This is a genomic window from Streptococcus sp. DFI.7.26, assembly GCF_022240605.1.
GTDB classification, from domain to species: domain Bacteria; phylum Bacillota; class Bacilli; order Lactobacillales; family Streptococcaceae; genus Streptococcus; species Streptococcus xiaochunlingii.
In genome coordinates, this window is record NZ_JAKOGN010000001.1 from 1 (window position 1) to 230686 (window position 230686).

The 230686-nt window shown below is 42.2% G+C and carries 231 protein-coding genes, 3 tRNA genes, 1 other RNA gene, 1 pseudogene, 1 riboswitch and 2 other annotated features (1 of these 239 cut by a window edge); of the genes and pseudogenes, 200 read left to right on the forward strand and 36 right to left on the reverse strand.

What is annotated here, in order from left to right; all coding sequences use genetic code 11:
* The first annotated feature begins 90 nt into the window (after nt 1-90).
* Together L0M85_RS00005 and L0M85_RS00010 are read left to right on the forward strand one after the other, a co-directional pair.
* Nucleotides 91-164: transfer RNA gene (locus L0M85_RS00005), tRNA-Arg, on the forward strand.
* Nucleotides 165-183: 19 nt separating this feature from the next.
* A tRNA-Pro gene (locus L0M85_RS00010) sits at nt 184-257 on the forward strand.
* Nucleotides 258-326: 69 nt separating this feature from the next.
* On the opposite strand, the gene L0M85_RS00015 is transcribed toward L0M85_RS00010, so the two are convergent.
* The 3 genes from L0M85_RS00015 to recX all read right to left on the reverse strand — a co-directional run bounded on the left by L0M85_RS00015 (nt 327) and on the right by recX (nt 2140).
* Nucleotides 327-644 carry a DUF960 domain-containing protein gene (locus tag L0M85_RS00015; RefSeq protein WP_048690403.1) on the reverse strand — a complete coding sequence of 106 codons (318 nt, stop codon included), beginning with the start codon at nt 642-644 and terminating at the stop codon, nt 327-329.
* A gap of 100 nt (nt 645-744) precedes the next feature.
* Nucleotides 745-1278, reverse strand: coding sequence for a DUF402 domain-containing protein (locus L0M85_RS00020; protein WP_006596828.1), 534 nt, complete (start codon nt 1276-1278; stop codon nt 745-747).
* Between the two features lie 85 nt (nt 1279-1363).
* The gene (gene recX, locus L0M85_RS00025; protein WP_238655971.1) at nt 1364-2140 is read right to left on the reverse strand and encodes a recombination regulator RecX; all 777 of its coding nucleotides are present in this window, start codon (nt 2138-2140) and stop codon (nt 1364-1366) included.
* A gap of 158 nt (nt 2141-2298) precedes the next feature.
* Between recX and rlmD the strand changes: the two genes are divergently transcribed.
* The 9 genes from rlmD to L0M85_RS00070 all read left to right on the forward strand — a co-directional run bounded on the left by rlmD (nt 2299) and on the right by L0M85_RS00070 (nt 13912).
* Complete coding sequence (gene rlmD / locus L0M85_RS00030; protein ID WP_048715840.1) at nt 2299-3654, forward strand: 23S rRNA (uracil(1939)-C(5))-methyltransferase RlmD; 1356 nt, start codon at nt 2299-2301, stop codon at nt 3652-3654.
* Nucleotides 3655-3785: 131 nt separating this feature from the next.
* Nucleotides 3786-4019 carry a DUF1858 domain-containing protein gene (locus L0M85_RS00035; protein ID WP_006596822.1) on the forward strand — a complete coding sequence of 78 codons (234 nt, stop codon included), beginning with the start codon at nt 3786-3788 and terminating at the stop codon, nt 4017-4019.
* Nucleotides 4019-5365, forward strand: coding sequence for a DUF438 domain-containing protein (locus tag L0M85_RS00040; RefSeq protein ID WP_238655973.1), 1347 nt, complete (start codon nt 4019-4021; stop codon nt 5363-5365). Before L0M85_RS00035 ends, L0M85_RS00040 begins: the two co-directional genes overlap by 1 nt.
* Nucleotides 5366-5367: 2 nt before the next feature.
* Complete coding sequence (locus L0M85_RS00045) at nt 5368-5622, forward strand: DUF1912 family protein (RefSeq protein WP_006596820.1); 255 nt, start codon at nt 5368-5370, stop codon at nt 5620-5622.
* A gap of 181 nt (nt 5623-5803) precedes the next feature.
* A complete protein-coding gene (locus L0M85_RS00050; RefSeq protein ID WP_048789067.1) occupies nt 5804-6151 on the forward strand; it encodes a helix-hairpin-helix domain-containing protein in 348 nt (115 codons plus the stop codon).
* Between the two features lie 281 nt (nt 6152-6432).
* Entirely contained in the window at nt 6433-7017 is a 585-nt protein-coding gene (locus L0M85_RS00055; RefSeq protein ID WP_238655975.1) for a GNAT family protein, read from the forward strand.
* The gene (locus L0M85_RS00060) at nt 7005-8285 is read left to right on the forward strand and encodes a hypothetical protein (RefSeq protein ID WP_238655977.1); all 1281 of its coding nucleotides are present in this window, start codon (nt 7005-7007) and stop codon (nt 8283-8285) included. The genes L0M85_RS00055 and L0M85_RS00060 overlap by 13 nt, the downstream gene beginning before the upstream one ends.
* Nucleotides 8286-8298: 13 nt before the next feature.
* Nucleotides 8299-10950 carry a valine--tRNA ligase gene (locus L0M85_RS00065; RefSeq protein ID WP_238655979.1) on the forward strand — a complete coding sequence of 884 codons (2652 nt, stop codon included), beginning with the start codon at nt 8299-8301 and terminating at the stop codon, nt 10948-10950.
* 76 nt (nt 10951-11026) lie between these two features.
* Entirely contained in the window at nt 11027-13912 is a 2886-nt protein-coding gene (locus L0M85_RS00070) for a DEAD/DEAH box helicase (RefSeq protein WP_238655981.1), read from the forward strand.
* A 23-nt stretch (nt 13913-13935) separates the two neighbouring features.
* On the opposite strand, the gene L0M85_RS00075 is transcribed toward L0M85_RS00070, so the two are convergent.
* The 5 genes from L0M85_RS00075 to L0M85_RS00095 all read right to left on the reverse strand — a co-directional run bounded on the left by L0M85_RS00075 (nt 13936) and on the right by L0M85_RS00095 (nt 17262).
* Nucleotides 13936-14328, reverse strand: coding sequence for a (deoxy)nucleoside triphosphate pyrophosphohydrolase (locus tag L0M85_RS00075; protein ID WP_238655983.1), 393 nt, complete (start codon nt 14326-14328; stop codon nt 13936-13938).
* 187 nt (nt 14329-14515) lie between these two features.
* Nucleotides 14516-14821: a DUF5960 family protein gene (locus L0M85_RS00080; protein ID WP_238655985.1), complete on the reverse strand. Its 306-nt coding sequence runs from the start codon at nt 14819-14821 to the stop codon at nt 14516-14518.
* A complete protein-coding gene (locus L0M85_RS00085) occupies nt 14802-15173 on the reverse strand; it encodes a hypothetical protein (RefSeq protein ID WP_238655987.1) in 372 nt (123 codons plus the stop codon). The genes L0M85_RS00080 and L0M85_RS00085 overlap by 20 nt, the downstream gene beginning before the upstream one ends.
* Entirely contained in the window at nt 15170-16582 is a 1413-nt protein-coding gene (locus tag L0M85_RS00090; RefSeq protein ID WP_238655989.1) for a Y-family DNA polymerase, read from the reverse strand. The genes L0M85_RS00085 and L0M85_RS00090 overlap by 4 nt, the downstream gene beginning before the upstream one ends.
* Nucleotides 16583-16584: 2 nt before the next feature.
* Nucleotides 16585-17262 (reverse strand): XRE family transcriptional regulator, encoded by a 678-nt coding sequence (locus L0M85_RS00095; RefSeq protein WP_048715816.1) that lies wholly within the window; start codon nt 17260-17262, stop codon nt 16585-16587.
* 182 nt (nt 17263-17444) lie between these two features.
* On the opposite strand from L0M85_RS00095, the gene rsmD reads away from it, so the two are divergent.
* The 13 genes from rsmD (at nt 17445) to trpB (ending at nt 29239) form a co-directional block, all read left to right on the forward strand.
* Complete coding sequence (rsmD, locus tag L0M85_RS00100) at nt 17445-17984, forward strand: 16S rRNA (guanine(966)-N(2))-methyltransferase RsmD (RefSeq protein ID WP_238655991.1); 540 nt, start codon at nt 17445-17447, stop codon at nt 17982-17984.
* A complete protein-coding gene (gene coaD, locus L0M85_RS00105; RefSeq protein ID WP_238655993.1) occupies nt 17974-18447 on the forward strand; it encodes a pantetheine-phosphate adenylyltransferase in 474 nt (157 codons plus the stop codon). Before rsmD ends, coaD begins: the two co-directional genes overlap by 11 nt.
* Nucleotides 18448-18524: 77 nt before the next feature.
* A complete protein-coding gene (locus L0M85_RS00110) occupies nt 18525-19559 on the forward strand; it encodes a SepM family pheromone-processing serine protease (protein ID WP_342751244.1) in 1035 nt (344 codons plus the stop codon).
* 161 nt (nt 19560-19720) lie between these two features.
* Nucleotides 19721-20431: a thiol-disulfide oxidoreductase-associated membrane protein CcdA2 gene (gene ccdA2, locus L0M85_RS00115; RefSeq protein ID WP_070589647.1), complete on the forward strand. Its 711-nt coding sequence runs from the start codon at nt 19721-19723 to the stop codon at nt 20429-20431.
* A 26-nt stretch (nt 20432-20457) separates the two neighbouring features.
* A complete protein-coding gene (locus tag L0M85_RS00120) occupies nt 20458-20778 on the forward strand; it encodes a hypothetical protein (RefSeq protein ID WP_125335200.1) in 321 nt (106 codons plus the stop codon).
* A 59-nt stretch (nt 20779-20837) separates the two neighbouring features.
* The gene (locus tag L0M85_RS00125) at nt 20838-21398 is read left to right on the forward strand and encodes a redoxin family protein (RefSeq protein WP_125335598.1); all 561 of its coding nucleotides are present in this window, start codon (nt 20838-20840) and stop codon (nt 21396-21398) included.
* Between the two features lie 12 nt (nt 21399-21410).
* Nucleotides 21411-22532 carry a peptide-methionine (R)-S-oxide reductase MsrB gene (gene msrB, locus L0M85_RS00130; protein ID WP_125329696.1) on the forward strand — a complete coding sequence of 374 codons (1122 nt, stop codon included), beginning with the start codon at nt 21411-21413 and terminating at the stop codon, nt 22530-22532.
* 58 nt (nt 22533-22590) lie between these two features.
* On the forward strand, nt 22591-23325 hold the full coding sequence (locus L0M85_RS00135; RefSeq protein WP_073689115.1) for a response regulator: 735 nt from the start codon (nt 22591-22593) through the stop codon (nt 23323-23325).
* Nucleotides 23322-25034 carry a sensor histidine kinase gene (locus L0M85_RS00140; RefSeq protein ID WP_238655995.1) on the forward strand — a complete coding sequence of 571 codons (1713 nt, stop codon included), beginning with the start codon at nt 23322-23324 and terminating at the stop codon, nt 25032-25034. Before L0M85_RS00135 ends, L0M85_RS00140 begins: the two co-directional genes overlap by 4 nt.
* A gap of 390 nt (nt 25035-25424) precedes the next feature.
* The gene (locus L0M85_RS00145) at nt 25425-26003 is read left to right on the forward strand and encodes a YutD-like domain-containing protein (protein WP_238655997.1); all 579 of its coding nucleotides are present in this window, start codon (nt 25425-25427) and stop codon (nt 26001-26003) included.
* 18 nt (nt 26004-26021) lie between these two features.
* A complete protein-coding gene (gene rlmN / locus L0M85_RS00150) occupies nt 26022-27110 on the forward strand; it encodes a 23S rRNA (adenine(2503)-C(2))-methyltransferase RlmN (protein ID WP_006596799.1) in 1089 nt (362 codons plus the stop codon).
* Entirely contained in the window at nt 27088-27621 is a 534-nt protein-coding gene (locus L0M85_RS00155; RefSeq protein WP_238655999.1) for a VanZ family protein, read from the forward strand. Before rlmN ends, L0M85_RS00155 begins: the two co-directional genes overlap by 23 nt.
* 76 nt (nt 27622-27697) lie before the next feature.
* Nucleotides 27698-27932 (forward strand) — a binding site (T-box leader).
* A 119-nt stretch (nt 27933-28051) separates the two neighbouring features.
* Nucleotides 28052-29239, forward strand: coding sequence for a tryptophan synthase subunit beta (trpB, locus tag L0M85_RS00160; protein WP_123160011.1), 1188 nt, complete (start codon nt 28052-28054; stop codon nt 29237-29239).
* A gap of 6 nt (nt 29240-29245) precedes the next feature.
* Here trpB and L0M85_RS00165 read toward each other — a convergent pair whose 3' ends face one another.
* A complete protein-coding gene (locus L0M85_RS00165; RefSeq protein WP_238656001.1) occupies nt 29246-29905 on the reverse strand; it encodes an A24 family peptidase in 660 nt (219 codons plus the stop codon).
* Nucleotides 29906-30058: 153 nt separating this feature from the next.
* On the opposite strand from L0M85_RS00165, the gene L0M85_RS00170 reads away from it, so the two are divergent.
* From L0M85_RS00170 to L0M85_RS00185, 4 genes are all read left to right on the forward strand, one after another.
* Nucleotides 30059-30586 (forward strand): Dps family protein, encoded by a 528-nt coding sequence (locus tag L0M85_RS00170; RefSeq protein ID WP_006596795.1) that lies wholly within the window; start codon nt 30059-30061, stop codon nt 30584-30586.
* Nucleotides 30587-30705: 119 nt separating this feature from the next.
* Nucleotides 30706-30924, forward strand: coding sequence for a YqgQ family protein (locus L0M85_RS00175; RefSeq protein WP_238656003.1), 219 nt, complete (start codon nt 30706-30708; stop codon nt 30922-30924).
* Nucleotides 30925-30962: 38 nt separating this feature from the next.
* On the forward strand, nt 30963-31307 hold the full coding sequence (locus L0M85_RS00180) for a rhodanese-like domain-containing protein (protein WP_125335604.1): 345 nt from the start codon (nt 30963-30965) through the stop codon (nt 31305-31307).
* A 74-nt stretch (nt 31308-31381) separates the two neighbouring features.
* Entirely contained in the window at nt 31382-31615 is a 234-nt protein-coding gene (locus L0M85_RS00185) for a hypothetical protein (protein ID WP_006597131.1), read from the forward strand.
* 36 nt (nt 31616-31651) lie between these two features.
* Here L0M85_RS00185 and L0M85_RS00190 read toward each other — a convergent pair whose 3' ends face one another.
* Nucleotides 31652-32377, reverse strand: a complete 726-nt coding sequence (locus tag L0M85_RS00190) for a 16S rRNA pseudouridine(516) synthase (protein ID WP_238656005.1) — start codon at nt 32375-32377, stop codon at nt 31652-31654.
* Between the two features lie 237 nt (nt 32378-32614).
* On the opposite strand from L0M85_RS00190, the gene typA reads away from it, so the two are divergent.
* The 13 genes from typA (at nt 32615) to ileS (ending at nt 47596) form a co-directional block, all read left to right on the forward strand.
* Nucleotides 32615-34462 carry a translational GTPase TypA gene (typA, locus tag L0M85_RS00195; protein WP_238656007.1) on the forward strand — a complete coding sequence of 616 codons (1848 nt, stop codon included), beginning with the start codon at nt 32615-32617 and terminating at the stop codon, nt 34460-34462.
* 22 nt (nt 34463-34484) lie between these two features.
* On the forward strand, nt 34485-34751 hold the full coding sequence (locus L0M85_RS00200; protein ID WP_238656009.1) for a DUF3165 family protein: 267 nt from the start codon (nt 34485-34487) through the stop codon (nt 34749-34751).
* Between the two features lie 182 nt (nt 34752-34933).
* Nucleotides 34934-36286 (forward strand): UDP-N-acetylmuramoyl-L-alanine--D-glutamate ligase, encoded by a 1353-nt coding sequence (gene murD / locus L0M85_RS00205; protein ID WP_238656011.1) that lies wholly within the window; start codon nt 34934-34936, stop codon nt 36284-36286.
* Between the two features lies 1 nt (nt 36287).
* On the forward strand, nt 36288-37358 hold the full coding sequence (locus L0M85_RS00210; RefSeq protein ID WP_238656013.1) for a UDP-N-acetylglucosamine--N-acetylmuramyl-(pentapeptide) pyrophosphoryl-undecaprenol N-acetylglucosamine transferase: 1071 nt from the start codon (nt 36288-36290) through the stop codon (nt 37356-37358).
* Complete coding sequence (locus L0M85_RS00215; RefSeq protein WP_238656015.1) at nt 37355-38563, forward strand: FtsQ-type POTRA domain-containing protein; 1209 nt, start codon at nt 37355-37357, stop codon at nt 38561-38563. The genes L0M85_RS00210 and L0M85_RS00215 overlap by 4 nt, the downstream gene beginning before the upstream one ends.
* A gap of 141 nt (nt 38564-38704) precedes the next feature.
* A complete protein-coding gene (ftsA, locus tag L0M85_RS00220; protein ID WP_048687751.1) occupies nt 38705-40045 on the forward strand; it encodes a cell division protein FtsA in 1341 nt (446 codons plus the stop codon).
* Between the two features lie 15 nt (nt 40046-40060).
* Entirely contained in the window at nt 40061-41338 is a 1278-nt protein-coding gene (gene ftsZ, locus L0M85_RS00225) for a cell division protein FtsZ (RefSeq protein WP_048687753.1), read from the forward strand.
* 2 nt (nt 41339-41340) lie between these two features.
* Complete coding sequence (locus L0M85_RS00230; protein WP_238656017.1) at nt 41341-42009, forward strand: YggS family pyridoxal phosphate-dependent enzyme; 669 nt, start codon at nt 41341-41343, stop codon at nt 42007-42009.
* 9 nt (nt 42010-42018) lie between these two features.
* A complete protein-coding gene (locus tag L0M85_RS00235; protein WP_061563675.1) occupies nt 42019-42648 on the forward strand; it encodes a cell division protein SepF in 630 nt (209 codons plus the stop codon).
* A gap of 1 nt (nt 42649) precedes the next feature.
* The gene (locus tag L0M85_RS00240) at nt 42650-42910 is read left to right on the forward strand and encodes a YggT family protein (protein WP_006596781.1); all 261 of its coding nucleotides are present in this window, start codon (nt 42650-42652) and stop codon (nt 42908-42910) included.
* A complete protein-coding gene (locus L0M85_RS00245) occupies nt 42907-43695 on the forward strand; it encodes a YlmH/Sll1252 family protein (RefSeq protein WP_238656019.1) in 789 nt (262 codons plus the stop codon). Before L0M85_RS00240 ends, L0M85_RS00245 begins: the two co-directional genes overlap by 4 nt.
* A gap of 9 nt (nt 43696-43704) precedes the next feature.
* Nucleotides 43705-44544 carry a DivIVA domain-containing protein gene (locus L0M85_RS00250; RefSeq protein WP_238656021.1) on the forward strand — a complete coding sequence of 280 codons (840 nt, stop codon included), beginning with the start codon at nt 43705-43707 and terminating at the stop codon, nt 44542-44544.
* Nucleotides 44535-44751 (forward strand) — a binding site (T-box leader). Its footprint overlaps the gene before it by 10 nt.
* A gap of 52 nt (nt 44752-44803) precedes the next feature.
* Nucleotides 44804-47596 carry an isoleucine--tRNA ligase gene (gene ileS / locus L0M85_RS00255; protein WP_238656023.1) on the forward strand — a complete coding sequence of 931 codons (2793 nt, stop codon included), beginning with the start codon at nt 44804-44806 and terminating at the stop codon, nt 47594-47596.
* A gap of 101 nt (nt 47597-47697) precedes the next feature.
* On the opposite strand, the gene L0M85_RS00260 is transcribed toward ileS, so the two are convergent.
* The 3 genes from L0M85_RS00260 to L0M85_RS00270 all read right to left on the reverse strand — a co-directional run bounded on the left by L0M85_RS00260 (nt 47698) and on the right by L0M85_RS00270 (nt 50902).
* Nucleotides 47698-48000, reverse strand: a complete 303-nt coding sequence (locus L0M85_RS00260) for a DUF1827 family protein (RefSeq protein ID WP_238656025.1) — start codon at nt 47998-48000, stop codon at nt 47698-47700.
* Between the two features lie 67 nt (nt 48001-48067).
* Nucleotides 48068-48517, reverse strand: a complete 450-nt coding sequence (locus L0M85_RS00265; RefSeq protein ID WP_238656027.1) for an NUDIX hydrolase — start codon at nt 48515-48517, stop codon at nt 48068-48070.
* Between the two features lie 117 nt (nt 48518-48634).
* A complete protein-coding gene (locus tag L0M85_RS00270; protein ID WP_238656029.1) occupies nt 48635-50902 on the reverse strand; it encodes an ATP-dependent Clp protease ATP-binding subunit in 2268 nt (755 codons plus the stop codon).
* 229 nt (nt 50903-51131) lie between these two features.
* Between L0M85_RS00270 and L0M85_RS00275 the strand changes: the two genes are divergently transcribed.
* The 17 genes from L0M85_RS00275 (at nt 51132) to metG (ending at nt 65635) form a co-directional block, all read left to right on the forward strand.
* Nucleotides 51132-51362: a DUF1797 family protein gene (locus tag L0M85_RS00275; protein ID WP_048789756.1), complete on the forward strand. Its 231-nt coding sequence runs from the start codon at nt 51132-51134 to the stop codon at nt 51360-51362.
* Nucleotides 51363-51518: 156 nt separating this feature from the next.
* A complete protein-coding gene (locus tag L0M85_RS00280) occupies nt 51519-52376 on the forward strand; it encodes a bifunctional methylenetetrahydrofolate dehydrogenase/methenyltetrahydrofolate cyclohydrolase (protein WP_048789755.1) in 858 nt (285 codons plus the stop codon).
* Nucleotides 52377-52497: 121 nt separating this feature from the next.
* Nucleotides 52498-53322, forward strand: coding sequence for a hypothetical protein (locus L0M85_RS00285; RefSeq protein ID WP_048789754.1), 825 nt, complete (start codon nt 52498-52500; stop codon nt 53320-53322).
* A 3-nt stretch (nt 53323-53325) separates the two neighbouring features.
* On the forward strand, nt 53326-54180 hold the full coding sequence (locus tag L0M85_RS00290; RefSeq protein ID WP_048789753.1) for an NAD(P)H-hydrate dehydratase: 855 nt from the start codon (nt 53326-53328) through the stop codon (nt 54178-54180).
* Between the two features lie 112 nt (nt 54181-54292).
* A complete protein-coding gene (xseA, locus tag L0M85_RS00295; protein ID WP_048789752.1) occupies nt 54293-55633 on the forward strand; it encodes an exodeoxyribonuclease VII large subunit in 1341 nt (446 codons plus the stop codon).
* Entirely contained in the window at nt 55611-55823 is a 213-nt protein-coding gene (locus tag L0M85_RS00300; RefSeq protein WP_006596769.1) for an exodeoxyribonuclease VII small subunit, read from the forward strand. Before xseA ends, L0M85_RS00300 begins: the two co-directional genes overlap by 23 nt.
* A complete protein-coding gene (locus L0M85_RS00305) occupies nt 55820-56707 on the forward strand; it encodes a polyprenyl synthetase family protein (protein WP_048789751.1) in 888 nt (295 codons plus the stop codon). Before L0M85_RS00300 ends, L0M85_RS00305 begins: the two co-directional genes overlap by 4 nt.
* The gene (locus tag L0M85_RS00310) at nt 56688-57503 is read left to right on the forward strand and encodes a TlyA family RNA methyltransferase (protein WP_048687779.1); all 816 of its coding nucleotides are present in this window, start codon (nt 56688-56690) and stop codon (nt 57501-57503) included. Before L0M85_RS00305 ends, L0M85_RS00310 begins: the two co-directional genes overlap by 20 nt.
* On the forward strand, nt 57496-57927 hold the full coding sequence (locus tag L0M85_RS00315; RefSeq protein WP_048715457.1) for an arginine repressor: 432 nt from the start codon (nt 57496-57498) through the stop codon (nt 57925-57927). Before L0M85_RS00310 ends, L0M85_RS00315 begins: the two co-directional genes overlap by 8 nt.
* A 7-nt stretch (nt 57928-57934) precedes the next feature.
* Nucleotides 57935-59599 carry a DNA repair protein RecN gene (recN, locus tag L0M85_RS00320; RefSeq protein ID WP_238656031.1) on the forward strand — a complete coding sequence of 555 codons (1665 nt, stop codon included), beginning with the start codon at nt 57935-57937 and terminating at the stop codon, nt 59597-59599.
* A gap of 16 nt (nt 59600-59615) precedes the next feature.
* The gene (locus tag L0M85_RS00325; protein WP_238656033.1) at nt 59616-60347 is read left to right on the forward strand and encodes a metallophosphoesterase; all 732 of its coding nucleotides are present in this window, start codon (nt 59616-59618) and stop codon (nt 60345-60347) included.
* An 83-nt stretch (nt 60348-60430) separates the two neighbouring features.
* Nucleotides 60431-61264, forward strand: coding sequence for a DegV family protein (locus L0M85_RS00330; protein ID WP_238656035.1), 834 nt, complete (start codon nt 60431-60433; stop codon nt 61262-61264).
* Nucleotides 61265-61398: 134 nt separating this feature from the next.
* A complete protein-coding gene (locus tag L0M85_RS00335; protein WP_006596762.1) occupies nt 61399-61674 on the forward strand; it encodes an HU family DNA-binding protein in 276 nt (91 codons plus the stop codon).
* A 119-nt stretch (nt 61675-61793) separates the two neighbouring features.
* Nucleotides 61794-61949 carry a hypothetical protein gene (locus L0M85_RS00340; RefSeq protein WP_192831476.1) on the forward strand — a complete coding sequence of 52 codons (156 nt, stop codon included), beginning with the start codon at nt 61794-61796 and terminating at the stop codon, nt 61947-61949.
* Nucleotides 61950-62098: 149 nt separating this feature from the next.
* On the forward strand, nt 62099-62557 hold the full coding sequence (locus tag L0M85_RS00345; protein ID WP_048687796.1) for a Fur family transcriptional regulator: 459 nt from the start codon (nt 62099-62101) through the stop codon (nt 62555-62557).
* 233 nt (nt 62558-62790) lie between these two features.
* Entirely contained in the window at nt 62791-63483 is a 693-nt protein-coding gene (locus L0M85_RS00350; RefSeq protein ID WP_000240129.1) for a phosphoglycerate mutase, read from the forward strand.
* 160 nt (nt 63484-63643) lie between these two features.
* Entirely contained in the window at nt 63644-65635 is a 1992-nt protein-coding gene (gene metG / locus L0M85_RS00355) for a methionine--tRNA ligase (protein ID WP_238656037.1), read from the forward strand.
* A gap of 505 nt (nt 65636-66140) precedes the next feature.
* Here the strand turns inward: metG and L0M85_RS00360 are convergent.
* Complete coding sequence (locus tag L0M85_RS00360) at nt 66141-66347, reverse strand: helix-turn-helix transcriptional regulator (RefSeq protein WP_156676187.1); 207 nt, start codon at nt 66345-66347, stop codon at nt 66141-66143.
* Between the two features lie 10 nt (nt 66348-66357).
* On the reverse strand, nt 66358-66879 hold the full coding sequence (locus L0M85_RS00365; protein WP_125335251.1) for a DUF2975 domain-containing protein: 522 nt from the start codon (nt 66877-66879) through the stop codon (nt 66358-66360).
* 176 nt (nt 66880-67055) lie between these two features.
* Between L0M85_RS00365 and L0M85_RS00370 the strand changes: the two genes are divergently transcribed.
* Entirely contained in the window at nt 67056-68324 is a 1269-nt protein-coding gene (locus L0M85_RS00370; protein WP_238656039.1) for a DUF6287 domain-containing protein, read from the forward strand.
* 134 nt (nt 68325-68458) lie between these two features.
* Here the strand turns inward: L0M85_RS00370 and L0M85_RS00375 are convergent, their stop codons facing one another.
* The gene (locus L0M85_RS00375; protein WP_238656041.1) at nt 68459-69643 is read right to left on the reverse strand and encodes a DUF2974 domain-containing protein; all 1185 of its coding nucleotides are present in this window, start codon (nt 69641-69643) and stop codon (nt 68459-68461) included.
* Between the two features lie 183 nt (nt 69644-69826).
* Between L0M85_RS00375 and L0M85_RS00380 the strand changes: the two genes are divergently transcribed.
* The 5 genes from L0M85_RS00380 to L0M85_RS00395 all read left to right on the forward strand — a co-directional run bounded on the left by L0M85_RS00380 (nt 69827) and on the right by L0M85_RS00395 (nt 74518).
* Nucleotides 69827-70504, forward strand: coding sequence for a response regulator transcription factor (locus L0M85_RS00380; protein WP_006596753.1), 678 nt, complete (start codon nt 69827-69829; stop codon nt 70502-70504).
* Entirely contained in the window at nt 70497-71471 is a 975-nt protein-coding gene (locus L0M85_RS00385) for a sensor histidine kinase (protein ID WP_236127958.1), read from the forward strand. Before L0M85_RS00380 ends, L0M85_RS00385 begins: the two co-directional genes overlap by 8 nt.
* Nucleotides 71472-71629: 158 nt before the next feature.
* A complete protein-coding gene (locus tag L0M85_RS10010; RefSeq protein ID WP_023022528.1) occupies nt 71630-71758 on the forward strand; it encodes a hypothetical protein in 129 nt (42 codons plus the stop codon).
* Between the two features lie 15 nt (nt 71759-71773).
* Nucleotides 71774-72532, forward strand: coding sequence for an ABC transporter ATP-binding protein (locus L0M85_RS00390; protein WP_125335260.1), 759 nt, complete (start codon nt 71774-71776; stop codon nt 72530-72532).
* Entirely contained in the window at nt 72533-74518 is a 1986-nt protein-coding gene (locus L0M85_RS00395; RefSeq protein WP_125335262.1) for an ABC transporter permease, read from the forward strand. It begins immediately after the preceding gene.
* 367 nt (nt 74519-74885) lie between these two features.
* Here L0M85_RS00395 and L0M85_RS00400 read toward each other — a convergent pair whose 3' ends face one another.
* A complete protein-coding gene (locus L0M85_RS00400; protein WP_003012241.1) occupies nt 74886-75149 on the reverse strand; it encodes a SemiSWEET family transporter in 264 nt (87 codons plus the stop codon).
* A gap of 280 nt (nt 75150-75429) precedes the next feature.
* On the opposite strand from L0M85_RS00400, the gene L0M85_RS00405 reads away from it, so the two are divergent.
* The 3 genes from L0M85_RS00405 to L0M85_RS00415 all read left to right on the forward strand — a co-directional run bounded on the left by L0M85_RS00405 (nt 75430) and on the right by L0M85_RS00415 (nt 78632).
* A complete protein-coding gene (locus L0M85_RS00405; RefSeq protein ID WP_003006102.1) occupies nt 75430-75687 on the forward strand; it encodes a SemiSWEET family transporter in 258 nt (85 codons plus the stop codon).
* A gap of 175 nt (nt 75688-75862) precedes the next feature.
* Nucleotides 75863-76630, forward strand: coding sequence for an ABC transporter ATP-binding protein (locus L0M85_RS00410; protein WP_048691853.1), 768 nt, complete (start codon nt 75863-75865; stop codon nt 76628-76630).
* On the forward strand, nt 76623-78632 hold the full coding sequence (locus L0M85_RS00415; RefSeq protein ID WP_238656043.1) for an FtsX-like permease family protein: 2010 nt from the start codon (nt 76623-76625) through the stop codon (nt 78630-78632). The genes L0M85_RS00410 and L0M85_RS00415 overlap by 8 nt, the downstream gene beginning before the upstream one ends.
* 322 nt (nt 78633-78954) lie before the next feature.
* Here L0M85_RS00415 and L0M85_RS00420 read toward each other — a convergent pair whose 3' ends face one another.
* Nucleotides 78955-80919: a peptide ABC transporter substrate-binding protein gene (locus tag L0M85_RS00420; protein WP_238656045.1), complete on the reverse strand. Its 1965-nt coding sequence runs from the start codon at nt 80917-80919 to the stop codon at nt 78955-78957.
* Nucleotides 80920-81154: 235 nt separating this feature from the next.
* Between L0M85_RS00420 and L0M85_RS00425 the strand changes: the two genes are divergently transcribed.
* The 33 genes and pseudogenes from L0M85_RS00425 to nth all read left to right on the forward strand — a co-directional run bounded on the left by L0M85_RS00425 (nt 81155) and on the right by nth (nt 102730).
* Nucleotides 81155-81481 carry a PadR family transcriptional regulator gene (locus tag L0M85_RS00425; protein WP_154858653.1) on the forward strand — a complete coding sequence of 109 codons (327 nt, stop codon included), beginning with the start codon at nt 81155-81157 and terminating at the stop codon, nt 81479-81481.
* Entirely contained in the window at nt 81478-82278 is an 801-nt protein-coding gene (locus L0M85_RS00430) for a hypothetical protein (protein ID WP_154858651.1), read from the forward strand. The genes L0M85_RS00425 and L0M85_RS00430 overlap by 4 nt, the downstream gene beginning before the upstream one ends.
* A complete protein-coding gene (locus tag L0M85_RS00435) occupies nt 82275-83105 on the forward strand; it encodes a hypothetical protein (RefSeq protein ID WP_154858649.1) in 831 nt (276 codons plus the stop codon). Before L0M85_RS00430 ends, L0M85_RS00435 begins: the two co-directional genes overlap by 4 nt.
* A 103-nt stretch (nt 83106-83208) precedes the next feature.
* Nucleotides 83209-83445 (forward strand): DUF2829 domain-containing protein, encoded by a 237-nt coding sequence (locus L0M85_RS00440; RefSeq protein ID WP_000141913.1) that lies wholly within the window; start codon nt 83209-83211, stop codon nt 83443-83445.
* Nucleotides 83438-84136 (forward strand): 3-oxoacyl-ACP reductase, encoded by a 699-nt coding sequence (locus L0M85_RS00445; protein WP_238656047.1) that lies wholly within the window; start codon nt 83438-83440, stop codon nt 84134-84136. The genes L0M85_RS00440 and L0M85_RS00445 overlap by 8 nt, the downstream gene beginning before the upstream one ends.
* Nucleotides 84137-84304: 168 nt before the next feature.
* The gene (locus L0M85_RS00450) at nt 84305-84724 is read left to right on the forward strand and encodes an SMI1/KNR4 family protein (protein WP_154858645.1); all 420 of its coding nucleotides are present in this window, start codon (nt 84305-84307) and stop codon (nt 84722-84724) included.
* Between the two features lie 18 nt (nt 84725-84742).
* On the forward strand, nt 84743-85081 hold the full coding sequence (locus tag L0M85_RS00455; protein ID WP_154858643.1) for a hypothetical protein: 339 nt from the start codon (nt 84743-84745) through the stop codon (nt 85079-85081).
* A gap of 52 nt (nt 85082-85133) precedes the next feature.
* Nucleotides 85134-85694: an immunity protein gene (locus L0M85_RS00460; protein ID WP_238656049.1), complete on the forward strand. Its 561-nt coding sequence runs from the start codon at nt 85134-85136 to the stop codon at nt 85692-85694.
* A gap of 9 nt (nt 85695-85703) precedes the next feature.
* Nucleotides 85704-86231 carry an Imm26 family immunity protein gene (locus L0M85_RS00465; RefSeq protein ID WP_238656051.1) on the forward strand — a complete coding sequence of 176 codons (528 nt, stop codon included), beginning with the start codon at nt 85704-85706 and terminating at the stop codon, nt 86229-86231.
* A gap of 1 nt (nt 86232) precedes the next feature.
* Nucleotides 86233-86859, forward strand: a complete 627-nt coding sequence (locus tag L0M85_RS00470; RefSeq protein ID WP_238656053.1) for a hypothetical protein — start codon at nt 86233-86235, stop codon at nt 86857-86859.
* A gap of 97 nt (nt 86860-86956) precedes the next feature.
* Nucleotides 86957-87346: an Imm50 family immunity protein gene (locus L0M85_RS00475; RefSeq protein WP_238656055.1), complete on the forward strand. Its 390-nt coding sequence runs from the start codon at nt 86957-86959 to the stop codon at nt 87344-87346.
* A gap of 164 nt (nt 87347-87510) precedes the next feature.
* Nucleotides 87511-88245, forward strand: a complete 735-nt coding sequence (locus L0M85_RS00480; RefSeq protein WP_238656057.1) for a hypothetical protein — start codon at nt 87511-87513, stop codon at nt 88243-88245.
* A complete protein-coding gene (locus L0M85_RS00485) occupies nt 88238-88678 on the forward strand; it encodes a hypothetical protein (protein ID WP_154858633.1) in 441 nt (146 codons plus the stop codon). The genes L0M85_RS00480 and L0M85_RS00485 overlap by 8 nt, the downstream gene beginning before the upstream one ends.
* Nucleotides 88679-88776: 98 nt before the next feature.
* A complete protein-coding gene (locus L0M85_RS00490; protein ID WP_045615175.1) occupies nt 88777-89061 on the forward strand; it encodes a hypothetical protein in 285 nt (94 codons plus the stop codon).
* A 54-nt stretch (nt 89062-89115) separates the two neighbouring features.
* Entirely contained in the window at nt 89116-89679 is a 564-nt protein-coding gene (locus L0M85_RS00495; protein WP_238656059.1) for a hypothetical protein, read from the forward strand.
* A 27-nt stretch (nt 89680-89706) separates the two neighbouring features.
* On the forward strand, nt 89707-90402 hold the full coding sequence (locus L0M85_RS00500; RefSeq protein ID WP_238656061.1) for an SMI1/KNR4 family protein: 696 nt from the start codon (nt 89707-89709) through the stop codon (nt 90400-90402).
* 162 nt (nt 90403-90564) lie between these two features.
* Entirely contained in the window at nt 90565-91305 is a 741-nt protein-coding gene (locus L0M85_RS00505; protein ID WP_238656063.1) for a hypothetical protein, read from the forward strand.
* Between the two features lie 78 nt (nt 91306-91383).
* On the forward strand, nt 91384-91782 hold the full coding sequence (locus L0M85_RS00510; protein WP_048715517.1) for an NTF2 fold immunity protein: 399 nt from the start codon (nt 91384-91386) through the stop codon (nt 91780-91782).
* 89 nt (nt 91783-91871) lie between these two features.
* A complete protein-coding gene (locus L0M85_RS00515) occupies nt 91872-92801 on the forward strand; it encodes a hypothetical protein (protein ID WP_129822268.1) in 930 nt (309 codons plus the stop codon).
* A 135-nt stretch (nt 92802-92936) separates the two neighbouring features.
* A complete protein-coding gene (locus L0M85_RS00520) occupies nt 92937-93491 on the forward strand; it encodes a DUF4304 domain-containing protein (RefSeq protein ID WP_238656065.1) in 555 nt (184 codons plus the stop codon).
* Between the two features lie 151 nt (nt 93492-93642).
* The gene (locus tag L0M85_RS00525; protein WP_238656067.1) at nt 93643-94002 is read left to right on the forward strand and encodes a hypothetical protein; all 360 of its coding nucleotides are present in this window, start codon (nt 93643-93645) and stop codon (nt 94000-94002) included.
* Between the two features lie 164 nt (nt 94003-94166).
* The gene (locus L0M85_RS00530) at nt 94167-94901 is read left to right on the forward strand and encodes a hypothetical protein (RefSeq protein WP_135781927.1); all 735 of its coding nucleotides are present in this window, start codon (nt 94167-94169) and stop codon (nt 94899-94901) included.
* Nucleotides 94902-94917: 16 nt separating this feature from the next.
* Nucleotides 94918-95514, forward strand: coding sequence for an SMI1/KNR4 family protein (locus tag L0M85_RS00535; protein ID WP_238656069.1), 597 nt, complete (start codon nt 94918-94920; stop codon nt 95512-95514).
* The gene (locus L0M85_RS00540; RefSeq protein WP_238656072.1) at nt 95478-96080 is read left to right on the forward strand and encodes a hypothetical protein; all 603 of its coding nucleotides are present in this window, start codon (nt 95478-95480) and stop codon (nt 96078-96080) included. Before L0M85_RS00535 ends, L0M85_RS00540 begins: the two co-directional genes overlap by 37 nt.
* A gap of 59 nt (nt 96081-96139) precedes the next feature.
* Nucleotides 96140-96745, forward strand: coding sequence for a DUF6707 family protein (locus tag L0M85_RS00545; protein WP_156676213.1), 606 nt, complete (start codon nt 96140-96142; stop codon nt 96743-96745).
* Nucleotides 96746-96784: 39 nt separating this feature from the next.
* Complete coding sequence (locus L0M85_RS00550) at nt 96785-97285, forward strand: NUDIX hydrolase (RefSeq protein ID WP_238656074.1); 501 nt, start codon at nt 96785-96787, stop codon at nt 97283-97285.
* Nucleotides 97263-98147, forward strand: coding sequence for a putative PEP-binding protein (locus tag L0M85_RS00555; protein WP_238656076.1), 885 nt, complete (start codon nt 97263-97265; stop codon nt 98145-98147). The genes L0M85_RS00550 and L0M85_RS00555 overlap by 23 nt, the downstream gene beginning before the upstream one ends.
* Nucleotides 98107-98547: an ASCH domain-containing protein gene (locus L0M85_RS00560; protein WP_125329651.1), complete on the forward strand. Its 441-nt coding sequence runs from the start codon at nt 98107-98109 to the stop codon at nt 98545-98547. Before L0M85_RS00555 ends, L0M85_RS00560 begins: the two co-directional genes overlap by 41 nt.
* 376 nt (nt 98548-98923) lie before the next feature.
* On the forward strand, nt 98924-100303 hold the full coding sequence (gene glmU, locus L0M85_RS00565) for a bifunctional UDP-N-acetylglucosamine diphosphorylase/glucosamine-1-phosphate N-acetyltransferase GlmU (RefSeq protein ID WP_238656078.1): 1380 nt from the start codon (nt 98924-98926) through the stop codon (nt 100301-100303).
* 9 nt (nt 100304-100312) lie between these two features.
* Nucleotides 100313-100905, forward strand: a pseudogene (locus L0M85_RS00570) (NUDIX hydrolase).
* Nucleotides 100880-101218: a cell wall synthase accessory phosphoprotein MacP gene (gene macP / locus L0M85_RS00575; protein WP_238656082.1), complete on the forward strand. Its 339-nt coding sequence runs from the start codon at nt 100880-100882 to the stop codon at nt 101216-101218. Before L0M85_RS00570 ends, macP begins: the two are co-directional and overlap by 26 nt.
* Before the next feature lie 27 nt (nt 101219-101245).
* On the forward strand, nt 101246-101938 hold the full coding sequence (locus L0M85_RS00580) for a 5'-methylthioadenosine/adenosylhomocysteine nucleosidase (protein ID WP_125329647.1): 693 nt from the start codon (nt 101246-101248) through the stop codon (nt 101936-101938).
* 162 nt (nt 101939-102100) lie between these two features.
* The gene (nth, locus tag L0M85_RS00585; protein WP_238656084.1) at nt 102101-102730 is read left to right on the forward strand and encodes an endonuclease III; all 630 of its coding nucleotides are present in this window, start codon (nt 102101-102103) and stop codon (nt 102728-102730) included.
* A 25-nt stretch (nt 102731-102755) separates the two neighbouring features.
* On the opposite strand, the gene L0M85_RS00590 is transcribed toward nth, so the two are convergent.
* From L0M85_RS00590 to L0M85_RS00600, 3 genes are all read right to left on the reverse strand, one after another.
* The gene (locus L0M85_RS00590; protein WP_238656086.1) at nt 102756-103349 is read right to left on the reverse strand and encodes a helix-turn-helix transcriptional regulator; all 594 of its coding nucleotides are present in this window, start codon (nt 103347-103349) and stop codon (nt 102756-102758) included.
* Between the two features lie 170 nt (nt 103350-103519).
* Entirely contained in the window at nt 103520-103906 is a 387-nt protein-coding gene (locus L0M85_RS00595; protein WP_238656088.1) for a VOC family protein, read from the reverse strand.
* A 10-nt stretch (nt 103907-103916) separates the two neighbouring features.
* Nucleotides 103917-104744, reverse strand: a complete 828-nt coding sequence (locus tag L0M85_RS00600; protein WP_238656090.1) for an exodeoxyribonuclease III — start codon at nt 104742-104744, stop codon at nt 103917-103919.
* 314 nt (nt 104745-105058) lie between these two features.
* Between L0M85_RS00600 and pbp2b the strand changes: the two genes are divergently transcribed.
* From pbp2b to L0M85_RS00645, 9 genes are all read left to right on the forward strand, one after another.
* Nucleotides 105059-107140, forward strand: coding sequence for a penicillin-binding protein PBP2B (gene pbp2b, locus L0M85_RS00605; protein ID WP_238656092.1), 2082 nt, complete (start codon nt 105059-105061; stop codon nt 107138-107140).
* A 10-nt stretch (nt 107141-107150) separates the two neighbouring features.
* Entirely contained in the window at nt 107151-107747 is a 597-nt protein-coding gene (recR, locus tag L0M85_RS00610) for a recombination mediator RecR (protein ID WP_006596694.1), read from the forward strand.
* 171 nt (nt 107748-107918) lie between these two features.
* Entirely contained in the window at nt 107919-108965 is a 1047-nt protein-coding gene (locus L0M85_RS00615) for a D-alanine--D-alanine ligase (RefSeq protein WP_238656094.1), read from the forward strand.
* Between the two features lie 88 nt (nt 108966-109053).
* Complete coding sequence (murF, locus tag L0M85_RS00620; RefSeq protein ID WP_238656096.1) at nt 109054-110424, forward strand: UDP-N-acetylmuramoyl-tripeptide--D-alanyl-D-alanine ligase; 1371 nt, start codon at nt 109054-109056, stop codon at nt 110422-110424.
* On the forward strand, nt 110414-111025 hold the full coding sequence (locus tag L0M85_RS00625) for an NUDIX hydrolase (RefSeq protein ID WP_238656098.1): 612 nt from the start codon (nt 110414-110416) through the stop codon (nt 111023-111025). The genes murF and L0M85_RS00625 overlap by 11 nt, the downstream gene beginning before the upstream one ends.
* A gap of 30 nt (nt 111026-111055) precedes the next feature.
* Complete coding sequence (locus L0M85_RS00630) at nt 111056-111757, forward strand: YwaF family protein (protein ID WP_140813846.1); 702 nt, start codon at nt 111056-111058, stop codon at nt 111755-111757.
* 28 nt (nt 111758-111785) lie between these two features.
* Complete coding sequence (locus tag L0M85_RS00635) at nt 111786-112460, forward strand: YwaF family protein (RefSeq protein ID WP_048789694.1); 675 nt, start codon at nt 111786-111788, stop codon at nt 112458-112460.
* Between the two features lie 22 nt (nt 112461-112482).
* The gene (locus L0M85_RS00640) at nt 112483-113169 is read left to right on the forward strand and encodes a TIGR02206 family membrane protein (protein WP_048789693.1); all 687 of its coding nucleotides are present in this window, start codon (nt 112483-112485) and stop codon (nt 113167-113169) included.
* A 178-nt stretch (nt 113170-113347) separates the two neighbouring features.
* Nucleotides 113348-114892 carry a peptide chain release factor 3 gene (locus tag L0M85_RS00645; protein ID WP_238656100.1) on the forward strand — a complete coding sequence of 515 codons (1545 nt, stop codon included), beginning with the start codon at nt 113348-113350 and terminating at the stop codon, nt 114890-114892.
* Between the two features lie 140 nt (nt 114893-115032).
* Here L0M85_RS00645 and thiT read toward each other — a convergent pair whose 3' ends face one another.
* Complete coding sequence (gene thiT / locus L0M85_RS00650) at nt 115033-115608, reverse strand: energy-coupled thiamine transporter ThiT (RefSeq protein ID WP_223356180.1); 576 nt, start codon at nt 115606-115608, stop codon at nt 115033-115035.
* A gap of 81 nt (nt 115609-115689) precedes the next feature.
* Nucleotides 115690-115814: riboswitch (TPP riboswitch) on the reverse strand.
* 101 nt (nt 115815-115915) lie between these two features.
* Between thiT and L0M85_RS00655 the strand changes: the two genes are divergently transcribed.
* The 13 genes from L0M85_RS00655 to L0M85_RS00715 all read left to right on the forward strand — a co-directional run bounded on the left by L0M85_RS00655 (nt 115916) and on the right by L0M85_RS00715 (nt 128059).
* On the forward strand, nt 115916-116296 hold the full coding sequence (locus L0M85_RS00655) for a PH domain-containing protein (protein WP_006596927.1): 381 nt from the start codon (nt 115916-115918) through the stop codon (nt 116294-116296).
* Nucleotides 116297-116377: 81 nt separating this feature from the next.
* Nucleotides 116378-117286 (forward strand): magnesium transporter CorA family protein, encoded by a 909-nt coding sequence (locus L0M85_RS00660; RefSeq protein WP_125335336.1) that lies wholly within the window; start codon nt 116378-116380, stop codon nt 117284-117286.
* Between the two features lie 701 nt (nt 117287-117987).
* Nucleotides 117988-119562, forward strand: a complete 1575-nt coding sequence (locus L0M85_RS00665; RefSeq protein ID WP_238656102.1) for a DEAD/DEAH box helicase — start codon at nt 117988-117990, stop codon at nt 119560-119562.
* Between the two features lie 326 nt (nt 119563-119888).
* A complete protein-coding gene (locus L0M85_RS00670; RefSeq protein ID WP_238656104.1) occupies nt 119889-120635 on the forward strand; it encodes a DeoR/GlpR family DNA-binding transcription regulator in 747 nt (248 codons plus the stop codon).
* Nucleotides 120636-120844: 209 nt separating this feature from the next.
* A complete protein-coding gene (locus L0M85_RS00675; RefSeq protein WP_048689142.1) occupies nt 120845-121321 on the forward strand; it encodes a PTS sugar transporter subunit IIA in 477 nt (158 codons plus the stop codon).
* A gap of 39 nt (nt 121322-121360) precedes the next feature.
* Nucleotides 121361-121666, forward strand: coding sequence for a PTS sugar transporter subunit IIB (locus tag L0M85_RS00680; RefSeq protein WP_006148587.1), 306 nt, complete (start codon nt 121361-121363; stop codon nt 121664-121666).
* An 88-nt stretch (nt 121667-121754) separates the two neighbouring features.
* On the forward strand, nt 121755-123230 hold the full coding sequence (locus tag L0M85_RS00685; protein WP_238656106.1) for a PTS galactitol transporter subunit IIC: 1476 nt from the start codon (nt 121755-121757) through the stop codon (nt 123228-123230).
* A 104-nt stretch (nt 123231-123334) separates the two neighbouring features.
* Nucleotides 123335-124219, forward strand: coding sequence for an aldose 1-epimerase family protein (locus L0M85_RS00690; protein WP_238656108.1), 885 nt, complete (start codon nt 123335-123337; stop codon nt 124217-124219).
* 69 nt (nt 124220-124288) lie between these two features.
* Complete coding sequence (lacA, locus tag L0M85_RS00695; RefSeq protein WP_023026584.1) at nt 124289-124714, forward strand: galactose-6-phosphate isomerase subunit LacA; 426 nt, start codon at nt 124289-124291, stop codon at nt 124712-124714.
* A gap of 16 nt (nt 124715-124730) precedes the next feature.
* A complete protein-coding gene (gene lacB, locus L0M85_RS00700; RefSeq protein ID WP_023026585.1) occupies nt 124731-125246 on the forward strand; it encodes a galactose-6-phosphate isomerase subunit LacB in 516 nt (171 codons plus the stop codon).
* 11 nt (nt 125247-125257) lie between these two features.
* A complete protein-coding gene (locus L0M85_RS00705; RefSeq protein ID WP_238656110.1) occupies nt 125258-126187 on the forward strand; it encodes a tagatose-6-phosphate kinase in 930 nt (309 codons plus the stop codon).
* Between the two features lies 1 nt (nt 126188).
* Complete coding sequence (lacD, locus tag L0M85_RS00710; protein ID WP_048689162.1) at nt 126189-127169, forward strand: tagatose-bisphosphate aldolase; 981 nt, start codon at nt 126189-126191, stop codon at nt 127167-127169.
* Nucleotides 127170-127420: 251 nt separating this feature from the next.
* Entirely contained in the window at nt 127421-128059 is a 639-nt protein-coding gene (locus L0M85_RS00715) for a GNAT family N-acetyltransferase (RefSeq protein WP_238656112.1), read from the forward strand.
* Between the two features lie 47 nt (nt 128060-128106).
* Here L0M85_RS00715 and L0M85_RS00720 read toward each other — a convergent pair whose 3' ends face one another.
* The 3 genes from L0M85_RS00720 to L0M85_RS00730 all read right to left on the reverse strand — a co-directional run bounded on the left by L0M85_RS00720 (nt 128107) and on the right by L0M85_RS00730 (nt 131568).
* Nucleotides 128107-128394 carry a GIY-YIG nuclease family protein gene (locus L0M85_RS00720; RefSeq protein WP_048789614.1) on the reverse strand — a complete coding sequence of 96 codons (288 nt, stop codon included), beginning with the start codon at nt 128392-128394 and terminating at the stop codon, nt 128107-128109.
* Nucleotides 128384-129130, reverse strand: a complete 747-nt coding sequence (locus L0M85_RS00725; RefSeq protein WP_129268764.1) for a tRNA1(Val) (adenine(37)-N6)-methyltransferase — start codon at nt 129128-129130, stop codon at nt 128384-128386. The genes L0M85_RS00720 and L0M85_RS00725 overlap by 11 nt, the downstream gene beginning before the upstream one ends.
* Nucleotides 129131-129228: 98 nt before the next feature.
* Nucleotides 129229-131568, reverse strand: a complete 2340-nt coding sequence (locus L0M85_RS00730) for a cation-translocating P-type ATPase (protein WP_238656114.1) — start codon at nt 131566-131568, stop codon at nt 129229-129231.
* A gap of 137 nt (nt 131569-131705) precedes the next feature.
* Here L0M85_RS00730 and L0M85_RS00735 point away from each other — a divergent pair, with 137 nt between their 5' ends.
* The 14 genes from L0M85_RS00735 to L0M85_RS00800 all read left to right on the forward strand — a co-directional run bounded on the left by L0M85_RS00735 (nt 131706) and on the right by L0M85_RS00800 (nt 148342).
* The gene (locus L0M85_RS00735; protein WP_238656116.1) at nt 131706-132449 is read left to right on the forward strand and encodes a 1-acyl-sn-glycerol-3-phosphate acyltransferase; all 744 of its coding nucleotides are present in this window, start codon (nt 131706-131708) and stop codon (nt 132447-132449) included.
* Nucleotides 132450-132550: 101 nt separating this feature from the next.
* On the forward strand, nt 132551-133234 hold the full coding sequence (locus L0M85_RS00740) for a helix-hairpin-helix domain-containing protein (RefSeq protein WP_238656118.1): 684 nt from the start codon (nt 132551-132553) through the stop codon (nt 133232-133234).
* Nucleotides 133218-135458, forward strand: coding sequence for a DNA internalization-related competence protein ComEC/Rec2 (locus L0M85_RS00745; protein WP_238656120.1), 2241 nt, complete (start codon nt 133218-133220; stop codon nt 135456-135458). Before L0M85_RS00740 ends, L0M85_RS00745 begins: the two co-directional genes overlap by 17 nt.
* 62 nt (nt 135459-135520) lie before the next feature.
* Complete coding sequence (locus tag L0M85_RS00750) at nt 135521-136186, forward strand: DUF805 domain-containing protein (protein WP_238656122.1); 666 nt, start codon at nt 135521-135523, stop codon at nt 136184-136186.
* Nucleotides 136164-137201 (forward strand): DNA polymerase III subunit delta, encoded by a 1038-nt coding sequence (gene holA / locus L0M85_RS00755; RefSeq protein ID WP_238656124.1) that lies wholly within the window; start codon nt 136164-136166, stop codon nt 137199-137201. Before L0M85_RS00750 ends, holA begins: the two co-directional genes overlap by 23 nt.
* 71 nt (nt 137202-137272) lie before the next feature.
* Nucleotides 137273-137878: a superoxide dismutase gene (gene sodA, locus L0M85_RS00760; RefSeq protein ID WP_238656126.1), complete on the forward strand. Its 606-nt coding sequence runs from the start codon at nt 137273-137275 to the stop codon at nt 137876-137878.
* Nucleotides 137879-138132: 254 nt separating this feature from the next.
* Nucleotides 138133-139605 carry a helicase HerA-like domain-containing protein gene (locus tag L0M85_RS00765; RefSeq protein WP_238656128.1) on the forward strand — a complete coding sequence of 491 codons (1473 nt, stop codon included), beginning with the start codon at nt 138133-138135 and terminating at the stop codon, nt 139603-139605.
* 142 nt (nt 139606-139747) lie between these two features.
* Nucleotides 139748-140800 carry a serine hydrolase gene (locus L0M85_RS00770; RefSeq protein ID WP_238656130.1) on the forward strand — a complete coding sequence of 351 codons (1053 nt, stop codon included), beginning with the start codon at nt 139748-139750 and terminating at the stop codon, nt 140798-140800.
* Between the two features lie 144 nt (nt 140801-140944).
* A complete protein-coding gene (locus L0M85_RS00775; protein WP_238656131.1) occupies nt 140945-141631 on the forward strand; it encodes a Crp/Fnr family transcriptional regulator in 687 nt (228 codons plus the stop codon).
* 266 nt (nt 141632-141897) lie between these two features.
* A complete protein-coding gene (gene arcA, locus L0M85_RS00780) occupies nt 141898-143127 on the forward strand; it encodes an arginine deiminase (RefSeq protein WP_049514063.1) in 1230 nt (409 codons plus the stop codon).
* Nucleotides 143128-143222: 95 nt separating this feature from the next.
* Nucleotides 143223-144239, forward strand: a complete 1017-nt coding sequence (gene argF, locus L0M85_RS00785) for an ornithine carbamoyltransferase (RefSeq protein ID WP_006596657.1) — start codon at nt 143223-143225, stop codon at nt 144237-144239.
* An 85-nt stretch (nt 144240-144324) separates the two neighbouring features.
* Nucleotides 144325-145269 (forward strand): carbamate kinase, encoded by a 945-nt coding sequence (arcC, locus tag L0M85_RS00790; protein ID WP_048689208.1) that lies wholly within the window; start codon nt 144325-144327, stop codon nt 145267-145269.
* Between the two features lie 203 nt (nt 145270-145472).
* Nucleotides 145473-146984, forward strand: a complete 1512-nt coding sequence (locus L0M85_RS00795) for a YfcC family protein (protein ID WP_006596655.1) — start codon at nt 145473-145475, stop codon at nt 146982-146984.
* 17 nt (nt 146985-147001) lie between these two features.
* Nucleotides 147002-148342, forward strand: a complete 1341-nt coding sequence (locus L0M85_RS00800) for a dipeptidase (RefSeq protein WP_238656133.1) — start codon at nt 147002-147004, stop codon at nt 148340-148342.
* A 197-nt stretch (nt 148343-148539) separates the two neighbouring features.
* Here the strand turns inward: L0M85_RS00800 and L0M85_RS00805 are convergent, their stop codons facing one another.
* On the reverse strand, nt 148540-149010 hold the full coding sequence (locus L0M85_RS00805) for an arginine repressor (protein ID WP_048689219.1): 471 nt from the start codon (nt 149008-149010) through the stop codon (nt 148540-148542).
* Between the two features lie 11 nt (nt 149011-149021).
* Nucleotides 149022-150050: a tRNA preQ1(34) S-adenosylmethionine ribosyltransferase-isomerase QueA gene (queA, locus tag L0M85_RS00810; protein ID WP_238656134.1), complete on the reverse strand. Its 1029-nt coding sequence runs from the start codon at nt 150048-150050 to the stop codon at nt 149022-149024.
* A 203-nt stretch (nt 150051-150253) separates the two neighbouring features.
* On the opposite strand from queA, the gene L0M85_RS00815 reads away from it, so the two are divergent.
* The 12 genes from L0M85_RS00815 (at nt 150254) to L0M85_RS00870 (ending at nt 164921) form a co-directional block, all read left to right on the forward strand.
* Entirely contained in the window at nt 150254-150955 is a 702-nt protein-coding gene (locus L0M85_RS00815) for a glucosamine-6-phosphate deaminase (RefSeq protein WP_061563763.1), read from the forward strand.
* 107 nt (nt 150956-151062) lie between these two features.
* Nucleotides 151063-152397, forward strand: a complete 1335-nt coding sequence (locus tag L0M85_RS00820; RefSeq protein ID WP_238656137.1) for a DUF1958 domain-containing protein — start codon at nt 151063-151065, stop codon at nt 152395-152397.
* Between the two features lie 72 nt (nt 152398-152469).
* A complete protein-coding gene (locus L0M85_RS00825) occupies nt 152470-153633 on the forward strand; it encodes an MFS transporter (protein WP_238656138.1) in 1164 nt (387 codons plus the stop codon).
* An 83-nt stretch (nt 153634-153716) separates the two neighbouring features.
* A complete protein-coding gene (locus L0M85_RS00830) occupies nt 153717-155006 on the forward strand; it encodes a DUF1958 domain-containing protein (protein WP_238656140.1) in 1290 nt (429 codons plus the stop codon).
* 139 nt (nt 155007-155145) lie between these two features.
* Nucleotides 155146-155700 (forward strand): hypothetical protein, encoded by a 555-nt coding sequence (locus L0M85_RS00835; protein ID WP_238656141.1) that lies wholly within the window; start codon nt 155146-155148, stop codon nt 155698-155700.
* 316 nt (nt 155701-156016) lie between these two features.
* On the forward strand, nt 156017-156967 hold the full coding sequence (locus L0M85_RS00840; protein ID WP_238656143.1) for a competence protein CoiA family protein: 951 nt from the start codon (nt 156017-156019) through the stop codon (nt 156965-156967).
* Nucleotides 156968-157036: 69 nt separating this feature from the next.
* Nucleotides 157037-158839, forward strand: a complete 1803-nt coding sequence (gene pepF, locus L0M85_RS00845) for an oligoendopeptidase F (RefSeq protein ID WP_238656145.1) — start codon at nt 157037-157039, stop codon at nt 158837-158839.
* Between the two features lies 1 nt (nt 158840).
* Nucleotides 158841-159554, forward strand: a complete 714-nt coding sequence (locus L0M85_RS00850; RefSeq protein WP_238656146.1) for an O-methyltransferase — start codon at nt 158841-158843, stop codon at nt 159552-159554.
* 77 nt (nt 159555-159631) lie between these two features.
* Entirely contained in the window at nt 159632-160573 is a 942-nt protein-coding gene (prsA, locus tag L0M85_RS00855) for a peptidylprolyl isomerase PrsA (protein WP_238656149.1), read from the forward strand.
* A gap of 291 nt (nt 160574-160864) precedes the next feature.
* Entirely contained in the window at nt 160865-161350 is a 486-nt protein-coding gene (locus L0M85_RS00860; protein WP_048689253.1) for an LURP-one-related family protein, read from the forward strand.
* Nucleotides 161351-161365: 15 nt separating this feature from the next.
* The gene (gene alaS, locus L0M85_RS00865; RefSeq protein WP_061563770.1) at nt 161366-163984 is read left to right on the forward strand and encodes an alanine--tRNA ligase; all 2619 of its coding nucleotides are present in this window, start codon (nt 161366-161368) and stop codon (nt 163982-163984) included.
* A gap of 280 nt (nt 163985-164264) precedes the next feature.
* Nucleotides 164265-164921 carry a type II CAAX endopeptidase family protein gene (locus tag L0M85_RS00870; protein WP_048689257.1) on the forward strand — a complete coding sequence of 219 codons (657 nt, stop codon included), beginning with the start codon at nt 164265-164267 and terminating at the stop codon, nt 164919-164921.
* A gap of 150 nt (nt 164922-165071) precedes the next feature.
* Here the strand turns inward: L0M85_RS00870 and nrdF are convergent, their stop codons facing one another.
* From nrdF to nrdH, 3 genes are all read right to left on the reverse strand, one after another.
* Entirely contained in the window at nt 165072-166031 is a 960-nt protein-coding gene (nrdF, locus tag L0M85_RS00875) for a class 1b ribonucleoside-diphosphate reductase subunit beta (RefSeq protein ID WP_048689261.1), read from the reverse strand.
* 123 nt (nt 166032-166154) lie between these two features.
* Nucleotides 166155-168314 carry a class 1b ribonucleoside-diphosphate reductase subunit alpha gene (gene nrdE, locus L0M85_RS00880; RefSeq protein ID WP_048689264.1) on the reverse strand — a complete coding sequence of 720 codons (2160 nt, stop codon included), beginning with the start codon at nt 168312-168314 and terminating at the stop codon, nt 166155-166157.
* Between the two features lie 132 nt (nt 168315-168446).
* Entirely contained in the window at nt 168447-168665 is a 219-nt protein-coding gene (nrdH, locus tag L0M85_RS00885) for a glutaredoxin-like protein NrdH (RefSeq protein WP_006596951.1), read from the reverse strand.
* Nucleotides 168666-169095: 430 nt separating this feature from the next.
* Between nrdH and L0M85_RS00890 the strand changes: the two genes are divergently transcribed.
* The 26 genes from L0M85_RS00890 (at nt 169096) to L0M85_RS01015 (ending at nt 199809) form a co-directional block, all read left to right on the forward strand.
* A complete protein-coding gene (locus tag L0M85_RS00890) occupies nt 169096-169359 on the forward strand; it encodes a phosphocarrier protein HPr (RefSeq protein WP_006596636.1) in 264 nt (87 codons plus the stop codon).
* A 2-nt stretch (nt 169360-169361) separates the two neighbouring features.
* A complete protein-coding gene (gene ptsP, locus L0M85_RS00895; protein ID WP_238656151.1) occupies nt 169362-171095 on the forward strand; it encodes a phosphoenolpyruvate--protein phosphotransferase in 1734 nt (577 codons plus the stop codon).
* 386 nt (nt 171096-171481) lie between these two features.
* Entirely contained in the window at nt 171482-173383 is a 1902-nt protein-coding gene (glgB, locus tag L0M85_RS00900; protein ID WP_048789643.1) for a 1,4-alpha-glucan branching protein GlgB, read from the forward strand.
* A 117-nt stretch (nt 173384-173500) separates the two neighbouring features.
* Nucleotides 173501-174643 carry a glucose-1-phosphate adenylyltransferase gene (locus L0M85_RS00905; RefSeq protein WP_048789644.1) on the forward strand — a complete coding sequence of 381 codons (1143 nt, stop codon included), beginning with the start codon at nt 173501-173503 and terminating at the stop codon, nt 174641-174643.
* On the forward strand, nt 174633-175769 hold the full coding sequence (gene glgD, locus L0M85_RS00910) for a glucose-1-phosphate adenylyltransferase subunit GlgD (RefSeq protein ID WP_048789645.1): 1137 nt from the start codon (nt 174633-174635) through the stop codon (nt 175767-175769). Before L0M85_RS00905 ends, glgD begins: the two co-directional genes overlap by 11 nt.
* Nucleotides 175769-177196 (forward strand): glycogen synthase GlgA, encoded by a 1428-nt coding sequence (gene glgA, locus L0M85_RS00915; RefSeq protein WP_238656153.1) that lies wholly within the window; start codon nt 175769-175771, stop codon nt 177194-177196. The genes glgD and glgA overlap by 1 nt, the downstream gene beginning before the upstream one ends.
* A gap of 251 nt (nt 177197-177447) precedes the next feature.
* Nucleotides 177448-183294, forward strand: coding sequence for a ZmpA/ZmpB/ZmpC family metallo-endopeptidase (locus L0M85_RS00920; RefSeq protein WP_238656154.1), 5847 nt, complete (start codon nt 177448-177450; stop codon nt 183292-183294).
* Nucleotides 183295-183521: 227 nt separating this feature from the next.
* Nucleotides 183522-183722, forward strand: a complete 201-nt coding sequence (locus L0M85_RS00925) for a F0F1 ATP synthase subunit C (RefSeq protein ID WP_003011669.1) — start codon at nt 183522-183524, stop codon at nt 183720-183722.
* Between the two features lie 33 nt (nt 183723-183755).
* Nucleotides 183756-184469 carry a F0F1 ATP synthase subunit A gene (gene atpB, locus L0M85_RS00930; RefSeq protein WP_238656156.1) on the forward strand — a complete coding sequence of 238 codons (714 nt, stop codon included), beginning with the start codon at nt 183756-183758 and terminating at the stop codon, nt 184467-184469.
* A 19-nt stretch (nt 184470-184488) separates the two neighbouring features.
* Nucleotides 184489-184983 (forward strand): F0F1 ATP synthase subunit B, encoded by a 495-nt coding sequence (gene atpF / locus L0M85_RS00935; protein WP_155125665.1) that lies wholly within the window; start codon nt 184489-184491, stop codon nt 184981-184983.
* The gene (locus tag L0M85_RS00940) at nt 184983-185519 is read left to right on the forward strand and encodes a F0F1 ATP synthase subunit delta (RefSeq protein ID WP_238656158.1); all 537 of its coding nucleotides are present in this window, start codon (nt 184983-184985) and stop codon (nt 185517-185519) included. Before atpF ends, L0M85_RS00940 begins: the two co-directional genes overlap by 1 nt.
* A gap of 15 nt (nt 185520-185534) precedes the next feature.
* Nucleotides 185535-187040: a F0F1 ATP synthase subunit alpha gene (atpA, locus tag L0M85_RS00945; RefSeq protein ID WP_238656160.1), complete on the forward strand. Its 1506-nt coding sequence runs from the start codon at nt 185535-185537 to the stop codon at nt 187038-187040.
* A 15-nt stretch (nt 187041-187055) separates the two neighbouring features.
* Complete coding sequence (locus L0M85_RS00950) at nt 187056-187937, forward strand: F0F1 ATP synthase subunit gamma (protein WP_238656162.1); 882 nt, start codon at nt 187056-187058, stop codon at nt 187935-187937.
* 88 nt (nt 187938-188025) lie between these two features.
* Entirely contained in the window at nt 188026-189432 is a 1407-nt protein-coding gene (atpD, locus tag L0M85_RS00955; RefSeq protein WP_006596622.1) for a F0F1 ATP synthase subunit beta, read from the forward strand.
* A gap of 13 nt (nt 189433-189445) precedes the next feature.
* Nucleotides 189446-189865, forward strand: coding sequence for a F0F1 ATP synthase subunit epsilon (locus tag L0M85_RS00960; protein WP_125335373.1), 420 nt, complete (start codon nt 189446-189448; stop codon nt 189863-189865).
* An 87-nt stretch (nt 189866-189952) separates the two neighbouring features.
* Nucleotides 189953-190183, forward strand: a complete 231-nt coding sequence (locus L0M85_RS00965) for a DUF1146 family protein (protein WP_061563783.1) — start codon at nt 189953-189955, stop codon at nt 190181-190183.
* Nucleotides 190184-190249: 66 nt separating this feature from the next.
* Complete coding sequence (gene murA, locus L0M85_RS00970; protein ID WP_238656164.1) at nt 190250-191533, forward strand: UDP-N-acetylglucosamine 1-carboxyvinyltransferase; 1284 nt, start codon at nt 190250-190252, stop codon at nt 191531-191533.
* A complete protein-coding gene (locus L0M85_RS00975; protein ID WP_125335377.1) occupies nt 191523-191711 on the forward strand; it encodes a DNA-directed RNA polymerase subunit beta in 189 nt (62 codons plus the stop codon). Before murA ends, L0M85_RS00975 begins: the two co-directional genes overlap by 11 nt.
* A gap of 105 nt (nt 191712-191816) precedes the next feature.
* Nucleotides 191817-192629, forward strand: a complete 813-nt coding sequence (locus L0M85_RS00980) for a DNA/RNA non-specific endonuclease (RefSeq protein WP_238656418.1) — start codon at nt 191817-191819, stop codon at nt 192627-192629.
* Between the two features lie 165 nt (nt 192630-192794).
* Nucleotides 192795-193514, forward strand: coding sequence for a matrixin family metalloprotease (locus L0M85_RS00985; RefSeq protein ID WP_238656166.1), 720 nt, complete (start codon nt 192795-192797; stop codon nt 193512-193514).
* 2 nt (nt 193515-193516) lie between these two features.
* A complete protein-coding gene (locus L0M85_RS00990) occupies nt 193517-193888 on the forward strand; it encodes a hypothetical protein (protein ID WP_238656168.1) in 372 nt (123 codons plus the stop codon).
* Nucleotides 193889-193970: 82 nt separating this feature from the next.
* Nucleotides 193971-195878 carry an ABC-F family ATP-binding cassette domain-containing protein gene (locus L0M85_RS00995; RefSeq protein WP_238656170.1) on the forward strand — a complete coding sequence of 636 codons (1908 nt, stop codon included), beginning with the start codon at nt 193971-193973 and terminating at the stop codon, nt 195876-195878.
* 207 nt (nt 195879-196085) lie between these two features.
* Nucleotides 196086-196442, forward strand: a complete 357-nt coding sequence (locus L0M85_RS01000) for a hypothetical protein (protein WP_238656172.1) — start codon at nt 196086-196088, stop codon at nt 196440-196442.
* Between the two features lie 4 nt (nt 196443-196446).
* Nucleotides 196447-197322: an XRE/MutR family transcriptional regulator gene (locus L0M85_RS01005; protein WP_238656174.1), complete on the forward strand. Its 876-nt coding sequence runs from the start codon at nt 196447-196449 to the stop codon at nt 197320-197322.
* A gap of 21 nt (nt 197323-197343) precedes the next feature.
* A complete protein-coding gene (locus L0M85_RS01010) occupies nt 197344-198522 on the forward strand; it encodes an MFS transporter (protein ID WP_238656175.1) in 1179 nt (392 codons plus the stop codon).
* A 108-nt stretch (nt 198523-198630) separates the two neighbouring features.
* Nucleotides 198631-199809 carry an MFS transporter gene (locus L0M85_RS01015; RefSeq protein WP_238656177.1) on the forward strand — a complete coding sequence of 393 codons (1179 nt, stop codon included), beginning with the start codon at nt 198631-198633 and terminating at the stop codon, nt 199807-199809.
* A gap of 32 nt (nt 199810-199841) precedes the next feature.
* Here L0M85_RS01015 and L0M85_RS01020 read toward each other — a convergent pair whose 3' ends face one another.
* From L0M85_RS01020 to murT, 3 genes are read right to left on the reverse strand one after another with little or no spacing between them, the layout of a single operon-like run.
* Nucleotides 199842-200132, reverse strand: coding sequence for a LapA family protein (locus tag L0M85_RS01020; protein WP_048689338.1), 291 nt, complete (start codon nt 200130-200132; stop codon nt 199842-199844).
* Between the two features lie 9 nt (nt 200133-200141).
* On the reverse strand, nt 200142-200930 hold the full coding sequence (gatD, locus tag L0M85_RS01025; RefSeq protein WP_048789661.1) for a lipid II isoglutaminyl synthase subunit GatD: 789 nt from the start codon (nt 200928-200930) through the stop codon (nt 200142-200144).
* A complete protein-coding gene (gene murT / locus L0M85_RS01030; protein WP_238656179.1) occupies nt 200930-202270 on the reverse strand; it encodes a lipid II isoglutaminyl synthase subunit MurT in 1341 nt (446 codons plus the stop codon). The genes gatD and murT overlap by 1 nt, the downstream gene beginning before the upstream one ends.
* A gap of 181 nt (nt 202271-202451) precedes the next feature.
* On the opposite strand from murT, the gene cdaA reads away from it, so the two are divergent.
* The 10 genes from cdaA (at nt 202452) to whiA (ending at nt 210754) form a co-directional block, all read left to right on the forward strand.
* A complete protein-coding gene (cdaA, locus tag L0M85_RS01035; protein ID WP_048689347.1) occupies nt 202452-203300 on the forward strand; it encodes a diadenylate cyclase CdaA in 849 nt (282 codons plus the stop codon).
* A complete protein-coding gene (locus L0M85_RS01040; RefSeq protein ID WP_048689349.1) occupies nt 203297-204037 on the forward strand; it encodes a CdaR family protein in 741 nt (246 codons plus the stop codon). Before cdaA ends, L0M85_RS01040 begins: the two co-directional genes overlap by 4 nt.
* Before the next feature lie 27 nt (nt 204038-204064).
* Nucleotides 204065-205420 (forward strand): phosphoglucosamine mutase, encoded by a 1356-nt coding sequence (gene glmM / locus L0M85_RS01045; protein ID WP_238656181.1) that lies wholly within the window; start codon nt 204065-204067, stop codon nt 205418-205420.
* A gap of 365 nt (nt 205421-205785) precedes the next feature.
* Complete coding sequence (locus L0M85_RS01050) at nt 205786-205917, forward strand: DUF4044 domain-containing protein (protein WP_065426872.1); 132 nt, start codon at nt 205786-205788, stop codon at nt 205915-205917.
* A 45-nt stretch (nt 205918-205962) separates the two neighbouring features.
* A complete protein-coding gene (gene obgE, locus L0M85_RS01055) occupies nt 205963-207276 on the forward strand; it encodes a GTPase ObgE (protein WP_048689356.1) in 1314 nt (437 codons plus the stop codon).
* A 23-nt stretch (nt 207277-207299) separates the two neighbouring features.
* Nucleotides 207300-207461 (forward strand): hypothetical protein, encoded by a 162-nt coding sequence (locus L0M85_RS01060; protein WP_006596601.1) that lies wholly within the window; start codon nt 207300-207302, stop codon nt 207459-207461.
* Nucleotides 207462-207477: 16 nt separating this feature from the next.
* Nucleotides 207478-207855, forward strand: coding sequence for a RidA family protein (locus tag L0M85_RS01065; protein WP_023022773.1), 378 nt, complete (start codon nt 207478-207480; stop codon nt 207853-207855).
* Nucleotides 207856-207966: 111 nt separating this feature from the next.
* On the forward strand, nt 207967-208863 hold the full coding sequence (gene rapZ / locus L0M85_RS01070) for an RNase adapter RapZ (RefSeq protein ID WP_126404035.1): 897 nt from the start codon (nt 207967-207969) through the stop codon (nt 208861-208863).
* Nucleotides 208860-209837, forward strand: coding sequence for a YvcK family protein (locus tag L0M85_RS01075; protein ID WP_238656183.1), 978 nt, complete (start codon nt 208860-208862; stop codon nt 209835-209837). Before rapZ ends, L0M85_RS01075 begins: the two co-directional genes overlap by 4 nt.
* Entirely contained in the window at nt 209834-210754 is a 921-nt protein-coding gene (whiA, locus tag L0M85_RS01080; protein ID WP_048689373.1) for a DNA-binding protein WhiA, read from the forward strand. Before L0M85_RS01075 ends, whiA begins: the two co-directional genes overlap by 4 nt.
* 40 nt (nt 210755-210794) lie before the next feature.
* On the opposite strand, the gene L0M85_RS01085 is transcribed toward whiA, so the two are convergent.
* On the reverse strand, nt 210795-211763 hold the full coding sequence (locus tag L0M85_RS01085; RefSeq protein WP_238656185.1) for an NAD(P)/FAD-dependent oxidoreductase: 969 nt from the start codon (nt 211761-211763) through the stop codon (nt 210795-210797).
* A gap of 205 nt (nt 211764-211968) precedes the next feature.
* Here L0M85_RS01085 and gla point away from each other — a divergent pair, with 205 nt between their 5' ends.
* The 4 genes from gla (at nt 211969) to rpsU (ending at nt 214250) form a co-directional block, all read left to right on the forward strand.
* Complete coding sequence (gene gla, locus L0M85_RS01090; protein ID WP_048689380.1) at nt 211969-212838, forward strand: aquaglyceroporin Gla; 870 nt, start codon at nt 211969-211971, stop codon at nt 212836-212838.
* A 126-nt stretch (nt 212839-212964) separates the two neighbouring features.
* Nucleotides 212965-213588, forward strand: coding sequence for a methyltransferase domain-containing protein (locus tag L0M85_RS01095; RefSeq protein WP_125329602.1), 624 nt, complete (start codon nt 212965-212967; stop codon nt 213586-213588).
* A gap of 30 nt (nt 213589-213618) precedes the next feature.
* Complete coding sequence (locus tag L0M85_RS01100; RefSeq protein ID WP_048689384.1) at nt 213619-213930, forward strand: hypothetical protein; 312 nt, start codon at nt 213619-213621, stop codon at nt 213928-213930.
* A gap of 143 nt (nt 213931-214073) precedes the next feature.
* A complete protein-coding gene (gene rpsU / locus L0M85_RS01105; protein WP_000048054.1) occupies nt 214074-214250 on the forward strand; it encodes a 30S ribosomal protein S21 in 177 nt (58 codons plus the stop codon).
* Between the two features lie 100 nt (nt 214251-214350).
* On the opposite strand, the gene mscL is transcribed toward rpsU, so the two are convergent.
* Nucleotides 214351-214731: a large conductance mechanosensitive channel protein MscL gene (mscL, locus tag L0M85_RS01110; protein ID WP_238656187.1), complete on the reverse strand. Its 381-nt coding sequence runs from the start codon at nt 214729-214731 to the stop codon at nt 214351-214353.
* 238 nt (nt 214732-214969) lie between these two features.
* Between mscL and dnaG the strand changes: the two genes are divergently transcribed.
* The 11 genes from dnaG to lepB all read left to right on the forward strand — a co-directional run bounded on the left by dnaG (nt 214970) and on the right by lepB (nt 227365).
* Nucleotides 214970-216757, forward strand: a complete 1788-nt coding sequence (gene dnaG, locus L0M85_RS01115; RefSeq protein ID WP_238656189.1) for a DNA primase — start codon at nt 214970-214972, stop codon at nt 216755-216757.
* A 2-nt stretch (nt 216758-216759) separates the two neighbouring features.
* Nucleotides 216760-217872 carry an RNA polymerase sigma factor RpoD gene (gene rpoD / locus L0M85_RS01120; protein ID WP_048689399.1) on the forward strand — a complete coding sequence of 371 codons (1113 nt, stop codon included), beginning with the start codon at nt 216760-216762 and terminating at the stop codon, nt 217870-217872.
* Nucleotides 217873-218118: 246 nt separating this feature from the next.
* Complete coding sequence (locus L0M85_RS01125) at nt 218119-218448, forward strand: metal-sulfur cluster assembly factor (RefSeq protein ID WP_006596590.1); 330 nt, start codon at nt 218119-218121, stop codon at nt 218446-218448.
* A 155-nt stretch (nt 218449-218603) separates the two neighbouring features.
* Nucleotides 218604-219311 carry an ABC transporter ATP-binding protein gene (locus L0M85_RS01130; RefSeq protein ID WP_238656191.1) on the forward strand — a complete coding sequence of 236 codons (708 nt, stop codon included), beginning with the start codon at nt 218604-218606 and terminating at the stop codon, nt 219309-219311.
* Nucleotides 219312-219320: 9 nt separating this feature from the next.
* Nucleotides 219321-220121 carry an ABC transporter ATP-binding protein gene (locus tag L0M85_RS01135; protein ID WP_238656193.1) on the forward strand — a complete coding sequence of 267 codons (801 nt, stop codon included), beginning with the start codon at nt 219321-219323 and terminating at the stop codon, nt 220119-220121.
* A 76-nt stretch (nt 220122-220197) separates the two neighbouring features.
* Nucleotides 220198-220545, forward strand: a transfer-messenger RNA (tmRNA) gene (gene ssrA / locus L0M85_RS01140).
* A 132-nt stretch (nt 220546-220677) separates the two neighbouring features.
* A tRNA-Ser gene (locus L0M85_RS01145) sits at nt 220678-220765 on the forward strand.
* 127 nt (nt 220766-220892) lie between these two features.
* A complete protein-coding gene (locus L0M85_RS01150) occupies nt 220893-223994 on the forward strand; it encodes a DNA polymerase III subunit alpha (RefSeq protein WP_238656195.1) in 3102 nt (1033 codons plus the stop codon).
* A gap of 84 nt (nt 223995-224078) precedes the next feature.
* A complete protein-coding gene (pfkA, locus tag L0M85_RS01155) occupies nt 224079-225092 on the forward strand; it encodes a 6-phosphofructokinase (protein WP_154858455.1) in 1014 nt (337 codons plus the stop codon).
* A gap of 60 nt (nt 225093-225152) precedes the next feature.
* Nucleotides 225153-226658 (forward strand): pyruvate kinase, encoded by a 1506-nt coding sequence (gene pyk, locus L0M85_RS01160; protein WP_154858453.1) that lies wholly within the window; start codon nt 225153-225155, stop codon nt 226656-226658.
* A 149-nt stretch (nt 226659-226807) separates the two neighbouring features.
* Entirely contained in the window at nt 226808-227365 is a 558-nt protein-coding gene (lepB, locus tag L0M85_RS01165; protein ID WP_238656197.1) for a signal peptidase I, read from the forward strand.
* A gap of 89 nt (nt 227366-227454) precedes the next feature.
* Here the strand turns inward: lepB and L0M85_RS01170 are convergent, their stop codons facing one another.
* Complete coding sequence (locus tag L0M85_RS01170) at nt 227455-228648, reverse strand: cation diffusion facilitator family transporter (protein ID WP_238656199.1); 1194 nt, start codon at nt 228646-228648, stop codon at nt 227455-227457.
* A gap of 191 nt (nt 228649-228839) precedes the next feature.
* Between L0M85_RS01170 and pcrA the strand changes: the two genes are divergently transcribed.
* Nucleotides 228840-230686, forward strand: partial view of a DNA helicase PcrA gene (gene pcrA, locus L0M85_RS01175; protein ID WP_238656201.1) — the 5' portion only. Its footprint extends 439 nt past the window's final position; only the first 1847 of its 2286 coding nucleotides appear in the window; its start codon is at nt 228840-228842; its stop codon lies off the right edge, out of view.

Genomic DNA, 230686 nt, shown 5'->3' on the forward strand with positions numbered 1-230686 from the left:
TAGAGTACCTGACTACGAATCAGGCGGTTAGAGGTTCGACTCCTCTAGGGTGCATGGTCGCAAGACTGTGTAAGAATTGAATAAGAACGAGCACCCTTAGCTCAACTGGATAGAGTACCTGACTACGAATCAGGCGGTTAGAGGTTCGACTCCTCTAGGGTGCATAAAGCGTAAGCTTTAGTTCGGGAAGTAGCTCAGCTTGGTAGAGTACTTGGTTTGGGACCAAGGTGTCGCAGGTTCGAATCCTGTCTTCCCGATACTGTAGAAAGGTCATGTGACCTTTTTTATTTTGTTATAACAAAAGAAGGCCATCAGGCCTTTTTTCATTATAACAGTTGGTATTCGTCAATTAACATGATGGTTTCTCGTCCTTTGTTATCAACGATTCTGACTTGTCTTGGGTAGTAAGGGTCGAAAGGAATAAGGAAATCAACAGCGATTTCTAAGGGGAAGTCTTTTTGACTGAAGCGCAGGGTTGTTTTTCCTTTGCGATTGATCAGTTCAAATTTTAAAACAGAATTTAAGGGGTAAACGTGTTTGAGATAGTTATCAATGACATACCAGAAACTATCGATAATATCATCTGGTAAGCTGGTCATGACTCCAAAACTTGCATAGCGACCTCTTGTATTTGTAAACGCCATAGTGTCTCCCTTCCTATTTTTATTAAGTACATAGTACTTGTTTTACTTGGATATTGCAAGTATTAAGTTCGAAAAAAAAGAGCTTTCGCTCTTTCCAACTTTATTTATTTCGCAGTTCAACATAACGGTTGTACCAAATTTTAATGTATTCCTCAGAGAATGGACCTAACTGGTTGTTAATCCAGTCTACAAGGATTTTGACATTTTCTTTTAGGATAAAGTCAATGTCATCTGAATAGTTCATTTTGCGTTTGTGCTGTTCGTATTCTTCAACGTCCAGCAGTTTCTTATCACCATCTGGGAAGACTTTGACATCAAGATCATAATCTATATACTTTAGTGCTTCTTGGTCCATATAATATGGACTGGCAAGATTACAATAATAGGATACTTCATTATCTCGTATCATAGCGATGATATTGAACCAGTACTTCTTATGAAAGTAGACAATTGCTGGCTCTCTTGTAATCCATCTTCTACCATCGCTCTCTGTGACGAGAGTATGATCATTGACGCCGATAAGTGCGTTTTCCGTAGTTTTTAGTACCATGGTGTCCCGCCAAGTTCGGTGGAGACTTCCATCATGTTTATAACTTTGAATTGTAATAAAGTCGCCTTCTTTAGGTAGTTTCATAACTTACCAACTTTCTACAATCTAAGTACATCCTCTATATTGTATCATATTTTCATGAAAATAAGGGATTTTCATGTATTTTTATTTAAAGGAATTCTTGAAGAGCTGTAGAAATGTCTGAGTAGTCATACCCTTTGCGAGCAAGAGCTTGGGTGAGGCGTTGTTTGAGTTCGTAGCCCTCATATTTTCGTGAGTATTTCTGATACTGTTTTTCCACTTCCTTCATAATCAGGTCGAGAGTTTGTTCTTCATCTTGCTCGATGTCTAATTGGTGATAGGCTTCTTTAGCAACTTCATAACTAAAGCCTTTATTGATGAGAGTTTGTGTGATTTTATCTTTTAAGGCTCTTGGTGGAAGTTTTTTAACGTATTGCTTAGCTAGTTTTTGGGCAGTTCGTTGAGCTACTTCGGAAAAATCAAATTCTGAGGTGGCCTGATCAATATAGTGGGAAGAGACACCTTTTTGAATGAGCTTTTGCTTGAGGAGATAGGGTCCCTTGTCACCTGAGAGGTGATTGGATTGAAAGATAGCACGAGTATAGGCCAAGTCATCGATCCATTTGTCTTCTTTTAGGGTGTTCATGACGGTTTCAATGGTAGATTCGTCAATTTCATGCTTGGCTAAGTAGTCGCGAACTTCGCGACCTGTACGAGCTTTAAAGGAAAGGTGGTAGAGGGCTAAATTTTTAGCATGGGAGAGCTGGGAAAAGGTTTGGATTTCCTTGAGTTCTTCCTGGCTAATTTCCTTGTCTCGTGAGAGCATGAAGCGGACGATGGTGTCTTCTGTAATGTAGAGGGATTGGGCTTGATCCAGCTCTAGAAGGTAGAGACGTTTTTTCTTTTCTAATTTGGTAATTTTCATAGGATTCCTGTTTCGTTTGAGTTTTATTGCAGTAAATAATCAGTCTTTCTCTCTATATTATTCGTATTCTTATTGAGAAATGGCCTGTAATTCCTTGTTTTTCTTTTCAATTTTATCATATTCTAAACGAATGAGAAACTACATGGTATAATAGACATATGAATCTAAAAGTTAAACAAAGAATTCCTTTGAAAATCAAGCGAATGGGAATTAATGGAGAAGGGATTGGCTTTTACAAGAAGACCTTAGTCTTTGTGCCTGGGGCTTTAAAGGGCGAAGATGTCTTTTGCCAAATTACTGCGATTCGAAAGAACTTTGCAGAAGCCAAGCTCTTGTCTGTCAACAAGGCTTCCAAGTATCGGGTAACGCCAACCTGTGATATCTATGAGACCTGTGGGGGCTGCCAGATCATGCATCTGAAGTACAGCAAGCAGTTGGAGTTCAAAACGGACTTGCTGCAGCAGGCCTTGAAAAAATATGCTCCTAAGGGGTATGAAAATTATCTGATCCGTCCGACGCTTGGGATGGAAAAACCACAGTATTATCGGGCCAAACTTCAATTTCAGACGCGTAAATTTAAGGGGCAGGTCAAGGCTGGTTTGTACGCCCAAAATTCCCATTATTTGGTGGAATTAAGGGACTGTCTGGTCCAGGATCCGGTCATTCAGGAAATCGCTAACCATGTAGCGGAGTTATTGACCTACTACCAGATTCCGATTTCAGATGATCGGAAGCAATTGGGAGTTCGAACCATCATGGTGCGCCGGGCTCGTAAGACTGGACAGGTCCAAATGATCGTGGTGACGAGTCGGCAGATTAATTTAACAGACTTGGTGGCAGATCTAGTAGCAAAACACCCTGAAATTGTGACGGTGGCAGTCAATCTGAATACCTCTAAATCCAGCGAGATCTATGGAGAGAAGACACAGATTATTTGGGGACAGGAGACCATTCGAGAAGGGGTCTTGGATTATGAATTTTCCTTGTCTCCTCGGGCCTTTTATCAGTTAAATCCTGAGCAGACAGAAGTCCTCTATAGTGAAGCTGTCAAGGCCTTGGATGTATCCCCAGAGGATCATTTGATTGATGCCTACTGCGGGGTTGGGACCATTGGTTTTGCCTTTGCGGATAAGGTCAAGAGTGTCCGGGGGATGGACATTATCCCTGAAGCGATTGAGGATGCCAAGTACAATGCTAAGCAGATGGGGTTTGCTAATACCCACTATGAAGCTGGGACGGCTGAGGAAATTATTCCTCGTTGGTACAAGGAAGGCTATCGGGCAGATGCAGTCATTGTGGATCCACCACGTACAGGACTGGGGGTTCAATTGATTGACACCTTGTTGCGCTATGCCCCTCAAAAGATGGTTTACGTTTCTTGCAATGTTTCCACCCTGGCGCGGGACCTCGTGGACTTGACCAAGGTGTATGATGTCGTCTACATCCAGTCAGTGGATATGTTTCCCCATACAGCTCGGACAGAGGCTGTTGTGAAATTGGTCAAGAAAGCTTAATCAAATAGGGATCAACAGTGGATATTTGGCAAATCATGTATGAAAAGGCCAATCAGAGGGCCAAGGAGCTCTCCCAGGAGGAGCGTTAGATTCCAAAGATCTTAGATGAGAGAAGAATGTGAGTGTGAAAGATGGACAATAAAATTGATGTATCGATTCCCGTTGCTCAAGTCATTGATCAACATCCGGAAGTATTGGACTTGTTGGTGGAGTTGGGCTTTAAACCCTTAGCCAATCCGATCATGCGCAATACAGTTGGGCGCAAGGTTTCCTTGAAACAAGGATCAAAATTAGAAGGCACTCCTATGGAGAAGATTGTACGAACACTAGAGGCCAATGGCTATGAAGTAGTGGGGCTAGACTAATGAGTGATGAACGAATTCATGTCTTAAGAGATATCTTATTAGACCTTCATCATGGAGCTTCTCCTGAGTCGGTTCAGGAACGCTTTGATGCGACCTTTAGCGGGGTGTCTGCGATTGAGATTTCCCTCATGGAACATGAACTGATGAATTCCGATGCAGGTATCACCTTTGAGGATGTCATGGAGCTGTGCGATGTCCATGCTAATCTCTTTAAGAACGCTGTACAAGGGGTTGAAGTAACAGATACCGATCATCCAGGTCATCCGGTTCAGATTTTTAAACAGGAGAATCTAGCCCTTCGGGCCGCTATGATGCGGGTCCGTCGCTTGCTGGATAATTATGAGACGACGGAGGATCCTGAGATGATCCAGGAGATTCACAAAGGCCTCTTGCGTCAGTTGGGCTTGGTGGGTCAATTTGATCGGCATTACCGTCGCAAGGAAGAGTTGATGTTCCCCATTATGGAGCGCTATGGGCATGATTCCCCCCCTAAAGTCATGTGGGGAGTGGATGACCAGATTCGAGAACTCTTTGCGAAAGCTATGGACGCAGCCAAGAAACTACAGGATTCTGGTATTTCTGAAGTCAAAGAGCGCTTTGAAGCCTTTGCGCAAGAGTTTGAGGCTATGATCTTCAAGGAAGAATCGATCCTCTTGATGATTTTGCTGGAGGCTTTTAGCCAGGATGATTGGCTCTCCATTGCGGAAGAAAGCGATGCATATGGTTATGCTATTATCATTCCGAGTGAGAAATGGGTGCCGAAACGCGTGGACTTCAAGGAAGAAGGAGCAAGAGAGTCAGAAGGTTCAACTGAAGCACTTCCTTCTTCAAATGGAGATGAGCACTGTCAGGTCATTGAGACTCCTGAGGGACAATTGACCATAACCTTCACGCCTAAGAAAAAAGAAGAGAGCTCCGACCGCCAGCAACCACAAGCTTTTGGCCATGGATTTTTATCGGTGGAGCAGGCGAATTTGATCTTGAACCATCTACCGATGGAGATCACCTTTGTCAATAAGGATGATATCTTTCAGTATTACAATGATGCAGCGACCTTTGAGGAGATGATCTTCAAAAGGACGCCGTCGCAGGTAGGACGCAATGTCGAATTGTGTCACCCGCCAAAATATTTGGAGAAGGTCAAAGCCATCATGCAGGGGCTTCGAGAAGGGAAAAAAGACAAGTACGAAATGTGGTTCAAATCCGAATCACGTGGGAAATTTGTCCATGTCACCTATGCGGCAGTGCGTGATGAAGCAGGAGATTTTCAAGGTGTCTTGGAATATGTCCAGGATATCCAACCCTATCGGGAGATCGATAGTGAATTTTATAGAGGATTGGAGTAAGAATGAGCTACGAAAAAGAATTTATGAAAGAATTTGAGGCCTGGATCAAGACCCAGGTCATGATCAATGAGATGGCCCTGACAGAAAGCAAGAAGGTCTATGAAGAAGATCAGGACGAGCGGGCCAAGGAAGCTATGATCCGCTACGAGAGTCGCTTGGATGCCTATCAATTCCTTCAAGGGAAGTTTGCTAACTACCACGAGGGGAAAGGGTTCCACGATCTTCCAGATGGCTTGTTTGGAGAGAGAACCTATTAAAAGCTCTTTGTGAAGGCCTTTTACTGGCTGGATTGGGCTGAAAATAGTGCAATGACTTGATTTTTCGAGGGATTGTGTTACAATAAAAAAGTTGAACACACATCAACGAATTATCGAAAGTAATATTGGTGATGAAACCTTGTTGCCTTAGGGATTGATCACTGGATACGTAGGAGGAAAAATGGCAAAGAAGAACGTTAACCGTGCGAAACAATACAAACATCAAAATAGACATCTTTTGAAAAAAGCTGTCGAAACTGTAGGAGCAGCTGTTAAAGAAGCACCTAAGAAAGTTGAAAAAGCAGCAAAAGCAGTAGCGAAAGAAGTGAAACAAGCAGCTTCTTCAGTAGAAGAATTCGCTGCAAGCTTGGAAGGTGTAGCACTAGATCGTGCGCAAACATTCTATGATGAAGGTATTCGCTCTGTTGCGGACTTTGCAAACTGGACAGAGAAAGAGTTGTTGGCCCTTAAAGGAATCGGCCCAGCTACTATCAAAAAATTGCAAGAACTTGGTGTCAAGTTTAAATAATCACTTTTGTGATTTCTTGCTATTTCCAGGAAAACTTGATAAAATGAAGCTGTTAGAGGTGTTTTGAGTCCCACATTATACAGAAAGTGGCGGTGCTGAGAAGTCCACAAATGTGTCAAAACTGGTAGCTAATGGATGAAAAATTGAAATAAAAATATCTTTTTGTTTAAAAGACGAGAGTTGCGGGCGTTGCCCGAAATTGGGTGGTACCGCGGATAAACATATTCGTCCCTGTCAGATTGATGACAGGGACGATTTTTTGTAGAAAGCGAGGGAGGAAAATGACAAGAGCAGAGTTGCCAGAACGAATCGAAACGGAGCGTCTAGTCTTACGAGTCCGAACAGTGGCTGATGCAGAGGACATATATGCTTACGCTAGTCTTCCAGAAGTCTCCTACCTAGCAGGTTTTCCACCCGTCAAGAACTTGGAAGATGAGATTTATTATCTAGAGCATATCCTTCCTGAGCGCAATGAAAAGGACAATCTCCCAGCTGGCTATGGAATTGTGGTCAAAGGAACCGATAAAGTCATTGGTTCTGTCGACTTCAATCATCGCCACGAAGACGATGTGCTGGAGATTGGCTATACCTTGCACCCAGACTATTGGGGGCGAGGCTATGTGCCAGAAGCAGCGCGTGCCTTGATTGATCTGGCTTTTAAAGAACTGGGGCTTCATAAGGTAGAATTGTCTTGCTTTGGCTACAACCTTCAAAGTCAACGAGTCGCGGAAAAACTTGGCTTTACCCTCGAAGCTCGCATAAGAGACCGCAAAGATGCTCAAGGCAACCGCTGTGATGATTTGAGATATGGCTTGCTGAAGAGTGAGTGGGAAAATTCAATAGGTGATTTTGAATGGAAAAAATAATTGTAGATTGGATTATTACTTTAAGTTTTGGCTTTTTAGTTTATTATTTTTATAAAACTCGTAAAAAGAAAAAAGTCACTTCTGATATTTCTAAAGAAGTAATCCCAGTGATAAATTCTGATATATCAGAAAGTAATAGTAATTTTTTATCTCTAATGCCTAAATTTGAAATTTTGCCAGAAGATGTAAGTGTTGAACAGGATAAAGTACATGAGATTTCTGACAAAATAGTTATCAATAGACTTAATAAATTAGTTCCTCAATTAGTTAATGGATACAAGCAGTTTGCTGATAAAAAAGTTATTGAACATATAAAGCAAATAGAAAATAAAAATGTTTTTCAGGTCATTTTTCCAGAAGGAGCAAAACTTTATAAGTCCAAAGATTTACCTGGAGCTTTTAGGGCTGGTTACAGTGTGAATGGTCGGCTTGCTGGTCAAGCAAATCTAGTGCCTATTAAAAATGATGATGCCAAAATGATGGCTGATACAACTGCGACTGTAATGAATGTAGCTTCGATGGTTGTAGGACAATATTATATGTCTGAAATCAATGATAAAATGGAAAAAATGCTTGGAAGCTTGGATAAGATAGCTGATTTCCAACAAATGGAGTTTAAAGCTAGAATTTTATCTTTGATAAGCAAAGTTGGAAAAATTTCTCAATTTAATGCGGAGATTATTGAGAATGAAGAAATAAGAAAACGAACATTAGACAGTCTAAGTCGACATGAGGATGAAGCAACTGAGCTATTACAGCAAGTTAATTTGTCTATTGAAAATCTAGTTTCTAAGAATAAGAGTAATGATTTTGAACAATATAGAGATAATATTCATGAATTTGATAAATTAATAACTTACCAACAATATTTGCTTTCAATTTTGGAAGAAATTGGGCGATTAGTATATTTACTTAATATGGGGATGACATCTTCTGAATATTGTTATTCATCTTTTAATAATTATATAAAACAATCTACCGGGGCCAGAAATCAGCTAGTTAATTGGCATAAGAGCAAGATCAAACAATTTGAAATTGATCTAAAGAAAAAGAGGTATGTTAAGCAAGGACTTGAGGCATTTGCGTTCGGGCTCCCTGCAATGGTTTTCAATGATTTGAGATATAATGGAGTACCTGAACCTATAATTTCAAAAATTAATAAACAATTAGACAATTCACTTGACATAAAAAATACAACTGAGAATTTACTCGAAAAAGAAACTAAAATAATATCAAAAGACGGTAAATATTATTATTTAACAGAATAAAAGGAGAACACACATGTCTAAAGAACTTTCACCTAAATACAATCCAGCCGAGGTTGAGGCTGGTCGTTACCAAAAATGGCTGGACGAAGATGTTTTTAAACCTTCAGGCGATCAAAAAGCTAAGCCTTATTCAATCGTCATTCCACCACCAAACGTAACTGGGAAACTCCACCTCGGTCACGCTTGGGATACGACTCTCCAAGATATTATCATCCGTCAAAAACGCATGCAAGGCTTTGATACACTTTGGCTTCCAGGGATGGACCACGCTGGGATTGCCACTCAGGCTAAGGTTGAGGAGCGCTTGCGTGGCGAGGGCATCAGCCGTTATGATCTCGGTCGTGAAAAATTCCTTGAGAAAGTCTGGGAATGGAAAGACGAATATGCCACTACTATCAAGGAACAATGGGGCAAAATGGGGCTCTCTGTAGACTACTCTCGTGAGCGTTTTACGCTTGACGAAGGCTTGTCAAAAGCTGTTCGTAAGGTCTTTGTGGACCTTTACAAGAAAGGCTGGATCTATCGTGGTGAGTTTATCATCAACTGGGACCCAGCAGCTCGCACAGCCCTTTCTGATATCGAGGTGATCCATAAGGATGTTGAAGGTGCCTTCTACCACATGAACTACATGCTGGAAGACGGCTCATGCGCCCTTGAAGTGGCAACCACTCGTCCTGAGACTATGTTTGGGGACGTTGCGGTTGCGGTCAATCCAGAAGACCCACGCTACAAGGACTTGATTGGTAAAAATGTTATCCTTCCAATCGCTAATAAATTGATTCCAATCGTTGGGGATGAGCATGCTGATCCTGAGTTTGGTACTGGTGTCGTGAAAATCACGCCTGCCCACGATCCAAACGACTTCTTAGTTGGTCAACGCCATAACTTGCCACAAGTTAACGTCATGAACGATGACGGAACGATGAATGACTTGGCCTTTGAATTTGCTGGTATGGACCGCTTTGAAGCTCGTAAGGCAGTCGTTGCCAAGTTGGAAGAAATCGGTGCCCTCGTTAAAATCGAAAAACGTGTTCACAGCGTTGGTCACTCAGAACGTACAGGTGTTGTGGTTGAGCCACGCTTGTCTACGCAATGGTTTGTCAAGATGGACCAATTGGCTAAAAATGCCATTGCCAACCAAGACACTGAGGACAAGGTAGAATTCTACCCACCTCGTTTCAACGATACCTTCCTCCAATGGATGGAAAATGTCCATGACTGGGTAATCTCTCGTCAGCTCTGGTGGGGTCACCAAATCCCTGCTTGGTACAATGCTGAGGGTGAAATGTACGTTGGCGAAGAAGCTCCAGAAGGTGACGGATGGACTCAGGACGAAGACGTCTTGGATACGTGGTTCAGTTCTGCCCTTTGGCCATTCTCAACTATGGGCTGGCCTGATGTTGACTCAGAAGACTTCAAACGTTACTTCCCAACTTCAACCTTGGTAACAGGTTACGACATCATCTTCTTCTGGGTATCTCGTATGATCTTCCAATCATTGGAATTCACTGGTCGTCAGCCATTCCAAAACGTTTTGATCCACGGTCTCATTCGTGACGAGCAAGGACGCAAGATGTCTAAATCTCTTGGAAACGGGATTGACCCAATGGATGTTATCGAAAAATACGGTGCTGATGCCCTTCGTTGGTTCCTTTCAAACGGTTCTGCACCAGGTCAAGATGTGCGCTTCTCTTACGAGAAAATGGATGCTTCATGGAACTTCATTAACAAGATTTGGAACATCTCTCGCTACATCCTCATGAACAATGAAGGCTTGACCCTTGAGCAAGCAACTGCTAATGTGGAAAAAGTTGTTAACAAGGAAGCTGGAAATGTCACAGACCGCTGGATTCTCCACAACCTCAATGAAACTATCGGAAAAGCAACTGCCAACTTTGATAAGTTTGAGTTTGGTGTAGCTGGTCACATCCTCTACAACTTCATCTGGGACGAGTTTGCGGACTGGTACGTTGAGTTGACCAAGGAAGTCCTTTATAGCGATAACGAAGAAGAGAAAGTCATCACACGTTCTGTTCTCCTTTATACTTTGGACAAGATCCTTCGTCTCCTCCACCCAATCATGCCATTCGTGACAGAGGAAATCTTTGGACAAATCTCAGAAGGCTCTATCGTTACAGCAGAATACCCTACTGTTAACCCAGCCTTTGAAGACCTTGCTGCCCACACTGGTGTCGAAAGCCTCAAAGACTTGATCCGTGCTGTTCGTAACGCGCGTGCTGAAGTAAATGTAGCTCCAAGCAAGCCAATCACCATCCTTGTGAAGACTAGCGATAGCGACTTGGAAGCCTTCTTTAACAGCAATGTCAACTACATCAAACGCTTCACAAATCCAGAGCACTTGGAAATTGCATCAACCATCCCTGCACCTGAACTCGCGATGTCAAGCGTCATCACTGGAGCAGAAATCTACTTGCCACTGGCAGACCTCCTCAATGTCGAAGAAGAACTGGCTCGTCTCGATAAGGAATTGGCTAAGTGGCAAAAAGAACTGGATATGGTCGGTAAGAAGCTATCTAACGAACGCTTCGTAGCCAATGCCAAACCAGAAGTTGTCCAAAAAGAACGCGACAAACAAGCCGACTACCAAGCTAAATACGACGCGACCGTCGCTCGTATTGATGAGATGAAGAAGTTGGCGAAATAAACACAGAAACACGGCGGAATGCCGTGTTTTTTTGGTATAATGAAACTATTAAATAACGGTAGAAAAGAGACGATCTATGCCAGATGGCGTAACTTTATTTCAAGATACTCTTATTAAATCATTAAAATATGGGTTTGTGGATAATGTCCAGTATCAAGAGGGTGGATATTCACCGCAGATTTTGATCAACGATCATGAAATGAAACGATATGTTTTGACGGATTTGCAAGAGGAGTTGAGCAAGTGCAAGACATTTTACATATCCGTAGCCTTTATTACACAGTCTGGGATTGCCTTAATTAAGTCGCAATTGTCTGATTTGATGGATAAAGGAATCCAAGGTAAGATTCTGATTTCTCCTTATCTTGATTTTAATGATCCAGTTGCGATGCAAGAATTACTCAAGTTAGAGAATGTAGAAGTCCGATTGACTCCGGAGAGTTTGCAGATGCATGCCAAGTTTTATCTCTTTGAGCATGAGGGAAGGCAGGTATTGATTTCGGGTAGTTCGAATCTGACCCACAATGCTCTCAAAATCAATTATGAGTGGAACATTAAATTGACATCTACCCATAATGGCGAGCTTATTCGAGCTACTAAAGCTGAATTTGACAAGATTTGGGAGAAGTCTGATCTTTTGACAGATGAAAAGATTGCTTCTTATGCGCGAAGACGTCAGAATGTCATTCTAGTGGATCAGATTCGCGAAGAGAAAACGGCTCAATATCAGAGTGAAACGATTAGTCCTAACGAAATGCAAAAGGATGCCTTAAAAGGCTTGCAAGCGATTCGTGATTCTGGGAAAAAGAAGGCTTTGGTCATCAGTGCCACTGGGACAGGAAAGACCTTTCTATCAGCCTTTGATGTTCAACAGTTTAAGCCAGAAAGAATGCTTTTCATTGTTCACCGTGAGCAGATTCTACAGAAATCGCTAACGGATTTTCAAAAGGTCTTGCAGTTTTCTGATGCAGAAGCTCTTATTTATCACTCTGGGGCTGATTTGACGGGCAAAAAATATGTCTTTGCCACTATTCAAACTCTATCACGTGAGCAGCATTTAGGCCTATTTTCAAGAGATTATTTTGACTATATTCTGATTGATGAAGTTCATAAGGCTGGTGCTGATTCTTATAAAAAAGTGATGGCACATTTTCAACCAGAATTCTTTTTAGGGATGACAGCTACTCCCGAACGAACTGATGGGCAAAATATTTATGAACTATTTGATTATAATATCGCCTATGAAATCCGTTTACAAGATGCTTTGGATAATGATATGCTTTGCCCCTTTATTTATTTTGGGGTAAAGGATATCGAAGTCGAAGGACAGTTAATTAATGAGAAAACTACGATTGCGAACTTAACATCCGAAGAGCGTGTGAAGCATATTATAAAAAAGATTGATTTTTATGGAGTTAGTGGAGAGAAAGTGAAGGGCTTGATGTTCTGTTCTTCTAAGCAAGAAGCCCATGACTTAGCCTCTAAACTGAACCAAAAGGGAAAACGATGTCGAGCCTTAACAGGTGAAGATAATATGGAGACCCGGAATGAAGTCGTTGCCCAACTAGAAAAAGGAGAACTAGACTACATTCTGACAGTAGATATTTTTAACGAAGGAATTGATATTCCATCGGTCAATCAGGTTGTGATGTTGAGGAATACTCAATCTAGCATTGTTTTCGTACAACAGTTAGGTCGAGGACTACGGAAGCATGAAAGCAAAGAATATGTGACCATTATCGATTTTATCGGAAATTACAAGAATAACTATCTAATTCCTATTGCTTTGTTTGGTGATAAATCGATGAATAAAGATAATTATCGTCGAGAGCTTCGAGAACCAAATATTCTAAAAGGATTGACGACCATCAATTTTGAAGAAGTAGCTAAGGAACAAATCTTTAAGTCCATCACTAATACTTCCTTATCCAATTTGAAAATTTTACAAGAAGCATACACGGATCTGGAAAATAAGTTAGGTCGAAGTCCTCTTTTAGTTGATTACTTGAACTACAATAGTATCGATCCATTAGTATTCTTTGAAAATACTAGCTTTAAAAATTATGTGGATGTTTTAAACAAATTTTCTAAAAATAAGCTAGTCTTATCAGAAAATGAAGCAAAATGGTTGAATTTTTTGACCTTTGAGCTATTATCTGGTAAACGGAAGCACGAGCTCCTCCTATTAGATCAATTGATTAAATATGGAAAAGTAGTAAAACAAGATTTTATTAACCTTCTTCAAGAAAGGAATCTGCCTTTTGATAAAGCAACGATTGCTTCAGTCGAATCAGTTTTAACTCTTACTTTTCTTAAGGCACAAGAGGTAAAGAAATTTGGGGCTAGCCCACTGCTTATTTGCCGGGGTTCTATATATTTTTTACAAGAAGAATTTGTTCAGTTATTAAAGAAGGTTGAATATAGGATAGCTATTGAAGATATTATTCAGGCAGGACTTATTAAATCTTTGGAGTATCCAGATACGTTTACGATTGGTCAAAAATACTCTCGTCGAGATGTTGCAAAATTGCTTAATTGGGCCAAGGATGAACCACCATTGAATATTGGTGGATACAAAATTGATAAGGGAACGAATTCTTGTCCAATTTTTATTACATATCATAAAAATGATGAAATCAATGATACTATTAAGTATGAAGATGAACTTTTAAACGAAACGACATTAAAATGGTTTTCAAAGAATAAACGTACATTGATGTCTCCGGATGTAAAAGCGATTGTATCCTCTCCCACAACTGGTCTAGATATAAAATTATTTGTTATCAAAGATGATGCTGAAGGAGGCGAGTTCTACTATCTAGGAAATTTGAATTTGATTCCTTCCTCGGTAAAAGAAATGATTCGTCCGTTAGAAAAAGGTAATGAAAGTATTGTAACAATGCAATTTAAGTTAGAGAAACCCATCTCAGATACGCTTTATCGTTACATCACAAATAAATAAGAACATGGCATTAAGCCATGTTCTTATTTATTTGTTAATAATTCTACAGCTGGACGATCGACAGGTGCCCAGTTAAGCGATTTTAATTTATTTGGTGCTAGCCAAGTAGAATTTTGGTGTTCTAACAACTCTAGGTTTCCTGAGAGTAACTTGGCGTGATAGGTTTTCATAACGACAGTCCCGAAATCATAATCATAGGAGGCCTCGTTCACAAAGGAGATAATTTCAATTTCAGAATTTAATTCTTCCTGTATTTCACGAATGAGCGCTTGTTCAGGAGATTCCCCTGCCTCTAATTTTCCGCCTGGAAATTCCCAAAAGCCTCCCAAGCTTTTTCCTTCAGGTCTCTGAGCACAAAAGATTTTCCCATCTTTTTCAATGGCAGCTGCAACAACGTGAATAATTTTTTTTGACATGATTTTCCTCCTCTTTCATTGTATCAGAAATTGGTTGAAAGAAGCAATTAAAGAATTAATCCAAATTCAAAAACGGTGAAATTGGTATGGAATTCATCTGGATCGATGTGGACAATCCTCCTGAAGATGCGATTGGTTGGGTTGCGAAAGCTTCTTCATACACATGATAAAAGAACCTCCTAGTTTTCTAGGAGGTTGATTTGTATTCTGTGGTGGGACTGTGGCCTAGGTAGGTATAAATCCGTGTCAGTGGGGATTGGGGATGGGTGGAAACGCGAAAGTGAAAGTAGTGGTCACGGTGGTCGCGACTCTGGGTATGGTGGAGTCTGAAATAGTTGCGCTGGCCTGTCGACATGGATCTCAGCAGGTCATCTTCTAAAAAGACCAAGGGGGTCGCAGTCGTTGCCAATCGGTAAAAATCGTGCTCGAACTGCTGGTAATTGTCTGAAAAATAATCGAATTGGAGTTCGTGTTTATTCTGGGCTGGTTTCATAGCTAGAATCTCCTGGTTCAATAGAAAAAATAGTCGAAAGAAGGAGAGAGTGATAGTGCTGGCCATTTTTTATGAGGACTTCCGAAGGGCTTAAGGTATAGACCTGACCGTAGTAGACGGCGACTTGATTGTCCTGGAGGGTAGAGAGGGAGAGGGAGGTCTCTTGCTGATAAGCCTGCTTGAGGAGGTGACGGATTTCTTGGTTTGAGAGGAGGCGAAGCTCTTCGAGAGAGAGCTGGTTTGTTTGTAAGGCCGTCGAATGCTCAGAGAGGAAGAAGCCAGCCCACTTGGCCATGCCCCGGTCTTGGAAGTCACGTGCCGACTGATAGGGGAGATAAGAACGATCAATCATGCTAAGCCATCTAAACCTCCTGCAGAGTGGCCTCCGGTCAGCTTGCTTCGAGCCAGAGCGCGCGAATTTTCTAATAGGGCAGATCCCTTCTGTAGAGAAGCAAAGCCAAATCGGTCACGGATGTGGTCAATGGTCTCTTGGAGAGCTTCTTCTCTTTGGGTTTGCTCAGGGTCATCAAATAGGGAGATCAGCTGGAAGCTCTCCTCCACGAGCTTCCCATAAAAGACTCCGATCTGCCGGATGGCTCCTCCCTGGTAGTGGGAGCGAAAGAGCTGGATGACTTCCTTGGCTAATTGAGCGGTAGAGTTGGTCGCTTCAATCTTTCGCTGGCAGTGGATGGAGGGGAGCTGTTCTTGCTTGGAGTAGCTGGCGTGGATGGAAACCAATTGTGTCTTTTTCTTTTCCCGACGCAAGCGGATAGCAACTTGCTCAGCCATCTCCTGAAAGACCAGTTCAATATCGCTTTGGCGGTGGTAGTCACGGGGAAGGATTTGCGAATTTCCTAGACCGTGAGACTTTGGTCGATAGGGACGATGGACATTGCTTTCATCGATCCCATGGGCGTGAAACCAGAGCTGGACGCCCATGACTCCAAATTCTTTTTTGAGCTGGTCTGGATTGGCCTGGGCCAGTTCATAGATGGAGTGAATGCCTAGTTTGTTCAGGCGTTTTTCTGTTCGATGGCCGATCCCCCAGAAATCGGTCAGTTTTTTTATCTGCCAGACTCGACTGGGGACATCTTCGTAAGACCAGTTAGCCCGCATGGTTTTCTGGTGCTTGGCCTCGTTGTCCAGGGCCAGTTTGGCCAGTAGGGGATTGGCATTGCTCATCCCGACAGTAGCATAGATCCCAGTTTGCTGCCAAATGCGCTTTTGGATACGAGCAGAAAGAAGATCCAGCTTGGAGCGTCGGTCCAGCTGAGGATCAGGAATAAAGTAGTTGAGAGAGCTGGTCAAATCAATAAAGCCCTCATCAATGGAATAGGGATAGATATCATCTGGAGCAGCAAATTCTTGAAAGACTTGCTGGATTTCCATGTTGACCTGAATATAGGCATTCATGCGAGGGGGCACGATAAAGGTGCGCTTGGCCCAGCTTTCGATATAGTGGACAAAGGCTGGATCCGTCGGCAGGCCTTGCTTACGGGCCAGGTAGTAATCGAATTTCCTCGTCTTGAGATCGAAGGGCAAATCATAGCTCCGCCCGACATTTTTCTTCCCAAAGACCTGCTTAAAAACGGGGGAACTGGCTAAGATGAGGCCAGCAGAATTGTCACTCCGACTCATGACACAAAGAGAAGTAGTCAAAGGATTGAGGCCGAGGCGGACGCATTCACAGCTGGCATAGAAACTTTTCATATCCACAAAAGCAATATCAGACCTGGGCTCACGTGAATAATCAAAAAGCATGTCTAAACCTCCAGAGGGAGGAAATGGCCGACCACGATACCGACGATTTTGGGTTCATCTTCGTAGGGGGCAAAGAGGTCATCATAGGCTGGATTGATGGACTCTAGGCGGAGGCCCTCCTCTTCCCGATAGACTTTTTTGATATAGGTCTTCCCATTCCACATGAGGGCGTAGACTGCTCCATCATAGTCAAATCCAGTCTGTTTCATCAAGGCGACGGAACCGTTTGGATAGCTTGGTTCCATAGAATCTCCAGAAACCCAAGAGGCAAAGTCGTGTTGGATCTCTTGGTCAAAATAGACGGTCTCGTAGTCAGTCTCATTGTCATAAAAGGTATGACCATGTCCAGCTGCCAAGTCGATAGAGAGGACGCGGTAAGGGATCAAAGAGACGACCTTTTCTTGCTCTGCTAAGAGTTGGCTGGCCAAGAGATCGACTTTTTTCTGATGGGGTGGGGTTAGTAAAGGGTAGGTGAAAAGCGCTGAGCTCTTGTCGACAAAGTAGTCCTCTTTAACGGAGAGGCGCTTGGCCAACCTCCTGAGATTTTTATCGTGTGGCTCTGCTAAGCCATTCTCCCAACTAGAGTAGGTCTTGCGACTAATCTCTAAGGATTCGTAGACCTGGGCTTGGGTCAGGCCCAGCTCAAGTCGCCGGTCTTTTAATTTTTTTGCATCAAACATCTGCATTCTCCTATGTAACGTTTTAAAAGTTACGTATAGTATAGCAAAAAAAAATTCGGACTTCAAGAGAAAAGTGAGAGGATTTTTCTTTAGCAGCGAAAGGGATTTAACTTAAGCGGATATCAGATGGGAGAGGTGGGTGTTTTTGTATCTTTTATCCAAATTTTGATATAATAATCTCTATGAAGATTGTATCAGGTACCTATGGAGGGCGTCCTCTTAAGACGCTCGAAGGAAAGACAACGAGGCCCACTTCAGATAAGGTGAGAGGGGCCATGTTTAATATGATTGGTCCTTATTTTGATGGGGGGCGGGTCTTGGATTTATATGCTGGCTCAGGTGGTCTGTCTATCGAGGCGGTGTCTCGGGGGATGGAGCAGGCTGTCTTGGTCGAGAAAGATCGCAGAGCCCAAGGGATTATTGCTAGCAATATCCAAATGACCAAGGAAAGCCACAAGTTTCAATTGCTGAAGATGGAGGCTCACCAGGCTCTCGGCCAATTGCAGGGGGCCTTTGATCTCATTTTCCTGGATCCTCCCTATGTCAAGGAGCAGATCGTAGCTGATATTGAGGCCCTGGCTGAACGTGGTTTACTTGGAGAAGAAGTCATGGTCGTCTGTGAGACAGACAAGGCAGTGGACTTGCCTGAGGAGATTGCTTGTCTAGGAATCTGGAAAGAAAAAATCTACGGAATTAGTAAGGTGACGGTTTATGTCAGATAAAATCGGATTATTTACAGGTTCATTTGACCCAATGACCTTGGGACACTTGGATTTGATAGAGCGGGCTAGTTGCTTGTTTGATCACTTGTATGTCGGCATCTTCTTTAATCATGAGAAGAAGGGCTATTTTACCATTGAGCAAAGGGAAACCATGGTGACAGAAGCAGTGGCTCATTTGCCCAATGTAAGAGTCATCACCGCAGAGGCAGAGTTGGCAGTAGAGGTGGCTAGACGGTATGGGGTGACGAGTTTGGTCCGAGGGTTGCGCAATAGTCAGGACTTCCTCTATGAAAGCAATATGGACTACTTCAATCACCAGCTGGCTCCAGAGCTTGAGACCATCTATCTCTGTGCCCAGCCCCAGTATCAGGCCTTGAGCTCGACGAGAATTCGCGAGTTGCTGACCTTCCAGCAGGATGTCAGTGCCTATGTCCCAGAGAGTGTTATAAAGGAGATGAAATAAAACGAATGAAAGAATTTGAGAAACCAAGGGCTCAGCTACCAGAAAGCCCATTTGAACCTGTGCGCAAAAAAGATAGTGTGTGGAGAACTTATCGTTGGCCGATGATTGGGACCCTGCTTCTGATTTTGGCCTTGCTAGCTTTCTTTGTTCCCCTACCCTATTATCTGGAAATGCCAGGAAGTTCCGAGGATATTCGCCAAGTCATGCGCGTCAACCAGAAAAATGATGAAGCATCCGGTTCGTATGATTTTGTCACTGTTGCTGTCAAGCAAGCGACCTTCTCGGATATAGTCTATGCCTGGGTGACTCCTTTTACAGATATCTACTCTGAAAAAGAAATGACAGGTGGCAGTTCCAGTGAGGAATTTTTCCGGATCAATCAATTTTATATGGAAACCTCTCAAAATACTGCCAAATACCAAGGACTGAAAACGGCTGGAAAAGAGACAGAGATGGAATTCCTCGGTGTTTATGTCATGCAAGTAGCAGAAGACTCTACCTTCAAAGGCGTTTTAAAAATTGCGGACACGGTTACGGCTGTGAATGACAAGACCTTCAAGAGCTCAAAAGAGCTCATCGAGTATGTTGGTTCCCAAAAAATTGGGGACAAGGTCTCAGTGACCTACACAGAAGATGGCCAGACCAAGACTGCTGAAGGAAAGATTATTAAGTTGGTCAATGGCAAGAATGGGATTGGGATTAGCTTGATTGACCGGACAGAAGTGAAGAGTGATGTACCGATTGAATTTGCGACAGCTGGCATCGGTGGTCCAAGTGCCGGGATGATGTTTAGTTTGTCCATCTATACCCAAGTAGCGGATCCAGACCTTCGTCAGGGACGCCATATCGCGGGGACAGGGACCATTAACCATGATGGGACTGTCGGAGATATCGGTGGAGTGGATAAAAAAGTCGTAGCAGCAGATCGCGCTGGTGCTGAAATCTTCTTTGCCCCTGATAATCCAGTGACAGAAGAAGTCAAAAAGAACAATCCGAATGCCAAGAGCAACTACGACGAAGCGGTAGAAACAGCTAAGAAAATTAAAACCAAGATGAAAATTGTTCCTGTCAAAACCTTGCAGGATGCCATTGACTATTTGAAAAAGAATTAAAGTAGCTTGTTTGACAAATTTCGTACTTGCACGTATGACATCGTGTTAGCAGAGGGGAACATTCACCTTCTAATTAAATTCAAGTTTTTGCTTATCAATCTCTCTATTTTTAGAGGGATTTTTTCTTTATACTGGTGTCAGAAAGAAAGGGAGGTAGTGAAATGATTCAAACCAGTTTGTTTTCCATTTCAGTATTCTTAGCGGGAGTTCTATCCTTTTTCTCCCCGTGTATTTTGCCACTGATGCCAGTCTATGTAGGGATTCTATTGGATTCTGAGCATGAAAAAACGGTGCGTATTTTTGGAAGAGACATTTCTTGGTATGGCCTGGTGAAGACTCTTTGTTTTATCGCAGGTCTATCAACTGTTTTCCTGATTCTAGGATACGGTGCAGGGGCCCTTGGCCAGGTGCTTTATGCTCCCTGGTTCCGTTACCTACTAGGAGGGATTGTCATCTTATTGGGAATCCATCAGATGGGCCTCATCAATCTTCAGCAACTCCAAAAACAAAAGAGTATCCAACTGAAGAAGGACGAAAAACGCAATGAATTCTTCAATGCTTTTCTGATAGGGGTCACCTTCAGTTTTGGTTGGACCCCTTGTGTCGGACCAGTTTTGAGCTCTGTTTTAGCCATTGCAGCTTCTGGAGGAGATGGTGCATTGCAAGGCGCTCTCCTGATGCTGGTATATACATTAGGCTTGGCTCTGCCTTTCTTGCTTTTGGCCTTGGCTTCTAGCTGGGTTCTACAACATTTTGCTAAACTCAAGCCCCATATGGGAACCTTGAAAAAAATTGGTGGTGCCCTCATCATCTTGATGGGCATCTTGCTGATGCTAGGAAATCTTAATAGCCTCGCATCCCTGTTTCACTAATCTTGAATGATTAAAGGAGAAAAATCATGAAAAAAATTCTTGCACTTTCTATTGCTACACTTAGCATCGTCACTTTAGCAGCTTGTTCTGGACAGAAATCAGATTCAGACATGAAAAAAACGGACGATAGTAGTATGATGAAGAAGGACGATATGAAGAAGGATGACATGAAGGATTCGTCCATGTCCGATGATAAAATGAAAAAAGAAGACATGAAAGATTCATCTATGATGTCTGACAGCAGTTCTGAAATGAAGGACGACATGAAAAAAGATGAGATGAAATCTAGCGATTCAGAAATGAAAGATGAAAAGAGTGAATCATCTGATATGAAATCAGACAACTAATGAAAGAAGGGAGAGGTCATCTGAGGATGACTTTCTCCTTGTTTAAAGAGGTAATAATGATGAAGAAATTAGCTTTAGTAGCTGCAGGATTCTTGTGTACTGGACTTTTGGGGGCTTGCTCTAACCAAGGAATGGAATCATCCAACAAAAGTGAGACTAAGCAGACATCCACAACGGGATCTTCAGAGCAAGCTGGAAAGAAGGTTCAAGAGTTTAACCTGCAAGGAGTAGACGGTAAGACCTACCGCTTATCTGATTACAAGGGAAAGAAAGTTTACCTCAAATTTTGGGCTTCCTGGTGCTCTATTTGCCTATCGACATTAGAGGATACCAATGAGTTGGCAAAAGAAGAGGCGGGTAAGGATTATGTGGTCTTATCCGTTGTGGCTCCAACTTTTAATGGTGAAAAATCAGAAGCAGATTTCAAAAACTGGTACCAGTCTTTGGATTACAAGGATTTCCCAGTCTTGCTAGATAGTAAAGGGGAACTGCTACAAGAGTATGGGATTCGTTCTTATCCATCGGCACTCTTTATTGCAAGCGATGGAACTCTCGCTAAGACCCATATCGGTTATATGAGCAAGGAAGACATCGTCCAGACTCTAAAAGAAATGAAGTAAGGAGGGCATAAAATGGAAACAAAATGGAAACTCATTTCCATTCTTTTAGTGGGGCTATTTTGTTTTGGAATCTTTTTCCTTGTCAAAGGATCCATGGCCTTGGATACATCAGATGCGACGACTGAGCAGATCAAAAAAGCGTCCATGAGTCAGACACCAGTAGCAAACAAAAAGCAGGAAGAAAAAGTCAATCCAGAAGACCAACGAGAAATCTATCTAGCTGGTGGTTGCTTCTGGGGTGTGGAAGAGTATTTTTCCCGTGTTCCGGGTGTCATTGATGCCGAATCAGGTTATGCCAATGGAAAAGGGGATACCACCAAGTATGAATTAGTCCCTCAAACAGGCCATGCTGAAACAGTTCATATCACTTACAATGTCAAGCAGGTATCTCTGAAAGAATTGCTCCTGCATTATTTCCGGATTATCGACCCAACGTCGAAGAATCGTCAAGGAAATGATCAAGGAACTCAATACCGAACAGGTGTCTATTATGTCTCTCAAGAAGACCTTCCAACTATTAACCAAGTCTTTGAAGAGGTAGCAAAAAAATACGACAAACCGTTAGCGGTGGAAAAAGAGCCACTGACTAATTTCATCAAGGCGGAGGACTACCACCAGGATTATCTAAAGAAACATCCGAATGGGTATTGTCACATTGATGTGAATCAAGCTTCTTATCCAGTTATTGACGCTAGTCGCTATCCAAAACCGAGCGATGAAGAGATCAAGAAGAAGTTATCGCCCGAAGAATATGCAGTGACGCAAGAGAATGATACAGAGCGTGCTTTTTCTAATCGCTATTGGGATAAGTTTGAAGCGGGCATCTATGTGGATGTCGTAACAGGAGAGCCTCTCTTCTCCTCAAAAGATAAATTTGATTCTGGTTGTGGTTGGCCAAGCTTTAGCCGACCGATCAGTCCGGATGTGGCAACCTACAAGGAAGATAAGAGTTTCAATATGACTCGGACAGAGGTTCGGAGTCGAGTAGGAAATTCCCATCTAGGCCACGTCTTTACTGATGGACCTAAGGAAAAAGGTGGACTTCGTTATTGCATCAATAGCTTGTCAATCAAATTCATCCCTAAAGCAGAGATGGTGGAAAAGGGCTACGGCTATTTGTTGGACTATGTCTGAGACTTTTTGCGACCTACTTTGATATAATGAGTATAATAAGGGTAAGTAGGTGAAACACATGTATTCAATCATGATTGTAGAAGACGAAGAGCTGGTTCGGCAGGGACTGACTTCTCTAGTGAATTATGAACAGTTTGGGATGAAGGTCATTGACCAAGCGGAGAATGGGCGAATAGCTTGGGAAAAATTTCAAGCACAACCAGCTGATCTTCTATTGACTGATATCAATATGCCACAGATGAATGGCTTAGATTTGGCCCAACTGGTCCGAGAGAAAGCTCCTTCCTGCCATATCATCTTTCTAACAGGCTATGATGATTTTGAGTTTGCTCGGAAAGCCATTCGACTCGGAGCAGATGACTATCTCCTCAAGCCCTTTTCAAAAGCAGATATTGAAGAGATGTTGGGGAAAGTAAAGAATAAGCTAGACGAGGAACGAAAGAAAGCCCAGGTTGAAACCTTGGTGGATCAGGGTCATTCGACAGAGTTGGAAGAGGCTATTCATTCCCGCTTAGCGGATTCCCAATTGACCCTCAAGGATTTGGCTTCTCAACTGGGTTTTAGTCCCTCTTATCTGAGTGTTCTAATCAAGAAAAAATTGGGCCTCCCTTTTCAAGAATACTTGATCCAAGAACGGATGAAAAAGGCCAAACTTTTACTCTTGACGACCGATCTCAAGATTTATGAGATTGCAGATCAGGTTGGCTTTGAGGATATGAACTATTTTTCTCAACGCTTTAAACAAGTAGTCGGTGTAACCCCAAGACAATACAAAAAAGGAGAGCATGAATGAAACGATACCCTTTGCTGATTCAGCTGATTGTCTATGTATTTGTCTTCATTCTCTTACTCTTGGGTTTGGTCGGTAGTCTATACTATCAAACTAGCTCAGCAACCATTGGCCAACTGACAGAGCGGACAACCCGCAATAGTATCGACCAGAGTAGTCAGTTTATCACCTCCTATCTGAAAAAATTGAAGCAGACCACCTCGGTTCTTAGTAAAGAAGAGACCGTTCGTCAGTTTGCTCAAGACAAGGAGGTGAGCCCAGAAGCCGTTCAAAGTCTGATGCGAACCATTATTGAGACAGACCCAGATCTGGTTTCGGCTGTCTTGGTGACTAAGGATGGACGCCTCGTTGCTACGGATTCTCAAATTAGCATGCAAACCTCATCGGATATGATGAACGAAAGATGGTATCAGGAAGCTATCAAGGAGAGGGCCATTCCAGTCTTGACGCCGGCCCGGAAGGAATCCTTGTCTTCAGAGAAGGACAAGTGGGTGATTTCTATCACCCAGGAAGTGGTGGATGCTTCTGGTCAAAATCTAGGAGTTTTACGCCTAGATATTGGTTATCAAAGTCTAGAGGCTTATCTGGATCATCTCCAACTAGGCAAAAAAGGCTTTAGTTTCATCGTCAATCAGAAGCATGAATTTGTCTACCATCCTAAAAAGACAGTCTATTCTTCCAGTCGGGAAATGCAGGCCATGCAACCCTATATTGCTGTCAAGGATGGCTATGCCCAAAAGGGGCAGAACTTTGTCTACCAAATTGCTATACCAGAGAGTGATTGGACCTTAATTGGAGTGGCTTCTCTGGAAGGTCTCCAGATGCTTCAGTCGCAAATGCTCTATTCCTTTATAGGTTTAGGAGTTCTCGTCCTCATCATGTGCTGGATGGGAATCTGGTTCATTCTGCGCTTGTGGATTAAACCCCTACAAGACTTGCAGGCTGTCATTCTGAAAATAGGAGCTGGTGATTCCCACTTACGGGCAACTACCAAGGGATCGCCCGAATTGGTAGATCTTGCTCAAGCCTTTAACCGTATGTTGGATCAAATTGAAAACCTTATGCAATTGGTTAAAGAAGAGGAACAAAACGCACGACGTTATGAACTGCGAGCTCTTTCAGCCCAAATCAATCCTCATTTCCTCTATAACACCTTGGATACCATTGTCTGGATGGCTGAGTTTAATGATGGTCAGCGCGTGGTTGACTTGACTAAGTCCCTAGCCAAATATTTCCGCCTTGCTCTCAATCAAGGACAGGAACAAATTAGGCTTCAGGACGAAATAGACCATGTGCGCCAGTATCTCTTCATTCAGAAACAACGCTATGGAGATAAGTTGAATTATGAAATTTTTGAAGAGGGGACGTTGGGAGATTATCAGCTTCCAAAACTGGTTCTACAACCCTTAGTGGAAAATGCCATCTATCACGGCATCAAGGAGATGGATCGGCCGGGCATGATACGAGTCACTTCGGAAATCAGAGAAGAACAAGTGGTCCTGACGATTTACGATAATGGACGAGGCTTTGCCTTGTCTGAGTCGACAGACCAAACCCTTCTTCGGCTAGGAGGCGTTGGTTTGCAAAATGTGGATCAACGCTTGCGGTTACAGTTTGGGACTAGCTATCATATGGAGATTGATTCTAAGCCTAATAGCTATACGAAAATCACTCTTTATCTACCCCTCACATCACGTGATGAACATTCATAGAGAGAGGGACAGAAATCGGTAATTCGTTAGAATTCGATTTCGTCGTCCCACCTCCGCACAGTTGAGTAGGGCTGTAAAAGCTGATGAAATCAGCGTAGTAGAGCCCATTCAACCACTGCGTCTTGCTCGATAATCCAAAGACAATTGAGAGGCTAGGACTTTTGTCCCAGCCTCCTTTTTACCTTCAAAATGAAAATAGAGTCTTCTAAAAAATTTTCCTTAGTTGAGTACGGACGTTAGGTGAAATTATCCAGATGAGACAGGAAGAAGAGGTAAATTAAATCGTCAGACTTTTTACAGAATCTCTCTTTTCCGTTGAAATTCTATCTAAATATAGGGATTTATGATAAAATAAAGTGTTACAACTAAAGGTATGAATAAAGGAAAGCTATGCGCAAAGAAATATCCCCTGAATTATTTAATTACAATAAATATCCTGGACCGGAATTTCGTCTGGTTGGCAATCAAGTGCTAGCAGAACAATTGACATTTGAACTGGTTGAGAACCAAAATGATGCCTTTGATGCGACGGTCTTTGGTCAGCGTTTTTCAGAGGTTTTAACCAAATTTGATTATATTATCGGTGATTGGAGCAATGAACAGTTGCGTCTACGTGGCTTCTATAAGGACGATCGTCCGGTCACAGATGCAGAGAAAATCAGCCGTCTGGAAGATTATTTACTAGAATACTGTAGCTATGGCTGTGCTTATTTTGTCCTAGAAAATGCAGAACCCCGTCGAGCATCCTTTGACAAAAAATCTTCTCCGAAGCAACAGGAAGAGGGCAACCGTTCTGCTAAGCGTGGGGGTCGTCAAAATCGCCGAAATCGTTCTAAAAATCAGCCACGAGAACGTGAACAAGAGCAAAAACAAAAGACTTCTCAGCCAAAGAAAAAGAACCGTCAGCGGTCTAGAAAAAAAGATGCACAGGGTGAGCAAGAGCGCCACTTTGTCATCCGTCAAAAGTAAAGAGAGAAAAGAGACAAGATGAAACCTTCAATTTATGGCCTGACTCGACAAGAACTGATCGAGTGGGCAGAAGAAAATGGTGAAAAGAAATTCCGAGCTACCCAAATCTGGGAATGGCTCTATCGGAAACGCGTCCAGTCATTTGAAGAAATGACCAACCTATCGAAGGACTTGATTGAAACCTTGAACGACCAGTTCGTGATCAATCCTTTGAAACAACGAATCGTGCAAGAGTCGGCAGATGGAACCGTCAAATACCTTTTTGAATTGCCAGATGGCATGTTGATTGAGACAGTATTGATGCGTCAACACTACGGCTTGTCAGTCTGTGTCACCACTCAGGTAGGGTGCAACATCGGCTGCACCTTCTGTGCATCTGGTTTGATCAAGAAACAACGCGACTTGAACAGTGGGGAAATCGTTGCCCAAATCATGTTGGTTCAAAAATACTTTGACGAACGTGGACAAGATGAACGCGTCAGCCACATCGTTGTGATGGGAATTGGTGAGCCATTTGATAACTACAAGAATGTCTTGAGCTTTGTCCGTACGGTCAATGATGACAAGGGATTGGCTATCGGTGCGCGCCACATTACCGTTTCAACGTCTGGTTTGGCTCATAAGATTCGTGATTTTGCTAATGAAGGGGTTCAGGTCAATTTGGCAGTATCCCTGCATGCTCCAAACAATGACTTGCGTTCTAGCATCATGAAAATCAACCGCGCCTTTCCAATCGAGAAACTGTTTGCGGCGATTGAGTACTATATCGAAACGACCAACCGCCGGGTAACCTTCGAGTACATCATGCTCAATGAAGTCAATGATGGTGTCGAACAAGCCTTGGAATTGGCAGAACTCCTTAAAAAGATCAAGAAGCTATCTTATGTCAACTTGATTCCTTACAACCCAGTTAGTGAGCATGACCAATATAGCCGGAGTCCAAGAGAGCGCGTGATGGCCTTTTATGACACCTTGAAGAAAAACGGAGTCAACTGCGTGGTTCGTCAAGAGCATGGTACGGATATCGATGCCGCTTGTGGCCAATTGCGTTCCAATACGATGAAGAGAGACCGGGAGAAAGCCATTGTTGAAGAAGCTCAACCGTAACAACTGGCTGATAGAAGAAGGGCAATTAACAAATAAAGGAAGACAACTGCTACTAGGTGGCAGTTTCTTCTATTTTGTCCTGCTCTGCCTCATGTGTTTTCTTCCTCAACAGCCTGAACCAGGGATGGAAACACCTGGGATCCAACATTTTGGGCGAGTAGTCGTATTATTGGTCCCCTTTAATTCCCTCATCAATCTAGGTCAAGTGACCAGTCTGGTCCAGCTGATCAAGGTGCTTGTGCAGAATATAGCCAACATCTTTCTTTTATCCCCTTTGGTCTTTCAACTGCTGTGGCTCTGGCCTTGGCTAGGTACTCGGAAACGCGTCCTTTGCTTTAGTCTAGGGATGAGTTTGTGGATTGAGCTCAGTCAGATTGTCCTAGACCTTTTATTTGATTTCAATCGGGTGTTTGAGATAGATGATCTGTGGACCAATACCCTGGGAGGCTACCTAGCCTATCTGTGTTTTAACTGGCTGCAAGCTTCTATAAGTAAGGACAACCTATCTTAGTTTGGTGAAAATCCGAACGATTGAATGCGATTTCAAATTTTAGGTTGACAAAGTCAGAAGCGGGAGCTATAATAGCTTCAAGACATCAGAAAAGTAGAGGTTTTTCTCACTTCCAGGGAGCTTGTGGTGATTGCGAACAAGCAGTGGTGAATCTTGAAATGGGCTGATGCGTTTATGATGATGAATTTGAAACAATAAAAATTCGGTGAGCACACCTTATCGTGCACCCTGTTGCTAGACAGGTCAGAGATGTAGGAGAAGAATAGCTTCCTACAATAGAGGTGGCACCGCGGTATCGAATCGTCCTCACACAGATTTTTCTGTGTGAGGTTTTTTGTATCTCGAAGGAATCTAGTGAGACTGCAGCTCAAAGGCCGGCGAGAGAAAAAATCATAAACAGGATTGAAAATATAGAAAAGAGGACACAATCATGACAGAAACAAAAGGCTATTTCGGACAATTTGGTGGATCTTTCGTACCAGAACCCATTCAAAACTTGCTTGATCAATTAGAGGCAACTTTTGAACAATACAAAAATGACCCAGAATTTATCGCAGAATACAAACATTATTTGAAAGATTATTCTGGACGGGAAACTCCGCTCTACTTTGCGGAAAGTTTGACAGAGCATTTAGGTGGGGCAAAAATTTATTTGAAGCGCGAAGATTTGAATCACCTAGGTTCGCATAAATTGAATAACGTCTTGGGACAAATCCTCTTGGCCAAACGCATGGGCAAAACGCGCGTGATTGCCGAAACAGGAGCTGGTCAACACGGTGTAGCTACAGCAGCTGCAGCAGCTAAGTTCGGCATGGCCTGTGATGTCTACATGGGAGCAGAAGACGTTGAACGCCAACGTCTCAATGTCTTCCGTATGGAAATGATGGGGGCAACCGTTCATGCGGTTGAAACAGGTACAAAGACCTTGAAAGACGCTGTTGATGCTGCGTTTGGAGCATGGATGGCGGACCTTGATGCCTTTTACGTTTTGGGTTCTGCTGTTGGTCCTCACCCTTACCCAACCATTGTGCATGAATTCCAAAAGGTGATCAGTGAAGAATCTAAACGCCAAATCTTGGAAAAAGAAGGGCGTTTGCCAGACTATGTCATTGCCTGTGTCGGTGGGGGATCCAATGCCATTGGTGCCTTCTCCCAATATGTAGGTGATGAAGAAGTCAAATTGGTCGGAGTTGAAGCGGCAGGACATGGTTTGGACACAGACCAGCACGCAGCGACCATGACCAAGGGGACTGTTGGAGTTGTCGATGGCATGAAGACCTATGCTGTCTTTGGCGAAGATGGAAAAGTAGCGCCAGTGTACTCTATCTCAGCCGGTTTGGACTACCCAGGGGTTGGTCCAGAGCATGCTTTCTTTAAAGACTCTGGTCGTGTCGAATATGTAGCAGCGACAGATGATGAAGCAGTTCAAGCGCTTCTTCTTCTCAGTAAGACAGAAGGAATCCTCCCAGCCATCGAAAGCTCACACGCGATTGCAGAAGCGGTTAAACGCGCTCCACAATTGGACAAAGATAAGATCATCATCATCAATGTTTCTGGACGAGGGGACAAGGACGTAGCTGCTATTGCAGATTATCTAGAAGCGAAAGCTACAAAATAAGAAATCTTATCTGCTAAAAATTGTAAAAAAGAGTAAAGCATGATAACTCAGAAAAAGACAGGGAACGAAAGGAATCCGGTCTTTTTCTTTTTTAAAGAGAAAGACCAGGAGACCAATGAGGGAAGCCCCTTGTATGATTAGGAGGACTTGGACAGATGAGAAGGTCAAAGAAAAAGTAGCCAGTAAGAGAAAGTCCCCTGCTCCAATGCCAATGGAGTAAAGACAAGATAGAATTCCTAAGAAGAGAAAGACTCCCATTAAGAGGGTAGGACCGGTGCAAAGTAGGCAAAGAGTGTGGAGTATTAGCCAGAGAAGGAGAGGGTACTCCATGGAGCGCAAATCATAGATAGCCAAAACACAACTGCCAAGCAGAAGCAGGAGATGAGGGATGGGAAGAAAGCCCTGATAGCATAGCAAAAAAAGGAGGCCACTCCAGCCTTCAAAAAGGGCATACCAATAAGGAAGGGGGCTCTGGCAGTAGCGACAACGGAATCGAAAAAGGACTTGTGAGAGAATGGGAATCAGGTCCAGAGGTCTTAAGGTCTGTTGGCAATGATCGCAGTGGCTTCTCGGACAGATGATGGAGCTTTCTGGAAAGCGGTCGATCACAAGCCCTAAAAAGGAGGCGATGCAGGCACCGATTGTAAAAAAATAAAAGTTAATCATACTTATATAATTCGTAAAAAAGATGACGAATAACGATTAGAACTGAAACAATTTTCTAACTTTTCTTATTTAAGCATTTTCTCTTGCATTTCTTAATTAGAAGGATTATAATATAACTAAATTAGAATAATTCTAAAAAAGGAGAATTTAGTTATGACAACAATTAAAAAAGAAGCAGCAAAAGACGTAGCAACATTTGCAACTATTAGCGAAGTAAGCAAGAGCTTAACCGATACAAAAGCGGTTTTGAATCAAGTGGTGGCAGACCTTTATGTCGCTCATATTGCCTTGCACCAAGTACACTGGTATATGCGTGGTCGTGGCTTCCTCGTATGGCATCCAAAAATGGATGAGTACATGGAAAGCTTGGATGCGACTCTTGATGAAGTGAGTGAACGCTTGATTACCTTGGGTGGTGCCCCATACGCCAGCATGGTTGAGTTCTTGGAACATAGCAACATCCAAGAAGAAAAAGGTTCATTCGAGCGCTCTATGGAAGAAAATTTGGGACGTGTCCTTTCTATCTTCCGCTACTTGGTAAGTCTTTATCAAAAAGCCTTGGATATCACAGATGCTGAAGGAGATGACGTGACCAACGATATCTTTGTTGGTGCAAAAGCTGAATTGGAAAAACATATCTGGATGATTGCCGCTGAATTAGGACAAGCACCAGGTTTGTAATCTGAAACTAAACAAACGAGCCTTCCTTGCTTGGGAGGCTCTTTTTTGGAGGAGATTTTTCCTGTAAATAAAACAGGGACCATCTTGAAAATACTTGAAAGATTTGATAGAATAAGCACATGAAAACCCTGTACGATGTTCAACAATTTCTGAAAAAATTTGGAATCATCATTTATGTCGGAAAACGGCTTTACGACATTGAATTGATGAAGATTGAATTGAAAAGGATCTATGACGCTGGGCTGATGGAAAAATTAGATTATCTAGAAGCAGAAGCTATCTTACGTAGAGAACACGCACAGGAATTACGTTATTTAGAAGAGGAAAAAGAAAAGTGAATGTAACAAGTGTTTTAGTATGGTTGATTGTTTTAGGGATGTTTGGCTGGATGGGCTACAATTACTTCCGTATCCGTCGGGCTGCAAAAATTGTGGACAATGCAGAGTTTGAAGAATTGATCCGCAAAGGCCAATTAGTGGACTTGCGTGATCCGAATGAATTCCACGCTAAGCATATTTTGGGAGCTCGAAATATTCCATCTAACCAATTAAAAGTGAGTTTGGCTGCCCTTCGCAAAGATAAGCCAGTCTTGCTCTATGAGAACAGTCGTGGGTCCCGTGTGACCAATGCGGCCCTCTTCTTGAAAAAACAGGGTTACAAAGATATCTATATTTTGTCCTATGGTTTGGATTCATGGGATGGAAAAGTCAAGACGAACTAAGATTAAGGAACATTTTGATAAAGACGTTGATGTGTCATAATATAATGATATTAATGTTAAGGGGGATTTAGAAATTGCAAGAAAAGAACAATTCCTCATTTGTTATGGGTATCATATCTATTATTGTTGCCTTTATATTTCCATTGTTAAGTATTATTTTTGGTATTTTAGGTTTGGCCTTGGCTATTTTAAATCAAAACGAGTCTGGACTAGACTATACGACAGAAAAAATTCTCTCTATTGTAGGGATTGTGCTTTCTGTAATTTTCTGTCTCATGTTTATCTCACAACTTTCGGGAATTAATTAAAACAAAAAAAGCTTTAAAACTAAAGCTTTTTTTGTTTTATCCACTTTTCTCTAAGTAGTTTTTAATGATTTTCAATTCTTCTTGATTCAAGGGCCGGTATTGACCTTCTGCTAGCTCTGAATCTAATGTAAAATCCCCGAACTGAACTCGTTTTAAGGCAGTAACTTTGACCCCAATAGCTAAAAACATCTTTTTTACCTGATGAAATTTCCCTTCAGATAGGGTGACAAGGGCCTGGCTTTCGGTAAGGCTGGAGCTAAGGATTTCGAGTTTAGCGGGCTTGCATTTTCTCCCATCTAAGAAGGTGATTCCTTCTTGAAATTCCTCTATATGAGCGGGTTCGAGAGGGCCGTTGACTGTTGCCGCGTATTCTTTTTCGATATGGTATTGGGGATGAAGGAGTTGGAAACCTAGAGGTCCATTGTCTGTGATTAGGAGGAGGCCAGTTGTATCCCGATCTAGTCGACCGATAGGATAGGTCTTGGGAGTCCGGTCTTCTGTTCGGAGGAGGTCCAACACTGTAGGATGTTGGGCATCCTTGGTAGCCGTTACTAGCCCTTGGGGTTTATGGAGAAGAAAATAATGATGGGAACAGTCGGTAAGGACCTGATCCTTCCAGCGAACTTCTTGGAGACCTGTATCGACATTTTGGGATAATTTTGTTGCAGCAAGTCCGTCGACCAGGATCTGCCTTTTAGCCAGGCTCTGTTTGATTTCCTTGCGGGGAATTTGGTAGTGGGCCAGTAATTGATCTAATCTCATAAAAGACAGGATAGCATGAAATGGAGAGAATCACAAGTATTCGGAAAAAGGATGAGGAAAAGGGATAAAGAGGTGAAAGATTTTCATGAATAGAGTGGTTAGGAGTGGGAATGGGAAAGAAGGTTTTCGAAAGAAAGCATGAAAACATTTACACTTATCTGAGTTATGCTATTTGCTTAAAATTGTGGTATAATCGTTCAGTTAGAAAATAAATTTTTGAATATAACAGAGGAAATCATGACAAAATTAAGAGAAGATATCCGTAATATCGCGATTATCGCCCACGTCGACCACGGGAAAACAACCCTCGTTGACGAATTATTGAAACAATCTGAAACTCTTGACGCACGTACAGAGTTGGCAGAGCGTGCTATGGACTCAAACGATATCGAAAAAGAGCGTGGAATCACTATCCTTGCGAAAAATACCGCAGTTGCCTACAACGGGACTCGTATCAACATCATGGACACACCAGGACACGCGGACTTCGGTGGAGAAGTTGAGCGTATCATGAAAATGGTTGACGGTGTTGTTTTGGTCGTAGATGCCTACGAAGGAACCATGCCACAGACTCGTTTCGTATTGAAAAAAGCCTTAGAACAAGACCTTGTGCCAATTGTTGTAGTCAACAAAATCGATAAGCCATCTGCTCGTCCAGCAGAAGTAGTAGACGAAGTTTTGGAACTCTTCATCGAGCTTGGTGCAGATGATGATCAGCTTGACTTCCCAGTAGTCTATGCTTCAGCAATCAACGGAACATCTTCATTGTCAGATGATCCAGCTGACCAAGAAAAGACCATGGCGCCAATCTTTGATACCATTATTGACCACATTCCAGCTCCAATCGATAACTCAGATGAGCCCCTTCAATTCCAAGTGTCACTCTTGGACTACAATGATTTCGTTGGTCGTATCGGTATCGGACGTGTCTTCCGTGGTACTGTTAAGGTCGGAGACCAAGTTACTCTTTCTAAATTGGATGGTACAACCAAGAACTTCCGTGTGACAAAACTCTTTGGTTTCTTTGGTTTGGAACGTCGTGAAATCCAAGAAGCTAAGGCTGGTGACTTGATTGCCGTATCAGGTATGGAAGACATCTTCGTTGGGGAAACCATCACTCCAACAGATGCAGTTGAAGCTCTTCCAGTTCTTCACATCGACGAACCTACTCTTCAAATGACCTTCTTGGTCAACAACTCACCATTTGCTGGTCGTGAAGGGAAATGGGTGACTTCTCGTAAGGTTGAAGAGCGCTTGCAAGCAGAATTGCAAACAGACGTTTCTCTTCGTGTAGATCCAACGGACTCACCAGATAAATGGACAGTTTCAGGACGTGGGGAATTGCACTTGTCAATTCTTATTGAAACGATGCGCCGTGAAGGATATGAGCTTCAAGTATCTCGTCCAGAAGTTATCGTTAAAGAAATTGACGGTGTGAAGTGCGAGCCATTTGAGCGCGTGCAAATCGATACTCCAGAAGAATACCAAGGATCTGTTATCCAAAGCCTTTCTGAGCGTAAGGGTGAAATGTTGGATATGATTGCAACAGGTAACGGTCAAACTCGTTTGGTCTTCCTTGTTCCTGCGCGTGGTTTGATTGGATACTCAACTGAGTTCTTGTCAATGACACGTGGTTACGGGATCATGAACCATACCTTCGACCAATACTTGCCATTGATTCCAGGAGAAATTGGTGGACGTCACCGTGGTGCCCTTGTTTCGATCGATGCTGGTAAGGCTACAACCTACTCTATCATGTCTATCGAAGAACGTGGTACTATCTTTGTTAACCCAGGTACTGAGGTTTACGAAGGAATGATCATCGGTGAAAACTCTCGTGAAAATGACTTGACTGTTAATATCACGAAAGCAAAACAAATGACTAACGTTCGTTCAGCTACTAAGGACCAAACAGCGGTTATCAAGACTCCTCGTATCTTGACACTTGAAGAATCACTTGAGTTCTTGAATGACGATGAGTATATGGAAGTAACGCCTGAATCAATCCGTTTGCGTAAGCAAATCCTCAACAAGGCAGAGCGCGAAAAAGCAAACAAAAAGAAAAAATCAGCTGCAGCTGAATAAGAAATAAGAAAGGAGTGACAAAATGGTTTATTTAATTATAGGTATTTTGATCCTCCTTTTTTACCTTTTTGCAGCTCCAAAGAGCATTAGAGGAACTCTGAATGTAGTAACTCTGGTCGTATTATTGGTCTCTTTGGTCATCCTGCTTTGCTTAGCGATTTTCCAAATTTTCCAATTGCCTTCAGAATTTTTTGTGGGCGCCTTCCTTGCTTTTGTAGGCTACCTGGCCCTTGTTGATATTTCGCGATTGCCGACCAAGACTTCTAAATGCTTGGATAAATCAGATTAAACAGGAGAGCGTATCTCCAAAAATAGAGTTGTTGTGATATAAAATCATGGCGACTCTTTTTTTTATGAAAGATGATGAAGCGGTCATTTTTGTATGTGTTGCTTCTTTTGCTGTCTTAAGGCTTTTTAAATTGTCTAAAAAAGGGTAAAATAGAAGGTGAACAAATTGGAGAGAAAAAAGCTATGAACGTCATTGAAACATTTAAAAATAAAAAAGTCCTTGTTTTAGGATTGGCTAAGTCTGGAGAATCTGCAGCTCGACTACTCGATCGCCTAGGAGCTATCGTAACAGTGAATGATGGCAAAGCATTTGAAGAAAATTCTGCAGCTCAAAGCTTGCTGGAAGAAGGGATCAAAGTCGTAACAGGAGGACATCCTCTGGAACTCTTGGATGAAGACTTTGCGATGATGGTGAAGAACCCTGGAATTCCTTACACGAATCCTATGGTTGAACGGGCTCTTGAAAAAGGCATCCCTGTTTTGACGGAAGTTGAATTGGCCTACCTCATTTCAGAAGCGCCCATCATCGGAATCACTGGTTCAAATGGGAAAACAACCACTACTACCATGATTGGAGAAGTATTGACTGCTGCTGGACAAAATGGTCTCTTGTCTGGGAATATTGGGTTTCCAGCTAGTCAAGTCGCTCAAACAGCGACAGCTAAAGACACATTGGTGATGGAATTGTCTTCTTTCCAATTAATGGGGATTGAAGCCTTCCATCCAGAAATCGCGGTCATCACCAATCTCATGCCGACACATTTGGATTACCACGGATCGTTCGAAGCTTACGTAGCTGCAAAATGGGCGATTCAAAAGAATATGACGGCCAAGGATTTTGTGGTACTAAACTTTAATCAGGATCTAGCCAAAGACTTGTCTCAGCAAACACAGGCTACTGTGGTACCATTTTCAACCCAAGAAAAGGTAGACGGAGCTTATTTAGAGGATGGGGTCCTTTACTTCCGAGGTGAAGCCGTTATGCGAGCAGACCAAATCGGAGTACCAGGTAGTCACAATGTAGAAAATGCTTTAGCTACTATTGCAGTGGCTAAACTTCGTAGCATTGACAATCAAACTATCCAAGAAACCTTATCAGCCTTCGGCGGGGTGAAGCACCGCTTGCAGTATGTAGCCGAGATTGAAGGGGTGAAGTTCTACAATGATAGTAAGTCCACCAACATTTTAGCTACTCAAAAAGCCTTATCTGGCTTTGATAACGCTCATGTCATCTTAATCGCTGGTGGCTTGGACCGAGGCAATGAATTTGATGAATTGGTGCCAGATATTACCGGTCTTAAAAAGATGGTCATCCTTGGAGAGTCTGCTGAACGGGTGAAACGGGCAGCGAATCAAGCGGGTGTGGCCTATCTAGATGCGATGGACGTGGCAGACGCAACGCGCAAAGCTTTTGAATTAGCCGAACCGGGCGATATCGTCTTGCTTAGTCCAGCCAATGCCAGCTGGGACATGTACGCGAATTTTGAAGTGCGGGGCGATGAGTTCCTAAAAACAGTAGAAGAGTTGAAAAAATAATATGAAAAAAATAGTATTCACAGGGGGAGGTACAGTTGGTCACGTGACCTTGAACCTTCTCCTCATCCCTCGCTTTATCGAGGATGGTTGGGAAGTTCATTATATTGGGGACAAGAAGGGGATTGAGCACCAAGAGATTTTGAAGTCTGGCTTGGATATCCATTTCCATTCGATTGCGACAGGCAAGCTCCGCCGTTATTTCTCTTGGCAAAACATGTTGGATATCTTCAAGGTCTTCTGGGGGATCCTCCAATCGATTTGGATCATGCTTCGTGTACGGCCACAGGTTTTGTTTTCTAAAGGAGGCTTCGTTTCAGTTCCTCCGGTAGTGGCTGCGCGACTTTGTTTTGTTCCTGTATTGGTCCATGAATCCGACCGTTCCATGGGCTTGGCTAATAAAATTGCTTATAAGTTTGCAACGAAAATGTTCACAACCTTTGAGCAAGCGAAAGGCCTAGTGAAAGCCCAACATGTGGGAGCTGTCACCAAGGTCAGTCAGGAACAAGTTCCAATCCCAGTTGAATTGGAAGTCGTTTTTGCTCAATTTGATCCACAGTTGCCAACCCTCCTCTTTGTGGGTGGCTCTGCTGGTGCACGAGTGTTCAATGAGTTTGTCACAAATCATCGAGAAGCCTTGCTGGCAAGCTACAATGTCATTAATTTGACAGGGGATTCCTCCTTGAATGAGCAAGCTCCTCATCTTTATCGAGTAGATTACGTGACGGATCACTATCTTCCTTTGCTTCACCAGGCAGATTTAGTGGTGACTCGTGGAGGTGCCAATACGATTTTTGAACTCTTGGCCATGAATAAGCTCCATATCATCGTTCCTCTAGGAAAAGAAGCTAGTCGGGGAGATCAGATTGAAAATGCTCAATATTTTGTAGAAAAAGGCTATGCAGAAAGCATCGCTGAGCAAGAATTGAGTATGGATCGGTTGCAAGAAACGATGGATAAAATATTCCAAGGGGCAGAAAGCTATCATCAAGCGATGAAGTCTTCAAATGAATTGCTTTCCTTGGATGAATTTTACAGTCTAGTCCATCAAGAAATTAATAAAAGGAAAAAATGACGGATAAGAAGAACCAAAAAACTCCTAAGGAAGTCACTAAGCTTTCTGAATGGCAGAGACGAAACCAGGAGTATCAAAAGAAAAAACAATTAGAAGAGCAAGAAGAAAAAGAAAAGAAGGCACAAGAAGAGAAGGAAAGACAGGAACTTCTGAATCAAAAAACTCCCTCTGAAGATCTAGATGCAGAAGAGCAAGATACCGAGACTGCAGAAGTAGAGGAAGATGAGAATGTAGCCGAGGAAGAAGTGCAAGAAACTCTTCCTGAAGAAACAGAAGAAGATGCTGAGGAAGAAAAAATCATCTACCTAACAGAACCTTCAGAAGCTATGCTCGAAGAAGAGGAACTGGCGAAGAAGGCTAAAAAGGAAGGTCAAATTGCAAGACGTCATATCTATCGGGCTATTCCTGTTTTGGTGATCAGTACTCTGATTGCTCTCTTTTCTGCCTATCTTTTAACCCCCTTAGCTAAGCAAAAAATCATCGAATTCTCAGGGAATAAAAATTCGGATCAGGCTTTGTTGTTTGAAAAGAGTCAGATCCAAGATCGGGATTATACCCTGACAACTTTTTTGAATCGGGATCGCTATCTTGCCAATATGAAGGCTGCGAGTCCGTGGGTCAAAGATATTTCGATGAACTATACTTTTCCTACGACTTTTAAGGTTCAGGTTGAGGAACACCAGGTCTTTGGTTACTATATGACGGAGGAAGATCACTATCCCATTTTAGAAAATGGGGAAGTGGTAGAGACACCAGTTGCTGCGGATCAGCTTCCCAAGGCTTACCTGACTGTTCGTTTTTCTGATCGTGAATTGGTCCGACAATTTGTGAAACAACTGGGGAAAATACCATCTTCTGTGCGCGCTGAAATTGAGTCAGTGGACTTGACACCGAGCAAGGTGACTAAGGATTTAGTGACGGTGACCATGAAGGATGGCACAAAGGTTTTAGTGCCTGTATCTCAGATCAAGCGTAAATTGCCTTATTACAATCAAATTCGCAAGCTAATTGAAGATGACAGTGTCATTGACATGGAAGCAGGTATATACAGTTACAATGCAGAAACAATGGCTACTTTAGCTCAGGAAAAGAAAGAAAAAGAAGAAGGGGAAGGGAACAAAACAGAAGAAGCTGATGCTAACTCGACAGATTCTGATGAGAGTGCAGTCGTAACCGAGCAACACGAAGAAGTTCCCGCTGAGTAAACCCTCATAAATTATCTGAAATAAATAAAGAAAATATGCCCACTATGGGCATTTTTGTGTTATAATGAAATTTGGATAGTTCTAACTAAAATGGAGCTATTAATTGACGTATAGGAAAACAAAAGAGAGAGGACTGGTGTAATGGCTAGAAACGGCTTTTTTACAGGTTTAGATATCGGTACTAGTTCAATAAAAGTATTGGTGGCAGAACATGTCAATGGAGAAATGAATGTAATTGGAGTCAGCAATGCGAAAAGTGCTGGCGTCAAAGATGGAATTATTGTTGATATTGAGGCTGCTTCTAATGCGATTAAAAGTGCAGTAAGCCAAGCAGAAGAAAAAGCAGGAATTTCAATCAATCTTGTGAACGTTGGGTTGCCAGCGAACCTTCTTCAAATTGAAGCAACTCAAGGAATGATTCCTGTAACCAGTGATTCAAAAGAAATTACGGATGCAGATGTTGAAAATGTTGTCAGATCTGCTTTGACAAAGAGTATGACTCCAGACCGTGAAGTCATTACCTTTATTCCAGAAGAGTTCACAGTTGATGGTTTCCAAGGAATCCGCGATCCACGTGGAATGATGGGAATCCGTTTGGAAATGCGTGGTCTCTTGTATACTGGTCCTAGAACTGTCCTCCATAATTTACGGAAAACAGTTGAACGTGCTGGTTTGCAAGTTGAGAACATCATTATTTCACCACTTGCAATGATTAAGTCTGTATTGAACGAAGGAGAACGTGAGTTTGGTGCGACCGTCATTGATTTAGGTGGAGGTCAAACGACAGTAGCTTCTGTTCGGAATCAAGAGCTTCAATTTACAAATATCTACCAAGAAGGTGGCGATTACGTTACTAAAGATATTTCTAAAGTATTGAAGACTTCTCAAAAATTAGCAGAAGGCTTGAAGTTCAACTATGGAGAAGCTTATGTTCCATCAGTTGGCGACGAAGTCTTCCATGTTGAGGTGATTGGTGAAGTAGAACCTGTCCAAGTATCTGAAAAATATTTGGCAGAAATTATTTCAGCTCGGATCAAACACATCTTCGACCAAATTAAACAAGATCTTGAAAGAAGACATTTGCTTGATTTGCCTGGAGGAATTGTCATCATCGGTGGTGGCGCTATTCTCCCTGGTATTGAAGAATTGGCGCAAGAAGTCTTTGGTGTAAATGTGAAATTGTACGTTCCAAATCAAATTGGAATCCGCAATCCAGCTTTTGCCCACGTGATTAGCTTGTCTGAATATGCAGGAAACCTTACAGATGTAGATATTCTTGCTCAGGCTGCTGTACATGGGGACCAACGTCTTCGTCAGCAACCAATTCAGTTTGAACGACCAGTACAGCAACCAGTTGTTCCGGAAGAAATTGAACCATTAGTAAACGTCGAGCAACAACATCCGGTTGAAGAACAAAATAGAGAAGAGAAAACTAGCCTTACAAACCGAATGAAGAATTTAATCGGTAATATGTTTGATTAAGGAGTGTAAGCATTTATGACATTTTCATTTGACACAGCAGCGACACAAGGCGCAGTTATTAAAGTAATCGGTGTCGGAGGTGGTGGTGGCAATGCCATCAACCGCATGATTGACGAAGGAGTTGCTGGTGTAGAATTCATCGCAGCAAACACAGACGTACAAGCACTTTCAAGTGCAAAAGCAGAAACAGTTATCCAATTGGGTCCTAAATTGACTCGTGGTTTGGGTGCTGGAGGTCAACCTGAGGTTGGTCGCAAAGCCGCAGAAGAAAGTGAAGAAGTATTGACAGAAGCTTTGCAAGGTGCAGACATGGTCTTTATCACTGCAGGAATGGGTGGAGGATCTGGTACAGGTGCTGCACCAGTTATCGCTCGTATTGCTAAAGCTGTTGGTGCTTTGACAGTAGCCGTTGTGACACGTCCTTTTGGATTTGAAGGAACTAAACGCGGAAACTTTGCAATCGAAGGAATCAATGAACTTCGCGAGCATGTGGATACTTTGTTGATTATTTCTAACAACAACTTGTTAGAAATTGTAGATAAGAAAACACCACTTCTTGAAGCATTGAGTGAAGCAGATAATGTCCTTCGCCAAGGGGTTCAAGGGATCACTGACTTGATCACAAGCCCAGGCTTGATTAACCTTGACTTCGCTGACGTGAAGACTGTTATGGAAAATAAAGGAAATGCCTTGATGGGTATTGGTGTAGGTAATGGTGAAGAGCGTGTCATTGAAGCAGCTCGTAAAGCTATCTACTCACCACTCCTTGAAACAACCATTGACGGTGCTGAAGACGTGATCGTCAACGTTACTGGTGGTTTGGATATGACCTTGATTGAAGCAGAAGAAGCTTCTGAAATTGTTAACCAAGCAGCTGGTCATGGCGTAAACATTTGGCTTGGTACATCTATTGATGAATCAATGAAAGATGAAATCCGCGTAACTGTTGTCGCAACTGGTGTTCGTCAGGACAAAGTTGAAAGAGTTAGTGGAATTGCATCTCATGCACCAAGTTCAGCACGTTACTATCAAACTGGACCACGTGAACAACGTCCACAAAATCCACAGTTTGATCGTGACTTCGATTTGAAGGAAGAGATCGAAATGCCTACTCCTCAATCACGTGCCAAACAAGAAACACCTCGTGGATCTGCGTTTGGAGATTGGGACATTCGTCGTGAAAACATTGTACGTCAGTCTGATACTAGCGCTGGTCGTCAAGTTGAACGCTATGTGGATTCTTCTTCAGAAGATGATGAGTTGGAAACACCACCATTTTTCCGTAATCGTTAAGAATGAATCTGATTGAAAATAAAGAGCGAATATTCTCGCAGGTTGCACAAGCAATGGAAACAGCAAACCGCAGGGATCAGGTCAATGTGATTGCTGTTACTAAGTATGTTGGTATCGACCAAGCTAAGGCTTTGGTTGATACAGGAGTCTGTCATATCGGTGAAAACCGTGTTGATAAATTTCTAGAAAAATACCAAGCTCTAAAAGATGAGGGACTGACCTGGCATTTGATCGGTAGTCTCCAACGTCGTAAAGTAAAAGAAGTTATCAATTTTGTAGATTACTTCCATGCTTTAGATTCTATGAAGCTTGCCCAAGAAATTCAAAAAAGGGCGAGTCACCCAATTAAATGTTTTATACAAGTCAATATTTCTGGAGAGGAAAGCAAGCATGGATTTGCTCCTGAAGAGCTAGATGCGGTTCTTCCTGAACTAGAAGGCTTGGATAACCTACGGATTGTTGGCTTAATGACGATGGCTCCTTTTGAGGCAAGTCAGGACGAGTTGCAAGCCATATTTGCAGCAACTCACCAACTTCAAAAAGAATTACAAAAGAAACAGTTGAAAAATATGCCCTTTACAGAGTTAAGCATGGGAATGAGTCGTGATTATGATGTGGCGATTGCTAACGGTGCGACTTTTGTGCGAATTGGGACCTCGTTTTTCAAATAGGAAAGAATTATGTCATTTAAAGATAGATTTGATCGATTGATTGATTATTTTACTGAAGATGGAGATGAGTACGATGTGCAAGAAGCGCCTGCTCAAGCAGTCGGTGCTAGCCAACCTGTAGCATCCCCTAAACCAGTACAACCATCATCAAAACCACGTCAAAAAGCTGTGGTAGCTGCCAAGGAGCAGAAACCTACTCCTGTTGCAGCTAGTCGTCCACAAGTAGCTTCTACAGCAGTGGTTGAATCAGCTTCATCTCAAAAATCATCTTCTGAAAATATTACTCGACTTCATCAACGTCAACAAGAGTTGGCAAAAAATCGTTCTGCTGCAGATGAAAAGATTACAATTGATGTACGCTACCCTCGTAAATATGAAGAAGCAACTGAAATTGTTGACTTGTTGTTGGCAAACGAAAGTATTCTTATCGATTTCCAATACATGACAGAAGTTCAAGCAAGAAGATGTTTGGATTATTTGGATGGTGCTCGCTATGTATTAGCCGGGAATCTACGTCGTGTTGCAAGTACTATGTACTTATTAACACCAATCAATGTCGTTGTGAATATTGAAGATATTCGCCTTCCAAATGATGTCGAAGTTGCTGAGTACGACTTTGATATGAAACGAAATCGTTAATATGTTTGTCCTACAATTAGTTAGAAATTTCTTTCAGGTTTTTGAGCTAGTACTAATCATCTATGCTTTGCTTAGTTGGTTTCCAAATGCATCAGAATCGGCTTTAGCTAAAATGGTTCAACGGATCGTCGAACCATTTTTGAGCCTATTTAGAAAGATTCCTTTGCAATTTGGTGGGTTAGACTTTACAGTCATGTTTGCCTTACTTGCTCTATCCGTAGTGGAACGGTTTGTCCTTCAATTTTTGGTGCAATTTATATGACCAAGGGATTTTATCAACACTATAGTCCAGAAGACCACGTCTTTATAGATCGAGTTCTAGAATTAGTAGCTCGAGTGGAGCAACAGTATAGTTTTGAACTGACTTCCTTTTTAAATCCACATCAGGTTGATATTTTACGACAAATTGGTGCCCACCACGGTTTGCAGGTGTTTTCAAGTGCAGAAATCTATCCTACAGAATATGCACGAGTGATTCTTGCTCCCAGCTACTATCAGTTAGAGGCATCTGATTTTGAAATGAGTCTGTTAGAAGTTCTTTATCCGGATAAGTTTTATCGGTTAAGTCACTCTCAAGTTTTGGGTTCGCTTCTCCATCAATTAGGCATAGAAAGAAAGTCTTTTGGTGATATTCTAGTTGGACAAGGGAAAATTCATATCTATGTGGATGAACGTTTCTCCTCCTATTTTAAAGAGAATCTTAAGAAGATCGCAAAAGCATCTGTCAAGATTCGTGAGGTTGACTGTCGAGAACGGATCACCGTAGACGAACCGTCCAAACTCAAAGATCTATTGGTTACTAGTGTTCGACTTGATAAACTAGTAGCTTCTACCTTTAAACTTGCTCGGTCTGTAGCTGTTCAATTGGTTCAGTCGGGACAGGTAAAGGTAAACTATGCCACTATTGATAATCCTAGCCGGATGATCCAAGTAGCAGATTTAATTAGTGTTCGAAAGTATGGCCGATTTAAAATACTATCAGAAAATGGCCTATCAAAAAGTGGAAAATACAAATTAACGGTTGAAGTATTTTCCAGTAGAAAATAAGGAGGAACTATGGCACTTACAGCTTTAGAAATCAAAGATAAACGCTTTTATGTAAAATTTAGAGGCTACGATGCTAAAGAAGTTGAAGAGTTTCAAGACATGGTCTACCGAGACTATGAAAAATTAGTTCGTGAAAATCATGAATTGGAAACAAAAATTAGTGCGTTGGAAGAGCGCTTGAACTACTTTGACGAAATGAAAGACTCTTTGAGTCAATCAGTATTGATCGCTCAAGATACAGCAGAACGTGTGAAACATGCGGCAAATGAACGCTCAGAAACAATCGTTCGTCAAGCGGAGCAAGATGCTCACCATTTAGTTGAAGAAGCAAAAGCAAAAGCAAATGAAATTCTTCGTCATGCTACAGACAATGCCAAGAAAGTTGCCGTAGAAACGGAAGAATTGAAGAATAAGACGCGTGTCTTCCACCAACGTTTGAAATCAACTATCGAAAGCCAATTGAGCATCATTGATACACCAGAATGGGATGAAATTCTTCGCCCAACTGCTATGTATATTCAAACAAGTGATGAAGCATTTCGTGAAATTGTTGAGAAAGCTTTGGGTGAATCTGTTCATCATCATTCAGAAGATGCTAACATTGATTTGACACGTCAATTTACTTCAGCTGAAATTGAAGAATTGCAAAAACGTATTGAGGCAGCTAACTTAGAGTTAGGTGCAACTCAAGCTTTTCAAGGATTGAATGAAAAAGTGAAAGAAGCATTGGAAGAAGCAGAAAAAAATCATGAAGATCAAGATTCTATTGATGTTGTCTTAGAAACTCCTGAAGCTGATGATATCGATGCTCCAGGAGAAGGACAACGTGAATCTGTTTCAATCTTATAATCTGTAAAAACAGTGACCTTATCAAATAGTTTTAGCGAGCAGGTGATGGTGGAAGACTTGCACTTCCTTTGTTAAGGTTGATCCTTTTACGAATCTTAGTGGTGAAATGAGTAACCACTAACGCTGGTCAGCGTTAACGACAAAAGAGGAGAAAGAGAGTACTCTCTTTCTTGAATGAAGGTGGTACCACGACTTGTCGTCCTTTTTGGCGAGGTCGTGGTCTTTTATTTTGTAGAATTATTTTTTTAGAGGAGACACCATGAAACTCAAAGAAACACTGAATTTAGGGAAGACAGAGTTCCCGATGCGGGCTGGTCTGCCTACAAAAGAGCCAGTTTGGCAAAAAGAATGGGAAGAAGCAAAGCTTTACCAACGTCGTCAAGAATTGAACCAAGGAAAACCACATTTCACCTTGCATGATGGCCCTCCGTATGCCAACGGAAATATCCACGTAGGACATGCCATGAACAAGATTTCAAAAGATATCATTGTTCGTTCTAAGTCTATGTCAGGTTTTTATGCACCGTACATCCCAGGTTGGGATACACACGGTTTGCCAATCGAGCAAGTCTTGGCTAAACAAGGTGTCAAACGCAAAGAAATGGACTTGGTTGAGTACTTGAAACTTTGCCGCGACTACGCCCTTTCTCAAGTAGATAAACAACGCGAAGACTTTAAACGCTTGGGTGTTTCAGGTGACTGGGAAAATCCTTATGTGACCTTGACGCCTGATTATGAAGCGGCGCAAATCCGTGTCTTCGGTGAAATGGCTAACAAAGGCTATATCTACCGTGGAGCTAAGCCAGTTTACTGGTCATGGTCTTCTGAGTCAGCGCTTGCTGAAGCGGAAATTGAATACCATGACTTGGTATCAACATCACTTTATTATGCCAACAAGGTTAAAGATGGCAAAGGTGTCCTAGACACTGATACTTATATCGTTGTTTGGACAACAACTCCATTTACTATCACTGCTTCTCGTGGTTTGACTGTTGGTGCGGATATTGATTACGTTTTGGTTCAACCTGCTGGTGAAGCTCGTAAGTTTGTGGTTGCTGCTGAATTGTTGAACAGCTTATCTGAAAAATTTGGTTGGGCGGATGTTCAAGTTTTGTCGACTTACCGTGGTCAAGAATTGAACCATATCGTGACAGAGCACCCATGGGATACTGCAGTAGATGAACTTGTTATCCTTGGTGACCACGTTACAACAGACTCCGGTACAGGTATCGTCCATACAGCCCCTGGTTTTGGTGAAGATGACTACAATGTCGGTGTTGCTAATGGTCTCGAAGTTGCTGTAACTGTCAACGAACGCGGGATCATGATGGCCAACGCGGGTGAGGAATTCGAAGGTCAATTCTACGACAAGGTTGTACCAACGGTTATTGAAAAACTTGGAAATCTTCTTCTTGCTCAAGAAGAAATCTCTCACTCCTACCCATTTGACTGGCGTACGAAAAAACCAATCATCTGGCGTGCTGTGCCACAATGGTTTGCCTCAGTATCGAAATTCCGTCAAGATATCCTAGATGAAATTGAAAAAGTGAAGTTTCACTCAGAATGGGGGAAAGTCCGTCTTTACAACATGATCCGTGACCGTGGTGACTGGGTTATCTCTCGTCAACGTGCTTGGGGTGTGCCACTCCCAATCTTCTACGCTGAAGATGGCACACCAATCATGACGGCTGAAACCATCGAACATGTAGCTCAACTCTTTGAAGAGAACGGTTCCATCATCTGGTGGGAACGGGATGCTAAAGATCTCTTGCCAGAAGGATTTACCCATCCTGGTTCACCAAATGGTGAATTCAAGAAAGAAACAGACATCATGGATGTATGGTTCGACTCTGGTTCATCATGGAATGGTGTTGTGGTTAACCGTCCAGAACTCAAATACCCAGCTGATCTCTACCTTGAAGGTTCAGACCAATACCGTGGTTGGTTCAACTCATCTCTTATCACATCTGTGGCGAATCATGGTGTCGCACCATACAAACAAATCTTGTCACAAGGTTTTGCCCTTGACGGTAAAGGTGAGAAGATGTCTAAATCACTTGGAAATACCATTGCTCCAAGCGATGTTGAAAAACAATTTGGTGCGGAAATCTTGCGTCTTTGGGTAACCAGTGTTGACTCAAGCAACGATGTGCGTATCTCTATGGATATCTTAAGCCAAGTTTCTGAGACTTACCGTAAGATCCGTAACACTCTTCGTTTCTTGATCGCCAATACTTCTGACTTTAACCCAGCTGAGGATGCAGTAGCTTACGAAGAACTTCGTTCCGTTGACAAGTACATGACCATTCGTTTTAACCAGCTTGTCAAGACCATTCGTGATGCTTATGCTGACTTTGAATTCTTGACAATCTATAAAGCACTTGTTAACTTTATCAACGTTGATTTGTCTGCCTTCTACCTTGACTTTGCTAAAGATGTTGTTTACATCGAAGGAGCTAAGTCACTTGAACGCCGTCAAATGCAAACAGTCTTCTATGATATCCTTGTGAAAATCACCAAACTCTTGACACCGATCCTTCCTCACACAGCAGAGGAAATCTGGTCTTATCTTGAGTTTGAAGCGGAAGAATTCGTTCAATTGTCAGAATTACCAGAAGCTCAGACTTTTGCCAACCAAGAGGAAATCTTGGATACCTGGTCAGCCTTCATGGACTTCCGTGGCCAAGCTCAAAAAGCCTTGGAAGAAGCGCGTAACGAGAAAGTGATTGGTAAATCTCTTGAAGCTCACTTGACCGTTTATCCAAACGAAGTGGTGAAAACTCTTCTTGGAGCTGTTGATAGCAATGTAGCACAACTCTTGATTGTCTCTGAATTGACTATCGCAGAAGGACCAGCTCCAGAAGGTGCAGTAGCCTTTGAAGATGTAGCCTTCACAGTTGAACGGGCTACTGGTGAAGTTTGTGACCGTTGCCGTCGTATCGACCCAACAACTGCAGAACGCCACTACCATGCAACCATCTGTGACCACTGTGCAAGCATCGTTGAAGAGAACTTTGCAGACGCAGTTGCAGAAGGTTTTGAAGCAAAATAATAGATATCAAAAGAAGTTCCATAATGGAACTTCTTTTTTGGTGGCTAGAATGATGTATCGTGTCCATCGTCAGGGCAATAAAAAAGTAAGGCGGAATGGCCTTACTTTTTTATTGGGAAAGAAATTTCGATCAGTTTATCGGAGTAGAGCGTTTTAATAGTAGATTGGTCGATGATTTTGAGATCAATCTTGCGTTTTAAAAAGAACTCACGAATTTTTTCAACTTCTGTTTCACGAATGGCACGGTGTTTGTTACTAATCAGCAATTCGTAATGAGTAGGAGCTTTGGTAAAGATAACATCGGTGTTACCAGCTGAATAGACCTCAACAAGGGTAGCATCGGTACTTTCTAATTGACTTTTGACCAAATTAGCATGACTATTTGTTGTATTCATAAGCTTCATGTGAGATCCTCCTAAGCTCTTTCTCCATTTATTATAGCACTTTTTTTTATTTTGTGAAAGAAGTCGCTTACAATTTTTGGGCAGATTTCCACATTTTGATTCCCCATTTATGGCTTCCTCTTTTTAACTTTTCAATGGCTTCGTCAATGGGGAACCAGGCAATGTTATTGAAATCCTCTAGTGGCTTTTGAGCTTCTACAAAGTCAGTTACTTCATAGATATAAGCAGGATTGTAGTAGTGGGTGTCGCGGTGACTGGAGTAGAAGTACTCATCTGCTTGTCCATAATACTCGCCGATGGTCGCAGTGAATCCCAGCTCTTCGATCAGTTCGCGCTCGAGTGCCAAGAAATGATCTTCTCCTGCCTCGATCTCACCACCTGGTAGGAACCAAGCCCCATTTGGAGCTTGGACCAGGATGATTTTATCCTTTGCTGAATTTGGAATCACCGCATAGACTCCATAACGATTGACATAGTCAACATTTTCTTCTCTTGTTCCAAAAGTTGCAACAGTCATAATGATACTCGCTTCTTATTTTTTTATCATTATAACATAGATGGACATAAAAAGCAGTAGGAGATGAAAATAAGAGAGATTCCTGGTAGCTACTAGGAATCTCTCTGTGGATTGCGATTATTCAGTTACTTTTTCTGCTTCGTTCGCAGGTTTGCTCTTTCCTTTGATGCAAATCTTCCCATTGCTGGTCATGACAGCCTTCAGATCTTTCTCACTAGGATTTTCTAGGTAGTAATCTGTAATGGCATCTTCGATATAGTCTTGAATGGTGCGACGAAGAGGACGTGCCCCCATTTTCGGATCGTAGCCCAAATCAACCAGTTTCTCCTTGACCTTATCGGTAACATCCAGGTGGATATCATTGTGGGCTAAGCGTTGGTTGACATCGTCTAACATGAGAGTGACGATTTGAAGGAGGTTTTCCTTAGACAAGGCTTTGAATTCAATGATGCCGTCAAAGCGGTTCATGAATTCTGGACTGAAGAAGTTCCCCAGTTCACCTAGGATAGAATTGGTACGACCTTCACGAGCCGCCCCAAAGCCGACATTAGCCTCCGCTTTTCCAGTTCCCGCATTGGAAGTCATGATAATAATGGTATCTTTGAAGCTCACCGTTCGACCTTGCCCATCTGTCAAGCGACCATCGTCTAAGACTTGGAGGAACATATGCATGACATCTGGGTGGGCCTTTTCGACCTCATCCAAGAGGATGAGAGAGTAAGGGTTGCGACGCACCTTTTCAGTCAGCTGGCCTGCTTCTTCATAGCCGACGTAGCCTGGAGGTGCACCGACCAATTTGGCAACGGCATGTTTCTCCATATACTCACTCATATCAAAGCGAATCATACTGTCAGCAGAACCAAAGAGTTCGATGGCCAATTGCTTGGACAACTCGGTCTTCCCGACACCAGTTGGTCCAACAAAGAGGAAGCTACCAATTGGACGGTTTGGTGTTCCAAGCCCTACCCGGTTTCGACGGATGGCCTTAGCAATTTTTTCAACAGCCTCATCTTGACCGATGACATGAGCCTTCAAGTCAGCTGCCAAGTTGATCAATTGGGATTGTTCTTTTTCTTTCAAATCGCCAACTGGAATATTGGTCTTTTGCTCGACGATGTGTTCGATGGTCTTTTCGCTAATGACTGGCGTATCTTGATCAGTGACCTGTTGCCCTTGCATTTCTTTGTACTTAGCGATTTGGTCGCGGAAGTAGGCTGCCTTTTCAAAGTCTTCATCACGCGTCGCTTGAGCCTTGAGATTTTCGGCTTCAATTAAGCGTTGGTCGATGACTTTGGGATCGACAAAATTGAGGGTCAAGTTCATCTTAGAGCCGGCTTCGTCCAAGAGGTCAATGGCCTTGTCTGGCAAGAAGCGGTCTTGGATATAGCGATTGGAAAGGAGAGCCGCAGCCTCGATTGCACCATCAGTGTAGTGGACGTGGTGGTAGTCCTCGTATTTCTTTTGAATGCCTTTGAGGATAGTGATGGTTTCTTCCACTGTAGGTTCGTCGACCTTAACGGGTTGCATCCGGCGTTCAAGTGCCGCATCTTTTTCGATAATACGATACTCGTTGAGTGTCGTCGCACCGACTAATTGCAATTCGCCACGAGCGAGGGCTGGTTTGAGGATATTTCCAGCATCCATATTGCCGTCTCCAGCAGATCCAGCACCGACAATTTCATGGATCTCATCGATAAACAAAATCACATCTTCCCGGCGACGGATTTCCTCCATCAATTGTTGCATGCGCTCTTCAAATTGCCCTCGGATCCCAGTTCCTTGAACCAGGCTGACAACGTCTAAGCGAATGACTTCCTTGCCTTGCAATTTATGAGGAACATCTCCATCGACAATCTTTTGCGCTAGCCCTTCTACGACAGCTGTTTTTCCGACACCGGGTTCCCCAATCAGGACAGGGTTGTTCTTTGTTCGACGGTTGAGGATTTCAATGACACGAAGAATTTCATCGTCACGGCCAATGACCGGATCGATATCCCCACGACGAGCAATTTCAGTAACGTTAATTCCAAACTCTTCTAGGAGGCCCTTTGGTTGTTGTTTGGCTTGGGGTCTGCTTGGTCCTGAAGAACGACCGTTTCCATTAGAACCATAGCCGTTTCCACCACCATAGCCTCCTCCAGATTGGGTCGGAGGGGTTTGGGGTTCTTGTGGAGCCTGGAAGTTTCCTAGTTGATTGAAGAAATCTTCAAAAGGATCCCGTCCTCCTCGATTTTGTTGGTTTAATCCTGCGAGCAGACTATTGTTAGGATCCGTTTTCATAATTTGATAGCAGTTCTGGCAAAGGTCTACTTGTTGTTGGTGGCCATTCACGTTCGTATAAAGATGAATGGTTGAATCATTGATTTTACAGTTTTGACAAAGCATTCTCTTACCTCTTTCTCTAGGGTAAAAAGTGTAAAAACTATTGGTCAGAAATAGTCAAACTTTTATAGTTTCATTATAGCAGTATTCTAAAAGTTTGCAAGAATTTAGTATGAAGTCCGGTTTTAGGCATGGAATAAAGAGGAAAATAGCGGAAAAGTTGATTTTTATTGGAATTTCCTCCTTCTTTTATGATAAAATAGGAGAGTAGAAAGTAAATAGGAGAATCAAAATGGAATCACATTTGGTACGAATTATCAGCCGTTTGGAAGCGATGATGAAAGACGGTGGAAACTTAAAACGTAATTTTGAACGTGAAGGAGTTGTAGTTGCTGAAGTAGCTTACAACTATGATGAAGAAAATGGATCAGTATTTACTCTTCGTGATGTAGAAGCGCGTGAGACCTATACATTCGATAGCATTGACTTAATCGCAATGGAAATCTACGAATTGTTGTACTAAGAAGTATCAAACAAGAGTCTAGACCATCTAGTCTCTTTTTTGTTGGAAGAAATTAGTTATAGTTTCTTCTTATAACCTTGTCTAATCAAGAAGTGTTAGGAGCAGGTTCACAAATCTGATATAATAGAGAAGATATTGAATAGAAAAGAGATTGAGATGACACATGTAATTGATGGGAAGGCCTTGGCAGTAAAATTGCAGGGGGAATTAGCAGAAAAAACCGCTCGCTTAAAGGCTGAGACTGGTCAGGTCCCAGGCTTGGTAGTGATTTTGGTAGGAGAAAACCCAGCTAGCCAGGTCTATGTCCGCAATAAAGAACGGTCAGCTTTGGCAGCAGGATTTCGAAGTGAAGTGGTTCGAGTGCCAGAAAGCATTTCCCAAGAGGACTTGTTGGCCCTCATTGACCGCTACAATCAGGATCCACTCTGGCATGGAATTTTGGTTCAGTTGCCTCTACCAGCCCATATCGACGATGAGGCAGTTTTGTTAGCCATTGATCCGGCTAAGGATGTCGATGGCTTCCATCCTCTCAATATGGGACATCTTTGGGCAGGAAATCCGATCATGGTCCCCTCTACACCAGCAGGGATTATGGAAATGTTCCGGGAATATGATATCGATGTTGAAGGGAAAAATGCAGTCGTCATTGGCCGTTCAAACATCGTTGGGAAACCGATGGCCCAGCTTCTCCTAGCAAAAAATGCAACGGTGACCTTGACCCATTCGCGGACTCATCATTTGGCTAAAATTGCTAGAAAAGCCGATATCTTAGTGGTGGCAATTGGTCGTGCCAAATTTGTTACAGCTGACTTTGTCAAAGAGGGAGCGGTCGTTATCGATGTCGGAATGAACCGTGACGAAAATGGGAAGCTCTGTGGAGACGTCGACTATGAACAAGTAGCTCCTCTGGCTAGTCACATCACTCCGGTTCCAGGTGGCGTTGGTCCTATGACCATTACCATGCTGATGGAGCAGACCTATCAGGCTGCAGTGCGTAGTTTGGATAAAAATTAAGTTTATGATGAAAAATGGTTGAGATAGTAATTTCTCGACCTTTTTATTTATTATAAACCCTGTTTTGTCAATTGAAGTTTAATTCTATCTTTTTGTAGTATAATGAAGTAGAGGTGATTATATGATTGTAAAAGTTTGTAATTCAGATTATAGTCTCCAGTGGGATGGAATTTATCAATTTGCCCTTGAAAGCTATCCTCAGATTAAAGAATGGGAATTGGAGAAGCTAGCAAAGTTTATTGCTTATGAGCGCGACCATCATCGTCAGACCAATGTGGAATGTGAGAATCATGAATTAAATATACAAATTCATGATTACTTGCAAGAGCATAGCTATTTTCCTCCGTACAGACCAAGTCATCGCCTTGTAGCTTCTACCTATGATATCCAGAGGAAGTTGGTTACTTCAAATTATTGTAGTCATACTTGTACAGTTGAGGTGGCTAAGGCTATTTTTCAGACTGGAAAACTCATGTCGGCGGTAAAAGTATTTGGTAAAAGTGGGGCTGAGCTAGTTACAGATAGTCGTAATGCAGCTTCTGATCCAGCAGACTATTTTGACTATATCATGTTCGGATGGTCTAATACGACTTCGGGTTACCGACTCGCTATGGAGCGTTTGTTAGGACGGGCACCGTCTGAGGAGGAATTGCAAGAAAAGTTCATTCCTGGCGTTAGTTTTCATTTTCTGTATGAAGAATTAATTCAAGCACCAGGTTATATGTTTGATGGCTATCATGTTGCGAAGGTAAGAGATAGTTTAGATTTGGATACCTTTCTTCATTTGTGTGTTATTCCTTCAAAAGATAAGTCTTGTTTTGAAAGCTTGATTCCTTGTCAATTACAAGATAGAGTGATTTACCTAGACTATGAGGGAGAAGGGTTACAGGCTTGGAATACTAAGGTTAATCAAGTACTACATGGTAAGGATAAGTTGAAGGAGTAGTGTATGAAAGAGATTGATCAAGCTCTTTTGAAAAAAGTTATCATCGAGCGTCCTCGTTCTAGTCATAAGGGAGACTATGGGCGTCTGCTCTTGATTGGAGGGACCTATCCCTATGGTGGAGCCATTATTATGGCAGCCCTCGCAGCGGTTCATAGTGGAGCAGGACTTGTCACGGTAGCGACAGACCGAGAGAATATCCCTTCCCTTCATAGTCAGCTACCTGAAGCCATGGCATTTGCTGTGACGGACCAAGAATTATTGGCTGAGCAAATCGCAAAAGTAGGCGTCATTTTATTGGGACCAGGACTCAATGCCAATGAGCTAGGGGGACACCTTGTAGAACTTGTTTTTGAAAGAGTTCAACCTCATCAAGTGCTCATTCTAGATGGTGGGGCCATTAGCCTCTATACTCGCTTAGGACTTTCTCTTCCTCCAGCTCAACTGGTCTTTACTCCTCATCAAAAAGAATGGGAGGCCATGTCCGGGCTAGCAATCGGAGATCAAGGGGAAGAAGCAACAAGGCAGTCTCTGTCCCAACTTCCTCCAGCAAGTATTTTAGTCCAAAAGGGTCCTCAGACTAAGATCTGGCAACAAGGGCAGACAGATTATTACCAACTATCGGTTGGAGGCCCCTATCAAGCAACGGGTGGTATGGGCGATACTTTAGCAGGGATGATTGCGGGCTTTGCGGGTCAATTTCCGCAAGTTGGACTCTATGAGCGCGTGGTAGTTGCCAGTCACCTTCATTCGGGCATTGCAGACGATTTGAGCAAGAATGCCTACGTGGTTTTACCGACCGCGATTAGTAAAGAAATTCCAAAATGGATGAGGGAAATTTGCCTTTCCAACTGCCAATAAAAAATCAAGTCTCAGATGATGAAATCTGAGGCTTTTTCCGTAGGTAGAATCAGATTTTTCCGCTTATTTTTGGTATAATTTATACTAGAATTTTCCGTGTGAAAGGGGAACTATGTCAGAGTATTTATCGGTATCCAGTCTGACCAAATACCTCAAGTTAAAATTTGATAAGGACCCCTATCTAGAGCGGGTCTATTTGACGGGTCAGGTCTCGAATTTCCGTAAGCGTCCCAATCACCAGTATTTTTCTCTAAAGGATGAAAAAGCTGTGATCCAGGCGACTGTCTGGGCTGGGATTTATAAGAGTTTCGGCTTTGAGCTCGAAGAAGGCATGAAGATCAATGTCATCGGTCGGATCCAACTCTATGAGCCAAGTGGCAGTTATTCCATTGTCATCGAAAAGGCGGAGCCAGATGGCGTCGGTGCTCTAGCTATTCAGTTTGAGCAGTTGAAAAAGAAACTCCAGGAAGAAGGCCTTTTTCAAGAGAAGTTCAAACAGGCTATCCCCCAGTTCTCCAAGAAAATTGGGGTTATTACCAGTCAGAGTGGGGCCGTTATTCGCGATATTATCACGACTGTTTCGCGGCGCTTTCCGGGCGTGGAGATTCTCCTTTTTCCAACCAAGGTACAAGGAGAGGGAGCTGCCCAAGAAATTGTCGCCAATATCCAAAAGGCCAATGATCGGTCGGACCTCGATGTCTTGATCATCGGTCGTGGTGGTGGCTCCATCGAAGACCTGTGGGCCTTTAATGAAGAGCCAGTTGTGCGGGCTATTTTTGAGTCTAGAATTCCCATTATTTCCAGTGTAGGGCATGAGACAGATACTACTCTAGCAGACTTTGTCGCAGATCGCCGGGCAGCAACTCCTACAGCTGCGGCTGAGTTGGCAACGCCTGTGACCAAGTTGGACCTGCTCAATCATTTGCAGAAGCAGGAAGGGCGGATGGCAACCGCTATGCGCAATCGCCTAGTCTATCATCGAGAACGCCTGAAAAAACTAAGCCAATCGGTCATCTTCCGTCAGCCAGAGCGGCTGTACGATTCTTACCTGCAAAAGCTGGATCAGATTCAGTTGCGATTGAAACAGGCTGTGTCAGAGTCGGTTACCAGAAATAGCCGCCAGTTACAAGAACTCCGCCATCGATTGGCTTCCCAAGCGCCACAGCATCAGCTCGAGCGTTATCGAGACCAGATTCTCCAGATGGAGCGATTGCTGACCTTGAAAGTCAAGGAGCTCTACCAGACAAAAGCAGCAGATGCCAAGCGCCTATCGGAAGCTCTCTTGATGTTGGATACCAGTCGCATTGTGGCTAGAGGCTACGCCTTGGTACAGGCTGGAGATCATGTTTTGGATAGCGTGGATACAATCAAAGAAAAGGATGCCTTGACGCTAGTCATGCGGGATGGGCAAGTAGAAGTAGAGGTAAAGCATGTCGAAAGAAAAGAAATTTGAAGAAAATTTAGCTGATTTGGAAGCTATTGTCCAAAAGTTGGAAAGTGGGCAAGTGCCCCTCGAAGAGGCCATCTCAGAGTTTCAGAAAGGAATGAAGCTATCAAAAGACTTGCAAGAAACACTTGATCAGGCTGAAAAGACCTTGGTCAAGGTGATGCAAGCAGATGGCTCAGAAACGGAACTAGTATGATTCTAGAAGAAAAACTGCAAGGGGTTGAAAAAGCGATAGAAGGTTTCTACGAGGCTAAACAAATCGCTCCCCGCTTGGTAGAATCTATCCTCTATTCAGTCCATGCAGGGGGGAAACGGATTCGACCTTTGCTCTTATTGGAGTTGCTGGAAGCCTTTCATGCTCCCATCCTTGAAGCTCATTTTCAGGTGGCAGCCGCTCTTGAAATGATTCATACGGGAAGCTTGATTCATGATGATTTACCAGCCATGGATAATGATGATTATCGTCGTGGTCAATTGACCAACCATAAAAAGTTTGGGGAAGACCTAGCCATCTTAGCAGGAGACTCGCTCTTCTTAGATGCCTTTGGCTGTGTGGCAGAGGCAGACCTTCCAGCTTCTATCCGGGTGCAACTGATTGCTCTGTTATCGGATGCTTCAGGGACAGCTGGGATGGTGGCAGGCCAAGTCTTGGATATGGAAGGGGAAGGGGCGAGCCTGACCTTGGACCAGTTGCAAGTCATCCATGCCAATAAGACGGGGCGACTGCTCGCCTATCCATTCCAAGCAACAGGGATCCTCTTAGAGCTTGAGCCAGCTATCGCGACTCTCTTAGAGGAAATTGGCCTCCATTTAGGATTGGCCTTCCAGATTCGGGATGATATTTTGGATGTGACTGCTGATTTTGCCTCCTTAGGGAAAACCCCTCAGAAGGACCTGCAAGCTGAAAAATCGACCTATCCTGCCCTCCTCGGTCTAGATGGAGCTCAGGATTATTTGGACCGGGAGCTAGATGCCTGTGAGGACTTGCTCAATCGCATCTCTCAGCAGGTAGACTTCGACGGGACTGGAATCAAAAAGATTATAGAAAGACTTAGAATTCATGGCGAAGGAAAGAGTTGACGTACTGGCCTACAAGCAGGGACTTTTTGAAACCCGGGAGCAGGCCAAACGCGGTGTGATGGCTGGTCTGGTCGTTGCGGTCCATAATGGCGAGCGCTTCGATAAACCAGGCGAAAAAATTGACGAAGCGACAGAATTAAAACTCAAGGGTGAAAAACTCAAATATGTCAGTCGTGGTGGTCTCAAGTTAGAAAAGGCCTTGGACCTTTTTGAGATTGATCTGCAGGATAAGGTCACACTGGATATCGGGGCTTCGACAGGAGGCTTTACGGATGTCATGCTCCAAAATGGGGCTGCCTTGGTCTATGCAGTGGATGTAGGGACCAATCAGTTGGCATGGAAGCTTCGTCAGGATCCTCGTGTCATCTCGATGGAGCAGTTCAACTTCCGCTATGCGACGTCTGAGGATTTTGAGCAAACCCCAAGCTTTGCTAGCATTGATGTTAGTTTTATTTCCCTCAACCTCATCTTGCCAGCCCTCCATGGGATTTTACAAGAGGGAGGCCAGGTGGTCGCCCTTGTCAAACCCCAGTTTGAAGCTGGTCGAGAGCAGATTGGGAAAAATGGGATTATCAAGGATGCCAAGGTCCATCTGTCCGTCCTGGAACAGGTTCAAGGCTTTGCGTTAGAACATGGCTTCTCCGTCTTGGGAGTGGATTATTCACCGATCCAAGGGGGCCATGGCAATATTGAATTTTTACTTTATTTAGAAAAAAATACCGGGCAAGATCGTCTTCAACTGCAAGAGTTTGCGGCGGTTGTAGAAAAAGCCCACACTGACTTTAAACATGAATAGTAAACAAAACCGATTAGAAAAAATACGCCGCTTTATCCGAGAAAATAAAGTGGGTACTCAGGATGCCATTGTCGAACATCTGAGGGAAGCTGGAATTTCTGCGACACAAGCGACTGTTTCCCGCGATATTAAAGAGTTGGGGATTATTAAAACGCCTTTAAAAGGTTCTGCCTATGTCTATGAATTGCCACGCGTCCAACATAGTGGAAAATTAGCAGAAAATAATCTTCAATCCTTTGAACGCATGGGGAGCTTTTTGACCCTCAAGCTTGTCCCAGGGACAGCCTATCTAGTCAAGCGGCATCTACAAGAAGATTTTGATGACATCATCTTTAGCATGATTTCAGACGACAATAGTATTTTGATTGTGGCCCGCTCGGAAGAAAAGGCTCAGTTTATTGAACAACGATTGATGGAATGGTAGGAGAGAGATGCTATTAGAAATTTCAATTAAGAACTTTGCCATCATTGAAGAAATCGCTCTGAATTTTGAAACAGGGATGACGGTTTTAACCGGTGAAACTGGAGCAGGAAAATCCATCATTATCGATGCTATGAATATGATGCTGGGGAGCCGGGCGACGACCGATGTCATCCGTCACGGTGCTCCTAAGGCTGAGATTGAAGGCCTCTTTGCCATTGACGAAAATCCTGCCCTTCAGCAGTTATTTGAGGAGCAGGGCTTAGAATGGGCAGAGGAGTTGATTATTCGCAGAGAAATTTTCCAGAATGGTCGGAGTGTTAGCAGGATCAATGGGCAGATGGTCAACCTCTCCGTTCTCAAGGCCGTTGGCCAGCATTTGGTGGATATTCATGGCCAGCACGATCAGGAAGAACTGATGCGGGCTCCATTGCATATCGCTATGCTGGATAGCTTTGGGGAGGATACTTTTTTTGCGACTAAGAAGGCCTATAGAGAGACCTTTGAGAATTATAAAACCTTGCGCAAGCAGGTCTTGCAGATCCAAAAAAGTAACCAGGAAAACCAAGCTCGCATCGAAATGCTGGAATACCAAATTTCGGAAATCGAGGCGGCCGCCTTGTCCCTGGATGAAGATGTCCAGTTAGAGCAAGAACGGCAACGCCTGCTCAATCATAAGATGATTGCGGATACCCTAAGCAATGCTTATGCCATGCTGGATGCAGAAGACTTTTCCAGTCTTAGCAATGTGCGGTCGGCCATGAATGATCTGCAAAGCATCGAAGAGTATGATGCAGAATACAAGGTCTTGTCTGATCAAATGGCCGAGACCTACTATACTCTGGAGGATTTGACCAAGCGCTTGGAGGATCTGGTAGATGGCTTGGACTTTGATGGTAACCGCTTGATGCAGGTGGAAGCTCGACTAGACCTGATCCACTCAATCACGCGTAAGTACGGCGGTCAGGTAAAGGATGTTCTTGATTATCTGGAGCAAATCAGCAAGGAATATAGCCTATTAACAGGAGGGGGAACCTCCTCTGAAGACTTGGAGAAAGAACTCAAGTCCATGGAAGGTCAGCTGGTTGGCTTGGCTAAAGAACTGAGTCAAGGGCGTCATGACTTGGCCCAGCAGCTGGAAGCAGAGATCCAGCAGGAACTAGCGGATCTCTACATGGAAAAAGCCCGTTTCCAAGTGCGTTTTACTTCATCTAAATTTAACCGTGAAGGGAACGAAACGGTTGAGTTTTATATTTCGACCAACCCTGGGGAGGACTTTAAGTCTTTGGTAAAAGTAGCATCAGGTGGAGAATTGTCCCGTCTCATGTTGGCCATCAAGTCAGCCTTTTCCCGCAAAGAAGGCAAGACCAGTATCGTCTTTGACGAGGTGGATACAGGGGTATCTGGTCGGGTCGCTCAAGCCATTGCTTCGAAGATTTATAAGATTGGGCGTTATGGACAGGTGCTAGCCATCTCTCATTTACCTCAGGTGATTGCAGTAGCCGATTACCAGTTCTTTATCGAAAAAGTAAGTGATGAATTTTCAACGGTTTCGACCGTTCGTTTGCTCAGTCATGAAGAACGGGTCGAAGAAGTAGCCAAGATGCTAGCTGGTGAAGATGTGACAGAAGCAGCCCGCATGCAGGCAGAACAATTGCTAAAACGGCCGTCCTAAAAAGAAAGGAACTGATATGGGAAGCTATTTCGTAGTGGGAGACATTCATGGAAAAGCAGGTATGCTGGAGGAACTGATGACTCATTGGGATGGTCAGTCCCAGTTGGTTTTTCTCGGAGATCTGATAGACCGTGGAGAAGATAGTCGTAGAGTGATCGAACTGGTCAAAGATTTTGTCGAACAGCAAGGGGCCATCTGTCTTTCTGGGAACCACGAATACATGTTTTTAGCCTGGATTGATAATCCGATCGAACGCTACGACCATTACCGACGAAATGGTGGTGATACCACGATTAACTCTCTGCTTGGTCGACCCCTCACAGCTCCAGTAGATGGCGTGGAGGATGCTCGGCTAGTGCAAGAGACTTGTGAGGACCTAGTTGCTTTCATCCGTTCGCTTCCTTTTGTCTATGAAACAGAACACTATATTTTTGTGCATGCTGGCCTTGACTTAACCTTGCCTGATTGGCACGAAACGACGGATTACCAAATGGTCTGGATTCGCCAGCCCTTCCATGAAGCGACCAATCAGACAGGAAAGACCATTGTTTTTGGCCATACCCCGGTTCACTATCTCTTGGATCAAAAGATTGGAACCAAGGAACTCTGGCTGACCGAAGATGGGAAGATTGGCATGGATGGTGGTGCTGTTTATGGTGGCGTCCTCCATGGCATCCTCTTTGATGAAAGTGGAATGAAGGCCGATGTTGCTTTGCTAAATGAGGGACTTGCAGCTATCGATGAGTAAGTAAATAGGACTTTGTCCCACAAAAGCCTAGAAAATTTGATATAATAGAGTGGATATATCTAAGAAAAGATTGTAGGAATGTTATGTCACAAGTAAAAATTGTTACAGACTCATCCGTAACGATTGAGCCTGAAGTTGTTGAAAAATACGGAATTACCATCGTTCCCCTCTCCGTCATGGTGGACGGTGTCCTCTATTCAGATGCGGAATTAACAGAAGGACAATTCCTTCAGTTGATGAAGTCCAGTAAGAACCTTCCAAAGACCAGTCAACCTCCAGTAGGTGTGTTTGCGGAAGCCTTCGAAGGTCTGGCGGAAGAAGGGGCGCAAATTATTGCGATCCATATGTCCCATGCCTTATCTGGTACAGTGGAAGCTGCACGTCAAGGTGCTACCTTAGCCAATGCAGATGTCACGGTGATCGATAGTAGCTTTACGGACCAAGCCATGAAGTTCCAAGTGGTGGAAGCAGCGAAACTGGCTCAAGAAGGAGCTAGCGTAGAGGAAATTGTAGCTCGCATTGAAGAGGTCAAGCAAAAATCTAGACTCTACATTGGGGTTTCTACTCTGGAAAACTTGGTTAAAGGAGGCCGGATTGGACGCGTAACTGGTTTATTGAGTTCCCTTTTGAATATTCGGGTGGTCATGGAAATGAAGAATGATGAACTGCAACCGATTGTCAAAGGACGCGGACAGAAAACCTTTAAAAAATGGTTGGACGAGTTGATGCAAGAATTATCCGGTAAAGAAATCGCTGAGATAGGAATTTCCTATGCTGGTGGACCTGACTTTGCTAACGAAATGAAGGCGCAATTACAGCCTTTTGTTGCAACTCCAATCTCTGTTTTAGAAACAGGTTCGATCATTCAAACCCACACTGGTGAAGATGCTTGGGCAGTTCTTGTCCGATTTGCATAGAAGCCCGTCAGTAAAGGAATTTATTCCTAGATAAATGTTGATAAAAACAAGTTTAGTACTTGACCTAAAAGCATTTTTTAGATATGATAGAGATGTTAAGGGTAAAACCTAAAAAAATTTGGAGGATTTGTTAAATGGCTAACAAACAAGATTTGATCGCAAAAGTGGCAGAAGCTACAGAATTGACTAAAAAAGACTCAGCAGCAGCAGTTGATGCTGTATTTGCAGCTGTTTCAGAATACCTTTCAAAAGGTGAAAAAGTTCAATTGATCGGTTTCGGTAACTTCGAAGTTCGTGAACGTGCAGCTCGTAAAGGTCGCAACCCACAAACTGGTAAAGAAATCAAAATCGCTGCTTCTAAAGTTCCAGCATTCAAAGCTGGTAAAGCTCTTAAAGACGCAGTTAAATAATTGTGATTACAAAGGTTCCTTCTAGCTTGCTAGAAGGGATTTTTTGTTTTGGAGTCCTTTCTAGACAGGGCCTATAAATAGGAGTATAATAGAAAAAATTGAGAAATGGAGGGTGGACCATGAGATGGATTGTTGGAATCTTTGTTCTGCTCATGATTAAGCCAATTATTTATCTATTGAAAGGTCTCTGGTTTATGGTGGAACTCTTCTTTATGTTCCTCTTTGTTAAAATTTTACTAGGAACTATGAGATGGATCTTTAGTTGGGGAAGTTAAGATTAGATATAAAAAAGTGTGGGAGTAAAGGAGCTTGATTCGAGCTAATTTAATCCTGCACTTTTTCTTATTTACAAACATTCTAATTAGGCAAAATGTGGTATTCGTGATATAATAGTTTTAAAGAAGAGACAGAAAGGGGAAAGACCATGCTAGCTTGTTTAACGCTCGATTCCGTTCAACAAGAAAAAGTGGAAGATGTATTGCAACACTTGCGTAAAAAATCTGTACGGATTACAGAGACGCGTCGGGCTGTCCTTTCCTATCTTGTCAAAAGTCAGGAACATCCAAGTGCAGATGCCATCTATCAGGACTTGAAACCAGCCTTTCCCAATATGAGCCTGGCAACCGTTTATAACAATCTCAAGGTCCTCATTGAAGAAGGTTTTGTCTCTGAAATTAAAGTTCGTAATGATACCACGACCTACTTTGACTTTATGGGACACGATCATTTGAATTTGATTTGTGAGTCTTGTGGGAAGATTGATGATATTGATATCGAAGTTCCAGACGTGAGAGCAGAAGCGAGAGAAAAAAGTGGCTACGTCATTACCAAGTGCCAAACCACAGTTTATGGCCTTTGTCCGGAATGCCAGAAGCAATTGTAGGCAAACCTCTTTTTAGAGGTTTTTTTGTTTAGTCTTGTTTGTGGAAAGAGGGTGGAAGAGGCAGGATTTAGAACCTGGTGAGAGCGACTTGTAAATGTCCATGAAAAAGAATTGATAAAATTTTCACGAAATCTTCGATCTAGCTCTGTTAAGACTAGATTTTTCCCTCAAAATCTAGTAGAATAGAATAGATAAACGAGGGTAACCTCGGAAAATAAAAGGAGATCCATCTAATGGTAAAATTGGTTTTTGCTCGCCACGGTGAGTCTGAATGGAACAAAGCTAACCTTTTCACTGGTTGGGCTGATGTTGATTTGTCTGAAAAAGGTACACAACAAGCGATCGACGCTGGTAAATTGATCAAAGAAGCTGGTATCGAATTTGACCAAGCTTACACTTCAGTATTGAAACGTGCGATCAAAACAACTAACTTGGCTCTTGAAGCTTCTGACCAATTATGGGTTCCAGTTGAAAAATCATGGCGCTTGAACGAACGTCACTACGGTGGTTTGACTGGTAAAAACAAAGCTGAAGCTGCAGAACAATTTGGTGATGAGCAAGTTCACATCTGGCGTCGTTCATACGATGTATTGCCTCCAAACATGGATCGCGATGATGAGCACTCAGCACACACTGACCGTCGTTACGCTTCACTTGACGACTCAGTAATTCCAGATGCTGAAAACTTGAAAGTAACTTTGGAACGTGCCCTTCCATTCTGGGAAGATAAAATCGCTCCAGCTCTTAAAGATGGTAAAAATGTATTCGTAGGAGCACACGGTAACTCAATCCGTGCCCTTGTGAAACACATCAAAGGTTTGTCAGACGACGAAATCATGGATGTGGAAATCCCTAACTTCCCACCATTGGTATTCGAATTTGACGAAAAATTGAACGTAGTTTCTGAATACTATCTTGGAAAGTAAGATAGCAGGATTCGTTATCAATCATAGAAAGCTGACTTCGGTCAGCTTTTTTGCTTGCCTTCCTTAGATCCTAGCTGTTTTTTGGTTTTCAGGGCCTCCTAAAAATGATATAATGGGGTGTTAGTACATAAGGTTTCATTAGCCTTGAAAGGAAAAGAAAATGACAAAATCATTCTACATCACAACCCCTATCTATTACCCATCTGGTAAATTGCATATTGGTTCAGCTTATACAACGATCGCTTGTGACGTCTTGGCGCGTTACAAACGCATGATGAACTACGATGTTTTCTACCTGACTGGTCTCGATGAGCACGGGCAAAAGATCCAGCAGAAAGCGGAAGAAGCTGGGATTACGCCGCAAGCTTATGTAGATGGGATGGCGGTTGGAGTGAAAGAACTCTGGCAATTACTCGATATCTCATATGATAAATTCATCCGTACGACAGACGATTACCATGAAAAAGTGGTGGCCCAAGTCTTTGAACGCTTGCTGGCGCAAGACGACATCTACCTAGGTGAGTACTCTGGCTGGTATTCAGTCTCTGATGAAGAGTTCTTTACAGAAAGCCAATTGGCTGAGGTATACCGTGATGAGAATGGCAAGGTCATCGGTGGGGTAGCCCCATCAGGACACGAAGTAGAATGGGTTTCTGAAGAATCTTATTTCCTTCGTCTCAGCAAATACCAAGACCGCTTGGTTGAATTTTTCAAATCCCAACCAGATTTCATCACGCCAGATGGCCGTCTCAATGAAATGTTGAAAAACTTCATTGAGCCAGGTTTGGAAGACTTGGCGGTATCTCGGACCACCTTTACTTGGGGTGTACAGGTTCCATCCAATCCTAGACACGTTGTCTACGTTTGGTTTGATGCCCTTCTCAACTATGTGACGGCTCTTGGATATGGTCAAGAAGATCATGAAAACTTTGATAAGTTCTGGAACGGAACGGTCTTCCACATGGTCGGAAAAGACATCCTTCGTTTCCACTCCATCTACTGGCCAATCCTTCTCATGATGTTGGATATCAAATTGCCAGAACGTTTGATTGGCCACGGTTGGTTTGTCATGAAAGACGGCAAGATGTCTAAGTCTAAAGGAAATGTCATCTACCCTGAAATGTTGGTGGAACGCTTCGGCTTGGATCCACTTCGTTACTACCTCATGCGCAGTTTGCCAGTTGGTTCAGACGGTACCTTCACACCAGAAGACTACGTGGCTCGCATCAACTATGAATTGGCCAATGACCTTGGAAACCTCCTTAACCGGACTGTAGCCATGATCAATAAATACTTTGGTGGGCAAGTTCCAGCCTATGTCGAAAATGTCACTGCATTTGATGCAGATTTGGCTAAGGTAGTTGAAGAAAATATCGCTGAATACCACAAGCAAATGAATGCGGTTGATTACCCACGCGCTTTGGAAGCCGTATGGAATATCATCTCTCGGACCAACAAGTACATCGATGAGACTGCTCCTTGGGTCCTCGCCAAAGAAGATGGCGACAAGGAACAATTGGCAGCGGTCATGGCTCACTTAGCTGCTGGCCTTCGTGTCGTGGCTCATTTGATCCAACCATTCATGATGAACACCTCAAATGCCATCATGGAACAACTTGGCTTGGGCTTGGACTTCGATCTTGAAAACTTGACTTTAGCAGGCTTCCCTGAAAATGTCACAGTGGTGGCCAAAGGAACTCCAATCTTCCCACGTCTCGACATGGAAGAAGAAATTGCCTACATCCAATCTCAAATGAACGCAGGCAAACCTCAAGAAAAGGAATGGATTCCAGAAGAAGTAGAACTCAAGTCTGAAAAAGACGAGATCAAGTTTGAAGACTTTGACAAGGTTGAAATCCGTGTAGCAGAAGTCAAAGAAGTGGAACGCGTCGAAGGATCAGACAAATTGCTTCGCTTCCGCCTAGATGCAGGAGATGGCGAAGACCGTCAAATCCTCTCTGGTATCGCGAAATTCTATCCAAATGAACAAGAATTGGTCGGCAAGAAACTTCAAATCGTGGCCAACCTCAAACCACGTAAGATGATGAAAAAATACGTCAGCCAAGGCATGATTCTTTCAGCTGAACACGGAGATCAATTAACAGTCTTAACAGTTGATCCATCTGTTCCAAATGGAAGCATCATCGGCTAAACGATAGACAAAGAAAAAATCATCTAAAAAACTTTCCTTAGGTGAGTACGGACGTCAGCGAACTTCGAAGAAGTTCCATGACTTAGTTTTGGACCCTAGGTTCCAAAACTCCCGAGTGCTAGAAACACAATTGTTTCTAGCACTTTTCTCACGGTGGAAAGTTTCAGTAGATGATTGAATAATTCTTACGAATTAATTTTTTAATTTTTATAGAATTTATTTGATTTGTAAGGAAGAACAGGTTGTCTATGCTCTCAAGCACTCCCGCGGGAGTGCTTTTGTTGTATTGATATAGTTCCCATCATTGAATTTTACAAGGATGGTAGCTGAGTCCTATTAGTAATGAATGTTAATGGATGACTTCCGCAGTGAGAAAAGAGTCTGAAACGTTATCGTTTCAGACTCTCGGAAGATTTGAGACAGTAGGCTCAAATCTTAGGTATGGAGTCCCAAAGGGATTCGCTACCGTCCGTCCTCACCTAAGGAAAGTCTCCGAATATAGTTCCTATTCATCTGGCCGGTATTCCAGGATATCTCCTGGCTGGCAGTCGAGTTCTTTGCAGATGGCTTCAAGGGTGGTGAAGCGGATGGCTTTGGCCTTACCGGTTTTGAGGATGGAGAGGTTGGCAGTCGTGATGCCGATTTTGTCGGCTAGCTCGTTGGATTTCATTTTTCGCTTGGCCAGCATGACATCTAAATTGATGATAATCATGGCACCCTCCTTAAATGGTTAGCTCATTTTCTTCGGCAATCTCAATCCCTCTCTCTAAAATCTTGCCAAGGACCCAGACGATTGGAACGGCAAGGAGAAGCCCTGTGTTAAAGGTAAATTGGAAGGTGAAGGGAAGGAGATAAGCATTGCCGCTGGTTTCAAGTGTGCCAGACATAAAAGACAAGACCAAGAGAATCTTCCAAGCTCGGTTGCAAAGATCAATGTTGGAGTGAGAAAAGATCTTTTCTTGGTAGAGATTTTGGAGGAAGCTGCGAATGGTGATGAGAAGGTAAATATAGATAGCGCTTGAGGCTAGTGGGAAGAGCAGCTGCCAGAGAGGTTGGAGATGTTTGGGGAAGAGTTGGATGCCATTCACATCAAAGGACAAGCGTCCAGATTGAATGAGATCCTTAAACACTCCCATCCGGGAAAGCAGGTGGACGACCAGTGCAGCCAGGGTCATAAAGCCACAGAAGTAAATGAAAGCCGTTAAGACTTCAATGACATTTTTTAAGGTTTTTGAGTTTTTCATCGCAAGCCTCCTTGAAGTTTTTTTTATTTTTCACTTATAGTATACTCCTTATAAAAAATAAGTCAATAAAAAAGTATCGAAAAACGATAAAAAATTTATGAATTTCAGTCAAAATTTGCTTTAAATAGAATTTAAGGTATACTATTAGGTAACTACCATTTCAAGGAGGTGTTGAAATGATCAAAAAGTTAGATAAGAAATATCTTTGGATGATCGTCGCTTTTGTGAGTGCGGTGGTTCTAATCGGAGGAGTCTATCTCTACTCTAGCTCCAATATTCAACCGGATCATCAAAAAGAGTTCAACCAGACTTCGAAGACCTCGTCTTCATCTAAGGAAAAAGCCATCGATCTGTCTGGTGAATATGTATCTAATGCGCGTGATAAGGCTAAGATTCAGAAAAATGGGAAATCTTGGAAAATTGATTATGAGACAGAAGATGGACCTGTATCAGCAACGTTCTCAACGGATTTCAAAGTAGAAGGTGCCAATAAAGTTTCTACTAGTCAGATGAAAAAGTCTGATGGAAATACTGATTTCACCGTCACTGTGCGTATCTTTAAATACCAATCAGATAAGGATCCCCTCATTACGGTAACCATGTCAGATAAAGACCCCGATCATGAGATGGTCTTTGCCAATCGGAAGGATTTCTTCAAGTCGACGAATCCAGATGATGCGGTATTGGATGGGGATTTGACAACTTTCGCAGGAAGCTATTCCAATGAATCGATTGAAAAGCAGATTGCAGATTCTGGCTTTATGTTGTATGGCTATAGTCCAGAAGATTATTACAATCACCGGACTACTGTCTTCCCTTCTATCTACTCTGATCAGGATAAGGGATGGAGCTTCTGGAGTGGAGCTAGCAATGTCCAATTTGTCCTCAATAAAGATAAGAAACCTAAGAAAGCTGGATCAACCTATCAGGTTTACTTTGTCCAAGCTGGAACAACTGGAGCAAGTACTGGTCAAGAATTGATTGTCACCTTGATTCCTGAAAATGTTCAAGGTCCTGATGGCGTCGTTTCACCTTTGAGACGCATCTTCTACCATCAAGCCTCCTTCCAAGCCTACCAGGACAAATGGTGGGAAGCTTACCCAGAGCCTAAGAAGGAAGTAGACCTTGATATTGCGGCCATCAATAGTGGAGACTTCTCAAGTCTGGCAGGGACATGGCGCAATGCTAAAGGCCAGGAGATGGTCATTCAAGAAGATGGAACTGTGAAAGGTCAAGGAAGATTAAAAGCAGTGCCGAACTCGGATAAGACAAGTAAAGTCTCTTATGTAGATCTACGTGTGGGAGAAACAGGAGTGGCAGTTGGCCTCTTTAAGATTGGTTTTGAAAATCCTGATGGAGACCAGTCAGATAAGAGCAAACCTCGTTTGGTTGTTACCCAATCAGCTGGGAACTATCCAGCAGATCAATACTTCTATCGTCAATAAGAAGCGAAAACCCAGGAAATGTGATCTCCTGGGTTTTGTTTTGCTTTAATGAAATCTCTTTCTATAAAAAAAATTCGTTTACACCATTGGATGTAAACGATATTGTTACAGTTTATAAAATAGAGTTAAAATTATCAATCTTTGTGCTCAAGAAGCAGAGCTGAGGAGGACTCGACTGCGTTCTTTCGCTTGAAAAATGTAGCCATTTGAACCAGGATCCGGGGAACTGTTTGCCATTTTTTCCAAGCTTGGACACGGGTATCGAGGAGTTGCTTGGCTAGACGTTCCAGCATTTCTCTTTCTGTTGGATCTAGGTCCTGAGCATTTTGAAAGATTTCTTTGATCTTGGAGAAATTTTTCAAGTTCCTCAAATCATTAATCGAAGTGATGCCGGCGTCCAGAAAAATGCCAAAAAAAGTATCAAAGAACTTCTTGCGCTCATCCGCCGATGTTTCGCGAACCCACTGCTTCAGGGTCTCGTCGGTCTGCTGGCTATCGGGACTGGTTTGATCCAGGGTCACAAATCCATCCTTTTCAACCATCCAAGTAAAGGCGTCATGCTGGGCAAAGCCACCAAAGGCACGGCTTTTGACAATCGTAGAAGACTCAGGAACTTCCAACATCATCCCAACGATGGACCCTTGCGGGACAAAGCGGTGAACGAGGTGCGCGATTCGTTGATAGCCCTCCGTTTCGATAATGGCCTTGTTGAGGCCAGGCGCGTCGTAACAGTAGATGGCGTCGACCTGTTCAATCAGATGATCTGGAAGGTAAGAGCAGGCGTAGGCTGCGAGATTGCCTCCTTTGGAGTGGCCGGCTACCATAAAGCGTCCTTTAGGAAATTCCTTCATGACATGTTGTAGGTAGCTGGCTGCACGCCTCTGAGATGGGACATGGTCCATATAGGTCATGTGGAAGTCTTCCTTCCAGCCGATCAAGGTATCATCCGTCCCCCTGAAGACAACTAAATAAACATCCATAGTAAGACGATAGGTCATAGCCGCAAACTGCTTCTGAACATCGGGGTCATATTCGTCGACATAGTTAAGAAGTTTGAGATTCTTAAAGCGTTTGGATGTAGCTAGGACATCGACTAATTGCAGGTGTTGGTCTGTCACGATGAAATCTGTGGTTCGATCGACTAGCTCTGCTGCATCAGATAAGCGGACTTCAATATTGGTCGTATCCCCTTGGGGCACGATTCGATCAAAAGGAAGATAGGTCAGCTCTGTCAGTGACAGGACATCGAGTTCCTTAAAAGGGCGATCGTAGATGGAATCATAGGCGACATAGTCTAGATAATCAAAAATCGTGGACATGAGATTCTCCTTTGTATCTGTATGTTCAGTATAGCATAAAATACCTGAAAAGCCCCTCAGTAAAAATAGGAAATTGACGAAAGGAGTTACCTGTAAGTTGAGATGGCGAAAAAAATGTATGCTCCTTGGATAATTTGATATAATGAAAGGGTAATACTCTAGTAAGAAAGAGAAGGAAAGAGCATGCACAAAATTCTTCTTGTCGAAGATGATGAAACCATTCGCCAACAAGTGAAGAAAATCATGGAGCAGTGGGGCTTTGAAGTTATTGCAGTTGATGACTTTATGGATGTATTGGGGACCTTCGTCCAGACCAATCCTCATCTGATTCTGATGGATATTGGCCTTCCTCTTTATAATGGTTACCATTGGTGCCAGGAGATTCGTAAGGTGTCTAAGGTCCCTATCATGTTTTTATCCTCACGAGATCAAGCTATGGACATCGTCATGGCTATCAATATGGGAGGAGATGACTATGTGACCAAGCCATTTGATCCCAATGTCCTTTTGGCAAAAATTCAGGGTCTCCTTCGCCGCTCTTATGAGTTTGGAACTGATCAAGATTTGTTAGAACACCGGGGCGCCATCCTCAATCTCAAATCCATGGATCTGGTCTACGAGGGAGAGGTGGTTAATTTGACCAAAAATGAATTTCAAATTCTTCGCATCCTTTTTGAAAAAGCTGGAAGTGTAGTGGCTCGGGATGATTTAATGAAGGAACTGTGGAACAGTGATTTCTTTATTGATGATAACACCCTCTCGGTCAATGTAGCTAGACTTCGGAAGAAACTCGAAGAAGCAGGACTGGAACATTTTATCGAAACGAAAAAAGGGATAGGATACGGGTTGAGCAATGGATAATCGATTCTTATTTGTCAAACACTATCTGATTTCTCACCGTCGCTATCTCTATTTGATTGGTTTACTCCTTTCATCCCTGGTCTTGTTTGCCTATATATTCGAAGGCTACCGCAATTTTCTCCTTTACCTGACAGGAATTTTGGCTTTTTTGAGTCTTCTTCTGGTCATTTGGGATGCAGTGGCTGGATATCAGGCCTGTCGTAAGGAAGTGCTCTATGGGGAGGGACCACCTGAGACCCCTCTAGAACTGGTCTTGAGTCAGAAACTAGCAACCAGTCAGCAAGCCCAACGTGAGCAGACAACGGTGAGTCTAGAGACCTACAATGACCTGATGGATTACTATACCCTCTGGGTTCACCAGATTAAGACGCCCATTGCGGCCAGTCAACTCTTGGTTAAAAATATAGAAGACAGCGACCTGAGACAACAAATGGAGCAGGAGCTCTTTAAGATTGATTCCTATGCTAATGTGGTCCTCCAGTATCTGAGACTCGAAAGCTTTCACGATGATTTGGTGCTTAAGCGTGTTCCACTCGAAGAGCTGGTCAAAGAAGTGGTGCGAAAGTATGCCATCTTCTTTATTCAAAAGGGCTTGACGGTGGATCTGCATGACTTAGATGTCGCCGTCATTACCGATCGCAAGTGGCTCTTGGTCATCATCGAGCAATTGCTGTCTAATAGTCTCAAGTATACCAGCACTGGCGGGATTGAGATCTATTTCAAAGACCAGACCCTTTTTATGAAAGATAGTGGGATTGGAATTAAGGATAGCGATATACTCCGTGTCTTTGAGCGGGGATTCTCCGGCTACAATGGGCATTTGACCCAGCAATCTTCTGGACTAGGCCTCTATCTGTCTAAAAAGATTGCCGATCAGCTAGGACATCAGATTCAGATGACGTCTCAGGTCGGCCAAGGGACGACTGTTGCCATTCACTTTGAAGAGAAGAAGTTGGTCATGGATTAGGGGAATTCGTCGGTATCTAATGTTTCTCTCCCTATGCTTCTCTTTTATTTGAAAATGACAAAAATGTAAGATTTAATTTTAAAAATGAAAGGTTAGGTTATGGTGACCACCTTTTATTTTTTATACAATAGTCTCATCAAATGAAGGAGGTCAAGAAAATGAAACTCTTGAAATGGATGAAAGAACCCAAAAAGATTAAGAAACCAAATAAGAAAACTGATTTGGAAAAGGCGGAATTTGGTCGCCAAGTCCTACAACAAACCCAAGAATTTTTCTTGATCTACTAGTATAAGGAGAAAAGTATGTCATTGCTAGACGTTCAACATATCAAAAAAATCTACAAAACCCGCTTTCAAGGGACGCAGGTCGAAGCATTGAAAGATATCCACTTCACCGTGGAAAAAGGGGAGTATGTCGCTATCATGGGGGAATCAGGGTCTGGGAAATCGACCCTTCTCAATATCCTAGCTATGCTGGACCAGCCGACGGAAGGGCGGGTCTACCTAAATAGCATAGACACCTCGACCATCAAGAACAAGGATGCTTCGAGCTTCCGTCGCGAAAAGTTAGGATTTGTCTTTCAAGACTTTAACCTGCTCGACACCTTATCCGTCAAGGATAATATCCTCTTGCCTCTCGTCCTTTCTCGCAAAGCGGTCAAGGAAATGATGACTAAGGTGGATGGCGTCAGTCGGGAGTTGGGCATTCACCAACTGCTTGAAAAATATCCCTACGAGATTTCTGGTGGGCAAAAACAACGGGTAGCTGTAGCACGGGCCATCATCACCTCACCTGAAATTCTCCTTGCTGATGAGCCAACAGGGGCGCTGGATTCCAAGTCTTCGGCTGCTTTGCTAGATGTCTTTGAAGATATCAACACCATGGGGCAAACCATTCTCATGGTGACCCACTCAACCGCAGCGGCAGCTCGGGCCAAGCGCGTGCTCTTTATCAAGGATGGAATTCTCTACAACCAGATCTTCCGCGGGGAAAAAACAGAACGTCAGATGTTCCAAGAAATCTCGGATACTTTGACGGTTATGGCAAGTGAGGTGGGGTAGATGTTTCGGTTAACCACTAAATTAGCTTGCTCCAATCTGATCAAGAACCGCAAGCTCTATTATCCCTTTGCGATTGCGGTCATTCTAGCAGTGACCATCGCCTACCTCTTTGACTCCCTGACCTTTAATCCCCACATTCAGGAGCTTCGAGGGGGATCTCCCATACTCTTCACCCTTGGATTGGGACTGTTCGTGGTCAATGCCGCGGGAGCTATCATCGTGCTCTATGCCAATAGCTTCGTCATGAAAAACCGCTCCAAGGAGCTGGGAATCTACAGCATGCTGGGCCTTGAGAAACGCCATCTCATCAGTATGATCTTCAAGGAGCTCTTGATGTTTGGCTTTGTGACTATCTCAGCTGGTGTTTTGATTGGGGCTCTCTTTGACAAGCTGATCTTTGCCTTTCTCTTGAAACTCATGAAGATGAAGGTCCAGCTAGTATCCACCTTCCAACCTGGGATTGTAATTTTGGTCTTTGTCACCTTTGGTCTCATCTTTGGCCTCCTAGTTTTTCTCAACGCTTGGCGCATTCTCCGTTTGAATGCTCTGCAGTTGACGCGTGAGAAGGCTAGTGGTGAAAAGAAAGCCCGCTTCTTGTGGCCCCAAACCATCCTTGGCATAGCTTCTCTCGGTTTTGGCTACTATCTAGCGCTAGCTGTTGAAGACCCCATGTCTGCGATTGTGATCTTCTTTCTAGCAGTTATCTTGGTCATGATCGGAACTTATCTGCTCTTTAATGCAGGGATCACTGTCTTCTTGCACTTGCTTAAGAAAAAGAAGGCCTATTATTACCAACCCAACAACATGATTTCGGTCTCTAACCTCATCTATCGCATGAAGAAAAATGCAGTGGGCCTTGCGACCATTGCCATCCTCTCAACCATGGTGCTGGTGACGATCTCTGCTGCCACCAACATCTATGTTGGTGGTGAAATGATCAAAAAAATCATGAATCCACATGATTTCTCCATTCAAGGAAAAGGCGTGGATTTGGAGCTAATCAATCAAAAATTTGATGAATTTGCATCTGAGCACCAGCTTGAGATCAAAAATCGTGACCTGATGAACTATGCTACCTTTGGGGTCGAATCACAAAAGGGCACAGACTTCACGGTCTATCCTGATGATGAACACGATGTCAGACCGAGAACAGTCTTTCTGGTCTTTGATGCAGCTAGCTATGAGCAGATGACAGGAGAACACGTCGATCTGACCGGCAACCAAGTCATCCTCTTTGCCCACAACAAGGCTCTGAAAGGGCAAAAGCAGTTTACTATTAATGGGCAAGACTTTCAAGTCAAGGAAGAAGTGACCAAGGATTTTATCACCGATCATGTCCCAAATATCTTCAATATGCTGACAGAGGATTTTAATTACCTGATCGTGCCTGACCTTTCAGCCTTTGTCGCTCAGTTTCCGAACCTTGCTGTCATTACTCAAATCTATGGTGGTTTCAATGTCAATGTCGATGAAGACAAGCAACTCAAGCTGGCTGCCAGCTATGACAAGATGATCGATGAATTGAGCAGCCAACAGGCCCAAGGAACATTTGTCTATGGAGGGAATCGAGCATATAATGTGAGAGAAATGAATAGCATTTTTGGAGGCATCTTCTTTATCGGGATTTTCTTGTCATTGATCTTTATGGTCGGAACGGTCATCGTCATCTACTACAAGCAAATCTCGGAAGGCTATGAAGACCGTGACCGCTTCGTCATCCTCCAACAGGTGGGGCTTGATGAAAACGAGGTCAAACGGACCATCAACCGTCAAGTGCGAACCGTCTTCTTCCTTCCCCTCATCTTTGCCTTTGTCCACCTGGCCTTTGCCTACCATATGATCCGCCTGATCCTTAAAGTGCTCGGTGTCATCAATAGTAGCCAAGTCCTCATCGTGACCCTCAGTGTCTGTGCCGTCTTTTTCATCACCTACCTAATCGTCTTTTGGATCACCTCTCGGAGCTATCGTAAGATTGTGCAGATTTAAGAAAAGAAACTCAAATTAAATTAGAAACTTTCCTTAGGTGAGTACGGACGTCAGCGAACTTCGAAGAAGTTCCATGACTAATTATTGAGCCTAAGGTCTCAATAATTCCGAGTGCCTGAAACATAATTATTTCAGGCACTTTTCTCACAGCGGAAAGTTTCAATATACTCTAATAATAATCAGATATTATTTGGATATTTTTGCACAATAATCCAGCATAGGTTATTCAAAGAAAAGAATTGTCAATTTTTTTAGCTTGCTCATAGCGGGCTTTTTTGTACGAAAACCGACTGCGATTGTTTTTGTTTTTCAAAGGGATACACAAAAAAGACTGAACCCGTAGAGTTCAGTCTTTGTTCACTTTCTATTAAAGTGATGTAAGGAAAGTCAATCCCCCTAGGATGACACCTGCCGAATTCGGAATGATCAAAATCCAGTCTTTTTTAGGTTCCTTTGTCCAACCATAAATGACCCAGATCAAGCAAGAAATAGCAGCTGACAAGGGTTGGAAAGGTTGGGCCTTATTTCCCTGTAAATTAGCAATAATTTGTGGGATGTAGGCAATGAAAACGATAATCCCAATAAAGGCACCGATCGAGCCAACGATTTGGTTGATTTTTTGTTTATTCATAAAATTTTACCTCTGTGTATCAAAATAGCATAAGTAGGAAGAAAATGCAATTAATTTGCATGCTACGCAAAATGAAAACGATCACATTTGCAAAAGAATTAGACAAAGTGTCAAAAAATGGCAACTAGAGAGAAAATCCACTCGAAAAGAAATCCATCTTCCTACAAAATCACAAGATTGTGACACTTTACAGTTCGGTAACATTTGAAAAAAGTACTTGAATTTTAAGAGGGCAAGCGTTAGAATAGTGCATACTTAAAAAATGAAAGGTGTCATAAAAATGAATGAAAAACAAATGAAAATTCTTGGATGGGTTGCGACCTTTATGTCTGTGATGATGTATGTGTCTTACTTCCCACAAATCATGGACAATCTCGCGGGTCACAAAGGAAACTTTGTCCAACCCCTTGTCGCAGCTATCAACTGTAGCCTTTGGGTCTACTACGGACTCTTCAAAAAAGAACGCGATATCCCACTTGCTGCAGCCAATGCTCCAGGGATCATCTTTGGTTTGATCACAGCCATCACAGCTTTATAAGAAGGAACTAGCTCCCGCAAGGAAGCTAGTTTTTTAATACCTTACAGAAATGTAAGAAATCAGGTTGAAAATGAAAGGTTAGCTTATTGTAGATCTCTTTCCAAATCGTTACAATAGAGATGTAAGAAGTTCTATTAATATCAATCATATAACTAGATGGAAATGGAGAATGAAAATGGCCTTATTAGATGTACAACATGTGAAAAAAATTTACAAAACCCGCTTCCAAGGAACTCAGGTCGAAGCCCTAAAAGATATCCACTTCACCGTGGAGAAGGGCGAATACGTCGCCATCATGGGGGAATCAGGGTCCGGGAAATCGACCCTTCTCAATATCCTGGCCATGCTGGACCAGCCGACGGAAGGACGGGTCTACCTCAATGGCACCGACACCTCAACCATCAAGAACAAGGATGCCTCTAGTTTCCGTCGGGAAAAATTAGGTTTTGTCTTTCAAGATTTCAATTTGCTCGATACCTTATCGGTCAAGGACAATATCCTCTTGCCTCTTGTCCTTTCTCGCAGACCAGTCAAGGAAATGATGAGTAAGGCGGAGAGCGTGAGTCGGGAGTTGGGCATTCACCAGCTCTTAGAAAAATACCCTTACGAAATCTCTGGTGGGCAAAAACAACGGGTGGCCGTAGCACGGGCTATTATCACCTCACCTGAAATCCTCCTCGCTGATGAGCCAACAGGGGCGCTGGATTCTAAGTCTTCGGCTGCTTTGCTAGATGTCTTTGAAGATATCAATAGCATGGGGCAAACCATCCTCATGGTGACCCACTCAACTGCAGCGGCAGCTCGGGCTAAGCGCGTGCTCTTTATCAAGGACGGGATCCTCTACAACCAGATCTTCCGTGGTGAAAAGACAGAGCGTCAGATGTTCCAAGAAATCTCAGATACTCTGACAGTCATGGCGGGAAAGGAGGATCGTGATGTTTAAATTAACAAGTAAATTAGCTCTTTCCAACCTCAAACAAAATCGCAAACTCTATTACCCCTTTGCCCTGGCTGTCATTTTAACGACCATGATCCTTTATAGTTTTATCGCCTTGTCATCTACCCCTCATTTAGAGGATTCTTACGGAGGGGGGGCGGCGAGAACTGTTCTTGGTTTTGGTAGTTTCGTTGTCCAGCTGGTCGTCATCATTTTGGTGGCTTATGCCAATGGCTTTGTCATGAAAAACCGTTCCAAAGAACTGGGCTTGTACAGTGTTCTGGGAATGGAGAAGAAGCATCTCCTCATCATGACCTTATGGGAATTGCTCTTCTTCTATGTTCTCACAGTTGGAGTAGGACTGGGTTTGGGGCTCTTATTTGATCGCCTGATTTTTGCCTTGCTCCTAAAATGTATGGGGCTACCAGTCGTCATTCAATCAACCTTCCAGATAGGGGCTGTTCTTAACACTTTACTTGGGTTAGCCTTAGCTTTTGCCCTCATTCTCTTGTTGAATTCTTTCCGCCTCTTGCGCTACAGTTCCCTCCACCTCATGCAACAGAAAAAAGCAGGGGAGAAGAAGGGACGCTTCTTGCTGGTCCAAACTCTTTTAGGACTTGGGCTCTTAGGAATTGCGTTTTATATAGCGCTAACCGTTGAGCGTCCAGTTGCAGCGGTTCAAGGATTCTTTATTGCTGTCATCTTAGTCATTCTGGCGACTTATCTTTTATTCAACGCAGGATCTATTACCTTCTTAAGATTTCTCAAAGGTCGGAAATCCTACTATTACAAGCCAGAGAATTTTATATCTGTCTCCAACTTAATAGCACGGATGCGAAAAAATGCAGCGGGTCTTGCGACCATTAGTATTCTTTCCACCATGGTCTTGGTCACCTTAACCGGGTCGCTCAATATCTTTATTGGAGGACAGAACTACCTAGATACTGTTTACCCTTCTGATTACATGATTAGTGTGGGGCATATGCCTTCAGATGCTGAGACAGAACCAGTTATCAAGGATGTTCAAGCTCAAATTAAGAAAACAGCCGATGCGACAAATCTATCAGATTATCAGGTGGCACAGACAACATACTGGTCGGCTGAAATTCGAAAGATTGATGGAAGGAGCTTAGAGGTTTATGAACAGTCCTATCAAGAAGCTGGTCAGGAGATGGAGATGAAGACAGAGGGAACAGTCTACTTTTTTGATCAGGCGACTTACGAGCAACTGACGGGTCAAAAAGTTGAGCTTGGAGAAAATGAAATCCTAGCCTATGGGTATCAGTATCCAGGAAAATTAGACGCACAATTAGAAATCAATGGGAAGACCTTCACGATTAAACAAAAACTAAACTCCAATTTTATCCAAGGGAAACTCCCTCAATCCGCCCTGTTTCAACACCAAATGGGCTTGTACCTTGTTCTTCCTGACTTGAACCAACTGGGTCTAAAAGTTGATAAGAATTTAGAATTCTCTATTAATGCCAAAAATAAAGACAACAAAGATTTTACTGGTGGCGTGACCAAAGAGCTGTATTCGACAGACAAAATGAGTCAATATGGTGCGACTTATTTTGGTGGATATGAACGATACAGTATAGAGAAGGAGTGGCGTGAAACAGCAGGGACTCTCCTCTTTATCGGGATTTTCCTATCAGTCATCTTTCTATTAGCTACAGTACTCGTCATTTACTACAAGCAGATTTCAGAGGGCTATGAGGACCGGGAAAATTTTGTGATCTTGCAACAAGTAGGATTGGACCAAAAGCAAACCGGCACCACCATTCGCAAACAGATTCTCACCGTCTTTTTCCTTCCTCTATTCTTCTCCTTCCTGTACCTAGGAGTAGCCTACAAGATGATTGCAAAAATCGTTGCCATCCTAGGAGCGACAAATGCGGGCTTGGTCCTTCAAACAACTCTTTCCATTTGTGCTGTCTTTTTCATCTCTTATGTTCTCGTCTTTCTTCTGACTTCTAGAAGTTATCGGAAGATTGTCGTGCGATAGCGTTTGATACGATGGAAGCTTAGGAAAATAGGTGAAGATAAAGCTCCCCTTGAAACTTTCCTTAGGTGAGTACGGACATCAGCGAACTTCTAGGAAGTTCCATGACTTAGTTTTGAACCTAACGTTTCAAAACTCCCGAGTGCTAGAAACAAGAATGTTTCTAGCACTTTTCTCACAGCGGAAAGTTTCAGTGTATGCTTGAATGAGCTAATTGGATGTATTATCTTAATTATTTATGTGTTCCTAATTTGTTCTATATAAAGAAACAATTTGTCTACATTTTAAAACACCGAGGATGTAATCCCCGGTGTTTTTATCGTGATTATTTCACGTGTTTTGCAAGTTCTTCTTGTGCTTTTTTGTTTGATTCTTCTTTTTCTTTCAACCAATTCTTATAAGCTTTGTCATAGTCAGCCGTTGTGACTGTATCACTTTGTAATTCCATGTACTTGTAGTAGCTAGCCCCGTCTTTGATACCGATCAAGGAGAAGGCTTTTGTAAATGGTTTGATCTTCGTGATAGAAGGAACAGCACCTTTAGAGTAGACAGGAAGTGCAAAGGCATTGTCTGTCAACCAAGCTTGAGCAACAGCATATTTTTCATAACGAGTTTTGGTATCCAATTGTTCTGCATTGGCATCATCCAATAGTTGTTTGTACTCGTTCAAACCTAGTTTTTCAATTAGGGCTTGGTCAGTTGCCGGATTGATTCCCATACCTGCTAAGGCTGAACCATCGACTGGATTGAAGATATCCAAGTAAGTTGATGGATCTTGGAAGTCAGGTCCCCATCCAGCGATATCCATATCAAAGTCTTTTTGATCAGGACTTTGAGCGAAGTAGGTTGCATTGTCCGCATCTTCCGTAGACAATTTCTGAACATCCACAACAACATTTTCTTTTCCTAATGTTTTTTCGATGGAGTCTTTCATTGAATCAGCTTGTTGCACAATACTAGCAGAAGATTGGTCAACTACATAGTCGATGTGGATTGGGAATTGAACACCTTGTGCTTGGAGCTCTTCTTTTGCTTTAGCAAATTGTGCTTTAGCCTTGTCCGCATTGAACATGCTATCTTGTGCATCAGCTAGGCTGACATCCTTCCAATCATCTCCTGTTGCAGCAAGTTTTTCTTCAACAACAGTACCGAAGTCTTTGTTGTCTACTTGCACAAATGTTGGAGGTACAAGAAGCGTACGAAGGGTTTTGCTAGCCCCATCTTTACCGTTTGATTGGGCACTTAGAGAAGTACGATCAAGGGCAAAGTTGATGGCTTGACGGAAGTTTTTGTTTTGAAGAGCTGTTTTGGTTTGGTTCTTCTGGTCGTCTGTTGTTTTCTCAGTATGACCGTAGTTTTGACGGTTTACGTTGAAGTAGACATAGTAGACAGTCGCATCTTGCGGTGAATAAACGATATTGTCCTTGAATTTTTTCTCAATGGTACTGAAGGTTGAGCTCGTTGGGAAGAGACGCGCAGTGGTTAAGTTTCCATCAGAGAAGTTACGAGCTAGGTAGTCTTGGTCAGAACCATCGAAGTAGGTCAATTTGATATCATCGATCTTCACATTGTCTTTGTCGTAGTAGTTCTCGTTCTTAGTGAACTCCATTAACGATTTTGAAGTGAAGGATTTCAAGTAGTAAGGACCGTTGTAGAGGATTCCAGAAGGTTTGACGCTACCAAAGTCTTTACCTGCAGACTTGAGGAATTTTTCATTGACGGGCATCATGGTCGAAGTTGTCAATTTAGAATTCCAGAAAGACTCAGGTTGAGCCAAGGTGTATTGAAGGGTATGGTCGTCAACGGCTTTTACTCCAACTTTAGAGAAGTCCGTATTTTTACCAGTGACATAGTCATCCAGGCCGGCTACTGAGTTTTGAACCAAGTAGAGGGCATCTGATTTGTTGTCTGCTACGTATTTCAGAGAAGTGACGAAGTCCTGTGCAGTGACGTCTGCATATTCGTTCCCTTCTGAGTCATACCATTTTGCATCTTTACGAAGTTTGTAAGTATAAGTCAATCCATCCTTAGAAACAGACCAATCTTCTGCTAGAGCAGGGACCAAGTTACCGTATTGGTCGTTTTCAAAAAGTCCATCTACTAAGTTAGTTGTGACATCACTTGTTGTTGAACGGTTTGAAAGGAGGTAGTTCAAAGAGTCTGGATCAGTGCTATACACGTATGAAAAAGTGTTTGTCTGAGAAGACTTTGCAGATGATCCACAAGAAGCAAGGAACAGGGCTGAAGCAACCGTGACACCTGCTAGGAAAGCTAGTTTAGATTTTTTCATCACTTATCTCCTTTAATAAAGATTTTGTATTATTATACACCTTTTTTTATAAAAAGCAAATTTTATTTGAAAATAATTGTATATTTAGTCATAATGCTCGGATTTATCGAGTTTCATGCAGTATTTTTAACTATTATGCTTTACAAACTAGCTAAGGAGGAGTATACTAATAATGAAAGGACTAGTATGTAAAACAAACTAGCTAAAAAGATGCGGTATAGAAAGGGGGAGCAGGATGAAAGAGTCGCAATTGCTCAAGGGTGTCCTGGAAGGTTGTGTTTTAGAAATTATTTCAAAAAAATCTATTTATGGCTATGAATTGATCCAAAGTCTCAAGGAAACCGGCTTCGATAAGATCGTTGCGGGGACCGTTTATCCCTTGCTTCAGAAGCTAGAGAAGCAGGGAGTCATCGTAGGAGAGATGAGGCCCTCTCCGGATGGACCTGATCGCAAATATTTCTCTCTAACCATGGAAGGAAGAGAGCGCCTAGAGGAATTTTGGAACCAGTGGCAGGATCTGGTCGTTAAAGTAGAACGCGTTAAAAAGGAGGGGGAAGCATGATCGAAGATTATACAGAAAAAATGTCAGCCGAATTGATGCACCTAAATAAGGACAATCAAGCCTATATGAAAAAAATGATAGCTTATATTGGAGTGAAGTCCTATTTTTATGATGATGAGCTACTGGGGGAGCAGCTCTACAATATGGTTTGCGATTTAAAGGTTGCTGAGAAAGAAGGCAATCGGGCAGTGGATTATTTTGGAAAGGATCCAAGGGCCATGATGGACCAAGTTCTCTCGGAGTTACCTAGACGCAGGCTAGGTTCTTATGTGGGGTTATTCTTGATTCTTGGAACGATTTTCGTTGGCATGCGGTTTGTAATGGATTTTGCCTGGATGCTGCCACTGGTGATTGCTCCCTTAACATATTTGCTAGATCTACTCATTTTCTTTGTGTACAGTCAATTTATGATGTGGCTTTGGTCCAAGCAGAGCTATGGGGAAATCAAGTGGCCTTGGGCTCTTATCATCAGTGTGATTAGTTTGATTCTGTCTCCTAGGATAGAGCACGTATTTTCTGACCATTTGAGTCTGAATCGAAGTATCCTTTTGCCAGATGGTTGGGCGATTGTTCTGGCTTTTCTGGTTCTTCTTGGATTTACGATCATGACCTATAGAAATCAGGGACGGCTTGCTGTTAGCCTACTGGTCATGGGTGTGACTTTCTTTGTAACTGGATGCTGTGTTCGTTTTGTGAATCCAGGAACTGCTAATGTATTACGCTGGCTACTCCCTCTGATAGGACTAGTCTTGTCCTTCATTGTATTTCGTCTCCAAAGAAAGGGGGAAACATCATGACATCAGCTATTTATTATGAAGAAACGCAGGCTTTGGTTCAAACCTTTAGCCAGGAGGACCAAGCTTATTTCCAAGATCTCTGGGATTATTTCAATTTTGCCGGCTTCTTATATGAGGAGAAAGCATTAAGAGAGCAGGTCTATAATCTAGCGCTAGATTTTTCGCAAGCAAGCGGTGATGGATTGACAGCCAAGGACTATTTTGGACAGGATCCCAAGGGAATGGCAGACCAAATCATCGAAAATATGCCTAAAGAATCCACGCGCTCCGTTCTAAAATATGGGGCGATTGTCTCGGGAATTGTCATTTTTTATCGCCTCTTAAGTGATTTTGCCTCTCAAGCAGTCCTGGTTCTTAAACCCCTGGTCTATCTAACGGATAGTGTTATGGGTATTTTAGCTGTTGGATTACTATTCTATCTCCTTCGTCGCCTCATTTTTGCAGAAGAGAAGTCAAAAAAAGCAATCTATGTTGCAGTCGTTCTCGTCCTTGGGATCTATTTCATCAGTGAAATAGTAGGGGTCCGTTTCTTGCCAACTCTAGGTTGGTTGACGGTACCTAGTCCATGGGATACCTTCATCATGACAGGGGCTAGTGCAGGACTTATCCTCTGGCAGTGGAAAGAAGAGTTTGCTCGTGCCTTCATCTTTCCTATTCTGTCCTTCTTAGTAGTGGGATTCTTGCATCGTTGGACTTTGGCCCAAGGGATTCAGAATTCCAGCATGACCATCATTTTGCCGACGGTGATCATCGTTATCGGATTGATGATTTACTATTGGTTCACGATTCGCGCCTTGAAAAAGAACAAGACAGAAAATGGTGAATAGAGTGAAAAGGGGGGAGGAAGCTCCTCCTTTTTGCTGTTGAAAAACAACGAGAAAGCTTGATTTTTGTTATAATGAAAGGGAGTATGAAACAAAGGAGAAGATCATGACATTTGAAGAAATCTTGCCTGGACTAAAGGCAAAAAAGAAATATGTACGTACTGGTTGGGGTGGTGCTGAGAACTATGTCCAACTCTTTGATACCATCGAGCAAAATGGAGTGGCTCTGGAAGTGACCCCTTATTTCCTCATTAACGTTTCTGGTGAGGGCGAAGGTTTCTCTATGTGGAGTCCAACTCCTTGTGATGTCTTAGCGACAGATTGGGTAGAAGTGCATGACTAGACGTGTATTGATCACGGGAGTGAGTTCAGGGATTGGTCTGGCTCAAGCTCGCCTCTTTCTAGAAAAGGGTTACCAGGTCTATGGAGTGGACCAGGGAGCGGATCCCCAGTTGTCGGGTGATGTTCACTTCTTGCAGCGGGACTTGACCCTGGATTTGGCGCCGATTTTTGACTGGTGTCCCCAGGTCGATGTCTTGTGCAATACGGCTGGAGTTTTAGATGATTACAAACCGCTCCTTGAGCAAAGCGCTCAGGAGATTCAGGAGATCTTTGAGATCAACTATGTGACTCCGGTAGAGCTGACACGGTATTATCTGACTAAAATGTTGGAGAAGAAGCAAGGGATCATCATCAATATGTGCTCCATTGCTTCTAGCCTAGCTGGTGGAGGCGGTCACGCTTATACCTCCTCCAAGCATGCTCTAGCGGGATTTACCAAACAGTTGGCCCTGGATTATGCAGAAGCTGGGGTTCAGGTCTTTGGCATCGCACCCGGAGCCGTCAAAACAGGCATGACCGCAGCGGATTTTGAACCAGGTGGCTTGGCTGACTGGGTAGCCAGTGAGACACCCATCAAGCGCTGGATTGAGCCAGAAGAAGTAGCAGAAGTTAGCCTCTTTTTGGCTAGCAGGAAGGCATCCGCTATGCAAGGACAAATCCTTACCATTGATGGCGGGTGGAGTTTGAAGTAAGGGATGAAATAAGCAAAAAAGATAAGTATGAAATGAGTCTAGTAAAACCGCTGGGCTCATTTTCTATTTTAGCTTTATGGAAAGGAAATCTTATGGTATGATAGCCTAAAAGGGACCTGTAATATGGAGGTCAAACTATGGAAAGAGAGACTCAAAAAAGGAGAAGGGATGCTAGTATTAACAGACACAGATCCAGCTATTTCAAGTGAAGATTTTTTACAATTTGAGGAGATTCTTGGAAAGAAATTGCCAAAATCTATGATGGATTTTTATCTCAAGTACAACGGTGGCCAGCCCCAAGTAAGGGGTGTCCACGATGACCATCTTCTCTTTCCTTTCAATTCCTTTGATTCACTGGAGGAGATGAGGAAGTCTTTTACCTGGTTTGATGATGAGGCTGTGCCTGAGGGATTTAGGGCTACAGACCTTCTCCATTTTGCCTATGATCCTGGATCGGGTAACTATGCTCTTTCTCTAAGGGCAGAGGATTATGGCAAGGTGTATTTCTATGTTTTAGAAGAAAAAGCAGAGATTTACGGTCAATGGGCTTCTTTTGAGAAATTTTTGAACTCTTTTGTTGAAGAGTGAGATTAAAAAGGAGACGGAATGCGAAAACACCAAGAACTTTCACTAGAGCAGATAATTGAGCAGGTGCGCGTAGATCAATTAGTATCAGATGATTTTTGCCTCTATGGCAAGGAGGATGGAGAACTGGCACTAGCTAGGCTCTATTGGGTATCCGATTATCCGGATGTCGTGAAAGACTCTGATGTCTACCCGACAGAAGTGACGGAGCAAGATCTGCTGCTAGTCTACTATGGAGAGCAGTTGATTGATGTCCTTGCAGTCGCACTTGAAGAAAAACCAAATGCAAGTCCCCAAGACTTGGTCGAGGCTTTAAATTATTATCAGCAGCATGATAGCTTTATGCCTTTTGATGATTAGCTAGGCCGATTAGAGAAATGGTATTCAATGACTGATAGTGATAAGGAGAAAAATGACAGTCAATATCGATGAATTGGTGAAGGAGTACGGTTTTAGCGTAGGTCCTAAAGAGGAGAAACCATTTAGTTTGGATGAGGTCCGTTTCAACCTTTTGGCATATTTAGAGGATTACTCCAAAATGGGATTTTCTTTTGTCAAAGCAGGCGACGAACTAGTCGAACTAAGGAAAAATCAGGAGAGTTATAGGCTTTTTGGTCAGTGTTTTTTAGGTGCCTTTGTAATTGGAGAAGAGAAGCAAGTCTTCTTACTTTGCAATCAAGAAGGAAGGGAAGTTTTTCAAGAATCGAGGGTTTATGTCAATTCTTCCTTGCATACTTTTGTTTCCTCTTATTCGCTCTTTCTATCAAGCATCTTCCTTTTGAAAGCAAAGTTTTATGAGATTGAGCAAGATGAAGTCGAAGAGATTGCAGCAAACTTGAAGGCTCAAGTACTTGCCTTGGAAAAGTCCCTTGAACAAGAATTGCCCTTCTGGGAGCACATGGCCTATTTGATAGAAGATGATGGAATCGTTCTAAGAGATGATCTCTTTCATATCTTAAATAAAGAGCAGTAGGAATTAATTATGGAGAAAAAATTGCCCCAGATAAAGATTCGTGAGTGGAATAAAAAGCCAAGAACAAAACTTCGATTTATTAAAATTGGTGATATTTTTTGCTATCAATTTTCGGAGGAAATGTTTGTATTTGGTCAAATCCTTGGAAAAGTGAATGTTGGTCATGTCATCCAATTTTTTGATATCTTTCAAGCAAGACCTACTATAACAGTTGAGGAGCTAAGTCGTGCTCAATTTATAGGTAAGCCCATCATTGTAGACTCCTACACCTTGTTTGATCGAAGTCCAGTATGGTTTTGGCAGATAATTGGTCATCAAGCGGATTTTGATCCAAGCCATTTCAAGGATTTAGCCTTTAAGTGGGGAGATCCAAATGGTCCTCACTTTGGGAAGGTCTGGCTAGATGGTAGGATAGAACCTAAGATTTTTTCTAGGGAAGAAGTTGAGGAGCTGGACTGGGAAGCCTGTGTCGGAAGTATAGTTTATAACAGAATCTTGGAAGAAGAACTGGCAAGCAGAGGAAATAAAGGAGTTTGAGATGGACTATGTAGATGAGTTAACTTCAGGACGAACGCCCTTGGTAAAAAAGGCAGCGAAAAAAATTTTAAGAGGCAGACTAAAAGGATATGGACCATTCTTGCATCAGGCCTTGGAAGGGGAGATGGAAAAGCCTAAATCATGGGAATCACAAATGTACTTGCTCTACGCCATGGCTGCAACGGATTGCACAGAAGAAGTCCCCTATCTCAAGTCATTACTGCTGAGAGACATCCTAACCCCTGTAACCTATCGCTCTCTAGCAGTAGCGATTGCTTATCTAGAAAATTTAGAAACAGAGAACTTGTCTTTTGTTTATGAGTCCTTGGAATCGAATAACTTATTGCAAGCTGCAGGTGCTTGTGCAGCACTCTATATGAGAAAGATTGTGCTGAAAGATGATGATTTTGAGAAGATCATGACCTTTATCACCAAGGATGTTTATTTGGAAAATATAAGAGGAACAATCTCTCCGTTTATGTTCATTTTGGCTGCATCTTATCTATATCCAGAACAGAATCGCCAGAAAATTGTAGACTTTTCCCGTCAATTTAATGAAGTACATATAAATACAATCATTGAGGATGTATCCAAAGGAAAGGACGGCAGGAGGATTAGGCTATTCTAAGATCTACTTAAAGAGAGAAGTTACCATCTCCTTAAAGAGGGAAACAATGAATCTTAAAAAGAAGACTTATATTCATTTTTAAAAAGGAGTTCATCTTGTGAAATGGTTTGAAAAAGCAGTGGGGAAGGAAAAGATTATTCATTTGTTTGATGGTGATTTGGACTTGAAGAATGTTTTTCTTGATACTGTGTTATGTTACGATTACAAATTAGATCTTGTCCTTTATGTATTTGATTTCCCAACTAACTTCCCTGAAAAGTGGCAGAAAAGTGCATTTAATGCCATAAAAATTAATTTAGAATTTTTTAATTTAGATGAAATCCATTTTTATTCTAAGGGGATTCATAAGGTGAAGGGACAACTGGAACTGCTCTTTTTAGAGAATAAGGTTGAATTCAATTTTATAAACCAAAATGATGTGATGTTATCGGGTTCTTCTGACCTAGTTAGAATTGCTGAGATTGGTCCTGTGAAGATTGATACTTAAAGATGTATTCTTAGCTTATTTGCGGAGATTCTGGATGATCAAACAATCCTCCATTGCTAGGAGGGACACCACAACTATGGGAAAAAGTGAAGGAAGAGCACAAATATTAGACCTTGACCTAAGGCTAGACCTTTCTACAAGAAAAAAACTACGAGACCACGAATATGAAGTTACAGTATTTTGAATTAGATAAGCCCTATGTGGAAAATCAACAGAGGATTGAGGAGCTGATGGACTCAGCTACGCTAACTTACGAGGAAGCTAGAATTAAGGACTATCGACAGAATTGGAAAGACCTTCGAAGAGCGTTCGTATATGAATCCAAATGTATGACCTCTATGGTAGAACGGCTTTTCAAACCAGTTATAACCCAGGATTGTTGGAAAATCATCGTAGAATGTGTAGATACGATTAGCAATCCAGCTATCATGAACCTACTTGGCGTCTATACTGTTCAGGTCTTATTTGATTTTTCTAGCTATGAAAGCTCGAGTCCATTGGAACAGAAAAAGCTGCTCTTAGAGGCCTTTCTAAAAGGGGTAAAGCGCGTGTTTGAGGAGCTCTCTATTCCATGCTCCTTGATAGAGGATGTAGTCAATGAAATAGAGAAAAACGATTACGAAAATAGCTGGGAGTGGAAAAGAAAGAAGATCCAATCCACGACCTATTCCATTCAAGTGGAGCATCAGCTGGATAAGGTGGATTTGTTTTGGAAGATAGAGCACAAGGACAAGAGCATCCGTCAGTTGATTCAATCCTGCTCTGCTCACGAGATGGATTATGGGGCCAAACTTGGTAGACTGGAAGCGAAAGGTAACTTCCTGTATCTGCTGGATAAAGAGAATGAGGTTGTGAGCAAAATTTCTGTTTCAGAATGGTGGAGCAAGAACAATGAGTAACTTAAAAAAGAGATTATCTTTATTAAAAGTAGAAAAACGAATCAATCAGTTGAAGGGGATTAAGGATGTCCATTTTCTGACCGATAAACCTAAAGAAATTGCTTGGTATGCTGGGGAGTTGAATCCTATAGACTCTCCGCTTCCTTGCCTTTATGAGGTTCCTGTTGACCTTGCGACTAAAGATCTAAGTAGGTCAATTCAAAGTCTAGTTGGCAATAGTAGTCAGTTTATCCTAGTTTTTTGGGAGTTTTCACCAGTTTACGTCTTGTTTCAAATGGAGTCTTTGGATGACTTTTTGCCCTCTTATTCTACTGAATTTTCTACCAGAGACCTGACACTTTTCTTTCAAGACCAGGAAAAAGTACTGGATCTCCATTTAGCGGAGGATAAAGTAGAAGTGAGAGTCTTGGAGAATAAATCTAAGAGCCCGTAGATTCTATAAATTGAAAATGAATATAGAATTAGTCGATGAAAGAGGCAAAAAGGAAAGAATGCCATTCTTGGAGAGACAAATGGTAAAGGAAGATTCTAATGTGTGAAAAAGAATATTATTATTATGGCAATAGTGAGTTTATGACAGGCCTAGGAGTTATTTATACAGAGTTTACTGGTCAGCGTGCAAGTCGACAAATTAACGTTTTGAATGGGAACTCTTATGCTTCCTCTTGCCTACAGGATTATGTTCCAGAAGTAGGGTTTCTACTCTATGATGGTCGAAAAGATGAGTTGGATCTATCAGACTCCATCAAGATTAGTCAAGAGGAATTTGAACGAATTTGGGCTCAGGCTGTCGCTAGCGGTCAGAATGATACGTAATCGTCAGTTGAAAATAGCCAAATATAATCCCAAAAATGTGAGAGGAGTCTAATAATGATGTTCAATTTGTTGAAGGAATTTGTAGAAGTCTATCATAGAAACAAGGGCTTAGGAGAGCTTGTATTTACTAGTGACTGTTTCCATGTCGAAAAGCCAGATTTGTCTGGTCAATTGAAAGAGTTCTACCAGCATTTAGACTTTGATGAAGAAGCTTATTTTAGAGGAGCTCCCTATGATCTTGCTCTAATTCCTCTCCCTCTATGTGAAGCTGCATCAGAAGGATGGCAGGATCCTAGCTGGAAAGAGAGTTATATGGTTTTTGCTCACATGATGGGCGATGAGCCAATTTTTTGTGATCTTACTAGCGAGCGTAGTCCTGTATTTGGCAAGATTCCTGGGAATTCCAAGCTCTATTGCTTAAGCCCCTCTTTATCTACTTTCTTGTCTACCTATAGTCAGATGAAAAAGCTAGAAATCACCAAGTTTGAGAATGACATCTACATTGATGAGGACTTGTCGGACTATAAAGAAGGTTTTTTAACAGGAATCATGGCTATTATCGAGGAGCAACTTCCTGAAGCCTATCGAAAAGACTTTATTGAATTTATGCTTGGCTAAAGCCAAAGATGAAGAGATGAGAAGCAAATGAAAATGAAGAATTTTTTAAAATGTTGTGAGGATCTGGTCATACAAGAAAGTGGGGCCTCAGCTTTTGAACTAGAAAAACTCAAAGCCAGACAATTTCCTCAAGCTCACCTGGATTTGCTCTCCATGACCAATGGCTTGGAGTTTTATGGTGGCTATTATCGCTTGTTTGGGACGGATTCTACTCAAGCTATTACGCTAGATTCCTGGAATTCGGATGAGCTATGGAAAGACGTCTGGAGAGATTATGCATCAGACTACTATTTTTTTGGTATGTCTGCTATTGGAGATCAATTCGCATATAGATTGAAGGATGGGAATATTCAAAGTAATCAAGTTTATTATTTAGATGGGATTACTATGGATGTCATCGAGATCTACGACAGTTTTGAAGCATTTTTTGAGAGGGAATTTGTTCTGAAAGCCCAAGGTGGAATGGAATCTATTTTTGTTTCTGCTAGGGAACGATTTGGAAATCTAGACTTCTCCAGAAGCTGTATTTATTCTCCTTCCTTAATGATAGTGAATGATCCAAGTGTTGAAAATCTCATGCTGTTACCGACAAAGGATGTCATGACCATCAATGGGGATTTGTTAGTTCAATTGTCTGATTCAGAGGAGTCTATTACGAAACTAGAGCAATATCTAGACGCTTCGGGTAGAGCCAGAGTCAAGGTCATTTTTGATCGAGATTGAGCAATCAGGATAAAGTTTATTTTGAAAAAATACTCTGAAGATTCGTGATTTTAACCTTTTGGCGACAAGAGATGATTTAGTCTTCTAGTCAAGGTGTCATTGTAAAATGATTTAGGTTGAAAATAGAGAACGAAGCATTTTATTCATGAAAAGAGGTGAATGATGACTAGTTTAGATAAATATTTAGAAATCATTAAAAAAGGATTTTCCGAAAGAGAGAATCTAATGGCAATGGAGCCTCTGCATTCTATTGAAGAGATTGCACCATTATTGGATGAAACATTGACTTATAAAGAATTTATCGATATCAATCGCTTATTAAGACAAAAGTACATTGTCGAAAACCCAGAGGATATGCTGAAAGATGTAGATTTTAACCAGCTTTCTTTACCTAGCAATACGAGGGTGATTTACTTGATGGGAAGTAAATCTGATGTGCTAGACTTTTCAAAATATGAACAAGTAGAAAAGATTTTAATAGTTGGGGCTAGAAAAGTAAGAAAGATCATCTTACCCCAGAATGATTGTGTGAAAGCTCTAGGGATATCTTCCATGACAAATTTGGAAACAATAGAGAACATTTCTTTTCATACTGGCATGCGTTATCTGCACTTTGATTATGGTGTAAAGTTTCCGGACTTTGATTTTATAAGGGATTTAAATCAGTTACTCTATCTTTCATTTACGTCAAATAAAAAATTACCAGAATTGGATTTTATCCATCCATCTAGTGAGCTCCGTTTTTTAGATTTTGTCGATACGTATATTTTTAACTACGCATCAACAGTTAGCTACCTGAAGAGTCTGAAACATCTTCGATTTTTAACAACGGGAAGAACAAATCAAAAGCAAAGGGATCTTCTTAGAAGCGAGTTACCACATGTTTGCATGCGAGAGGGTTAAAAACGACTTCAATACAGCTTTTTATAACCTATGTTTTCAGAATAAACTATTAGTCCCGTTGTTTAAGTAGGAGGAAATATGAGCTATACGAATCTAGCAAAAGAAACCTTCCTCCAGTTTATGCAGGCCATGTATTCTTGGGAGAGAAAAGCCACTAGAAGCCTAAGAAAGCAAGCCGATAAAGAGATGTTGAAGGATGAATTAGCTGCTATATTTGATCAGTTTTGTAGATCTAAAAAAACACTCAGAGAAAGGGAAGTATCTTTATCTGTTCGATTTCCATTTGACTATAAATTAGAAACGCATCCCATCGTCGATGAAGAGTATGACGGGAATCAAACTTACTTCTATATCAAGGAGAATCGTTCTGGTTTAGAAACTCTCTATCGTTTTCGAATGGTGTTTCAAGAAGGACGATGGTGGATTGATAAGAAAGAATGGCTTGGTGATGGGAAGTGGATCAATTCTTCCTTGTGATATACTGAAGAATGTAGGAAGACAGGAAGAAATGTGTTTCAAAAGACAGTGGTAGTCTAAGTGTAAGTAATGAAATTTTAGAGGTCAATATGAATAAAACACTTTCAACTCAAAAAAGAAAATTAACAACCATTAGAAATCAAATACTGAAGGCGAGAGATTTTCACTTAGAGGCAGAAAAACTATCTAATACTGAAGCCATTTTAACAGCTCTAAAATCTGATAAGAAAAGCGTTAAAGTTAACTACGAAGAAAATGGTGAGGTAAGATCATACCTGTATGATCACTTAGATATGATTGATTCTATAAGTCCTTATCCTCTAGTCTCTAATTTTATAGAAAACAAGACATCTGAAACCTATCAATCTTTGCTAAATGGCTGTTTTTGTTCTGTAATGGCCGATATGGCTTCTGCTAAATACTTGGCTAAAGGGGGCTCAAACTTTGATACAGATATTTGTTTAAGTATCTTATTTGCCCTTGCCTATCTAGATGATACTTATGTAGAGTTTTTAATTGATAAATTAGCCTATTTTAAAGAAGCCCAAGTTGAAAAAGGGAAAAAAATTATTTTCTTTTCAGCAAAGAGTTTATTGCCTTTAGTCGTTTTTCTTTATGGAAATGGTAAGGATGATCGACTCGCTAACCTGCTGGAGAATGCTTGTGATGCCAAATATCAACCCTTGGACTCTAATCCTTATCAGAATGTGAATGATGCCTATAAACAGGTTATGGAAACTATTTTTTCAGAGGATGATGATGTTTTTAGAGAAACAATTTTATCCATGTGTGATTATCATTTAGCAAACACCAGAGATAGTCATTTAGTAGACTTCAATACCTTACTATGGCAATATTTCCCAATTGAAATCTTGGTTTTATTAAAAGAACGTCAGAAAAAAGCTCTCTCAATAGATGGAATTAGGCATCCCTTGCTTGATGACTTTTTGCCCTATTTCATGGATGACTTTCAATTATCCGAGCAAAACAAGATGATTCTAGGAACGATCTTAGACTAGTTGTGTAGAATAGATGAAAATTGTCAATAACCCATGCATTCGGATGGAATTATAGGGATAACCTATATCCATTTAGATTCCTAGGAAAAAGCAATGAGGAACTCTCCACATCCTGCTAGAAACAGAGGTAAAGAAATGAAAGAGGCCAAAGAACTCTTCCTAAAAAATGGCTTTTCGCGACTAAAGCGAACCAATAACTATTATAAAATCGATCATGATTTTTACACAGTCATCTATTTTCAACGAAAATCAGATGGTAGTGCCTATTTCGTAAATGTTGGCCTTCATCCTCTCTTTCTGGACGCGGGACTGTTAGAAGAAGTGGATTGTGCTTTAAGAACGCGATTAGGTTCTATCGATCATAGAAATGGCATGGATCAAGCTGAATTGGAAAAGGCTGTCCAAGAGGCCATCGATTTTACTGCTCAGTATGCGTCGTATCCTACCGTATTTTCGAGCATAGATCCCGAGAAGGATCTTGAGAAGGATTGGTTGTTAAAACAATTCTCTATCACCAAAGTGAACTTATGCAGATTGTATGTTGAGTATTATGATTCAATCGATTCTAAGAAGTTGGCTTTAGATTTTGCAAACTATGGCTTATCCATTACACCTAAGATTGCTTCTGTTCCTAAAAACTTCTTTAAAACCTATATTCGTTCGGGAGAAATAATTAAAACTACTTATTAGGGCGGAGTGAAAGTGAAGATTTACTGATCAATATCCTGACGAAAGAAACCGGTAGGAAAAAATAGATGAATCTTAATGAACTCATCGAAGAGGTTGAAAATAATGTTGACTTAGCATCCTATATCAATCTTGTACCAAAAGGAAATAAGAAATGAAAAACTATTTACTTGATGAAAGGCTATTTCAGTATCCTGAATCGTTTAAAAAATTGATTGAACTCAATTTAGTTGATTTTGATTGTTGGTATCTGTTGGATTCAGAATGGGCCCTATCTTTGTATGAGGGATTGCAGGAAAGATACCCAAGCAGAAAGTTGATTCCATTTGCTAAAAGAGGAGATTGTGATGATACAGCTTGTTTTGAAATAGGAAAGGGCAATAAGGTCCAACTCATTCATGATTTTGCTGCCGAAAGATGGGAGCAACGGAAAGAGTTTAACGACTTTTGGGAATGGGTAGAATATGCAGTCAAATGCATGATAGAGTATAACAAAGAGGATGGGATTGAATAATAAGAATCCCTTATATAGAGAATAAAGCAACGGTCTTCAATAATGCTCTGCAAGCAAGCCTAGTTCTTAGTCTTATATATCTTTGAGTGGTCGATGATAAACCGAAAAATGCTATTGGGGCGCTACTAGCTTTCAATAAGCAGTATATTTAATGGGTAAGGAAAATGACGAACACGTACTATTACTATGAATTAACAAAAAATTCTATTGATTCAAAAGACGAATTTTTAAAAATCAAACCATTAATCGATATGAATGATATTCTTCCCATTTTGAAAGGAGATTATGGGGTTGTGAATTACAATCGTTTAAATGCTATTGTTTTTCAACGATATTGTGTAGGGGATAATGACAATACCATATATGATATAAAGTTATCAGAAAGCAATGTTTCAAGAGATATCAAGCGTTTAGATATTTTTGGTGCAAAAGATGAAATTTTAGATTTATCAGAATTTATTAATTTAGAGAGATTAGATATTTGGGGAAGTGTTAATGTTAGAGAAATTATATTTCCTGAACATTCTGGAATTAAGATGCTAAATATTTTGAGAGTTCCAAAGTTGGAAGTTTTAGATAATATTTCATCCCTAAAAACTTTAAGGTATTTTAGTCACAGATATTCCTCTAGAATTAGTGATTTTAATTTTTTATCTAATCTTGAGGATTTAATATTTCTATCAATAAATAATAGTAAAAATTTGTCTGATGTAAAGTTTCTCGAGTTATCAAAAATATATTATTTGGATTTATCCAATACCAATGTCATAAAAAATCATGGTTTGCTTGAAATACTAGAAAAAATGATAAATTTAAGGTTTTTTTATGATGGTGGAAATACTAAGAATATGAGAGCCTTTTTGAAAAAACATTTGCCAAGTGTATCTATGTTAGATTAATTATTTAAGGAGAAAAATGGGAAACATCAGCCAATTATTAAATGAGATTGAAAAAAGTCTCCAACAGCTAGATTATCCTTGTGTAGACCATCTAAATTCGGGACTATCCTCTCAAAAAACTCAAGAGTTATTTGAGGAAATCCCGTTGCAGCCAACCCAGGACTTGTGTGCCCTTTATACTTGGAGAAACGGATCAAAAGATAGTGAGGGAATCACACTCGGTGAGCTGGCATTTTTTCCTGGCTTCTATTTGATGTCTCTGGAAGAAAGTATCCAGACCTACTTGGAACTAATAGAAACGGATACTTGGGATAAGTCTTGGTTTCCAATTTTTGCCAGTGGAGGGGGAGATTTTTATGCCATGAACTTGGCTCCAGAAGCTCAGGGGCAAATACATGGTGTTTACGTGTATGAAGAGGAACCTCAGGTCGAATACCGGTCATTGAAATCCATGCTCACAACCTTTAAAGTATGTTATGAACAAGGTGTTATTTTCAGGAATGAACAAGGCTACTTGGATATGGATTATAGGGAGCATGCTGAGGTAGCGCATGAGATAAATCCAGATCTGAAGATGTGGCTGGAATTCTTAAAGGAGACGGAAGAGGAATGACCACGGAAAGAAATATGGCAGTAGTTACTGTATTAAAAAAGATCATTAAACTCTATGAGGAAACAACGTTTATTCCCCAACCGGTGAGTTTTTCAAACGAAAAATTAAGGATCCAGTCCTCAGATTTTACAGGAGAATTGTTTGCTTACTATCAACATATAGAGTTCGATAAGGATTTATTTTTTGCCAATCAAAATTTTAATATCGTTTTGTTGCCATTCGACTCTCCTGCAAGGACAGTCGAATCTTGGGCCTTACAAGATGTTCTTCAGTTTAGTGAAGGGCAATACCAGATATTCGCTACTACAGATACAGATGATATTCTTTTCTGTGATATGAAAGATGAAAGTTCTCCAGTTTACGCGGGCAGGCCTGGAGATCCTAATTTCTACAAACTCAGCGAAAGTTTGACGGAGTTTTTGGAGTTCTATTTCGCTTTTTCAAATTTTTGGAAACAAAGAGAAGATGTCCCTCTGGAGGAATATATTGTAGGGACAGGTGACTTGATAGAGCGCTACCTTTCCCCAGACGTCCAAGCGACAGCGAAAGAATATCTATTTCGGTAAGATTGACCTGAGAAAAGCCTTTCTTAGTAACACAAAGTGAGTTGGATAGGAGAAAAGAAATGAAAGTGAAAGAACTAATCGAAGAGATTGAAAATGATGCTGAGTTCTTCTCGTATTTAAACCAGGTTCCCAAAAAGAATAAGAAAACCCAAGCTAGCTATCTTGAATCGCTGAATCATCTGGCCTATTTATTTTATCTGGATGGTCAAGAGGAAATGGCTAAGAAATTATTAGATAGGCTCATACAAGTTCCATTTGAAGGGAATTATAACACTTGGACCTTTGTTGCGAGCTCTCTGGTTTTATTGGCCTATCTGGAAAGAGAAAAAGAAAATCAGGTACTCGTCTATAAAAAACTCCTTTTATCTCCGTTAGAACAAGGGGAGGAATCGACTCAAAACATAAGAAGGAGAGTTCATCAGAGATTTTTGAATGGTGATAGCTTGGAGCAAAAGCTTGCAAAAATCGAGCAAGCTTCAAGTTCCGAATCAGAAATGGAACGCCGTCTGCTATACTTAACAGATCTACTGAAAATTTACCTCTTTATTGCTGAGTCAACGTTTGAAGAGACAGATATTCAGGCAAAAATCGAAGAGAATATGGAGATACTGAAGAAGTATATCAAGGAACATGAAATCTATAGCCTCTTTCCTTTTAAGGGATAAGGTGAGCTAGCGATCTTTGACTTTTAGAAAGAGTGGAATATGGAAATCAAAAATCACTTTGGTGTATACGGGGTCTGTCTTCAAAACGGGAAATTGCTTTGCATTGAAAAAACGAGAGGACCTTATCAGCATCGCTTTGATCTACCGGGTGGTAGTCAGGAACTCGGTGAGGGGTTGACAGAAACCCTCAAGAGAGAAGTTCTTGAAGAGACAGGATATACGCTTAGCCGTTATTCCAATCCGAGGATGTATGATGTGCTGGTTCAAGAAGAAGGGCAAGACTTCGCAGTACACCATATCATGGCCTTTTATGATATCGTACTCGATTTCGAAGGCTCTCAAAAATCACTTCCTCATGAAGTTCTTGATGGAAGCAATGATTCAGCGAATGCAGTTTGGGTCCCTATTGAGCAGATGACCCAAGAACATGCCTCACCCATAGTATTGAAGGTGAAGGCAGAGTTACAAGGATTTCCAGAATTGGACATGACAAGCTATAAGAATTGGAAGGTAAAACATGCAAAATCAACTAGCTCTTAGTGGCGAAAAAATTGTTGAAAAAGTTTATCCCCATTTATTGCACCACGTCGGCTTGATTCGTGGGGAATACTTGTTGAGAGAACTAAACCAAAACATACTATTACCAAATTGTCAGCAATTTGTGAAAGATTATCTAGACACTATCTGTCATTTGTACTCAGATGAAGAAGTCTGGTATCGCTTTTCAGAGTTAACAAATGCAGAAGCAAATATTCTAGACGGGACTAAAGAGTATTTTGACGAACGTCACCCCTTATTTGGATACAGAGGTATCAGGCGTTTGTTGGCGTGTCCAGATGAATTTCAGGCTGAGACAAATGTTGTTACAGAAGTTTTTCAAACCAATCCCAATCTGTCTATTATTTTTCCTTTTGTCAATGATGCCGAACAATTAAAACAAGCTATTACAGTATTGCGTCAGTATGGTTTTACCGGGAAAGTCGGCACGATGATTGAATTACCATCAGCTTATTTCGACTTGGACAGGATACTGGAAACTGGTATTTCAAAGATTGTAGTTGGAATGAATGATTTAACTTCTTTTATTTTTGCGACTGTGAGAAACAGTCAATGGCATGATATGGAAAGTCCAATTATGTTAGATATGTTGAGACAGATGCAGGATAAAGCAAGGAAGAACAAGATTGATTTTGCTGTAGCAGGCTATCTGAATACTTCTTTCATACAAAAAATGAATCAGATGGGTATCGAATGTATTCTCCATTACAGCTCTATTCCAGAGATTTTTGATTTAGAAATTGACCATCCAGACCATCTTAAACATATAAAAGAAGAAAGTAAAAAATTACAAAGGAGAACCCATGACACCGCAAGAAATGTGGAATGCCTACAAGCAAATTAACCCCTCTATCGGAGATGAGATAGATGCCTGGGCTTTTGGAGTGGAACCAGACCTTTTAGCGGAACTGGTCTATAAAGGCGAAAAAACAGCAACTGCCTCAGCTTACGATCTTTACGCAGTAGAGGACGAACCCCTTCCCCAAGAAGGAACCTTTGATGTCATTTTAGACAGTCAAGATCAGGCTGTCTGCATTGTCGAAGTTACAAAAGTTTCTGTTCAACCTTTTCATAATGTGTCAGCCGACCATGCCTACAAGGAAGGTGAGGGGGACAAATCCTTAGCCTATTGGCGTCAGGTTCATGAGGAGTTTTTCACGGAGTGGCTGGAGGAAGCAGGTCTGGATTTTACGCCTGACAGCAAAGTGGTTTTAGAAGAATTTCGCAAGGTTTATCCATTATAGATACGCTCTCCATTTAGAAAATCAGAAAAAAGAATAACTGTTTTTATACAAAATAGGCCTAGTGATTGTGACAAGCTAAAAATACTGCCCAGTTCTTAGAACTATTAAAATATTTTTTGAGACTTTCCGCTGTGAGAAAGGCGCTTGAAACCTAAAGTTTCAAGCGCTCGGGAGTTTTGAAACTTTAGGTTCAAAACTAAATCATGGAACTTCGAAGAAGTTCGCTGATGTCCGTACTCACCTAAGGAAAGTCTCAGCGAAGATATGATCTTAATCTGACTCTCCTTATAGGAGAGTTTTTTGATCTACGTCAATTTTTCAAATCGGCCAAAAAATGGTATAATGTAAGCGATATTGTACAGAAAAGAGAAATGTTATGCCAAATTATGCCATTATTTTAGCAGCGGGAAAAGGTACCCGTATGAAATCAGATTTGCCTAAAGTTCTTCACAAGGTTGCAGGGATTTCCATGTTGGAACATGTTTTCCGTAGTGTTGGAGCCATCTCACCTGAAAAGACTGTGACGGTTGTGGGCCACAAGGCGGAATTGGTAGAACAAGTATTAGCGGGACAAACAGACTTTGTTCAGCAAACGGAGCAGTTAGGAACTGGTCATGCGGTTATGATGGCGGAGCCAGTTTTGGAAGGTCTTGAAGGTCATACTCTTGTCATTGCAGGAGATACTCCTTTGATTACGGGTGAAAGCCTTAAACACTTGATTGACTTTCATATCAACCACAAGAATGTGGCAACGATTTTGACAGCCGAAGCGGCTAATCCATTTGGCTATGGTCGGATTGTCCGTAATGATAATGCGGAAGTGCTTCGAATCGTCGAGCAAAAAGATGCGACAGAATACGAGCAACAAATCAAGGAAATCAATACAGGGACTTATGTCTTTGACAATGCGCGTCTCTTTGAAGCTTTAAAGAATATCAATACTAACAATGCCCAAGGAGAATACTATATCACGGATGTCATCGGAATTTTCCGAGAAGCTGGTGAAAAAGTCGGAGCTTATACGCTCAAAGACTTTGATGAAAGCCTCGGGGTTAACGACCGCGTGGCCCTTGCAACAGCAGAAGGCATCATGCGTCGTCGCATTAACCAAGCCCACATGGTTAATGGAGTGAGCTTTGTTAACCCTGATGCGACCTATATCGATATCGATGTCGAAATCGCACCAGAGGTACAAATTGAAGCCAATGTCATCCTAAAAGGACAAACAAAAATTGGGGCTGAAACAGTCTTAACTAATGGAACTTATGTCGTGGACAGTGAGATTGGTGCAGGTGCTGTTATTACCAATTCTATGATTGAAGAAAGCACCATAGCCGATGGTGTGACAGTAGGGCCATATGCACATATTCGTCCAGGTTCTAGCCTCGCCAAAGATGTCCATATCGGAAACTTTGTCGAAGTCAAAGGTTCGTCTATCGGCGAAAATACCAAAGCTGGTCATTTGACCTATATTGGTAACTGCCAAGTCGGCAGCAACGTCAACTTTGGTGCAGGAACCATTACCGTCAACTATGATGGGAAGAATAAATACAAGACCCTTATTGGAAATAATGTCTTTATTGGCTCAAATTCGACCATCATTGCACCAGTTGAATTAGGCGACAATTCCTTAGTCGGTGCTGGATCCACCATTACCAAGGATGTGCCAGCTGATGCGATTGCGATTGGTCGTGGCCGTCAAGTCAATAAGGAAGAGTACGCGACTCGCCTTCCCCACCATCCTAAAAATAAATAGGAGATTTTCATGCAATTTGAAGAAAAAACTATTGAGCGCAAGGAGATTTACCAAGGACCGATTTTCCAAGTAGTCACAGATCAAGTGGAACTGCCCGACGGGAAAGGTCAAGCGCAGCGTGATTTAATCTTCCATAATGGAGCTGTTGCGGTATTACCGATCACAGATGAGGGCAAGACCATTTTGGTCAAGCAGTACCGTAAGGCGATTGAGAGGACTTCTGTAGAGATTCCAGCAGGCAAGTTGGAAAAGGGTGAAAATGCGGAACCTCAAGCAGCTGCTCTGCGTGAATTGGAAGAAGAAATTGGTTACACAGCGGATCTAGAGTTGTTGTATGATTTTTATTCAGCCATTGGATTTTGTAACGAGCGGATCAAACTCTATCTTGCGACCAATCTGAAAAAAGTGGAAAATCCTCGCCCTCAAGATGCAGATGAGACTTTGGAGCTTTTTGAGGTGACTTTAGCAGAAGCTGAGGAGCTGATACAAACGGGTGATATCTGCGATGCTAAAACTATTATGGCAATTCAATACTGGAAACACCTACAAAACAAATAAAGAATAGAGGAGAAACCCATGGGCAAACCTTTATTGACCGATGAAATGATTGAGCGGGCAAACCGGGGAGAAGCAATCTCTGGTCCCCCGCTCTTTGATGAGGAAGAGACAAAAATTCTCCCGACAGGAAACAGAGGCTTTGGTTATGAACGGCCGATGACCTCAAGAGAAGTAGATGGTGGACGAGGAACCTCCTATCCTCAGGAGACTATTCCGATCAGAGTCCAACCTACAGTGACCAAGAGCCGTCGGATTGAAAACCAAAAGGATGAGGTTTTTCAATCAAAATTAAATAAGATTTTATTTTGGGTCATCCTGCTCCTCATCTTGTTAATTCTTGCAATTTGGCGCCTATAGGGAGCGTCTACCAAAGGAGTGACGATTATGAAAATTGGAATCATTGCGGCCATGCCACAAGAGTTAAAAATCTTAGTGGAAGCTTTGCAGAACGGAGAAAAACACCTTCGCTTAGGAAAAGTCTACTATACAGGATCGATTGGTCGCCATGAAGTGGTCTTGGTGGAAAGTGGTATCGGCAAGGTCATGTCTGCTATGAGTGTAGCAGTCTTGGCCAATGATTTTAAAGTGGAAGCCATTATCAATACGGGTTCTGCAGGTGCTGTTGCCCCAGGGATGGCCGTTGGAGATATTGTCCTTGCAGACAAATTGGCTTATCATGATGTAGATGTGACAGCCTTTGGCTATAAGTATGGTCAAATGGCGGGACAACCACTTTACTTTGAATCCAGCCGCTATTTTGTTTCAGAGATGAAAAAAGTTCTGGAAGAAGAAGCTGCAACCACACATGTTGGCTTGATTACAACAGGAGATAGCTTTATCGCGAGTGAAGAAAAAGTCGCAGCAATTCGGGAACATTTCCCAGAAGTATTGGCAGTTGAGATGGAAGGAGCGGCTATTGCCCAAGCCGCTCATGCAGCTGGGCGTCCTTTCATGGTCATTCGGGCTATGAGTGATACGGCAGATCACGCAGCCAATATCTCTTTTGATGAATTTATCGTAGAGGCTGGCGAACGCTCTGCTCAAACATTGATTTCTTTCTTGAAGAGATTGGTGTAAAACAAACAATAGAGTTAAGGCGCCTCTAATATAAATAGGAAGTGGGACAGAATGAATATCATTTAAATTTCATTCTGTCCTACTTCCTTTTCTGAAGCCGATTCCTTCAGAAATAGACGGACTTCATGCTATAATAAAGTCTAGTAATACAAAGGAGACGTTATGGTTTTATCAAAAAAACGGGCACGACATGTGATTGAAGAAATTATCGCCCTCTTTCCAGATGCCAAGCCAAGTTTGGATTTTCGCAACCATTTTGAATTATTAGTAGCGGTGATGCTCTCTGCTCAAACAACGGATGCCGCGGTTAATAAGGCAACTCCTGCCTTGTTTGAAGCCTTCCCAACCCCTCAGGACATGGCGTTCGCCAGTGAAGCCGACATTGCCAAGCATATTTCCGAATTAGGCCTCTATCGCAATAAGGCTAAATTTCTCAAAAAATGTGCCCAACAATTGTTGGATAACTTTGATGGCCAAGTCCCACAGACGCGTGAAGAATTAGAGAGTCTAGCTGGAGTGGGACGCAAGACAGCCAATGTGGTCATGAGTGTAGGATTTGGCATTCCTGCCTTTGCCGTTGATACCCATGTGGAGCGCATCTGCAAGCATCATGACATTGTCAAGAAGTCAGCAACACCATTAGAAGTGGAAAAACGAGTCATGGATGTTCTTCCCCCTGAGCGCTGGCTCCCAGCTCATCAGGCCATGATCTATTTTGGACGGGCTATCTGCCATCCTAAAAATCCCGAGTGCGATCACTATCCGCAACTCTATAACTTTAAAGACATTTAAAAAGCGAGGTCTAATGACTTCGCTTTTATTTGATAGGGAAGAAAGTAAGTAAGAGCCAAGAAATCAGTAGAGTAATAGCGCCAATTCCAAGGCAAAATAGAAGAGGAAGGAGGATACTTTGGTAGGGAGCTTTGCCCCTTTCTTCCGCTTCTTCAATGTCGCTTAGACTGCGTCCTTGTTCATAGGCGACAATCTGGCGATAAGTACGAAGATTATGCTTTTTCTTGAATTTCTCAATGCGTAGGGCGTAGAATAAAGCGACAGCAAGAATCAAGCAACTAATCACGATGCCGTATCCATCCAAATAAAGAATGAGGGGAGTGATGATGATAGGACTGCCAATTAGTAAAATGGTAAAAACTACTCCATCTTTTTGATAGCGCATAAATTCTTGGTCGTGAATAATTTGTTTCATGGTTTCCAAATCTCCTTTGACTAGTTTGTCCAATGACACTTCAAAGACCTTGCTTAGTAAAAGCAGGTTTTGAATATCCGGGTAGGTTGCGCCTCGTTCCCAGTTGGAAATCGATTGACGGCTGACAAAGATGATTTCAGCTAATTCGTCTTGAGATAAGTTTTTCTCTTTACGATAGTGCTGGATTTGTTTTCCGACTTGCATAAGATTTCCTCGCTTTCTGATTTCATTCTACCTAATTATACAAAAAATGGCTATCAAAGTTCTTTGACATGTTGATTTCATAGGCTTTGGCAACTGTTTTTGACCGTGGATTTGCAAGCCTGTCAATGGATAATTAGCTAGCGAAAAAGAGGCCAAGAGCCTCCTTTTTCTTATTCGCTAAATCTTAAGAAATAACCATCTGGATCCAAAATCGCAAATTCCTGGGGATAGATAAAGCTATCTCCGACTCGAAATTTTCTTTGTATCAGCGGACGATGGATGGGGTAGTTAGCTTCCAACAGTTTTTGGTGGAGTTGTGGGACATCCTTGATACCAAAGGAGATATTGATGCCGCGACCGAAAGGATAGGTCAGTTGGGATAATTCTTCTGCGTTGCCTTCTTCTAGCATAAGTTGGCAGTCTTCAAGCGAAAGGAAGAGAAATTTTTCTTCTGGACGCTCGTATTGGACAGAGAATCCCAATAAGTCGCAGTAGAAGTGACGCGAGTTCTCGATATTCGATACGACAAATTCAGGGATGACAGCTTGATAGTCCATTGTTTTCTCCTTATAGATCAATCTCCATGACAATTGGTGTATGGTCTTGACGGGCACCAGAGTCAATCATAGCTGATCTAGTTACCTTGTTCGCAATGCGGTTAGAAGTGAGCCAGTAGTCAATTCTCCAGCCTGTGTTGTTGATTTTAGATGTCTTGCTACGTTGTGCCCACCAAGTATATTGATCTGGAAGGTCCCCATGCAAGTGGCGGAAGGTATCAGTGAACCCTTTGGCTAGCAAGTTAGTAAAGCCAGCACGCTCTTCATCGGTAAAGCCTGGGGAACGACGGTTGCTGGCTGGATTGGCCAAGTCGATTTCCTTGTGGGCTACGTTGTAGTCTCCTGTTGCCAGAACAGGCTTTTGCTGGTCTAGTTCTGCCAAGTAGTCTGCATATTTGGCATCCCAAATTTGGCGTTCTTCCAAGCGTTTGAGCCCATCTCCAGCATTCGGAGTATAGACCTGGGTCACAAAGAAGTCATCAAATTCTAGGGTAATAATTCGACCTTCGACGTCCATGGTAGAAGGAGCACCTATTTCTGGGAAGGTTACCCTTGGTGTCAATTCTTTTTTATAGAGGAACATGGTTCCTGCATATCCTTTGCGGGCTGGTTCTATAGAGGACCGCCAAGTATTTTCATATCCAGGGAAAAGTTCTGCTAAGACCTCTAAGTGTTTTTTTGTTGGTCCTTTGGCAGATAATTTTGTTTCCTGAATGGCAATGATATCCGCATCTTCTGCAACCAAGGTTAGGAGGACGTCTTGTGAGAGCTTTGCGCGTGCAGAGTCACTCGTCAAGGCGGCATTCAGTGAGTCAATATTCCATGAGATCAGTTTCATATCGTTTCCTTTACTAACTTTTTCGATGTTTCTATTATACCAAAAAATCTCCTATCACTTGTCTCCTGTGATTTAAGGAAAGAGCTATTTTGCAGTCAAGAGCTATGCCTCCCGCATATGCATAAAAGAATGCTTGCCGAGGAGTTCAGAATGACGATTATTTTATCTGGTCTAGCGACTCGTGTCTGGATGAAATGTGCTATAATGGAAGTTGAGTTTAAAATAGAAATATTCCTCAGATTTCCTTTAAAGTTATCCTATTTTTCCATGGATTGTTAGGGACTGGGGCTGAGAATCACAGTGAAAGGAGAGGTATGGCGCAAAAATCTAAACGTTCAAAAAAAGCGAATGCTAAGGTGAGAAAATTTGATAATCGGTGGATTACTAGACGACTTTATTTGTTATTCAGTATAGTCTGTACCCTCTTTTTGATTTTAATTGCTCGACTAGGGTATATGCAGATTACTCATCAAGGCTTTTATACACAAAAATTGGCAAAAGCTACCAAAAAACACTTAACAAGAGGGAGTCTCCGGGGGCAGATTTATGATGCTTCTGGTCAGCCTCTGGTAGAAAATGTTGACAAGAAGGTCTTGTCCTTTACCCGAAGCAATAAGTTTACTGCAGAAGAAATGCGTCAAACAGCTCAGCTTCTTCTGAATTATGTAAGTGTTTCGAATCCCCAAATCACCAAGCGTCAAGAGATCGACTTTTATCTCGCAAATTCGGAAGTCTATAAAGAGGTAGTGGATAAGTTGCCCAAGGAGGAGCGTATCGACACGGACGGGAATCCACTCCCAGAAGCAACTATCTATCAGCATGCTGTTGATAGTATTGAGACTGAAAAATTAGGCTATACAGAAGAAGAAAAGAAAGCCATCTATCTCTTCAGCCAAATGAATGCCGTTGAAAACTTTGCCAGTGCTACGATTGTGACAGATCCGATGTCCGATGAGCAGGTAACGACGGTTAAAGATCATTTAAAAGAATTTCCAGGATTTGAAGTGATCACGAGTTGGGATCGAAAAGTGGTTGATAGCCCCTTGGCTTCCATCGTCGGTAGTGTGTCGACAGAGCAAGCAGGTCTTCCAGCTGAAGAAGTGGATGATTATTTGGAAAAAGGCTATGCCTTAAATGATCGCGTCGGAACTTCTTATCTAGAAAAACAATATGAGTCTGTCCTTCAAGGAGAACGGGTTGAAAAAGAAATCCATTTGGACAAGAATGGCAATGTCGAAAAGATCGAAACCCTCTCCAAAGGAAGCAAGGGAAACAATATCAAGCTTTCCATTGATTTGGATTTCCAAAGAGGAGTGGAAGACATCTTGAAGAAGTCCTTCCAGGCAGAATTGGCCGCTGGCAATGCCACCTACTCAGAAGGGGTCTATGCTGTTGCCTTGGATCCAAAAACGGGTAGAATCCTTGCGATGGCGGGGATGAAACATGAAGCTGGTTCGCAAGACCTGACTCCTGACGCTTTAGGGACAGTGACCAACGTCTTTGTTCCAGGATCGGTTGTGAAAGCAGCGACTTTGACAGCAGGATGGGAAAATGGGGTGATTTCTGGGAATCAAGTCCTATTGGATCAACCAATCTCCTTTTCTGGTTCAGCTCCTATCACTTCTTGGTTCACGCAGTTTGGAAGTCAAGAAATCAATGCGGTCCAAGCGTTGGAATATTCTTCTAACACCTATATGGTGCAGATAGCTCTTAATTTGATGGGCCAACCCTATCAGCCAAACATGAGTTTGAAGACAGACCAATTGGATCCAGCAATGAACAAATTGCGATCGACCTTTGCCTCTTATGGTCTGGGAACAGAGACGGGAATTGACCTTCCAAATGAATCAACGGGCTATGTTCCCAAAGAGTTCACGATTGGTAATTACCTAACAGACGCCTTTGGTCAGTTTGATAACTATACCCCTATGCAGTTGGCTCAATATGTTGCAACCATTGCCAACGATGGGAAACGCGTGGCGCCACACTTGGTCCAAGGAATTTATGAGAATGATGCCAAGGGAGGTTTGGGCCCTCTGAAAGAAGAGATTGCAACAAAAGAACTCAATCAAGTAGCTTTGACACCCGAAAATCTAGCTATCATTAAACAAGGTTTTTATCAGGTTGTATACGGAACCAGTGGCTTAACAACTGGTAAAACTATCGGAGAAGGAGCTGCCGTTCCAATCAGTGCGAAGACCGGGACTGCAGAAACATTTGTAAATGGTGGGACCCCTGCTGTAAATACCAATGTCATCGCCTATGCCCCATCTGAAAATCCTCAGATTGCGGTGGCAGTCGTCTTCCCTCACAATACCAATCTCCAAGCGACTGTTAGTCACAGTATTACCAGAGAGATTATCAATCTCTACCAGCAAAAACATCCTATGAATTAGAAAGGAAGCTATGCTCTATCCAACACCTATCGCAAAATTAATTGAAAGTTATTCGAAGCTCCCTGGTATTGGGATCAAAACAGCAACTCGTCTGGCCTTTTATACCATCGGAATGAGTGATGACGATGTCAATGAGTTTGCCAAGAATCTCTTGTCAGCAAAGCGGGAGTTAAGCTATTGTTCCATCTGTGGGAACTTAACAGATGAAGAAGAGTGTGCCATTTGTCGAGACGAGACGCGCGATCCATCGACCATCTTAGTGGTAGAAGATAGTCGAGATGTGTCAGCCATGGAGAATATTCAGGAGTACCACGGTCGCTACCATGTCCTTCATGGCTTGATTTCGCCCATGAATGGGGTCGGACCAGATGATATTAACCTCAAGTCCTTGATCACACGATTAATGGATCATGAGGTCCAAGAAGTGATTGTGGCGACCAATGCAACCGCGGATGGGGAAGCAACTTCTATGTATATCTCTCGCGTCCTCAAACCAGCTGGCATCAAAGTGACTCGCCTAGCACGTGGATTAGCTGTCGGAGCCGATATCGAATATGCGGACGAAGTGACGCTTCTTCGAGCTATTGAAAATCGAACCGAGTTATAAGCGGTTACAGAAACTGGAGGAAGCCCTCCGGTTTTTTGTTTTTTAGGTGTTCTCTCTCGTTTTCTTTCTTTTTAAAGTGTGGTATACTAGAGGGACGAACTCGTATGTGAGGAGTGCTTCTGACAAGTCAATCAGGAAGCACAAAATTAAAAAAAGGATTAGGACCAAACAATGGCAAAAGAAAAAATTGTACTTCTTTATGGTGGCCGTAGCGCAGAGCGCGAAGTGTCTGTACTTTCAGCTGAAAGCGTCATGCGGGCGATTAATTATGACAAGTATTCTGTTGAGACCTATTTCATTACTCAGGTGGGAGACTTCATCAAGACCCAAAGCTATGAAGAGAAGCCTGCTGAAACAGAACGCTTGATGACCAACGAGACCATTGATTGGGAAGCTAAAGTATCTCCGAGCAGTATCTACCAAGAAGGGGCGGTTGTCTTTCCAGTCCTTCACGGACCAATGGGAGAAGATGGATCGGTTCAAGGTTTCCTAGAAGTCTTGAAACTTCCATATGTGGGATGTGATATCCTTTCTTCTAGTGTGGCGATGGATAAGATTACCACCAAACGGGTCCTAGAATCTGCAGGGATTCCACAAGTTCCTTATGTGGCTGTCCTTGAAGGAGATGACCTAGAGGCTAAAATTGCCTTAATCGAAACAGAATTGACCTATCCGGTCTTTACCAAACCTTCTAACATGGGCTCTAGTGTTGGTATTTCAAAAGCAGAGAACCAGGCAGAACTTCGTCAATCTTTGGAATTGGCTTTTAAATATGATAGCCGTGTTCTGGTTGAGCAAGGTGTCGTAGCGCGCGAAATCGAAGTGGGATTGTTGGGTAACTACGATGTCAAAAGCACCCTCCCTGGTGAGGTGGTCAAAGATGTGGCCTTCTATGACTACGAAGCCAAATACATCGATAATAAGATTACGATGGCGATTCCAGCTGAAATTCCTGCAGAAGTTGCTGCGACCATGCGTCAGAATGCCGAATTGGCCTTCCGTGCCATTGGTGGGAAAGGTCTCTCCCGTTGTGATTTCTTCTACACAGAGGATGGGGGCATCTACTTGAATGAGCTCAATACCATGCCTGGTTTTACCCAATGGTCTATGTATCCCTTGTTGTGGGACAACATGGGCTTGTCCTATCCTGATTTGATTGAGCGTTTGGTTGAGTTGGCAAAAGCAACTTTCGAAAAACGCGAAGCACACTTACTGTAAGAATCTGTTCCTAGCGGGAGTGGGAGATGAAGTCAACTCATAGAGGAGTCGCTTTTCTTCCTGCTCCCACTTTTTAGAGGAGAATACTATGAATCTAACCTTGCACGAAGTAGCAGGTGTCCTGGCTGCTCGCAATGATATCAGTCAATTTGAAGATGTAGACTTTACCAAGCCTGAATTTGATAGCCGTTTGATTAGGCCTGGAGACCTTTTTGTCCCTCTTAAGGGGGCGCGTGATGGGCATGATTTCATCGAGACGGCCTTTGAAAATGGGGCTGTAGCGACCTTGTCTGAAAAAGAAGTAGAAGGCCACCCGTATTTGTTGGTAGATGATGTTCTAGCGGCCTTTCAAAAATTAGCCCAATATGTGTTGGAAAAGAGTCAAGTAGATGTCTTGGCGGTCACCGGTTCAAACGGTAAGACAACGACCAAAGATATGTTGGCTCAATTGCTGTCGACTACCTACAAAACCTATAAAACACAAGGGAACTACAATAACGAGATTGGCCTTCCTTATACGGTTCTCCATATGCCAGGAGGAACAGAAAAGCTTGTCCTTGAAATGGGGCAGGACCATCTGGGAGATATCCATCTTCTCTCAGAAATTGCGCATCCTAAGGCAGCGATCGTGACCCTTATTGGGGAAGCTCATCTTGAGTTTTTCAAAGACCGCAAAGAAATTGCCAAAGGGAAATTGCAAATTGCGGACGGGATGCCAGCTGGTGGCTTGCTTCTAGTGCCGGCCGATCCCATTGTCGAGGATTTTTTACCGAGCCAACAAGAGCTTGTGCGCTTTGGTGAAGGAGCAAACATCAGCATTACCAAGTTGGAGGAACGCAAGGATAGCCTGACTTTTGAAGCGAACTTCTTATCAGATGCTATTGACTTACCTGTCACAGGTAAATACAATGCGACCAATGCCATGATTGCGGCCTATGTTGCCTTGCAAGAAGGAGTCAGTGAAGAGGCCATCCGTGCAAGCTTTAAAGGCTTAGAGCTGACTAAGAACCGCACAGAATGGAAGAAGGCAAGTAACGGAGCGGATATCCTATCCGATGTCTACAATGCCAATCCAACGGCCATGCGCCTGATTTTAGAAACCTTCTCGACTATTCCTACCAATCCAAATGGTCGCAAGCTTGCGGTCTTGGCAGATATGAAAGAACTCGGGGAGCAATCCATTGATCTGCACAACCAAATGATTCTCAGCCTGTCACCGGATGTCTTGGATACCGTTATTTTCTATGGCCAAGACATTGCGGGACTGGCTCAATTAGCGAGTCAGATGTTCCCACTCGGACATGTCTATTATTTCAAAAAGACCGCTGAGGAAGATCAATTTGAGGACCTGCTCAAACAAGTCAAGGAAAGCTTAAAAGAGCAGGACCAAATCCTCATCAAGGGAAGCAATTCCATGAATCTAGCCAAATTGGTAGAGGAGTTGGAGAATGGCGAGTAATAATGTACTAAAGAACATTCAGCGCTTGATTTCAATCACCAATACAGGCTTAGCGTTCTCAAAAGATCCATTTGATCAAGAGCGCTATCAGGATATTCGTGCCATTTTACAGGATCTTGTCAGAGAAGCGACTGATTTGAATCCACAAGAATTATCGGATTTGTTTCGACCGACAGACCATTACGACACTCCCTTGATTGATGTTAGGGCATGGATTGTCAAAGATGGAAAACTTTGTCTGGTGAAAGGTCAGGGAGAAGAGACCTGGGCTTTGCCGGGTGGTTTTGGTGAGGTTGGCTATTCTCCAAAAGAAAATATTTTAAAGGAAATCCAAGAAGAAACGGGCTATGTAGCACGTGTCAATCGGTTGTTGGCAGTATTTGATACCAATCGCTACCAATTGCAAAGCTGCCAATATGTGAAATTGGTATTTGAATGTGAATTGCTGGATGGAAGTTTTCAACAGAATCAGGAAATTTCCGATCTTGCATTTTTTGAGAGAGAGAAGATGCCTGCTCTTTCTACCAAGCGCAATACAGAAGAACAATTGAACTTCCTTTGGGAGGTCTATGATGGGAAACGAGATTTGTATTGTGATTAAAAATGATCTATAAATTAAAGGAATGTGAAAATGACACTTTGGGATTTATTGTTTACAAACCAAAAATCAGCCCCGCCTGGGTTTGGTCTCTGGTATTTCATTCTGCCGGCCTCTTTGTTGGTGGTTGGTTACTTTTCCATCAGATATGCGCAGTCCAAAAGCTACCAACGCTTTTGGTATTGGGCACAGTTGATCCAAGTCCTGACCATCAATGCTTGGTATATTCTCGCCCACATGCCTTTGACGGATAATTTGCCTTTTTATCATTGCCGCTTGGCCATGTTGGTGATTCTCTTTGCCCCTAAAGGGACCTATATCAAGCAATATTTTGCTCTCTTGGGAGTTTTAGGATCGATTGCGGCCTTGGTGTATCCAGCCTTTGATCCCTTCCCATTCCCTCATATCACAGTGTTGAATCTAATTTTTAGCCACTGGGCCTTGCTTGCCAATAGTTTGATTTACCTACAGGATCATTATCAATCTGAAAAACAAGACAGCTTGAGAATTTTCAAGATTACTTTTGGCATGAATGCCTTGATTTTTGTGGTCAACCTTTTGACGAAAGGGGATTATGGCTTCTTACGACGTCCACCAATCATTGGGGACCACGGTGCTCTCTTAAACTACCTTTTGGTTAGCTTTGTGATGGTAGCTGGAATTTTCTTGGTCAACCAACGTTATAAGTACAAATACAAGATGGTTGAAGAGACTGTCGGTTCGCGTTCGGAATAGAAATTAGATGAGCTGAGGTAAGGAAGACATGACTCTTTGGGATTTATTTTTCACCAGTCAACCAACGGCTCCTCCTCAATTGGGGGCTTGGTATTTCTTGTTGCCGACATCATTGGTAGTGGTGGGTCTTCTGTCTATTCGATTTGCCTCTTCCAAAGGCTATCAAAACTTTTGGTATTGGGGGCAGTTGATCCAGTTGCTGATTATCAACGCTTGGTATATTGCAGCATGCTTGCCTTTTTCAGAGAGCCTACCCTTCTATCATAGCCGGATGGCCATGTGGATCATTCTCTTGGCTCCTAAGGGAAGTTTCAAGCAGTATTTTGCCCTGATAGGAGTCTTTGGCTCTATCATGGCTTTGGTTCATCCCGTCTTTTATCCCTATCCTTTTCCTCACGTATCCTCGATCAACAATGTCTTTGGGCACTGGGCCCTCTTGGCCAATTGCTTGATCTATCTGGTTCAATCCTACCAGGTGGAAGCAAGGGATGCCTGGAAAATCTGTCAGATGACTTTTGGGGTTAATGCTATTATTCAGCTCGCTAATCTTGTAACAGGTGGAAATTATGGCTTTATGCGTCGCCCTCCTGTACTTGGTGATCATGGACTTGTGCTCAACTATTTGATCGTGACCATCCTGATGACAGGAACCCTTATCCTGATCAATGTGATCGTTAAGTCCAGTAAGAAAAAGAACATCTGAATCCGCTTAATAAGGAGATCGTATGCATCATTTTTTCACAACTGAATCCACTGCACCACCTGTTATCCCGCTCCTTTGGTATGGGGTCATGGTTCTTTTAATCCTAATGGCAGTTTGGGCTTCATTACGTTACTATCAAAATGAACAATTTCGAAAAATCTTTCGAAACTTACAAATATTTCAATTGATCTGTCTCTATATCTGGTATTTTGCTTTTCAACTTCCCTGGTCCAATAGTTTACCCTTGTACCATTGCCGTTTGGCCATGTTTGCTGTCTTGTTGTTGCCAGACCGATGGAAGAGCAAGCAGTTCTTTGCCTTGATGGGAGTCAGTGGGGCGATCTTTGCCTTGGGTTATCCGGTCTTTGATCCCTATACCTTCCCTCATATTACGAGCTTTTCTTTTCTCTTAGGGCATTACTGTCTCTTGGTTAATTCCTTGATTTATCTCTTGAGATGCTATGATTCGAGCCTCTTAAAAAATCGAGAAATTGTTCTTTATACCTTCTTCCTTGATATGTTTCTAGTTGGTGTCAACCAAGTCACTGGAGGAAATTATGGACTTATGGCCCGGCCACCGATTATCAAAGGGGATAGTCTCCTGGTGAATTATGTCGTGGTTTCCAGCATCCTAGCAGCAGCCTTGCTTCTCTTTAATGTATTTTTCAGTCGCAGAAGAGAGCGGGTTAAAGTAAGTAATTCAATATAATTGAAGAAGACTAGAATCGTATGATTTTAGTCTTCCTTTTTGATTTCAAAGAAGAATCATCGTTGAAAAAAGTGCCTATTTTCGCTATAATAGGACAGATAGAGAAATTGAGGAGAAATCCGATGTAGAGATGAATTTGTAAACTTGTCAGAAAATAAGAAGAGAAAGAAATAGGAACATGAACGTACAAGAAGAAATTAAAAAACGCCGTACCTTTGCCATCATCTCCCACCCGGATGCTGGTAAAACGACGATTACAGAGCAGTTGCTCTACTTTGGTGGGGAGATTCGGGAAGCCGGTACTGTCAAAGGGAAGAAAACAGGAAACTTTGCTAAATCCGACTGGATGGATATTGAGAAACAACGTGGGATTTCGGTAACCTCATCTGTCATGCAGTTTGACTACGATGGAAAACGCGTTAATATCCTTGATACCCCAGGGCACGAGGACTTCTCAGAAGATACTTACCGTACCTTGATGGCAGTGGATGCTGCCGTCATGGTGGTGGACTCTGCCAAGGGTATCGAGGCCCAAACCAAGAAATTGTTTGAGGTTGTCAAACACCGTGGCATTCCAGTCTTTACCTTTATGAACAAGCTAGACCGTGACGGTCGCGAGCCACTGGATCTCTTGCAAGAATTGGAAGAGGTCTTGGGCATCGCAAGTTACCCGATGAACTGGCCGATTGGGATGGGGAAAGCCTTTGAGGGACTCTATGACCTTTATAACCAACGTTTGGAACTCTATAAAGGAGACGAACGCTTTGCCAGTCTAGAAGACGGCGACAAGCTTTTTGCTAACAATCCATTCTATGAGCAAGTGAAAGATGACATCGAACTCTTGCAAGAAGCAGGAAATGAATTCTCAGAAGAAGCCATCCTTGCGGGTGAATTGACTCCTGTCTTCTTTGGTTCAGCTTTGACCAACTTCGGAGTACAGACTTTCTTGGAAACCTTCTTGAAGTTTGCTCCAGAACCACATGGCCACAAGAAGACTGATGGAGAGATTGTCGACCCTTATGACAAGGATTTCTCAGGATTTGTCTTTAAAATCCAGGCCAACATGGATCCTCGTCACCGTGACCGGATCGCTTTTGTTCGGATCGTATCTGGCGAATTTGAGCGTGGGATGAGCGTCAACCTCCCTCGTACTGGTAAGGGCGCTAAGTTATCTAACGTGACTCAATTTATGGCCGAAAGCCGTGAAAATGTCACCAATGCTGTAGCAGGAGACATCATCGGGGTTTACGATACCGGTACTTATCAGGTTGGAGATACTTTGACAGTGGGCAAAAATAAGTTTGAATTTGAACCACTGCCAACCTTTACACCTGAAATCTTCATGAAGGTATCTGCGAAGAATGTCATGAAGCAAAAGTCCTTCCATAAGGGAATCGAGCAATTGGTGCAAGAAGGAGCTATTCAGCTTTATACCAACTACCAAACGGGTGAATACATGTTAGGTGCGGTTGGGCAACTCCAGTTTGAAGTCTTTAAACACCGCATGGAAAATGAATACAATGCCGAAGTGGTCATGAGCCCAATGGGTAAAAAGACCGTTCGCTGGATCAAACCAGAGGACTTAGATGAGCGCATGTCTTCAAGCCGAAACATCTTGGCGAAGGACCGCTTTGACCAACCTGTCTTCCTCTTTGAAAACGACTTTGCCCTCCGTTGGTTTGCGGACAAGTATCCAGATGTTGAACTAGAGGAAAAGATGTAACTCAGCACCAACAATTGGAACTAAAGTCCCTAATTGTTGGACACTAGCCACTATTTTGTGGGCTAGCTAACTAGTCTCTTGGTTCACTTTGCTGAATAGAATATATAAATCGAAAAAACCAGCTCAAGCGAGCTGGCTTTTTATTGTTCTGTAATAAGGAGTCTTCCCAAAAATTCTTGTAGTATAAAGAAGACAATCAAACTGGCAATAGTCTCGCCTAAGAAGGAGGAGCTATTTACAATTAGAGAGTAGAGGTAGGCACTTTGGCCTGCCGGTGCGTAGCTTCCCCAGAAGATAACCCCTGCAATGTAGTGAATTGTGTAACGTGCGAACCCTCCTAAGACGACTCCAACAGTAATATAAGTCAGTGTCTGAACTCGTTTCTTATCTCTGATAGCCTTGTCAAGCGTAGGTTTGACAATTCCACTCAGTCCAATCAAGCTAAAGGCTACAAAGTACTCTAAGAAACCTTGGATTGGAGTCAACCAACCACCAGCTGCTTCCCCAGTTACGACTTGCAGCAAACCCCAGATGAATCCACCCATGGCACCAGCCTTAACGCCCCAGCGGAAACTGAGGAGAAAGATGGGAACCATCTTAAAAGATAGAGAAATCCAAGGACCTAAGGACATGGGTTGAGTAACCAAATCCAAAATATAAGCAATGGTCGCTAAAAGAGCAACCTCAATCATTGGTCGAATCGTAGTTTTCGACATAAAAAAACCTCCTATACCAATCGTTTTGATTGGCTCATTTGTTGCCACATCAAAACGTTGTCATAGAAGTTTTCTATTTCATTCTGTTTTGAGACACATCCCTACGCAGGTCCTAACCTGATCAGGTGGTAAGAGTTTAGGCCAGCAACGAACACCTCTGGTATCCAAGCTAGCCAATCTCAGCAATTGCTCCTCTTGTGACTCTCTCATTATACTATCAAAAAAACGTTCACGCAACTTTTTAACTCGTAAAAAATATGGTATAGTTATTAAGATAGAAAATGCACAAGTTGTGGAGGAAAAAATCATGGGTATTTTTGCAGGTTTGATGGGCAATGCATCTCAAAAAGACGTCGATAAGGTTGAAAAAGATTTAGGGGATATCCTGGTTCCAGGTGAGCAAGTAACTCTGGCTTTTAGTTTGATTCGTGATTTGATTGTCTTTACGGAGTACCGTCTGATTTTGGTGGACAAGCAAGGAATGACAGGGAAGAAAACATCTTATAAATCTCTTCCATATCGTTCTATTTCGCGTTTTTCAGTAGAAACATCTGGTCATTTTGATTTGGATGCTGAATTAAAAATTTGGGTTTCATCAGCTGTAGAACCATCAGAAACACTTCAATTTAAGAGTGATAATAGTGTTATCGAGATCCAGCAGGCCTTGGCAGCAGCTGTATTGCGTTGATCAGTGAATGAGGACAGGACTCATCTAGCGATTTCGGGTGATCGGTAGGAGTACTGGTAGATAAGGTAAAGAGGAAACGAAATGTTCGTTGAAAAAAAGTTAGGAGATGGTCGGAGTTGGATTAATATTGATTCTGACTTGATTGCGGAAACCTCCCAGTTGTACCAAAAGTATGGTATTGATCAAGAAACCATTGAATATGCATTGGATAAAAATGAACGTGCCCATATGGATTATAACCGTGAAAATGGAACTGTGACTTTTATCTATAATGTATTGGATATGGAAAAGGAAAAGGAATATTACGAAACCATTCCGATGACTTTCATTGTCCAAGGGCCACGTCTTGTAACTATTAGTAACCGAGACAACGCCTATATTATTGCACAAATGGAACGCTATGTTGATGCTCATGAAAGTTTATCCACCTTTAAACTCTTGTTTGCGGGGCTTGAGATGATTAGTAATGCTTATTATCCGATTATTGAGCGTCTAGATAAGCACAAGGATGAGATTACTCGTCTCTTACGAAAAACGACAACTAGTAAGAACCTTTATGCTCTTTCTGACGTGGAAACTGGTATGGTCTATCTAGCATCCGCTGCCAAGCAAAATCGCATGCTTCTGGAACATATCAAGGCTCACCTAATCTACCGCCAATTTGATGATGTGGAAAAAGAACAATTTGATGATGCCATGATTGAGGCCAGACAGTTGGTATATATGACGGAGTTGAACTCTCAGGTCTTGCAGCAATTGTCTAGCTCTTACAATAATATTCTGAATAACAATCTGAATGATAATTTGACCACCTTGACCATCTTAGAAGCCCTCTTGGCGGTCTTAGCAGTTGTTACTGGTTTCTTTGGAATGAACGTTCCATTGCCCTTTACAAACGATCCCAATGCCTGGATTTATATTTCGATCGCTAGCTTCGTCTTATGGTTGATTTTATCACGAATCTTGCGCTGGATTGCCCATAAACGATAAAAAAAGAGAGGTAGGGAAGAAATTCCTTACCTCTTTCGTATCTTGGTTATTTCAGAAAATTCTTCATTTTTAACTCTGCCTCCCCTAAGAAGAAGAGGCAGTTTTGATACAAGTGATCGACTGTACAAAATCTTCTTGGAAATAGTAGGAGTAGATTTAAAAGTACTGAGTGGATTATAAACAATTTATAATTGGATTGAATCGTTGAATCAGTTAAATGAATGAATCATTTTAATGATACTGAAATATCCTAGATACTAAATTCATTATACATATTTTTATTTTAAAAATCAAGGAAATAATCCCAAAATAAAAGGGGATTTTTTGTGCGTGAAAATTTTTAGAAAGCCTATTGTAACACTGTTTTTGTGAGGTGCTTCAAATGAAAGAAGAGACTTTTCAGTCCTTTTTATTATTGCAAATTTAAAAAGTAATAAATAAGGAGTTATACTAATGAATCAAAGTTGGAAAGAGTTCATTTGAAAGGGGTTACCCACTAAAAACTTTTCAACCTGTTTCGTTTTACTATCTTTTAACCCTGGTCTATGGTATACTAGATAAGTTGCAAAAAAGCAGTACTTTTCTTTAGTGGAAAAGAAGCAACACGGTCTTTCATGAAAACTGAAAGTACGTCATGACAAGAAAAGTATAAACTAAGCGCTATAGGATGGCTTCGCACTATCTTTAGAAAGAAGAAAAACATGAAATTTAATGAATTGAACTTATCTGCTGAATTGTTAGCAGAAGTTGATAAAGCAGGATTTGTAGAAGCAAGTCCTATTCAAGAACAAACCATTCCGTTGGCTCTTGAAGGAAAAGATGTTATCGGTCAAGCTCAAACAGGTACAGGGAAAACTGCAGCCTTTGGCTTGCCAACCCTTGAAAAAATTCGTACAGAAGACCAGACCATTCAAGCTTTGGTCATTGCACCAACCCGTGAACTAGCTGTGCAAAGTCAGGAAGAACTCTTTCGCTTTGGTCGAAGCAAGGGTGTAAAAGTCCGTTCTGTTTATGGTGGTTCAAGTATTGAAAAACAAATCAAGGCTCTTAAATCAGGTGCTCATATCGTAGTTGGAACGCCTGGTCGTCTTCTAGACTTGATCAAACGCAAGGCCTTGAAGTTGCATGATATTGAAACGCTCATCCTTGACGAAGCAGATGAGATGCTCAACATGGGCTTCCTTGAGGATATTGAATCCATTATCTCACGTGTCCCAGAAAATCGTCAAACCTTACTCTTTTCAGCAACCATGCCTGAAGCTATCAAACGCATTGGGGTTCAATTTATGAAAGACCCTGAGCATGTGAAGATTGCGGCGAAAGAGTTGACAACAGAATTGGTTGACCAGTACTATATCCGAGTTAAAGAACAAGAAAAATTTGACACCATGACTCGTCTCATGGACGTGGAGCAACCAGAGCTTGCGATCGTATTTGGTCGTACCAAACGCCGTGTAGATGAGTTGACTCGTGGTCTGAAGATCCGTGGTTTCCGTGCAGAAGGGATTCATGGAGACCTTGACCAAAACAAACGTCTTCGAGTCCTTCGTGATTTCAAAAATGGCAATCTGGATGTCCTTGTTGCAACAGACGTTGCAGCTCGTGGTTTGGATATCTCAGGTGTGACCCATGTCTACAACTATGATATTCCACAAGATCCAGAAAGCTATGTTCACCGTATCGGCCGTACAGGTCGTGCTGGTAAGTCAGGTCAATCGATTACTTTCGTAGCACCAAATGAGATGGGCTACCTCCAAATCATCGAAAACTTGACCAAGAAACGCATGAAAGGTCTCAAACCTGCGACAGCAGAAGAAGCCTTCCAAGCTAAGAAGCAGGTTGCACTGAAGAAGATTGAACGTGATTTTGCGGATGAAGCTATTCGAGGTAACTTCGAAAAATTTGCAAAAGACGCTCGTAAATTGGCTGCAGAATTCAGCCCAGAAGAATTGGCCATGTACATCCTTAGCTTGACAGTTCAGGATCCAGACAGTCTTCCAGAAGTTGAAATTGCGCGTGAGAAACCATTACCATTTAAACCATCTGGTGGTGGATTTGGTGGCAAAGGCAAATCTGGTCGCGGTGGACGACGTGGTGATGATCGTCGAGATCGTGATCGTCGCGGCAATGGTCGTCGTGATGACTACCGAAAGGGTGGTCGTTCCAATGATCGTTTTGACAAAGAGAAGCGTTACCGCAAGGATCATAAAAAACCTCGTAATACTTCAAGCGAGAAGAAAACAGGTTTTGTGATTCGGAACAAAGGAGATAAATAAAAAATACAAGGGTAAACAACTGTTTACCCTTGTATATTTATAAGGAGACCGAAATTCGTAAACAAAACGTTTGCTATCACTCTGTGGTAGCGTTACCAATTCTGTTAACATATTAAGAATACAACTTTTTATGAGCCCTGTCAACAGATTTGCTAAAAAAAATTTACTTTTTTTAAAAAAATGAACAAAAAGTTTAATTTATCTACAAAAATGATCAACAAAATAAGTGGTTAATATAGAAAAAATTGGACAAAATGTTTGTTTCTTATTGAAAATGATCACTATTATAGTATAATGAAAGCAGAAATAGGAAAGTAGGACGTCATATGAAAGAGAGTAGACATGTAGCAATCTTACAAGAGTTGGACAAAAACGAAGTAGTCTCTGTTAAGGATCTAAGCGATTTCTTGGGTGTAACCGATATGACTATTCGACGTGATTTGATGGACTTAGAGGAACAAGGATTGTTGGTTCGTGTTCATGGAGGGGCCCATCGAAAAATCAAGGATAGTCTGACAGAAGTCTCCCATACAGAAAAGAACATGTTGAACGTGGAAGAGAAAAAGGAAATTGCTCAAAAATGTGCGGCTTTGATCGATGAAGGCGATACAATATTTATTGGAGCAGGGACCACTACAGATTTTATTGGCGATTATCTTGAAGGGAAACATGTCAGTATTGTCACCAATTCCTTGCCGATTTTTGAAAAATTAAAAGACCAACCGAATTGTGATATCATTCTAGTTGGCGGACGCTATAGGGTCAAGACACAGACCTTTGTAGGACAGTTTGCAAATAAACTCTTAAAGGAAATTAAGGTTTCGAAAGCCTTTATCGGGGTAAATGGAATTGATGGTCATACAGCAATGACTGCAAACGAAGAAGAAGGAAACGGCAATAAAATTATTCTTAACAATGCCATTGAAAAGTATGTAGTAGCAGATAACAGTAAGTTTGATAGCTATTCTTTCTATGCTTTTTACCGTCTAGATGATTTAGATGCGGTGATTACCGATCATTCTATCTCTAAAAAGGTGCGAGAAAAATACAATTCTTATACAAAAATTTTGTAAAGATTCCTAAAGAAAGAGCTAAAAGACCAGGATTCAAGCAGATTCTGGTCTTTTTTATATCCTTAAATAGGGGAGGGGGTTATAAATAAATCTATAAAAAATAAACAAAAAAGAACAAAAAATTACATATTGTAATTGACAGCGCATTCATATAGTGATATACTTATCATGTAATTAAAAGATATTTTAAAAGTGGAAGGGGTGAAAAGATGGGATTAAATCAACTGTTTAATCGGGAATTAGTCTTTTGCCTAGATGTTGCGAATCAAGAGGAATTGTTTGACCAAGTTGCAACTTTATTGGAAGAACGTCAGATTGTGACAGATTCTTATCGAGCTGCATTAAAAGAAAGAGAGAAATCGTTCCCTACTGGTTTGGATATGGAATTTCTAGGAAAAGATCTTCCGAATGTAGCGATTCCTCATACGGATATCATCCATAACCTGACAGAGAATATTGTAGTTGTTCGATTGAAAAATCCGGTAACCTTCCACAATATGATCGCACCTGATAAAGAAGTAGAAGTTTCTCTTTTATTCTTCATCATTAACAATTCTAGTTCCAGCCAAACAAACATTTTGGCGCATTTGATGGATTTCTTTACGACAAATGGAAATCTTGAAAACATGTCGAAATTGGAAACTGAAGAAGACTTATATCGCTATATCACAGAAGCGATTGCTTAATAGTAACAAATAAATATATTTATAATGGAGGTCATTCAAATGATTAAAATTTTAGCTGCCTGTGGTGCAGGGGTTAACTCAAGCCACCAAATCAAAAGTGCTCTAGAAGAAGAGCTTTCAAACCGTGGATATGATGTACAATGTGATGCGGTAATGGTAAAAGATGTGAATGAAGACTTGATTAAAGGTTATGATATCTTTACACCAATCGCTGCAACAGATTTAGGCTTTGATCCTGGTATTCCAGTAGTTGAAGCTGGTCCAATCTTGTTCCGTATCCCAGCAATGAGCGCTCCGGTATATGACAATATCGAAGCAGCAATCAAAGAACACGGCTTAAGCTAATTTCTTCATCTATATTTTGTAAGTGATTCCTATGTTGGAAATTGCTGACATTCTTAATTTTGTAAAATATAAATCGGGAGGATTTATTATGAATGGCATTATCGATTTTGCCAATAAGTTTTTCAAACCCATTCTAGATATGGGTGCACCGATCATCATGTTGATCGTCCTAACTCTATTGGCACTTTTGTTTGGAGTGAAATTCTCCAAAGCGCTTGAAGGTGGTATTAAACTTGCCATCGCTCTTACTGGTATCGGTGCAATCATCGGTATGTTGAATGGAGCTTTCTCAGCGTCTCTTGCAAAATTCGTTGAGAACACTGGTATTCAATTGAATATCACAGACGTAGGTTGGGCGCCACTTGCGACCATCACTTGGGGGTCTGCCTGGACACTTTACTTCTTGCTAGTTATGTTGGTTGTCAATGTTGCTATGCTAGCTTTGAAGAAAACAGATACACTTGATGTCGATATCTTCGATATCTGGCACTTGTCTATCACAGGTCTTTTGATTAAATGGTATGCTGATAAAAATGGAGTTAGCGCAGGAGTTTCTCTCTTCGTTGCAACTCTAGCAGTAGTCCTAGTAGGGATTATGAAGATCATTAACTCAGACTTGATGAAACCAACATTTGATGATTTGTTGAATGCACCTAGCTCTTCACCAATGACATCAACTCACATGAACTACATGATGAACCCAATCATCATGGTTTTGGATAAAATCTTTGACAAATTCTTCCCAGGTCTTGATAAATACGACTTCGACGCAGCTAAATTGAACAAGAAGATCGGTTTCTGGGGATCTAAATTCTTTATCGGTTTCCTTCTCGGTATCATTATTGGTATCATGGGTACTCCACATCCAGTTGCTGATGTAGCTGATGCTAAAACTTGGGAATTGGTTATTAAAGGTTGGTTGAGCCTTGGTTTGACTGCTGGTGTCTGCTTGGAATTGTTCTCATTGATCGGTTCTTGGTTCATCGCAGCGGTAGAACCATTGTCACAAGGTATTACAAACGTTGCTACTAAACGTCTTCAAGGACGTAAATTCAACATCGGTTTGGACTGGCCATTTATCGCTGGTCGTGCAGAAATCTGGGCTTGTGCCAACGTACTTGCACCAATCATGTTGATCGAAGCAGTGCTTCTTTCTAAAGTCGGAAATGGTATCTTGCCACTTGCAGGGATCATCGCTATGGGTGTGACTCCAGCCTTGTTGGTTGTTACACGTGGTAAATTGATCCGTATGATCGTATTTGGAACACTCTTGTTGCCACTCTTCCTTCTTTCAGGTACTCTTATCGCACCATTTGCAACAGTATTGGCGAAAAGTGTCCATGCCTTCCCAGAAGGAGTTGATAAAGCTCAATTGATCACTCACTCAACTCTTGAGGGACCAGTTGAAAAACTTCTTGGTTGGACTATTGGTAACGCAACTACAGGAGACATCAAAGCTATTGTTGGTGTTGTTGCCTTCTTAGCATTCTACGTTGGAATCTTTGCATGGTACAGAAAACAAATGATCAAACGTAACGAAGAATACGCAGCAAATGCAAAATAATCCGCTCCTAACTATGTAACTTGATAAAACTAGGGTATCAATTTCCAGATATGGAGGGAGGTAGCCTAGTTTTTTCTCTAAAATAACATGCTAAGGAGTGAAATATGAGGATAGCTTTAAAAAATAATGATCTGGAAGTTTGTTTCAAGGAGTTAGGTGGTGAGCTGGCCTCTATCAAAGATCAGGATGGTATCGAGTATCTTTGGCAGGGTGATGCTCAGTATTGGAGTGGCCAAGCCCCGGTTCTCTTTCCTATCTGTGGTTCGGTTCGAAATGATACAACCATGTATCGCCCTCAAGGTGTTGGGAAGATCCCTCGCCATGGGCTGGTTCGCAAGAAAAACTTTGAGCTGGTAGAGCAAACAGAAGATCGAGTGACTTTTGGGATAGAAGATACGGAAGAAATGTATCAGCAATATCCCTACCATTTCAGATTAGAAATTTCCTATCAATTGCTAGGTAAGATGATTCAAGTAACCTATCGGGTTCACCATCTTGGTGAGGAAGGAGTCATGCCCTTTTTCGTTGGTGGTCATCCAGGATTTAATTGTCCGTTAATGGCAGATGAAGGTTTTGAAGATTACTACCTGGAGTTCGAACAAGAAGAGACCTGTAGCATTCCAAAATCCTATCCAGAGACAGGCTTGCTAAACGTCTTTGATCGGACACCTTTCTTACAGCAAGAGAAAATTCTAAATCTCGATTACGATCTCTTCCAAAAGGATGCCATCACCTTAGATTGCTTACAATCAAGAAGGGTGACTCTCCGCTCTAAAAAGCACGAGAAGGGGGTAAGTCTGCATTTTCCAGATTTTTCAAACTTGATTATCTGGACAACGCCAAATAAAGGGCCATTTATCGCATTAGAACCTTGGTCTGGATTATCCACTTCCCTTGAAGAGAGTGATTATTTGGAATATAAAAAGCAAGTTCGACTTTTGCCAGCAGGTCAAACAGCTGAACTAAGTTTTGAAATCGAAATTTTATAGAAAATAATGTTGTTGAATATAGAAGTTTCTGTATTTGATTGAAAAATGAATTAAAAGAAGGAGCATAATATGTCAGTTATTATTGGTGCGGATGCAGCAGGTATCCGCTTAAAAGAAGTAGTCAAAGAATATTTGGAAGCAGAAGGTTTCCAAGTAGTGGATGTGACAGAAGAAGGGCAAGACTTTGTCGATGTGACTTTGGCTGTCGCTAAGGAAGTCAAACAAGCAGAAGACAATCTTGGTATCGTCATTGATGCCTATGGTGCTGGTCCATTCATGGTCGCTACTAAAATTAAAGGAATGGTTGCGGCAGAAGTTTCAGATGAGCGTTCTGCCTACATGACTCGTGGCCACAACAATTCTCGTATGATCACCATGGGTGCTCAAATCGTGGGTGACCAATTGGCCAAGAATATCGCCAAAGGTTTTGTAAACGGTAAGTACGATGGCGGTCGCCACCAAATCCGTGTCGATATGCTCAACAAGATGTGCTAAGGGGAGGAGTATACGAATGAAAATTGCAATTGGATGTGACCATATTGTCACAAATGAAAAAATGGCTGTTTCTGAATTTTTGAAATCAAAAGGTTATGAAGTCCTTGACTTCGGAACCTATGACCACGCGCGTACCCACTACCCAATTTTTGGTAAAAAAGTCGGAGAAGCAGTCGCTAGTGGTCAAGCTGATCTTGGAGTATGTATCTGTGGTACTGGTGTTGGGATTAACAATGCAGTTAACAAGGTGCCAGGAATCCGTTCAGCCTTGGTTCGCGACATGACAACTGCTCTTTATGCGAAAGAAGAGTTGAATGCCAACGTGATTGGTTTTGGTGGAAAAGTAACCGGTGAGTTGCTCATGTGTGATATCATTGAAGCTTTCATCCATGCAGAATACAAACCAAGTGAAGAAAACAAGAAACTGATTGCCAAGATTCAACATTTGGAAACCCATAATGATCACCAAGAAGATGCAGACTTCTTTACAGAATTCCTTGAAAAATGGGATCGTGGTGAATACCACGACTAAGAGGTGTGCTTATGATCTTAACTGTCACCTTGAATCCTTCCATTGATATTTCTTATCCCTTGGAAGAATTAAAGTTGGATACTGTGAATCGTGTGTCGGAAGTTTCTAAGACGGCTGGTGGTAAAGGGTTAAATGTCACTCGCGTCCTAGCTGAGAGCGGTGAAACAGTTGGAGCAACAGGTTTTGTTGGCGGGACCAATGGTCAATTTATCAAGACCCATCTTCCACGAGATGTCCAATCCTTCTTCTATGATATCCTTGGAGATACGCGGAACTGTATCGCCATCTTGCATGAAGGAAATCAAACAGAAATCTTAGAAGCGGGTCCAGAAATTATCCGGACGGAAGCTTTGGGATTCCTTCACCATTTCAAACTCCTCATGCCGACAGCGGATGTGATTGCTATTTCGGGAAGTCTTCCTACAGGTCTACCAGTGGACTATTATGCGAGCCTAATTGAGATTGCAAAAGAAGCAGGACGCAAGGTTGTACTTGATTCATCAGGCAAATCTTTAGAAGCGGTTCTTCACTCATCATTTAAACCAACGGTGATTAAACCCAATCGCGAAGAATTATCTCAACTCTTAGGACGAGATGTTTCGGCGGATTTTGAGGACTTAAAAGAAGTTTTGAAAGACCCACTGTTTGAAGGAATCGAATGGATTATCGTCTCCTTAGGTGGAGATGGTGCCTTTGCCAAACATGGAGACAGCTTCTATAAGGTGGATATTCCAAAAATAGAAGTGGTCAATCCAGTGGGATCTGGAGATTCAACCGTGGCTGGGATCTCTGCTGCCCTCAGTAGCGGAAAAGATGACGCGGCCCTCTTGACCCATGCTATGGTCCTAGGGATGCTAAATGCCCAAGAAAAGATGACAGGGCATGTCAATATGGCCCACTACGATGATTTGTATCAGAATATAATTGTAAAAGAGGTATAAGATGGTATTAACAGAACAAAAACGCAACTATTTAGAAAAATTGAGCACCAAAGAGGGTGTGATCTCAGCCTTGGCTTTTGACCAACGTGGTGCCTTGAAACGCCTCATGGCTCAGTATCAAGACACAGAACCAACAGTGGCTCAAATGGAAGAGTTGAAGGTCTTGGTGGCTGAAGAATTGACACCATTCGCATCTTCTATGCTCTTGGACCCTGAGTATGGCCTTCCTGCGACTAAGGTCTTGGATGCAGAAGCAGGTCTCTTGTTGGCTTATGAAAAAACAGGCTACGACACTTCTAGCACAAAACGTCTGCCAGACTGCCTCAACCTTTGGTCAGCTAAACGCATCAAAGAACAGGGTGCAGATGCAGTGAAATTCTTGCTCTACTATGATGTGGATAGTGCAGAAGAACTCAACCAAGAAAAACAAGCCTACATCGAACGCATCGGTTCAGAATGTGCTGCAGAAGAAATTCCATTCTTCCTTGAAATCTTGGCTTATGATGAAACCATTGCGGATGCCGGTTCTGTAGAATATGCGAAAGTAAAACCTCGCAAGGTTATCGAAGCTATGAAAGTCTTCTCAGACCCACGCTTCAACATCGATGTCTTGAAGGTAGAAGTGCCAGTCAATGTCAAATACGTTGAAGGCTTTGGCGATGGAGAAATCGTTCATAGCCGTGAAGAAGCTGCTGCCTTCTTTAAAGAACAAGAAGAAGCAACCAACCTTCCATACATCTACTTGAGTGCAGGTGTTTCTGCCAAACTTTTCCAAGAAACCCTCGTCTTTGCGCATGAAGCAGGCGCGAACTTCAACGGGGTCCTTTGTGGTCGCGCAACTTGGGCTGGATCAGTTGAAGCCTACATCAAGAATGGCGAAGCAGCAGCTCGTGAGTGGCTCCGTACCGAAGGTCGTCGCAACATTGAAGAACTTAACCAAGTCTTAGACCAAGTCGCAACTTCTTGGAAAGAGCGTATTTAATTTTCTTAGTTCCTAACGTATCAAATAGTCTTTCTAGAAAAATCTAGAAGGACTATTTTTTTATTTCCGTGCAGGAGTAGTTCCGTCATTCATCAAAAATTGGTTCCCAATGTTCATAAATCTGATTAAGCTTTCATTCACTATTCAAATGGCTTCTGATTTGTAAGGATTTATGTGATAATTTCACATTACAATCGAAAATAAGAGTGTTTTAGAGTATAATAGTTTTATTAGAATGAAGGAGTTGGCGTATGGAAAGGATCGTATATAGAGAAGCAAGGCTAGATGAGTACAAGCTAATTGGAAAAGTCTGTGCTGATGCTTTTATGAATTATCCATTTTTAACCGTCATTAAAGAAGATTTAAAAAAGCCGGAATATTTTCCAGCTTTTATTGAGCTATTACATACCTTGTTAGTCAAGCTCTACATCAAAGGGGAAACGTGCTTAGTTGCTGAACGAGATGGAGAAATTATAGCAGTAGGACTCTTGCAACAAAAGGATTTCTCGATGGTCTCTTATTTACTAAATGGAATTTTCAAGTTATTCCGTTACATTAGCCCTTGGAAATTGATGAAATATCTGGACCTGGTGGAGCGTTCGGAGCAACATTTGAAAAAATCCGGAAACTTCGACTGGTATTTGATGATGTTTGCTGTGAGCCCGACTGTTCAGGGGCAAGGGGTTGGTAGTCATTTTCTCCAAAATGGGATAGAACCTTACGTCAAGGCCAAAGGTTGTAAGCGTCTAGGTTTGATTACCAGTACCCAGCAAAATGTTTTCTTCTATGAAAAAAATGAATTCGTCCTATTAGATTCTATGGTGCTTGACTATGGAAACCAAAGTGTTGGAAACTGGGCTTTTTTAAAGACCCTTGATGACGAATCCTAGATGATTAAAAAAAGGAGCTCTTGGGGCTCCTTTTAGTGTGCAAACAATTATTTAGTTTTTTTCTGTTCTGGATCCAGCTTGGTTTGTTGATGCTTGATATAGGTCAGTTTTTCCTCTCGGCTCTTCCGTTTAAAGAGTGCCTCGGCTGACATAGCAGCTCTTTTGTCGGGGAAAGACTCCTGGTAGATCAAGGTCACAGGAAGTCTGGGACGTGTATATTTGGCGCCTTTGCCAGCATTGTGGGTTTTGATACGGCGTTCGATATCGGTGGTGTAGCCAGTATAGAGGGTCCCATCTGCACACTGGACTACATACATATAAGCTTTAGTTTCCATAATAAATCTCATGAATCTCCGGCGTATAGCTTCCATCTTCCTCATGGATGAACAGTGGAGGCAGAATTTTTAGACCATCTCGCGATCCATCTTTAATGGCCTCAATGAGAAGCATGTTGGCATCTTTATGGACCTTGGGATAGACAAATTGAATCCGTTTAGGAGCCAGATTGTAGTGTTTCATGGTTTCAATGATATCTAAGAAGCGATCCGGACGATGTACCATGACGAGTCGGCCATTGGACTTGAGAGTCCGTTGGGCCACTTGACAAATTTGGTCCAAATTGGTGGTGATCTCGTGACGAGCTAGCAAATAATGAGGGCTCTCATTTAAATTGGAATGCTCGTCCACTTTAAAGTAGGGAGGATTACAGAGAATAAGGTCGATTTTACTACCAGGGAAATGGTGGGGCAAGTTTTTTAAATCATCGGTAATCATGGACATACGGTCGGAGAGGCCATTTAATTGGATGGAACGCTCTGCCATGTCCGCTAGTCTTTCTTGTATCTCCACTCCAACGATGGTTGCTTTAGTGCGCGTGCTAGCAAAGAGTCCGACAGCACCATTGCCGGCACAAAGATCGACAATCAGACCACGGTTGGGCAACTTAGGAAAACGTGACAAAAGGACACTATCAATAGAATAGCTAAAAACCTCTCTGTTTTGAATGATTTTTACATCACTAGAAAATAGTTGGTTGACGCGTTCGCCGTCTTTTAATTCGATATCGTTCATGGCTCTATTATAGCATGAAAAGAGGGCGGGGAAAAGCATAGAAAGGGATAAGAAAAAATAAGGACAGAACTTTTGTTCCATCCATATCCAAGAGTTGTTTAATCAAATTCATATTTTTGATAAATAGTCGCCAAGATGAAGATTCCCGTAAAGAGAGCCATCAAGGCAAGGTAGACTGGGAAGGTCACAGCTGTCAATGTTCCGATTTCAATCAGACCTTTCAAGTAAAAGGCAGAGAGATAGAAACCGCAGACAGAGAAGATAATTAAGAGACCTCGCCAGATATTAAGTGGCAAGCAAGCCCGAATAACGGACAAGAAGCCAATAGATCCTAACAAGTAGTAGGAAAGGGTAGACATGTCCAGGCTAGACCAGCCATGATGAGCTCCCCATAAACGAACAAATAAGACGCTAAAGACAACCATCAAGGCATTTGGTAAGGCCAGATGCAAGGATCGTTTGAGGAAGTGTTTTTCCACTGGCTTAATGTTTCGTTCAAAGGTCAAGACAAATGGAGGGAATCCTTCGACAAACTGGTCAATCAGTGTAATCTGAATCGGAATAAATGGGAAGATCAACAAGTAGTTGATGTCAAATAAAAGAGCGCTTGCAATACAGATAATCGCCAGAATGAAGGAGTAGATCGTCTTAATAAAGAAGATAGGAGCTATTCGTCCAATGTTGTTGACGACCCGACGACCTTCAAAGAGAATTTCTGGAACATCATTAAAGTCAGAGTTTAACAAGACGAGATTGGCAATTTGACGGGTTGCAGGATCGCCTTCGGCCATCACGATGGAGCAGTCAGCTTCTCGTAAGGCTAGGATATCATTGACCCCGTCCCCTGTCATGGCAGTGGTTCGACCAGCGGCCTTGAGGGTTTGAATCAAAAGTTTCTTCTGATGAGGAGAAACCCGTCCAAAAATGGCTGTACTTTCAGCTAGGTCCACCAACTCATCGTCCTCAATCTTAGAACAGTCAATATAACTTTCGTAGCTTTCAAAACCAGCTTCCTTAGCAATGTAAGAAACAGTGACAGGATTATCACCAGAGATGATTTTGAGATCCACATCTTGGGAGCGAAGATAATCCAAGGTTTCGGCAGCCCCTTCGCGGATTGGATCGAGGATTTCAATGACGGCGATCGCTTCTACATCACTTGGCAAGGTCAAATCATGCATATCGATGGCTTCCACACTGCGAGCTAAGATCAAGACCCGAGATCCATGGGCTTGGGCTTCCAATACCGCTGGAGGATTTTCTTTGAGGAGCATTTCTGGTGCCCCCAAATAAACGGTCCCCAAGTTTGTCAGAGTCATGGCACCCCATTTTCGATCACTTGAAAATGGAATGATTGATTCGGCTGTATAAGCGTGTTCTAACTCGCCAAATGCTTTGCGGATAGCTTGGGCAGTTGGGTTGTTATCCTCAGAATTTTGCATATAGGCAGCGAGAATAACTTCGATAGTTTCTTCAGAAAAGTGTTCAGACAGGGAGTGAATGCCTTTGACGGTCATTTTTCCTTGGGTGATGGTTCCTGTCTTATCCAAACAAAGAGTATCGACACGAGCCAAGGTTTCCACAGAGTACATCTCTTGGACCAAGACCTTGCGCATCCCTAACTTGATCACGGCTGTCAAGAGAGAGGTCACTGTCAGAAGGGCAATCCCTTTTGGCAACATGCCTAAGAGAGCAGTGGAAGAGGTAATCACAGAATCTTTCATTGGAAGCAGTTTAATCAAAAAGGCTTCACAGAAGAGAGCAATTCCAAATGGGATAATAATCTTTCCAGTAAAACTAGAGATTTTTGCGAGATTATAGAGAATGCGGGAATTGATGGGTTTGAGAGTTTTTGCCTCTACCATTAATTTATTAGCATAGTTATTGGCCCCCACACGTTTGACACGGGCGTAAACCTGGCCACTCGCTAAGAAGCTACCGGATAGAAGTTCGTCTCCCTCTTCCTTGAGAACCAAGTCACTTTCTCCCGTCAGCATGGCTTCGTTGGCTTCAGCAACTCCCTTTTGAACGAGGGCATCACTCGGAATTTGGTCTCCAGCTGATAGCTTAATCAGGTCACCAAGGACAATTTCCTCTGGGGCAATGGTTTCTTCTTCCCCAGCTCGGATGACAGTGACGAGCTCCTTACTCATCAAATTCAATTTATCAATCATCCGTTTGGCGCGGAGCTCTGTGGCAATTCCGGATAAGGCGTTAAAGCAGATGACTGCAAAAAAGACCAGGTTGCTCCAGGCTTGTACCGCAACCAAAGCGAGGGCGATCACAAAGTTCAAAGCATTAAACAAGGTGAAGACATTGCGTTTGATGATTTGCCAGGTACTGGTACTGGTATTCGCTTTAAATTCGTTGGTTTGGCCACGCTGTATTTTTTTGCGGACCTCTTCATGGGTTAATCCCTTTAATTCATTCATTTCCATAAAAACATCATATCATTTTTTTAAGAAAAAGACTAGGTGCAGTCGGTTTGTTGAGTCATCAAGTTTTTGAAAAGATTTGCGGGGAAGAGAAGGATAAGGTATAATGGATAAACAAGAGAAATATCAAAGGAGACAGCATGTTTTATACCTATTTACGTGGCTTAGTGACCTTTATTTTATGGGTTCTGAATGGAAATGCTCATTACCATCATAAGGAACTGATTCCGAGTCAAGAGGAAAATTACATTCTCGTAGCTCCTCATCGAACTTGGTGGGATCCTGTCTACATGGCCTTTGCGACCAAGCCCAAGCAATTTGTCTTTATGGCTAAGAAGGAACTCTTTACCAATCGGATTTTTGGCTGGTGGATTCGCATGTGCGGGGCTTTCCCAATTGACCGTGAAAATCCAGGTGCGGCAGCGATTAAATATCCAGTGAATATGCTCAAGAAAAGCAAACGTTCCTTGATTATGTTTCCAAGTGGAAGCCGCCATTCTCAGGATGTTAAGGGTGGTGTTGCTGTGATTGCTAAGATGGCTAAGGTGCGCATTATGCCTGTCACTTACACGGGTCCAATGACCCTGAAAGGCTTAGCCACTTGTGAACGGGTTGATATGAACTTTGGGCATCCCATTGATATTTCTGATATCGCAAAGATGAATGATGAGGGCGTGGAAGAAGTTGCAAGACGTATCCAGGCTGAGTTTGATCGCTTAGATGCGGAATCTCAGGCACTCCGCAATGATCGTAAACCTTTTATCCTCATCCGTTTGTTGAAGTTTTTACTGTTGCCATTTGTCTTGGTGGTCTCTCTACTGACCCTCTTATTTAGTTATATCGCAAGTTTCGTTTGGGACCCAGATAGGCATCGGAAAGACTAATCAGCTCTCTAGATAAAAAGAAAGTCAAAAATCATGTGATTTTTGACTTTCTTTTTTATTTCTTCAATTTTTTACGAATAATAAAAATAAAAGGGGTATTTATGGAGACGTGGATTGAGAAGATCAAGGAATATAAACTGTTTTTAGGTTTGGCTGCTGTGGGGCTAGTGATGGGAGGAGTATTTCTCTTTTGGCCTAAGCAACCCCCACAAGCACCGGAAACTGTCATTTCACAGTTAGAAATGGTGGATCAGGAGACGTCTCCTAAGGAAGACACAAGCCTCTCTTCTAGCTCTCAACAGAGGAGTGAGGAAAAGATGGAGCCCACTCAAGAGAGAATCATTGTGGATGTGAAGGGTGCTGTTAGACAGGCAGGGGTCTACGAACTTCCAGTGGGGAGTCGGGTCTATGACGCTGTCCAAAAAGCAGGAGGGATGACAGATGAAGCTAATAGCCAATCCGTCAACTTAGCGCAAAAATTGGAGGATGAGTCCATCGTCTATGTTGCTAAGAATGGAGAGGAGGTATCTCCTGTTGCATCCGCATCTGCATCTGCTGGGACGACCGGTGGCGAAAAGCAGTCAAAAGATGGAAAGGTCAATCTCAATACGGCAACAGAAGCAGAACTACAGACGATTTCTGGGATAGGTCAAAAGCGAGCCCAAGATATCATTGCTTATCGAGAGGAAAAAGGCAAATTTCAGTCTGTTGATGAACTGAAAAATGTTTCTGGGATTGGCCAAAAGACGATAGAAAAGTTAAAAGAGCATGTTACAGTGGATTAGAAGTCTCCATATTCATTTATTTCATCTCACCCTGCCAGTCTTATCTCTCTATTATTGGATGTACACGGGACACTGGCTCGCTCTAATCTTCCTTCTGGCTTTCCTCATCTTGTTTAGGAGACGCTACGGGGACAAACGATTTTTGTGCCTCATAGGGTTTCTTTCCCTCTTTGCCCTTTGTTTTGCTTTCCGGATCGAACAAGGAAGACGAGAGTCAAGCGATCATAGGGTCCCAAGGGTTATTCAGCTTTTACCGGATACCATCAAGGTGAATGGAGATGCTTTATCTTTTCGTGCGAAGTCGGGTGACCGTACTTTTCAGGTTTTCTACCAGCTTCAGTCAGAGGAAGAACAAGCTTATTTTAAACACCTGGATCATGGGCTAGAATTACGGATCAAAGGGGAATTAGAAACACCGACCAAACAGCGTAATTTTATGGGCTTTGATTACCAGGCTTATCTGAAGACACAAGGGATCTATCATCTTTTGAAAATTAGCCACATCCTTGAAAAGAAAGTAGCTGAGCCTAGCGATGTGATAGGAATTCTTTCTAGTTGGAGGCGGAAGGCCCTTGTATGGGTCCATCAGCATTTCCCCCAGCCCATGAGTCACTACATGACGGGCTTGCTTTTTGGTTTTTTAGATGTGGAGTTTGAAGAAATGAGCCAGCTGTATTCGAACTTGGGAATTATCCATCTGTTTGCCTTGTCGGGCATGCAGGTTGCCTTCTTCTTAGATGCCTTTCGACGCTTCTTTCTCCGCTTGGGATTGGAGCAGGAAAAGGTTGCCTATCTGCTCTATCCGTTTTCACTTCTTTATGCTGGGATGACAGGTTTTTCGGTTTCGGTCGTTCGAAGCCTCTTACAGAAACTCCTAGCCCAGGCTGGGCTCAAAGGAATGGAAAATATGGGAATCACTCTTCTTTTATTGATTGTTCTCCTACCTTCCTCCTTATTAACTGCTGGAGGTCTCTTATCCTGCGCCTATGCCTTTATATTGACGCTCACCTCTTCCGAAGAGGAGAAGTCGGGAATCCGAAAAGTCGTCAAGGAAAGTCTAGTGTTAACACTAGGGGTTCTTCCTTTTCTCATTTTTTTCTTTGGAGAATACCAACCCTGGTCCCTTCCTCTAACCTTTATTTTTTCTCTCTTATTTGACCTTCTGTTGTTGCCAGGACTGAGTGTTGTCTTTCTCCTTTCTTTTCTTTATCCCTTGACCTTCTGGAATCCTTTCTTCGTCTGGATGGAAAAAAGTATGGAGTATTTAGCGAGCTTCACTAGTCAATCCTTGGTTTTCGGGCAGCCAAGCATTTATTATTTTATCTTGCTCTTGTGCTTGCTGGCTTGTCTCTATGAGATGCGAAAGGTTAAGAAATGGAGATACCTATTTTTACTCTTAGTATGCTCTGTATTCGCCCTTGTGAAGCATCCTTTAGAAAATGAGATTACCATCATTGATATTGGTCAAGGTGATAGTATTTTGCTACGTGATTGGCGAGGGAAAACCATCTTAATTGATACAGGAGGAAAAGTGGACTTTGGCCAAAAGGAGGAATGGAAGAAGCGAAGGTCTACTAGCAATGCAGAACGGACCCTGCTCCCCTATCTCAAGAGCAGGGGGATTGACCAGATTGATCATATGATTCTCACGCATACTGACACAGATCATATGGGAGATTTGGAAGTGCTTGCGGCTAAGGTTAGGATAAAGGAAATAAATATTTCTAAGGGAAGCTTAAAGAAAGACTCTTTTGTCCGCTTGCTCAAACGGTTGAACTTACCGGTAAAAACGCTAGAGGTTGGAAATCGGTTATCAATCTTTGATGGGAGTGCAGAAGTCCTCTATCCGGTAGAAGTAGGAGATGGGAGTAATAATGATTCCATTGTTCTCTATGGACGCTTTTATGGGTGGTCCTTCCTTTTTACAGGAGATTTAGAAGAAGAAGGGGAAAAGACCTTGTTAGCCCGTTATCCTCAACTGCGCGTGGATGTCCTAAAAGCAGGCCACCATGGTTCCAAGGGTTCTTCTCACCCTGCCTTCTTAGAGAAAATCCAAGCAAAAATTGCCTTGATATCTGCGGGCGAAAAAAATCGTTACCAGCATCCTCACCAGGAAACCTTGGAGCGCTTCAAAGAGTTGCAGATGACTGTTTTTCGTACAGATCAGCAAGGAGCGATTCGTTTTAGAGGGTGGAATCAGTGGAAGATTGAAACCGTTCGATAGGAGCTGTTTGATTTCTAGCTTGAAAATTGCTATGATAAAGTCAAGGAAATGAGGTTACAAGTATGAAATCATTACAGTTATTTTGGACGCAATATGCTGATTTTTCTAGAAGATCAGATAGAAAAGAATTTTGGATCAGCCAAGTCTGGCATTTATTGTTTACAAGTCCTTTTTGGATTTACCAATTGGTCTTATTCTTTTCAAATTCGAAATCAGAGGAAGAGGTGATTCCCTTGACCGGGATGGACGTTTCAACTTGGTTCAGCATCTTTTTTCTCCTCTATCTCTATCTTATTTTTGTTCCCCAGCAAGCAGTAGTCGTTCGACGATTGAGAGATGCGGGTTTTCATTGGTCGTTGATTTTCCTATTTCTAGGCCCTATCTTGCTCTACCTTTTATCTCCTATCTCCATTTTTCTAGTCTTAGCTCTTGCGGGTTTGCTTTGTTTGGCATGTCTCTTGCTCCTTCCAAGTGCTAGGCTTGCGCAACAGGACCAAAATGCTTCTCAAGAATTTGATTCAGTGGGTCCCGAGGTCTCTTCGCCAAGTGTGCCATCCCATTTGATGGATCCCAACAGTTTTTCAGCTATTCCCCAGATTGTTTCGGCTCCACCAACTCCACTAGAGAAAGCACCGCTTGAAAAGAAAATGGAATCGGAACAGACCCAGCATCAGTTTAGAGAGTGGAATGAGGTACCTTCAGAACATGCAGGCTTTACAAACAATTAAAAAGATCAGTGCTGAGAACCTTCCTCCTATCCTAGTTTTATCAGGAGATGACATCGGTCAGTTTGAGTGGATGAAAGAGCAACTTTTAAAGAAAGTAGGCTACGATTCATCTGATTTGAACTACTCCTATTTTGACATGAAGGAAACAGCATATGCAGAAGTTGAGCTTGACTTGGTCAGCCTTCCTTTTTTTGCGGATGAAAAAATAGTGATTTTGGATCATTTTGTCGATGTGACGACCGCAAAAAAAAGATACCTGTCAGATGATGAATTGCAGTCCTTTGAAGATTACTTAGCGGCACCTTTAGAAACGACTCGCTTAATTGTTATTGCGGAAGGAAAACTGGATAGCAAGCGAAGAATTGTCAAGCTCTTAAAACGGGATGCCCAGTTGCTGGAGGCGAGTGAATTAAAAGAGCAGGAGTTGCGTGCCCATTTCACGGAAGAGATCAAGTCTCTAGGGCTATCGATTGATTCACAAGCCTTCGACCAACTTTTGATCAAATCTGGCTTTGATTTTAGTGAGATTCAGAAAAACTTGGAGTTTCTTAAAACCTACAAGGGAGCTTCAAGCATCACTATCACAGATATAGAAGATGCTATTCCAAAGACACTCCAGGATAATCTGTTTGATCTGATACAGATGATCCTAAAGAAACAAATTGATTCCGCCCGTAGTTTGGTTAAGGACCTTCGGTTACAAGGAGAGGATGAAATCAAGCTTCTGGCCATCTTGTTGAGTCAGTTCCGCATCTTCACACAGGTTAAGCTATTGAAGCAAGAGGGACGGACAGAATCCCAAATCGTTTCAGACCTATCAGAGCTGACCGGTCGAAAAGTAAACCCCTACCAAGTCAAATTTGCCCTAAGGGATAGTAGAGGGATATCTCTATCTTATTTGGAGCAGGCGATTTGTCTTTTGATTGATACCGACTTCCAAATGAAATCGGGAACCTATGAGAAAGATTATCTATTTGATTTGGCTGTACTAAAGCTGGCCAACCCATCTGTGTAAGCAGAATAGTTGAATAAATTAGATGATTGCGTTATCATTTTTATATACATAAAGAAATAGAGGTATTTTCCATGGCAATTATTTTACCAGATCTTCCGTACGCATACGATGCATTGGAACCATACATTGATGTTGAAACCATGCACTTGCACCATGATAAACACCATCAAACTTACGTAAACAATGCAAATGCAGCTCTTGAAAAACACCCTGAAATTGGTGAAGACCTTGAAGCTTTGTTGGCAGATGTAGAATCTATCCCAGCTGATATCCGCCAAGCGCTTATCAACAACGGTGGTGGACACTTGAACCACGCTCTTTTCTGGGAATTGATGACTCCTGAAAAGACAGCTCCTTCAGCAGAACTTGCAGCAGCAATCGACGAGGCCTTCGGTTCATTCGAAGAATTCCAAGCAGCTTTCACTGCAGCAGCAACTACTCGTTTCGGTTCTGGATGGGCATGGTTAGTTGTGAACAAAGAAGGGAAGCTTGAAGTGACTTCAACAGCTAACCAAGACACACCAATCTCAGAAGGGAAGAAACCAATCTTGGGCTTGGACGTTTGGGAACATGCCTACTACGTGAAATACCGCAACGTTCGTCCTGACTATATCAAAGCTTTCTTCTCAGTGATTAACTGGAACAAAGTAGACGAGCTTTACGCAGCAGCTAAATAAGCTTTCATAATAAAAAAAGTTTGAATCAAGAGGTCCCTTAAAGGATCCCCTCGATTCAGGCTTTTTATTTTTCGAATTGGCCAACATAGTCTCAAATGAATCCCCCATTTTAGGAGGGATATTTCTTGCGTTTATACCTGAAAATGATACACTAGAAGAGTATGTGAAAGTGAGGAGAAAGGCTTCCTACATAAGAAAGAAGCCGTGTCACTTTTTCTGAAAAAAACTGTACCTCAACAAAAGGGAGAATAAAAATGACAAGTATTACGATTACAAAAGGAGCAGTGGATACGCCACTTTATCTAAAAATGCTCAACCGCCACGGGTTAATTGCAGGGGCTACTGGTACAGGGAAAACCGTGACCCTAAAAGTCATAACTGAAAAATTAAGTCAGCAAGGGATTCCGGTGTTTCTAGCAGATATCAAGGGAGATCTTTCAGGTCTTGCTAAAGCAGGACAATGGACACCAAAGATGGAAGAGCGCTATAAACTACTTGGTATTACAGATCCTTTTGAACCTCAAGCTTTTCCAGTTCGCTTATGGGATGTCTTTGGTCAAGCAGGTCATCCGGTCCGTGCAACGATTGAAGGAATGGGCTCTCTTTTGCTAGCTCGCTTATTGGACCTCAACGAAACACAAACAGGGATTTTGGCTATCGTCTTTAAATTAGCCAAAGAAAAAAATTGGCCTTTGATTGATCTGAAGGATTTACAGAGTCTTTTGAAGGAAGTCTATGACCATGCCTCAGATTATTCAGCTCAATACGGCAATATCAGTAAACAATCAGTAGGGGCTATTCAACGAAGCTTGTTAGTGCTAGAGCAAGAGGGAGCAGATCAATTCTTCGGAGAGCCAGCCTTGGATCTTCAAGATTTTATGCAATTGGATAGCAGTGGACGAGGCTACATCAACATTCTATCAGCGACTCGTCTCTTCAACTCCCCTAAGCTCTATTCAACCTTCCTGATCTGGATGTTGTCTCGTCTGTTCGAAACCTTGCCAGAAGTTGGAGATCTAGAAAAACCGAAATTTGTCTTCTTCTTTGATGAAGCCCACCTCTTGTTTAATGATGCGAGCAAGCTCTTCCTTGAAAAAGTTGAGCAAGTCGTTCGCCTCATCCGGTCTAAAGGAGTGGGGATCTACTTTATTACACAGAATCCTCAAGATCTTCCTGAATCTGTATTGGCCCAGCTTGGGAATCGTGTCCAACATGCCTTGCGTGCCTATACGCCAAAAGAAATGAAAGCTATCAAAGTTGCTGCTCAAAGTTTCCGACCAAACCCAGAGTTTGATACGGAAACTGTCTTGACGGAGTTGGGAACAGGGGAAGCTCTAGTTTCCTTCCTAAATGAAAAGGGGCAACCAAGTGTGGTGGAACGTTCTTATATTTTGTCTCCACAATCGAGTTTTGATTTGTTAAACGAGAGTGAACAGTTGGCCTTGATTACCAGCTCTCCTTTCCATCAAAAATATGCTGTTCGAGTAGACAATGAATCAGCTTATGAAAAATTGACTGAAAAATCTGCTAGAGAAGAGAAGGAAAAGGAGCAGGAAGCGGAAGAAAAGACAAGAGTTGCAGAAGAGAAGGCTAGCCAAAAACGGAGTCCGGGCCGTCCACGGAAATCTAGTATAGAAAAGGCCAAAGATTCCTTTATCAGTTCCTTGTTCCGTACCATTGCGCGTGAAGTTGCTAAATTGATTATGGGATCCTTTAAGCGCAAATAAGACAGTAAAAGGGGGACAGATTCATAGGAACAGAAGGAAGGATTGAGTCGGGATTGTTAAAAAAGTTTCTTCCAGAAGAAATCGTTTTCTGATCCAGAAATACCTTGTTATTTTAAAGAGAATCTTTTATAATTAACTTCATATGAAAAAAATATTTAATGTTCGATCGATCATGATTGTATTAGGAATTTTACTATGTATAGGAGGAGTTGGAGCGTTAACTTACCTTCATCTTCATCAGGCTCCAGCTTCGCCTCTTGCTCAAGAGGGAACGACGGCTCAACCAGCTGAGTCCAAGGAAGAGAAGCAGCCTCCCCAACCTCCTCGTGTCAAAACTCCTGAGGAGAAACAAGTCGTCATGGATCAAGATCGTGAAGCCATGGAAAATTTGGGTCTTGTCTATGATTATGCCAATAAAGGCTTGGTAGAAGTTGTACAAGACTATATGGCAGAGTATGGTATTGATCCTTCCCAAATTACCTTTACCTATAAAAATCCTGCGACAGGTCAACAATTTTCTATGAATGAGTTACAGCCAATGACAGCGGGAAGTACTTATAAACTGCCCCTAAATATGTTAGTCGTGGATGAAGTCGATGCAGGGAAGTTAAATTTAAAGGATGAATTTGATATTACCAATACTTACTACGAGTACCTTGGAGAGCATGATAATTATGTAGCTGCCTTTGGTGGAGCTATGACGATTCCAGATATGCAACGTTATTCTCTTGTCTATTCAGAAAATACGCCGGCATATGCCTTGGCCGACCGCTTTGGTGGCATGGACAATGTCTATGAGAAGTATAAAAAATATGGAAAATCCCGTGCAGAAATAAAAACCATTAGTCCTGAAAACAAAACGACATCTGATTACTATATTCAAGTCTTGGACTATCTTTGGAACCACAAAGAAAAGTATGCGACCTTGCTAGAATTAATCGGAGAGTCCTTTCCAAATGAATACTACAAACGGTATTTACCAGATTTAGTCATTCAGCAAAAACCTGGTTATGTAGCGGAAGCATTGAATGTCGAAGCTATTGTTTACGAACAAACTCCTTATCTTATCTCGATTTTTACAGCTGGTCTAGGGGGGACAACCCCAGAAAGTACAGAGATCAGTGGTTACGGTCTTCATTTACTTGGTCAACTCTGCTATGTGATCAATGAATGGCACCGTGTAAATGTCAATTAAGGAATTAGAACCTTTCCCAAGATAGTTTTGGGAAGGTTTTTTCTATGCAAAAATATGGTTTAATGGTTAAAATCTTGGTGACATTCTTTGAGGTCAGTGAATAAATATGATATAATAACTAAAGAACCCAAAGAAAGAATAAAAATGATTACAAAAGAAGATTATCAGTTGATTCGATCCCATCCAGCTTTCTCTGAAATTCCAGTTGATAAATTTGATAAATTAGCTGTAGAAATCCATTATAGAGAAATTCCAAAGGGACAAATCCTATTTTTTGCTGGTGATAAACGCGATCGTATCTTTTTAGTGGTGGAAGGCTATGTCCGTATTGAGGAGTTTGATTCTTCAGACACCTTCTCGTATATGGATTACATCAAAGAAGGAGCTGTCTTCCCATACGGTGGTATGTTTTCGGATTCAACTTATCACTATACAGCTACATCCATGACAACGGTAAAATATTTCAATATCCCTGTTCAGCTTTATGAAGAAATTGTTCAGTCCAGTATGGAACAAGTTCTCTTTATAACGAGAAAACTTTCAAAAATTCTGGAATTCCAAGAGTTGCGGCTTCGTAATGTGGTCGCAGCTAGTGCCAGTGATCGTGTGATCCAATCCCTAGCTCTACTCTGTAAGGATTATCAAAAGTTCGGTCCAACCATTCCTTTTCCGATGAGTATGAAAGAGTTGGCCAGATTAGCTGCGACGACTAGAGAAACCGTCAATCAAGTGTTAAAGAAGCTCCTAGAAGAGGAGAGAATCGAGTACAAGCATAAGAAATTAACCTTTCTCGATCTTCCATTCTTTTTAGATAGTTTTGAAGAAGCCTAGTAGGGCTTCTTTTGCTTTCTGTCAAAAACGTTAAAAAGTTTTTAAAATCAAACAAAAAAATAATTACTCACAAAAAGAATATATTTAGTAGAATACCCAAAGAAAGCGGTTCATAATTCATAAAACAAGGGTAATATTTAAAAAAGTGTCAGATTCTTGGCGTTCGTAATGGAAGATTGGCTGTGAAAGCGGTACCAATTGGTGATAAAATAAAACTTGTAAACGGGATTAGCTAAGCTAAACCGCAAGAAAAAGGAGGACTATAGATGTCTACACACCCAATTCATGTTTTCTCAGAAATTGGAAAACTGAAAAAAGTTTGTTTGCACCGTCCAGGTAAAGAGTTGGAAAACTTGATGCCTGACTATCTTGAACGTCTTCTTTTTGATGATATTCCTTTCTTGGAAGATGCTCAAAAAGAACACGACGCATTTGCTGAAGCACTTCGTAACGAAGGTATCGAAGTACTTTATCTTGAACAGTTAGCTGCTGAGTCATTGACTTCTCCAGAAATTCGCGATCAGTTCATCGAAGAATACCTTGAAGAAGCGAACATTCGTGGACGCCAAACAAAAATTGCGATCCGTGAATTGCTTCACAGCATTGAAGACAACCAAGAATTGGTTGAAAAAACAATGGCAGGGGTTCAAAAAGCTGAACTTCCAGAAATTCCTGAAGAAGCAAAAGGATTGACAGACCTTGTTGAATCTGACTATCCATTTGCTATCGACCCAATGCCAAACTTGTACTTCACACGTGACCCATTTGCGACAATTGGTAATGCAGTATCACTGAACCACATGTACGCAGATACACGTAACCGTGAAACTTTGTATGGTAAATACATCTTCAAATACCACCCAGTTTACGGTGGAAAAGTTGAACTTGTCTACAACCGTGAAGAAGATACTCGTATCGAAGGTGGAGATGAGTTGGTACTTTCTAAAGATGTATTGGCAGTTGGTATCTCACAACGTACTGATGCTGCATCAATCGAAAAATTGTTGGTAAACATCTTCAAGAAGAACGTTGGCTTCAAGAAAGTATTGGCCTTCGAATTTGCTAACAACCGTAAATTCATGCACTTGGATACAGTATTCACAATGGTGGACTACGATAAATTCACAATCCACCCAGAAATCCAAGGGAACCTTCGCGTCTTCTCTGTAACTTATGAAAACGAACAATTGAAGATCGTTGAAGAAAAAGGTGATTTGGCTGAATTGCTTGCTGAAAACCTTGGTGTTGAAAAAGTTACATTGATTCCATGTGGAGATGGCAACGTCGTTGCTGCTGCGCGTGAACAATGGAACGACGGATCAAATACTCTTACAATCGCACCAGGTGTGGTAGTAGTATACGACCGTAACACTGTTACCAACAAGAAATTAGAAGAATACGGACTTCGTTTGATCAAGATCCGCGGAAGTGAATTGGTTCGCGGTCGTGGTGGACCTCGTTGTATGTCAATGCCATTCGAACGTGAAGAAATCTAATCATCCTTCTACAGGTTAGACGGGCTCAGTGTCTAAACTGAGCCCTCTAAACTGATAGACAGGATCTTATCATGCATAATTAAAGGAGATAATTAATGACAACTTCAGTATTCCAAGGACGTAGCTTTTTAGCAGAAAAAGACTTTACACGTGCAGAATTAGAATACCTTATCGGACTTTCAGCTCATTTGAAAGACCTTAAAAAACGCAACATTGACCACCGCTACCTAGCTGGTAAAAACATTGCGCTTTTGTTTGAAAAAACTTCAACTCGTACTCGTGCAGCCTTCACTACTGCAGCTATCGACCTTGGTGCTCACCCAGAATACCTTGGTGCAAACGACATCCAACTTGGTAAAAAAGAATCTACAGAAGATACTGCTAAAGTTCTTGGACGTATGTTTGATGGTATTGAATTCCGTGGTTTCAGCCAACGCATGGTTGAAGAATTGGCTGAATTCTCAGGTGTTCCAGTATGGAATGGTTTGACTGACGAATGGCACCCAACTCAAATGCTTGCTGACTACTTGACTGTTCAAGAAAACTTTGGACGTTTGGAAGGTTTGACACTTGTATACTGTGGTGACGGACGTAACAACGTTGCAAACAGCCTTCTTGTAACAGGTGCTATCCTTGGTGTGAACGTACACATCTTCTCACCAAAAGAACTCTTCCCAGAACAAGAAATTGTTGAATTGGCAGAAGGATTCGCAAAAGAAAGTGGTGCTCATATCTTGATTACTGAAGATGCTGACGAAGCTGTGAAAGGTGCAGATGTACTTTACACTGACGTTTGGGTATCTATGGGTGAAGAAGACAAATTTGCAGAACGCGTTGCCCTTTTGAAACCTTACCAAGTAAACATGGAATTGGTTAAGAAAGCTGATAACGAAGACTTGATCTTCTTGCACTGCTTGCCAGCTTTCCACGACACAAACACTGTTTATGGTAAAGATGTTGCTGAAAAATTCGGCGTAGAAGAAATGGAAGTTACTGACGAAGTGTTCCGTAGCAAATATGCTCGCCACTTTGACCAAGCTGAAAACCGTATGCACACAATCAAAGCGGTGATGGCAGCTACTCTTGGTAACTTGTACATTCCAAAAGTTTAAGACTTTATAACCGTATACCAACAGCTATAGGGGCTGGACTGCTAGCTTTAGTCCTGCCCCTATTTTTTATAGAAAGGGAAAACCTATGTCAAGAAAAATCGTCGTTGCTTTGGGAGGAAATGCTATTCTCTCATCTGATCCTTCTGCAAAAGCTCAACAAGAAGCACTTGTAGAAACAGCAAAACACTTAGTAAAATTAATCAAAAATGGGGATGACTTGATCATCACTCACGGAAATGGTCCTCAAGTAGGAAACCTTTTGCTCCAACATTTGGCAGCAGATTCTGAAAAGAACCCAGCTTTTCCATTGGATTCATTAGTTGCTATGACCGAAGGAAGCATTGGTTTCTGGCTTCAAAACGCTCTTCAAAATGCTCTTCTTGAAGAAGGCATCGAAAAAGATGTGGCTTCAGTTGTGACACAAGTCGTTGTTGATAAGAACGACCCAGCTTTTGTTAACCTCAGCAAACCAATCGGTCCATTCTACTCAGAAGAAGAAGCAAAAGCAGAAGCTGAAAAATCAGGAGCAACTTTCAAAGAAGATGCTGGTCGTGGCTGGCGTAAAGTTGTTGCTTCACCAAAACCAGTGGATATCAAAGAAATCAATACCATCCGTACCTTGTTGAACGACGGACAAGTCGTTGTCGCTGCTGGTGGTGGCGGTATCCCAGTTGTGAAAGAAGCAAATGGTAGCTTGACTGGTGTTGAAGCCGTTATCGATAAAGACTTTGCATCCCAACGTTTGGCTGAATTGGTAGAAGCAGACCTCTTCATCGTTTTGACAGGAGTGGACTATGTCTTTGTGAACTACAACAAACCAGACCAAGAAAAATTGGAACATGTCAATGTCGCTCAATTGGAAGAGTACATCAAACAAGACCAATTTGCACCGGGAAGCATGCTTCCTAAAGTAGAAGCTGCGATCGCCTTTGTAAATGGTCGTCCAGAAGGAAAAGCAGTCATCACTTCACTTGAAAACCTTGGCGCTTTGATTGAGTCTGAAAGTGGAACAATTATCGTTAAAGACTAATTCATGTACATGAGGAGGGGAGTAGATCTTATTTTTACAGGATTTTGTACAAAGATTCTCCCCTTGTTTTTTCTAAAAAAGATTAGGAAAAACTAGTTTTTTAATCTTAAATATGATAAAATGAACATATAGTTAAGCGCTTTCTAAAAGATAAACCTTTTGAAAGAGTCACTCAAACTTTGTTGCGTTAGGAGGATAAGCAAATGAGTGAAAAAGCGAAAAAAGGGTTTAAGATGCCTTCATCTTATACCGTATTGTTAATCATCATTGCCATTATGGCAGTGTTAACTTGGATTATTCCAGCTGGTCAATACAAAGTTGACGATGGTGGTGCCATCATCGCAGGTAGTTATGAAGCTGTGAAACAAAATCCTCAAGGGATTTGGGACGTCTTGATGGCCCCAATCAATGCCATGCTTGGTAAAGCACCAACCAGTGCAGCCATTGACGTAGCCTTCTTTATCTTGATGGTCGGTGGTTTCCTTGGTGTTGTGAACGAAACAGGTACCCTTGATGTAGGGATTGCTTCTATCGTTCGTAAATACAAAGGCCGCGAAAAAATGTTGATCTTGATCTTAATGCCATTGTTTGCCCTTGGTGGGACAACTTATGGTATGGGTGAGGAAACCATGGCCTTCTATCCACTTCTTGTACCTGTTATGATGTCTGTTGGTTTTGACAGCTTGACAGGGGTAGCCATTATCTTGCTTGGTTCACAGATTGGATGTTTAGCATCTACCTTGAACCCATTTGCGACAGTTATCGCATCTGATACTGCAGGTATCTCAAGTGCTTCAGGTCTCTTGCTTCGTTTAATCTTCTGGATTGTCATGACAGCCCTTAGCACCTACTATGTATACCGTTACGCTGATAAAATTCAAAAAGACCCAACCAAATCTCTCACCTATGCTACTCGTGAAGAAGATTTGAAACACTTCAACGTTGATAGTGGCGAAGAAATTCCTTCACAAATGAACAAGAAACAAAAACGTGTCTTGCTCGTCTTCATTTCAACATTCGTCATCATGGTTGCTGGATTTATCCCATTCAAAGATTTGGGTATTACATTCTTTGACAGCTTTAACGAGTCTCTCCATAAAGTTCCTTACCTTGGTCAATTGATCGGTAACACAGATGCTCTTGGTACTTGGTACTTCCCTCAAACAGCTATGCTCTTTGCCTTCATGGGAATCCTTGTTGGTATCATTTATGGCTTGAAAGAAGAACAAATCATTTCATCCTTCATGAATGGTGCAGCTGACCTCTTGAGTGTTGCTATTATCGTAGCAGTAGCACGTGGTATCCAAGTCATCATGAACGACGGTATGATCACTGCAACAATTCTTCACTGGGGTGAAGAAGGACTTAAAGGTCTTTCATCTCAATTGTTCATTGTCTTGACTTACATTTTCTACTTGCCAATGTCATTCTTGATTCCATCATCATCTGGTCTTGCCAGCGCGACAATGGGTATCATGGCACCTCTTGGTAAATTCGTCAATGTACCAGCTAGCTTGATTGTTACAGCTTACCAATCTGCATCTGGTGTCTTGAACTTGATCGCACCAACTTCAGGTATCGTAATGGGAGCTCTTGCTCTTGGACGTGTTGAATTGAGTGCATGGTGGAAATTCATGGGTAAATTGGTCGTAGCGATTGTAGTGATTACCATTGCCCTTCTTCTACTAGGAACTGTGGTTCCATTCTTACAATAGAATAAAGTAGGTGTTTCATGAAAAATAGAATAAAGGACGATGTAAAAGAGCAGTTTTTAACCTCTCTTCAAACCATCATTTCTTATCCTTCGGTTTTAAACGAAGGCGAAAATGGAACACCGTTTGGACAAGCTATCCAAGATGTCCTTGAGAAAACGTTAGAAATTGCTCAAGAAATGGGCTTTCAAACCTATCTAGATCCTGAAGGATACTATGGATATGCAGAGATCGGTCAGGGGGAAGAACTCCTGGCCGTTCTTTGTCACTTGGATGTTGTTCCAGCCGGTGATTTAGAAGATTGGCAAACGCCACCTTTTGAGGCGACTCTGAAAGATGGATGGTTGATTGGACGTGGAGTACAAGATGATAAGGGACCATCGCTTGCGGCGCTTTACGCAGTTAAGAGCCTGCTCGACCAAGGAGTCGTATTTACCAAACGGATCCGCTTTATATTTGGTACGGACGAAGAAACTCTCTGGCGCTGTATGAACCGCTACAATCAGATAGAAGAAAAAGCAGATCTTGGCTTTGCTCCAGATTCGTCCTTCCCATTAACCTATGCTGAAAAAGGCTTGCTTCAAGTGAAGCTCCATGGACCAGGCTGGGAGGATCGTCCCTTACAAGCTGGTCGTGCCCTCAATGTGGTGCCAGATAAGGCAACTTATAAGGGGCAACGCTTAGAGGAACTCTTACCAGTTATCGAGCAAAGTGGTGTGAAGTATACAGAAGAAGCAGGAGCAGTAACCGTTCTAGGTCTGTCTAAACACTCCAAGGATGCGGCTGAGGGTGTCAATGCCATTGTAGGCTTAGCTGAAAGTCTTTCCTTGATCCAGCCTCATCCAGCCCTTCTCTTTATCGCAGATGCCGTTGGGGAAGAAGCGACAGGAGCAGCTCTCTTTGGTGAAATCAATGATGAACCAAGTGGTGCTCTTTCCTTCAATATTGCAACTCTCTCCATTGATGAACAGCAATCTGAAATCGGGATTGATATTCGGATCCCAGTCTTAGCGGATAAGGAGGCCTTGGTAAAACGTTTAAGTGAGGTGGCAGCTAGCTATCAACTTCAGTATGAAGAGTTTGATTATGTAGCTCCACTATACGTTCCATTAGACAGTCCATTGGTGAGTACTCTGATGGCGGTCTACCAAGAAGAAACGGGGGATCAGACCCCAGCTATGTCCTCAGGGGGAGCGACCTTTGCGCGAACCATGGAAAATTGTGTGGCTTATGGGGCCCTCTTCCCTGACGCTCTCCAAACAGAGCACCAGGCGAATGAACGAGCTAAACTGGATGATTTATATCGTGCAATGGAAATATATGCAGAGACCATTCGACGATTAGCAGCCAAGGAAGCTTAATATAGATTAGAAAAAAGAGGCTGGGACAAAAGTCCTAGCCTCTCAATTATTTTTGGATTGTCGAGAAAGACGCAGTGGTTGAGTGGGCTCTACTACGCTGATTTCATCAGCTTTTACAGCCCTACTCAACTGTGCGGAGGTGGGACGACGAAATCGAATTCTAACGAATTACCGATTTCTGTCCCACTCTCTTTCTTTTATTTGCTAAAGAAGAAAGGAGGGGTGAATTCTTTCAATTTTTCAAAGCAGTCCAAGGCCCCCTGATTGTCTTCACAAATGATAAGGCAGACGTCATCTCCGCAGACGGTTGCAACAATTTGCGGCAATTCAAGGGCATCTAAGATGGCCCCGAAGGACTGGGCCAGACCAGGTAGAGTTTTGACGACTACTTGGTTTTGGACGGGACGAAGCATGACAAGGGCATCTTCCATATAAAAACGCAGTCGGTTTTCCCAACGAGATGGGGCAATGCTATTGATGGCATAGTAAGAGCTATCCCCTTCGTTAATTTTTACCAGATTCAAGGATTTGACATCTCTCGAGAGGGTGGACTGGGTCACGATGATGCCGTTGGCTTCCAGGCTGTCCTGCAATTCTTGTTGGGTTCGAATTTTCTTTTCTGAAATAATAGACCGGATCAGGCGGTGGCGACTTTCAATCTTATTCATAAGGGCTCTCCTTATTTGATAAACATAGCATCTCCAAAGCTAAAGAAACGGTAGCCTTGGTCGATAGCGTGCTGATAAGCATCCAGAGTGAGTTCTCGACCTGCGAAGGCAGAAACGAGCATGACTAAGGTTGATTTTGGTAAGTGGAAGTTGGTTGAAAAGGCGTCGACAACCTGCCACTGATAGCCTGGTTTGATAAAGATATTGGTCCAACCAGAGTCGGCTTGTAACTCTCCATTAAACTTGTTCCCAATTGTTTCTAAAGTTCGGATAGAAGTGGTCCCAACGGCAACGATGCGGTGTCCACTTGCTTTGACTTGTCGAAGGTTTTGGGCGGCTTCTTCAGAGAGTTGATAAAATTCAGAATGCATCTCATGTTGGTCTAGATTATCGACGGATACAGGACGGAAGGTTCCCAGTCCGACATGAAGGGTTAAATAAACCAAGTGAACCCCTTTGTCTTCGATCTTTTGTAAGAGCTCTGGTGTGAAATGGAGGCCAGCTGTAGGAGCTGCGGCAGATCCATTTTCTTTGGCATAGACCGTCTGGTAACGTTCCTGATCTTCTAATTTTTCATGGATGTAAGGTGGTAGGGGCATTTCTCCTAAACTTTCCAAGACTTCAAGGAAAATTCCTTGGTAAGAAAACTCTACGATACATCCTCCGTGTTCCAGCTTTTTGATTAGGGTCGCTTGAAGACGTCCATCGCCAAAGCTGACGACCCCTCCCTCTTTGAGACGTTTGGCAGGTTTAGCAAGAACCTCCCATTGATCGCCCTCAATATTTTTTAAGAGAAGAAGCTCCACATGCCCTCCTGTATCCGGTTTGACCCCATGGAGACGAGCTGGAAGGACACGGGTATTGTTCATAACCAAAGCATCCCCTGGTTCTAATTCATTGATAATGGCGTCAAAATGCTGGTCTTCCATCTGACCCGTTTGTCGATTGAGGATTAGTAGTTTTGAGGCATCGCGCTTCTCTAGTGGGGTTTGAGCAATTAACTCCTCGGGGAGGTGGAAATCAAAGTCATTCGTGTTCATGTTCTCTCCTTGTATCTAAATTCTTCTATTTCTTACATTTAACCTTCCCCATTATATCATGAAATAATAGTGAAACAAAGGAAATCACTAGCCGAATTTTAAAGGGATGAAGGTAAAAAATCCTTTTCTAACATCAAGAAAGCGCTTGACAAAAATTGGTCTATACCATATAATGAATATAAGAAATAAGCGGAGGATTTATCATGAAAGTTATTGAAGTAGCCAATCAAGTCGAAGGAGGGCAGGTTGCTTTTGACCTGCTAAAAGAAAAGTTAGAGCAGGGTGCCAAAACTCTGGGGCTTGCGACTGGAAGCAGTCCACTTGAATTTTATAAATTGATTCGGGAGAGTGACCTGGATTTCTCAGACATGGTCAGTGTCAACTTGGATGAGTATGTCGGCTTGACGGGAGAAGATCCTCAATCTTATCGTTACTTTATGCAGGAAAATTTATTCAATGCAAAGCCTTTTAAAGTTAGCTATCTTCCAAAAGGAAACGAAGATACTGCAGAAGAAGAAACAGCTCATTACAATGAAATTTTGGCCCAACATCCAGTAGATCTGCAAATTCTAGGGATCGGTCGCAACGGCCACATTGGTTTTAACGAACCAGGCACGCCATTTGACAGCCAAACGCATTTGGTCCATTTGGATCAATCAACGATTGAAGCCAACTCTCGCTTCTTTGAAAAAATTGAAGATGTTCCAACTCAAGCCATCTCCATGGGGATTGCGAACATTCTTGCTGCCAAGTCTATCATTCTCTTTGCCTATGGAGAATCAAAAGCAGAAGCTATTGCAGGAATGGTTAATGGTCCAAAAACAGAGAGTTTACCAGCAAGTGCCCTTCAAGGTCATCCAGATGTCGTGATTATTGCTGACCAAGCAGCCTTGAGCTTACTGTAACCAGTTGAAAAAGAGAGACCTATCTGAAATATCCTGAAAGATAGGTTTTTTTATAGAGTGAAGTATGGTACAATAAGATAAAATTCTATATTTGAGGAAAATATATTTTGAAAAAGAAGTTGCTCGTTTTAGGAATCGTTGTCCTATCTCTGTTTCGGCCTCTGTCAATCGTAGCGGATGAGCTAGTGGATATGGCGCAAAAAATGTATCCCAATGATCATGTGCAAGCCTATAATCGACCAAGGTCCTCTCTCGTCATCGATGCGAATACCGGGGATGTTTTGTGGAGAGACAATATTGATGAAGTGCGGGATCCAGCAAGTATGAGTAAGCTTATGACTCTGTATCTGCTCTTCGAAACCATGAAAGAGGGGAAGATTACCAAAGATACGGTTGTCACTGCAACGGCTGCGGATCAATCCATGTCAAAAATCTATGAGATTTCCAACAATAACATCGTTGCAGGAGTGGACTATACGGTCTCTGAATTGATTACCATGACGGCTGTTCCATCCTCCAATGTGGCTACGATTATGTTGGCTAATCTCCTTTCTAACCACGATGCGGATGCCTTTATTCAGCGGATGAACGAAAAGTCCAAGGAGTTGGGGATGACCAATACCATTTGGAACAATCCGAGTGGAGCGGCCATTTCAACCTTCCAAGGTTTATATACCAGCTATAACTATCCAAATGATGCGGCCAACCAGACAACTGCAAGAGATTTGGCGATTCTCGTCTATCATTTCGTGAAAGAATATCCTGAGATCCTCAGCTATACCAATCAGGCTAAGGTGACCGTGAAACAAGGAACTCCTTATGAGGAGACTTTTGATACCTATAACTATTCCTTGCCAGGAGCTAGATATGCTCTTGAAGGAGTAGATGGTCTGAAGACAGGTTCGAGTCCACGCGGTGCCTTCAACTATATCGCAACCGCTAAACGAGGAGAGCAACGAATTATCTCCGTAGTCATGGGAGTTGGTGATTGGTCTGACCAGGATGGCGAATACTATCGACATCCATTTGGCAATGCCTTGATCGAAAAAGCTTTTGCAGATTATCGTTATAAGAAGTTATTGGATAAGGGTGTTCAGACGATTGATGGAAAGACCTACACACTAGATCAACCTTTCTATGCTACGGTGAAAAAGGGAGAAGAGGATCCAAAACTCGTTGTCAAAGATGGACAGGTTGAGGCGGATTCAGGCTTGATGACCCTATCAGAAAAGATTTCTGATGGACTTCCAGTAAAAGAAGGAGCAGTGAATCAATCGGATACCCAAAGTACTACGGCTTCAACTACAGGGAAATCCTTCCATTTTCCTCTTGAAAGCCTGGTCATTCTGATTCCAATTTTCATTCTTGCTATGATTCTGTATTTAGAAAGAGCCCATCGCAAACAACGTGCGCGCAAGGCTCAGGATCGATACAAAGAATAAAGGATCAAAACTCAACTGAAATCCAGTTGGGTTTTGTCATTGCCTCTTATTTCTCAAATTGAAAGGTAACTTATGAAAGCATTTCGAAATTCTTATCCTGCTTATTTATTTTTATATAGTTTTTACTTCATGTCGACTGCTCTCTTTACGACTCTGATCTCTGTCTATCTTATAGGCCGGCAGTATTCAGCTAGTCAGGTCTCTAATTTGGTATCAACGGCTTTTTTCTTATCCATGCTTGCCCAGCCCTTATTTGGTTATATCAATGAACGATTTGGTATTGTTAAAATCACCACTTTGAGCTTAGGAGTCCTCATGGCAGGAGTGGCTGGCTTCATCTGGGCCCCTAACTACTTTTGGTTGACAATTTTTTATGGCTTAGTTTTGCTGTGTCTAAATGGGACGGCTCCCATGATGGAGGTTTTCGCTACCCAGAGTTCCTATGCTTTTGGAAAAATCCGCGTTTGGGGGACACTAGGGTATGCGGCTGGAGCGCAACTAGCTGGTTGGCTCTATGCTCATCTTAGCCCCCGGTCTGTATACTATTTTGTTTTGGTAACTATCCTTCTTAGTTTCCTCACTTTAGGAGCTATTCGTATCGATAAGACCAATCAGGTACAGAAAGAAGCTGTATCGATCCGTCCTTTGTTCCACAATGGTCCCTATCTCTTTTTCTTACTTTTGATGGGGCTTGTGTCGGGCGTGGGCAATATTGGCCATACCTATATTCCAGCTCTCTTGATGGATAGTGGGCTCCCTGTTCAGATAGCCTCTACGGTTGTGGCCATATCTGTCGTAGTCGAAGCTCCCCTCATCTTTTTCTCAGATCGTTTTATGGACCATTGGCCCATGCGCTTACTGATTTTGCTTCCTGTGGGGATTCTCTTGCTCCAGTATCTCATCTATGCTCTTCCAAGTCCTGTCTTCTTAAAAGTGCTGGTCACTCTGTTGGCCAAGCATACGACGGGGATGGTCTTGGTTATGGTCTCCTTGCGTTTTATCTCCCAACAAGTGGATAAGAAAGATCTAGTCTTAGCCATGGCTCTCGTGCAGGGAGTGCGCTATCTTGGTACCATTCTCTTGCAACCGCTAGCAGCTTTCTTTGTGGATCACGGAGGATTTTCAATGATGAGTTACTTCTTGGTGACTGTCCTGGTCCTCGTCCTTCTACTAAGTCTCTTTTTAAAGATGCCAAAAGGAAAATCTCCAGGTCTCTTTGGGAACACGAAGGAGTAAAAAGTTTAGGAAATAAAGTTTGTGAATAGAAGGACTTATGCTATAATGGAGAACGATGATGTTTATGAAAGAAATGAGAGAGAATGAAGTTTAAACGTGCCTTATTTGCGACACTTTCCCTTAGTTGCCTATGTTTCCCAATGCTAGCAAAGGCGGATGATATTTACCAACAAGAAGATATCATGTCAATCACAGAAAAATCAGGGACTTCGGTGGATGAATTTTTCCGTCCCAAGGCTGATATTGTCGTTGATGCTCATACAGGAGCTATTCTTTATGGCGATAATATTGATGCTCCTCGTGACTCCGGTAGTATGGCCAAATTGATGTCCGTCTATGTTCTTCTGAGAGCTATTAAAGAAGGGCAGCTGGATTATGATACCATGATTACTGCGACAGATACGGATGTGATCATTTCTCAAAATCAGAAGTTGAGCAATAGTCCCATTGTTGCGGGGGCTCAATATAAGGTATCGACCCTCCTAAATATGATTTTTGTTCCTTCATCCAGTGCGGCTACCATCATGATTGCCAATAAGGTATCTGGAGGAGATCCAGATAAATTCTTGGATTTGATGAACCAGCGTGCTCAGGAAATTGGAATGACCAATACCAAGTGGAACAATCCTAATGGTGCCCCAACTGCAGTCCTAGATGGCTACTATAATCCGACCCGCTATGATCAAAATGCCATTAACCAAACAACCGCAAGAGATATGTCTATTTTGGCCTATCACATAGTTAACGAGTTCCCTGAAATCCTCAACTATACTAAAAATGCCAAGATAACCCTCTTCCAAGGGACAGATTATGAAGAAACCCATGAAAATTATAATTATTCCTTGGAAGGTGGAAGATATTCTCTAAAGGGAGCGGATGGCCTAAAAACTGGCTCTAGTCCGACAGCAGATTATAATTACACCTTGACGGTTAATCGCGGAAATCAGCGATTTGTTCAAGTCATTATGGGAGTCGGCAACTATGATGTGGAAATTGCAGAGAGCTTGCGACACGTCATTGGGAATGCCCTGATTGAAAGACTATATCAGGATTATGAGTACAAAGAGGTGTTGCCGGCGGGGGATCACACGATTCAGGGGCAAACCTATCACTTAGACAAACCCTTCTATGCTACAGTGAAAAGAGGGACCAATCCAGAGATCAGTGTTCAAAATGGCCAACTACAAATTGCCAATGGCTTGCAAACAGTATCTCCGTCCATTCAGCAAACGCAGGCTGTAAGCGCCGTAGAAGCGCCCTATCAGAAGACCACGAGTAGTCGTCAAAAAGGCTGGGATCCAATGTGGCTCTGTTGCTTCCTTCCTTTCATTTTTCTAAGAATTTTCTTTAACATAAGATATAAGAGAAAATAAAAAGATTTCCAAATAAATCGATAGACCGGAGATAGACTAATCTCTGGTCTTTTTTTTAAAAATCAGGGGACAGGTATGAATTGACGGCAATCTGGCTTGATGCTAGAATGGTAATGGAATGATAAAAAGGAGAAATTGAATGAAAAAAAGACTATTAACAATGGTTGCTTTAATGGGAGTGATTGGGCTAGTAGCCTGCTCAAATCAAGAAGGGACCTCGTCCAGTGAAAAGTCAGTTCAGGGAACAGCCCAGTCTTCTAGGTCCTCTCAGAGCAAGAAAGTGACCAGTTTGAAAGGATCCACAGAATCTCCTTTTGTTTTATATACAGATGAGGAACTTGAAAATGCCAGAACCGTTGGGGATTTTAAAGCTCTCTATGCTTTGATGATGGACCGAACAGTTACTCATTCGGAGGAAGCAGGAGCATCACTCACGGGCTCTGCAAAAGAGACCTATGAGACTTATCTGAAAAACTTGAAGGAGAAAATGGAAACCAGCAAGGCCCGTTTTAATGAATCCATGGATACGATAGGGCCTGAAGAAACCGATGTCCCGGAAGATGCTCGTGCAACCATTGTTGAAAAATTCGAAACAGCTCGAAAACAAGCTGAAGCATCTGAAAATGGGACCTCCCCATCAGCGGAAAGTCAAGATCCGGCATCAGACGAGAAAACGAGTGAGTCAAATCAATAAGCGGGGGACGTTATGAACATTCTCGTCTAAGATGAATGACCATTCGCTATACATGTCAGTAAGATCATATCTAAACAGAGGCTGGGACAAAAGTCCTAGCCTCTCAATTGTCTTTGGATTGTCGAGCAAGACGCAGTGGTTGAGTGGGCTCTACTACGCTGATTTCATCAGCTTTTACAGCCCTACTCAACTGTGCGGAGGTGGGACGACGAAATCGAATTCTAACGAATTACCGATTTCTATCCCACTCTCTTTTTTTCTTTCTCCTCTAATATAAGCGTCTTCGGTTACGAATTATATAAGTGGAGGTGATGACATGTTTATTGCGGCTGATGCAAAGCAACAGCGTTGGAATTGTTTGGAGAAGGTTCCGATGAAAAGAAATGGTCCCTTTGTCTGTCTCCTGTGTGGAAAGGAAGTCCGCTTAAAGAAAGGACGAGTGATGCGTCCTCATTTTGCTCACGTCAACCTAGAGGCTTGTCCCTTCCATCATGAAACGGAGAGTCCAGAACATTTGGAGTTAAAGTTGGAGCTTTATCGATGGGCCAAACAAAATACCCAAGCTGAAGTGGAAAGTACTTTGCAGGCTCTCCAACAGATTGCAGATGTTCTCCTTCCAGATCAAAAGATTGCCTTAGAAGTGCAATGTAGTTCCTTGTCTATGGAGCGTTTAAAAGAACGGAGCGATGCCTATCGCAAGCATGGTTATCAGGTCTATTGGTTGTTAGGGAAGAACTTATGGCTTAAGAAAAGTCTATCAGCTCTGCAAGAAGGTTTTGTCTATTTTAGCCAAAATAGGGGCTTTCATCTCTGGGAGTTGGACTTAGAACAGCAAGAAGTTCGACTCCACTATCTCATTCATCAAGACTTACGAGGGCGTCTTCATTATCGGACTCAACATTTTCCTTTTTATGGAAGGAATCTGTTAGAAGTTTTGCGGACCCCTTATGCCCAACAAGGCTTGCAACGAATGACGGTCCCTCTAGACCGACAGTTTAAGGACTATCTTCGTCAGCAGTTGTATTACCGGCATCCTAAGTGGATGGCCCTTCAGGAACAACTCTATCTGAAAGGAAAGCATCTACTGGACTTGGACTTGGAAGTCTTTTATCCCCTTTGTAGGCCACTGAAGTCTAGGAATTTTATCCAGATTAAGGGAGACTGGCAAAGCTATTACCAGAACTTTATGACCTATTATCTCCAAACCGGAATGAAAGCGACGCAGACTCTTTATTCGCCTCGTTTTTATCAGAACTGGAAAGCTTAAATTTCTGTCAATCAAATCCCACCAAATGCTAATATTATGTTAGAATAGAAGCATTGGAGGATTTTTGTAATGGTAAAACAACGAAATGAAATTGATGAAAAATACCAGTGGGATTTGTCGACCATTTTTGCGACAGACCAAGCTTGGGAGGAAGAAGCAACTGCTTTAGCTGCAGCCATTAAAGATGCTGCCCATTTTGCAGGTTCTCTATTGTCTTCTCCAGCCAACCTATTAGAAACCACAGAAGTTTATTTAGACTTGAGCCGTCGTTTGGAGAAGGTCTATGTCTACGCCCATATGAAGAATGACCAGGACACACGCGTAGCCAAATACCAAGAATTCCAATCAAAAGCGATGTCCCTTTACAGCCTTTTAGGGGAGACCTTTGCCTTCTACGAACCAGAATTTATGGAGATCACCGAAGAGCAATATGCTAACTTCTTGAAAGAAGCTCCTGCCTTAGAAGCTTATGCTCATTACTTTGATAAACTGCTAAAAACCAAAGAGCATGTCCTCTCTCAAAAAGAAGAAGAGTTGCTAGCAGGAGCAGGTGAAATCTTTGCTGCGGCAGGTGAAACCTTTGAGATTTTGGACAATGCCGATATCGTCTTTCCAATGGTGAAAGATGATCAAGGCCAAGAAGTGCAGTTGACCCATGGAAACTATATTTCTTTGGTAGAATCTAAGGATCGCCAAGTCCGTAAGGAAGCTTACCAGGCCTTGTATGGTGTCTACGAACAGTACCAACATACCTATGCTAAGACCCTTCAGACCAACGTCAAGGTTCACAATTACAATGCCAAGGTTCGCAAATTCTCAAGCGCGCGTGAGGCAGCTCTTTCTGCTAACTTTATCCCAGAGAGCGTCTACGATAGTCTGGTAGAAGCAGTGAATAAGCACTTGCCTTTGTTGCAACGCTACGTGAAACTCCGCTCAAAAATCTTGGGAATTGAAGATTTGAAGATGTATGATGTCTACACACCATTATCTTCTACCGATTACAAGTTCACCTATGAAGAAGCCCTTGCCAAGTCTGAACAAGCTTTGGCGGTGCTTGGTGATGACTACCTATCCCGCGTGAAGCGCGCCTTCACTGAGCGTTGGATCGATGTCCATGTCAACCAAGGAAAACGCTCAGGTGCCTATTCAGGTGGATCGTATGACACCAATGCCTTTATGTTGTTGAACTGGCAAGATACATTGGATAATCTTTTCACCTTGGTGCATGAGACGGGTCACAGTATGCACTCCAGCTATACCCGTGAAACCCAGCCTTATGTCTATGGGGATTATTCTATCTTCCTTGCTGAGATTGCATCTACAACCAATGAAAATATCTTGACTGAGCAACTGTTGTCAGAAGTAGAAGATGATGAGACCCGTTTTGCTATTCTCAACCACTTCTTGGATGGCTTCCGTGGAACAGTCTTCCGTCAAACCCAGTTTGCTGAGTTTGAACATGCGATTCACAAGGCCGACCAAGAAGGACAAGTCTTGACCAGCGAATTCTTGAATGAGCTGTATGCGGACTTGAATGAGAAATATTATGGTCTTTCAAAAGAAGACAATCCAGAAATCCAATACGAATGGGCTCGCATTCCTCATTTCTACTATAACTACTATGTTTTCCAATATTCGACTGGTTTTGCAGCAGCCTCTGCCTTGGCTGAGAAGATCGTTCATGGAACACAGGAAGATAAGGACAAATACCTAGAGTATTTGAAAGCTGGAAATTCGGATTATCCACTCAATGTGATCCGCAAGGCGGGTGTTGATATGGAAAAAGAAGACTACCTCCATGCAGCCTTTGAAGTCTTTGAACGTCGTCTCAATGAATTTGAGGCTCTCGTTGAAAAATTAGGATTGGCCTAAGATGGTTGAGTCTTACAGTAAGAATGCCAACCACAATATGCGCAGACCGGTTGTGAAGGAGGAAGTTGTCTCCTTCATGCGGAAGCGCCAAGCACCTGTTACGGATGCCTTAAAGGAGCTAGAAGAATTTGCTCGTCGGGAGAATATTCCCATCATCCCTCATGAAACGGTTGCTTTCTTCCGTCTCTTTTTGCAGACCATGAAACCCAAGTCGATCTTAGAAATCGGGACGGCGATTGGTTTTTCAGCCCTCTTGATGGCGGAGCAGGTACCTGATGCAAAAATTATGACCATTGATCGCAACGAGGAAATGATTGGTTTTGCCAAGGAAAACTTTGCTCGTTTTGACCAGCGCAAGCAAATCACCCTTTTAGAAGGGGATGCGGTGGACCTGCTAGAGCATATTGAGCAACGCTTTGACTTGATTTTTATGGATTCGGCTAAGTCTAAGTACATCGTCTTTCTCCCAGAAGTTCTCAAACGGTTGGAAGTTGGGGGAGTAGTCATTTTGGACGATATCTTCCAAGGAGGAGATGTGGCGCGTGATATTATGGAAGTTCGTCGTGGACAACGCACCATCTATCGAGGTTTGCAACGTCTCTTTGATGCCACTTTGGACCATCCTAGCTTGACGGCCAGTTTGATTCCCCTCGGAGATGGCATTCTTATGATTCGTAAAAATCAGGAAGAGATTTCTTTGCCGACAGAAGAGTAGCTTTTAGACTTATTTAAGTTATCCTGTTGAATTTGTGGTAAAATAGTAGCAGTGAATTTTAGAATGGAGAAAAAAACATGAAGAAAAAATTTGTAGCTGGAGCGGTGACCCTTTTATCAGTTGTAGCGCTAGCAGCTTGTGCAAAAGGTGGCAGTGACAAAGATATCGTCACAATGAAGGGGGATACCATCACTGTTGGTGACTTCTATGATGAAATCAAAAACAACCAAGGTGCCCAACAATACCTTTTCCAAATGACCATTAATAAAGTCTTTGAAAAAGAATACGGCTCAAAAGTCTCAGACAAAGATGTTGAGAAAAAAGTTGATGAGCAGAAAAAACAATTGGGTGAAGCCTTTAAGAGCTATCTCACTCAACAAGGTTTAACAGAAGAAACCAACAAACAACAAATCCGTAGCAATCTTTTGTTAGAGTATGCGGTTGACCAAGCTATTTCAAAAGAGTTGACAGACGAAGCTTACAAAAAAGCATTTGAAAGCTATACACCAGAAATCACTGCAAATGTGATAAAATTGGATTCAGAAGAAAAAGCGAATGAAGTTCTTGCAAGTGTAAAAGCTGAAGGCGCTGACTTTGCACAAATTGCCAAAGAAAACTCTACAGATGCTAGCACCAAAGATAAGGGTGGAGAAATTAAATTTGACTCTGGAACAACAACTGTTCCAACCCGTGTTAAGGAAGCAGCATCTAAGCTTGATGTAAATGGTATTTCTGATGTTGTCATTGTTCCTGCTAGTCAAAACAACGCTGGTAGTTACTATATTGTGAAAGTAACCAAGAAGGAAGAAAAAGGATCAGATTGGAAGAAATACGAAAAACGCTTGAAAGAAATTCTAACGGCAGATCGTAAAAATGATGCCAACTTTATCCGTAGCATCATTGCTAAAGCAATGACAAATGCCAATATCAAGGTGAAAGATGATGCCTTCAAGGCAACCTTCAACCAATATATGCAAAATATTGGTGCAACAACAGAAGGCAGCTCATCTTCTAAATAAGGATATTAGTTGACGACCATTGTATTTATCTGTATAATGAGATAGTTGAGAATAAATCATTTAGAATCGGATGCAGAGAAGTGGCGGGGGTGCGAGCCATGGAAGAGGAATGATTTTGCTACTCAATAGAACAATTACATAATCGAATGAAGAATGACAAGTTCATTGAATGAAGGTGGTACCGCGGTTTTTCGCCCTTCGTTAGTGAGCTTGTCTTTTTTTCAGCATCTTCTACCGGAGATCCTTTCTAATAAGAGAAAGGCCTTCCTATAGATTTGCAGGAGGAAACTGATGAAATCGTATCTGGTCAAACAAAAGTTTCGACTTGGAGGGGAACGCTTTGACATCAAAAATGATCTGGGAATGGTAGAATACCATGTAGAAGGTTCATTTTTTAAGATTCCTAAGACCTTTACTATCTATGATGTTGCTGGTGAACAGGTCAGTGAGATTAGTAAAGAAGTCTTAACTTTCCTACCACGTTTTAAAATTCAACTGAGTAACGGAGATAGTTTTTATATCCGTAAGAAGTTGACTTTTTGGAAGGATAAGTATGAATTTGATAATCTTGGTCTTCGCATCGAAGGAAACGTCTGGGATTTGAATTTTAAATTGCTAGATAACCGCGATCAAGTGATTGCCGAGATAACGAAAGAACTTTTCCATTTAACCTCAACTTATACCGTAACCGTCTATGAAGACTCTTATGCAGACCTAGTTATTTCTCTCTGCGTCGCAATTGACTATGTAGAAATGCTAGAAAGTCAATCAAGTTAGTAAAAAGGAGACATCATGAAACAATTATCTAGTGCACAAGTCCGCCAAATGTGGCTTGATTTCTGGGCGACCAAAGGTCACTCAGTAGAACCATCCGTTAGCTTGGTTCCAGTAAACGATCCAACCCTATTGTGGATTAACTCAGGGGTTGCAACCCTTAAGAAATACTTTGATGGGACTATCATTCCTGAAAATCCACGGATTACCAATGCGCAAAAAGCCATCCGTACCAACGATATCGAAAACGTAGGGAAGACGGCGCGTCACCATACTATGTTTGAAATGTTGGGGAACTTCTCAATTGGGGATTACTTCCGTGATGAAGCCATTACCTGGGCTTATGAACTTTTGACAAGTCCTGAATGGTTTGACTTCCCTAAAGACAAACTTTACATGACTTACTATCCAGATGACATAGATTCATACAATCGCTGGATTGAAGTGGGCGTGGATCCAAGTCACTTGATTCCTATTGAGGATAACTTCTGGGAAATCGGTGCGGGACCTTCTGGACCTGATACAGAAATCTTCTTTGACCGTGGAGAAGCCTTTGACCCAGAAAATATTGGAATTCGCCTTCTTGCGGAAGATATCGAAAACGATCGCTACATCGAAATCTGGAATATCGTTTTGTCACAATTTAATGCGGACCCAGCGGTTCCTCGTAGTGAATACAAGGAATTGCCGCACAAGAACATTGATACGGGCGCTGGTTTGGAGCGTTTGGTGGCGGTGATCCAAGGGGCTAAGACCAACTTTGAAACAGACCTCTTCATGCCAATCATCCGTGAAGTTGAGAAATTATCTGGTAAGGTTTATGACCAAGATGGCGATAATATGAGCTTCAAGGTTATTGCAGACCATATCCGTTCGCTTTCATTTGCTATCGGTGATGGTGCCCTTCCTGGAAATGAAGGTCGTGGTTATGTCCTTCGTCGTCTTCTCCGTCGTGCTTCTATGCATGGTCAAAAATTAGGTATCAATGAGCCTTTCCTTTACAAACTGGTTCCAACTGTTGGCAAAATCATGGAAAGCTACTACCCAGAAGTGCTTGAAAAACGTGACTTTATTGAAAAAATCGTCAAGAGCGAAGAAGAGTCATTTGCCCGTACTCTTCACTCAGGTCAGAACTTTGCCCAAGGTATTGTCGCAGACTTGAAAGAAAAAGGCCAAACAGTTATCGCAGGTCAAGATGTCTTCAAACTCTACGATACTTATGGATTCCCAATGGAGTTGACAGAAGAAATCGCTGAAGAAGCTGGTATGACAGTCGACCGTGAAGGTTTTGAAGCAGCCATGAAAGAGCAGCAAGAACGTGCGCGTGCTTCAGCTGTTAAAGGCGGCTCCATGGGGATGCAAAACGAAACCCTTCAAAACATTACTGTTGAGAGTGTCTTCAACTACAATGCAAGTCAATTGCCTTCAAAATTGGTGGCTATCGTAGCAGATAACGCAGAAGTAGAAGCTGTTTCAGAAGGAACTGCATCTCTTATCTTTGCAGAAACTCCATTCTACGCTGAAATGGGTGGACAAGTAGCTGACCATGGTCAAATTTTGGATGCTAAAGGAAATGTCGTAGCAACTGTAACAGACGTTCAAAAAGCACCAAACGGACAAGCTCTTCATACTGTTGAAGTTCTTGCTCCACTTGCTTTGAACCAAGAATATACCTTGGCGATAGATACGAACCGTCGTCACCGTGTCATGAAGAACCACACAGCGACTCACTTGCTCCATGCAGCTCTTCACAATATCCTTGGCCACCATGCTACTCAAGCAGGATCTCTTAACGAAGTAGAATTCCTTCGCTTTGACTTCACCCACTTCCAGGCAGTAACTCCTGAAGAATTGCGGGCTATTGAGCAACAAGTCAATGAGAAGATTTGGGAAGCCATCGCAGTGGAAACAGTTGAGACTGACATTGATACAGCTAAAGAAATGGGAGCTATGGCCCTCTTTGGTGAGAAATACGGTAAAGAAGTCCGTGTTGTCACCATCGGTGACTACTCAGTGGAACTCTGTGGCGGTACCCATGTAAGCAATACTTCTGAAATCGGTCTCTTCAAGATTGTCAAAGAAGAAGGGATTGGATCAGGAACTCGCCGTATCTTGGCAGTGACTGGTAAAGAAGCCTTCGAAGCTTACCGTGAACAAGAAGATGCTCTAAAAGCAGTCGCAGCAACCTTGAAAGCCCCTCAACTCAAGGAAGTACCTCACAAGGTTGAAGGACTTCAAGAGCAACTTCGTCAATTGCAAAAAGAAAATGCTGAATTGAAGGAAAAAGCAGCAGCAGCGGTAGCAGGCGATGTCTTCAAGGATGTTCAAGAAGCAAATGGACACCGTTATATTGCCAGCCAAGTTTCAGTTTCAGATGCAGGTGCCCTTCGTACCTTTGCAGATAACTGGAAACAAAAAGACTACTCTGATGTCCTGGTTCTTGTCGCAGCAATTGGTAACAAGGTCAACCTTCTCGTAGCCAGCAAGAACAAAGATATCCACGCAGGTAACTTGGTTAAAGAATTGGCTCCAATCGTCGATGGACGTGGTGGTGGTAAACCAGACATGGCCATGGCAGGAGGAAGCAACCAAGCGAAAATCCAAGAATTGTTGGATGCCGTAGCAATTAAATTGTAAGCAACAAGAGATCTACCTTCGGGTAGGTCTTTTTGTATGGTAAACTGTTAAATCTTTGTAAAAACTTTTTAAGAAGTACTTGTAATTTTTGATAAATACATTACAATAAATATATAGGAAAAAGAAAGTGTCTTAGATATTGCTCCATTGTCGATTTGAAGGCGCAGTCCGAGGCCCTCATAAAAATCCTAAGTTTGACAGCATAATAAATAATCAAAGGTAGATAATTGAATTAAAAAATAGACTTGGAATAGGAATCGAAAGGAAAAAGGAGTGTTGTATGAAGGGGAACAGTATCTGGAAAAATGTTGGTTTGTATGCCTTGGTGGTCTTCTCTCATTTTATTTTATTTTCGAGGATTCTTGCTAGTTGCTTGAATGTTCTCGTTGAGGGAGGTTCCGAGCCTCTCATTCTCTTGATATTCGCTTTGGTATCTGCTCTCTATATTTTTGGTTTGTGGAAATGGTACCAAAAGGGTTGGAAACTTGAGGTTAAAAAGACCAAACTGACGTCCACGATATGGTTACCCATTGGATTATTAGTTGCCTTTATTGCTCTTCAAGCCTTGGTCTCGGGTGAATCGTCTAATAATCAAAGAAGTATTGAGTTTTTCTTGGAGTTATTTCCTGCCTTCGTTTTTTTCTATATTATTTTTATTGCTCCCATTATTGAAGAATTCATAACTAGAGGCTTAATGGCCAAGTATCTATTTTCAAAGCAAGAAACCCTAGGACAGACCTTGCTCTATATTGCTCTTTCTTCTAGTTTATTTTCTTTTCTCCATCTTCCGTCTAGTCTAGGGCAATTTCTAATTTACTTTATAATGGGTTCAATTTTCGCTTTAGCGTATCTGACTAAGGAAGATATTCGTTATGCCATTGCCCTGCATATAGCAAATAACCTGATCGCTTCTCTCCTTATCTTCTTGCTTCAATAAAGAAGAATGGGGACTAACATACCTACCAAATCAGCCCTTTCCAAATCTGGAAAGGACTGATTTGTTTATTTGAGATAGTTTCTTCTGCAGCAAGGCTAATTTTTAGCATAAAAAAACAAAAAAACCTTTCCATCTGGAAAGGTTTTTGTCTTATAGGCCATAGTTGTAATCGTCATCCTGCATGGCTTCTACTTCACCGAGAAGATAACCATTTCCGACTTGAGAGAAGAAGTCGTGGTTGGATGTACCGGTTGAGATCCCGTTCATGACGATTGGGTTGACATCATCCGCTGAGTCAGGGAAAAGGGGATCTTGTCCCAAATTCATGAGGGCTTTGTTAGCATTGTAGCGAAGGAAGGTCTTGACTTCCTCTGTCCAACCCACACCGTCATAGAGGCTCTCTGTATAGCCTTCTTCGTTTTCATAGAGGGTGTAGAGCAGGTCATACATCCATTCTCTGAGTTTTTCTTGCTCGTCTTCTGGTAATTCGTTAAATCCAAGTTGGAACTTGTAGCCGATATAGGTTCCGTGAACAGATTCGTCACGAATGATCAACTTGATGATTTCTGCCACGTTGGCCAACTTGTTGTTTCCAAGATAGTAGAGCGGTGTGAAGAAACCAGAGTAGAAGAGGAAGGTTTCAAGGAAGACGCTGGCTACTTTCTTTTCAAGGGGAGTCCCATTGAGGTAGATCTCGTTGATGATTTCTGCCTTCTTTTGAAGGAAGGGATTGGTATTGGTCCATTCAAAAATCTCTTCGATTTCTGACTTGGTATTCAAGGTAGAAAAGATAGAAGAGTAAGACTTAGCATGAACAGATTCCATGAATTGGATGTTGTTAAAGACAGCTTCTTCATGAGGAGTACGAATATCCGCACGAAGGGCTTGCACACCCGTTTCGGATTGCATGGTATCCAAGAGTGTCAATCCACCAAAGACTTTACCAACTAGGTCTTTTTCTTTATTCGACAACTTTCTCCAGTCATCCAAGTCGTTTGACAAAGGGATACGTGTATCCAACCAGAATTGTTCGGTTAGCTTTTCCCAAGTCGATTTATCGATGACATCCTCGATGGCATTCCAGTTAATGGCTTTGTAGTAAGTTTCCATTTGAAATCTCTTTCTTTTTCTAATTCATTCGATCATACAATCATTATTATTCTAACACAATTGTTAGAATACTGCACAAAAAGTCGGCGAACCGACTTTTTGGTAGCAATGGATCAGAGTGTCTTAGATGACACAGCTTTCACATTGGTTCGCGCCAACTTCTCCACCATCATCAGTAAAGGTACGGACGTAGTAGATAGACTTGATTCCCTTGTTAAAGGCGTAGTTGCGAAGGATAGACAAGTCACGAGTGGTTTGTTTGTTTTCAGTTTTCCATTCGTAAAGCCCTTTTGGAATGTCACTGCGCATGAAGAGAGTCAGTGAGAGTCCTTGGTCTACATGCTCAGTAGCCGCAGCATAGACATCGATGACTTTACGCATATCCATGTCGTAGGCAGAAGTGTAGTAAGGAATGGTTTCCGTCGACAATCCTGCTGCAGGATAGTAGATCTTCCCGATTTTCTTCTCTTGGCGTTCTTCAATCCGTTGTGTGATTGGGTGGATAGAAGCAGATACGTCATTGATGTAGCTGATAGAACCATTTGGTGCGACAGCCAAGCGGTTTTGGTGGTAAAGACCATCTGCCTTTACTTTATCACGGAGTTCAGCCCAGTCTTCTGCACTAGGAATGAAGATATCTTTAAAGAGTTCTTTGACGCGATCAGATTTTGGTACAAATTCTCCGGTTGTGTACTTATCAAAGTAGCTACCGTTGGCATAGTCTGATTTTTCAAAGTTGTGGAAGGTAACACCACGTTCACGCGCGATATTGTTGGATTCTACGAGGGTCCAGTAGTTCATGAGCATGAAGTAGATGCTCGTAAACTCAACAGACTCAGGTGATCCGTATTCGATCAATTGTTGGGCAAGGTAGCTGTGAAGTCCCATGGCTCCAAGACCAAAGGTATGCGCTTGGCTATTTCCGTGGTCAATTGTTGGAACAGCTACAATGTGAGAGCTATCTGTGACGAAGGTCAAGGCACGAACCATAGCTCGGATGGAACGACCAAAGTCAGGTGAGGTCATCATGTTAACCACATTGGTTGAACCAAGGTTACATGAGACGTCAGTCCCCATTTTAATGAATTCTTGAGCATCGTTGATCAAGCTTGGCTCTTGAACCTGGAGGATCTCTGAACACAAGTTACTCATGATGATCTTGCCATCAACTGGGTTTGCACGGTTAGCAATATCAATGTTGACAACATATGGGTAACCAGATTCTTGTTGCAATTTAGAAATTTCAGTTTCCAAATCACGGGCCTTAATTTTTGTCTTGCGGATATTTGGATTAGCGACCAACTCATCGTATTTTTCAGTGATGTCGATGTAGTTGAATGGCACTCCGTATTCACGCTCTACAGAGTATGGGCTGAAGAGATACATTTCTTCATTCTTACGAGCCAACTCGTAGAACTTGTCTGGCACGACGACACCAAGTGAAAGGGTCTTAACCCGAACTTTTTCATCGGCATTTTCTTTCTTAGTAGAAAGGAAGGCGATAATATCTGGGTGGAAGACGTTAAGGTAAACCACCCCAGCACCTTGGCGTTGTCCCAATTGGTTAGAGTAAGAGAAGCTATCTTCGAAGAGTTTCATGACTGGTACTACCCCAGAAGCGGCTCCTTCATAGCCCTTGATTGGTGCTCCAGCTTCACGAAGGTTGCTGAGGGAGATTCCAACCCCACCACCGATACGAGACAGTTGAAGGGCAGAGTTGATGGAACGACCGATCGCATTCATATCATCGGTTACCTGAATCAAGAAACAAGAAACCAATTCCCCACGGCGGGCACGTCCGGCATTTAAGAAAGAAGGAGTAGCTGGTTGGTAGCGTTGGTGGATGATTTCATTTGCGATGTCTTTAGCAATTTCTTCATTTCCATCCGCAAAATAGAGAGCATTGAAGAAGACGCGGTCTTCCATGCTTTCGAGATAGTACTCTCCATCATTTGTTTTCAGAGCATACTGGTTATAGAATTTATAGGCAGCCATGAAGGACTTGAATTGGAAGTTTTGATCTTTGATAAATTGGGCCAATTCTTCCAAAAATTCAGGACGGTACTTCTGAATGAAGGCTGTTTCGATATAGTTGTATTCAATAAGGTAGTTGATTTTATCCGTTATTGAATCAAAGGCCATGGTATTTGGCACAACATTTTCTTTGAAGAAAGCATCCAAGGCTTCTTTATCTTTATGAAGCATGATTTGACCGTTAACTGGACGGTTGATTTCATTATTAAGACGGAAGTAGGTTACGTCTTCAAGTGATTTTAATCCCATAATGTTCCTTTTTCTAATTCAAAAATAAAGGGGAGGCAAGCTCCCCTGTACAAGTAAAAGGGCCAGGGGAACACTGTAGTAGAGAACTACAGTATTCCATTCCCTAGACCAATCAGATCCTGTTTGATAGTTTTAAGATAATTTCTTGAGCTTAGCTGGTTGGAAGCCAGAAAAGACTTCATCTGCCGTTTGGATAACTGGTGCAGCGTTGAAACCAAGGTTCTTCACATGGTCTACAAACTCAGGTTGCTCATCTAGATTAATTTCACGGTATTCAACGTGATTGGTATCTAAAAAACGTTTGGTCATTTTACATTGAACGCAATTATTTTTTGAATAAATTGTCACCATAATGTGATCTAACTCCTCTAAATTCATAAATCTGTTTCTAGTATAAACAAAAGGTTTTTCCTTGTCAAGAGTTTTAACTAAATATTGTGCACATAAATTAACTATATCGAAGGATACCACAATATGTAGTATTGTAAGAATTAGTGAAAATTGAGGAAAACGTGATAAAATATAGGTTTTTTAAGTCAAAGGAATTCGAACCATTTTCCTAAAATTCTATATACTGTGTCCATGAAAGCAATTCTATTTATTTAATAGAAGAAAGTAAAAAAGTAGTTTAAAAGAAGAGAAAAAATGAGTGCTTCCTGTAAGTATTTTCAGTAAGTGTGTGATAAAAATCTTGAAAAATAATGAAGAAGATGATATAATAGCAAATTGTAAGGGTTATCACAGATAACTCAAAAACTAATTTTAAAAGGAGAGTCAAACTATGGCTTCTAAAGATTTCCACATCGTGGCAGAAACAGGTATCCACGCACGTCCAGCAACTTTGTTGGTTCAAACTGCTAGCAAATTTGCTTCAGATATTACTCTTGAATACAAAGGTAAATCAGTTAACTTGAAATCAATCATGGGTGTTATGAGCCTTGGTGTTGGTCAAGGAGCTGACGTTGTAATCTCAGCTGAAGGTGCTGACGCTGATGATGCTCTTGCAGCAATCGCTGAAACAATGGAAAAAGAAGGATTGGCATAAACATGACAGAAATGCTTAAAGGAATTGCAGCATCTGATGGTGTTGCCGTTGCTAAGGCATATCTACTTGTTCAACCCGACTTGTCATTTGAAACAATCTCAGTTGAAGATACAAATGCAGAAGAAGCTCGTTTGGATGCAGCTCTTGAAGCTTCACAGAACGAGCTTTCTCTTATTCGGGAGAATGCAGTAGCGAGCCTTGGTGAGGAAGCGGCACAAGTATTTGATGCTCACATGATGGTCCTTTCTGACCCTGAAATGGTTGGTCAGATCAAGGAAACAATTCGCACGAAGAAGGTGAATGCTGAGGCTGGTTTAAAAGAAGTCACAGACATGTTTATCACCATCTTTGAAGGAATGGAAGATAACCCATACATGCAAGAACGTGCAGCAGATATTCGCGACGTGACCAAACGTGTTCTTGCAAACTTGCTTGGTAAGAAATTGCCAAACCCTGCAACCATCAATGAAGAAGCAATCGTGGTTGCGCATGACTTGACTCCATCCGATACCGCTCAATTAAACAAACAGTTTGTTAAAGCCTTTGTTACAAACATTGGTGGACGTACAAGTCACTCAGCTATCATGGCGCGTACACTTGAAATTGCAGCGGTTCTTGGTACAAACAACATTACAGATCTTGTAAAAGATGGTGATGTGTTGGCTGTATCTGGAATCACTGGTGAAGTGGTCATCAACCCAAGTGAAGAACAAATTGCAGCCTTTAAAGTAGCTGGTGAAGCTTACGCTAAACAAAAAGCTGAATGGGCTCTTTTGAAAGATGCCAAAACTGTTACTGCAGATGGCAAACACTTCGAGTTGGCTGCTAACATCGGTACACCTAAAGACGTTGAAGGTGTGAACGAAAATGGTGCAGAAGCTGTTGGTCTCTATCGTACTGAATTCTTGTACATGGATTCTCAAGATTTCCCAACTGAAGATGATCAATATGAAGCATACAAAGCGGTTCTTGAAGGAATGAACGGTAAACCTGTTGTCGTTCGTACAATGGATATCGGTGGGGATAAAGAACTTCCTTACTTCGATCTTCCTAAAGAAATGAACCCATTTTTGGGTTACCGTGCGTTGCGTATCTCTATCTCTGAAACAGGTAACCAAATGTTCCGTACACAATTGCGTGCTTTGCTTCGTGCATCTGTTCACGGTAAATTGCGGATCATGTTCCCAATGGTTGCTTTGTTGACAGAGTTCCGTACGGCTAAAGGTATTCTGGAAGAAGAAAAAGCGAAATTGGTTGCTGAAGGTGTTGCAGTTGCTGACGACATCGAAGTAGGGATCATGATTGAAATCCCAGCAGCAGCGATGTTGGCTGATCAATTTGCCAAAGAAGTTGACTTCTTCTCAATTGGTACAAACGACTTGATCCAATACACCATGGCTGCTGACCGTATGAACGAACAAGTTTCATACCTTTACCAACCATATAACCCATCAATCCTTCGTTTGATCAACAATGTGATCAAAGCAGCTCACGCTGAAGGTAAATGGGCTGGTATGTGTGGTGAAATGGCTGGTGACCAAACAGCTGTTCCTCTTCTTGTCGGAATGGGCTTGGATGAGTTTTCTATGTCAGCTACATCTGTCCTTCGTACACGTAGCTTGATGAAGAAACTTGACACAGCTAAGATGCAAGAATACGCCAATCGTGCTCTTACTGAATGTTCAACTATGGAAGAAGTGCTTGAACTTTCTAAAGAATACGTGAACGTAGACTAATTGATCTTAAAAATCTGATAAAAGTTATCACCTTGGAAGAGGTGGTAGCTTTTTTATTTTAAACCTGTATTTGTTTCTTTAAATGAAGTAGCTGAACAAAAATAGAGTTGTTGTCACTATATCAAAACAAAAAAACTAAATTTTCTAAAAATTATCGGAAATAGGTTTAATTACAATTATTTTTATAGTATAATATTGGAAAGATAGTTTGAAAACTGAACAATTATGAATCTATTTTAGGAAATTTCAGGGAAACAATGAAAATTTCAAATTCTTTTCATAATTTTTCATCGTATTATTCAAGAAAAAATCTTGAATATTTCAACTATTTATAGTAGAATAATATCAATAGGAAGCGCTTACATAAAAGCGAGAGAGGTGAGTGAATGGATACGAAACAAGCATTGTATACATTTGGAACCGGAGAGAACTTTCATCTTCAACATTATCTAGGGGCTCATAAAGAGCAAGTAGATGGTGTGGAAGGGTATAGTTTCCGTGTATGGGCTCCAAATGCTCAGGCAGTACACCTGGTAGGTGATTTCACCCAATGGGAAGAAAATGAAATTCCTATGGTAAGAAACGAAGCTGGTGTTTGGGAAGTTTTTACAACTGCACCTCAAGTTGGCGATATCTATAAGTTCCATGTTACAAGACAAAATGGCCACCGCTTGATGAAGGTGGATCCTTTAGCAGTCCGCATGGAAAAACGTCCGGGTACTGGAGCGGTTATTACAGATATTCCGGAACGGAAATGGAAAGATGGACTCTGGATGGCTAGACGGAGAAAACTTGGCTTTAGATCTCGTCCAGTAAATATTTATGAAGTTCATGCCGGTTCATGGAAACGCAATGAAGATGGAAGTCCTTATTCATTTGCTCAGTTGAAGGAAGACTTGATTCCCTACTTGGTAAAAATGAACTATACCCATGTGGAGTTCATGCCGGTGATGGCTCACCCGCTTGGATTAAGTTGGGGCTACCAATTGATGGGTTACTTTGCCTTAGAGCATACCTACGGAACACCGGAAGAGTTTCAGGATTTCGTTGAGGCCTGTCACTTGAATAACATCGGGGTGATTGTGGACTGGGTGCCGGGTCACTTTACTATCAATGATGATGCCTTGGCTTATTACGATGGAACACCTACTTTTGAATACCAGGACCACCATCGTGCCCACAACTATGGCTGGGGAGCAATGAACTTTGACCTAGGGAAAAACCAGGTTCAATCCTTCCTCATCTCTAGTGTAAAATTCTGGATTGAGTTTTACCATTTGGATGGAATCCGGGTCGATGCGGTCAGCAACATGCTTTACTTAGACTACGATAGTGGTCCATGGACACCAAATATTGATGGTGGAAATCTCAACTATGAGGGGATCCATTTCCTTAAGCGGATGAATGCTGTGATTAAATCAGAACATCCGGATGTCATCATGGCAGCGGAGGAAAGTTCATCTGGCACCAAGATCACTGGTCCAGAAGAGTATGGCGGTTTAGGATTTGACTACAAGTGGAATATGGGCTGGATGAATGATATCCTTCGCTTCTATGAGGAAGATCCTATTTATCGGAAATTTGATTTCAACTTGGTGACCTTTAGCTTTATGTATGCTTTCTCTGAAAACTTCTTGTTGCCATTCTCTCATGATGAAGTGGTCCACGGGAAGAAGAGTCTCATGCATAAGATGTGGGGAGATCGCTACAACCAGTTCGCTGGCTTGCGCAACCTCTTGACCTATCAGATTTGTCACCCAGGTAAGAAATTGCTCTTCATGGGTTCAGAGTTTGGCCAATTCTTAGAATGGAAGTCTGAAGAACAGCTAGAATGGTCCAATCTAGAAGATGACATGAACCGCAAGATGCAAGAGTTTACTTCACAGCTCAATCAATTCTACAAAGATAACAAGATGCTCTGGGAAATTGATGATAGCTATGATGGTATTGAGATTATTGATGCAGATAACCGAGATCAGAGTGTCTTGACCTTTACTCGTAAGGATAAAAAAGGAAATCATCTGCTTTGTATCTTTAATATGGCACCAGTAGAGCGCAAGGACTTTACAGTCGGCGTCCCTGTTGCTGGGGTCTATGAAGAAATTTGGAATACAGAACTAGAGAAATGGGGAGGTGTCTGGAAAGAGCACAACCAGGAAGTGAAGACTCAAGAGGGATTATGGAAAGATTATCCACAAACCTTGACCTTCACCTTACCGGCTCTTGGAGCCAGTGTATGGAAAGTGAAACGAAAACTTCGTTCCAATGTGTCTAAAACAAAAAAATAGTTGTTGGTGATCTACTGATCGCAGTCTATGATCCCATTCCTAAGTCTGTAGAAGAGGCCACAGTGCCTCTCCTCAGAGGTGGGAAGAAGGTCTCGTCAATCCAAAAAGGAGTAATCAATGAAGAATGAAATGCTAGCTCTGATCCTTGCTGGTGGGCAAGGAACTCGCCTTGGAAAACTCACTCAAAGCATTGCCAAACCTGCAGTGCAATTTGGTGGACGTTATCGTATTATTGACTTTGCCTTATCCAACTGTGCCAACTCAGGTATCCACAATGTTGGCGTGATTACTCAGTATCAACCGCTTGCCTTAAACAACCATATCGGAAATGGTTCCAGTTGGGGTCTTGATGGTATTAATACTGGGGTTTCTATCCTTCAACCTTATTCTGCAAGTGAAGGAAATCGTTGGTTTGAAGGAACAAGTCATGCGATTTTCCAAAATATCGACTACATCGATAGCATCAATCCAGAGTATGTGTTGATCCTTTCTGGAGACCATATCTACAAGATGGACTATGACGACATGCTTCAGTCTCACAAAGATCACAATGCCAGCCTTACAGTAGCTGTATTAGATGTACCTTTAAAAGAAGCTAGCCGTTTCGGAATTATGAATACGGATGCCAACAATCGAATTGTCGAATTTGAAGAAAAACCTGCAGAGCCAAAATCAACAAAAGCTTCTATGGGGATCTACATTTTTGACTGGTCTCGTCTTCGCAACATGCTAGTGGCTGCAGAGAAGAGTGACATCGATATGTCTGACTTTGGTAAAAACGTTATTCCAACTTATCTTGAATCTGGAGAAAGCGTCTATGCTTATGAATTCAAGGGCTATTGGAAAGACGTGGGGACTATTGAATCTCTCTGGGAAGCGAATATGGAATATATTGATCCAAACAATGCCTTGGACAGCCGGGATCGTCACTGGAAGATTTATTCTCGTAACTTGATTTCACCACCAAACTTATTTGGCGAACATGCCCATATTGAAGATTCCTTGGTAGTGGATGGCTGCTTGGTAGACGGAACAGTAAAACATTCTATCTTGTCTACGGAAGCACAAGTTCGTAAAGGTGCAGTCGTTGAAGATTCTGTCGTCATGAGTGGTGCCATTATCGGTCAAGGTGCTGTGATTAAACGTGCTATTATCGGTGAAGGAGCAGTTGTTTCAGAAGGTGTTGTCATCGATGGAACGGAAGAAGTACAAGTCGTTGGATATAACGAAAAAGTGGGGGTAGCAACAGATGAAGATTGATAAGTATTCAGCTATTTTAGGAAACACAGTAGGCTTCCATGATATGTCATCATTGACAGATCATCGTCCTGTTGCCAGTCTGCCATTTGATGGAAAATATCGCTTGATCGACTTCCCGCTTTCTAGCCTCGCTAATGCAGGAATTCGAAGTGTATTTGGTATCTTCCAGCAAGAAAATATCAGTTCTGTCTTTGACCATATTCGCTCTGGTCGTGAGTGGGGCTTGTCAACCCTCTTGAGTCACTACTATCTCGGTATCTACAACACTCCAGTAGAAAGTTCAAACGTTGGCAAAGAATACTACGAGCAACTCTTGACCTATTTGAAACGCTCTGGTTCAAACCAGACAGTCGCTCTGAACTGTGACGTCTTGGTGAATATTGATTTGAACCAGGTTTTCCATTTGCATAATACCATTGATGCACCTATTACAGTCGTATACAAAAAGATGCATCAACGGGATATCTCAGAAGTAAATGCAATCTTGGATATTGATGAGACAGACCATGTGACTGGTCAAAAATTGTTTGAAGGCCAAGATCCTGAAGCACTTTACAATATGTCGACCGACATCTTTATTGTGGACACTCCTTGGTTGATTGAAAAATTGGAGCAAGAAGTTCATAAGGAACATCCAGAAAAACTGCGTTATATCTTACGTGATTTAGCGGTTGAATATGGGGCATTCGCTTTTGAATACACTGGCTATATTGCTAATATTCACTCTGTTGAATCCTACTACCGCGCTAATCTTGACATGTTGGAAACTCAGAAATTCATGTCTCTCTTCTCACCAAATCAAAAGATTTATACCAAGGTGAAAAATGAAGAGCCAACTTACTATGCGACTGGTTCGCAAATTAAGAATTCGCAATTTGCCTCAGGAAGCATTGTCGAAGCTTTGGTACATGATTCTGTCATCTCTCGTCGTGTTCATCTCCATAAGGGGGCAGAAATTCGTAGCAGTCTCTTGTTCCCAGGTGTTGTTGTCCATGAGGGAGCAGTCGTAGAGCATGCGATTCTTGACAAGGGTGTCGTAGTTGAAACTGGCGTTACCATTCGTGGAACCAAAGAGGCACCTCTTGTGATTAAAAAAGGTGCTGTGATTACAGAGGATATTGGATAATGAAATTATTGTTTGTTGCAGCTGAAGGAGCTCCTTTCTCAAAAACAGGGGGCTTGGGAGATGTCATTGGGGCACTTCCTAAATCCTTGGCTAAAAAAGGCCATGATGTTCGTGTCGTCCTCCCCTACTACGACATGGTAGAGGCGAAATTTGGCGACCAAGTTGAAGATGTGCTACACTTCGAGACCAGAGTGGGATGGAGAAGTGAATACGTTGGTGTGAAACGCATCTATCGTGATGGTGTCACCTTCTATTTTATTGATAACCAGAAATATTTCTTTAGAGGACATGTCTACGGAGATTTTGATGATGGCGAGCGCTTTGCCTACTTCCAATTGGCAACGCTGGAGATGATGGAACGAGTCGACTTTATTCCAGATATCATCCATGTTCATGATTATCATACCGCCATGATTCCTTTCCTTCTTAAGGAAAAATATCGTTGGATTCAAGCATACAATGGTATTAAGTCTGTCTTGACCATCCATAATCTAGAGTTCCAAGGGCAGTTTGACCCAGGAATGCTGTGGGATTTGTTTGGAGTTGGATTTGAGCGCTATGAAGATGGAACCCTTCGTTGGAAGGATTGCTTGAACTGGATGAAGGCTGGGATCCTCTATGCTGATCGTGTGACCACTGTTTCGCCAAGTTACGGTTATGAAATCATGACGGCTGAATATGGTTGCGGACTCGATCAAATCTTGCGGATGGAATCTGGTAAATTAACGGGGATTGTGAATGGAATCGATACAGACCTCTACAATCCTGAGAAAGATCCCCTCTTGACCTATCATTTCAGTAAAGATGATTTATCAGGGAAAGCAGCAAGTAAGCGGGCTCTTCAGGAACGTGTCGGACTTCCGGTACGTGATGATGTTCCCTTGTTTGGGATTGTCTCTCGTTTGACCCGACAAAAAGGCTTTGATGTGGTGGTTGAAGAACTCCACAACCTTCTACAAAAGGATATCCAAATTGTTCTTTTGGGAACCGGAGATCCTGGCTTTGAGCAAGCCTTTGCTTGGTTTGGTCAAGCTTATCCAGATAAGCTATCTGCTAATATCATGTTTGACGTGCAGTTGGCGCAAGAAATCTATGCCGCTTCGGATGTCTTCTTGATGCCGAGCCGATTTGAACCATGTGGACTTTCTCAAATGATGGCTATGCGCTACGGCACCTTGCCATTGGTTCACGAGGTAGGGGGACTGCGTGATACAGTGCAAGCCTACAATGTCATCGATGGCAGTGGTACTGGATTTAGCTTTAACAACCTATCTGGTTATTGGTTAAACTGGGCTGTTGATCAAGCTTTGACGGTCTATACTCACGATAAGAATGCTTGGTACGGTCTCCAAAGAGAAGCCATGAGCCGTGATTTCTCTTGGGATACGGCTAGTCAACACTATGCGGATCTCTATCAGTCCTTGTAAAATAAATCTCTAAAAACGCCTATTTCTAGGCGTTTTTTTGTTGCGAAGAAAGGAAGAGGCACTACTTAAATATAAGAAGTAAAAAAAGGGAAGAAATCTGAGTAAGATAAGTTGCTAAAAGCTGAGAAAAAAGATAAGATAGGTAAAGGTAAAAAATCACAGGAAGCTGGTTTAGGGAAAGCCTTGACCTTCTCCAAAAATAAATGAGACTTCCTATGATTTACAAATATTACTATGTAGGAAGTTATAGGATGAAACAAAGAAGACAAGCTTTTGAAAAGATTACCAAGTATTCAATTCGGAAATTATCCGTCGGAGTGGGTCCGGTTGCTATTGGAGCCCTTCTTTTTGCAGGGAGTGTATCAGGAGCGTCTTCTGTACAAGCTGATCAATTCACGGCAGAAGCGACAGTTCATATGGGGTATGTCACGGAAAATGAGTTGACCCCTGAGGAACAAGCGCAGGTGATTCGTGCTATTCCTGAAGAATATCAAAATGAAGATACCTTTTATCTGGTCTATAAGAAGAAAACACCTAGTAAAGGGCTACTGCCACAAACAGGGACGACCGAATTGGCGATTGCTGGCCTTAGTTTAGCGACTGCCTCTTTAGCAGTTCTTTTGCTGTCCAAAAAACACCGCAAAAAAGTAATAGGACTCCTATTAATTGGTTCCATGGGGCAAAGCTTACTCTTATCTATTGATGCCGCGGCCTTGCAAAATATTGAACTAGCAAGCTACAATCAGACTCTTTCAATTGCAAGCAGTAAAGAACTGGCCAATGGTGTCATCCCGATTGAAGGCTATGACTATGTTGGATACCTTCGTTGTCCGGTTCGTCCAAGTGCTACGGAGCAAAAACCTCATGTAAAAGTGGAGGAGAAGCCGGTATCCAAACCTGCAACAGAAGGAAAGACACTATCGCAGGTAACACCTGAGGAAGGTCCTGCTTTTCCCATTGTGGACCAGCCGAAAGTTGAAGTTTCAACAGAAAGTATTCCGTTTGAAACGGTAGAACAAGCAGATCCTACTTTAGCAAAAGATCAAACTGCAGTTTTAAGAGCTGGACAAAATGGTGAACAGAATGTTTTAACAGAAGTGAGTACGATAAATGGTCAGGAAGTTCGCAAGGTAGTTGAAAGCAAGGTTACTAAAGAACCAGTTTCACAAATTCTTGCTGTCGGGACCAAGGAGGAGATGCAACCAAGTCCACAACCTGTCCCAGTGGTCACAGCAAAGGGAACTCAGGAAGAAGGTCATGTGGGAGAAGCGCCTGTTCAACCAGAGAATCCAGTCTATACAGGCGTAGTGGAAGCTAAGGGAACGCAAGAAGAGGGTCATGTAGGAGAAGCGCCTGTTCAACCGGAAGCCCCAGCCTATACAGGTGTTGTGGAAGCCAAAGGGACCCAAGAAGAAGGTCATGTCGGCGAAGCCCCGGTTCAACCAGATAACCCAGCCTATACCGGTGTTGTGAAAGCGAAGGGAACGCAAGAAGAAGGTCATGTCGGCGAAGCTCCTGTTCAATCGGAGAATCCAACCTATCAAGTAATAGAAGGGACGGTAACGGAGACAGAAACGGTGGCCCTCCCATATGCAACAGAGTATGTAACGGATGCCAATCGTTACACCGATGAAGAAAGCCTTCTTCAGAAAGGGGAGGCTGGTAGTCAGGAGATTCGTCGTGTTTATAAGACGGTCAATGGCGAAAAGGTTGGAGAGCCTATCAGCACGACAACTGAAACAGTAAAAGCTCCTGTGACAGAAAAAATTAGTCGTGGGACCAAGGCGATTGAAGGCCAAACAGAGGAAGCTGCTTTTGAGGAGATTCCATTTAAGACGGTAACAGAACAAGATGCCACCTTGCTAAAAGGAACTGAAAGGGTTTCTCAAGCCGGTAAGAATGGGAAGAAGAAAATCACCAAGGTTTACAAGACCATCAAGGGAGTTAAAACGGCGGATGCTCCTACGATTTCCGAAGAAGTGGTAGAACAAGCGCAAGATCAGATCATTCAAAAAGGGACTAAAGAACTTGAAAAGCCAACCTTAACCTTGACCCAGCTCGAGAAGGAAGAATTGAAGCGCAGTGCTAAAGTTACTTATCATTTGGATAAACCAGACGGTGTGACCATCAAGTCAATCCAGGCTGTATTGAAGAAAGGCGATCAAGTGGTGAAAACTTTTGCCCTTTCAGAGACGGACTTGGCAGCTGCTTTAGCAGACTTAGACTACTATAAGGATTATTCGATCGCAACGACCATTGTCTATGACCGTGGAAATGGGGATGAAAAAGAAGTTCTCAAGGAAGAACCGCTAAGACTTGACCTTAAAAAAGTTGAAGTCAAAAACATCAAGGAAACCAGTCTGATTAGCGTGGATGACCAAGGCCTTGAGACCGATCGTAGCCTCTTGTCAGAAACACCTTCAGATGTGAAGCCTTATTACTTGAAAGTGATAACGCATGATAATAAGGTGACAAAACTAGCCGTTGATAAAATTGAAGAAGTGACGGTAGATGGCGCGACACTATACAAAGTAACAGCCAAAGCTCCTGATCTCATCCAACGGACTGCGGACAACCAGTTCAGTGAGGACTATGTCCACTATATTGCCAAACCCAAAGCTCATGAAGGTGATGTCTACTACAATTTCAACGAACTTGTAAAAGCCATGCAAGCCAATCCGACTGGTACCTTTAAGCTTGGTAGCAATATGAATGCGGCCAATGTCCAGCCGGCAGGAAAATCTTATGTAACCAATGCCTTTAAGGGAACATTGGAAAGTACAGAAGGTAACAAATTTGCCATCCATAATATCACGCGTCCATTGTTTGGGAACATCGAAGGTGGCTCGGTTAAGAATCTCTTGCTTGAAAATGTCAATATTGACCTACCTGGAACAGATCGAGTAGCCCCAATCGCAGGTGTTATCAAAAATAATGCAACTGTTGAAAATGTTAAAGTAACAGGAAGTGTTGTTGGGAACAATGACGTAGCTGGTATTATCAATAAAATTGATGGCAGTGGGAAGGTCAGCAATGTTGCCTTTATCGGGAAACTACACGCTGCTGGTAACAAAGGTGGTTATCTAGCGGGTATTGTTGGCGAGAACTGGAAGGGTGTCGTTGAAAAAGCTTACGTTGATGCTGAAATGACTGGTAATAAAGCCAAAGCTGCAGGTCTCGTTTATTCCTCTCAAAATGGTGGAAATAACCACACGGTTGGTAAAGAAGGGGTCCTCAGAAACTCCGTTGCTAAGGGATCAATTGAGCTGAAAGAAGCGGTTCAATCTGGTGGGTTACTGGGGACCAACTGGGCCTTGGGTGTTATTGAAGACAACATCACCATGATGATAGTTAAAACAGGTGAAATGGTCTTTGGTCACTCAGATATCGACGCAGATGATTACTTCACCTATTCAAGAACCAAGCGCAATTACAGCGTGGAAGGCGTTAGTGAAGGGAAGAAATCCTTTAACAACTCCCGTAAAATCCCAAGCATCTCGCTGGCAGAAGCTGAGCAGAAAATCGATGCAATGGGAATTACGGCTCATACATTCACCAGCAGCAAACCGATTGAAGATACGCTCAATAACCTCGTTAACAAAGACGATCAATACAAAACAATCACGGGCTACGATGCCACTCGTGAGCTAGCTTACCGCAATATTGCTAAATTGCAACCTTTCTACAACAAAGAATGGATTGTCGACCAAGGGAATAAACTGGCTGCAACGAGTCCTCTCTTGACCAAGGAAGTCTTGTCTGTGACCGCTATGAAGGGCAATGATTTTGTCACTGAACTAGCGGATGCTGATCACATCCTGATCCATTATGCCGATAAGACAAAAGATATCTTTAGCATGACGCCGAAAGATTCTAAAGTCAAACAAATCAAAGAGTACAGTGTGGCGGAGCTCGGTGAAGTGGTCTACACGCCAAATATGGTGGACAAAGATCGTAGTGATCTCATTAGTGCCATCGTAGGGAAATTAAGTCCTGTCGAATTGCAATCGGATCCAATTTACACACATCTTGGTCGAACTGGTCCAAACAAGGTCAATGCTATTAAGAACCTTTACCTCGAGGAGAGTTTCCAAGAAGTCAAGGACAATCTGACTCATTTTGTCAAACAACTGGTTGAAAACCAAGACCATCAATTAAATACGGATGAGGCTGCCAAACGGGCCCTTATCAAGAAGGTTGATGACAACAAGGCGGCAGTTCTTTTGGGTCTTTCTTACCTCAACCGCTATTACGGGGTGAAGTTTGATGATGTCAATCTTAAGCAACTCATGTTGTTCAAGCAAGATTTCTATGGGAAGAATGTCGATGTCTTAGACCGCTTGATTGAAATTGGCTCAAAAGAAGACTATATCAAAGGGACTCGTACCCACGATGCCTTCCGTGAAGTCGTAGCTAAGCATACTCGCTCTGGAAATCTCAATGATTTCTTGCAATACAACATGGAACTCTTTACAAGTGATACAAACTTGAATGATTGGTTCATCAAAGCAACCAAAGACAATGTCTATATTGTAGAGCCTGAGACGACCAATCCAGCTTTCACATCTGCCAAACACAGAGCCTATGAGGGCTTAAACAATGATGTTCACGGTAAAATGATCTTGCCACTCTTGAACTTAAAAGATGCCCATATGTTCTTGATTTCAACTTACAATACCATGGCCTATAGTTCCTTCGAAAAATATGGTAAGAACACCGAAGCAGAGCGGAATGCCTTCAAAGCTGAAATCGATAAGGTGGCGAAAGGACAGCAGAATTACCTCGATTTCTGGTCACGTCTGGCAACGGATAAGGTTCGCAATCAACTCTTGAAGAGCAATAATATGGTTCCGACCCCTGTCCTTGATAACCAAAACTATAAAGGCATTAGTACAGACCGTTATGGCCATACCAACAGTGGCAAAGATGTGGCTCCAATCCGTGAATTGTATGGCCCAACCGATCGTTACCATGCGACAGATTGGCGGATGGGAGCAGTGGCGCGAATTTACGGAAATCCATATAAAGATGACTCTGTCTTCTTCATGGTGACCGATATGATTAGTGACTTTGGGGTCTCTGCCTTTACCCACGAAACGACGCACGTTAATGACCGCATGGTATACTTAGGTGGTTGGAGACACCGCGAAGGAACCGATATCGAAGCCTTTGCCCAAGGCATGCTCCAAACGCCATCTGTATCCAATCCAAATGGGGAATACAAAGCCCTAGGTCTCAATATGGCCTATGAACGTCCTAACGATGGAAACCAATGGTACAATACCAATCCAAATGATCTCACTTCACGCGAGGACATTGATCGCTATATGAAGGGCTATAATGACACCCTCATGCTTCTGGATTACCTAGAAGGAGAAGCTGTCCTCAACAAAGGCAGTCAGGCATTAAACAATGCTTGGTTCAAGAAGGTTGACAAGCAATACCGAGGGGCTAATACCAAAAATCAATTCGATAAGGTTCGGCCGTTGAGTGATGAGGAAAAAGCCATTGCTTTAAACACAGTAGATGACCTCATCACCAATAATTTCATGACCAACCGTGGTCCTGGAAATGGCGTCTATAATCCATCTGACTTTGGTTCAGCCTATGTGACTGTGCCGATGATGACAGGGATCTATGGTGGGAACACCAGTGAAGGGGCTCCTGGAGCGATGTCCTTCAAACACAATACCTTCAGACTCTGGGGTTACTATGGCTATGAAAAAGGCTTCCTAGGTTATGCTTCGAACAAGTATAAACAAGAATCCAAACAAGCAGGCCATACGACTTTAGGGGATGATTACATCATTCAAAAGATTTCTGATGGAAGATTCAGTACCCTTGAAGATTGGAAGAAAGCTTACTTCAATGAAGTTGTGACAAGTGCCAAAAATGGAATGCAGGCTATTGACATCGATGGGAAGACCTATAATAGCTATGAAGACTTGAAACGTGCATTTGCTGAAGCAGTGGATAAAGACCAAGCTACCTTAAGTAACGGCGCTGTCAAATTTGACAATACTGTTGCACTGAAAGAAAAAATCTTTAAGAAATTGCTGCAACAAACAGATAGTTTTAAAACGTCTATCTTTAAATAATTGAATTCTCTCATCTGCTGAGCAGGTGAGAGTTTTTTAGAAGAAAAAATGAATAGAGGTGGACAAAGTATCTAAAAATTAAAAGGAATCAATCGTAGATCTAAAAATTTATCATATTAAAAAATAACGTAATTTAACAAAAACGCTTTCTTTTCTAGGAAATATTTGACTATTATATCTTTTAGGAGTAAACTAAGGGAGTAAAATTTATTTAAGGAGAATTCATCATGAATTTAACATTTTTAGGTCTTTGTTTAGCCTGTTTTGGTGTGTCACTTGCGGAAGGTTTGATGATGAGCAACCTGTTCAAATCTGCATCTCGCCAACCTGAAATTATCGGTCAATTACGTAGTCTTTTGATCCTTGGTGTTGCCTTTGTCGAAGGTACTTTCTTCGTAACCTTGGTTATGGCCTTTATTATCAAATAGACGCTTCTATTTTAGAAAAGGAGGTGTCAAACCTTGGAAGAAAGTATCAATCCAACGATTACTCTTGGACCTGTATCTTTTAATTTGACCCTACTTGCTATGACCCTGATTTCTGTTTTCGCTGTTTTTGGCTTCATTTATTGGGCCAGTCGAAAAATGTCGATCCGACCAAAAGGCAAACAAAATGTGCTGGAATCTGCATATGATTTTGTCGTAGGCTTCACAAAAGGAAATATTGGTGAACATTACATGAAGGATTATTCCTTGTTCTTGTTTGTTCTTTTCCTCTTTCTTTTAGTTGCCAATAACATTGGATTGATGGCAAAACTAGAAACAACCAACGGTTACAATTTGTGGACTTCACCGACCGCTAACCTCGGTTATGACTTTGCCTTCTCATTTTTGATCACCTTGATCGCCCATGTAGAAGGAATTCGTCGTCGTGGTGTGAAGGAATATTTGAAGGCCTTTGTAACACCAGGGTTTATGACACCCATGAATATTTTGGAAGAGTTCACGAATTTTGCCTCTTTGGCTCTTCGGATCTTCGGGAATATCTTTGCCGGTGAAGTATTAGCAAGCTTGCTCGTGAATCTATCACATCAAGCTTTCTATTGGTATCCAGTTGCCTTTATTGGAAGCATGGCATGGACTGCATTTTCAATTTTCATTTCATGTATCCAAGCCTATGTATTTACCATGTTGTCATCTCTCTACATTGGTAAGAAAATTAATGGCGAAGAGTAAGTAGAGGAGGAGTAAAAGAATGCATGTATCAATGAGTGAAATTATTGGTAACTTTATTCTCATTGCTGGTTCCTTCCTATTATTAATCTTTTTAGTAAAGAAATTTGCTTGGAACAATATCAATGATATTTTAGAGGCGCGTGCCAAAAAGATTACAGATGATATTGATGGAGCAGAATCAGCTCGTCAAAAAGCTGAGGAACTAGCAAGTAAACGTGAAGAAGAGTTGGCAGGTAGCCGCAAAGAAGCTGCGTCTATCGTCGAAAATGCAAAGGAAACTGCAGAAAAGAACAAATCTCAGATCCTTTCAGAAGCCACTCAAGAAGCAGTACGTTTGAAAGAAAAAGCGCAACAAGAAATTGCGCATAACAAAGAAGAAGCATTGAACAGTATCAAAGGCGATGTGGCAGATCTCACTGTCAATCTTGCCAGCAAATTGTTGAGTCAACAGCTGGATGCTGAAGGTCAACGTCAACTGATCGATCGCTATCTTGATGAATTAGGAGAAGCCTAATGGACAAAAAGCAACTGATGGTGATTGAGAAATATACCCAGCCTTTTGTTCAATTGGTCTTTGAAAAAGGAGAACAAGATCTTGTCTTTGAAAAATTGACCCAAATCAAGGGCATTTTTGAGGAGACTGGACTTGCTAACTTCTTAGCTCATATCGGTGTAGAGGATGAAGAGAAAGCAAAAAGTCTCAGACTTTTTCAACCCTCTGATTCACAATTACTCGACCATTTGATTGAAGTGGTTATTCTCAATCATCGTGAAGCCTTATTTTATGACATTGTAACGATTTGTTTGGATCAGATTCAACTGTTGAGCAACGCATTTGTCGTCACTGTTACGACAGTTGCTGGTTTGGATCCTGTTCAAGAGCAAAAGCTAGTACCCATTATCGAAAGAAAATTTGGGATTCAAGTTCGCTCGATCCAACAAAAGATCGATCCAGATTTAATTGGTGGTTTTGTGGTTTCAGCAAATCACAAGACCTTAGATACTAGTCTCAAACGTCAATTGCAAGTCATAAAAGCAAATTTGAAATAGAAAGTGGTGTGAATTTTGGCGATTAACGCACAAGAAATCAGCGCTTTAATTAAGCAACAAATTGAAAATTTCCAGCCAAATTTTGACGTCACAGAGACCGGAGTCGTTACCTATATTGGTGACGGGATTGCGCGTGCTCATGGCCTTGAAAATGCAATGAGTGGTGAGTTGTTGATCTTTGAAAACGGCTCATACGGGATGGCGCAAAACTTGGAAACGACAGATGTCGGGATTATTATCCTTGGAGATTTCACGGATATTCGTGAAGGAGACTCGATTCGTCGGACTGGTAAAATCATGGAAGTCCCTGCTGGGGATGCCTTGATTGGTCGGGTTGTCAATCCTCTTGGTCAACCAGTGGATGGCTTGGGAGACATCGTAACAGATACCTTCCGTCCAGTTGAAACACCAGCTCCTGGTGTTATGCAACGGAAATCTGTCTCAGAGCCCCTTCAAACCGGTTTGAAAGCCATTGATGCCCTCGTTCCAATCGGACGGGGCCAACGGGAATTGATCATCGGAGACCGTCAAACAGGGAAAACCTCTATTGCCATCGATACCATCTTGAACCAAAAGGATCAAGACATGATCTGTATCTATGTCGCAATTGGACAAAAAGAATCAACGGTTCGGACACAAGTAGAAACACTTCACAAGTATGGAGCAATGGATTATACCATTGTCGTAACAGCATCAGCCTCACAACCGTCTCCATTGCTATTCCTTGCACCATATGCAGGGGTTGCGATGGCCGAAGAGTTCATGTACAATGGCAAACACGTTTTGATCGTCTATGATGATTTGTCAAAACAAGCCGTTGCTTACCGTGAATTGTCCCTTCTTCTTCGTCGTCCGCCAGGACGGGAAGCCTTCCCAGGGGATGTCTTCTACCTTCATAGCCGTTTATTGGAACGTTCTGCCAAAGTATCAGATGAATTGGGTGGTGGTTCCATCACTGCGCTTCCAATTATTGAAACACAAGCAGGAGATATTTCCGCTTATATCGCAACTAACGTGATTTCGATCACAGATGGACAAATCTTCTTGCAAGATAGCCTCTTTAACTCAGGTATTCGTCCAGCCATCGATGCGGGATCATCTGTCTCACGGGTTGGTGGATCAGCCCAAATCAAGGCTATGAAGAAGGTTGCGGGGACTCTCCGTATTGACCTAGCTTCTTACCGTGAGTTGGAAGCCTTCACCAAGTTTGGTAGTGACTTGGATGCGGCTACTCAAGCTAAGTTGAACCGTGGTCGCCGGACAGTAGAAGTCTTGAAACAACCGGTCCATGAACCATTAACTGTTGAAAAACAGGTTGTGATCTTGTATGCATTGACACATGGATTCTTGGATAGTGTACCAGTTGATGATATCCTTCGCTTTGAAGAGGAACTGTTTGCCTTTGTAGAAGCACATCATGCAGATATCTTTGAAACCATTCGTACTACCAAAGATCTTCCAAGTGAAGAAACAATGGATGCAGTGATTACTGACTTTGTCAACCAATCAAGTTTCAAATAGAAATAGGAGTGGCAGATGGCAGTTTCTTTAAATGATATCAAAAATAAAATTGCATCGACAAAGAATACCAGTCAAATTACAAATGCTATGCAGATGGTATCTGCTGCCAAACTTGGGAAGTCTGAGCAAGCTGCCAGGGACTTCCAAATTTACGCATCTAAGGTTCGTAAACTATTGACCGACCTCTTACATGGACACGAGGCTGAAAATGCTAAGTACCATCCATTTTTAAAGAGTCGTCCGGTCAAAAAGTCTGCTTATATTGTCATCACTTCTGACCGTGGACTCGTGGGGGGCTACAACGCCTCTATCCTCAAGTCTGTCATGGAATTGAAGGAAGAATACCATCCAACAGGTGAGGATTTTGAAGTCATCTGTATTGGAAGTATTGGGGCAGATTTCTTTAGAGCAAGAGGCATCCAGCCGGTTTATGAACTACGTGGTCTAGCTGATCAACCAAGCTTTGATGAAGTGCGGAAGATCATCACCAAAACAGTCCAAATGTATCAAAATGAATTGTTTGATGAATTGTATGTCTGTTATAATCACCACGTCAATAGTTTGACCAGTCAATTGCGGGTAGAGCAAATGCTTCCGATCATTGACTTGGACCCCAATGAAGCAGATGCAGATTATATCTTGAATCTGGAGTTGGAATCAGACCGCGATGCGATTTTGGATCAATTGCTTCCACAGTTTGCGGAAAGTATGATTTATGGAGCCATCATTGATGCCAAAACAGCTGAAAATGCTGCCGGTATGATGGCCATGCAAACCGCAACAGACAATGCCAAGAAGGTAATTGATGAATTGACCATTCAATACAACCGTGCTCGTCAAGCAACCATTACGCAAGAAATTACGGAAATTGTTGCAGGAGCGAGTGCGCTTGAGTAGTTGATTCGATGCACATTTTAACAATACAAACATAAGCTTGATGGTGTGTATTCACAAGCTTAGAAACTTAATAGAATAGGAGAATGACATGAGTTTAGGCAAAATTTCTCAGGTTGTAGGCCCTGTCGTTGACGTAGCTTTTGCTGCGGGCGATAAACTCCCTGAGATTAATAATGCGCTTGTAGTCTATAAAAATGACCAACAAAAATCAAAAGTCGTTCTTGAAGTAGCTCTTGAACTTGGGGATGGTGTCGTTCGGACCATTGCCATGGAATCAACAGATGGCTTGACTCGTGGGATGGAAGTATTGGACACTGGTCGTCCAATCTCTGTGCCTGTTGGAAAAGAAACTCTTGGACGTGTCTTCAACGTCTTGGGAGATACCATTGACTTGGAAGAAGCATTTCCAGAAGATGCCCCTCGTGAATCCATTCATAAAAAAGCTCCATCCTTTGATGAGCTTTCTACTTCAGAAGAAATTCTTGAAACAGGGATCAAGGTCATTGACCTTCTTGCCCCTTACTTGAAAGGTGGGAAGGTCGGTCTCTTCGGTGGTGCCGGAGTTGGGAAGACCGTCTTGATTCAAGAATTGATCCACAACATTGCCCAAGAGCACGGTGGGATCTCTGTATTTACCGGAGTTGGAGAACGGACCCGTGAAGGGAATGACCTTTATTGGGAAATGAAGGAATCTGGCGTTATCGAAAAAACAGCCATGGTCTTTGGACAAATGAACGAACCACCAGGAGCACGGATGCGTGTAGCTCTTACTGGTTTGACTATTGCGGAATATTTCCGTGATGTAGAAGGTCAAGACGTTCTCTTGTTTATCGACAATATCTTCCGTTTCACCCAAGCCGGTTCAGAAGTATCAGCCCTTTTGGGACGGATGCCTTCTGCCGTGGGTTACCAACCGACCTTGGCAACTGAAATGGGACAATTGCAAGAACGAATTACCTCAACCAATAAAGGTTCTGTTACATCGATCCAAGCCATCTATGTGCCAGCCGATGACTATACAGACCCTGCCCCAGCAACAGCCTTCGCCCATTTGGACTCAACGACCAACTTGGAGCGTAAATTGGTTCAATTGGGGATCTACCCTGCCGTGGACCCATTGGCATCTAGCTCTCGTGCCCTTTCTCCAGACATCGTCGGAGAAGAGCACTATGCGGTGGCTTCTGAGGTCAAACGCGTTCTTCAACGCTACCATGAACTGCAAGATATCATTGCCATCTTGGGGATGGATGAATTGTCTGATGATGAAAAGACTTTGGTGGCTCGTGCCCGTCGTATTCAATTCTTCTTGTCTCAAAACTTTAACGTGGCGGAACAATTTACTGGTCAACCAGGTTCTTATGTACCGGTTGCAGAAACTGTTCGTGGCTTTAAGGAAATTTTGGATGGGAAGCATGACCACTTGCCTGAGGATGCCTTCCGTGGTGTCGGTTCGATCGAAGATGTGATTGCGAAAGCTGAGAAAATGGGATTCTAAGAAGAGGTGAAAGATGAGTCAAATGAACGTCCAAATCGTTACACCGGATGGACTGGTTTATGATCATCATGCCGCATTTGTATCTGTCAAGACAATTGATGGTGAATTAGGGATTTTACCTCGTCATATCAATACCATTGCGGTTTTGGCTGTAGACCAAGTGAAGGTCCGTCGGGTCGATGACGAAAAACACATTGATTGGATCGCCGTGAATGGTGGGATTATCGAAGTGGCAGATAATGTCATTACCATCGTAGCGGATTCGGCGGAACGCGCTCGAGACATTGATATTAGCCGGGCTGAGCGTGCAAAAATGCGTGCTGAAAAAGCCCTTGAAGAAGCCAAAGATCAACATTCTGTTGATATGGAGCGTCGTGCAAAAATTGCCCTTCAACGCGCTATTAACCGGATTAATGTCGGAAATCGATTATAAATACAAAAAGAAGTTGATTGGATCGACTTCTTTTTTTCGAATCTAAAGAATATGAAGGGAAACTTTGTCTTATGGTATAATAGAGGTATGATTCAAATGATTTTTACTTTTTGCAGTCACTTATTGTTTATTTCCTTTGCCTACCACCTTCTTTCAACGGTGGTTCAGTGGGAGCGTTTTTTAAAGGTAACTGCCGAAACAGCTGTGAAAATTCGGCTTCTTATTTTATTGATCAGCATTAGTTTAGGCTATTTAACTAGTAGCTTCTTTATCAGTATTTACGAATTCAGTCGGCAACTGTTTAACGGGAACTTTTAGCTTCTTTTTTGATGAATTTATGGTATGATAGTAGTCGTGACTGAATGAAATGGAGTAATAACGAGTATGGATAAAATTATTGTAAATGGTGGTCAAAATCGCCTAGTTGGAACTGTGAAGATCGAAGGAGCAAAGAATGCAGTCCTTCCTCTTTTAGCAGCAACTGTTTTGGCCAGTGAAGGAACAACAACTTTGACCAATGTTCCTGTTTTATCTGATGTCTTTACAATGAACAATGTCGTTCGTGGCTTGAACACACAAGTTACGTTTGATGAAGAAACCAATACTGTAGTCGTTGATGCGACGCAACCATTAACAGAAGAAGCACCTTACAAATATGTCAGCAAGATGCGAGCTTCGATCGTCGTTCTAGGTCCTGTCTTGGCTCGGAATGGTCATGCCAAAGTTTCCATGCCAGGTGGCTGTACCATTGGAAGTCGTCCAATCGATTTGCACTTGAAGGGCTTGGAAGCCATGGGAGCGAAGATCACCCAAACGGCTGGTTACATTGAAGCAAAAGCAGACCGCCTTCATGGGGCGCATATCTATATGGATTTCCCATCTGTAGGTGCCACCCAAAATATCATGATGGCAGCAACCTTGGCAGATGGAACTACTGTTATTGAAAATGCAGCCCGCGAACCTGAAATCGTGGACTTGGCCTCTCTTTTGAATAAGATGGGTGCTAAGGTACGTGGAGCAGGTACAGAAACCTTGACAATTGTTGGGGTGGATCGTTTGCATGGAGCGGTTCACAATGTCGTTCAAGACCGCATTGAGGCAGGAACCTTCATGGTTGGTGCAGCCATGACAGGTGGAGACGTTTTAATCGAGGATGCGATTTGGGAACATAACCGCCCTCTTCTTTCTAAGATGCAAGAAATGGGTGTTGAGGTAACGGAAGAAGAAAATGGTATTCGCATTCGCTCAGATATCTCTAAATTGAAACCAGTGACGGTAAAAACCCTTCCTTATCCAGGCTTCCCGACTGATATGCAAGCCCAATTCACTGCTTTGATGGCCATGGCCTCTGGTGAATCGACTATGATTGAAACGGTATTTGAAAATCGTTTCCAACATTTGGAAGAGATGCGTCGGATGGGCTTACATTCAGATATTATGAGAGATACAGCTCGCATCCAAGGTGGAGCTAGCTTACAAGGGGCTGAAGTAATGTCGACAGACTTGCGTGCTAGTGCAACCTTGATTTTAATGGGGCTTGTGGCTGAGGGAGAAACCAAAGTGAGCAAGTTAACCCACCTCGACCGTGGATATTTTAAATTCCATGAGAAATTGGTGGCTCTTGGAGCAGATGTACGTCGTGTGAAGGAAGATGATGATGAAAACTAAATTAAAAGCAATCGGAAAACAATTGGGAATCGTCCTATTAGTTCTTACGATCTTAGTGATTGTTTTCGCTCTTGGCTTGGTCATTGGATATGGTGTCATTGGCAATGGAAAGGATCCTTGGTCCATTCTCTCGCCAGATACATGGAAGGAAATACTTCAGAAATTTACAGGTAAGTAATTATCTATCAAAAAGAGGAGCTTGAGATCGTGATCCCAGGCTCTTTCCCATTCAGTAGAAACAGAGGAAACCAGTGTGGCAAACAATCAAAAAAAACCACTTAAAATGAAAAAATCAGGACAAACTCTACTGGGCTTAGTGGTGGCAGCAGCCCTCTCCATCGGTGGCTATTATTCTAGTCAACCCCAGCCAGTCGCAAGTCACTCTCAGGTTCAAACGGTTGTTACTTCGAGTCAAGAAGCAACACCGAGTAAGGAACTAGCGGAGAGTGTTCTGACAGATAGTGTTCGAGCTAAACTAGGAAAGAACATTCAATGGAATGAAGCGGGAGCTTTCATCATAAATCAGAACAAAACCAATTTGGATGCGGATGTTGCGAGTCTCCCTTATGCAGATACCAAGACGAAGACTGTAAAAGGACGAGAAATCCCAACAGTTGCTAACGCTTTGATGACCAAGGCGACTCGTCAATACCAAAAAAGGGAACAAATGGACATAGATTGGGCCCCAGCTGGCTGGCACCAAGTAACCAATTTAGCTGGGGAATATGACCATGCGGTTGACCGGGGTCATCTCCTCGGCTATGCCTTGATTGGCAACTTAGATGGATTTGATGCTTCGATGACGAATCCTAAAAATATTGCGGTTCAAACAGCTTGGGCCAATCAAGCGCGTGATAGTTTTTCGACGGGACAAAATTACTATGAAACCCTTGTTCGCAAGGCCCTAGATAAAAATAAGCGAGTCCGTTATCGGGTAACTCTCTACTATGCTTCAGATGAAGATTTGCTACCAGTCGGCAGTCAGATTGAAGCAAAATCGAGTGATGGCAGTCTAGAGTTTAACGTTTTTGTTCCAAATGTCCAGAGTGGGATTAGTTTGGATTATCGTACTGGAAAAGTAACAGTGCATAGCTAAGCTGAGTATAAAAGAAGAAGTAGGATGAGAAGGGTCCGGTGGCTTTGCTGTCAACTGGATCTTTTTCCTTTCATGACGTCACCCTTTAGCTTATTTTAAGAAAACTGAGGTAAAATAGCTTCTTCTAGACCTAAGCAGAGGTCTTCCCAAGGAAAGGAGGAGCTTGTGAGAACCATTATAGGCATGATTCGTTTTCTAATACGGGCCATTTGGGGCCTTGTTTGGGGCTTGTTTTGGACCCTAACCCTCAGTTTTGCTCTACTGGTTGGTGTTCTATTCTTTAGTGGAAAAACCGGTAGCGGGATTGATGGGGTTAGTCGCGCAGCCCAAACGGTTGTCACGCAGGTGGATGCTTATTTTCATCGAACTGGTCCTTTGCTAGGTCCGGGAAGTCCATCTGCTCAAGAAGGTCTTGCAACAGATGGCCATACCTCTACAGGAGCAAGGTGGGATCATGCAACTGCAAAAGTTTATCTAGATCCTGCAATGGATGAGACTTTTACTCTTGCTTATGAGGAAGCTCTTGAGTCTTGGAATCAGACAGGAGCCTTCACTTTCCAACTTGTCACCAGTGAAGAAGAGGCAGATATTCTCTTGACAGAGATGGATGATAGCACGGTTTCTGCAGCAGGTGAAGCAGAAACCCAGACCAATGTTTTAACCAATCGTTTCAAACGGGTGATTGTTCGTTTGAATCGCTATTACCTATTAAATAAGCAGTACAACTATTCCCATCAACGGATTGTAAATACAGCTGAGCATGAACTAGGCCATGCCATTGGTTTGGACCATAATGAGGAAGAGTCCGTTATGCAGGCAGCTGGTTCCTTTTATAGCATCCAAGAGAGGGATATTGAGGCTGTTCGGCAACTATACAAGGAGTAAGAATGATCAAACGCATACTGTATCTTATTCGAACCTTTCCAGAACAAGTGGCACTCTTCGTGTTTAACTCTGGAATCTTTCTTTGGATATCCCAAAAAGGTCAAGCAATTTCCCATGAATTAGGCATTCAACAGGCTTGGGAAAACTATGCTCCTGAGGGAGTCCGTCAATTTTTCGGGGACAATAAGGAAGCTGTTCAAGCTTTCTTCTCCCATTCGGCCATTACTTGGCTGATTGGCTCTATGATAATCCTGCTTGTGATTCGCTTTGTGAAGGGAGTCATCAAATGGGGCTTGTTTTTACTGGTGATTGGCATCGGGCTTTTCCTAGCCTATCAATACAGTCAAATGGCTTCCAATATCTCAGCGATTTGAAAAGTAAGGAAAGGTCAAGCGCGTCTAGCGTTTGGCCTTTTCTTCAATTGTCAATTTGTCAAAAGTAAGGTACAATGAAACTATGATTATTTTACAAGCCAACAAAATTGAACGCTCTTTTGCAGGGGAGGTTCTTTTTGATAATATCAGCCTGCAAGTGGATGAACGGGACCGGATTGCCCTAGTCGGAAAGAACGGAGCCGGTAAGTCTACGCTTTTAAAAATCTTGGTGGGAGAAGAAGAGCCGACTTCTGGGGAAATCAATAAAAAGCGTGACCTTTCTCTCTCTTATCTAGCCCAGGATAGTCGCTTTGAGTCGTCCAATACCCTCTACGATGAGATGCTCCATGTCTTTGACGATCTCAGAAAGACCGAGAAAACCTTGCGACAGATGGAGCTGGAGATGGGGGAAAAAACTGGGGCTGACTTAGAAAAGCTCATGCAGGATTATGACCGTCTATCGGAAGAATTCCGTCAGGCTGGTGGCTTCACCTATGAGGCAGATATCCGCGCTATTCTCAATGGCTTCAAGTTCGATGAGTCCATGTGGCAGATGAAGATTGAAGAGCTGTCTGGTGGGCAAAATACCCGTCTGGCTCTGGCCAAGATGCTCTTGGAGAAGCCAAATCTCTTGGTACTGGACGAGCCAACCAACCACTTGGATATTGAGACCATTGCCTGGTTGGAAAATTACTTGGTCAATTATAGTGGGGCCCTTCTCATTGTCAGTCACGACCGGTATTTCCTAGATAAGGTCGCTACCATTACTTTGGATTTGACCAAGCATTCCTTGGACCGCTATGTCGGCAATTACTCCAGCTTTGTCGAGCAAAAAGAACAAAAACTGCTAACTGAAGCTAAAAACTACGAGAAACAACAAAAAGAGATTGCTGCGCTTGAAGACTTTGTCAATCGCAATTTGGTGCGGGCGTCGACCACCAAACGGGCCCAGTCTCGACGCAAGCACTTGGAAAAAATGGAGCGCCTAGACAAGCCTGAAGCTGGGACCAAGTCTGCCCATATGACCTTCCATTCTGATAAGACCTCTGGCAATGTCGTCTTGACAGTAGAAGAGGCGGCCGTTGGCTATGATGATCAAGTTCTGTCGGAGCCGATCAATCTGGATATCCGTAAGATGAATGCGGTCGCTATTGTGGGACCAAATGGGATCGGGAAATCTACTCTTATCAAGTCTATTGTCGGGCAGATTCCTTTCATCAAGGGGGAAGCCCGTTTTGGGGCCAATGTCGAGGTGGGCTACTATGACCAGACCCAAAGTAAACTAACCCCTCACAACAGTGTCTTGGATGAGCTCTGGAATGACTTTAAACTGACACCAGAAGTAGAAATTCGCAATCGCCTAGGAGCCTTCCTTTTCTCAGGGGACGATGTCAAGAAAACTGTCGGCATGCTGTCAGGTGGAGAGCGGGCGCGTCTACTCTTGGCCAAGCTGTCCATGGAAAACAACAATTTCTTGATTCTCGATGAGCCGACCAACCACTTGGACATCGATAGCAAGGAAGTACTAGAAAATGCCTTGATTGATTTTGATGGGACCCTGCTCTTTGTCAGCCACGACCGCTACTTTATCAATCGGGTAGCGACCCAAGTCTTAGAACTCTCAGAAGAGGGCTCGACCCTTTATCTGGGAGACTATGATTATTATCTGGAGAAAAAAGCAGAGTTAGAGGCCCTTGCTGCAGCGCAAGCAGAAGCTGAGCCTGCTTCTTCAACGGAAGAAGTCACTAGCAATGATTATCACTTGCAAAAGCAAAACCAGAAGGAACTCCGTAAAATCACCCGTCGCATTGAGCAATTGGAAGCAGAGATGGAAGAGCTGGATCAAAAAATCCAAGCCATCACCGAAACCATGCATAGCACCAATGATGCAGAGGATTTGGTCCAACTGCAAAGCGAGCTAGACCAACTGACTATTCAACAGGAAGCTGTCATGGAAGAGTGGGCAGAACTGTCAGAGCAGGTGGAATAGATAGAAGATCTTGGAAAAGTTTTTCGTGAATTTCGAATCAGTAAAAATTATTCATTGAAAGAAGCTGCGGCCACTAATGACGCCGGCGAACTTATGGAGAGCCAGCAGCAAATCGACCAGCTGACTGCCACCCAAGAAGAAGCCATGCTAGAATGGGAAGAATTAGCGGAGAAAGTGTAGTTTTCTAATTTGCCTAAGGAGAACATTATGGCGACTGAAAATGATTGGTTTATGAAGCAGATTAAAGGTGTAGCCGATATAATTGGTACAACTTTGCGCCTACAGATTCAGAATTTAGATTTGGGGCAGTACGAGGATGAGGAAGGAAAACTCATCAACGGGAATCACTATCTTCAGCAAGTTTTAGAAGAGCAGCGCTTTGCAGAGGCTATTTCTTTTGTTGAAGAGCAGATGAAACGCCTACCTCTTCATCAGTATGATCTATTGGTTGATTGGCTGATTTCTTACTTAAGACAATTAGATTTTTCCGTTAAAGAAGAACATGGATTCTACGAAGGGTACTTGCAAGAGTTAGAAAGGCACTTAAAGGAATTTAAGTGGTAATCAAATGGAAGATTTAGGCAAAGTTTTTCGTGAATTTCGAATCAGTAAAAATTATTCGTTGAAAGAAGCTGCAGGAGAAGCTTGCTCGACCTCCCAGTTATCCCGTTTTGAATTGGGGGAGTCGGATCTGGCTGCGTCGCGCTTCTTTGACATTTTGGACAATATCCATGTGACGATTGAGAATTTTATGGATAAGGCCAGAAATTTTCAACACCATGAGCATGTCGCTTTGATGGCTCAGATTATTCCGCTTTACTACTCAAATGATATTGCAGGTTTTCAAAAGCTTCAAGAAGAACAACTTGAAAAGGCAAAACATTCCACCAATCCCCTCTATTTTGAGCTGAACTGGATCCTGCTACAAGGCCTGATTTGCCAGAGAGATGCCAGCTTTACGATGAAGCAACGTGATCTGGACAAGGTGGCAGATTACCTCTTTCAAACGGAAGAATGGACCATGCATGAGTTGATCCTCTTTGGCAATCTCTATAGCTTTTATGATGTGGACTATGTCACACGGCTTGGGAGAGAAGTGATGGAGCGTGAAGATTTCTACAAAGAAATTGGTCGCCATCGCAAACTGGTCTTGATTCTAGCCCTGAATTGCTACCAGCATTGTTTAGAACACCGTTCTTTTGAAAACGCCAGCTATTTTGAAGCCTATGTAGAAAAGATTATCGGCAAGAGCATCAAGCTCTACGAACGCAATGTCTTTCATTATCTCAAGGGATTTGCCCTCTATCAGAAGGGGCAAACAGAAGAAGGGCGGCAGCAAATGAGGGAAGCCATGCACATTTTTGATGTGCTGGGACTGCCAGAGCAGGTGGCCTATTATCAAGAACACTTTGATAAATTTGTAAAAAATGAATGTTCTAAATAGGACAGTGATAAAGGAGATTTTATGAACCGACATGCGGTCCAATTAATTAGTCGTGGAGCTATTAACAAAATTGGAAATATGCTCTATGATTATGGGAATAGTGTCTGGCTGGCCTCGATGGGGACTATAGGAAAGACGGTATTAGGGATCTATCAGATTTCTGAGTTAGTGACAGGGATTCTCGTGAATCCTTTTGGAGGAGTGATTTCAGACCGTTTTTCTCGTCGCAAGATTTTGATGACGACCGACTTGGTTTGTGGACTACTTTGTTTGGCGATTTCTTTTATCACAAATGATAGCTTAATGATTGCGGCCCTTATTTTTGCCAATATTGTTCAGGCCGTTGCCTTTGGTTTTTCTCGACCTGCCAATAAAGCCATTATTAACGAGGTAGTAGAGAAAGAAGAGATTGTGACCTATAACGCTCACTTGGAGTTAGTCTTACAGGTTGTTAGTGTCTGTTCACCTGTTTTTTCTTTCCTAGTTCTACAATTTGCCAGTCTTCATATGACCCTCTTATTAGATGCGCTGACCTTTTTCATTGCCTTTTTCCTAGTGGCTTTCCTTCCGAAAGAAGAAGCTAAGGTGCAAGAGAGGAAACAGTTTACCGGGAAAGATATTTTTTCTGATATCAAGGATGGGTTAGACTATATCTGGCATCAGAAAGAGATTTTCTTTCTCTTGTTGGTGGCTTCTAGCGTCAATTTCTTTTTTGCAGCTTTTGAGTTTTTACTTCCCTTCTCGAATCATCTATACGGGGTTAAAGGAGCTTATGCGACCATTTTAACGCTGGGAGCTATTGGATCTATTCTAGGAGCACTTGTTGCCAATAAAATGAAATCAAGTATGAAAATTCTCCTGTTTTTACTGATCATGGCAGGGGTTGGAGTGTTCATAATGGGCTTGCCTCTTCCGCCTTATCTTTCCTTTTCAGGAAATTTGGTCTGTGAATTTTTTGTGACCATTTTCGACATCCACGTTTTTACCCAAGTACAAACCAAGGTGGAAGATGATTATCTAGGTAGAGTATTGAGCACAATTTATACCTTGGCTGTTCTCTTTATGCCCATCGCCAAAGGGTTGATGACTTGGTTGCCAAGTGTCCGCATGGAATCATTTCTCTTGATTGGAGCTGGAGTTATTCTCTTTTCACTCTTGGCTCAGCTAGTAGCTAAGCAGCTTCCATCAAAAGAACAGTAGGGATCCTTTGATAAATTTGTAAACCATTATTTTTCCCAAATAAGGGACAAAATGAAAACCTCTTTCATGAACTGATACAATAGTTTCAGAAAATGAAGGAGGTTTTTTATGAATCGACATGCTATCCAGCTGATTGCTCGTGGGGCGATCAATCGAATGGGAAATATGCTCTATGATTATGGGAACAGTGTTTGGCTGGCCTCGATGGGGACGGTAGGAAAGACAGTGTTGGGGATCTATCAGATCTCTGAACTCGTCACCTCCATTCTAGTCAATCCATTTGGTGGCGTGATCTCAGACCGTTTTTCCCGTCGCAAGATTTTGATGACGACCGACTTGGTTTGTGGTCTCCTTTGTTTGGGCATTTCCTTAATCAGGAATAATCGTTGGATGATTGCAGCCCTGATTGTTGCCAATATTGTCCAGGCCATTGCCTTTGTATTTTCTCGTACTGCTAATAAAGCTATTATCACAGAAGTTGTAGAGAAGGACGAGATTGTGACCTATAATGCCCACTTGGAGTTGGTCTTACAGGTTGTTAGTGTCTGTTCACCTGTATTCTCTTTCCTTGTTTTACAATTTGCCAGTCTCCATGCGACTCTCTTACTGGATGCGCTAACTTTTTTCATCGCCTTTGTCCTAGTAGCATTCCTTCCGAAAGAAGAAGCCAAGGTTCAGGAAAAGAAAAAATTTACGGGAAAAGATATTTTTTTGGATATGAAAGATGGACTAGACTATATCTGGCATCAAAAAGAGATTTTCTTCCTCCTCTTGGTGGCTTCCAGTGTCAATTTCTTTTTTGCAGCCTTTGAATTTTTACTTCCTTTTTCCAATCGCCTTTATGGGGTCAAAGGAGCCTATACGACCATCTTAACCTTGGGCGCTATCGGCTCTATCATCGGAGCCTTGATCGCCAATAAATTTAAATCAAGCATGGAGATGCTTCTCTTTTTATTGATTTTAACAGGAGTGGGAGTCTTCATGATGGGCTTGCCCCTTCCGCCTTTTCTTTCCTTTTCGGGAAATTTAGTCTGTGAACTCTTTATGACAATTTTTAATATCCACTTTTTTACTCAGGTTCAAACTAAGGTAGAAGGAGACTACCTGGGCCGTGTCTTAAGCACCATTTTTACCTTGGCCATTCTCTTTATGCCTGTGGCTAAAGGCTTGATGACCTGGTTACCAAGTGTCCGAGTAGAATCCTTTCTCCTGATTGGAGCTGGCGTTATTCTCTTTTCACTCTTAGCTCAAGTAGTCGCCAAGCACCTACAAGCAAAAAATCATTAGAACAACATGAAAAAAGCACCGATTGGTGCTTTTTAGTTTTCGATTTGTTTGATTTTTTCTTCTTTATCACCTGACATCTTTTGTCCTAGTTGTTTTTTCGCAGTTTTTAACTCATGTTTTAATGAGAAATTTTTTGGAAGGCTGACTAAGAAAGTCACCAGCGAACCAAGAAGGACACAAACCAGAATCAAAATGATGAGCGGGAGTTTAAATTGGACCAGCAAAAAGTTTACAGTCACCGTTTGCATATTGGCCAAGGAAATAATCGCAATAAGCAAGACTGCAATCAGTAGTGCAACATATTGTAGTTTTCGTTTATTCATTTTGTCTCCCTATTCTTCTATTTCAGCTTTGCTTTTCACATCAGCGTATTCTTCTGCTTTTTCAAGGCTTAAGATATCATTGTAAGTCGCTAAGACGATGTCTTGTCCATATTTTTTCTTTAGAGCTGTTGTCACCAAGCGATAGGCCAAATTGGCGTTGCGAGACAAGATAGGGCCGTGGAAGTAGCTACCAAAGACGTTTTTGTAATGAACGCCTTCGCAACCATCTTCTTTATTGTTCCCATTTCCGTAGACGACCTTGCCCAGCGGTTTTTCATCCTCTGCCAAGAAGGTCCGACCTTGGTGGTTCTCAAAACCATAGTAGGTTTCATTGAACTCTTCATTATGGATCTTGATGTCTCCAATATAGCGATTGTTGACTTGGTTGAGGGTATAGTGCCCCATAATACCAAGTCCCTCAATGCGTTTACCAGAAGCTTCAATATAGTACTGGCCTAGAAGCTGAAATCCACCACAGATAGCAAGGACCACCCCATCGTTATGAATGAAGCGTTCGATGTCTTCTTTTTTATCTGGTAGATCTTCTGATACAATGGTCTGTTCGTAGTCTTGGCCTCCACCGAAAAAGGCAATATCGTAGGTGTCTGGATCAAAGCGGTCTTTGAGCGAAACGATGTCAACAGTGACATGAGCACCAAGTTTCTCCGCAACGTACTTGAGCATGAGGATATTTCCATTGTCCCCATAAGTATTCATCAGATTCCCATAAAGATGGGCAATTCTCAATTCATATTGGTAGTTTTCCTGATCAGGGGATTGTAGTGAAGTATACGTCATTAATTCATCTCCTTTTCAATCAGGTGTTCTTGAGCTAGCAATTCACGGAATTCTAGCATGGCCGTATAGGTGACTAAAATATAGGCGTGAGGAGTAGCCTGTCCTTTAATCTGGGTAAAGACATCCTCTAATTTTGCATTTTCAGTAATCTGGTCAGCCGGATAGCCTGTAACCCGAAGTCGTCGAGCAATTTCTGAGTGGCGTACCCCACCGGCGTTGATTTCTGGAATGTCCATCTGGGTGATTTGCTCAAAGTCGGCATCCCAGATCCAGCTGGTATCAATCCCATCTGCATAGTTGGCGTTGAGAAGAACGGACAAACTGAAGGGATACGGCGCTAGTTTGATCATTTCAATAGCCTGAGTAGCTCCAACCGGGTTTTTGATCAGGATTAGGGTACATTCTTTATCCCCAATCTTAAAGGTTTCCTGACGACCAAAGACAGCCTTACTCTTATCGAAACCACGCTTAATGACGTCTGGGCTTACATCAAAATAATGGGCCACCGCAACTGCAGCAAGGGCGTTGTAAATATTGTATAGGCCCCCGATATTGATGTGGTAGTTTGTACCGTTGATCTTAAAGTGAGAAGAAGTATTGGTCAGCTCGGTCAATTCATCGACAGCGACTGTTAAAGGAGGACGGTGGAAGCCACAGCTTTCACAAATGTAATCTCCCAGATTCGCATAGGTATTCAAGTGGTAGGTCAAGATTCTATGACATTCTGGGCAGACGATACCTTCTGTATTGTAATGAGCTAGCTGTGGAGCAGTTTTTTCCGTCTCAAAGCCAAAATATTGAATGGGATTTGGTAGGGGAAGGGTATGGAAAAGAGGACTATCCCCATTCATCAAAACAGTTGCTTGAGGCGCTTTTTTAATCCCATCTAAAATCATCCGATAAGTTGTGTAGATTTCTCCGTAGCGGTCCATTTGATCGCGGAAGATATTGGTGATCACAAACAAGGTCGGTGTGATGTAGTCACAAATCCGAGACAGACTGGCTTCATCAATTTCAAGAACAGCGATCGGACGACCAGAAGAACCTTTTGCGTTCAAGAAAGTAGTCGTAATCCCTGAAATCATATTGGCACCACTAGGATTGGTCACGATAGGTCCGAAAGCCTCCTGAAGAATCCCAACAGTGAGAGCTGTTGTTAGTGTTTTCCCATTCGTACCAGTGATAACCACAATTTCGTAGTTCTGGCCCAGATGTTGTAAAATGTCTTTATCAATTTGAAGGGCGATTTTTCCGGGAAGGGTAGAGCCACGTCCAAGCATACGCAAGAGGTGACTGCTCATTTTTCCGGCGATAAGCCCCATACTAGTCTTAATCTTCATAATTCATATTTTATCACAAAAAGCAACAGAAGGTTACAGAAAAATCTGTTGAAACATGATATAATGATGTGGAGTGGTTTGAACGCGCTATCCATTTTCTAGAAGCTCTGCTGTTGCCAGTAAGTATCTACAATGGTTAGTCGCGCGAAAAGCCTAGAAGAGAAGTGGTAGGTATGAGATTGTGAACATCCAACAACTGTCAAATCCCCAGTATTGGGCTAGTTTATTTCCCACTCCCTGGAGTGTGGTTGTCAACCTTATTGACATTGCCCTAGTGGCTTGGTTACTGTATTATTTTATCAAAGCCATTGTCGGCACTAAAATTATGATTTTGGTGCGTGGTGTTTTGACCTTTTTCTTATTTGAGTTAGTTGCCAATATGATTGGCTTGACGACCATTTCTTGGTTGATTAACCAAATCATCACATACGGGGTCATTGCTGCGGTAGTGATTTTCTCTCCGGAAATTCGGACGGGATTAGAACGATTAGGTCGAGCCACTGAATTTTTCTCAACCAATCAAATTAGTACTGAAGAAAAATTGGTTCAATCTTATGTAAAAGCGGTTGCTTATATGAGCCCTCGGAAGATTGGTGCCTTGGTTGCGATTCAAGGAAGTAGAACCCTTCAAGAATATATTTCTACTGGTATTCCCCTTGATGCAGATGTTTCGGGTGAACTTCTGATTAATATTTTTATCCCCAACACCCCGCTTCACGATGGGGCAGTGATTGTCACCAATGATAAAATTGCTGTATCTTGTGCCTATCTCCCCTTAACAGAAAGTACTGGGATTTCAAAAGAGTTCGGTACACGGCACCGGGCAGCCATCGGCTTATCCGAGGTAAGTGATGCCTTCACCTTTGTTATTTCGGAAGAAACAGGTGGTATCTCTATAACGAGAAATGGAAGTTTTAGACACGACCTCAGTATCGAAGAATTCGAACAAGAGTTGCGTTCTTTCATTATTCCAGAAGATCAAGGAAAAAAAGATTTGAAATCAAGAATTTTTGGAGGACGTATCAAATGATTCCAAAAAGAAAAATTGTCTATATCGTGACCTCCGTCTTTTTCTCAAGTCTCTTATTCATCAATGCAACCTCTGTTAATTTCCAGAATAACAGTAGTGCCCGTCAAGTGAGTTCTGAAACTTACACCAATACTCTTACCAATATTCCGATTGATGTAAAATACAACGATAGTAAATATTTTGTCAGTGGGATTAGTTCAGAAGTGACAGTCTTTCTGAAAGGATCTAACCGTGTTGCCTTAGCATCAGAGATGCAGGCTAGTACTCGTAAATTTAAAGTGGTTGCTGATTTAAGTGATCTGAAAGAAGGCCAGCATGAAATCACATTAAATATTGAAGGCTTACCTTCTGGTTTAACAGCAACCATCGAGCCTCAGAGGGTAACTGCAAAAATTGGTAAGAAGATGACGAAAAAGTTTGATGTTTCCGTCACTATACCTGATAAACAGATTGCTCCAGGGTGGAGTCTCTCACATGTTACTTTCTCTGAAGATGAAGTATCTGTGACAAGTGACCAAGATACTTTAGCTAAAATTGATCATGTGGAAGCCATCTTCCCTGAAGGAGATCTCTTGAACAATACCTACACTGCAACCGTATCAATGAAGGCAGTAGATAGTGAAGGGAATGATTTACCAGTCATTATCTCTCCATCAGAACTCTACATGAAGGTTGAGCTGAAACAAACAAGTTCCAGCTCTTCATCGACCAGTTCTTCATCACATAATAGCAATTAATATAGATTCATCGAAAGGAATATCATAATGGGTAAATATTTTGGAACGGACGGAGTCCGTGGAGAAGCAAACGTCGAATTGACACCAGAGTTGGCCTTTAAGCTCGGTCGATACGGAGGGTATGTCCTCAGTCAACATGAAAAAGAAACGCCACTTGTTTTCGTAGGACGAGACACTCGTATTTCTGGTGAAATGTTGGAAAGTGCGCTTGTTGCGGGTCTCTTATCTGTAGGGATTAAAGTATACAAACTCGGTGTGATTGCGACACCAGGTGTAGCTTATTTGGTTCGTTCTGAAGGGGCAAGTGCTGGGGTCATGATTTCTGCCAGCCACAATCCAGCTCTAGACAACGGGATTAAATTCTTCGGGAATGATGGCTATAAACTGGATGATGACCGTGAATTAGAGATTGAAGCCTTATTGGATGCGGAGGCGGATACTCTTCCTCGTCCTAGTGCAGAAGGTCTTGGCACTGTGATGGATTATCCTGAAGGACTTCGTAAGTATCAAGAATACTTAGTTTCAACTGGAACCCAGCTTGAAGGAATGCACGTGGCTCTAGATGCTGCGAATGGTTCTGCATCTACAAGCGCCCGTCAAGTCTTTGCTGACCTAGGAGCACGTTTGACAGTTATTGGAGAAAGCCCAAATGGTCTCAATATCAATGACCAAGTGGGTTCGACCCATCCTGAGGCTTTGCAGGAGGCTGTCCGAGAATCTGGTGCGGCTATTGGTTTGGCTTTTGATGGTGATAGTGACCGTTTGATTGCAGTAGATGAAAATGGGGACCTAGTTGATGGTGATAAAATCATGTACATCATTGGGACCTACCTTTCTGAGAAGGGGCTCTTAAAAGATAACACCATCGTAACGACCGTTATGTCCAATCTTGGCTTCCATAAGGCTTTGGATGCCAAGGGTATTAACAAGGTTGTGACTGCTGTCGGAGACCGCTATGTAGTTGAAGAGATGCGGAAGTCTGGTTACAATCTAGGTGGTGAACAGTCTGGTCACGTGATTGTCATGGACTACAATACCACTGGAGATGGTCAGATGAGTGCTGTTCAATTGACCAAGATTATGCAAGAAACTGGTCGTACATTATCAGACCTTGCATCGGAAGTTACCATCTATCCTCAAAAATTGGTCAATATCCGTGTTGAAAATAGCATGAAAGACAAGGCTATGGAAGTCCCTGCTATTCGTGCGATTATTGAAAAGATGGAAGCTGAAATGGCTGGAAATGGTCGCATCTTAGTGCGTCCAAGTGGTACCGAACCTCTTCTTCGTGTCATGGCAGAAGCTCCGACTGATGAAGAAGTGGATTACTATGTGGATACAATTGCTACAGTAGTCAAAGATGAAATTGGTCTTGAAGTTTAAATAATATAAGTAAACTTTCTAAAATAGAGTTTGAAAGGTTGGCTGAAAAAATACGTTGAATGATGAGGCCCATAGCCCTCATGACAACAGTTCTCTTTTCAATTACTTTTGTTCAAGCCATTCAAGCAGGAAACACCCTGATCTTGGCTTATCCTAAAGAAATAACTTTAATATCATCGTTTTTAAAAGGCTGGAATTTTCCAGTCTTTTTTGTTAGTTAGATGAAAAGGGATTTGAACAAGTGTGGATGTTTAAAAAAATATTTCATCCAATAGTCCTCTTTCGTATAGAGGTGGATGTTTGAAAAATGCCCTTATTCGTGGTAAAATAGGGCTAATGAATTTATTGTAATTGAGGTAAAAAACGTGGCTTTTGGAGACAACGGAAAACGCAAAAAAACTTTCTTTGAAAAATTGACCATGGTGGTCATTGTAATTATGTTGATTGTAACGGTTGGAGCAATCTTTGCTGCAGCTTTGGGTGCACTATCCTACTAAGGGACTACCAAGCAACACTTGGTTATAAAAGGAAAACGATAAACTATGAGTATGTTTTTAGATACAGCCAAGATTAAGGTCAAGGCTGGAAATGGCGGCGATGGCATGGTGGCCTTTCGCCGTGAAAAGTATGTTCCCAATGGCGGCCCTTGGGGTGGTGATGGTGGACGAGGAGGCAATGTCATCTTCGTTGTAGACGAAGGTTTGCGCACGCTGATGGACTTCCGCTATAACCGGCATTTCAAAGCCCAAAATGGGGAAAAGGGAATGACCAAAGGAATGCACGGACGGGGAGCAGAAGATCTCTATGTACGAGTTCCCCAAGGAACGACTGTCCGAGATGCTGAGACAGGCAAGGTCATTACCGACTTGGTTGAAAATGGGCAAGAGTACATTGTTGCCCATGGTGGACGTGGAGGACGCGGAAATATCCGTTTTGCCACTCCTAAAAATCCAGCACCTGAGATTTCAGAAAATGGGGAACCTGGTCAGGAACGCGAACTCGAATTAGAACTCAAAGTCTTGGCAGACGTTGGCTTGGTTGGCTTCCCATCAGTAGGAAAATCAACTCTTCTCAGTGTGATTACATCTGCCAAACCAAAAATCGGAGCCTATCATTTTACAACTATCGTTCCAAACTTGGGGATGGTTCGGACGCCGTCAGGTGAATCCTTTGCAGTCGCAGACCTTCCTGGATTGATCGAAGGAGCTAGCCAAGGGGTCGGGTTAGGAACCCAGTTCCTTCGTCACATCGAGCGCACCCGTGTTATCTTGCATATCATCGATATGTCAGCCAGTGAAGGACGAGATCCTTATGAAGATTACATTCAAATCAACAAAGAGCTTGAAACATATAATCTTCGCTTGATGGAACGTCCTCAGATTATCGTGGCGAATAAGATGGATATGCCAGAGAGCCAGGAAAATTTGAAAGAGTTCAAGAAAAAATTGGCGGCCAACTACGACGAGTTTGATGAACTGCCACAAATCTTCCCAATCTCTAGTTTAGCGCATCAAGGTTTGGACAACTTGTTAGAAGCAACAGCAGACTTGTTAGACAAAACACCAGAATTCTTGCTCTATACAGAAGAAGATATGGCGCAAGAAGAAGTCTACTACGGCTTTGATGAGGACCAACCAGCCTTCAAGATTAATCGTGATGATGATGCTTCTTGGATCTTGTCCGGTGATAAGCTAGAGAAGCTCTTCAATATGACCAATTTTGATCGCGACGAGTCTGTCATGAAGTTTGCGCGTCAATTGCGCGGAATGGGTGTCGATGAAGCCCTTCGTGCGCGTGGTGCCAAAGACGGAGATATCGTTCGGATCGGTAAATTTGAATTTGAATTTGTTGACTAGTTAGAGCTAAAGAGGAGAAGAAGATGGGAGATAAACCTATATCCTTTCGTGATAAAGACGGAAATTTTGTCTCTGCTGCAGACGTTTGGAATGCAGAAAAATTGGAAGAACTCTTTAATAAGCTGAATCCCAAACGTAAGTTACGCTTAGAACGGGAAAAATTAGCAGCATCCAGTGAAAATTAGGAATCAGGAGAAGAAAATGGCAAAAACAATTCACACAGACAAAGCACCGGCAGCAATTGGACCTTATGTTCAAGGAAAAATTGTAGGCAATCTTTTATTTGCAAGTGGGCAAGTACCTCTTTCACCAGAAACTGGTGAAATTGTTGGAGAAACCATCCAAGAACAAACCCAACAAGTCTTGAAGAATATTTCTGCTATCCTTGAAGAAGCTGGAACGGACTTTGATCACGTAGTGAAAACAACTTGTTTCTTAAGTGATATGAATGATTTTGTACCTTTTAACGAGGTATACAAAACAGCTTTTTCAAGTGAATTTCCAGCACGTTCTGCAGTAGAAGTGGCTCGCTTGCCACGCGATGTCAAAATCGAAATTGAAGTCATTGCAGAAGTTTAGTCTGAATAGAGGAATGCATTCGGGTAAAAAGAATGTTGGAGTGAGAGCCATCGACTGACCAACTGGAAAGATGATGCCCTCCTCCTTTTTTGTAAGGAAAAGGTGATTAGGATGACAGATACAGAAAAGACCATTCAACTGGTCATTGTAACAGGAATGAGTGGTGCAGGAAAGACCGTAGCCATTCAATCCTTTGAAGATATGGGCTATTTCACCATCGACAATATGCCACCAGCTCTCTTGCCGAAGTTCATTGAGCTGATTCAACTTTCGATGGACAATAACAAGTTGGCTCTCGTCGTGGATATGCGTAGTCGGTCTTTCTTTGCAGAAATTCGCTCCATTTTAGACGAATTAGAGAACCACGAAGGGATTGATTTTAAAATTCTCTTTTTGGATGCGACCGATAGTGAATTGGTTGCTCGCTACAAAGAGACTCGTCGTAGCCATCCACTGGCTGCTGATGGGCGTGTCTTGGATGGGATTACATTGGAACGGGAACTTTTGGCTCCACTTAAAAACATGAGTCAAAATGTCATTGATACGACGGAACTAACGCCTCGTAATCTTCGTAAAGTGATTGCTGAACAATTCTCCAGACAAGATAGTCAGCCTGAGTTTCGGATTGAAGTCATGTCCTTTGGCTTTAAGTATGGTTTGCCTTTAGATGCAGACTTGGTCTTTGATGTTCGTTTCCTACCGAATCCTTATTACCAACCAGAGCTACGGAATCAAACGGGGCTAGATGATGATGTCTATAACTATGTCATGAATCACAAAGAATCAGAGGAGTTTTATCGTCATCTTTACGATTTGATTGCTCCCATCTTGCCTGCATATAAACGAGAAGGAAAATCCGTTTTGACAATTGCAGTGGGCTGTACAGGTGGTCAACACCGTTCAGTAGCCTTTGCTGCTCGTCTTGGACGGGATCTAGAGAAAGATTGGACGGTTAATATGAGTCATCGCGACAAAGACCGACGGAAAGAAACGGTGAATCGTTCATGAGAAAACCAAAAATGACCGTCATCGGAGGCGGTACAGGGATTTCTGTCATCTTGGATAGCCTTCGGAAAAAGGATGTTGAAATTACGGCTATTGTGACAGTGGCGGATGATGGGGGTAGTTCTGGGGAACTTCGAAAAAATATTCATCAATTGACACCACCAGGTGACTTGCGTAATGTGCTAGTAGCCATGTCTGACATGCCTCGTTTTTATGAAAAAGTCTTTCAATATCGTTTTGCAGAAGACGATGGGCCACTAGCTGGTCATCCTCTTGGGAATTTGATCATTGCCGGGATTTCTGAAATGCAGGGCTCGACCTATAATGCCATGCAATTGCTGACTAAATTTTTCCATACGACAGGAAAAATTTATCCTTCCAGCGATGTACCGTTGACCCTTCATGCCGTCTTTACGGATGGGTCAGAGGTCGCAGGTGAGAGTGAAATCGCCCATCATGAGGGAATGATTGATTATGTCTATGTCACCAATACCTATAATGATGAGACACCGAAAGCGAGTCGAAAAGTAGTAGATGCGATTTTAGAAAGTGATATGGTGATTTTAGGACCGGGTTCTCTTTTTACATCAATCCTTCCTAATCTAGTGATTGAAGAAATTGGACAGGCCTTGCTTGAGACGAAAGCAGAGGTTGCTTATGTCTGCAATATCATGACCCAACGTGGGGAGACAGAACACTTTACCGATAGTGACCATGTTTCCGTCCTTCATAAACACTTGAAGAAGCCGTTTATTGATACTGTTTTAGTCAATATTGAAAAAGTCCCTCAAGAATATATGGACACGAATCGCTTTGATGAATACCTGGTTCAAGTAGAACACGATTTTGCAGGTTTAAAATTGCAGGTTCCCCGAGTTATTTCAAGCAATTTCCTTCGCTTGGAAAACGGCGGCGCCTTCCATGATGGAGGAGCTGTGGTAGATGAGTTGATGCAAATTGTACAGGTGATTAAATGAGTTTTACCATTAAAGTAAAAGAAGAGCTCTTGACCCTTCATCGCTTTGAGAAAAGTGAGTTATCTGCTCTGATTAAGATGTCAGGTAGTTTGGGATTGAGTATGGGGGGCTTAAGTTTGTCTTTGACAACGGAGAATGCTAAGATTGCCCGCCATATCTATGAATTAATTGTAGAGTTTTATCAGGTCAAATCGGACATTCGTCACCACCAAAAAACCAATTTAAAAAAGAATCGCGTCTATACTGTTTCTATTGATGAAAAAGTCGAAGAGATTCTTGCAGACCTGCACTTAGCAGATTCTTTCTTTGGTATTGAGACAGGGATTGACCCAAGAATTTTAGAAGAAGATGAAGCAAGTCGAGCTTATCTGAGAGGTGCTTTCTTAGCAAGTGGGACCATCAAGGATCCGGAGTCTGGCCGCTATCAATTAGAGATTAGCTCTGTTTATTCCGACCATGCCCAGGACTTGGCCAACCTCATGCAACACTTTTTGTTAGATGCCAAGACCATCGAACGCAAAAAAGGAGTCGTTACCTATTTGCAGAGGGCAGAGGATATTATTGATTTCCTTATCTTGGTAGAAGCCAAGCAGGCTTTGGAAGAATTTGAGTCTGTCAAGGTCATGCGAGAAGCGCGCAATGATCTCAATCGAGCCAATAATGCTGAAATGGCCAATATTGCGCGGACGGTCACAGCTAGTATGAAGACCATTAACAATATCGTCAAAATTATGGATACCATCGGATTAGGTGGTCTTCCTGTCGAGCTTCAGGAAGTTGCCTATGTTCGAATCCAGAATCCCGACTATTCTATCCAGCAAATTGCGGATGCACTGAAAACTCCCTTAACCAAAAGTGGCGTCAATCATCGCTTGCGAAAAATCAATAAGATAGCAGACGAGCTAGATGAACTATAAGAAAAAAAACCTTTGAATCAGTTGATTCAAAGGTTTCTTCTTACAAACTAGTCGAATGGACTGGTTGAACTTTCTTATCTGGATAAATGTAGTTTATCGCATTATTTACCGCAGTCGGAGCCTCGCCCAGACCAGTAGCAATCAAATCGATTTTTCCTTCGTAGAAGCAACAGTCGCCACAAGCGTAGATGCCTTCTCGGCTGGTCTCTTGTTTGCGGTTCACGAGGATCTTATGGCGTTGGAGGTCCAAGCCCCATTCTTTCAATTTCCCAACGGATGATTTAAAGCCATAGTTGACAAAGAGTTCATCGATGGGGAGTAATTGGGTTTCATCTGATTTAACCTTGCTAATTTCCAGATGGCTAGCACGGCCATTTTCTCCGATTAAACGGCTAGGAACATAAGGAGTTTGAATAGAGACGGACGAAGCCTTCAATTCTTCAACACTGTGTTCGAGAGCGCGGAAATTATCACGACGATGGACCAGAGTTGTCGGTGCGATTTTTTCAAAGGCTAGAGCCCAATCGACTGCTGAATCTCCTCCTCCTAGAATAGCAACTTGTTTGCCGGCATATTGTTGGATATTTGAAACATGGTAGTGAACGTTCTCGAATTCTTCAGCCCCATCCACTTCTAAAGGACGAGGTTTAAAGGCACCACCACCCATCGCAATAATAACAGCACGACTGAAATGCTGGTCTTTATTGGTTTCAATGAGGAAGTGATTCTCGTTTTTACGAATGTCCAAAACGGTTTCGTTCAGACAAATGTCAGACTCGAATGTTTCTAATTGATCGATCAACCGTTGGGACAATTCTTCTCCAGTCAGGTTCGTAAAACCAGGGACATCCAGGATTCGTTTTTCAGGATAGAGAATAGCGGGTTGACCACCTAGTTGAGGAAGGGAATCAATCAATTTTACTTTTACTTGACGCATATGGCCATAGAAGGCAGCAAAGAGTCCTACAGGGCCTCCACCGATAATGGTAATGTCATAGATTTCAGACATGAGATCTCCTTTGTGATGTGTAACTAGTCCTATTGTATCATAATTCGGAGATAAATAGAAAGTGGAGGAGGGTACAAGGATTAAAAAGAATGAATCAGGGGATTGAGATATATTTTTTAAAAATAATGTTCGGTTTATTTACAAGTGTTCGATAATCTGTTAGAATAAATTATTATTATTTTTTTTATAAGGAGATTATTCAAAAATGCAATTTGATTTTTGGGTTAAAGTTGCGACCGAATTTATTGCAACAGCATTATTGATTATTTTAGGAAATGGTGCCGTTGCAAACGTTGAGTTGAAGGGTACCAAGGGGCATCAAAGTGGATGGCTCGTGATTGCGATTGGCTACGGAATAGGTGTTATGATGCCAGCCTTGATGTTTGGTAACGTTTCTGGTAACCATATCAACCCTGCCTTTACGATTGGTCTTGCAGTTAGCGGACTCTTCCCTTGGGAAAATGTTTTATACTACATCGTTGCTCAACTTCTTGGGGCTATGTTTGGGCAATTGGTTGTCGTTGCGACTCACCGTCCTTACTACCTTCAAACTGAAAATCCAAACAATATCTTGGGAACATTCTCAACGATTTCTAGCTTGGATAAAGGAACTCCAGAATCACGTAAAGCAGCAACCATCAATGGTTTCGTCAATGAGTTTGCTGGATCATTCGTCCTTTTCTTCGGTGCACTTGCCTTGACAAAACACTTCTTTGGTGCAGAGGTTGCTTCTCTAGCTCAAAGAGCAGCGACTGAGCAGGGAGGGATTTTTGATGCTTCTTCAACAGCCGCAAAATTGGCTTTGTCACAAGCACATGCTCCTGGTTTAGGAGTGGCTCACTTGGCACTTGGATTCCTCGTTATGGCTTTGGTGACATCACTTGGTGGTCCTACAGGACCTGGTTTGAACCCTGCACGTGACCTTGGTCCACGTTTGGTTCACGCTTTCCTTCCAAAATCTGTTTTAGGTGAACACAAGGGAGATTCAAAATGGTGGTACGCTTGGGTACCAGTTGTAGCACCAATCTTGGCTGCAATCGTTGCTATTGCCCTCTTTACCTTCCTTTATAAGTAAGACCAGAACACTTTTCGTAGACATTACGGAAAGTGTTTTTTTAAGAAAGTTTCGTGTAGAAACAATAATTAAGTCTGTTTTTTTATGGGGCTTTAATTGTGTTATTTTAATAAAGGAGTTAGTAGCTTGTTAATTATAATTATTACCATCTGCTTATTATTTTTATATTTCTTAATGCATCATCTAATTCAGCAGTCAAAGAATCCTACAGGAATACTCGGGAAAGGAATGATGAAAATTTGGAATTATACTTATTTTCCTATGTATGTGTGGGCAACCAGACAACTGGATAAAAATGATGTCCATAGAATACTAGATGTAGGAGTAGGAAACGGTCGTTCAAGTATCTTTTTGAAAGAAATCTATCCAAGAAGTACAGTTATAGGAATCGATAGTTCAGCAACTGCTATCTCAGAAGCGAAGGATTCGGAAAGTTTAAACCTTAAGTTTGAACGAAAAGATGTTAGAAAGACAGGTTATCCTGATGAAACGTTTGATTTAATAACAGGCTTTCAAACGCATTTTCATTGGGAGGATATAGAGACTTCATTTACGGAGTTAAGAAGAGTTCTTACATCAGATGGACTGCTTTTGCTAGCTTGTGAATGGCAAAAATTAGTTTATTTCTTGCCACAATTCAAAGTGGAGGATGAGTTTAGTAAGTTCTTGTCGTCAAAAGGACTGAATCTTTTAACAAGTCAGAAGAGTGGGCGATGGATTCTTTATAAGATTGTAAAAGAGACGAATTAAGTCAGTAAATGCTTATTATTAGGAGTAGGGATGAAAGAAAGGAATATAATAAAAGATAATAGAAGAGCTGGTTATTTTAGTTTTCTATATTATTTGCATGAGGAGAAAGAGTTTCATTCAGACGCACTTGTTGCTCTTTGTCAGTATCTAGAAAGGATGGATTCTGTTAGTCTTGAGCAACTGAAAGACTTACGTTGGATTGAATGTCAAATTTTGCGCCATATGGTCTATCATTTTGATCCAAATGATCTAAGTAGAATTCGCAATCTCCCAACGAATTATTGGGAGGAATTGGAAGCATTCGAACAAGTAGTGTCAAAGCTTTATGATCGTTATGAATGAAAGGATTTTCCAAAATCTGAAATTCTAGCACAGTTTTGAAGCTAAGATGATGGTGAGAGATGAATTCCTTTAACTTTTTCTTGACAATCTACAGAATTCCGTGTAGAATAGAATAGATCTTGAACTTGAAGGGAGTGAAAAACATGTCAAAAACAGTAGTACGTAAGAATGAATCTCTTGACGATGCTCTTCGTCGTTTCAAACGCGCGGTTACTAAAGCTGGTACTCTTCAAGAAACACGCAAACGTGAATTCTATGAAAAACCTTCTGTAAAACGTAAACGTAAATCAGAAGCAGCTCGTAAACGTAAAAAATTCTAATTGAATACAAGAACAGACTTCGGTCTGTTTTTTGTTTCTCTAAAAAATTGAAGATAAAAAACCCGACCTTCTAGCTAGAAGATCGGATCTTTTTATCTGATTATTTGTTAGCAAGCAAGTCGCGGATTTCAGCAAGTAACTCTTCTTGAGTAGGAGCAGCAGCTTCTTCTTCAGCAGCTTCCTCTTTTTTACCAAGGTTTTGAGCTTTCTCAGCAGCTTTTACTACGAAGAAAAGAACAGTACCAACAAAAAGGAAGTTGATAACAGCGCTCAAGAAGCTACCGTAAGCAACACCGTTCCATGACAATTGTGCAATCTTTTCAACACCAGCAGCTTTCATAGCTGGGTTCAAAATAAGTGGAGTGATGATATCGTTAACAAATGATGTTACGATAGCTCCAAATGCAGCTCCGATAACGACTGCGACAGCAAGGTCAACAATATTCCCACGAAGGAGAAAAGCTTTCAAATCTTTTAACATATCCTAAATATGTCCTTTCATAATAAATTTTACAGGGCATAGTATAACTAAAATTTTTTTCGTATTCAATAAATATGCTCAAATTTTTTTAAAAAGTTGATTTAAGAAAAATGGAGGCTTTCAAAACTCAGGAAAAATGTGGAAAAATCGGGTGAAAATCAATACGGATGATTTACAATTGACAAAAATTAGTTTAAAATAGTTAATGATATTCTATGGTAAAATGGAGGCACTGTTTATGGTTGACAAACAACTGATTTCAGAAATAAAAAACAGTGTGAATATTGTAGATGTAATCGGAGAAGTCGTTCAATTGACAAAGGCAGGACGAAACTTTTTAGGTCTCTGCCCTTTTCATGGTGAAAAGACGCCTTCTTTCAATGTGGTCGAGGATAAACAATTCTATCATTGTTTTGGTTGTGGTCGCTCAGGCGATGTTTTTAAGTTTATCGAAGACTATCGTGGTGTCTCCTTCATGGAAGCTGTTCAAACTGTCGGAGATCAGGTGGGCATTCGTGTCCAGACTCTTCCTCCAAGTCAGTCTAGGCCCCAACAAGCAGATGGGAAACAGCCCTTCTATGAGATCCATCAAGAGGCTGCCAAGTTCTATCATGCCATCTTGATGACGACAAAGATGGGTGAAGAGGCTCGGCAATACTTGTATGATCGAGGGCTTGATGATGAGGTTCTTCGGCATTTTCAAATAGGGCTTGCACCAGCAGAAGGAAATTATCTGCTTCAGAGTGTTTCAGGGAAGTTTTCAGAAAATATTCTGGCCGACTCAGGTTTATTTCATATTAGTGATAGGGGGATCATGTATGATGCGTTTCAAGATCGCATCATGTTTCCCTTGTCGGATGATACTGGCCGAGTCATTGCCTTTTCTGGTCGACTCTGGCGTGAACCAGTTGAGGGAGCAAAGCCTCAGGGGAAATACAAGAACAGCCGCGGTACGCTCCTTTTTAACAAGAGTTATGAGCTCTACCATTTGGACAAGGCCAAGCAGGTCGCTAAGAGGAACCATGAGCTTTATCTGATGGAAGGATTCATGGATGTCATCGCAGCCTACCGAGCTGGGATTGAGAATGCCGTTGCTTCTATGGGGACAGCCCTCACGCAGGAACATGTGGCTCATCTGAGCAAATTTACCAAAAAGGTTATCTTGGCCTATGATGGGGATAAGGCGGGAAGGCTGGCGACAGCAAAAGCTTTGGAGGTCCTGGAAAAACAGGAGGTAGAGGTCGTCCAGATTCCTGATCAGATGGACCCAGACGAGTATCTCAATAAGAATTCTCCTCAGGCTTTGGCGGATTTATTGGAAAAAACACGTCTCAGTCGCGTAGAGTTTCTCATGGATTATTGGAAGCCAGACAATATTGAAAATTTGCAGGCGCAGATTGAATTTGTCGAAAAAATGGCTCCCTTAATTGCTCAGACGCCATCTGTAACGGCACAGAATACCTATATATACAAATTAGCTGATCTGTTGGTAGACTTTGATTATTTGCAGGTGGAACAAACAGTAAATGCTAGTCGCCTACAGATGCGGAGTCAGCGTCAGGAGCAAGGACAAGTTCAGGCCCAGGCTCCAGTTGCTAGTCCAACTGTTGTCCAAAAGCAACTGCCTCGTCTGGTCCGGGCGGAGAATCATCTCCTTCATCGGATGAATGCTTTTCCTTATGTTTTGAATGAATATCGTCTTCGGACAGATTTTTCATTTGATACCCCTGCCTTACAGACCTTGTACCAACTTCTTTGTCAAAATGGAGAAGTGACATCGCAGGATTTGTCAGAGCAGACAGAGGAGGTGCAACGAGCTTGGTATCTGATGCTAGAAGAAAATTTACCGGATGAAATAGCGGAGAATGAGTTGGAAGAAGTGGAAGAAACGAGAAATCGTGAGCTTCTCCGTAAAGAAAGTCAACAAATAGGAAAGAAAGTCCGAGAAGCCTCTCACAGTGGAGATGCGGATCAGGCTTTGTTGGAACTCGAGCGCTTAATCGCTCAAAAAAGAAGAATGGAGTAGGAATGGCGAAAGAACAAAAAGATATCACAACTTTAGATGTCCAAATTGCAGAGTTTATTCGTAGTCATAAGAAAAGTGGTACTGCAACAGATGATGAAATCAATGATCAATTGGTCATTCCTTTTACCTTGGATGCCGATGGGATTGATGATTTGTTGCAACGAATTCAAGATGCAGGGATTTCCATCACGGATAAGGAAGGAAATCCAAGTGCGCGTGTCCTGAACAATGAAGAGGAAGAACCAGAGTTGACGGATGAGGAATTGCTTGGAAGTAACTCTGCTAAGGTAAATGACCCAGTACGGATGTACTTGAAAGAAATTGGGGTCGTTCCTCTTTTGACCAATGAAGAAGAGCAAGAATTGGCCATCTTGGTGGAACAAGGAGACTTGGAAGCCAAGCAACGTCTTGCAGAAGCCAACCTTCGTTTGGTTGTATCCATTGCGAAGCGCTACGTTGGTCGTGGGATGCAATTCTTGGATTTGATCCAAGAAGGAAATATGGGCTTGATGAAGGCGGTAGATAAGTTTGACTATACCAAAGGGTTCAAGTTCTCTACCTATGCCACTTGGTGGATTCGTCAGGCCATCACTCGTGCTATTGCAGACCAAGCCCGTACTATTCGAATTCCTGTACACATGGTGGAAACCATCAACAAGTTGGTTCGTGAACAACGCAATCTTTTGCAAGAATTGGGACAAGATCCAACACCTGAACAAATCGCTGAACGCATGGATATGACGCCAGATAAGGTCCGTGAAATCTTGAAGATTGCTCAAGAGCCTGTTTCTCTTGAAACACCAATCGGGGAAGAAGACGATAGCCATTTGGGAGATTTCATCGAAGACGAAGTAATTGAAAATCCAGTAGACTACACCACTCGTGTGGTTCTCCGCGAACAATTGGATGAAGTCCTCGATACCCTGACAGACCGCGAAGAAAATGTGCTTCGTTTGCGTTTCGGTTTGGATGATGGAAAAATGCGGACCTTGGAAGATGTGGGGAAAGTCTTCAATGTAACCCGTGAACGGATCCGACAGATCGAAGCCAAAGCCCTCCGTAAACTCCGCCACCCAAGCAGAAGCAAACCATTGCGCGATTTTATAGAGGATTAAAAATGTCCAGTGGACATTTTTAACGGCTACCCAAAAACAAGAGAGTGGCCAGGTCCGGGGGATCTTTTTAACCCGAGCCAAGAAATTCGGAAGCGAGGAATGTCCAGTGGACATTTTTAACGGTCGCCTAGAAATGTAAAAGCAATCTAGGTCCGGGTGCCCTTTTCTAGAGCCCTTTGAATCTAGGGCTTGCTGTAAACAAAAAAATTCTTCCTGGGGTTGAACCGAGTGAAGAAGGAGTAAAGAATGAGTTATACGACAGAAGAAATCGAACAAATTAAAAACCGTATTCTTGAAAATCTAGAGCAGGTCATCGATCCTGAATTAGGTATAGATATTGTCAACCTTGGTTTGGTCTACGAAATTCGGTTTGATGGTGAAACTGGTGAAACAGAAATCGATATGACCCTCACCACCATGGGCTGTCCATTGGCAGACTTGCTGACGGATCAGATTTATGATGCTTTAACAGGAATGGAAGAAGTGACCAAGGTCGATGTGAAATTGGTCTGGTATCCAGCTTGGACAGTTGAGAAGATGAGCCGCTATGCGCGAATTGCTCTAGGAATTAAATAAAATTGTTTTAAAGGAGGGACAGATGTCCCTCTTTTTTAGTGAAGATGGTTTGAATGTCAAATAGTACGAATATTATATCTTCTTTTACGATTATATCTTGCAATCACTTCTTAGTAAGGTTATAATAGAATCATTATTAAATTAAGGAGAAGATTATGAATCAGTACCCTTTGGTCTACTTAGACCATGTTCAAAAAGTGTATGGTAAGCACATTGCCTTATATGATGTGAGTGTCAATATTCAACCGGGTCGTATCATTGGTTTGTTAGGACCAAATGGAAGTGGGAAAACAACCATCATTAAATTAGTGAATGGGCTTTTGCAACCAACTTCTGGTAATGTCTACATCCATGGTGAAGTGCCGTCTGCAAAAACCAAACAAGTCGTTTCTTATTTACCAGATACAACTTATTTGGATGAAAATATGAAGATTTCAGAAACCCTTCGTTTCTTCCAAGACTTCTATAAAGATTTCAATGTGCAACGTGCCTATCAATTGTTGAACGATTTACAATTGCACCCAGAGCAAAAATTGAAACAACTCTCTAAAGGGAATAAAGAAAAAGTTCAATTAATTTTGGTCATGAGCCGTGAAGCGGATTTGTACATTCTTGATGAACCAATTGGTGGAGTGGACCCTGCTGCGCGTGACTACATTCTTAGAACCATCATTCAAAATCGTCGTCCAAACTCATCAGTATTGATTTCAACCCACTTGATTGCGGACGTTGAACAAGTCTTGGATGAAGCGCTCTTTATCAATCAAGGTCGTATTCTGTTGCATGAAAACACAACTGTTTTACGTAACCAATACGGTAAATCGATTGATGAGATCTTCCGTGAACAATTTAGAATGTATTAGGAGGCTCTTATGTTTGGGAAATTAATGAAATATGAATTAAAAGCAACCTATAAGTGGTATCTCATTATTTCGGGTGTGCTTGCTATTCTCGCTATTTTTGCTGGTTTATTAGCTTCTAGTGTTATTACTGGCGCAGCAAGTTATACAGCAGATACAACCTATACGATTGTTGGAATTGTTGTTCTGGTTATTTTTGCGGGTTACATTGGCTTGACCTTGACCAACTATATCATTATTATTCGTCGTTTTTACAATAATATTTTTGGTCGAGAAGGTTATTTGACCTGGACTTTGCCAACTAGCTCTCATACCGTTTTACTTGCAAAAGCTACCTCTGCTTTGATTTGGAGTATCTTCTGTTTTATTAGCTTGGTCCTTTCTTTGGTTATTTTCCTAGGTGTAATTGGACTTTCTCAACAACAGAATATCTTTGAGGTGCTTGGTCTACTTCTTGAACGTATTGGTGGCTCTCTGTTTTGGCAAACCTTGTTTTTCCAATTGTTAGCAACCATTTCAGGGATTTTGATGCTCTATTGTGCGATTTCACTGGGCCAACTCTTTATTAATCATCGTGTCGTAATGGCCTTTGTCTTTGGTTTTATTCTTTGGGTTGTTCTTAGCATCATTGGAAGAATGTTTCCTACTGTGGAGTTAACCAGCCTTTCATATCTGTCAAGTGGCTATTATGATACCCTTAGTGATGTATTGGCTGTTAACTTTATTCCGGCTTATATCTATGAACTAGTGAAAATTGTAGCGATGTACTTTACAGTTCATTATGTAACAAAATTCAAATTGAACTTGCAATAAGAATGAAAGAGGGAGGAATTCCTCTTTTTCTTTTGCCATTTTACCCAAAAAATGATACACTTGAGTATATCATTTTGGGGTCGTTACGGATTCGACAGGCATTATGAGGCATATTTTGCGACTCGTGTGGCGACGTAAACGCTCAGTTAAATATAACTGCAAAAAATAACACTTCTTACGCTCTAGCTGCCTAAAAACCAGCAGGCGTGACCCGATTCGGATTGCTCGTGTCTGATGACAGGTCTTAATTTTAGCGAGATACGATCAAACTTTGTCTAGCAGTTTGATAAGAGAGTGATAGACTCGCAGTTTCTTGGCTTGAGTTATGTGTCGAGGAGCTGTTAAAGCAATACATAACCTATGGTTGTAGACAAATATGTTGGCAGGTGTTTGGACGTGGGTTCGATTCCCACCGGCTCCATTTTTATATATGCAAACGACAAATCCTTGTCGTTTTTTATTTCTTTAAAATCGATCAAGCAATGATATCTTGTGAGCGATCCCTAAATTTTTTGTTGACAGGAGGAGTGCTTTTCCGTATAATGGATACTAGTTTGGAAGATTACTCAAGAGGCTTAAGAGGCCGTGTTGGAAACGCGGTAGGCGTGTAACAGCGTGCGTGGGTTCGAATCCCATGTCTTCCGTAAGAGAAAGGAAAGCAGATCAGTTGATCTGTTTTTTTGTTAGGCAGGATTGGCAATGGGTAAGAGTGTCTTCTTTGGCGGATTTCCTGTATAATAGAAGGAAAGAACGGACGAAAAGGAGTGCAAGGTGATTACACAACTGGACACAAAATCGGTTTATACCTTTATGGACAGTTTAGTCTCTATTCGAGACTATATTCAGCGTGCCAAAGAAATGGGTTACCAACAAATTGGTCTCATGGATATAGATAATTTATATGGGGCCTACGAGTTTTTAGAAGAGTGCCAAAAAGCAGGTATTGGGGCTGTCCTAGGTCTTGATTTGGAAGTCGAGTTACCAGCGGGTCCCTCGTCTATCCGTTTGCTTGCATTAGGTACCGTAGGTTATAAACATTTAATCAAGATTTCCAGCATGAAAATGATGGGGACAACTGACTGGTCGGCCTTTCAACACTTGTTGGATGATCTAGCCATCATCGTTCCCTATTTTGAAGGGATTGAGTATTTAGACTTGGGCCAAGACTTTGCGATTGGTGTCTTTCCAGATACTCCAGCGAAACAGTTTTCTCGTCCTGTTTTCCCCCTCCATACAGTCCGCTATTTTTCAATGAGTGATTTGGAGAGTCTTCAGATGCTCCACGCCATTCGTAATAATTGCAGTCTGAAGGAAGTAGGAGCTGTTGACACTTCTATGATGTTACTGCCACCAGAAGAGTTGGAGCGGGCCTTTGCTCATAATTATCCAGATAGTATTTCTTATCTAGAGAAGACCCTTGCGACTGTTCATTATGAGATTGATACGCAATTGAAGCTTCCCCGCTTTAATCCAGAGAAACCTGCAGTCGAGGAATTACGTGAGTTGGCTGAGGAGGGCTTGAGAAGCAAGGGGCTGGACCAGACGGTTTACCAAGAGCGTTTGCGTCATGAATTAGCTGTCATCCATCAGATGGGCTTTGATGACTACTTTTTGATTGTCTGGGATTTATTACGGTTTGGTCGAAGCCAAGGTTACTATATGGGGATGGGCCGTGGCTCAGCAGTTGGTAGTCTAGTAGCCTACGCCTTAGATATCACAGGGATTGATCCGGTCAAGAACAATCTCCTCTTTGAGCGTTTTCTGAACTTAGAGCGCTATACCATGCCTGATATTGATATTGATATTCCAGATGTCTATCGTCCCAAATTTATCCAGTATGTTAAAAATCGCTACCGCAGTCCTCATGTGGCCCAAATTGTGACCTTCTCAACTTTTGGAGCCAAACAAGCCATTCGAGATGTTTTTAAGAGATTTGGAACCCCAGAGTATGAGTTAACCAACCTCACTAAGCGGATTGGCTTACGGGATACCTTGGCTTCCGCTTATGAAAAGAATTTAGCTTTTCGCCAAGCCATCCAAAGTCGTCCAGAATACCGGAAGGGCTTTGAAATTGCGAAGAGGATTGAAGGGCAACCACGCCAGACCTCGATTCATGCGGCAGGCGTCGTCATGAGTGGAGAAGACCTCACCAATCAAATCCCGATCAAGATGGGTGAGGAGATGAATTTGACCCAATATGATGCCCATGGTGTTGAGGCAAATGGTCTGCTCAAGATGGACTTCTTAGGACTCCGAAATTTGACCTTTGCTCAACGGATGCAGGAAGCCGTAAAGGAAAAATATCAAAAGGATATTAAGATTGAGGATATTCCCCTAGAAGATCCGGAAACGATTGCTTTGTTTGCTGCAGGAAATACCAAGGGAATCTTCCAGTTTGAGCAAGCAGGAGCTATCCGTTTATTAAGACGGGTTCAACCCAACTGTTTTGAAGAAATTGTTGCGACCACATCTTTGAACCGGCCTGGGGCTAGTGACTATATTGATAATTTCGTCAAACGCAAGCATGGCAAAGAGAAGGTTGATATGATCGATCCTAGTTTGGAAGGCATTCTAGCACCAACTTATGGCATCATGCTCTATCAGGAGCAAGTCATGCAGGTGGCCCAGACCTTTGCTGGCTTTAGTCTAGGAAAAGCCGATATCCTCAGACGGGCTATGGGGAAAAAGAACGTGGCAGAAATGCATCGGATGGAAGATGACTTTATCAAGGGGGCTGTCGCTCTTGGGCACAGTGCAGAAAAAGCCAAGCAAGTCTTTGCTATTATGGAAAAATTTGCTGGCTATGGCTTCAACCGTTCCCATGCCTATGCTTACTCAGCCTTGGCCTTCCAATTGGCTTACTTTAAAGTCCATTATCCAGATGTCTTCTTTGACATTATGCTCAACTACTCTAGCAGTGATTACTTGACCGATGCGCTCCAATTTGACTTTAAAGTAGCTCCTTTGACCATTAATACCATTCCTTATAAGGATAAGTTCCAAGATCAGAAGATTTATCTAGGAATGAAAAATATCAAAGGTCTTCCAAAAGATCTAGCCTATTGGATTATTGAGCAACGTCCCTTTGAGAGCATTGAAAATTTTATCTTGCGCTTGCCTAGCCAGTATCACAAACTTCCTCTCTTAACGCCACTGGTAGAATTGGGCTTGTTTGACTGCTTTGAAAAGAATCGCAGAAAAGTCCTTCAGAACCTTCCCAATTTATTTGTCTTTGCGGATGAATTGGGTAGCTTATTTGGTCAAGCTAATTATTCCTGGATGGATGCTGAGGATTATAGCAAGGCGGAGAAGTATGAAATGGAGCAGAGGGTCATTGGGGTCGGTCTTAGCCCTCATCCTCTGGTGGAAATTGTAGCTGCAAGTAGCCAACCGACTCGACCAATCGCTTCTTTAAGTGAAGGAGAACAGGCCACTATTCTAGTTGAAGTCCAATCGATCCGGACCATCCGAACCAAAAATGGGGAAAATATGGCCTTTTTACAAGTTTCCGATCTCCAAAAGAAGATGGATGTCACTCTTTTCCCAGATACTTATCGCCAGTATAGTGTGAAAATAAGAGAGAAGGGCTATTACTATCTCAAAGGAAAAGTGCAATCTAGAGATGGTCGTCTCCAAATGATTTTGATGGAAGCAGAAGAAGCCACCAATCAGCGTTTTTGGATTCAATTGTTTGATCACCAAGAGGACCGGGCAGTTTTAGATATCTTAAAGGCCTATCCGGGTCCCTATCCTGTCGTTATTCGCTATGAAGAGGAGAAAAAGACCATTCAATTAAAAGGAGTTTCCGTCCAGAAAAACGAGAAGTTAGAAAATGAGCTGGCAAGTATTGCTATGAAAACGATTTATCGATAAAATCTACGGAAAATAGGAGAAATTTGAGCCTCTTTGTGTTATAATCATTTAGAATGTAAAAGAAAAAAAGGAGCAAATATCGAAATGAAACGTATTGCTGTTTTAACCAGTGGTGGAGATGCCCCTGGAATGAATGCTGCTATCCGTGCAGTTGTTCGCCAAGCAATTTCTGAAGGAATGGAAGTATTTGGTATCTATAATGGATACGCTGGTATGGTTGCTGGTGATATCCATCAATTGGATGCTTCATCAGTTGGAGATATTATTTCTCGTGGTGGAACGATGCTTCATTCAGCTCGCTATCCTGAATTTGCTGAACGCGAAGGTCAATTAAAAGGGATCGAGCAGTTGAAGAAACATGGAATCGAAGGTGTCGTTGTTATCGGTGGTGATGGATCATACCACGGAGCGATGCGTTTGACAGAACATGGCTTCCCAGCTGTAGGACTTCCTGGGACAATTGATAATGATATCGTTGGTACAGATTTTACAATCGGGTTTGATACAGCAGTTACAACTGTTATGGACGCGATTGATAAGATTCGCGATACTTCGTCTAGTCACCACCGTACTTTCGTTATCGAGGTAATGGGACGTAATGCCGGGGATATTGCCCTTTGGTCTGGTATTGCTTCTGGTGCGGATGAAATTATCATTCCAGAAGAAGGCTTCGCTATCGAAGATGTCGTTGAGAGTATCAAAAAGGGCTACGAAAAAGGTCGTACACACAACATCATCGTTCTTGCTGAAGGTGTGATGTCTGCTGCTGAATTTGGTAAAGCCTTGAAAGATGCAGGAGATGCAAGCGATCTTCGTGTAACTGAACTTGGACATATCCAACGTGGTGGATCTCCTACTGCGCGTGACCGTGTTCTTGCTTCACGTATGGGAGCACATGCTGTTAAGTTGTTGAAAGCTGGTATCGGTGGTGTAGCTGTTGGTATCCGCAATGAACAAATGGTGGAAAACCCAATTCTTGGTAGTGCAGAAGAAGGAGCTCTCTTTAGCTTAACTGAAGACAGTAAGATCAAAGTGAACAACCCTCACAAGGCTGACTTGAACCTTGCAGAGTTGAACCGTAGCTTATCTTCTATTTAATATTTATTTGTTAAAATTTGTCTAAAAAGACAGTGTATTTTAAAAGGAGTCATAGAAATCATGAACAAACGTGTTAAAATCGTTGCAACCTTAGGTCCTGCGGTAGAAATCCGTGGTGGTAAAAAATTCGGTGAAGATGGATACTGGGGTGAAAAACTTGACGTTGAAGCTTCAGCTAAAAACATTGCTAAATTGATTGAAGCAGGAGCTAACACTTTCCGTTTCAACTTCTCACACGGTGACCACCAAGAACAAGGTGAACGTATGGCAACTGTTAAACTTGCAGAAAAACTTGCAGGTAAAAAAGTTGGTTTCCTTCTTGATACTAAAGGACCAGAAATCCGTACTGAATTGTTCGAAGGTGAAGCTAAAGAGTATTCATACAAAACTGGTGAAAAAATCCGTGTTGCTACTAAACAAGGTATCAAATCAACTCGTGAAGTGATTGCTTTGAACGTTGCTGGTGCTCTTGACATCTATGATGACGTTGAAGTTGGTCGTCAAGTATTGGTTGACGATGGTAAACTTGGTCTTCGCGTTGTAGAAAAAGACGATGCAACTCGTGAATTTGTCGTTGAAGTTGAAAACGACGGTGTTATTGCTAAACAAAAAGGTGTGAACATCCCTAATACTAAAATTCCTTTCCCAGCTCTTGCTGAACGTGATAATGACGATATTCGTTTCGGTTTGGAACAAGGTATTAACTTCATCGCGATCTCATTCGTACGTACTGCAAAAGACGTAAACGAAGTTCGTGCTATCTGTGAAGAAACTGGTAACGGTCACGTTCAATTGTTCGCTAAAATCGAAAACCAACAAGGTATCGATAACTTGGACGAAATCATTGAAGCTGCTGACGGTATCATGATCGCTCGTGGTGACATGGGTATCGAAGTACCATTCGAAATGGTTCCAGTTTACCAAAAAATGATCATCACTAAAGTAAACGCTGCTGGTAAAGTTGTTATCACTGCAACAAACATGCTTGAAACAATGACTGAAAAACCACGTGCAACTCGTTCAGAAGTATCAGACGTATTTAACGCTGTTATCGACGGAACTGACGCAACTATGCTTTCAGGTGAGTCTGCGAATGGTAAATACCCACTTGAGTCAGTTACAACAATGGCTACAATTGATAAGAACGCTCAAACTCTTCTTAATGAATACGGACGTTTGAACTCAGATTCATTCGAACGTAACTCTAAGACAGAAGTTATGGCTTCAGCAGTTAAAGATGCTACAAACTCAATGGACATCAAATTGGTTGTAACTTTGACTAAGACTGGTCACACAGCACGTTTGATCTCTAAATATCGTCCAAATGCTGATATCTTGGCATTGACATTTGACGAATTGACTGAACGTGGATTGATGTTGAACTGGGGTGTTATCCCAATGTTGACAGATGCTCCATCATCAACTGACGATATGTTCGAAATCGCAGAACGTAAAGCAGTAGAAGCAGGTCTTGTACAATCTGGTGACGATATCGTTATCGTTGCAGGTGTGCCACTTGGCGAAGCTGTTCGTACAAACACAATGCGTATCCGTACAGTACGTTAATCTAACCAATGAACAAACCTTGTTCTCTAAGCGTAAAAGCTTGGAGGCAAGGTTTTTTTAGTGCAAGTTTCTGACAATTTGGGAATGTGGGCCTTTTTTATTGTCTAATAAAATGGTATAATGAAATGAGCTGAAAGGGGGGGATAGGAATGTCGAAAAGGGATTTGATTCGGAATATGATCATCATTGGAATATTGGGCTTGGTACTTATTACTTTGCGCCTATTTGTTTTTCAACCATTGTGGGTATCTGATCAAATGGCCAATGCCTCCGTTAAGAAAGATGATTTAGTATTAGCGACTAAAAAGGGGAAAATTGATCGAACGGACTTAGTCCTCTATCATGTAAAAGAGAAACAATATCTTGGACGTGTCATTGCGATAGAGAGCGATGAGGTAAGCTATGTGGATGATGTCTTTTATCTGAATGGTGTAGCTACAGCAGAACCATATTTGGACAAGATGAAGACCAAACATTTGGCTGCCCCAAGTGGCGATTATTTTACAAATGATTTTTTCTCTAGAGAACTCAAGGGAACCAAGGCTGGAAAAGTACCTAGTAATAGTTACTTAGTCCTAAATGATGATCGCAACAATACCAAAGACAGTCGTGAATTTGGTTATATTCAATCAGATCAGATTGAGGGTGTTGTCGATTTCAGATTGTACCCTCTAAATAAATTTGGTTTTATTAAAGAAGAAGAATAGTCCGGAAGGGCTATTTTTTCTTACAAAAAAGCTACTGCAGAAAGGAATTGCAGTAGCTTTTTGTTCTGGTCAAATTGAGGGAGAGGGATCTATTCTTCTTGTTTACTAGTAATTTGGTGAAAGACCTTTTGCCAATGTTCATGGCGACGCCAGAGACTGGTGTGAACCTGGTTGTGTAATTCATAGCGAATCAATTTGGTCTTTTGGCTGATGGATTCGATCTCGAAATTCTTAAAGGGAATTTGATGCTCTTCCTGCAAACGGACCAGGTCCTCTTTGTGACTTTCTTGGCCGAATTCATTAATGAGGGTGAAGTTGTCTGCAAGAAGGGTTTGGTACTCTTGCTGAGCTTGCAAGCGTTCCTCATAGGTCTTTAATTTGAGAAGGACATTGTCCAGAATCTCATCTTCAGGGATAGAACTTGGCTCCACATGGACATCGATATCAAAGACGCCAAACTGTTCCTTGAGAAGGCGCTCGACCTCTTCGGTAATGGCATGGCTCTCATAAACAGAAAGGTCAGGATTCATTTCGATGACGACATCCAGGTAGATGTTGCTACCGTATGTCCGTCCCCGTTGGGATTTGACCCGGCTGACTTTGGGCAATTCTAGAATGGCAGCCTTGTATTTATCAAGAAGGCTTTCATCAAATCCATCTGAGAGGCTGAAGGAGGATTCAATGAAAATATCGTAGGCTGTCTTTAGAATAAAGAAAGTAATAACGATGGCCACTAATTGGTCCACAATCGGATAGTTAAGAGCACTAGCTCCAATCGCAACAGAGGTTCCTAAAGAAGTGACCACGTCAGACAGGTTATCTTTAGCAGCTGCATTGAGGGCCTTGGACTGGGCTTTCTTGGCTAAAGTGCGGTTATGAAGATAGACCGCAAACATGACAAGGGCTGACCCAACTCCAACAATGGCTCCTAAAGGATCAATAACAGTTGTTTCCCTGCTGAGGATTTTTTGAACCGTATCTCGTAGGACATCAAAGCCCACATAAAACATGATGATGGAAGTTACTAGGCTAGCTAGATCTTCAATCTTCCAATGACCAAATCGGTGGTCGCGGTCAGCTGGCTGGCGGGCCATGCGAATGCCAATGAGAAGGGCGACATTACTGATAATATCTGATAAGTTATTAAAACCATCAGCAACCAAACTGGAGGAGTGAAGGAGGTGCCCTGTTGCTAACTTAGCAGCGGATAGGAGCAGGTAGGCCACGATACTGATCAGGGCTCCACGTTCGGCTAGTTTTAAATTACTTTGTGACTTTTCCACGAGTCCCTCCTTACTTTTCATTTTTTATTTCATTCGTTTCCTCGTTTTCCTTTGATAAAGAAAAACGTTTCTTCTTAAAGATTCATTATAGACTTTTTACGCTTAAAATTCAAATGAAGCCGACCATTTTCTCAAGGAGAAAGAGGCAAATTGTGGTATAATAGAACGATTGAATGAACGAGGAGTATGAGATGAATCCTTTATTGAATGGTATGAATGAGCGCCAAGCGGAGGCGGTCCAAACGACAGAAGGTCCCCTCTTAATTATGGCGGGGGCAGGTTCTGGTAAGACACGTGTCTTGACCCATCGGATTGCTTACTTGATTGATGAAAAAATGGTCAATCCTTGGAATATCTTGGCTATTACCTTTACCAATAAGGCCGCTCGGGAGATGAAAGAGCGAGCTTACCAGTTGAATCCAGCAACCCAAGATTGCTTGATCGCCACCTTCCACTCCATGTGTGTGCGTATCCTTCGCCGCGATGCGGATCACATTGGTTACAATCGTAACTTCACCATTGTCGATCCGGGTGAGCAACGGACCTTGATGAAGCGGATTTTGAAGTCCTTGAACTTGGATCCTAAAAAATGGAATGAACGGACCATCTTGGGGACTATTTCCAATGCTAAAAATGACCTGATCGATGAAGTGGCCTATGCTGCCCAAGCGGGAGATATGTATACCCAGATCGTCGCCAAATGTTATGAGGCCTACCAAAAGGAACTCCGTCAGTCAGAAGCAGTAGACTTTGATGATTTGATTATGCTGACCTTGCGTCTCTTTGACCAGCATCCAGATGTGCTGACCTATTACCAGCAGAAGTTCCAATACATCCATGTAGATGAGTACCAAGATACCAACCATGCCCAATACCAATTGGTCAAACTCTTGGCTTCACGCTTTAAAAATATCTGTGTCGTTGGGGATGCGGACCAGTCTATTTATGGCTGGCGGGGAGCAGATATGCAGAATATCCTGGACTTTGAGAAGGATTATAAGGAAGCTAAGGTCGTCCTCCTAGAAGAGAATTACCGCTCGACTAAGACGATTTTGCAAGCAGCTAATGATGTCATCAAAAACAATCGCCACCGCCGTCCGAAGAATCTCTGGACACAAAATGAAGACGGGGAAGAGATTGTTTATTACCGGGCTAATGACGAGCAGGATGAAGCAGTCTTTGTTGCTAAAACCATTGAAGAGCTTAGTCGCGAAGCTGGCTACAAACACCGTGATTTTGCTGTTCTCTACCGGACAAATGCCCAGTCACGGACCATTGAAGAAGCGTTACTCAAGTCCAACATTCCTTACACTATGGTAGGGGGCACCAAGTTTTATAGCCGGAAGGAAATTCGGGATGTCATTGCTTATCTGAACTTGATTGCTAACCTCAGTGACAATATCAGTTTTGAGCGCATTATCAATGAACCTAAGCGGGGAATCGGGCCAGGTACAGTGGATAAGATTCGCGATTTTGCCCAAATGCAAGAGACTTCGCTCCTGGATGCTTCGGCCAATATCATGCTCTCAGGTATCAAAGGAAAGGCAGCCCAGGCTATCTGGGACTTTGCCAATCTCATTCTTGATTTGAGAGAAAGATTGGACCAGCTGACCATTACAGAATTGGTCGAAGAAGTCCTTGATAAGACAGGTTATATGACAGCCTTAACCAATCAGGGGAATTTGGAAAGTCAGGCCCGCATCGAGAATATCCAAGAGTTCCTATCTGTTACCAAGAATTTTGATGAAAACGGGGAAACCGTCGAAGACGAAACAGGTGTGGAAACCTTGAGTCGTTTCTTGAATGATTTGGCCTTGATTGCCGATACAGACGATGGAGCCCAAGAGACCTCAGAAGTGACCTTGATGACTCTTCACGCGGCTAAGGGATTGGAGTTTCCAGTTGTCTTCTTGATTGGGATGGAAGAAAATGTCTTTCCACTTAGTCGTGCGGCTGAGGATCCAGATGAGTTGGAAGAAGAGCGTCGTTTGGCTTACGTGGGGATCACGCGGGCAGAGAAGGTTCTCTTCTTGACCAA

Excerpts from the sequence above, each read along its gene's own strand:
- L0M85_RS00015 (WP_048690403.1), bottom strand. The coding sequence starts at position 644 with ATGGCGTTTACAAATACAAGAGGTCGCTATGCAAGTTTTGGAGTCATG.
- L0M85_RS00020 (WP_006596828.1), bottom strand. The coding sequence starts at position 1,278 with ATGAAACTACCTAAAGAAGGCGACTTTATTACAATTCAAAGTTATAAA.
- recX (WP_238655971.1), bottom strand. The coding sequence starts at position 2,140 with ATGAAAATTACCAAATTAGAAAAGAAAAAACGTCTCTACCTTCTAGAG.
- rlmD (WP_048715840.1), top strand. The coding sequence starts at position 2,299 with ATGAATCTAAAAGTTAAACAAAGAATTCCTTTGAAAATCAAGCGAATG.
- L0M85_RS00035 (WP_006596822.1), top strand. The coding sequence starts at position 3,786 with ATGGACAATAAAATTGATGTATCGATTCCCGTTGCTCAAGTCATTGAT.
- L0M85_RS00040 (WP_238655973.1), top strand. The coding sequence starts at position 4,019 with ATGAGTGATGAACGAATTCATGTCTTAAGAGATATCTTATTAGACCTT.
- L0M85_RS00045 (WP_006596820.1), top strand. The coding sequence starts at position 5,368 with ATGAGCTACGAAAAAGAATTTATGAAAGAATTTGAGGCCTGGATCAAG.
- L0M85_RS00050 (WP_048789067.1), top strand. The coding sequence starts at position 5,804 with ATGGCAAAGAAGAACGTTAACCGTGCGAAACAATACAAACATCAAAAT.
- L0M85_RS00055 (WP_238655975.1), top strand. The coding sequence starts at position 6,433 with ATGACAAGAGCAGAGTTGCCAGAACGAATCGAAACGGAGCGTCTAGTC.
- L0M85_RS00060 (WP_238655977.1), top strand. The coding sequence starts at position 7,005 with ATGGAAAAAATAATTGTAGATTGGATTATTACTTTAAGTTTTGGCTTT.
- L0M85_RS00065 (WP_238655979.1), top strand. The coding sequence starts at position 8,299 with ATGTCTAAAGAACTTTCACCTAAATACAATCCAGCCGAGGTTGAGGCT.
- L0M85_RS00070 (WP_238655981.1), top strand. The coding sequence starts at position 11,027 with ATGCCAGATGGCGTAACTTTATTTCAAGATACTCTTATTAAATCATTA.
- L0M85_RS00075 (WP_238655983.1), bottom strand. The coding sequence starts at position 14,328 with ATGTCAAAAAAAATTATTCACGTTGTTGCAGCTGCCATTGAAAAAGAT.
- L0M85_RS00080 (WP_238655985.1), bottom strand. The coding sequence starts at position 14,821 with ATGAAACCAGCCCAGAATAAACACGAACTCCAATTCGATTATTTTTCA.
- L0M85_RS00085 (WP_238655987.1), bottom strand. The coding sequence starts at position 15,173 with ATGATTGATCGTTCTTATCTCCCCTATCAGTCGGCACGTGACTTCCAA.
- L0M85_RS00090 (WP_238655989.1), bottom strand. The coding sequence starts at position 16,582 with ATGCTTTTTGATTATTCACGTGAGCCCAGGTCTGATATTGCTTTTGTG.
- L0M85_RS00095 (WP_048715816.1), bottom strand. The coding sequence starts at position 17,262 with ATGTTTGATGCAAAAAAATTAAAAGACCGGCGACTTGAGCTGGGCCTG.
- rsmD (WP_238655991.1), top strand. The coding sequence starts at position 17,445 with ATGAAGATTGTATCAGGTACCTATGGAGGGCGTCCTCTTAAGACGCTC.
- coaD (WP_238655993.1), top strand. The coding sequence starts at position 17,974 with ATGTCAGATAAAATCGGATTATTTACAGGTTCATTTGACCCAATGACC.
- ccdA2 (WP_070589647.1), top strand. The coding sequence starts at position 19,721 with ATGATTCAAACCAGTTTGTTTTCCATTTCAGTATTCTTAGCGGGAGTT.
- L0M85_RS00120 (WP_125335200.1), top strand. The coding sequence starts at position 20,458 with ATGAAAAAAATTCTTGCACTTTCTATTGCTACACTTAGCATCGTCACT.
- L0M85_RS00125 (WP_125335598.1), top strand. The coding sequence starts at position 20,838 with ATGAAGAAATTAGCTTTAGTAGCTGCAGGATTCTTGTGTACTGGACTT.
- msrB (WP_125329696.1), top strand. The coding sequence starts at position 21,411 with ATGGAAACAAAATGGAAACTCATTTCCATTCTTTTAGTGGGGCTATTT.
- L0M85_RS00135 (WP_073689115.1), top strand. The coding sequence starts at position 22,591 with ATGTATTCAATCATGATTGTAGAAGACGAAGAGCTGGTTCGGCAGGGA.
- L0M85_RS00140 (WP_238655995.1), top strand. The coding sequence starts at position 23,322 with ATGAAACGATACCCTTTGCTGATTCAGCTGATTGTCTATGTATTTGTC.
- L0M85_RS00145 (WP_238655997.1), top strand. The coding sequence starts at position 25,425 with ATGCGCAAAGAAATATCCCCTGAATTATTTAATTACAATAAATATCCT.
- rlmN (WP_006596799.1), top strand. The coding sequence starts at position 26,022 with ATGAAACCTTCAATTTATGGCCTGACTCGACAAGAACTGATCGAGTGG.
- trpB (WP_123160011.1), top strand. The coding sequence starts at position 28,052 with ATGACAGAAACAAAAGGCTATTTCGGACAATTTGGTGGATCTTTCGTA.
- L0M85_RS00165 (WP_238656001.1), bottom strand. The coding sequence starts at position 29,905 with ATGATTAACTTTTATTTTTTTACAATCGGTGCCTGCATCGCCTCCTTT.
- L0M85_RS00170 (WP_006596795.1), top strand. The coding sequence starts at position 30,059 with ATGACAACAATTAAAAAAGAAGCAGCAAAAGACGTAGCAACATTTGCA.
- L0M85_RS00175 (WP_238656003.1), top strand. The coding sequence starts at position 30,706 with ATGAAAACCCTGTACGATGTTCAACAATTTCTGAAAAAATTTGGAATC.
- L0M85_RS00180 (WP_125335604.1), top strand. The coding sequence starts at position 30,963 with ATGTTTGGCTGGATGGGCTACAATTACTTCCGTATCCGTCGGGCTGCA.
- L0M85_RS00190 (WP_238656005.1), bottom strand. The coding sequence starts at position 32,377 with ATGAGATTAGATCAATTACTGGCCCACTACCAAATTCCCCGCAAGGAA.
- typA (WP_238656007.1), top strand. The coding sequence starts at position 32,615 with ATGACAAAATTAAGAGAAGATATCCGTAATATCGCGATTATCGCCCAC.
- L0M85_RS00200 (WP_238656009.1), top strand. The coding sequence starts at position 34,485 with ATGGTTTATTTAATTATAGGTATTTTGATCCTCCTTTTTTACCTTTTT.
- murD (WP_238656011.1), top strand. The coding sequence starts at position 34,934 with ATGAACGTCATTGAAACATTTAAAAATAAAAAAGTCCTTGTTTTAGGA.
- L0M85_RS00210 (WP_238656013.1), top strand. The coding sequence starts at position 36,288 with ATGAAAAAAATAGTATTCACAGGGGGAGGTACAGTTGGTCACGTGACC.
- L0M85_RS00215 (WP_238656015.1), top strand. The coding sequence starts at position 37,355 with ATGACGGATAAGAAGAACCAAAAAACTCCTAAGGAAGTCACTAAGCTT.
- ftsA (WP_048687751.1), top strand. The coding sequence starts at position 38,705 with ATGGCTAGAAACGGCTTTTTTACAGGTTTAGATATCGGTACTAGTTCA.
- ftsZ (WP_048687753.1), top strand. The coding sequence starts at position 40,061 with ATGACATTTTCATTTGACACAGCAGCGACACAAGGCGCAGTTATTAAA.
- L0M85_RS00230 (WP_238656017.1), top strand. The coding sequence starts at position 41,341 with ATGAATCTGATTGAAAATAAAGAGCGAATATTCTCGCAGGTTGCACAA.
- L0M85_RS00235 (WP_061563675.1), top strand. The coding sequence starts at position 42,019 with ATGTCATTTAAAGATAGATTTGATCGATTGATTGATTATTTTACTGAA.
- L0M85_RS00240 (WP_006596781.1), top strand. The coding sequence starts at position 42,650 with ATGTTTGTCCTACAATTAGTTAGAAATTTCTTTCAGGTTTTTGAGCTA.
- L0M85_RS00245 (WP_238656019.1), top strand. The coding sequence starts at position 42,907 with ATGACCAAGGGATTTTATCAACACTATAGTCCAGAAGACCACGTCTTT.
- L0M85_RS00250 (WP_238656021.1), top strand. The coding sequence starts at position 43,705 with ATGGCACTTACAGCTTTAGAAATCAAAGATAAACGCTTTTATGTAAAA.
- ileS (WP_238656023.1), top strand. The coding sequence starts at position 44,804 with ATGAAACTCAAAGAAACACTGAATTTAGGGAAGACAGAGTTCCCGATG.
- L0M85_RS00260 (WP_238656025.1), bottom strand. The coding sequence starts at position 48,000 with ATGAAGCTTATGAATACAACAAATAGTCATGCTAATTTGGTCAAAAGT.
- L0M85_RS00265 (WP_238656027.1), bottom strand. The coding sequence starts at position 48,517 with ATGACTGTTGCAACTTTTGGAACAAGAGAAGAAAATGTTGACTATGTC.
- L0M85_RS00270 (WP_238656029.1), bottom strand. The coding sequence starts at position 50,902 with ATGCTTTGTCAAAACTGTAAAATCAATGATTCAACCATTCATCTTTAT.
- L0M85_RS00275 (WP_048789756.1), top strand. The coding sequence starts at position 51,132 with ATGGAATCACATTTGGTACGAATTATCAGCCGTTTGGAAGCGATGATG.
- L0M85_RS00280 (WP_048789755.1), top strand. The coding sequence starts at position 51,519 with ATGACACATGTAATTGATGGGAAGGCCTTGGCAGTAAAATTGCAGGGG.
- L0M85_RS00285 (WP_048789754.1), top strand. The coding sequence starts at position 52,498 with ATGATTGTAAAAGTTTGTAATTCAGATTATAGTCTCCAGTGGGATGGA.
- L0M85_RS00290 (WP_048789753.1), top strand. The coding sequence starts at position 53,326 with ATGAAAGAGATTGATCAAGCTCTTTTGAAAAAAGTTATCATCGAGCGT.
- xseA (WP_048789752.1), top strand. The coding sequence starts at position 54,293 with ATGTCAGAGTATTTATCGGTATCCAGTCTGACCAAATACCTCAAGTTA.
- L0M85_RS00300 (WP_006596769.1), top strand. The coding sequence starts at position 55,611 with ATGTCGAAAGAAAAGAAATTTGAAGAAAATTTAGCTGATTTGGAAGCT.
- L0M85_RS00305 (WP_048789751.1), top strand. The coding sequence starts at position 55,820 with ATGATTCTAGAAGAAAAACTGCAAGGGGTTGAAAAAGCGATAGAAGGT.
- L0M85_RS00310 (WP_048687779.1), top strand. The coding sequence starts at position 56,688 with ATGGCGAAGGAAAGAGTTGACGTACTGGCCTACAAGCAGGGACTTTTT.
- L0M85_RS00315 (WP_048715457.1), top strand. The coding sequence starts at position 57,496 with ATGAATAGTAAACAAAACCGATTAGAAAAAATACGCCGCTTTATCCGA.
- recN (WP_238656031.1), top strand. The coding sequence starts at position 57,935 with ATGCTATTAGAAATTTCAATTAAGAACTTTGCCATCATTGAAGAAATC.
- L0M85_RS00325 (WP_238656033.1), top strand. The coding sequence starts at position 59,616 with ATGGGAAGCTATTTCGTAGTGGGAGACATTCATGGAAAAGCAGGTATG.
- L0M85_RS00330 (WP_238656035.1), top strand. The coding sequence starts at position 60,431 with ATGTCACAAGTAAAAATTGTTACAGACTCATCCGTAACGATTGAGCCT.
- L0M85_RS00335 (WP_006596762.1), top strand. The coding sequence starts at position 61,399 with ATGGCTAACAAACAAGATTTGATCGCAAAAGTGGCAGAAGCTACAGAA.
- L0M85_RS00340 (WP_192831476.1), top strand. The coding sequence starts at position 61,794 with ATGAGATGGATTGTTGGAATCTTTGTTCTGCTCATGATTAAGCCAATT.
- L0M85_RS00345 (WP_048687796.1), top strand. The coding sequence starts at position 62,099 with ATGCTAGCTTGTTTAACGCTCGATTCCGTTCAACAAGAAAAAGTGGAA.
- L0M85_RS00350 (WP_000240129.1), top strand. The coding sequence starts at position 62,791 with ATGGTAAAATTGGTTTTTGCTCGCCACGGTGAGTCTGAATGGAACAAA.
- metG (WP_238656037.1), top strand. The coding sequence starts at position 63,644 with ATGACAAAATCATTCTACATCACAACCCCTATCTATTACCCATCTGGT.
- L0M85_RS00360 (WP_156676187.1), bottom strand. The coding sequence starts at position 66,347 with ATGATTATCATCAATTTAGATGTCATGCTGGCCAAGCGAAAAATGAAA.
- L0M85_RS00365 (WP_125335251.1), bottom strand. The coding sequence starts at position 66,879 with ATGAAAAACTCAAAAACCTTAAAAAATGTCATTGAAGTCTTAACGGCT.
- L0M85_RS00370 (WP_238656039.1), top strand. The coding sequence starts at position 67,056 with ATGATCAAAAAGTTAGATAAGAAATATCTTTGGATGATCGTCGCTTTT.
- L0M85_RS00375 (WP_238656041.1), bottom strand. The coding sequence starts at position 69,643 with ATGTCCACGATTTTTGATTATCTAGACTATGTCGCCTATGATTCCATC.
- L0M85_RS00380 (WP_006596753.1), top strand. The coding sequence starts at position 69,827 with ATGCACAAAATTCTTCTTGTCGAAGATGATGAAACCATTCGCCAACAA.
- L0M85_RS00385 (WP_236127958.1), top strand. The coding sequence starts at position 70,497 with ATGGATAATCGATTCTTATTTGTCAAACACTATCTGATTTCTCACCGT.
- L0M85_RS10010 (WP_023022528.1), top strand. The coding sequence starts at position 71,630 with ATGAAACTCTTGAAATGGATGAAAGAACCCAAAAAGATTAAGAAACCA.
- L0M85_RS00390 (WP_125335260.1), top strand. The coding sequence starts at position 71,774 with ATGTCATTGCTAGACGTTCAACATATCAAAAAAATCTACAAAACCCGC.
- L0M85_RS00395 (WP_125335262.1), top strand. The coding sequence starts at position 72,533 with ATGTTTCGGTTAACCACTAAATTAGCTTGCTCCAATCTGATCAAGAAC.
- L0M85_RS00400 (WP_003012241.1), bottom strand. The coding sequence starts at position 75,149 with ATGAATAAACAAAAAATCAACCAAATCGTTGGCTCGATCGGTGCCTTT.
- L0M85_RS00405 (WP_003006102.1), top strand. The coding sequence starts at position 75,430 with ATGAATGAAAAACAAATGAAAATTCTTGGATGGGTTGCGACCTTTATG.
- L0M85_RS00410 (WP_048691853.1), top strand. The coding sequence starts at position 75,863 with ATGGCCTTATTAGATGTACAACATGTGAAAAAAATTTACAAAACCCGC.
- L0M85_RS00415 (WP_238656043.1), top strand. The coding sequence starts at position 76,623 with ATGTTTAAATTAACAAGTAAATTAGCTCTTTCCAACCTCAAACAAAAT.
- L0M85_RS00420 (WP_238656045.1), bottom strand. The coding sequence starts at position 80,919 with ATGAAAAAATCTAAACTAGCTTTCCTAGCAGGTGTCACGGTTGCTTCA.
- L0M85_RS00425 (WP_154858653.1), top strand. The coding sequence starts at position 81,155 with ATGAAAGAGTCGCAATTGCTCAAGGGTGTCCTGGAAGGTTGTGTTTTA.
- L0M85_RS00430 (WP_154858651.1), top strand. The coding sequence starts at position 81,478 with ATGATCGAAGATTATACAGAAAAAATGTCAGCCGAATTGATGCACCTA.
- L0M85_RS00435 (WP_154858649.1), top strand. The coding sequence starts at position 82,275 with ATGACATCAGCTATTTATTATGAAGAAACGCAGGCTTTGGTTCAAACC.
- L0M85_RS00440 (WP_000141913.1), top strand. The coding sequence starts at position 83,209 with ATGACATTTGAAGAAATCTTGCCTGGACTAAAGGCAAAAAAGAAATAT.
- L0M85_RS00445 (WP_238656047.1), top strand. The coding sequence starts at position 83,438 with ATGACTAGACGTGTATTGATCACGGGAGTGAGTTCAGGGATTGGTCTG.
- L0M85_RS00450 (WP_154858645.1), top strand. The coding sequence starts at position 84,305 with ATGCTAGTATTAACAGACACAGATCCAGCTATTTCAAGTGAAGATTTT.
- L0M85_RS00455 (WP_154858643.1), top strand. The coding sequence starts at position 84,743 with ATGCGAAAACACCAAGAACTTTCACTAGAGCAGATAATTGAGCAGGTG.
- L0M85_RS00460 (WP_238656049.1), top strand. The coding sequence starts at position 85,134 with ATGACAGTCAATATCGATGAATTGGTGAAGGAGTACGGTTTTAGCGTA.
- L0M85_RS00465 (WP_238656051.1), top strand. The coding sequence starts at position 85,704 with ATGGAGAAAAAATTGCCCCAGATAAAGATTCGTGAGTGGAATAAAAAG.
- L0M85_RS00470 (WP_238656053.1), top strand. The coding sequence starts at position 86,233 with ATGGACTATGTAGATGAGTTAACTTCAGGACGAACGCCCTTGGTAAAA.
- L0M85_RS00480 (WP_238656057.1), top strand. The coding sequence starts at position 87,511 with ATGAAGTTACAGTATTTTGAATTAGATAAGCCCTATGTGGAAAATCAA.
- L0M85_RS00485 (WP_154858633.1), top strand. The coding sequence starts at position 88,238 with ATGAGTAACTTAAAAAAGAGATTATCTTTATTAAAAGTAGAAAAACGA.
- L0M85_RS00490 (WP_045615175.1), top strand. The coding sequence starts at position 88,777 with ATGTGTGAAAAAGAATATTATTATTATGGCAATAGTGAGTTTATGACA.
- L0M85_RS00495 (WP_238656059.1), top strand. The coding sequence starts at position 89,116 with ATGATGTTCAATTTGTTGAAGGAATTTGTAGAAGTCTATCATAGAAAC.
- L0M85_RS00500 (WP_238656061.1), top strand. The coding sequence starts at position 89,707 with ATGAAAATGAAGAATTTTTTAAAATGTTGTGAGGATCTGGTCATACAA.
- L0M85_RS00505 (WP_238656063.1), top strand. The coding sequence starts at position 90,565 with ATGACTAGTTTAGATAAATATTTAGAAATCATTAAAAAAGGATTTTCC.
- L0M85_RS00510 (WP_048715517.1), top strand. The coding sequence starts at position 91,384 with ATGAGCTATACGAATCTAGCAAAAGAAACCTTCCTCCAGTTTATGCAG.
- L0M85_RS00515 (WP_129822268.1), top strand. The coding sequence starts at position 91,872 with ATGAATAAAACACTTTCAACTCAAAAAAGAAAATTAACAACCATTAGA.
- L0M85_RS00520 (WP_238656065.1), top strand. The coding sequence starts at position 92,937 with ATGAAAGAGGCCAAAGAACTCTTCCTAAAAAATGGCTTTTCGCGACTA.
- L0M85_RS00525 (WP_238656067.1), top strand. The coding sequence starts at position 93,643 with ATGAAAAACTATTTACTTGATGAAAGGCTATTTCAGTATCCTGAATCG.
- L0M85_RS00530 (WP_135781927.1), top strand. The coding sequence starts at position 94,167 with ATGACGAACACGTACTATTACTATGAATTAACAAAAAATTCTATTGAT.
- L0M85_RS00535 (WP_238656069.1), top strand. The coding sequence starts at position 94,918 with ATGGGAAACATCAGCCAATTATTAAATGAGATTGAAAAAAGTCTCCAA.
- L0M85_RS00545 (WP_156676213.1), top strand. The coding sequence starts at position 96,140 with ATGAAAGTGAAAGAACTAATCGAAGAGATTGAAAATGATGCTGAGTTC.
- L0M85_RS00550 (WP_238656074.1), top strand. The coding sequence starts at position 96,785 with ATGGAAATCAAAAATCACTTTGGTGTATACGGGGTCTGTCTTCAAAAC.
- L0M85_RS00555 (WP_238656076.1), top strand. The coding sequence starts at position 97,263 with ATGCAAAATCAACTAGCTCTTAGTGGCGAAAAAATTGTTGAAAAAGTT.
- L0M85_RS00560 (WP_125329651.1), top strand. The coding sequence starts at position 98,107 with ATGACACCGCAAGAAATGTGGAATGCCTACAAGCAAATTAACCCCTCT.
- glmU (WP_238656078.1), top strand. The coding sequence starts at position 98,924 with ATGCCAAATTATGCCATTATTTTAGCAGCGGGAAAAGGTACCCGTATG.
- macP (WP_238656082.1), top strand. The coding sequence starts at position 100,880 with ATGGGCAAACCTTTATTGACCGATGAAATGATTGAGCGGGCAAACCGG.
- L0M85_RS00580 (WP_125329647.1), top strand. The coding sequence starts at position 101,246 with ATGAAAATTGGAATCATTGCGGCCATGCCACAAGAGTTAAAAATCTTA.
- nth (WP_238656084.1), top strand. The coding sequence starts at position 102,101 with ATGGTTTTATCAAAAAAACGGGCACGACATGTGATTGAAGAAATTATC.
- L0M85_RS00590 (WP_238656086.1), bottom strand. The coding sequence starts at position 103,349 with ATGCAAGTCGGAAAACAAATCCAGCACTATCGTAAAGAGAAAAACTTA.
- L0M85_RS00595 (WP_238656088.1), bottom strand. The coding sequence starts at position 103,906 with ATGGACTATCAAGCTGTCATCCCTGAATTTGTCGTATCGAATATCGAG.
- L0M85_RS00600 (WP_238656090.1), bottom strand. The coding sequence starts at position 104,744 with ATGAAACTGATCTCATGGAATATTGACTCACTGAATGCCGCCTTGACG.
- pbp2b (WP_238656092.1), top strand. The coding sequence starts at position 105,059 with ATGGCGCAAAAATCTAAACGTTCAAAAAAAGCGAATGCTAAGGTGAGA.
- recR (WP_006596694.1), top strand. The coding sequence starts at position 107,151 with ATGCTCTATCCAACACCTATCGCAAAATTAATTGAAAGTTATTCGAAG.
- L0M85_RS00615 (WP_238656094.1), top strand. The coding sequence starts at position 107,919 with ATGGCAAAAGAAAAAATTGTACTTCTTTATGGTGGCCGTAGCGCAGAG.
- murF (WP_238656096.1), top strand. The coding sequence starts at position 109,054 with ATGAATCTAACCTTGCACGAAGTAGCAGGTGTCCTGGCTGCTCGCAAT.
- L0M85_RS00625 (WP_238656098.1), top strand. The coding sequence starts at position 110,414 with ATGGCGAGTAATAATGTACTAAAGAACATTCAGCGCTTGATTTCAATC.
- L0M85_RS00630 (WP_140813846.1), top strand. The coding sequence starts at position 111,056 with ATGACACTTTGGGATTTATTGTTTACAAACCAAAAATCAGCCCCGCCT.
- L0M85_RS00635 (WP_048789694.1), top strand. The coding sequence starts at position 111,786 with ATGACTCTTTGGGATTTATTTTTCACCAGTCAACCAACGGCTCCTCCT.
- L0M85_RS00640 (WP_048789693.1), top strand. The coding sequence starts at position 112,483 with ATGCATCATTTTTTCACAACTGAATCCACTGCACCACCTGTTATCCCG.
- L0M85_RS00645 (WP_238656100.1), top strand. The coding sequence starts at position 113,348 with ATGAACGTACAAGAAGAAATTAAAAAACGCCGTACCTTTGCCATCATC.
- thiT (WP_223356180.1), bottom strand. The coding sequence starts at position 115,608 with ATGTCGAAAACTACGATTCGACCAATGATTGAGGTTGCTCTTTTAGCG.
- L0M85_RS00655 (WP_006596927.1), top strand. The coding sequence starts at position 115,916 with ATGGGTATTTTTGCAGGTTTGATGGGCAATGCATCTCAAAAAGACGTC.
- L0M85_RS00660 (WP_125335336.1), top strand. The coding sequence starts at position 116,378 with ATGTTCGTTGAAAAAAAGTTAGGAGATGGTCGGAGTTGGATTAATATT.
- L0M85_RS00665 (WP_238656102.1), top strand. The coding sequence starts at position 117,988 with ATGAAATTTAATGAATTGAACTTATCTGCTGAATTGTTAGCAGAAGTT.
- L0M85_RS00670 (WP_238656104.1), top strand. The coding sequence starts at position 119,889 with ATGAAAGAGAGTAGACATGTAGCAATCTTACAAGAGTTGGACAAAAAC.
- L0M85_RS00675 (WP_048689142.1), top strand. The coding sequence starts at position 120,845 with ATGGGATTAAATCAACTGTTTAATCGGGAATTAGTCTTTTGCCTAGAT.
- L0M85_RS00680 (WP_006148587.1), top strand. The coding sequence starts at position 121,361 with ATGATTAAAATTTTAGCTGCCTGTGGTGCAGGGGTTAACTCAAGCCAC.
- L0M85_RS00685 (WP_238656106.1), top strand. The coding sequence starts at position 121,755 with ATGAATGGCATTATCGATTTTGCCAATAAGTTTTTCAAACCCATTCTA.
- L0M85_RS00690 (WP_238656108.1), top strand. The coding sequence starts at position 123,335 with ATGAGGATAGCTTTAAAAAATAATGATCTGGAAGTTTGTTTCAAGGAG.
- lacA (WP_023026584.1), top strand. The coding sequence starts at position 124,289 with ATGTCAGTTATTATTGGTGCGGATGCAGCAGGTATCCGCTTAAAAGAA.
- lacB (WP_023026585.1), top strand. The coding sequence starts at position 124,731 with ATGAAAATTGCAATTGGATGTGACCATATTGTCACAAATGAAAAAATG.
- L0M85_RS00705 (WP_238656110.1), top strand. The coding sequence starts at position 125,258 with ATGATCTTAACTGTCACCTTGAATCCTTCCATTGATATTTCTTATCCC.
- lacD (WP_048689162.1), top strand. The coding sequence starts at position 126,189 with ATGGTATTAACAGAACAAAAACGCAACTATTTAGAAAAATTGAGCACC.
- L0M85_RS00715 (WP_238656112.1), top strand. The coding sequence starts at position 127,421 with ATGGAAAGGATCGTATATAGAGAAGCAAGGCTAGATGAGTACAAGCTA.
- L0M85_RS00720 (WP_048789614.1), bottom strand. The coding sequence starts at position 128,394 with ATGGAAACTAAAGCTTATATGTATGTAGTCCAGTGTGCAGATGGGACC.
- L0M85_RS00725 (WP_129268764.1), bottom strand. The coding sequence starts at position 129,130 with ATGAACGATATCGAATTAAAAGACGGCGAACGCGTCAACCAACTATTT.
- L0M85_RS00730 (WP_238656114.1), bottom strand. The coding sequence starts at position 131,568 with ATGGAAATGAATGAATTAAAGGGATTAACCCATGAAGAGGTCCGCAAA.
- L0M85_RS00735 (WP_238656116.1), top strand. The coding sequence starts at position 131,706 with ATGTTTTATACCTATTTACGTGGCTTAGTGACCTTTATTTTATGGGTT.
- L0M85_RS00740 (WP_238656118.1), top strand. The coding sequence starts at position 132,551 with ATGGAGACGTGGATTGAGAAGATCAAGGAATATAAACTGTTTTTAGGT.
- L0M85_RS00745 (WP_238656120.1), top strand. The coding sequence starts at position 133,218 with ATGTTACAGTGGATTAGAAGTCTCCATATTCATTTATTTCATCTCACC.
- L0M85_RS00750 (WP_238656122.1), top strand. The coding sequence starts at position 135,521 with ATGAAATCATTACAGTTATTTTGGACGCAATATGCTGATTTTTCTAGA.
- holA (WP_238656124.1), top strand. The coding sequence starts at position 136,164 with ATGCAGGCTTTACAAACAATTAAAAAGATCAGTGCTGAGAACCTTCCT.
- sodA (WP_238656126.1), top strand. The coding sequence starts at position 137,273 with ATGGCAATTATTTTACCAGATCTTCCGTACGCATACGATGCATTGGAA.
- L0M85_RS00765 (WP_238656128.1), top strand. The coding sequence starts at position 138,133 with ATGACAAGTATTACGATTACAAAAGGAGCAGTGGATACGCCACTTTAT.
- L0M85_RS00770 (WP_238656130.1), top strand. The coding sequence starts at position 139,748 with ATGAAAAAAATATTTAATGTTCGATCGATCATGATTGTATTAGGAATT.
- L0M85_RS00775 (WP_238656131.1), top strand. The coding sequence starts at position 140,945 with ATGATTACAAAAGAAGATTATCAGTTGATTCGATCCCATCCAGCTTTC.
- arcA (WP_049514063.1), top strand. The coding sequence starts at position 141,898 with ATGTCTACACACCCAATTCATGTTTTCTCAGAAATTGGAAAACTGAAA.
- argF (WP_006596657.1), top strand. The coding sequence starts at position 143,223 with ATGACAACTTCAGTATTCCAAGGACGTAGCTTTTTAGCAGAAAAAGAC.
- arcC (WP_048689208.1), top strand. The coding sequence starts at position 144,325 with ATGTCAAGAAAAATCGTCGTTGCTTTGGGAGGAAATGCTATTCTCTCA.
- L0M85_RS00795 (WP_006596655.1), top strand. The coding sequence starts at position 145,473 with ATGAGTGAAAAAGCGAAAAAAGGGTTTAAGATGCCTTCATCTTATACC.
- L0M85_RS00800 (WP_238656133.1), top strand. The coding sequence starts at position 147,002 with ATGAAAAATAGAATAAAGGACGATGTAAAAGAGCAGTTTTTAACCTCT.
- L0M85_RS00805 (WP_048689219.1), bottom strand. The coding sequence starts at position 149,010 with ATGAATAAGATTGAAAGTCGCCACCGCCTGATCCGGTCTATTATTTCA.
- queA (WP_238656134.1), bottom strand. The coding sequence starts at position 150,050 with ATGAACACGAATGACTTTGATTTCCACCTCCCCGAGGAGTTAATTGCT.
- L0M85_RS00815 (WP_061563763.1), top strand. The coding sequence starts at position 150,254 with ATGAAAGTTATTGAAGTAGCCAATCAAGTCGAAGGAGGGCAGGTTGCT.
- L0M85_RS00825 (WP_238656138.1), top strand. The coding sequence starts at position 152,470 with ATGAAAGCATTTCGAAATTCTTATCCTGCTTATTTATTTTTATATAGT.
- L0M85_RS00830 (WP_238656140.1), top strand. The coding sequence starts at position 153,717 with ATGAAGTTTAAACGTGCCTTATTTGCGACACTTTCCCTTAGTTGCCTA.
- L0M85_RS00835 (WP_238656141.1), top strand. The coding sequence starts at position 155,146 with ATGAAAAAAAGACTATTAACAATGGTTGCTTTAATGGGAGTGATTGGG.
- L0M85_RS00840 (WP_238656143.1), top strand. The coding sequence starts at position 156,017 with ATGTTTATTGCGGCTGATGCAAAGCAACAGCGTTGGAATTGTTTGGAG.
- pepF (WP_238656145.1), top strand. The coding sequence starts at position 157,037 with ATGGTAAAACAACGAAATGAAATTGATGAAAAATACCAGTGGGATTTG.
- L0M85_RS00850 (WP_238656146.1), top strand. The coding sequence starts at position 158,841 with ATGGTTGAGTCTTACAGTAAGAATGCCAACCACAATATGCGCAGACCG.
- prsA (WP_238656149.1), top strand. The coding sequence starts at position 159,632 with ATGAAGAAAAAATTTGTAGCTGGAGCGGTGACCCTTTTATCAGTTGTA.
- L0M85_RS00860 (WP_048689253.1), top strand. The coding sequence starts at position 160,865 with ATGAAATCGTATCTGGTCAAACAAAAGTTTCGACTTGGAGGGGAACGC.
- alaS (WP_061563770.1), top strand. The coding sequence starts at position 161,366 with ATGAAACAATTATCTAGTGCACAAGTCCGCCAAATGTGGCTTGATTTC.
- L0M85_RS00870 (WP_048689257.1), top strand. The coding sequence starts at position 164,265 with ATGAAGGGGAACAGTATCTGGAAAAATGTTGGTTTGTATGCCTTGGTG.
- nrdF (WP_048689261.1), bottom strand. The coding sequence starts at position 166,031 with ATGGAAACTTACTACAAAGCCATTAACTGGAATGCCATCGAGGATGTC.
- nrdE (WP_048689264.1), bottom strand. The coding sequence starts at position 168,314 with ATGGGATTAAAATCACTTGAAGACGTAACCTACTTCCGTCTTAATAAT.
- nrdH (WP_006596951.1), bottom strand. The coding sequence starts at position 168,665 with ATGGTGACAATTTATTCAAAAAATAATTGCGTTCAATGTAAAATGACC.
- L0M85_RS00890 (WP_006596636.1), top strand. The coding sequence starts at position 169,096 with ATGGCTTCTAAAGATTTCCACATCGTGGCAGAAACAGGTATCCACGCA.
- ptsP (WP_238656151.1), top strand. The coding sequence starts at position 169,362 with ATGACAGAAATGCTTAAAGGAATTGCAGCATCTGATGGTGTTGCCGTT.
- glgB (WP_048789643.1), top strand. The coding sequence starts at position 171,482 with ATGGATACGAAACAAGCATTGTATACATTTGGAACCGGAGAGAACTTT.
- L0M85_RS00905 (WP_048789644.1), top strand. The coding sequence starts at position 173,501 with ATGAAGAATGAAATGCTAGCTCTGATCCTTGCTGGTGGGCAAGGAACT.
- glgD (WP_048789645.1), top strand. The coding sequence starts at position 174,633 with ATGAAGATTGATAAGTATTCAGCTATTTTAGGAAACACAGTAGGCTTC.
- glgA (WP_238656153.1), top strand. The coding sequence starts at position 175,769 with ATGAAATTATTGTTTGTTGCAGCTGAAGGAGCTCCTTTCTCAAAAACA.
- L0M85_RS00920 (WP_238656154.1), top strand. The coding sequence starts at position 177,448 with ATGAAACAAAGAAGACAAGCTTTTGAAAAGATTACCAAGTATTCAATT.
- L0M85_RS00925 (WP_003011669.1), top strand. The coding sequence starts at position 183,522 with ATGAATTTAACATTTTTAGGTCTTTGTTTAGCCTGTTTTGGTGTGTCA.
- atpF (WP_155125665.1), top strand. The coding sequence starts at position 184,489 with ATGCATGTATCAATGAGTGAAATTATTGGTAACTTTATTCTCATTGCT.
- L0M85_RS00940 (WP_238656158.1), top strand. The coding sequence starts at position 184,983 with ATGGACAAAAAGCAACTGATGGTGATTGAGAAATATACCCAGCCTTTT.
- L0M85_RS00950 (WP_238656162.1), top strand. The coding sequence starts at position 187,056 with ATGGCAGTTTCTTTAAATGATATCAAAAATAAAATTGCATCGACAAAG.
- atpD (WP_006596622.1), top strand. The coding sequence starts at position 188,026 with ATGAGTTTAGGCAAAATTTCTCAGGTTGTAGGCCCTGTCGTTGACGTA.
- L0M85_RS00960 (WP_125335373.1), top strand. The coding sequence starts at position 189,446 with ATGAGTCAAATGAACGTCCAAATCGTTACACCGGATGGACTGGTTTAT.
- L0M85_RS00965 (WP_061563783.1), top strand. The coding sequence starts at position 189,953 with ATGATTCAAATGATTTTTACTTTTTGCAGTCACTTATTGTTTATTTCC.
- murA (WP_238656164.1), top strand. The coding sequence starts at position 190,250 with ATGGATAAAATTATTGTAAATGGTGGTCAAAATCGCCTAGTTGGAACT.
- L0M85_RS00975 (WP_125335377.1), top strand. The coding sequence starts at position 191,523 with ATGAAAACTAAATTAAAAGCAATCGGAAAACAATTGGGAATCGTCCTA.
- L0M85_RS00980 (WP_238656418.1), top strand. The coding sequence starts at position 191,817 with ATGAAAAAATCAGGACAAACTCTACTGGGCTTAGTGGTGGCAGCAGCC.
- L0M85_RS00990 (WP_238656168.1), top strand. The coding sequence starts at position 193,517 with ATGATCAAACGCATACTGTATCTTATTCGAACCTTTCCAGAACAAGTG.
- L0M85_RS00995 (WP_238656170.1), top strand. The coding sequence starts at position 193,971 with ATGATTATTTTACAAGCCAACAAAATTGAACGCTCTTTTGCAGGGGAG.
- L0M85_RS01000 (WP_238656172.1), top strand. The coding sequence starts at position 196,086 with ATGGCGACTGAAAATGATTGGTTTATGAAGCAGATTAAAGGTGTAGCC.
- L0M85_RS01005 (WP_238656174.1), top strand. The coding sequence starts at position 196,447 with ATGGAAGATTTAGGCAAAGTTTTTCGTGAATTTCGAATCAGTAAAAAT.
- L0M85_RS01010 (WP_238656175.1), top strand. The coding sequence starts at position 197,344 with ATGAACCGACATGCGGTCCAATTAATTAGTCGTGGAGCTATTAACAAA.
- L0M85_RS01015 (WP_238656177.1), top strand. The coding sequence starts at position 198,631 with ATGAATCGACATGCTATCCAGCTGATTGCTCGTGGGGCGATCAATCGA.
- L0M85_RS01020 (WP_048689338.1), bottom strand. The coding sequence starts at position 200,132 with ATGAATAAACGAAAACTACAATATGTTGCACTACTGATTGCAGTCTTG.
- gatD (WP_048789661.1), bottom strand. The coding sequence starts at position 200,930 with ATGACGTATACTTCACTACAATCCCCTGATCAGGAAAACTACCAATAT.
- murT (WP_238656179.1), bottom strand. The coding sequence starts at position 202,270 with ATGAAGATTAAGACTAGTATGGGGCTTATCGCCGGAAAAATGAGCAGT.
- L0M85_RS01040 (WP_048689349.1), top strand. The coding sequence starts at position 203,297 with ATGATTCCAAAAAGAAAAATTGTCTATATCGTGACCTCCGTCTTTTTC.
- glmM (WP_238656181.1), top strand. The coding sequence starts at position 204,065 with ATGGGTAAATATTTTGGAACGGACGGAGTCCGTGGAGAAGCAAACGTC.
- obgE (WP_048689356.1), top strand. The coding sequence starts at position 205,963 with ATGAGTATGTTTTTAGATACAGCCAAGATTAAGGTCAAGGCTGGAAAT.
- L0M85_RS01060 (WP_006596601.1), top strand. The coding sequence starts at position 207,300 with ATGGGAGATAAACCTATATCCTTTCGTGATAAAGACGGAAATTTTGTC.
- L0M85_RS01065 (WP_023022773.1), top strand. The coding sequence starts at position 207,478 with ATGGCAAAAACAATTCACACAGACAAAGCACCGGCAGCAATTGGACCT.
- rapZ (WP_126404035.1), top strand. The coding sequence starts at position 207,967 with ATGACAGATACAGAAAAGACCATTCAACTGGTCATTGTAACAGGAATG.
- L0M85_RS01075 (WP_238656183.1), top strand. The coding sequence starts at position 208,860 with ATGAGAAAACCAAAAATGACCGTCATCGGAGGCGGTACAGGGATTTCT.
- whiA (WP_048689373.1), top strand. The coding sequence starts at position 209,834 with ATGAGTTTTACCATTAAAGTAAAAGAAGAGCTCTTGACCCTTCATCGC.
- L0M85_RS01085 (WP_238656185.1), bottom strand. The coding sequence starts at position 211,763 with ATGTCTGAAATCTATGACATTACCATTATCGGTGGAGGCCCTGTAGGA.
- gla (WP_048689380.1), top strand. The coding sequence starts at position 211,969 with ATGCAATTTGATTTTTGGGTTAAAGTTGCGACCGAATTTATTGCAACA.
- L0M85_RS01100 (WP_048689384.1), top strand. The coding sequence starts at position 213,619 with ATGAAAGAAAGGAATATAATAAAAGATAATAGAAGAGCTGGTTATTTT.
- rpsU (WP_000048054.1), top strand. The coding sequence starts at position 214,074 with ATGTCAAAAACAGTAGTACGTAAGAATGAATCTCTTGACGATGCTCTT.
- mscL (WP_238656187.1), bottom strand. The coding sequence starts at position 214,731 with ATGTTAAAAGATTTGAAAGCTTTTCTCCTTCGTGGGAATATTGTTGAC.
- dnaG (WP_238656189.1), top strand. The coding sequence starts at position 214,970 with ATGGTTGACAAACAACTGATTTCAGAAATAAAAAACAGTGTGAATATT.
- rpoD (WP_048689399.1), top strand. The coding sequence starts at position 216,760 with ATGGCGAAAGAACAAAAAGATATCACAACTTTAGATGTCCAAATTGCA.
- L0M85_RS01125 (WP_006596590.1), top strand. The coding sequence starts at position 218,119 with ATGAGTTATACGACAGAAGAAATCGAACAAATTAAAAACCGTATTCTT.
- L0M85_RS01130 (WP_238656191.1), top strand. The coding sequence starts at position 218,604 with ATGAATCAGTACCCTTTGGTCTACTTAGACCATGTTCAAAAAGTGTAT.
- L0M85_RS01135 (WP_238656193.1), top strand. The coding sequence starts at position 219,321 with ATGTTTGGGAAATTAATGAAATATGAATTAAAAGCAACCTATAAGTGG.
- pfkA (WP_154858455.1), top strand. The coding sequence starts at position 224,079 with ATGAAACGTATTGCTGTTTTAACCAGTGGTGGAGATGCCCCTGGAATG.
- pyk (WP_154858453.1), top strand. The coding sequence starts at position 225,153 with ATGAACAAACGTGTTAAAATCGTTGCAACCTTAGGTCCTGCGGTAGAA.
- lepB (WP_238656197.1), top strand. The coding sequence starts at position 226,808 with ATGTCGAAAAGGGATTTGATTCGGAATATGATCATCATTGGAATATTG.